201 protein-coding genes and 2 pseudogenes are annotated in these 214596 nt (G+C 57.0%); 84 read left to right on the forward strand and 119 right to left on the reverse strand.

What is annotated here, in order from left to right; translation table 11 throughout:
- The first annotated feature begins 197 nt into the window (after window positions 1–197).
- Window positions 198–755: a SecY-interacting protein gene (syd, locus tag CLV83_RS20875; protein WP_165900373.1), complete on the forward strand. Its 558-nt coding sequence runs from the start codon at window positions 198–200 to the stop codon at window positions 753–755.
- Window positions 756–795: 40 nt separating this feature from the next.
- Here syd and CLV83_RS20880 read toward each other — a convergent pair whose 3' ends face one another.
- Entirely contained in the window at window positions 796–1473 is a 678-nt protein-coding gene (locus CLV83_RS20880; RefSeq protein WP_132297427.1) for a DNA-3-methyladenine glycosylase I, read from the reverse strand.
- Window positions 1474–1688: 215 nt separating this feature from the next.
- Here CLV83_RS20880 and CLV83_RS20885 point away from each other — a divergent pair, with 215 nt between their 5' ends.
- Together CLV83_RS20885 and CLV83_RS20890 are read left to right on the forward strand one after the other, a co-directional pair.
- Complete coding sequence (locus tag CLV83_RS20885) at window positions 1689–2903, forward strand: pyridoxal phosphate-dependent aminotransferase (protein ID WP_132297430.1); 1215 nt, start codon at window positions 1689–1691, stop codon at window positions 2901–2903.
- 142 nt (window positions 2904–3045) lie between these two features.
- Window positions 3046–3411, forward strand: coding sequence for a hypothetical protein (locus CLV83_RS20890; RefSeq protein WP_132297433.1), 366 nt, complete (start codon window positions 3046–3048; stop codon window positions 3409–3411).
- Between the two features lie 39 nt (window positions 3412–3450).
- On the opposite strand, the gene CLV83_RS20895 is transcribed toward CLV83_RS20890, so the two are convergent.
- Together CLV83_RS20895 and CLV83_RS20900 are read right to left on the reverse strand one after the other, a co-directional pair.
- A complete protein-coding gene (locus CLV83_RS20895; protein ID WP_132297436.1) occupies window positions 3451–3927 on the reverse strand; it encodes a hypothetical protein in 477 nt (158 codons plus the stop codon).
- Complete coding sequence (locus CLV83_RS20900; protein ID WP_132297439.1) at window positions 3928–4830, reverse strand: class I SAM-dependent methyltransferase; 903 nt, start codon at window positions 4828–4830, stop codon at window positions 3928–3930.
- 141 nt (window positions 4831–4971) lie between these two features.
- Here CLV83_RS20900 and htpX point away from each other — a divergent pair, with 141 nt between their 5' ends.
- Window positions 4972–5862, forward strand: coding sequence for a protease HtpX (htpX, locus tag CLV83_RS20905; RefSeq protein ID WP_132297442.1), 891 nt, complete (start codon window positions 4972–4974; stop codon window positions 5860–5862).
- A 61-nt stretch (window positions 5863–5923) separates the two neighbouring features.
- Here the strand turns inward: htpX and CLV83_RS20910 are convergent, their stop codons facing one another.
- From CLV83_RS20910 to pdxB, 4 genes are all read right to left on the reverse strand, one after another.
- Window positions 5924–6304, reverse strand: a complete 381-nt coding sequence (locus tag CLV83_RS20910) for a DUF6812 domain-containing protein (protein WP_132297445.1) — start codon at window positions 6302–6304, stop codon at window positions 5924–5926.
- A gap of 105 nt (window positions 6305–6409) precedes the next feature.
- Window positions 6410–7519: an ATP-NAD kinase family protein gene (locus CLV83_RS20915; protein WP_132297448.1), complete on the reverse strand. Its 1110-nt coding sequence runs from the start codon at window positions 7517–7519 to the stop codon at window positions 6410–6412.
- Window positions 7516–8238, reverse strand: a complete 723-nt coding sequence (locus CLV83_RS20920; RefSeq protein WP_132297450.1) for a flagellar brake protein — start codon at window positions 8236–8238, stop codon at window positions 7516–7518. The genes CLV83_RS20915 and CLV83_RS20920 overlap by 4 nt, the downstream gene beginning before the upstream one ends.
- A 35-nt stretch (window positions 8239–8273) precedes the next feature.
- Complete coding sequence (pdxB, locus tag CLV83_RS20925) at window positions 8274–9422, reverse strand: 4-phosphoerythronate dehydrogenase PdxB (protein WP_207894979.1); 1149 nt, start codon at window positions 9420–9422, stop codon at window positions 8274–8276.
- Between the two features lie 90 nt (window positions 9423–9512).
- On the opposite strand from pdxB, the gene CLV83_RS20930 reads away from it, so the two are divergent.
- From CLV83_RS20930 to CLV83_RS20945, 4 genes are all read left to right on the forward strand, one after another.
- Complete coding sequence (locus tag CLV83_RS20930; protein WP_132297453.1) at window positions 9513–9761, forward strand: hypothetical protein; 249 nt, start codon at window positions 9513–9515, stop codon at window positions 9759–9761.
- A gap of 84 nt (window positions 9762–9845) precedes the next feature.
- The gene (locus CLV83_RS20935) at window positions 9846–10331 is read left to right on the forward strand and encodes a hypothetical protein (protein WP_132297456.1); all 486 of its coding nucleotides are present in this window, start codon (window positions 9846–9848) and stop codon (window positions 10329–10331) included.
- 1 nt (window position 10332) lies between these two features.
- Window positions 10333–10935 carry an SCO family protein gene (locus tag CLV83_RS20940; protein ID WP_132297459.1) on the forward strand — a complete coding sequence of 201 codons (603 nt, stop codon included), beginning with the start codon at window positions 10333–10335 and terminating at the stop codon, window positions 10933–10935.
- Window positions 10936–10986: 51 nt separating this feature from the next.
- Entirely contained in the window at window positions 10987–11442 is a 456-nt protein-coding gene (locus CLV83_RS20945) for a copper chaperone PCu(A)C (protein WP_132297462.1), read from the forward strand.
- 91 nt (window positions 11443–11533) lie between these two features.
- Here the strand turns inward: CLV83_RS20945 and CLV83_RS20950 are convergent, their stop codons facing one another.
- From CLV83_RS20950 to CLV83_RS20970, 5 genes are all read right to left on the reverse strand, one after another.
- On the reverse strand, window positions 11534–12097 hold the full coding sequence (locus tag CLV83_RS20950) for a hypothetical protein (protein ID WP_132297465.1): 564 nt from the start codon (window positions 12095–12097) through the stop codon (window positions 11534–11536).
- A complete protein-coding gene (locus tag CLV83_RS20955; RefSeq protein WP_132297468.1) occupies window positions 12094–12654 on the reverse strand; it encodes an elongation factor P hydroxylase in 561 nt (186 codons plus the stop codon). Before CLV83_RS20955 ends, CLV83_RS20950 begins: the two co-directional genes overlap by 4 nt.
- Complete coding sequence (locus tag CLV83_RS20960; RefSeq protein WP_132297471.1) at window positions 12651–13397, reverse strand: hypothetical protein; 747 nt, start codon at window positions 13395–13397, stop codon at window positions 12651–12653. The genes CLV83_RS20955 and CLV83_RS20960 overlap by 4 nt, the downstream gene beginning before the upstream one ends.
- Before the next feature lie 67 nt (window positions 13398–13464).
- A complete protein-coding gene (locus CLV83_RS20965) occupies window positions 13465–14286 on the reverse strand; it encodes a thiosulfate oxidation carrier complex protein SoxZ (RefSeq protein ID WP_132297474.1) in 822 nt (273 codons plus the stop codon).
- 10 nt (window positions 14287–14296) lie between these two features.
- Complete coding sequence (locus CLV83_RS20970) at window positions 14297–15658, reverse strand: sigma-54 interaction domain-containing protein (protein ID WP_243642466.1); 1362 nt, start codon at window positions 15656–15658, stop codon at window positions 14297–14299.
- A 215-nt stretch (window positions 15659–15873) separates the two neighbouring features.
- Here CLV83_RS20970 and CLV83_RS20975 point away from each other — a divergent pair, with 215 nt between their 5' ends.
- From CLV83_RS20975 to cydX, 3 genes are read left to right on the forward strand one after another with little or no spacing between them, the layout of a single operon-like run.
- A complete protein-coding gene (locus CLV83_RS20975) occupies window positions 15874–17448 on the forward strand; it encodes a cytochrome ubiquinol oxidase subunit I (protein ID WP_132297480.1) in 1575 nt (524 codons plus the stop codon).
- A 19-nt stretch (window positions 17449–17467) separates the two neighbouring features.
- Window positions 17468–18610 (forward strand): cytochrome d ubiquinol oxidase subunit II, encoded by a 1143-nt coding sequence (gene cydB / locus CLV83_RS20980; RefSeq protein WP_132297483.1) that lies wholly within the window; start codon window positions 17468–17470, stop codon window positions 18608–18610.
- Between the two features lie 12 nt (window positions 18611–18622).
- Entirely contained in the window at window positions 18623–18724 is a 102-nt protein-coding gene (gene cydX / locus CLV83_RS20985; RefSeq protein WP_132297486.1) for a cytochrome bd-I oxidase subunit CydX, read from the forward strand.
- Between the two features lie 413 nt (window positions 18725–19137).
- On the opposite strand, the gene hpaC is transcribed toward cydX, so the two are convergent.
- The 5 genes from hpaC to recQ all read right to left on the reverse strand — a co-directional run bounded on the left by hpaC (window position 19138) and on the right by recQ (window position 24280).
- Entirely contained in the window at window positions 19138–19629 is a 492-nt protein-coding gene (hpaC, locus tag CLV83_RS20990) for a 4-hydroxyphenylacetate 3-monooxygenase, reductase component (RefSeq protein ID WP_132297489.1), read from the reverse strand.
- A 67-nt stretch (window positions 19630–19696) separates the two neighbouring features.
- The gene (ttcA, locus tag CLV83_RS20995; RefSeq protein WP_132297492.1) at window positions 19697–20656 is read right to left on the reverse strand and encodes a tRNA 2-thiocytidine(32) synthetase TtcA; all 960 of its coding nucleotides are present in this window, start codon (window positions 20654–20656) and stop codon (window positions 19697–19699) included.
- A gap of 160 nt (window positions 20657–20816) precedes the next feature.
- A complete protein-coding gene (locus CLV83_RS21000) occupies window positions 20817–21668 on the reverse strand; it encodes a zinc metalloprotease (protein WP_132297495.1) in 852 nt (283 codons plus the stop codon).
- 14 nt (window positions 21669–21682) lie between these two features.
- Window positions 21683–22111: a YqaA family protein gene (locus CLV83_RS21005; protein WP_132297498.1), complete on the reverse strand. Its 429-nt coding sequence runs from the start codon at window positions 22109–22111 to the stop codon at window positions 21683–21685.
- 33 nt (window positions 22112–22144) lie between these two features.
- Window positions 22145–24280, reverse strand: coding sequence for a DNA helicase RecQ (gene recQ, locus CLV83_RS21010; protein WP_132297501.1), 2136 nt, complete (start codon window positions 24278–24280; stop codon window positions 22145–22147).
- Between the two features lie 129 nt (window positions 24281–24409).
- Between recQ and CLV83_RS21015 the strand changes: the two genes are divergently transcribed.
- Complete coding sequence (locus tag CLV83_RS21015; RefSeq protein ID WP_132297504.1) at window positions 24410–24988, forward strand: YecA/YgfB family protein; 579 nt, start codon at window positions 24410–24412, stop codon at window positions 24986–24988.
- A gap of 31 nt (window positions 24989–25019) precedes the next feature.
- A complete protein-coding gene (locus tag CLV83_RS21020) occupies window positions 25020–25265 on the forward strand; it encodes a hypothetical protein (protein ID WP_132297507.1) in 246 nt (81 codons plus the stop codon).
- Between the two features lie 31 nt (window positions 25266–25296).
- Here the strand turns inward: CLV83_RS21020 and CLV83_RS21025 are convergent, their stop codons facing one another.
- A complete protein-coding gene (locus CLV83_RS21025; RefSeq protein ID WP_132297510.1) occupies window positions 25297–25668 on the reverse strand; it encodes a cupin domain-containing protein in 372 nt (123 codons plus the stop codon).
- Window positions 25669–25793: 125 nt separating this feature from the next.
- Between CLV83_RS21025 and glpK the strand changes: the two genes are divergently transcribed.
- Both glpK and CLV83_RS21035 read left to right on the forward strand, forming a co-directional pair.
- Complete coding sequence (gene glpK, locus CLV83_RS21030; protein WP_132297513.1) at window positions 25794–27287, forward strand: glycerol kinase GlpK; 1494 nt, start codon at window positions 25794–25796, stop codon at window positions 27285–27287.
- A gap of 26 nt (window positions 27288–27313) precedes the next feature.
- The gene (locus CLV83_RS21035; protein ID WP_207894980.1) at window positions 27314–28954 is read left to right on the forward strand and encodes a glycerol-3-phosphate dehydrogenase/oxidase; all 1641 of its coding nucleotides are present in this window, start codon (window positions 27314–27316) and stop codon (window positions 28952–28954) included.
- Here the strand turns inward: CLV83_RS21035 and CLV83_RS21040 are convergent.
- The 3 genes from CLV83_RS21040 to CLV83_RS21050 all read right to left on the reverse strand — a co-directional run bounded on the left by CLV83_RS21040 (window position 28941) and on the right by CLV83_RS21050 (window position 31759).
- A complete protein-coding gene (locus CLV83_RS21040; RefSeq protein WP_132297519.1) occupies window positions 28941–30107 on the reverse strand; it encodes a DesA family fatty acid desaturase in 1167 nt (388 codons plus the stop codon). The two genes, CLV83_RS21035 and CLV83_RS21040, sit on opposite strands and share 14 nt — an antisense overlap.
- A 119-nt stretch (window positions 30108–30226) precedes the next feature.
- Window positions 30227–31165 carry an EamA family transporter gene (locus CLV83_RS21045; RefSeq protein ID WP_132297522.1) on the reverse strand — a complete coding sequence of 313 codons (939 nt, stop codon included), beginning with the start codon at window positions 31163–31165 and terminating at the stop codon, window positions 30227–30229.
- Between the two features lie 36 nt (window positions 31166–31201).
- Window positions 31202–31759 (reverse strand): helix-turn-helix domain-containing protein, encoded by a 558-nt coding sequence (locus tag CLV83_RS21050; RefSeq protein WP_132297525.1) that lies wholly within the window; start codon window positions 31757–31759, stop codon window positions 31202–31204.
- Window positions 31760–31958: 199 nt separating this feature from the next.
- On the opposite strand from CLV83_RS21050, the gene CLV83_RS21055 reads away from it, so the two are divergent.
- Window positions 31959–33128 carry a benzoate/H(+) symporter BenE family transporter gene (locus CLV83_RS21055; RefSeq protein ID WP_132297528.1) on the forward strand — a complete coding sequence of 390 codons (1170 nt, stop codon included), beginning with the start codon at window positions 31959–31961 and terminating at the stop codon, window positions 33126–33128.
- 64 nt (window positions 33129–33192) lie between these two features.
- Here CLV83_RS21055 and CLV83_RS21060 read toward each other — a convergent pair whose 3' ends face one another.
- From CLV83_RS21060 to CLV83_RS21070, 3 genes are read right to left on the reverse strand one after another with little or no spacing between them, the layout of a single operon-like run.
- The gene (locus CLV83_RS21060; RefSeq protein WP_132297531.1) at window positions 33193–34326 is read right to left on the reverse strand and encodes an osmoprotectant NAGGN system M42 family peptidase; all 1134 of its coding nucleotides are present in this window, start codon (window positions 34324–34326) and stop codon (window positions 33193–33195) included.
- Window positions 34323–36104, reverse strand: coding sequence for an N-acetylglutaminylglutamine synthetase (gene ngg / locus CLV83_RS21065; protein ID WP_207894981.1), 1782 nt, complete (start codon window positions 36102–36104; stop codon window positions 34323–34325). Before ngg ends, CLV83_RS21060 begins: the two co-directional genes overlap by 4 nt.
- A gap of 2 nt (window positions 36105–36106) precedes the next feature.
- Entirely contained in the window at window positions 36107–37882 is a 1776-nt protein-coding gene (locus tag CLV83_RS21070; RefSeq protein WP_132297534.1) for an N-acetylglutaminylglutamine amidotransferase, read from the reverse strand.
- Window positions 37883–38316: 434 nt separating this feature from the next.
- Here CLV83_RS21070 and CLV83_RS21075 point away from each other — a divergent pair, with 434 nt between their 5' ends.
- Complete coding sequence (locus CLV83_RS21075; protein WP_132297537.1) at window positions 38317–38895, forward strand: glutathione S-transferase family protein; 579 nt, start codon at window positions 38317–38319, stop codon at window positions 38893–38895.
- 31 nt (window positions 38896–38926) lie between these two features.
- Here the strand turns inward: CLV83_RS21075 and CLV83_RS21080 are convergent, their stop codons facing one another.
- From CLV83_RS21080 to CLV83_RS21095, 4 genes are all read right to left on the reverse strand, one after another.
- On the reverse strand, window positions 38927–39403 hold the full coding sequence (locus CLV83_RS21080; RefSeq protein ID WP_104002994.1) for an outer membrane lipoprotein: 477 nt from the start codon (window positions 39401–39403) through the stop codon (window positions 38927–38929).
- 64 nt (window positions 39404–39467) lie between these two features.
- The gene (locus CLV83_RS21085) at window positions 39468–40616 is read right to left on the reverse strand and encodes a phospholipase D-like domain-containing protein (RefSeq protein WP_132297540.1); all 1149 of its coding nucleotides are present in this window, start codon (window positions 40614–40616) and stop codon (window positions 39468–39470) included.
- Between the two features lie 9 nt (window positions 40617–40625).
- A complete protein-coding gene (locus CLV83_RS21090; protein WP_243642468.1) occupies window positions 40626–42419 on the reverse strand; it encodes an ABC transporter ATP-binding protein in 1794 nt (597 codons plus the stop codon).
- Entirely contained in the window at window positions 42409–43356 is a 948-nt protein-coding gene (locus CLV83_RS21095) for a LysR substrate-binding domain-containing protein (protein ID WP_243642469.1), read from the reverse strand. The genes CLV83_RS21090 and CLV83_RS21095 overlap by 11 nt, the downstream gene beginning before the upstream one ends.
- A 121-nt stretch (window positions 43357–43477) precedes the next feature.
- Here CLV83_RS21095 and betC point away from each other — a divergent pair, with 121 nt between their 5' ends.
- The 17 genes and pseudogenes from betC to CLV83_RS22815 all read left to right on the forward strand — a co-directional run.
- Window positions 43478–45076, forward strand: a complete 1599-nt coding sequence (gene betC, locus CLV83_RS21100) for a choline-sulfatase (protein ID WP_132297543.1) — start codon at window positions 43478–43480, stop codon at window positions 45074–45076.
- On the forward strand, window positions 45073–46032 hold the full coding sequence (locus tag CLV83_RS21105) for a choline ABC transporter substrate-binding protein (protein ID WP_132297546.1): 960 nt from the start codon (window positions 45073–45075) through the stop codon (window positions 46030–46032). The genes betC and CLV83_RS21105 overlap by 4 nt, the downstream gene beginning before the upstream one ends.
- A 152-nt stretch (window positions 46033–46184) precedes the next feature.
- Entirely contained in the window at window positions 46185–47984 is a 1800-nt protein-coding gene (locus CLV83_RS21110) for a SulP family inorganic anion transporter (protein ID WP_132297549.1), read from the forward strand.
- 227 nt (window positions 47985–48211) lie between these two features.
- A complete protein-coding gene (locus CLV83_RS21115) occupies window positions 48212–48691 on the forward strand; it encodes a methylated-DNA--[protein]-cysteine S-methyltransferase (protein WP_132297552.1) in 480 nt (159 codons plus the stop codon).
- Between the two features lie 140 nt (window positions 48692–48831).
- On the forward strand, window positions 48832–50109 hold the full coding sequence (aroA, locus tag CLV83_RS21120) for a 3-phosphoshikimate 1-carboxyvinyltransferase (RefSeq protein ID WP_132297555.1): 1278 nt from the start codon (window positions 48832–48834) through the stop codon (window positions 50107–50109).
- Between the two features lie 331 nt (window positions 50110–50440).
- On the forward strand, window positions 50441–50704 hold the full coding sequence (locus tag CLV83_RS21125; protein WP_132297558.1) for a hypothetical protein: 264 nt from the start codon (window positions 50441–50443) through the stop codon (window positions 50702–50704).
- Between the two features lie 132 nt (window positions 50705–50836).
- Complete coding sequence (locus CLV83_RS21130) at window positions 50837–51595, forward strand: hypothetical protein (RefSeq protein WP_132297561.1); 759 nt, start codon at window positions 50837–50839, stop codon at window positions 51593–51595.
- Between the two features lie 488 nt (window positions 51596–52083).
- Window positions 52084–52476, forward strand: a complete 393-nt coding sequence (locus CLV83_RS21135; protein ID WP_132297564.1) for an SMI1/KNR4 family protein — start codon at window positions 52084–52086, stop codon at window positions 52474–52476.
- A gap of 726 nt (window positions 52477–53202) precedes the next feature.
- The gene (locus CLV83_RS21140) at window positions 53203–53409 is read left to right on the forward strand and encodes a hypothetical protein (protein ID WP_132297567.1); all 207 of its coding nucleotides are present in this window, start codon (window positions 53203–53205) and stop codon (window positions 53407–53409) included.
- A gap of 428 nt (window positions 53410–53837) precedes the next feature.
- On the forward strand, window positions 53838–54479 hold the full coding sequence (locus CLV83_RS21145; protein ID WP_132297570.1) for a DUF2314 domain-containing protein: 642 nt from the start codon (window positions 53838–53840) through the stop codon (window positions 54477–54479).
- A 585-nt stretch (window positions 54480–55064) separates the two neighbouring features.
- Window positions 55065–55328, forward strand: coding sequence for a hypothetical protein (locus CLV83_RS21150; protein WP_132297573.1), 264 nt, complete (start codon window positions 55065–55067; stop codon window positions 55326–55328).
- A 1147-nt stretch (window positions 55329–56475) separates the two neighbouring features.
- A complete protein-coding gene (locus tag CLV83_RS21160) occupies window positions 56476–56874 on the forward strand; it encodes a YccF domain-containing protein (protein ID WP_132297579.1) in 399 nt (132 codons plus the stop codon).
- Window positions 56875–56977: 103 nt separating this feature from the next.
- On the forward strand, window positions 56978–57568 hold the full coding sequence (locus tag CLV83_RS21165; protein WP_207894982.1) for a hypothetical protein: 591 nt from the start codon (window positions 56978–56980) through the stop codon (window positions 57566–57568).
- A gap of 78 nt (window positions 57569–57646) precedes the next feature.
- Window positions 57647–57931, forward strand: coding sequence for a hypothetical protein (locus CLV83_RS21170; RefSeq protein WP_132297585.1), 285 nt, complete (start codon window positions 57647–57649; stop codon window positions 57929–57931).
- Window positions 57932–58078: 147 nt separating this feature from the next.
- Complete coding sequence (locus CLV83_RS21175) at window positions 58079–58519, forward strand: hypothetical protein (RefSeq protein WP_132297588.1); 441 nt, start codon at window positions 58079–58081, stop codon at window positions 58517–58519.
- A 69-nt stretch (window positions 58520–58588) separates the two neighbouring features.
- Entirely contained in the window at window positions 58589–59044 is a 456-nt protein-coding gene (locus tag CLV83_RS21180; protein WP_132297591.1) for a DUF6998 domain-containing protein, read from the forward strand.
- A gap of 427 nt (window positions 59045–59471) precedes the next feature.
- Window positions 59472–59585 (forward strand): annotated as a pseudogene (locus tag CLV83_RS22815) (YkvA family protein); the annotation flags it as partial.
- Window positions 59586–60084: 499 nt separating this feature from the next.
- Here the strand turns inward: CLV83_RS22815 and CLV83_RS21200 are convergent.
- From CLV83_RS21200 to CLV83_RS21210, 3 genes are all read right to left on the reverse strand, one after another.
- A complete protein-coding gene (locus CLV83_RS21200) occupies window positions 60085–60318 on the reverse strand; it encodes an addiction module protein (RefSeq protein WP_132297594.1) in 234 nt (77 codons plus the stop codon).
- 153 nt (window positions 60319–60471) lie between these two features.
- A complete protein-coding gene (locus CLV83_RS21205) occupies window positions 60472–61422 on the reverse strand; it encodes a glycerophosphodiester phosphodiesterase (protein ID WP_132297597.1) in 951 nt (316 codons plus the stop codon).
- Between the two features lie 38 nt (window positions 61423–61460).
- Window positions 61461–62423 (reverse strand): DUF6635 family protein, encoded by a 963-nt coding sequence (locus CLV83_RS21210; protein WP_132297600.1) that lies wholly within the window; start codon window positions 62421–62423, stop codon window positions 61461–61463.
- 267 nt (window positions 62424–62690) lie between these two features.
- On the opposite strand from CLV83_RS21210, the gene CLV83_RS21215 reads away from it, so the two are divergent.
- From CLV83_RS21215 to CLV83_RS21225, 3 genes are read left to right on the forward strand one after another with little or no spacing between them, the layout of a single operon-like run.
- The gene (locus tag CLV83_RS21215; RefSeq protein ID WP_132297603.1) at window positions 62691–63227 is read left to right on the forward strand and encodes a hypothetical protein; all 537 of its coding nucleotides are present in this window, start codon (window positions 62691–62693) and stop codon (window positions 63225–63227) included.
- A 47-nt stretch (window positions 63228–63274) separates the two neighbouring features.
- On the forward strand, window positions 63275–63778 hold the full coding sequence (locus CLV83_RS21220) for a P-loop nucleotide/nucleoside kinase family protein (protein ID WP_132297606.1): 504 nt from the start codon (window positions 63275–63277) through the stop codon (window positions 63776–63778).
- Window positions 63779–64195: a hypothetical protein gene (locus tag CLV83_RS21225; protein ID WP_132297609.1), complete on the forward strand. Its 417-nt coding sequence runs from the start codon at window positions 63779–63781 to the stop codon at window positions 64193–64195. It abuts the gene before it with no gap.
- Window positions 64196–64296: 101 nt separating this feature from the next.
- Here the strand turns inward: CLV83_RS21225 and CLV83_RS21230 are convergent, their stop codons facing one another.
- Window positions 64297–65928 carry a hypothetical protein gene (locus tag CLV83_RS21230; RefSeq protein WP_132297612.1) on the reverse strand — a complete coding sequence of 544 codons (1632 nt, stop codon included), beginning with the start codon at window positions 65926–65928 and terminating at the stop codon, window positions 64297–64299.
- 519 nt (window positions 65929–66447) lie between these two features.
- On the opposite strand from CLV83_RS21230, the gene CLV83_RS21235 reads away from it, so the two are divergent.
- Window positions 66448–68835, forward strand: coding sequence for an arylsulfatase (locus tag CLV83_RS21235; protein WP_207894983.1), 2388 nt, complete (start codon window positions 66448–66450; stop codon window positions 68833–68835).
- A 74-nt stretch (window positions 68836–68909) separates the two neighbouring features.
- Here CLV83_RS21235 and CLV83_RS21240 read toward each other — a convergent pair whose 3' ends face one another.
- The 10 genes from CLV83_RS21240 to CLV83_RS21285 form a co-directional block, all read right to left on the reverse strand.
- Entirely contained in the window at window positions 68910–69755 is an 846-nt protein-coding gene (locus tag CLV83_RS21240) for an HAD-IIB family hydrolase (RefSeq protein ID WP_132297615.1), read from the reverse strand.
- A 1-nt stretch (window position 69756) separates the two neighbouring features.
- Window positions 69757–70605, reverse strand: coding sequence for an endonuclease/exonuclease/phosphatase family protein (locus CLV83_RS21245; RefSeq protein WP_132297618.1), 849 nt, complete (start codon window positions 70603–70605; stop codon window positions 69757–69759).
- Window positions 70602–71411: a carbohydrate ABC transporter permease gene (locus CLV83_RS21250; protein ID WP_132297621.1), complete on the reverse strand. Its 810-nt coding sequence runs from the start codon at window positions 71409–71411 to the stop codon at window positions 70602–70604. The genes CLV83_RS21245 and CLV83_RS21250 overlap by 4 nt, the downstream gene beginning before the upstream one ends.
- A 13-nt stretch (window positions 71412–71424) precedes the next feature.
- Window positions 71425–72297 (reverse strand): carbohydrate ABC transporter permease, encoded by an 873-nt coding sequence (locus CLV83_RS21255; RefSeq protein WP_132297624.1) that lies wholly within the window; start codon window positions 72295–72297, stop codon window positions 71425–71427.
- Between the two features lie 107 nt (window positions 72298–72404).
- Window positions 72405–73697, reverse strand: coding sequence for an ABC transporter substrate-binding protein (locus CLV83_RS21260; RefSeq protein WP_132297627.1), 1293 nt, complete (start codon window positions 73695–73697; stop codon window positions 72405–72407).
- Entirely contained in the window at window positions 73687–74754 is a 1068-nt protein-coding gene (locus tag CLV83_RS21265) for an ABC transporter ATP-binding protein (RefSeq protein ID WP_132297630.1), read from the reverse strand. Before CLV83_RS21265 ends, CLV83_RS21260 begins: the two co-directional genes overlap by 11 nt.
- Window positions 74751–75536, reverse strand: a complete 786-nt coding sequence (locus tag CLV83_RS21270; RefSeq protein WP_132297633.1) for a DeoR/GlpR family DNA-binding transcription regulator — start codon at window positions 75534–75536, stop codon at window positions 74751–74753. The genes CLV83_RS21265 and CLV83_RS21270 overlap by 4 nt, the downstream gene beginning before the upstream one ends.
- Before the next feature lie 282 nt (window positions 75537–75818).
- Complete coding sequence (locus CLV83_RS21275; protein ID WP_165900374.1) at window positions 75819–76643, reverse strand: nitrate- and nitrite sensing domain-containing protein; 825 nt, start codon at window positions 76641–76643, stop codon at window positions 75819–75821.
- A 26-nt stretch (window positions 76644–76669) separates the two neighbouring features.
- Window positions 76670–77809, reverse strand: a complete 1140-nt coding sequence (locus tag CLV83_RS21280) for a methyl-accepting chemotaxis protein (RefSeq protein WP_132297639.1) — start codon at window positions 77807–77809, stop codon at window positions 76670–76672.
- A 336-nt stretch (window positions 77810–78145) separates the two neighbouring features.
- Complete coding sequence (locus CLV83_RS21285; RefSeq protein WP_132297642.1) at window positions 78146–79963, reverse strand: SLC13 family permease; 1818 nt, start codon at window positions 79961–79963, stop codon at window positions 78146–78148.
- Window positions 79964–80378: 415 nt separating this feature from the next.
- Here CLV83_RS21285 and betI point away from each other — a divergent pair, with 415 nt between their 5' ends.
- From betI to choV, 6 genes are all read left to right on the forward strand, one after another.
- The gene (gene betI, locus CLV83_RS21290; protein WP_132297645.1) at window positions 80379–81017 is read left to right on the forward strand and encodes a transcriptional regulator BetI; all 639 of its coding nucleotides are present in this window, start codon (window positions 80379–80381) and stop codon (window positions 81015–81017) included.
- A 20-nt stretch (window positions 81018–81037) separates the two neighbouring features.
- Complete coding sequence (betB, locus tag CLV83_RS21295; protein WP_132297648.1) at window positions 81038–82498, forward strand: betaine-aldehyde dehydrogenase; 1461 nt, start codon at window positions 81038–81040, stop codon at window positions 82496–82498.
- A 24-nt stretch (window positions 82499–82522) separates the two neighbouring features.
- Complete coding sequence (betA, locus tag CLV83_RS21300) at window positions 82523–84226, forward strand: choline dehydrogenase (RefSeq protein WP_132297652.1); 1704 nt, start codon at window positions 82523–82525, stop codon at window positions 84224–84226.
- 140 nt (window positions 84227–84366) lie between these two features.
- The gene (locus tag CLV83_RS21305) at window positions 84367–85335 is read left to right on the forward strand and encodes a choline ABC transporter substrate-binding protein (RefSeq protein WP_132297655.1); all 969 of its coding nucleotides are present in this window, start codon (window positions 84367–84369) and stop codon (window positions 85333–85335) included.
- A 62-nt stretch (window positions 85336–85397) separates the two neighbouring features.
- Entirely contained in the window at window positions 85398–86243 is an 846-nt protein-coding gene (gene choW, locus CLV83_RS21310) for a choline ABC transporter permease subunit (RefSeq protein WP_132297658.1), read from the forward strand.
- A 1-nt stretch (window position 86244) separates the two neighbouring features.
- On the forward strand, window positions 86245–87453 hold the full coding sequence (gene choV / locus CLV83_RS21315) for a choline ABC transporter ATP-binding protein (protein WP_132297661.1): 1209 nt from the start codon (window positions 86245–86247) through the stop codon (window positions 87451–87453).
- 128 nt (window positions 87454–87581) lie between these two features.
- On the opposite strand, the gene CLV83_RS21320 is transcribed toward choV, so the two are convergent.
- On the reverse strand, window positions 87582–88709 hold the full coding sequence (locus CLV83_RS21320) for an FAD-binding oxidoreductase (protein ID WP_132297664.1): 1128 nt from the start codon (window positions 88707–88709) through the stop codon (window positions 87582–87584).
- A gap of 460 nt (window positions 88710–89169) precedes the next feature.
- Here CLV83_RS21320 and CLV83_RS21325 point away from each other — a divergent pair, with 460 nt between their 5' ends.
- On the forward strand, window positions 89170–90435 hold the full coding sequence (locus tag CLV83_RS21325) for an aromatic ring-hydroxylating oxygenase subunit alpha (RefSeq protein WP_132297667.1): 1266 nt from the start codon (window positions 89170–89172) through the stop codon (window positions 90433–90435).
- Window positions 90436–90535: 100 nt separating this feature from the next.
- Here CLV83_RS21325 and CLV83_RS21330 read toward each other — a convergent pair whose 3' ends face one another.
- A complete protein-coding gene (locus CLV83_RS21330) occupies window positions 90536–91279 on the reverse strand; it encodes a GntR family transcriptional regulator (RefSeq protein ID WP_132297670.1) in 744 nt (247 codons plus the stop codon).
- Between the two features lie 189 nt (window positions 91280–91468).
- Here CLV83_RS21330 and CLV83_RS21335 point away from each other — a divergent pair, with 189 nt between their 5' ends.
- Together CLV83_RS21335 and CLV83_RS21340 are read left to right on the forward strand one after the other, a co-directional pair.
- Window positions 91469–92302, forward strand: a complete 834-nt coding sequence (locus CLV83_RS21335; RefSeq protein ID WP_132297673.1) for an amidohydrolase family protein — start codon at window positions 91469–91471, stop codon at window positions 92300–92302.
- A 29-nt stretch (window positions 92303–92331) separates the two neighbouring features.
- Window positions 92332–93633, forward strand: coding sequence for an SLC13 family permease (locus CLV83_RS21340; RefSeq protein WP_132297676.1), 1302 nt, complete (start codon window positions 92332–92334; stop codon window positions 93631–93633).
- Between the two features lie 92 nt (window positions 93634–93725).
- On the opposite strand, the gene CLV83_RS21345 is transcribed toward CLV83_RS21340, so the two are convergent.
- The 14 genes from CLV83_RS21345 to CLV83_RS21410 form a co-directional block, all read right to left on the reverse strand.
- Window positions 93726–95090, reverse strand: a complete 1365-nt coding sequence (locus CLV83_RS21345) for a GGDEF domain-containing protein (protein ID WP_132297679.1) — start codon at window positions 95088–95090, stop codon at window positions 93726–93728.
- 198 nt (window positions 95091–95288) lie between these two features.
- Window positions 95289–96587, reverse strand: a complete 1299-nt coding sequence (locus tag CLV83_RS21350; protein ID WP_132297682.1) for a TRAP transporter large permease — start codon at window positions 96585–96587, stop codon at window positions 95289–95291.
- Between the two features lies 1 nt (window position 96588).
- A complete protein-coding gene (locus CLV83_RS21355; protein ID WP_132297685.1) occupies window positions 96589–97098 on the reverse strand; it encodes a TRAP transporter small permease in 510 nt (169 codons plus the stop codon).
- A 135-nt stretch (window positions 97099–97233) separates the two neighbouring features.
- A complete protein-coding gene (gene dctP / locus CLV83_RS21360) occupies window positions 97234–98241 on the reverse strand; it encodes a TRAP transporter substrate-binding protein DctP (RefSeq protein WP_132297688.1) in 1008 nt (335 codons plus the stop codon).
- Window positions 98242–98303: 62 nt separating this feature from the next.
- The gene (locus CLV83_RS21365) at window positions 98304–98549 is read right to left on the reverse strand and encodes a hypothetical protein (RefSeq protein ID WP_132297691.1); all 246 of its coding nucleotides are present in this window, start codon (window positions 98547–98549) and stop codon (window positions 98304–98306) included.
- Between the two features lie 19 nt (window positions 98550–98568).
- The gene (locus CLV83_RS21370; RefSeq protein WP_132297694.1) at window positions 98569–100170 is read right to left on the reverse strand and encodes a BCCT family transporter; all 1602 of its coding nucleotides are present in this window, start codon (window positions 100168–100170) and stop codon (window positions 98569–98571) included.
- 756 nt (window positions 100171–100926) lie between these two features.
- On the reverse strand, window positions 100927–101721 hold the full coding sequence (etfB, locus tag CLV83_RS21375) for an electron transfer flavoprotein subunit beta (RefSeq protein WP_132297697.1): 795 nt from the start codon (window positions 101719–101721) through the stop codon (window positions 100927–100929).
- Window positions 101711–102952, reverse strand: coding sequence for an electron transfer flavoprotein subunit alpha (gene etfA / locus CLV83_RS21380; RefSeq protein WP_132297700.1), 1242 nt, complete (start codon window positions 102950–102952; stop codon window positions 101711–101713). The genes etfB and etfA overlap by 11 nt, the downstream gene beginning before the upstream one ends.
- Complete coding sequence (locus CLV83_RS21385) at window positions 102952–104931, reverse strand: (Fe-S)-binding protein (protein ID WP_132297970.1); 1980 nt, start codon at window positions 104929–104931, stop codon at window positions 102952–102954. Before CLV83_RS21385 ends, etfA begins: the two co-directional genes overlap by 1 nt.
- Before the next feature lie 183 nt (window positions 104932–105114).
- Window positions 105115–107178 carry a dimethylglycine demethylation protein DgcA gene (dgcA, locus tag CLV83_RS21390; protein WP_132297703.1) on the reverse strand — a complete coding sequence of 688 codons (2064 nt, stop codon included), beginning with the start codon at window positions 107176–107178 and terminating at the stop codon, window positions 105115–105117.
- Between the two features lie 91 nt (window positions 107179–107269).
- Window positions 107270–107803, reverse strand: coding sequence for a 4-vinyl reductase (locus CLV83_RS21395; protein ID WP_132297706.1), 534 nt, complete (start codon window positions 107801–107803; stop codon window positions 107270–107272).
- Between the two features lie 709 nt (window positions 107804–108512).
- Complete coding sequence (locus CLV83_RS21400; RefSeq protein WP_132297709.1) at window positions 108513–109490, reverse strand: dipeptidase; 978 nt, start codon at window positions 109488–109490, stop codon at window positions 108513–108515.
- A gap of 284 nt (window positions 109491–109774) precedes the next feature.
- Window positions 109775–110923, reverse strand: coding sequence for a choline metabolism transcriptional regulator GbdR (gene gbdR, locus CLV83_RS21405; protein ID WP_132297712.1), 1149 nt, complete (start codon window positions 110921–110923; stop codon window positions 109775–109777).
- A 297-nt stretch (window positions 110924–111220) separates the two neighbouring features.
- Window positions 111221–112618, reverse strand: coding sequence for an L-serine ammonia-lyase (locus CLV83_RS21410; protein WP_132297715.1), 1398 nt, complete (start codon window positions 112616–112618; stop codon window positions 111221–111223).
- Between the two features lie 281 nt (window positions 112619–112899).
- Here CLV83_RS21410 and fdhA point away from each other — a divergent pair, with 281 nt between their 5' ends.
- Both fdhA and CLV83_RS21420 read left to right on the forward strand, forming a co-directional pair.
- Entirely contained in the window at window positions 112900–114093 is a 1194-nt protein-coding gene (gene fdhA / locus CLV83_RS21415) for a formaldehyde dehydrogenase, glutathione-independent (RefSeq protein ID WP_132297718.1), read from the forward strand.
- A 225-nt stretch (window positions 114094–114318) separates the two neighbouring features.
- Window positions 114319–114996 (forward strand): MaoC family dehydratase, encoded by a 678-nt coding sequence (locus CLV83_RS21420; protein WP_132297721.1) that lies wholly within the window; start codon window positions 114319–114321, stop codon window positions 114994–114996.
- Between the two features lie 63 nt (window positions 114997–115059).
- Here CLV83_RS21420 and CLV83_RS21425 read toward each other — a convergent pair whose 3' ends face one another.
- Window positions 115060–116316, reverse strand: coding sequence for a D-amino acid dehydrogenase (locus CLV83_RS21425; RefSeq protein ID WP_132297724.1), 1257 nt, complete (start codon window positions 116314–116316; stop codon window positions 115060–115062).
- A 279-nt stretch (window positions 116317–116595) separates the two neighbouring features.
- Here CLV83_RS21425 and CLV83_RS21430 point away from each other — a divergent pair, with 279 nt between their 5' ends.
- The 9 genes from CLV83_RS21430 (at window position 116596) to CLV83_RS21470 (ending at window position 122438) form a co-directional block, all read left to right on the forward strand.
- Window positions 116596–116949 carry a RidA family protein gene (locus CLV83_RS21430; protein ID WP_132297727.1) on the forward strand — a complete coding sequence of 118 codons (354 nt, stop codon included), beginning with the start codon at window positions 116596–116598 and terminating at the stop codon, window positions 116947–116949.
- 150 nt (window positions 116950–117099) lie between these two features.
- Window positions 117100–117843: an EAL domain-containing protein gene (locus CLV83_RS21435; RefSeq protein ID WP_132297730.1), complete on the forward strand. Its 744-nt coding sequence runs from the start codon at window positions 117100–117102 to the stop codon at window positions 117841–117843.
- A 111-nt stretch (window positions 117844–117954) separates the two neighbouring features.
- Window positions 117955–118341, forward strand: coding sequence for a DUF6152 family protein (locus CLV83_RS21440; protein WP_207894984.1), 387 nt, complete (start codon window positions 117955–117957; stop codon window positions 118339–118341).
- Between the two features lie 9 nt (window positions 118342–118350).
- Window positions 118351–118830 carry a hypothetical protein gene (locus CLV83_RS21445; protein ID WP_132297733.1) on the forward strand — a complete coding sequence of 160 codons (480 nt, stop codon included), beginning with the start codon at window positions 118351–118353 and terminating at the stop codon, window positions 118828–118830.
- An 86-nt stretch (window positions 118831–118916) separates the two neighbouring features.
- Window positions 118917–119204 carry a hypothetical protein gene (locus CLV83_RS21450; protein ID WP_132297736.1) on the forward strand — a complete coding sequence of 96 codons (288 nt, stop codon included), beginning with the start codon at window positions 118917–118919 and terminating at the stop codon, window positions 119202–119204.
- A gap of 41 nt (window positions 119205–119245) precedes the next feature.
- Window positions 119246–120208 carry a D-2-hydroxyacid dehydrogenase family protein gene (locus tag CLV83_RS21455; protein ID WP_132297740.1) on the forward strand — a complete coding sequence of 321 codons (963 nt, stop codon included), beginning with the start codon at window positions 119246–119248 and terminating at the stop codon, window positions 120206–120208.
- Between the two features lie 2 nt (window positions 120209–120210).
- On the forward strand, window positions 120211–120702 hold the full coding sequence (locus CLV83_RS21460; protein ID WP_132297743.1) for a GNAT family N-acetyltransferase: 492 nt from the start codon (window positions 120211–120213) through the stop codon (window positions 120700–120702).
- A gap of 120 nt (window positions 120703–120822) precedes the next feature.
- Window positions 120823–121653, forward strand: coding sequence for an amidohydrolase family protein (locus CLV83_RS21465; RefSeq protein ID WP_132297746.1), 831 nt, complete (start codon window positions 120823–120825; stop codon window positions 121651–121653).
- A gap of 89 nt (window positions 121654–121742) precedes the next feature.
- Entirely contained in the window at window positions 121743–122438 is a 696-nt protein-coding gene (locus tag CLV83_RS21470) for a dienelactone hydrolase family protein (RefSeq protein WP_132297749.1), read from the forward strand.
- A 278-nt stretch (window positions 122439–122716) separates the two neighbouring features.
- Here CLV83_RS21470 and CLV83_RS21475 read toward each other — a convergent pair whose 3' ends face one another.
- The 17 genes from CLV83_RS21475 to CLV83_RS21555 all read right to left on the reverse strand — a co-directional run bounded on the left by CLV83_RS21475 (window position 122717) and on the right by CLV83_RS21555 (window position 139825).
- On the reverse strand, window positions 122717–123367 hold the full coding sequence (locus tag CLV83_RS21475) for a tRNA (adenine(22)-N(1))-methyltransferase (protein ID WP_132297752.1): 651 nt from the start codon (window positions 123365–123367) through the stop codon (window positions 122717–122719).
- 200 nt (window positions 123368–123567) lie between these two features.
- Window positions 123568–123894, reverse strand: coding sequence for a carboxymuconolactone decarboxylase family protein (locus CLV83_RS21480; protein ID WP_132297755.1), 327 nt, complete (start codon window positions 123892–123894; stop codon window positions 123568–123570).
- A 321-nt stretch (window positions 123895–124215) separates the two neighbouring features.
- Window positions 124216–124671, reverse strand: coding sequence for a DUF3592 domain-containing protein (locus CLV83_RS21485; RefSeq protein WP_132297758.1), 456 nt, complete (start codon window positions 124669–124671; stop codon window positions 124216–124218).
- A gap of 102 nt (window positions 124672–124773) precedes the next feature.
- Window positions 124774–125220, reverse strand: coding sequence for a hypothetical protein (locus CLV83_RS21490; protein WP_132297761.1), 447 nt, complete (start codon window positions 125218–125220; stop codon window positions 124774–124776).
- A 115-nt stretch (window positions 125221–125335) separates the two neighbouring features.
- Window positions 125336–125800, reverse strand: a complete 465-nt coding sequence (locus CLV83_RS21495; RefSeq protein ID WP_132297764.1) for an N-acetyltransferase — start codon at window positions 125798–125800, stop codon at window positions 125336–125338.
- Between the two features lie 59 nt (window positions 125801–125859).
- Window positions 125860–126663, reverse strand: a complete 804-nt coding sequence (locus tag CLV83_RS21500) for a hypothetical protein (protein ID WP_132297768.1) — start codon at window positions 126661–126663, stop codon at window positions 125860–125862.
- 602 nt (window positions 126664–127265) lie between these two features.
- A complete protein-coding gene (purU, locus tag CLV83_RS21505; RefSeq protein ID WP_132297771.1) occupies window positions 127266–128132 on the reverse strand; it encodes a formyltetrahydrofolate deformylase in 867 nt (288 codons plus the stop codon).
- Between the two features lie 76 nt (window positions 128133–128208).
- Window positions 128209–128871 (reverse strand): sarcosine oxidase subunit gamma, encoded by a 663-nt coding sequence (locus CLV83_RS21510; protein WP_132297774.1) that lies wholly within the window; start codon window positions 128869–128871, stop codon window positions 128209–128211.
- Complete coding sequence (locus CLV83_RS21515) at window positions 128864–131884, reverse strand: sarcosine oxidase subunit alpha (protein ID WP_132297777.1); 3021 nt, start codon at window positions 131882–131884, stop codon at window positions 128864–128866. The genes CLV83_RS21510 and CLV83_RS21515 overlap by 8 nt, the downstream gene beginning before the upstream one ends.
- A 12-nt stretch (window positions 131885–131896) precedes the next feature.
- Window positions 131897–132184, reverse strand: a complete 288-nt coding sequence (locus CLV83_RS21520) for a sarcosine oxidase subunit delta (protein ID WP_132297780.1) — start codon at window positions 132182–132184, stop codon at window positions 131897–131899.
- A 10-nt stretch (window positions 132185–132194) separates the two neighbouring features.
- Entirely contained in the window at window positions 132195–133448 is a 1254-nt protein-coding gene (locus CLV83_RS21525) for a sarcosine oxidase subunit beta family protein (protein WP_132297783.1), read from the reverse strand.
- Between the two features lie 107 nt (window positions 133449–133555).
- A complete protein-coding gene (gene glyA / locus CLV83_RS21530; protein WP_132297786.1) occupies window positions 133556–134836 on the reverse strand; it encodes a serine hydroxymethyltransferase in 1281 nt (426 codons plus the stop codon).
- A gap of 241 nt (window positions 134837–135077) precedes the next feature.
- On the reverse strand, window positions 135078–135800 hold the full coding sequence (gene sfsA / locus CLV83_RS21535; RefSeq protein WP_132297789.1) for a DNA/RNA nuclease SfsA: 723 nt from the start codon (window positions 135798–135800) through the stop codon (window positions 135078–135080).
- A gap of 67 nt (window positions 135801–135867) precedes the next feature.
- The gene (locus CLV83_RS21540; protein WP_132297792.1) at window positions 135868–136578 is read right to left on the reverse strand and encodes a hypothetical protein; all 711 of its coding nucleotides are present in this window, start codon (window positions 136576–136578) and stop codon (window positions 135868–135870) included.
- Between the two features lie 61 nt (window positions 136579–136639).
- Window positions 136640–137590 (reverse strand): isopenicillin N synthase family dioxygenase, encoded by a 951-nt coding sequence (locus CLV83_RS21545; protein WP_132297794.1) that lies wholly within the window; start codon window positions 137588–137590, stop codon window positions 136640–136642.
- A 30-nt stretch (window positions 137591–137620) separates the two neighbouring features.
- Window positions 137621–138970 (reverse strand): amidohydrolase family protein, encoded by a 1350-nt coding sequence (locus tag CLV83_RS21550; protein WP_132297797.1) that lies wholly within the window; start codon window positions 138968–138970, stop codon window positions 137621–137623.
- A 240-nt stretch (window positions 138971–139210) separates the two neighbouring features.
- Window positions 139211–139825 carry a LysE family translocator gene (locus CLV83_RS21555; RefSeq protein WP_132297800.1) on the reverse strand — a complete coding sequence of 205 codons (615 nt, stop codon included), beginning with the start codon at window positions 139823–139825 and terminating at the stop codon, window positions 139211–139213.
- A 341-nt stretch (window positions 139826–140166) separates the two neighbouring features.
- Here CLV83_RS21555 and CLV83_RS21560 point away from each other — a divergent pair, with 341 nt between their 5' ends.
- The 5 genes from CLV83_RS21560 to CLV83_RS21580 all read left to right on the forward strand — a co-directional run bounded on the left by CLV83_RS21560 (window position 140167) and on the right by CLV83_RS21580 (window position 146102).
- Window positions 140167–141789 (forward strand): BCCT family transporter, encoded by a 1623-nt coding sequence (locus tag CLV83_RS21560; protein ID WP_132297803.1) that lies wholly within the window; start codon window positions 140167–140169, stop codon window positions 141787–141789.
- Window positions 141790–141869: 80 nt separating this feature from the next.
- The gene (locus CLV83_RS21565) at window positions 141870–143771 is read left to right on the forward strand and encodes a DUF294 nucleotidyltransferase-like domain-containing protein (protein ID WP_132297806.1); all 1902 of its coding nucleotides are present in this window, start codon (window positions 141870–141872) and stop codon (window positions 143769–143771) included.
- 9 nt (window positions 143772–143780) lie between these two features.
- Window positions 143781–144536 carry a 3'-5' exonuclease gene (locus CLV83_RS21570; protein ID WP_132297809.1) on the forward strand — a complete coding sequence of 252 codons (756 nt, stop codon included), beginning with the start codon at window positions 143781–143783 and terminating at the stop codon, window positions 144534–144536.
- Between the two features lie 120 nt (window positions 144537–144656).
- Window positions 144657–145166: a hypothetical protein gene (locus CLV83_RS21575; protein WP_132297812.1), complete on the forward strand. Its 510-nt coding sequence runs from the start codon at window positions 144657–144659 to the stop codon at window positions 145164–145166.
- A gap of 420 nt (window positions 145167–145586) precedes the next feature.
- Complete coding sequence (locus tag CLV83_RS21580; protein WP_132297815.1) at window positions 145587–146102, forward strand: hypothetical protein; 516 nt, start codon at window positions 145587–145589, stop codon at window positions 146100–146102.
- Window positions 146103–146155: 53 nt separating this feature from the next.
- On the opposite strand, the gene CLV83_RS21585 is transcribed toward CLV83_RS21580, so the two are convergent.
- The 8 genes from CLV83_RS21585 to CLV83_RS21620 all read right to left on the reverse strand — a co-directional run bounded on the left by CLV83_RS21585 (window position 146156) and on the right by CLV83_RS21620 (window position 151712).
- Complete coding sequence (locus tag CLV83_RS21585; RefSeq protein WP_132297818.1) at window positions 146156–146995, reverse strand: energy transducer TonB; 840 nt, start codon at window positions 146993–146995, stop codon at window positions 146156–146158.
- Window positions 146992–147426, reverse strand: a complete 435-nt coding sequence (locus CLV83_RS21590; protein WP_132297821.1) for an ExbD/TolR family protein — start codon at window positions 147424–147426, stop codon at window positions 146992–146994. Before CLV83_RS21590 ends, CLV83_RS21585 begins: the two co-directional genes overlap by 4 nt.
- Window positions 147423–147821, reverse strand: coding sequence for an ExbD/TolR family protein (locus CLV83_RS21595; RefSeq protein WP_165900375.1), 399 nt, complete (start codon window positions 147819–147821; stop codon window positions 147423–147425). Before CLV83_RS21595 ends, CLV83_RS21590 begins: the two co-directional genes overlap by 4 nt.
- The gene (locus CLV83_RS21600; RefSeq protein ID WP_243642471.1) at window positions 147811–148755 is read right to left on the reverse strand and encodes a MotA/TolQ/ExbB proton channel family protein; all 945 of its coding nucleotides are present in this window, start codon (window positions 148753–148755) and stop codon (window positions 147811–147813) included. The genes CLV83_RS21595 and CLV83_RS21600 overlap by 11 nt, the downstream gene beginning before the upstream one ends.
- Window positions 148756–149049: 294 nt before the next feature.
- Window positions 149050–149610, reverse strand: coding sequence for an acyl-CoA thioesterase (locus tag CLV83_RS21605; protein WP_104001112.1), 561 nt, complete (start codon window positions 149608–149610; stop codon window positions 149050–149052).
- Window positions 149611–149658: 48 nt separating this feature from the next.
- The gene (locus CLV83_RS21610) at window positions 149659–149976 is read right to left on the reverse strand and encodes a BolA family protein (protein WP_104001111.1); all 318 of its coding nucleotides are present in this window, start codon (window positions 149974–149976) and stop codon (window positions 149659–149661) included.
- Window positions 149954–151315, reverse strand: a complete 1362-nt coding sequence (locus CLV83_RS21615; protein ID WP_132297827.1) for a DUF3422 family protein — start codon at window positions 151313–151315, stop codon at window positions 149954–149956. The genes CLV83_RS21610 and CLV83_RS21615 overlap by 23 nt, the downstream gene beginning before the upstream one ends.
- Before the next feature lie 49 nt (window positions 151316–151364).
- Complete coding sequence (locus CLV83_RS21620; RefSeq protein ID WP_243642474.1) at window positions 151365–151712, reverse strand: hypothetical protein; 348 nt, start codon at window positions 151710–151712, stop codon at window positions 151365–151367.
- A gap of 48 nt (window positions 151713–151760) precedes the next feature.
- On the opposite strand from CLV83_RS21620, the gene CLV83_RS21625 reads away from it, so the two are divergent.
- Entirely contained in the window at window positions 151761–152411 is a 651-nt protein-coding gene (locus CLV83_RS21625) for a hypothetical protein (protein WP_132297830.1), read from the forward strand.
- Here CLV83_RS21625 and CLV83_RS21630 read toward each other — a convergent pair whose 3' ends face one another.
- From CLV83_RS21630 to CLV83_RS21640, 3 genes are read right to left on the reverse strand one after another with little or no spacing between them, the layout of a single operon-like run.
- Window positions 152412–155852: an SbcC/MukB-like Walker B domain-containing protein gene (locus tag CLV83_RS21630; RefSeq protein ID WP_132297833.1), complete on the reverse strand. Its 3441-nt coding sequence runs from the start codon at window positions 155850–155852 to the stop codon at window positions 152412–152414.
- On the reverse strand, window positions 155849–156670 hold the full coding sequence (locus tag CLV83_RS21635) for a DUF4194 domain-containing protein (RefSeq protein ID WP_132297836.1): 822 nt from the start codon (window positions 156668–156670) through the stop codon (window positions 155849–155851). The genes CLV83_RS21630 and CLV83_RS21635 overlap by 4 nt, the downstream gene beginning before the upstream one ends.
- On the reverse strand, window positions 156660–158093 hold the full coding sequence (locus tag CLV83_RS21640) for a Wadjet anti-phage system protein JetA family protein (protein WP_243642476.1): 1434 nt from the start codon (window positions 158091–158093) through the stop codon (window positions 156660–156662). Before CLV83_RS21640 ends, CLV83_RS21635 begins: the two co-directional genes overlap by 11 nt.
- Window positions 158094–158360: 267 nt before the next feature.
- On the opposite strand from CLV83_RS21640, the gene CLV83_RS21645 reads away from it, so the two are divergent.
- The 5 genes from CLV83_RS21645 to CLV83_RS21665 all read left to right on the forward strand — a co-directional run bounded on the left by CLV83_RS21645 (window position 158361) and on the right by CLV83_RS21665 (window position 162535).
- Entirely contained in the window at window positions 158361–159113 is a 753-nt protein-coding gene (locus tag CLV83_RS21645; protein WP_132297839.1) for a TOBE domain-containing protein, read from the forward strand.
- Window positions 159114–159159: 46 nt separating this feature from the next.
- Entirely contained in the window at window positions 159160–159915 is a 756-nt protein-coding gene (modA, locus tag CLV83_RS21650; protein ID WP_132297842.1) for a molybdate ABC transporter substrate-binding protein, read from the forward strand.
- 26 nt (window positions 159916–159941) lie between these two features.
- On the forward strand, window positions 159942–160604 hold the full coding sequence (gene modB, locus CLV83_RS21655; RefSeq protein WP_132297845.1) for a molybdate ABC transporter permease subunit: 663 nt from the start codon (window positions 159942–159944) through the stop codon (window positions 160602–160604).
- Window positions 160604–161746 carry a molybdenum ABC transporter ATP-binding protein gene (gene modC, locus CLV83_RS21660; protein ID WP_132297848.1) on the forward strand — a complete coding sequence of 381 codons (1143 nt, stop codon included), beginning with the start codon at window positions 160604–160606 and terminating at the stop codon, window positions 161744–161746. The genes modB and modC overlap by 1 nt, the downstream gene beginning before the upstream one ends.
- A 243-nt stretch (window positions 161747–161989) precedes the next feature.
- Window positions 161990–162535 (forward strand): flavodoxin, encoded by a 546-nt coding sequence (locus CLV83_RS21665; protein ID WP_132297851.1) that lies wholly within the window; start codon window positions 161990–161992, stop codon window positions 162533–162535.
- 336 nt (window positions 162536–162871) lie between these two features.
- Here CLV83_RS21665 and CLV83_RS21670 read toward each other — a convergent pair whose 3' ends face one another.
- The 10 genes from CLV83_RS21670 to CLV83_RS21715 all read right to left on the reverse strand — a co-directional run bounded on the left by CLV83_RS21670 (window position 162872) and on the right by CLV83_RS21715 (window position 176614).
- A complete protein-coding gene (locus CLV83_RS21670) occupies window positions 162872–164461 on the reverse strand; it encodes a phospholipase D family protein (RefSeq protein ID WP_132297854.1) in 1590 nt (529 codons plus the stop codon).
- A 71-nt stretch (window positions 164462–164532) separates the two neighbouring features.
- Window positions 164533–165537, reverse strand: coding sequence for a BamA/TamA family outer membrane protein (locus CLV83_RS21675; RefSeq protein WP_165900376.1), 1005 nt, complete (start codon window positions 165535–165537; stop codon window positions 164533–164535).
- 489 nt (window positions 165538–166026) lie between these two features.
- Window positions 166027–167001 carry a SphA family protein gene (locus tag CLV83_RS21680; protein WP_243642478.1) on the reverse strand — a complete coding sequence of 325 codons (975 nt, stop codon included), beginning with the start codon at window positions 166999–167001 and terminating at the stop codon, window positions 166027–166029.
- A complete protein-coding gene (locus CLV83_RS21685) occupies window positions 166998–168407 on the reverse strand; it encodes an META domain-containing protein (protein ID WP_132297860.1) in 1410 nt (469 codons plus the stop codon). The genes CLV83_RS21680 and CLV83_RS21685 overlap by 4 nt, the downstream gene beginning before the upstream one ends.
- A gap of 79 nt (window positions 168408–168486) precedes the next feature.
- Window positions 168487–170796 carry a tetratricopeptide repeat protein gene (locus CLV83_RS21690; protein WP_132297863.1) on the reverse strand — a complete coding sequence of 770 codons (2310 nt, stop codon included), beginning with the start codon at window positions 170794–170796 and terminating at the stop codon, window positions 168487–168489.
- A 98-nt stretch (window positions 170797–170894) separates the two neighbouring features.
- Window positions 170895–172454 carry an arylsulfatase gene (locus CLV83_RS21695; protein ID WP_132297866.1) on the reverse strand — a complete coding sequence of 520 codons (1560 nt, stop codon included), beginning with the start codon at window positions 172452–172454 and terminating at the stop codon, window positions 170895–170897.
- A 167-nt stretch (window positions 172455–172621) separates the two neighbouring features.
- On the reverse strand, window positions 172622–173404 hold the full coding sequence (locus tag CLV83_RS21700; protein ID WP_207894985.1) for a hypothetical protein: 783 nt from the start codon (window positions 173402–173404) through the stop codon (window positions 172622–172624).
- A 188-nt stretch (window positions 173405–173592) separates the two neighbouring features.
- A complete protein-coding gene (locus CLV83_RS21705; RefSeq protein ID WP_132297873.1) occupies window positions 173593–173817 on the reverse strand; it encodes a hypothetical protein in 225 nt (74 codons plus the stop codon).
- Window positions 173818–174092: 275 nt separating this feature from the next.
- Window positions 174093–175604, reverse strand: coding sequence for an AAA family ATPase (locus CLV83_RS21710; RefSeq protein WP_132297876.1), 1512 nt, complete (start codon window positions 175602–175604; stop codon window positions 174093–174095).
- 83 nt (window positions 175605–175687) lie between these two features.
- The gene (locus CLV83_RS21715; RefSeq protein WP_132297879.1) at window positions 175688–176614 is read right to left on the reverse strand and encodes a DMT family transporter; all 927 of its coding nucleotides are present in this window, start codon (window positions 176612–176614) and stop codon (window positions 175688–175690) included.
- A 106-nt stretch (window positions 176615–176720) separates the two neighbouring features.
- Between CLV83_RS21715 and CLV83_RS21720 the strand changes: the two genes are divergently transcribed.
- Window positions 176721–177521: an AraC family transcriptional regulator gene (locus CLV83_RS21720; RefSeq protein ID WP_132297882.1), complete on the forward strand. Its 801-nt coding sequence runs from the start codon at window positions 176721–176723 to the stop codon at window positions 177519–177521.
- Between the two features lie 62 nt (window positions 177522–177583).
- On the opposite strand, the gene clpX is transcribed toward CLV83_RS21720, so the two are convergent.
- The 13 genes from clpX to CLV83_RS21780 all read right to left on the reverse strand — a co-directional run bounded on the left by clpX (window position 177584) and on the right by CLV83_RS21780 (window position 186930).
- Window positions 177584–178891 carry an ATP-dependent Clp protease ATP-binding subunit ClpX gene (clpX, locus tag CLV83_RS21725; protein WP_132297885.1) on the reverse strand — a complete coding sequence of 436 codons (1308 nt, stop codon included), beginning with the start codon at window positions 178889–178891 and terminating at the stop codon, window positions 177584–177586.
- A gap of 14 nt (window positions 178892–178905) precedes the next feature.
- The gene (nifM, locus tag CLV83_RS21730) at window positions 178906–179784 is read right to left on the reverse strand and encodes a nitrogen fixation protein NifM (protein WP_165900377.1); all 879 of its coding nucleotides are present in this window, start codon (window positions 179782–179784) and stop codon (window positions 178906–178908) included.
- Window positions 179768–180241, reverse strand: a complete 474-nt coding sequence (locus CLV83_RS21735; RefSeq protein ID WP_132297891.1) for a nitrogen fixation protein NifZ — start codon at window positions 180239–180241, stop codon at window positions 179768–179770. Before CLV83_RS21735 ends, nifM begins: the two co-directional genes overlap by 17 nt.
- A 5-nt stretch (window positions 180242–180246) precedes the next feature.
- On the reverse strand, window positions 180247–180579 hold the full coding sequence (nifW, locus tag CLV83_RS21740; protein ID WP_132297894.1) for a nitrogenase-stabilizing/protective protein NifW: 333 nt from the start codon (window positions 180577–180579) through the stop codon (window positions 180247–180249).
- Window positions 180580–180592: 13 nt separating this feature from the next.
- Window positions 180593–181117, reverse strand: coding sequence for a hypothetical protein (locus CLV83_RS21745; RefSeq protein WP_132297897.1), 525 nt, complete (start codon window positions 181115–181117; stop codon window positions 180593–180595).
- Window positions 181118–181128: 11 nt separating this feature from the next.
- Window positions 181129–181911, reverse strand: a complete 783-nt coding sequence (cysE, locus tag CLV83_RS21750; RefSeq protein ID WP_132297899.1) for a serine O-acetyltransferase — start codon at window positions 181909–181911, stop codon at window positions 181129–181131.
- Between the two features lie 10 nt (window positions 181912–181921).
- On the reverse strand, window positions 181922–182077 hold the full coding sequence (locus CLV83_RS22640) for a hypothetical protein (protein ID WP_165900378.1): 156 nt from the start codon (window positions 182075–182077) through the stop codon (window positions 181922–181924).
- Window positions 182061–183224 carry a homocitrate synthase gene (gene nifV / locus CLV83_RS21755; RefSeq protein WP_132297902.1) on the reverse strand — a complete coding sequence of 388 codons (1164 nt, stop codon included), beginning with the start codon at window positions 183222–183224 and terminating at the stop codon, window positions 182061–182063. Before nifV ends, CLV83_RS22640 begins: the two co-directional genes overlap by 17 nt.
- 238 nt (window positions 183225–183462) lie before the next feature.
- Window positions 183463–183696: a hypothetical protein gene (locus CLV83_RS21760; protein WP_132297905.1), complete on the reverse strand. Its 234-nt coding sequence runs from the start codon at window positions 183694–183696 to the stop codon at window positions 183463–183465.
- Window positions 183697–183982: 286 nt separating this feature from the next.
- Window positions 183983–184324, reverse strand: a complete 342-nt coding sequence (locus CLV83_RS21765) for a hypothetical protein (RefSeq protein WP_132297908.1) — start codon at window positions 184322–184324, stop codon at window positions 183983–183985.
- 62 nt (window positions 184325–184386) lie between these two features.
- A complete protein-coding gene (locus CLV83_RS21770) occupies window positions 184387–184725 on the reverse strand; it encodes a hypothetical protein (protein ID WP_132297910.1) in 339 nt (112 codons plus the stop codon).
- Between the two features lie 131 nt (window positions 184726–184856).
- Entirely contained in the window at window positions 184857–185978 is a 1122-nt protein-coding gene (locus CLV83_RS21775; protein WP_132297912.1) for an enoyl-CoA hydratase/isomerase family protein, read from the reverse strand.
- Between the two features lie 97 nt (window positions 185979–186075).
- A complete protein-coding gene (locus CLV83_RS21780) occupies window positions 186076–186930 on the reverse strand; it encodes a MurR/RpiR family transcriptional regulator (RefSeq protein WP_132297914.1) in 855 nt (284 codons plus the stop codon).
- 367 nt (window positions 186931–187297) lie between these two features.
- On the opposite strand from CLV83_RS21780, the gene CLV83_RS21785 reads away from it, so the two are divergent.
- Genes CLV83_RS21785 through CLV83_RS21795 form a run of 3 tightly spaced genes read left to right on the forward strand, consistent with a single transcriptional unit; the run spans window position 187298 to window position 191142 of the window.
- Window positions 187298–188143, forward strand: coding sequence for an HAD-IIB family hydrolase (locus CLV83_RS21785; RefSeq protein ID WP_132297916.1), 846 nt, complete (start codon window positions 187298–187300; stop codon window positions 188141–188143).
- Between the two features lie 42 nt (window positions 188144–188185).
- Window positions 188186–189409 carry a glycosyltransferase family protein gene (locus CLV83_RS21790; RefSeq protein WP_132297918.1) on the forward strand — a complete coding sequence of 408 codons (1224 nt, stop codon included), beginning with the start codon at window positions 188186–188188 and terminating at the stop codon, window positions 189407–189409.
- Window positions 189406–191142 (forward strand): sugar phosphorylase, encoded by a 1737-nt coding sequence (locus CLV83_RS21795; protein WP_132297920.1) that lies wholly within the window; start codon window positions 189406–189408, stop codon window positions 191140–191142. Before CLV83_RS21790 ends, CLV83_RS21795 begins: the two co-directional genes overlap by 4 nt.
- Before the next feature lie 56 nt (window positions 191143–191198).
- Here the strand turns inward: CLV83_RS21795 and zwf are convergent, their stop codons facing one another.
- Complete coding sequence (gene zwf, locus CLV83_RS21800; RefSeq protein ID WP_132297922.1) at window positions 191199–192674, reverse strand: glucose-6-phosphate dehydrogenase; 1476 nt, start codon at window positions 192672–192674, stop codon at window positions 191199–191201.
- Between the two features lie 159 nt (window positions 192675–192833).
- Here zwf and CLV83_RS21805 point away from each other — a divergent pair, with 159 nt between their 5' ends.
- Window positions 192834–193727 (forward strand): D-hexose-6-phosphate mutarotase, encoded by an 894-nt coding sequence (locus CLV83_RS21805; RefSeq protein ID WP_132297924.1) that lies wholly within the window; start codon window positions 192834–192836, stop codon window positions 193725–193727.
- Between the two features lie 499 nt (window positions 193728–194226).
- Window positions 194227–195147: an ectoine hydroxylase gene (gene thpD, locus CLV83_RS21810; protein WP_132297926.1), complete on the forward strand. Its 921-nt coding sequence runs from the start codon at window positions 194227–194229 to the stop codon at window positions 195145–195147.
- A 163-nt stretch (window positions 195148–195310) separates the two neighbouring features.
- On the opposite strand, the gene CLV83_RS21815 is transcribed toward thpD, so the two are convergent.
- The gene (locus tag CLV83_RS21815; protein WP_132297928.1) at window positions 195311–196804 is read right to left on the reverse strand and encodes a CoA-acylating methylmalonate-semialdehyde dehydrogenase; all 1494 of its coding nucleotides are present in this window, start codon (window positions 196802–196804) and stop codon (window positions 195311–195313) included.
- 111 nt (window positions 196805–196915) lie between these two features.
- A complete protein-coding gene (aptA, locus tag CLV83_RS21820) occupies window positions 196916–198250 on the reverse strand; it encodes an omega-aminotransferase AptA (RefSeq protein WP_132297930.1) in 1335 nt (444 codons plus the stop codon).
- A 128-nt stretch (window positions 198251–198378) separates the two neighbouring features.
- Between aptA and CLV83_RS21825 the strand changes: the two genes are divergently transcribed.
- Entirely contained in the window at window positions 198379–199299 is a 921-nt protein-coding gene (locus CLV83_RS21825) for a LysR family transcriptional regulator (RefSeq protein ID WP_132297932.1), read from the forward strand.
- A 473-nt stretch (window positions 199300–199772) separates the two neighbouring features.
- Here the strand turns inward: CLV83_RS21825 and CLV83_RS21830 are convergent, their stop codons facing one another.
- The 6 genes from CLV83_RS21830 to CLV83_RS21855 form a co-directional block, all read right to left on the reverse strand.
- Window positions 199773–200222 carry a MarR family winged helix-turn-helix transcriptional regulator gene (locus tag CLV83_RS21830; protein ID WP_132297934.1) on the reverse strand — a complete coding sequence of 150 codons (450 nt, stop codon included), beginning with the start codon at window positions 200220–200222 and terminating at the stop codon, window positions 199773–199775.
- A 215-nt stretch (window positions 200223–200437) separates the two neighbouring features.
- Window positions 200438–201757 (reverse strand): TRAP transporter large permease, encoded by a 1320-nt coding sequence (locus CLV83_RS21835; protein ID WP_132297936.1) that lies wholly within the window; start codon window positions 201755–201757, stop codon window positions 200438–200440.
- Complete coding sequence (locus tag CLV83_RS21840; RefSeq protein ID WP_132297938.1) at window positions 201754–202269, reverse strand: TRAP transporter small permease; 516 nt, start codon at window positions 202267–202269, stop codon at window positions 201754–201756. Before CLV83_RS21840 ends, CLV83_RS21835 begins: the two co-directional genes overlap by 4 nt.
- On the reverse strand, window positions 202266–203312 hold the full coding sequence (locus CLV83_RS21845) for a TRAP transporter substrate-binding protein (protein WP_132297940.1): 1047 nt from the start codon (window positions 203310–203312) through the stop codon (window positions 202266–202268). Before CLV83_RS21845 ends, CLV83_RS21840 begins: the two co-directional genes overlap by 4 nt.
- A gap of 301 nt (window positions 203313–203613) precedes the next feature.
- Window positions 203614–204669, reverse strand: coding sequence for a TRAP transporter substrate-binding protein (locus tag CLV83_RS21850; RefSeq protein ID WP_132297942.1), 1056 nt, complete (start codon window positions 204667–204669; stop codon window positions 203614–203616).
- Window positions 204670–204843: 174 nt separating this feature from the next.
- Window positions 204844–205332, reverse strand: a complete 489-nt coding sequence (locus CLV83_RS21855; RefSeq protein ID WP_132297944.1) for a MarR family winged helix-turn-helix transcriptional regulator — start codon at window positions 205330–205332, stop codon at window positions 204844–204846.
- Between the two features lie 269 nt (window positions 205333–205601).
- On the opposite strand from CLV83_RS21855, the gene CLV83_RS21860 reads away from it, so the two are divergent.
- The 8 genes and pseudogenes from CLV83_RS21860 to CLV83_RS22820 all read left to right on the forward strand — a co-directional run.
- On the forward strand, window positions 205602–207164 hold the full coding sequence (locus tag CLV83_RS21860; protein ID WP_132297946.1) for an acyl CoA:acetate/3-ketoacid CoA transferase: 1563 nt from the start codon (window positions 205602–205604) through the stop codon (window positions 207162–207164).
- A 31-nt stretch (window positions 207165–207195) separates the two neighbouring features.
- Window positions 207196–208404, forward strand: coding sequence for a thiolase family protein (locus CLV83_RS21865; RefSeq protein WP_132297948.1), 1209 nt, complete (start codon window positions 207196–207198; stop codon window positions 208402–208404).
- Between the two features lie 255 nt (window positions 208405–208659).
- Complete coding sequence (locus CLV83_RS21870; protein WP_132297950.1) at window positions 208660–209421, forward strand: crotonase/enoyl-CoA hydratase family protein; 762 nt, start codon at window positions 208660–208662, stop codon at window positions 209419–209421.
- A gap of 51 nt (window positions 209422–209472) precedes the next feature.
- Window positions 209473–210240, forward strand: coding sequence for a 3-hydroxyacyl-CoA dehydrogenase (locus CLV83_RS21875; RefSeq protein ID WP_132297952.1), 768 nt, complete (start codon window positions 209473–209475; stop codon window positions 210238–210240).
- An 18-nt stretch (window positions 210241–210258) separates the two neighbouring features.
- Window positions 210259–212034, forward strand: a complete 1776-nt coding sequence (locus tag CLV83_RS21880) for an acyl-CoA dehydrogenase (RefSeq protein WP_132297954.1) — start codon at window positions 210259–210261, stop codon at window positions 212032–212034.
- 92 nt (window positions 212035–212126) lie between these two features.
- The gene (locus CLV83_RS21885) at window positions 212127–213983 is read left to right on the forward strand and encodes a feruloyl-CoA synthase (protein ID WP_132297956.1); all 1857 of its coding nucleotides are present in this window, start codon (window positions 212127–212129) and stop codon (window positions 213981–213983) included.
- 26 nt (window positions 213984–214009) lie between these two features.
- Entirely contained in the window at window positions 214010–214459 is a 450-nt protein-coding gene (locus CLV83_RS21890; protein ID WP_132297958.1) for an acyl-CoA thioesterase, read from the forward strand.
- A gap of 3 nt (window positions 214460–214462) precedes the next feature.
- Window positions 214463–214596 (forward strand): annotated as a pseudogene (locus CLV83_RS22820) (electron transfer flavoprotein subunit beta/FixA family protein); the annotation flags it as partial.

A 214596-nucleotide genomic window follows, 5' to 3' on the forward strand; every position in this document is an offset into this window, starting at 1 on the left:
TGTCATCAGGTGTGGGCATACATGCTGTCGACACGGTAAGCTCTCGGGTAGATAAAAGGTTTATTTTAAGGCTTTACCCCTTTCGCGACACCCTCTTCGGGGCGGGGCATCTCCCCTCAGAAAATGAAAGCACCTGCCTGAAGCGGGCGAAACTGGTATGGTGGCCGCTGTTTTACCTGAGAAGATATAGAGCAACGATGGCCTCATCCCTGATAGACACACTGGACCGATTTTTCGATGCAACGCTTGTCGCCCAGCTGGACAAATACGGCCAGGAACCGAGCTGCACCTACGACCCCGAATGGCCCTCCCCCTGTATTCTCGCGGAAGATCCTGTCGAAGGCAGTTCGGTGCGCTGGAAGCCCGTTCGCCAAGACCCGCCCAGCGACATGTTTATCCGCCTGAGCGAGGCTCTGGAGCTTGAGATCCACCCGGATATCGTGACCTGGTATACGCGCTTTTGGTCGGATCATCTGCAGGCCAGCCACCCGGAAGGTGAACTGACACTGCTGTTCTGCTGGAATGAAGAGGATATGGAGCGCCTGCGCGCCAATCTGCTCGGCCACATTATGGCGAAGCAGAAGCAGCGCCAGCCCCTGTCACTGTTTTTCGCCTGCACCGATGGCGACGAATTCATGACGCTCAACAACGAGGATGGCAGCATTTGGCTGGAACGACCGGGCAAGAAGCCGCTGCGCCAGCTCGCCAGCAGCCTGCAGGCGTTTCTGGAGCAACTGACGCCGGTCGTGGATTAACTAGGATCAATACTCAGCCGGTTTACCAGCACACAGAAGTTCAGTCATGCCGACCGATAGAGTGCGCCAGTAGCCGGCTGATCTGGCACATCGGCTTACCTGATTCCGCATGCCAGGCGTTAAACGCTTCCTGGACCAATTTCAGGTCGCGCTGTGCCGTGGGCTTTTTATCGACCACGCCCTGGGCTCTCAAAGCCGTAACCACATCGTCGGTCAGCATAAAGGTATCCTTGCCCACCATACGCAGGAAAGAGGCCCCGGAGTTGCCGCCCAACTGGGTGCCTTCCTTCTTCAGCAGCGTCCAGAGAGACACGATATCGGTCACCGGCCATTCCGCCAGGAAACGGCCCAACCCACCCTTCTGTTCCGAGATCTCCGATACCAGCAGCGCATTGGCCCTGGCCGCTTTCAGCTTGCCGAGATGACGGATCAGCGCTTCGTTCTGCATCATCTTTTCGATCTGCTCATCACTGAGCAGGCTGACTTTATAGGGATCAAAACCGAAGAAAGCGGTCTCAAACGCCGGCCACTTGCTATCCACCAATGAATGTTTGAGACCGGCACGGAAAATCCTGCGGGTCATATCAGAAAACAGACGATCATCCGGCGTGGCGATCAGCTCTTCGGGCGATCTTGGCCCGGGCCCCAGCATCGCTTCCAACGACAGCTCAGGGTGAAGGTTCTGCGCCTGGATACAGAGTTCTGAGAAAGCTTTCATCAAATTCCCTTAGGTTCAATCAACAATGAGCTGCAACGCTTTTGGCCGAGCATTGGGGCTATTTACTCGAACTGGTCACCGAGGTCCAGCCGGACTCAATTGTGCCGTCTGACGCCAGGGCGTATTATTAGCGCCTTTTCTCCACCCCGCTTTAGGGGCGACATATTCCGGCACTGCGCCGGCCAAAACCGCCCGTTTCAGGATCGACACAAACGATGCCAGCAATCCGAAAATCGAACAAGCTCATCAATGTCTGCTACGACATTCGTGGTCCGGTACTGCAGGAAGCCAAACGCCTGGAAGATGAAGGTCACCGGATTTTAAAGCTGAACATCGGCAACCCCGCGCCCTGGGGCTTCGACGCGCCGGAAGAGATCGTCCAGGATGTGATTCTCAACCTGCCCAGCGCCCAGGGCTACTGCGACTCCAAAGGGCTCTTCTCTGCCCGCAAGGCGGTGATGCAGGAGTGCCAGCGCAAGAGTATCGGCAACGTTTCCATCGATGACATCTATATAGGCAACGGCGTCTCCGAACTGATCGTCATGTCGATGCAGGGCCTGCTGAACGATAACGACGAGGTGCTGATCCCGGCACCGGACTATCCCCTGTGGACCGCGGCAGTCAGCCTGGCCGGCGGCAACGCCGTGCATTACCACTGCGATGAACAGGCGGACTGGTATCCCGATATCGAGGATATGCGCAGCAAGATTACCGACCGTACCCGTGGTATCGTCGTCATCAACCCGAACAACCCCACCGGCGCGCTGTACCCACCGGAGCTGCTTGAACAGATCATCGATCTGGCCCGCGAACACAAGCTGATCCTGTTCGCTGACGAGATCTACGACAAGATCCTATACGATGAAGCCGAGCACACCTCGCTCGCTTCCATGGCGGACGATGTGCTCTGCCTGACCTTTAATGGCCTGTCGAAAACCTACCGCGCAGCGGGCTTCCGCTCCGGCTGGCTAATCGTCAGCGGCCCCAAGCACAACGCCCGCGACTATATCGAGGGTCTGGACATGCTGGCCAACATGCGCCTGTGCGCCAACGTACCGGCGCAACACGCGATTCAGACAGCGCTTGGCGGTTACCAGAGCATCAACGAGTTGCTGGTTCCTGGCGGACGCCTGCGCGAGCAGCGTGATCTCGCCTGGGAGATGCTCAATGCGATTCCCGGCGTCTCCTGCGTTAAGCCGAAAGGCGCGATGTACCTGTTCCCGAAACTTGATCCGCAGCGCTACCCGATCCTTAACGATGAGAAGTTCGCTCTCGATCTGCTGATGCAGCAGAAGGTGCTGATCGTGCAGGGCAGCGGCTTCAATATGCCCGATACACAGCACTTCAGGCTGGTGTTCCTGCCTGGGAAGGACCTGCTCACCGACTCTATCGAGCGTATCGGCAACTTCCTGCGCACCTATGAACAGTAAGCTAATAGAATAAACCCTGACCAGACATCCCATACAATGGAAGTTTCAGCTTCCCCAGTTGAAACTTCCATGTCATTGTTCTGACATATGCTAAATATTAGAGAGAACCTATAAGCATTTATCGGCACGACAGGAGCATGGGATGTTTATCAAAATCAAGAAAAACCAGGGCATATTCATGGAGCACAACGGCCTGGAAAAACGCCGTCTCGTGCCGGTCACATCAAACTTTCTGCTCAACGCGGATCATATCGCCGAGGCATCGTTCTACACCATCAAGGAGCTCAAGGTGCGCTTCGACCTGGAAGGACATGAATTTGAGCTTCCGGTCAACACACGTGTGGTTCATGTCCAGATGACCTACCTTTACGCTTCCCATAACGATCGGGCAAAAAGCCAGGATCAGGTCGTCGAGCGCCAGTACTACAAGCTCTTCTTCTTCCCCGAAAACGTGGAGCCCTATGAAGAGATTCGCGGCGTCATCGAAAGCCAGGTGGCCAATCTCTGATCCACACGGAACAGGTCACAGAAAAGAAAAGAGGCCGCCTCAGGCGACCTCTTCCAGCAACTGGCGGATAGCGCCAAGCTGATCCTCCACATCCCGCAACGCACGATGACGGCGGAACCGGGTACTCTTACGATAGACCTCGCACTGCTCCGGGGTTAACAACCGCTCTATTCCCTGAATGCGGAACCGCATCGGCATCTGCTGCGAGTGGAACAAACGTCGCATCCAGAACAGGTCAAAATCATAGGCATCACAGGTCAGCGTTTTGCCAGCAAGCGCCGCATTCAAGCGCTCACACGCCTGGGCAGCCGTAATTCCTTTCCGACCCAACTGCTCGTGCTCTATACAGTGCAATTCCTCAGCGAACTCATCCCAGTAATCCCAGCCTTCAACCGATGCCGGATCGATTAAAAATTCATCCTGCGCTCCACTGGAGTCGCACTTCCAGGCCACCTCTATGGGGTAAGAGTCAGGCCCCAGGCCGCTGGCCTCAATATCAATACAGATCAGTTCCACTTACATATCCTTTTGGTAAAGCAACACCTTCAGCCCGTTTTCCGCATCCTTCTCCGGAAAATCCTCCGCTTGGGCCAGGCGTTGACGGAATGTGAAGCCTGGCGCTTCCTGCTCCATCAACTGACGAAGAAACTGTTCGCTATGCGCCGGATCGTTATGACAAGCCAATACCTGACCTCCGCTTGCCACAAACTCATCCAGACGGCGCAGCACCTTGCGATAATCACGTTCAGCCACAAAGCTGCCCGGTTGAAAACTGGGCGGATCGATCACCACCAGATCAAAGGGGCCGTTCTTACGCACACGGCCCCAGGATCGTAGCAGATCCACCGCCATAAATCCGACCGTTTTAGTAGGTAAAGAGTTCAGCTGATGATTGGTACGGCCGGTTGCCAACGCACTTGAACTCATATCGATATTGAGTGCCGAGACCGCACCGCCGGCCATGGCCGCCACCGAAAAGCTGCAGGTATAGGAAAACAGATTGAGCACACGCTTATCCCTGGCATGCTCACGCACCCAGTCACGTCCCGGCCGCATATCGAGAAACAGGCCGGCATTCTGATTTTGCAGCGGTCGTACCTGGTATTTAAGCCCAGCCTCTTCGACCACCAGCTTGTCGGGCACCTCGCCGGCCAACACTTCACTCTGCGCTGTTCTGCCACGGCCACGCAGCTGCAGTACCACACCTTCAACACCCGCTCGCACCAGCGCCTCTACCAGGCTGTCCACCGGCTCAGGCAGTTCATCGCTGTACGCTCGGATCACCGCCACTGGCGGCAGGTAGTCCACCACCAGCCACTCCAGGCCGGGCGCGCAGCCGCCACGCCCATGAAACAGGCGGCGTACCTGCCCGGTGGCAAGCCCCAATTGCTCGATGACAGTTTCAACAGCACGCTGCACTCAGATTCTCCGGCGACAACAAAAAGGGGCGCATTATATAAATGGTGCTGCTGTATTGAAACTTTGCCTCTAAGCCCTTATCAAAGAGTCAGGCTAATTTCCTGTGTCAAAACACAGTCATTTATGGGAACCCAACACAACATGATGAGAATCGTACTGTTTCTGGCCACCAACCTCGCGGTACTGCTGGTCGCAAGCGTCACGCTCAACCTTCTTGGCGTGAACTCTTACCTCACAGGCACCGGCCTGGACTATGGCTCTCTGCTCGTCTTCTGTGCCGTATTTGGCTTCGCGGGATCGTTTATTTCCCTGTTCCTCTCCAAAACCATGGCGAAAATGGGCACACGCACCCAGTTGATCAAGGAGCCACGCAACGCTGACGAACGCTGGCTGCTTGAAACCGTTGCCGAGCTGGCAGAGAAAGCTGGCGTGGGCATGCCCGAAGTAGGCGTGTTTCCAGCACAGCAGGCCAACGCCTTCGCCACCGGATGGAACAAGAACAACGCCCTGGTTGCGGTCAGCTCAGGCCTGCTGCAGCGCTTCCGCCCGGAAGAGGTGCGCGCGGTGCTGGCCCATGAGATCGGCCACGTCGCCAACGGCGACATGGTGACACTGACGCTGATCCAGGGCGTGGTGAACACCTTCGTCATGTTCTTCGCCCGCATCGTCGGCTATGCCGTCGACTCGTTCCTGCGCCGTGGTGAAGACAACGGTGGTGGTGTAGGTATCGGCTTTTACATCACCACTTTCGTTTTCGAGATCATCTTCGGCATTCTGGCATCGGTCATCGTCGCCTGGTTCAGCCGTCGCCGCGAATACCGCGCTGACGAAGCCGGCGCTCAGTTTGCCAGCACTGGTGCCATGATCGGCGCGCTGCAGCGCCTGAAAGCGGAATACGGCGCTCCGGACGAACTGCCGGAACAGCTGAACGCCTTCGGCATCAACGGCAACCTGAAACAGGGCTTCATGGCTCTGATCGCCAGCCACCCGCCGCTGGACGACCGCATCGCCGCTCTCAAAGCACGCGGCTAAGCCTGCAAACGCGCATAAAAAAGCCCGGCTATGCCGGGCTTTTTTTGTCCTGCGATCTGAATCATTTCTTCTTCGGCGGCACGGGATTGAAATCATCAAGCTCAAGGTTCAAGGGCCTGGGGGCTTTCACCTCTTCCTTTGTTGGCACAGCCTCAAGGGTACGCTTGCGCTGACCGGTGTGACTGTAAACCTCTTCATGACGGCGCTTGACTGCTTCCGGGCGCACCTCTTCGATCTGCTGGATATAGCGCTTGGACAGCATCACCAGAGAGGCCGAGCTTTGCTGGTCATCTACATGCACCGGCAGAAAGATCCGATCATCGTTCAGAATGTCCTGCAGCCTCTCATCCGGCCCCAGAAAGACATTACCCAGCTGCCGGCTGCCATCATGCATCCGGACATAGACTTTAACTTCACGCTTCTGTTTCAAAACAACTGACACTTTATTCTCCCGGCATAAGCTTGGAGTAATCGTATTAATAAAACGACACTTTAACACTTAGAGCGGGTAAAAGTCCTGAGGTTCGCGTTTAAAAATGCAACAGAGTTATTCTACGCGGTAGAGAATAGCGTCGTGATATCCGGTATGGACAGGAATAAGCCCTGAGAAATCCCGGTTAAGAGCGGAGTCACCACTATCAATCAGCAGCGGACGCCCTTCCAGCGCCTTGATCTTGGTTTTGGTGGAAACCACATACAGCGCATCCCGACCAAGACGGCGCATCAGCTCGGGGCTCAACTGCTGATTGCCGCGCCCAAGCAGATGCCCCTGACCGCCGATCGGCGTAATCACTACCCGGGTTTCAAAGCCCTCGGTCAACTCCAGCAGCTGCTGAGCGGTACAATCCGAGGCGATCAACTCACCATCCTGAATCAGATCTACGCCCAACAGCGTATTCTGAAGACCGAGATGTTCCATGATTGCAGCAACGGTGGACCCGGACCCCATGATGTAGCGCACATCGGGCTCCATGCTTTCTTCAAAGTCGGCGGCAATATCGTCCAGCACCAGGGATTCATCCTCACGCTGGCCGTTTTTGACATGCTGAAGGTAGCGGTGTTCGCTGGGTACCAGCAGCTCGCCGTAGTAGCGCGCCCTGACCTTACCGGCGCGAAATGCCTCTTCATCGATATCACGCACTTCACCGCTGGACAACGTCACCAGCTCACCGCGAATCAGCATGGCAGCAACTTCACCCGCCGCTTTAGGCGTGATGGCGTAAACACCGGAGTGGATCTTTACACCGGCCGGGATACCCAGCACCGGACAGCGCTCTGCTACCGCCGCGCAGATATTTCGCGCGGTACCATCGCCACCGGCAAACAAAATCAGATCCGCGCCCTGCTCAGCCAACGTAACGGCTGCTGCCTCCGTATCCGCCGCTGTCGACGGCTGCTGACTCGCTGCGCCGAGTACCTCCGCCTCTATACCGGCCTCACGGGCGGAGTCCTCCCCCATACTGCCGGCCCAGGTGATCAGGCGGAAATCGAGTCCGGCCAGCTCCTGCAGTGCCGCCAGCGCTCGTTCCGGCGCTTTAGGCTCGGCCCCCAGTTCCAGCGCTTTGGCCACGGTTTCGGCACCATCACTGCCCTTCAGGCCAACACTGCCTCCAATCCCGGCCAAAGGGTTAACGACCAACCCCAGGGTAAATGTCATTGCGTATCCTCCTGCGCCAGGTAGCCGGTTTCCACCAGATATTGCTGATAAACGAAGCCCGCCAGTATCAGGTGAGTTTCCTCTTCAAGATCGACAAACTCGACCCCATGGCTGATTACGCTGAACGAACCACCTTCGGATTCGTAGATACTGCGAATGATTGCCGGCGCCAGCAGTACATGATCAATCCCGCTTACCGAAAGACGCGCGGTGATAAAGATTTTGTCGCCGGTACGACCCAGGACTCGGTTCGCTTCGAGACAGGCTCCAGCCACATGAATATCGGTACAGCAGGCGCTGACCGGAAAATCGGCAGTAGGGTGGCCGCCATCGTCGGGATCAACCGACACCCTGAGATTAACCGGTACCCGGGTATGATGGCGTACACGCTGCGCATCGATCTGTTGTGGCCAGGCCAAATGCCAGTATGGGTAAGGATGGTTCTGAATCCGGATCAAGCGGGTCTCAAAGGCGCAGACCCAGTTGCCCGCCATCAAGCGCACGGTCAACATCGCCCCTTCGTTGATCAGTACCGGCGTACCGGAATTACGCGGCGCCGAGACGATCACCGAAGCGTTTTCACGAAACCCCACCAACTGCACCAGATGCCGTCCCCGCGGCGAGCGGGTCTCAAGTCGCACGCGCTCGCCGATGCGAGGTCGCAGCTCGGCAAGGGTCTTGAGGGTAGTGCCCTCGAGCTCGGGTTGATATCTGGCCATAGAGTGTCGCGCTTATTCGATCCAAACCCGCAAGCTTACGCCATCGGGCGCCTGAAACCGAGGGCTCGGAGCAATCGGTCCTGAGTTTCATCCTCGAGCCCATCCACCTCAAGGCTGGAGAACTCCCGCCTGACAGGGTATTGCTTGCGCAACCGGTCGAACGCGAGACGCTGCTCCGGCTCCGGCAGATCGAGAGTGGCACGTAGTGCTCTGTCGTCGCGATAAGGATCGTAGGTCAGTGCAATCGGCTTCAGCGGCGCCAGCCGGCCGTTGCAATAAATCCGCTCCACCTCAGGCATCGGCAGCACCGACTCCAACGACAGAGCAGCCTCCCTCCCCAGCCAGCGGCAGACTTCACGGTAGAGCATCCAGGTACCGCGAATCTTGCCTTCCAGAGAGTATCCGGCGATGTGTGGAGTGGCGATGCGACAATGACTGGCCAGCGCCGGCGATACAGCAGGCTCATGCTCCCAGACATCCAGCACCAGACTGATATCGGAGCGCTGCTGCATAAACAGCTCCAGCGCCCGATTATCGATCACAGGCCCTCTACCGGCGTTAAGCAGGATGGCGTTCTGCTGGATCAGATCGAGATTGCTCTCATTCAATAGATGATGGCTCGGATGCTGACCATCCTTCACCAGCGGCGTATGCAGGGAGATAAAGTCGGCCTGGGCAAGCGCTTCCTCAAGAGAGACAAAACCCGCCTTTCCCTCTTTTTCCGCTCGCGGCGGATCGCACACCAGCACCTTGATTCCCAGCGCACGCAACCGCTCAACCAGACGACCACCGACGTTGCCGGCGCCGATCACGGCAAAGGTGCGTGACAGCGGATCGAAGCCCTGCTCATCCGCCAGATGCCAGAGCACGCTCAACACATATTCGACCACCGCATCCGCATTACAACCGGGAGCGCTACACCACTGGATCTTCTGCTGTTCGAGCCAGCCGATATCCAGGTGATCGGTACCGATGGTGGCGGTGCCCACAAAGCCGATACGGCTACCGGCAAGCAGTTCGGCGTTCACCCTGGTCACCGAACGCACCAGCAACAGATCCGCATCGGCCAGCTCACTGGGGCTCATGGAGCGACCAGGTAGCCGCACCAGATCCCCCAGCTCTCCAAACAGAGGTTCCAGGGCAGGAATATTCTCATCCGCTACAATCTTCAGTCTGCCACTCACAGTGGGCCTCCGGACTTTACAAACAGCTGGGTTTCAGGCTCAATTCCGCGCCATTATAGAGCTCTGGAAATATTGCGGAAACAACCCTCCTTGATCGTTCGCTGGCAGAAAAATAGTGACTACCGGGTCATCCGGATCTACCGCGACCTGGTTGGAGACTGGGTTGTGGAACAGTGTTGGGGCAATCCCAACGCCAGCCATCAGAGCCATACCCTGGTCGATTCACGCCAGGCGGCACGGGCGATGATGCTACAGATCAACCGGGAGCAGCGAAAACTGGGTTTCCGCCGTTGCGTCACCGGCGAAGAGCAGCTCGATTTCGGCTTCGATTTGACCTGATCACCGGCAATGGCCTCCGGCCCCCTGCCAATGCGACAATATGCCACTTTCTCCCTTATTCTGACCGACCTAGACTGCATACCCATGGATGAACAGCAAACGCCCCCTGCCAAGGGACGACTCCGGCTGATACTGCCTCTGGCTGCAACACTCTGTGCCGCAATGTTTTTTATTGCTGTTCTTCCGCAACTGCTCACCCCAGAGGAAGCGCAGACCATCGAGTTGATGCCGCCGAGTTGCGATATCGCGGAGGGCCGCTGCACCCTGAAGCAGGACGGACTGGAGCTGTCATTCGAGCTGACGCCTACACCGCCGAGCTCAGCACGCCCGCTGTCGGCGCAGCTGACAACCCGAGGTTTCAGCCCTCGCAAGGTGCTGCTCTCTCTGGAGGGGCGCGATATGTATATGGGGCTTAACCAGACCGAACTCCAGCCCGCTGGAGAGAGCCGCTGGCAGGGCGAGACCCAACTCGCGGTATGCACCACCGGCAGCATGGTATGGCGTGCTCTACTGCTGATAGAAACAGATGATAAAACCTACAAGACCTGGTTCGACTTCGAGGCCAAATAAGATGAAACAGCTGCGTACGCTTCGAATTTTACTGATCCTGAGCGCCTGCCTTTTAGCGGGTATGATCACCGCATTCCTGCTCAAACCCACTCCTGCGGACAACCGCATCAGCACTCAGCAGATCGGTGGCGACTTCACCCTGACCTCCGCCGATGGCCCCGTATCCCTGTCTGACTTCAAAGGTGACGTAGCGGTCATCTACATCGGCTACGCCTCCTGCCCAGACGTCTGTCCCACTGCCCTGGCGGTGCTGAGCCAGGCGCTGAATCAACTGGATAAGAAACAACGCGACCAGGTGCAGGGCATCTTCATCAGCGTTGACCCGGAGCGAGACACCCCGGAGAAACTGAAAACCTATACCCGGTTTTTCTCCGACCGCCTGATCGGCCTCACCGGCAGTCATGAAGAGATCGACAAGGTTGTACGTCAATACGGCGCCTTTTACCGCAAGGTCGAACTGGAAGACTCCGCCATGGGCTACGCCGTTGACCACTCGTCACGACTCTACCTGATCGACCGCAACGGCGATTTTGTCGGCCTGCTGAACCATGGTGTACAACCGGCCGAGGTCAAAAACCGGCTAGAGAGCCTGCTGAACGGATAAGCCGGACCCAAGCGCTCACCAAGCTTATTGAACTGACTGGAGACTGGATCGATGAAACCCCTCGCCCACCTGCTGCTTCTGAGTACCCTGAGCGCACCGGCCTTCGCCGCCGATGTGAGCATTGACGGCGCCTATGCCCGCGCCATTCCGCCAGGCCAGCCCAACAGCGCGGCCTTTATGCAGATCACCAACAACGGCACAGCCGCCGTCACGCTAACCGGTGCCAAAACCAGTGTAGCCAGCGTTGCCGAGCTGCATAACCATATTCAGGATGAGGGTGTAATGCGGATGCGACGGGTTGATGGCATCGAGCTCCCTGCCGGAGAAACCGTGTCACTGCAGCCTGGCGGCCTGCACGTGATGCTGATCGGGCTGGAGAAAAACCTGGCAGAGGGCGACAGCGTCGATCTGACACTGGAGTTTTCCGACGGCTCCGAAGAAGCGCTGCAGATGCCGGTGCAGCCGGTCATGCCGATGGGGCATCAGATGCACAAGAGTGCGAACTGACGGCCTAAACCAGCAGGAAAGACTTAAAGGCCGGATCGACCGGGCGTTCGACCCGGTCATCCCTAGCCATTTCAGTCGACAGGCAAGCGAATCAGCAGAGTTTGCAACCGCGCAGACGACTGTCGAAGTGACTGTAAAGCAGCATACAGATCTCTTTTTCGCTGGCTTCACCGAGGTATTCGGTGTGGTCGCGATCACCGTAGCTGGCGGTATAGATACCCGGCTGACTGACCACGGCTGCCACCCTGTAGGTTTTTAAGCCCACCTGGTAAACACCGGAATAATGGGGATAAGCCAGCTGACCGGCATCGTTGACGCGTAGCCAGCCTGCCCCGGCCTCAAGCTGACGCAGTCCCGGTACCTTAAGCGGGTTATCGCTGTGCAGCGCCAGGAAAAAATCCACCTGACCCGGCGTGTCGAACACACCCAGCACCCAAAGTGATGGTTCCCCGGTCAGCGATAGCGCGTACAGATACCAGTACTGCTCCCCGTCTTGCTCTATACCGAGACGGTGGTAGAGAAAACTATCGGAACGACAGATGGAGTGATCCACCAGATTGTCCGGCAACGACGGCGCCGCGAAGGTCTCGCGCTTCGTATCCGCCGGCAGGGATTGTTCCTGCCAGCGCGTTGCCTTGATCTTCAGGTTTCTCATGCAGTCTCTCCTGCCGGAAGGTGGCGCTCTAGCGCAAATCTTTCGGCGTTCAATGGCGGCGTTTGGTAGAACGCCCGCAATTCAGACGATAGCGCCTCAACCCTGGGAGGCAATCCGCACTCCAACAGGTCAAGTACCCTTGCATGTACGTTTTCCATGAACTGGTTGCTGGCACCAAAGCCCGCCGAAAGATTATCGGCGCTGAAGTTGAAGCGATGCCCGGCCGACTCGGAAAGAATCCATTCGTAGGCCTGGGGCTGAACCTCCACCCGCTCGAACTCCGCCTGCTCCATCGCAGTGCGTCCATCCGGCTTGTACCAGTAACCAAAGTCCTCCAGTGTACGCCTTTTCGCACCTGCAACACACCAGTGTGCAATTTCGTGCAGCGCGCTGGAGAAAAAGCCGTGCGCAAAGATGATGCGATGGTGCGGATTATCCGCATCTGCCGGCAGGTAAACCGGCTCATCATCTCCACATACCAGCTCGGTGTTATAGCTATTCAGAAACAGACCGTTAAACAGGCGAATCAGATCTTCAATCGAGTGGTTCGGGTTCATTCGTATCTCTGCCAGCGCCGGTCATTCAACCACCAGCTTTCACCTGTATTACGATCTATCCTTACTGCCACGTAGCCTTTGAGGTCCTGATCGGCCCGCTGCAGCTTAACTTCATAACTGGAAGCTGACGGATAGCCCTCCTCTTCCAGCGCAGTCCAGCGCCCCTGATCCGCGAGCCAGGTTTCCCCAGTATCTCGTCGATAGCGAATCAAAACCCATACCCCTCTAGAGGTATAGGTGGTAGCCACGCCATAGAGATCACTGCTACTGGAAAGCCCGAGCTCATTCACCGTCTGCAGCAGTTGTGCAATTGCAGCATCAACCTGAGTTCCATCCACCGATGACCGGCCCTCGCCGCCCATATCGGCCATCGAATCCTGCGTCGAAGAAGACTGCTGCGGCATCTGCTGCAGGCGGGTCAGCACCATCTGGTTCAGTTCACCCTGCTGCTGCACCTGGGCTCTGAGCTTAAGCAACTGCTCCTGAACCAGCGTCAGACGACCGTTCAGTTGATCCAGCTGATTACTGAGTGAACCTGCAGACGCTTGGGCAGCGTTTCCATCGGCCGCGTTGGAACCGGCACCTGGCGACTGCGCGGAAGCCTGCTCGCTTGAGTCCGGACTTGTCGGCTGCTGCGCTGCCTGGCTGTCCCCAGCGGCGCTCGCTCCCGGTTGCTCATTGCCAGGTACGCAGCCTGCCAGAAGCAAGCTAATGCAGCAGCCTATCAGCGTTAAACGACGCATCAAAGCCTTCTCCTTAAAAATAGTCGGTAATTAATATCAAAAAGACACCAGATCGAAAAGGCACCGCTTAGCCAGCGGGCTCGATAGTGGTCTGGAGCTCTCCCTGCTCTCCATCCGCGCGCACCCAGGTGAGTGTCAGCGTGTCACCGACTTTAGCGCCGACGAAACCAAAACTGAAAAACGGATCGCTCCACATGGAAGCATCCAGGTCAGCACTCACCAAAACCCTTTCCTTGTGCTTGAGCTCGAAACTGCTGACCGGATTTTCCGACCTTCTCAACACCTGGTGCTGCATTCGCTTCACCAACGGCTCAGCACTTCTCAAGATCACTCTTGCCCTGTCCTCGCTGAGAATTTCAGCGTCCAGGCGCAACTCCGGTGAGGCCTCAGTCTCGGCCTCGGAATCCGCATCTAATGCAGACTCGCCAACCGATGCAACACTGGCGGCCTCGGGCGCTTCGGGAACAACAAGGCCAGCATTCGGCATCAACTCAAAGGTTCTGCGGCCGGCAAAAATCCTATTTGTGGCGGTACGCACAACCACCATTACACCGCCAGCGCCGGAGCTCATAAAACGGGTTGCCAGCTGCGCATCCACGCCCGGCTGCATCTCGAAACTGGCCAGCTGCACCGGGTCCACGGAATCGCTGAGCAATGTAATGGCAGCCACCGGCGACTGCAGAACACGTACCCGCAAAGGTACCGGCGAGGCGGGATCGACCTGCCTGGGGACCTGAATGATCAGGTCAGCCGAATCTTCCACCATCGACGGCAGGGTCGAGGGGATCTGCATATTACCGAACAGTTCCGGCAAATCGGCAAAAGCGGCGCAGGGCATCGCCAGCGCCAGCGCCAGCCCGAATACCCGCAGCATTCTGGATTTAAACATGCTTGTATCCTTATCCGGAGCCGATTTTCAGACGTCGCAGCTTACGATAAAGCGTGCGCTCACTGATACCGAGCAGTGCCGCCAGATCACGATTTTCACCAGGGAAACGGGCCGCAACCTGACGCAGGTAGTTATCTTCCAGCGTATCCAGGGGAATAACCGATTGGCTCGCCGGCAGAACTCCTGACTCTTCGGCCTTGATCTCCCCCTCCATAAGCAGCTCCGGCGGTAGCTGATCAACACCGATGACGCCTTGGTCGGCCAACAGGATGCCGCGCTCGAGGATATTTCTCAACTCCCGGATATTGCCGGGAAAATCGTATCGCATCAGCACTTTCAGGGCGGCGCGATTGATACTGACACTCTCTCCCTCAGGCAGACGACGCAGCAGCACCTCGATCAGCAGCGGCAGATCATCGATACGCTGTTTTAGCGTCGGCAAAGGGATCGGAAACGGCGCTATGCGGTAATACAGGTCACGCCGAAATTCGCCACGCTCGACCATCGCTTTCAGGTCTCTGTGCGTCGCGCAGACCAGGCGCACATCGGCATGCTGAGGCTCAACACTGCCCACCGCCCGGTACACGCCGGTTTCGATCAGGCGTAGCAGCTTAACCTGCTGTGGCAGCGGTATTTCGCCGATCTCGTCGAGAAAAAGAGTGCCGCCCCGCGCCGCTTCTACCAGACCACGCTTACGGCTGACCGCACCGGTAAAGGCGCCGCGCTCATGGCCGAACAGTTCACTTTCAAACAGGGATTCACTCAGGCCCGAACACTCCACGGTGACAAACGCCTTGCTGGCTCGGGGGCTGTTGTCATGCAGCGCCTTGGCCACCAGCTCCTTACCTGTACCGGACTCTCCCAAAAGCAATACGCTGATATCACTGGGCGCGGCACGATGCACCATCTCCAGCATACGCATAAACGACTCGGAGCGCCCGACCATCCCCTCCTGCTCGCCGGGTCGCGCCTTCGCCTCCTTCACCCGGTGCATCACCTCCAGAAAGCAGACCAGCTGACCCGAGGCGCTGTGCACCGGCTGCATCTCCACATCCACATGCTCCTCACCCGCAGGCGTGGTATGCAGGTGCAGCATGCGCTGGCGTTTTCCGGACTCTGAGCAGCGCTTCAGTGGACAGGACTCTCCCGCCTGATCACAGGGAACCTGATAACCGTGAGACACCTCGTAGCAATGGCGATCCTCCATCGGCCGGTCATCGCCATAGATATCCCGGTAGGCGGCATTCGTCGCCAGAATCCGGTAGTCCAGCCCGATCAGCGTGGCCGGTTCGGCAATACCCTCAAGTATTTCCGTCATTTCCTTGGTAATCAGATGAAGTTCCGCCTGCATCCGCCGCCTCTCAACTGTCATATGTGGCAGCCATTATCTGCCAGGTGTGACACTTTGTCTCTTCTGCTTTTGTTTTACGCTCCTTATAAAGAAGCTTCTCAGATTCAACTTTCCAGTAACCACGGGAGTTCCAAGAGTGCCGCAAATGCAACACTGTTTTTAAGTTGCATCTGGCATGCTAGCTGCTGTGTATCCTGTGAATAACCGCGTCATCTATAAGCCTTCAGGAGATAGTGATGATCACCGAATCCGTCGTTGATCTTTCCCGGCTACAGTTCGCCATCACGGCGCTGTACCATTTTCTATTCGTGCCACTGACACTCGGCCTGACCTTCATGCTGGCAATCATGGAGTCAGTCTATGTCATGACCGGAAAGCAGATTTACAAGGATATGACCCAGTTCTGGGGCAAACTCTTTGGTATTAACTTCGCACTGGGCGTTACCACCGGCCTGACAATGGAGTTCGAGTTCGGCACCAACTGGGCCTACTACTCCCATTATGTCGGTGACATTTTCGGCGCTCCGCTTGCGATTGAAGGCCTGATGGCGTTCTTCCTGGAGTCCACTTTTGTCGGTCTATTCTTCTTCGGCTGGGACCGCCTCTCCAAGGTAAAACACCTGATGGTGACCTGGCTGGTAGCGATCGGCTCCAACCTATCCGCCATGTGGATTCTCGTGGCTAATGGCTGGATGCAGAACCCGGTGGGCGGCGAATTCAACTTTGAAACCATGCGTATGGAGATGACCAGCTTTGCTGATGTCTACTTCAACCCGGTTGCCCAGGTTAAATTCGTGCACACCGTCTCTGCTGGCTACTGTACTGCTGCCATGTTCGTACTCAGCATCAGCGCCTACTACCTGCTGAAAGGGCGTGACCTGGCGTTTGCCCGCCGCTCTTTCGCGGTGGCTTCCGGCTTCGGTATGGCCGCAGTACTGTCGGTGATCCTGCTGGGTGACGAGTCCGGTTACGAAGTTGGCGACGTGCAGAAAGCCAAGCTGGCCGCCATCGAAGCTGAATGGGAAACCGCTGAGGCCCCGGCCCACTTCACCCTCGTCGGTCTACCGAACGATGAGACCATGGAAACCGACTACGCCGTGCGTATTCCCTACCTGCTTGGCCTTATCGCTACCCGATCCATCGACGAAGAGGTCACCGGCATCAAAGACCTGATCGAGAATCACGAGGTACGCATCCGCAACGGCATGCACGCGTACTCGCTGCTCGAGCGTCTGCGCGGCGGCGAGGACACCCCGGAGCTGCGCGCCGAATTTGACGAAGTCAAAGTCGATCTCGGTTACGGCCTGCTGCTGAAGCAGTTCACACCGAACGTGACCGATGCCACCGAAGAGCAGATAGCCCAGGCAGCAAGAAACTCCGTCCCGCCAGTGTTCCCGATGTTCTGGAGCTTCCGCATCATGGTCGCTTGCGGCTTCTGGATGCTGATGGTATTCGCCCTGAGTTTCTACTTCACTGCACGGCGCACCGCTTTCCATAAACCCTGGCTGCTGCGTCTGGCGCTGTTCAGTCTGCCGGTTCCCTGGATCGCTTCCGAGTTCGGCTGGGTCGTCGCTGAGCTGGGCCGTCAGCCCTGGGCGATCGGTGAGGTATTGCCCACCTTTATAGCCACATCCAGCCTCACCGAGGCTGACCTGATCGGCAGTCTTCTCGCCTTTGTCGGCTTCTATACGGTATTGGCCATTATCGAGATGTACCTGATGATCCGCTTCGCCCGCAAAGGGCCCAGCAGTCTCCATACGGGCAGATATCACGACGAGCTGCCAGCTCCTAACGCATCAGTGAAAGCTTGAGACAGGAGAGGTAACCAAGATGCTATTCGATTATGAAACACTGAAACTGATCTGGTGGGCACTGGTCGGTGTTCTGTTGATCGGCTTCGCTGTCACCGATGGTTTCGACCTCGGCGCCTGTGCCCTGTTGCCGATTCTGGGCAGAAGCGACTCCGAACGTCGTGTCGTTATCAATACCGTAGGACCGCACTGGGAAGGTAACCAGGTCTGGTTCGTCACCGCCGGCGGCGCCATCTTCGCGGCCTGGCCAGCGGTCTACGCAGCAGCCTTCTCCGGCTTCTACTGGGCGATGCTGCTGGTGCTGTTCGCGCTGTTCTTCCGTCCGGTGGGCTTTGACTACCGCTCGAAGATCGCCGATCCACGCTGGCGCAGCTCCTGGGACTGGGGCCTGTTCATCGGTGGCGCCGTGCCGGCACTGGTGTTCGGTGTCGCCTTCGGTAACCTGCTGCTCGGCGTGCCTTTCCAGCACGACGAATTCATGCGCCCAAGCTACGACGGCAACCTGTTCGGCCTGCTGAACCCGTTCGGCCTGCTCTGCGGTATCGTCAGCCTGGCAATGCTCTCCATGCACGGCGCCGTCTACGTGGCGCTGCGCAGTGAAGGCCGCGTCAGCGACCGTGCCCGCACCTGGGGTCAGATCTGCGCCCTGGTCACCCTGGCCTGCTTCGCCCTGGCAGGTATCTGGCTGAGCTCCAGCATCGACGGCTATCAGATCGTCTCTGCACCGGCTCACGATGCCCTGCCCAACCCGTTGGCGAAAGAGGTGATCCGTGGCGATGGCGCCTGGCTGGCCAACTACTCGACCTACCCGGCTACCATGCTGGCACCGGCCATCGGCTTCCTGGGTCTGGCCAGCACCTTCCTGCTGATGGGAGCGCGCCGTTACGGCTGGGCGTTCCTGGCCAGCTCCCTGGGTATGGCGGGTATTATCCTCACCGCCGGCTTCTCGATGTTTCCGTTCGTCATGCCGTCCAGCCTGGAACCCAACTCCAGCCTGACCCTGTGGGACGCAGCATCGAGCCATCTGACCCTGAATGTGATGACCTACGCGGCGATCGTTTTCGTCCCGCTCATCCTGTTCTACACCCTTTGGTGCTACCGCTCTCTGTGGGGCAAGGTATCGGTGGAAGTCATCAACAAGAACGATCATTCATCTTACTGAGGAGACCGGATTATGTGGTACTTCGCCTGGATACTCGGCGTGTTGCTAGCCTGCTCATTCGGCATCATCAATGTGATGTGGCTTGAAGCGGAAAACATAGACGACGAGCAGTAATACTAAAGGGGGCCAACTGGTCCCCTTTTTAATTCCCCGGCTGACCGGAGTCTCGCGGACTCTTTGTAGCCAGGACTTGATCAGATCGACTTTAAAAGCCTTTTTCGAGGCCGGTTTCGCCTGCTGGCGAATTAGGGGCCTTGGACGGCCAAGGCCCCTAATAACCCCAAACCGCCCCTACGACTTGGTCGGCTGCGCCGACTGCCCTGCGCTTCTCGCCTGAAAGAGCGGGAAGGGAAACTCGGCTTCGCCTCAAACAGCCCTTCCCTTGTTTCTCTTTCAGGCTGTGATGCTCGGCTGCGTCAAAGGGGATCAAGGGTGCGCTCAGAAGGCGGCGTGTAATCGAGTCTTTACCGTAAAGAAAAACGGGGACCAATCGGTCCCCGTTTCAGTTCAGCTGGTAGCTGTGACGATCAAGCCGATAGCGTTTTAAAACTGCGGTTGAAGTACATCAGTGCATCCTGGCCTTCACGGACAACGATGTTGTCGATCTCGGCGTAGAACACGGAGTGGCTGCCCACTTCGGCAATATCGGTGATACGACCTTCAAGGCTCGCCAGTGAACCGCGCAGCAGCGGCTGTTTCAGCACGCCGTAATCCCAGGTATCCAGCTTGAAGCGCTCTTCCATGCTCAGCTCGGTCATACCGGCAAAGTGACAGGAGACTTCCTGCTGCTCAGCGCTGCAGACGTTGACACAGAGGTGGCCGTTGTTACGGATCACCGCGTTGACGGCGCTTTCGCGATTGATGCAGACCAGCACGGTGGCCGGGCTGTCAGATACGGAGCAGACTGCGGTGGCTGTCAGGCCGCAGGTACCGCCTTCACCGGCACTGGTGACCACGTTGACGGCACCGGCGAGCTGGGACATGGCATTACGGAAAAGCTGTTGCTGTTCGTTGGACATGAAGAATGAATCCTTACATCGCTTGCTGCACAAGTTTACTTGAGATGGCTAAGACGGATTTCACGGTTCAGAGCGAGAGCACGTCGATCCGCTCCATGGTCTGTACGCCGCCGTTTCCGTTCTGGTTTTCTTCGTCTGATTCGGCACGAAACTCCGCACGGGCGTCGGCATCGACGATACCGTGCGGGAATCCGAGCTGCAGACCTTTAAAGTCAAACAGTTCGGTATCGGCCAGATGGGATGGAACCACGTTGCACAGTGAGCGGAACATGGTTTCGATCCGCCCCGGGTGCTGTTTGTCCCAGTTATTCAGCATCTCCTTGATCACCTGGCGCTGCAGGTTTTCCTGCGAACCGCAGAGGTTACAAGGGATGATCGGGAACTCCTTGAGCTCCGCGTATTCGGCAATATCCTTTTCGCGGGCGTATGCCAGCGGACGGATCACCATGTTCTTGCCGTCGTCGGAGACCAGCTTCGGCGGCATCGACTTCAGCTTGCCACCATAGAACATGTTGAGGAAAAAGGTTTCCAGGATATCGTCGCGGTGATGACCCAGCGCGATCTTGTTGGCACCGATCTCATCGGCAAAACCGTACAGCGTGCCGCGACGCAGGCGCGAGCAGAGACCGCAGGTGGTTTTACCCTCAGGCACCACTTCCTTAACGATGGAGTAGGTGTCGCGCTCGACGATATGGAAAGGCACGCCGATCTTTTCCAGGTACGCCGGCAGAATGTGCTCGGGGAAACCGGGCTGTTTCTGGTCCAGGTTCACCGCCACCAGCTCGAAATCCACCGGCGCGCTTTTCTGCAGGTTCATCAGGATATCCAGCATGGCGTAGGAATCCTTGCCGCCGGACAGGCAGACCATCACCTTATCGCCCGCTTCAATCATGTTGAAGGCTTCGATCGCCTGACCAACCTCGCGGCGCAGACGCTTCTGCAGTTTATTCGTGCGGGTTTTGCGCTTGCGCTCCGCTTCCACGGAGAGCTGTTCCGCCTGCGCTTCGGTTGGGTTTTCGCTGTGCATGCTGGTAGCCGTTGGATAAAAAGTTGAGTGAATCGGTTAACCGGATCGCTTCGAAAATCGCCCAGGGCAATTGCCGAGAAATCGAAAGGGGCGAAATTATAACCGAATCGCGCCTGTCTAACACGGTTGTGTTGGCGTAAGGATGATCAGGCAACTGCAGCTATTCGGCGGCAGAGCTCTGGGCAGATTGAGGGGCAGCTTGTGAATCAGATTCCGAGCGTATCGCCACGGGTCCCAGCCAGCCAATTTCGATGGCGGTGGCCGAGCCGATAATAGCGTGGCTCAGGCTTGGCGGCAGCAGCGACCAACCCGGCGTCACCTGCACCCGACCACCCATGATCTCAGCGCGTTGCTGCGGAAACAGAGGCTCTTTTACCGGGTCCGCAAAGCCATCGGGCCAGAGCGGCTTGCCGGTTTTCATATCGTATTTATCGCTGGCACCCAGGGTGTGGAGCAACTCGTGGGCGGCGACAAAGTTATTGATCCCCTGATGCTCAGGGTCGGCATAACCGTTCACCAGCCCGATGTTACCCTTCTGCAGCCCCAGCGAATGCTGCTGCCCCTGGGGATTACCCGGCGCGTAAAAACTCATAAAAATACGCACGTCAGCATCGCTGGCCTGCCAGCCGTCCTGCCACCAGACCCAGAAGCGCATCTTGATCGCCCACCAGAGCGCCTCGACAATACTTGCCTCTTCCGGCGTTTCCGGCGGCAATGAATCGATGGGGGGCGCGAGATCCACCCTCACCGGCGCACGCAGCGGAATCCGGTAACGGTAGCCTTCACGGGCGAAAAAGGTCTCGATATCGTCAAAGCTAGTATCGTCAAGCTGGTCCACGTAGACCTGAGTTGGCGCACGACCATCGGCATTGATCGGGTAGATGCGCACCACCACCGGGTTATGCCAGTCCACACTGCGGGTACTGGACAGCAGTAGATAGAGCGCCAGTATCATTACCAGCACCAGCAAGAGAAAGACGCGCAACCAACCGAGTATGGAATATCGTCGCATCAGGTCACCCAGCTTCATAACTGAATCAGACCCGCCACCGCCAGATATCGCGCCAGCTTGCCCAGCCCAATAAGCAGCACACTGCTGCGCCAGGAAAAACCGATCCAACCGGCGACCAGGCAGAGCGGATCGCCAATGATCGGTAACCAGGCCAGCAACAGCGCGGCCGGGCCATAACGTTTCAGCCGCTGCTCTGCACGACGGTGACGCTCTGAAAGTATGCGAAGGGGATAACGCCGGCGCAACCAGACGCCCATGACGAAGGTCAGCATGCTGCCGAGAAGATTGCCGGCGCTGGCTACCAGCACCGGCAACAGCCATTCACCGCGCTGGGATACCTCCCAGGCCAGCAACGCCTCGGAGCCGCCGGGCAGTAACGTCGACGAGATAAAAGCGCTGAGAAAAAGGCCAGCAAGCGAATACTCCGCCCAAAGTGCCTCCATCAGCGCCCTTCCTCCATCAAAAAGAGCCCTGCATCAAACGCGATCCAGCCCCTGGGCGATGCAGCGTAGCACGCCGTATTCATAGGCGCCGGCCAGTGCCTCGTGCACCACCTTCAGCGAGCCACCTTTATGCCGGCGGTGCTCAAGAATAGTCTGCTCGATCTGCGCACGCTCTGGCGCAGGGAGTTCCACCACCTCATCGACACCGATAGCGCCCTTGCGGATCGCCGCGGCCAGATGGCTATAGATGGTATTCGGCGAGAGCTTTTGCTGACGCGCCACCTGCTCCACGGTCATACCACTGCGGTAAAGCATCAGTGTCTCTTCCGCCTGGTTGTCACCGTCATCCGCCGGGGCGGCCTGATGTTCGGCGATCAGCTCGAGGAAGGGGTCGCCATACTGGTTCAGCTTGCGCTCACCGACGCCATTGAGGCGACGCAGCTGCACCGGCGTCAACGGCCGGTACACCACCATCTCCATCAACGTGGCATCGTGGAAGATGACGTAAGGCGGTACATCCTGCTCATCGGCCAGCCGCTTGCGCAGCGCCTTGAGCTCGTTCCAGAGTGCATGATCCTCCGCATCCAGCTGCTGCTGGGACGCCTTGCTCTTGCCGCCAGACAACTTGGGGCCTGCACTTTTGGTGCGCAGATCGCGACGCAGCTCCAGGGTTTCTTCACCGCGCAGCAGCGCACGGCAGCTCTCCGACAGCTGCAGCGCACCGTGGCTGGCTTCCACCTTCAGATAGCCACGGGCCACCAACTGGCGGAACACCGAACGCCACTGGTTACGATCCAGCTCCTTGCCGATACCCCAGGTGGACAGCTGCTCGTGGCCGCGCTGGCGGGATTTATCGGAACTCTCGCCCAGCAACACATCGATGATGTAATTGACGCCATACATCTGGCCACAGCGGAACACCGCCGACAGCGCTTTGCGCGAAGCCTCGGTGCCATCCCAGACTGGCACCGGCTCCAGGCAGGTATCGCAGTTGCCGCAGGGCTGATGATCCGGTTCGCCAAAATAGGCCAGCAGTGCCTGGCGCCGGCAGCTGGTGATCTCACACAGACCGAGCATCGCTTCCAGCTTCTGCCGCTCCACCTGCTTGTGCACCTCGTCGGCCTGGGAGCCTTCCAGCATCTGCCGCAGGAAGATCACATCCTGCAGACCGTAAACCATCCAGGCGTCGGCGGGCTCGCCATCACGACCGGCGCGGCCGGTTTCCTGGTAGTAGGCCTCCACCGATTTAGGCAGATCCAGGTGTGCCACAAAACGGACATTGGGCTTGTCGATCCCCATGCCGAAGGCGATGGTGGCCACCATGATGATCGACTCTTCAGTGAGGAAACGGTGCAGGTGGTGCTGTCGCAGCTCCGGCGACAGGCCCGCATGGTATGGCAGCGCATTGAAACCACGCTCACTGAGCCAGGCGGCGGTATCCTCCACCCGCTTGCGCGACAGACAGTAAACGATGCCTACATCCTGAGCGTGCTCATCGCGCAGAAAACGCAGCAGCTGTTCACGGCCACGGTCTTTCTGGCCGATGCGGTAACGAATATTGGGACGGTCAAAACCGCGGATAAAGCGCGCCGCGTCGGTGAGCTCCAGGCGATCGATAATCTCCTGGCGGGTACGGGCGTCGGCGGTGGCGGTCAACGCGATTCGCGGCACACCGGGGAAGAGTTCACGCAGGCGGTTGAGCTGCATGTACTCCGGCCGAAAGTCGTGTCCCCACTGAGATACGCAGTGCGCCTCGTCGATGGCAAAGAGTGACAGTCTGGCGCGCTGGAACAGCGCCAGCGAACGCGGCTGCAACAACCGCTCCGGGGCGATGTACACCATATCCAGCTCGCCGGCGACCAGCTTTGCCTCGGTGGCCTGAAGCTGTTCCAGCGGCAGTGAGGAGTTCAAACAGCCGGCGCGGATACCCAGCTGTGATAGCGCATTGACCTGGTCCTGCATCAGTGCGATCAGCGGGGAGATAACCACACCCGTGCCTTCGCGAACCAGCGATGGCAATTGGTAACAGAGGGATTTGCCCCCGCCGGTGGGCATGATAACCAGGCTATCCTGACCTGCCAGCAGCGCCTCCACAACGGCGTCCTGCGGCGGGCGAAAACTCTCGTAGCCGAATACCTCGGCCAGTATCTGCTGTGCGCGCTCAATCATGCGGCGCATTATCCGCGAAGCGGGCCTTCAAGTCATCCAGAGAGCGCAAAGAAGCGGTTGAAAGCGGTACCAGTAGGCGGTTTTAGAGAGTAGAATCGGCCGCACACCGATCTATCTGGATGCACGCCCATGACCGCTCAAACCGCACTTATCACCGAAGACGAACTGGATATCCTCGAAGAGTTTCTGTTTTCGTCCGCCGTCTCGGAAGAAGCTCTCGACCTGATCAGCGCCCACGGCCTGCTGTGCGCGATCAATATTTCACCGGTCGAGGTTCCGGAAAGTGAGTGGCTTGAGCTGCTGTTTGATGGCGAACCCAAGTGGGAATCCGATGCCCAGAAGAGCCAGATGCTCGAGCTGCTGCGCAAGCTCTACCGCACCATCGGCAGCGACCTCTACTCCGACCAGGAGATCCTGCTGCCCTGCGAGCTGACGCTGGAAACAGAAGACGATGAAGAGCTGCCGGAGATCACCCTCTGGGCGCAATCATTCATGGAAGGCGTGTTCCTGCGTGAAGAGGAGTGGTTCGGTGATGATGAAGAATCCGTAGCCGGTCTGCTGCTGCCGATCATGGTCGCATCGGAGCTGTTCGATGACACCGAAATCACCGATATCCGCAAGGATCGCGCCCTGTCCGAAGAGATGTGCGAGCAGATCCCGGAAGTGCTGATCGACCTGTACCTTAACTTCCACGCGCCGGAGAAATAACTCCGGCCCGTTTTGTCGCAGGAACCCCGCCATGCTGATCGTCAAATTGATTTTCGCCGACAAACAGGAGGAGCTAAGCCGCTTCTCCGCCCTGCCCCAGGCCGGGCAGGCGATGCGTATCGATGAGCTCACCTACCAGGTGATCAGTGTGGATCGGGCGCTCAGCAACACCGATCCGGACGGGCCCGACGCTATCGTCAAGCTGTCCGCCGGCAGCGCTGAAAGCACGGATCAGCAGATTCCCGTTGTTCAGCCCAGCCGTCGCCATCCGGGCTGAGATCCGTTTTGAATAGCCTGACAGAACCGGTTCAGCTGGCTTCGCCGAACGGGTCCTGATCTGCCGGGTAATGTACCGCCAGCCAGACGGTCGGGAAATCCGGCGTGGTCCAGCCAACGCGGTGACGACAGCCTGCCGGTATATTCAGCGAGTCTCCCTCTCTCAGCTCCGCACTCTTGCCCAGTCCCGCATCCTCGGTAGCATCGAAATCGATACGTGCAGCACCGCGCAGCACCATGACCCACTCATTTCTATCCTGCTCACACCAGCCGATCTCCGGTGAACTCTGGCCATGGGATACGATCCTCTCAATCTCCACGCCCTTTGCGCCGGCCAGCGCTTCGAATACCTCCGCCGTCGATGCGTCCGGCAGGTTCGTCAACAGATTGTTAACCTGGGTCAAAATTGCCTCCCTAGTCCAGCGTTCAATGGCTGGCACTTTTATCAATGTTTCTATACTGAAATACTATCTATTCAGTTCAGTTTGAGACTCGACTATTCACCCAGCATAACAGTATGGAGTCAGGAATGACGGACAGGCAGTGCATCCTCGCACTTGATCAGGGTACCACCAGCAGCCGGGCCATACTCTTCGATGACCAGGTCAACCAACTGGCGTCAGCACAGCAGGAGTTCCCTCAGCACTATCCGCAAGATGGCTGGGTGGAACACGATCCCATGGATATCTGGCATTCATCGCTGACCGTGGTCAGGAGAATGCTCGACTGGGCGCGAGAGAACGATTACCGGGTCTGCGGTATCGGTATCACCAACCAGCGTGAAACCACGGTGGTCTGGGACAAACGTACAGGTCGACCGGTCTACAACGCCATTGTCTGGCAGGACCGGCGCACGGCTGAGTACTGTGATCATCTCAAGCGAGAAGGTGTCGAAGAGGAACTTCAGGCACGCTCCGGCCTCCTGCTGGACCCCTATTTTTCCGCCAGCAAGATCAACTGGATACTGGATCACAACCCGGACAACCGCGCCCGGGCGGAACGTGGCGAGCTGCTGTTTGGCACCATCGACAGCTTCCTGATCTGGAAACTGACCAGCGGCGCCTCTCACCTGACCGACGCCACCAACGCCTGCCGCACCAACCTATATAACATCCATCGGGGGGCGTGGGACGAGCGCCTGCTGGAGCTGTTCCGGGTGCCGGTCAGCATGCTGCCCGAGGTGCGCGACTGCGCCGACCACTTCGGCACCACCGATGCTTCCCTGATCGGCCAGTCGCTGCCGATTCTCGGTGTTGCCGGCGACCAGCAGGCGGCCAGTATCGGCCAGTGCTGCTTTTCCAAGGGCGATATAAAAAGCACCTACGGCACCGGCTGCTTTGTACTGCTGAACACCGGTGACGAGGCTGTCACATCCTCGCAACGTTTGCTCACTACCGTGGCCTACCAGCTTGATGGCAAGCCCAGCTACGCGCTGGAAGGTTCGATCTTCGTCGCCGGCGCCGCCGTGCAGTGGCTCAGGGATGAACTGGGTATCATCCGCAACGCCGCCGAGACCGAAACCCTGGCCCGCTCCATCGACAGTAATAAGGGTGTCTACCTGGTGCCGGCGTTTACCGGCCTCGGTGTGCCCTACTGGCAAGCCGATGCCCGCGGCGCGCTGTTCGGTCTGACCCGTGGCAGTGGCCGGGCCGAGATCGCCCGTGCAGCGCTGGAGGCGATGGCCTACCAGACCAGCGATCTGTTCAAGGCGATGGCGGCGGACGGCATTACACCCGCCACGTTGCGCGTGGATGGCGGCATGGTCGCCAACGACTGGATGCTTCAGTTTCTGGCAGACATCCTCGATACCACCGTTATCCGACCTAAAATCGCGGAGACAACCGCTGTCGGCGCCGCCTATCTCGCTGGTCGTCAGGCCGGACTCTACGGGGATTTCGAGGCCTTCACCGAACTCTGGCAGTGCCAGCGCCAGTTCGAGCCTGCCATGCCGGATGAACAGCGCCAAAAACTGCTCAGCGGCTGGGCCGATGCGATCAAGCGTGTACTGAAGTCAGCGGAATAAAAAGAGTTTCAGGGAGCGATCATATTTTGAGTTTAAGAAGCCGCAATATTGCGCGTCTGCAATCGGGTCAGTTCGATGTTTTAATTCTGGGTGGCGGTATCAATGGTGCGGTGTCTGCAGCGGCACTGGCCGCACGCGGTGCCCGCGTGGCACTGATCGACCGGGGCGACTTTGCCGGCGAAACCAGTTCCAACAGTTCCAACCTGGCCTGGGGCGGCATCAAGTACCTGGAGAGCGGCGAATACCTGCTGGTCAACAAACTCTGCCGCAGCCGTAACCAGTTGATGCGCGCCTACCCTTCCACCGTGCGGGAGATGCGCTTCCTCGCCTCGGTGGAAAGCGGCTTTCGAAAACCGCCCTGGATGCTCTACGCCGGTACCCTGCTCTACTGGCTGCTCGGTCGGGGCAAAACCCGGCTGCCGGAGATCATGGGGCCTTCCCGCCTGAAAGCGCGGGAGCCGGTTATTAACACCGCCAATACCCAGGCAGGCGTGGAATATTCCGACTGTTATCTGCACGACAACGATGCGCGCTTCACCTTCAACTTCATCCGCAGCGCCATGGATTGCGACGCCAGCGCCGCCAACTATGTGGAGTGCCAGGAGCTGAGCCGATCAGACGATCTCTGGCACGCCAACGCTCAGGACCTGGAGTCCGGCAAAACGCTGCAGATCAAAGCCCGGGCCGTGATTAATGCCTGCGGCCCCTGGACCGACCAGATCAACCAGCGCAGTGGCCAGCCCACCCGCCACCGACATCTATTCTCCAAGGGGATCCATCTGATCGTCGAGCGGATTACCGACAGCAACCGAATACTGACCTTCTTCGCCAGCGACGGCCGCCTGTTTTTCGTCATCCCCATGGGGCCGAAAACCTGCATAGGTACCACCGATACCCAGGTGGAGAACCCAAGGGCAGAAGTCAGCGATGAAGACCGCCAGTTCGTGCTCGATAACGCCAATTCGCTACTCAACCTGCCGCACCCTCTGAGCCGGGAAGATATTATCGCCGAGCGCTGTGGCGTGCGTCCGCTGGCCGTCAGCAACGGCGACGGCAAGCAGGCAGACTGGGTCAAACTGTCCCGCAAGCACGCCATCGATGTGGATGAACAGAATCGTCACCTGAGCATTTTCGGCGGCAAACTCACCGACTGTATCAATGTGGGTGAAGAGATCTGCGACATCATCAGTGGTCTGGATATCGAGCTGCCCTACCCGAAACAGATCTGGTATGGCGAGCCGCATAAAAGCGTTTATGCGGAATATCTGCACCAGGCGCGGCTGATGAACCTGGATGGCATGACGCCCGGCTCATCCAGCGAGAAACTGACCTCCCGCCTCTGGCGCCGTTACGCCGCCAGCGCTTTGGAGCTGCTGGAGGGGATTCGTGAGAATCCGAGCTGGGGTGAGTTGTTGATCGACAACGCCGAATACCTGCGTGGCGAGGTGGAGATGGCGGCGCGTCGGGAGATGGTCACCCGGCTGGATGACTTCCTGCGGCGCCGCTCGAAGATTGCCCAGGTCGTGCCCAAAGACGCGCTGGCTGACGCCCCAGGTCTGAGAGAAGCCTGTGTCATTCTGTTTGGCGACCGGGCCGAAGAGAAACTCGCCGAGTATCTCAAGGCCCATGCCGCTGAACCTGTTCCTGCGGAATCTACAGAGAACTGAGCGCTGCGCGCCTGACCTGGGACACACTCATCAGGCGCTCGGCGAACTCCTCCAACACAGCGATGCCGGAGCTTTTTGCATCCACACACCAGTCATGCAAGGCGCGGCTCAAGCGCTCACTGGAGCGCCCCGGCAGCGTCCAGATCTCACGCAGCCGATGCTGATATTCATACACCGTGGCCAGACGCGTGCTCAGGGACAGCGACGAATCCACCCGTGAGCGCTGCGCCGCGTTGAGACGATGTTTCTCCCTCAGCAGCAGCCAGCGACTGCGGCGCAACAGTTCACGGCTGGCACGGCTGCCGATGCGCCGCTCCTGTTTGAGAATCGGCAGCACCACCTGACGGGCGTAAAGACGTAGCAATTGAAGCCGGTTCAGCGCAGCGTCCGGCGCCAACGGCAGTTGCCGGATCATGCCGGCACTACGTACCTCCGCCAGACCTAGAACGGTGAGGCAACGGATATAGAACCAGCCGATATCAAACTCGAACCAACGGCAGGAAAGCCTTGCCGACGAAGGCGCCGCATGATGGTTGTTATGCAGCTCTTCACCACCGATCAGTAGTCCCAGCGGGCTGATATTGCGCGATGCATCGCCGGTCTCGAAATTGCGATAACCGAGGAAATGGCCGACGCCGTTAATGACCCCCGCCGCCCAGAAGGGAATCCACACCATCTGCACCGCCCAGAGCGTAAGTCCGATGGCGCCGAAACAGAGAACATCGATCACCAGCATCAGGCTGATACCCAGGTAGGGAAAACGGCTGTAGAGCTTGCGCTCGATCCAGTCATCCGGCGTGCCCTTGCCATAGCGCGCCAGCAGTTCGGGATCATCCAGAGCGCCACGGTATAGCTCGGCGCCGCGCCAAAGTACGCAGGAAATCCCTTTAACCTGGGGGCTGTGGGGATCGTCATCGACATCGCAATGAGCGTGATGCTTGCGGTGAATCGCCACCCATTCGCGGGTGACCATCCCGGTGGTCAGCCAGAGCCAGAAACGCATCAGGTGCGAAGGTACAGGATGCAGGGAAACCGAGCGATGTGCCTGGCTGCGATGCAGAAACACGGTCACGGAAACAATCGTCAGATGGGTTAGCAACAGAACGACCGCGATATAGCCCCACCAGGGCAGGTCAAAAAAGCCTGTCGGCATGGAAAACTCCGGTTTGGCGGTTCACGAATCCGCACCCACAACGTTTGCGGGCAGGGTACGTCTCAACAGCAGTGTCTAAATATTAGTCACCACAACCGGAGTCTGTGTTCACAGATTAATTAAATTTCGGGTTTATCGACCCCCATCCGGCGCAGTTTGAGCATCAGCCGCAGGCGTTGACCAAAGACGTTAATCATAAGACCGAGCAAAATCAGAACGATACCCAGAGTCTGCGACAGGCTGACCGATTCCCCCAACACCAGCCAGGCCGTGAGCAGCCCCACTATCGGCACCAGCAGGGTCAACGGCGCCACCGTGGATGCCGGGTAGCGGCTCATCAGGAACGCCCAGCTGCCGTAGCCAAACAGCGAGGCAACCGCCGCCAGGTATAACAGCGAGGCAACCGATTTCCAGCTCATACCGGCCAGGCTGTCCATGATCAGCGTCGGGCCTTCGAGCCAGAGCGACAGCAGAAAGAACGGAATCGGCGGCACCAACGCCCCCCAGACCACCAGGCTCATCAGATTGATCGGGCCAAGCTGCACGATATGGCGATTGACGATATTACCCATCCCCCAACTGGCGGCTGCCGCCACGGTCAGCAGAAAGCCGATCAGTGTCATATCCGCGGTCGGCGTCGCCTCGGCCAGGAAAAACAGGCCCGCTACGGCAACCACCAGCGAGATCAACTGCGGCAGATGCAAACGCTCGCCCAGGAACAGCAGGGCAAACAGCATGGTGAACAGCATCTGCGACTGCAGCACCAGCGATGCCAGGCCCGCCGGCATGCCGAAATACATGGCACTGAACAGGAAAGCGAACTGCCCCAAACTGATAAAACCTCCATAGGCCAGCAGCAATTTCAGCGGGATTTTAGGCGGTTTGAAAAACAGGATCGCCGGGAATGCCACCAGCGAAAAGCGCAGCGCGCCGAGCAGCATCGGCGGCAGCTCATCGAGGCCAAAGCGGATAACAACAAAGTTTAACCCCCAGCCCAGCACGATCAGCAGAGCGAGGCCCCAGTGTGAAATACTCAAAACAGCTCCGAACCGGCGCATAACGCCGGGAAAAATGATCGCCCCGCGACGGAGATATCAGGCAGGATAGTGAATCAGGTTATGAAATACCGCCGGTTCCCGGCCCAGGTTACGGTAACCGTGGGGGCGGTCAGCGGCAAAACGGATGGCGTCACCCTCAAGCAACAGCTTCCACTGCCCCTCGATCAACAGCTCCATCTCACCTCTTAGCAGCACTACATGCTCGGTAACGCCCGGCGCATGGGGCTCAGAGCTGCGAGTATAGCCAGGCATCAGGGTCAGTTCGAACATTTCAAAGCCCAGTGCCGCATCGTAGGGAAAGATGGTCGCAACCAGCATCTGATCCACCGCCGGCTGATGTCGCAACTCGTCCGCCTGACGCACAGCCCCCTGATCTTCCGGGTCAGGCTGCTCAAGAAAGTCAGACAGAGCGGCATTGAAGCCGGTTGCGATCTTCCATAGCGTTGCTACCGTCGGGCTCGACTCACCGCGCTCGATCTGCCCCAGCATCGCCTTGCTGACGCCGGTACTGCGGGAAGCCTGGTCCAGGCTCCAACCCTTGGCCTTACGACGCTGCTTCAGCGCCTGTGCCAGATACTGACCCGGTTCTTTCATGCCGTCTCCTGCAAAAGAGCACTGAATAGCAAAATTGTTGTGCGCTATAACGCTCAAGCGTATCCTTTGGCCATATTGTGCGCTATAGCGTTCGCCATTTCCAAGCCAGCGGCGCTGAAAAGCTGTTTGTCGTCGCACAGATTAATAAGCAACTAAAACTCTCGACCGCAATCATCGACCCTATACATTGGTAAGCATCATGCGTTTTACGCCCAGCCTCTCTCATATTTCAGCCGGTTTTGTCGCGGTACTGGTGGGCTACACCAGCTCAGCTGCGATTATCTTTCAGGCCGCATCGGCCGCAGGCGCCAGCGCTGCCGAGATCAGCTCCTGGCTCTGGGCCCTGGGTATCGGCATGGCACTCACCAGCGGCGGCCTGTCGCTCTATTTCAAAACCCCGGTACTCACCGCCTGGTCTACGCCGGGCGCTGCACTGCTGGTGACCGGCCTGTCCGGCCTGAGCCTGAATGAAGCGGTAGGCGTGTTCCTGTTCAGCTCCGCGCTGATCACTCTGTGCGGTATCACCGGCTGGTTTGATCGCCTGATGAAACAAGTGCCCGCGCCTCTTGCCGCCGCCATGCTGGCGGGCGTGCTGTTCCAGTTCGGTCTGCAGCTGTTTGGCGCCATGGAAACGCAACTGCTGCTGGTAGGCGCCATGCTGCTGACCTATCTGCTCGGCAGAATCCTGCTGCCTCGCTACGTGATTCCGCTGACGCTGGCGGTGGGCCTGTTGATCGCTGCGCTGCAGGGAATGCTGGAGGTGGAAACCCTGAGCTGGGAGCTGGCCCGCCCGATCTGGACCTGGCCGGAGTTTTCGGTGCCCGCGCTGATCGGCGTTGGCGTACCGCTGTTTATCGTCACCATGGCATCGCAGAACGTACCGGGCCTGGCGGTACTGCGCGCCAACGGTTATGAAACGCCCGCCTCGCCGTTGATCACCAGCACCGGTCTTACCGGTCTGATCCTGGCACCGCTGGGCGGCTTCGCCTTCAACCTGGCGGCAATCACTGCGGCAATCTGCATGGGTAAAGAGGCGGATCCAAACCCAAAGCGGCGTTACCTGGCATCCGTCTGGGCGGGCTTTTTCTACCTGCTGACCGGTATTTTCGGCGCCACGGTAGCCGCCCTGTTTGCCGCCTTCCCGGCACAGCTGGTCATGGCGATTGCGGGTCTCGCGCTGCTCGGCACCATCAGCGGCAGCCTGTCGGCGGCACTCAAGGATGACGAGGTGCGTGATGCAGCACTGATTACCTTCCTGGCCACGGCATCAGGCATGACACTGGTGGGAGTTGGCAGCGCATTCTGGGGATTGGTTGCGGGGTTGGTGGCTTACCACCTGCCACAGGTCGTAGCAGCAACACGAAAATAAGGCGGGTGATCGCGGCGGGGCGCCGCTCCTGCGAAAAATAGCCGCGGCGGCGCCCCAAACCGACTTACATTTTCAGCCGTTCGCGATCCGCTGCAATCAGCGGGTATTCGCTCTCATCACCGATCACGTTCTCATGCTCGGCGAACAGCGGTTTCGAGCGCATGTAACCCACCAGCAGACTGGCCACCGATTCCAGTGAACCTATATGGGTGCGCTCCCAGCCATGGGAGGCATCCAGGGCGAAGCAGATCAGCGCGGTGCGGATATCGTTACCCGCTTCCAGCGCCGACGCGGCATCGCTGCGGTAGTAGAGGAACACATCGCGGCTGAACTCCACCTCTTCGCGTTTACAGATGCTGATCAGGTGCTGGGTCAGCGGACGGTCGAACGGACCACTGGAATCCTGCATGGCGATGGTAACGCCGTACTCACAGGTGTTCTGCTCCGGTGCGATGGTGCCGTTATCGATGGAAACCATCTCGGCGATATCACCATGCAACACATGGGATGCGCCTACACCCACCTCCTCCGAGATGGTGAACAGCAGGTGGCAGTCCAGCTCCGGCTTTTCACCGGCATCCACCATCGCCTTGGCCGCCGCCAGCATACTGGCAACGCCGGCCTTGTCATCCAGGTGGCGGCCGTTGATGTGCCCGCTGTTACAGAACTCCGGCTTGGAATCCACGGAGACAAAGTCACCCACACGGATCCCCATATCCCAGAGCTGATCGATCTGATTCACCGGCTCGTCGATACGGATCTCCAGGTTGGACCAGTCCGAAGGCTGCTCATCGACCCCCTTGTTGTAGGTATGACCCGAGGCTTTCAGCGGCAGAATCGTCCCGGTATAGACCTGGCCGTTATCGCAATGCACCTTCACCCGCGCGCCCTCGGCAAAGCGGGCGTTCCAGTGGCCGATTGGCACCACGCGCAGGCGCCCTTCCCGTTTCAGCCCTTTTACCATGGCGCCCAGGGTATCCAGGTGCGCGGCGATGGCACGGCGCGGGGAATCATTTTTGCCGGGGATAATGGCTCGGATCGCACCGCGCCGGGTCAGCTCGTAACGGATATCCAGCTTTTCCAGCTCGCCACAGACGTAACGCACCGCGTCGTCGGTCATGCCGGAGGGGCTGGGTGTCAGCAGCAGATTCTTCAGCTGCTCCTTGAGGTATTCCTGATCAATTTGCAGTTTGGTCACTTATTGCTCCGTTCTTTCTGGCTGCGGGTGTGGGGAAAGAGTAGATCGACAAAGCACTCCACCGTGGGCTGCGGCTCATGGTTGGCCAGCCCCGGGCGCTCGTTGGCTTCGATGATGGCGTAATCGGGCCCACTCACATCAGGCACCATGAAATCGAGTCCCACCACCGGGATTTCGATCGCTTTGGCAGCGCGAATGGCCGCCGACGAGAGGACCGGATGCAGCTCTCCGGTCACATCATGAATGGTGCCTCCTGTATGCAGGTTAGCCGTGGTTCGCACCTGTAGCCACTCACCACGGGGCAGGATGTCGTCAAAACGGTAGCCGGCACGAGCCACACAGCGCTCGGTTTCGGCATCCAGCGGAATGGTACTTTCACCGTCTGTCGCCGCCGCACGGCGCCGGCTCAAACGTTCTATCAGTTCGCCAATGGTCTGATCGCCATCACCGATAATCTTGGGTGGACGACGTACAGCCGCCGCCACGACCTTGTAGTCGATGACGATAATGCGCAGGTCTTCGCCTTTGACGCACTGTTCGAGCAGCACCTTGTCACAGTAGAAGCGGGCCGAATCCACCGCCTTGCTCACCTCATCGAGGCTACTCAGACCGACCTGGATCCCCCGCCCCTGTTCGCCGCGGGCCGGTTTGACCACCACCGCCTGATGGCGCGAGAGAAAGTTTTCGATGCCGGCTTCATCACTGACCACCAGCTGCTCCGGCACACGCAGCCCCTCTTTCTGCAGCAGGCGACGGGTGACCGCTTTATCGTCGCAGCGGCTCATGGCCACCGCGGAGGTCATCTCACTGAGCGATTCCCGGCAGGTGACCCAGCGCCCGCCCAGCGACAGGCGGAAAAAGCCACCCTCAGCATCCAGTACTTCGACACCGATACCACGCCGCCGCGCCTCCTTGGTAATCAGACGCGCGTAAACATTGAGCTCCTCTTCCGGATCCTGACCGATAAACAGCTTCTCGTTGATCGAGTTCTTGTGTTTAAGGCAGTAGACCGGCACCTGTTCAAAATTGAGCTTGTCATAGAGATGGATGGCGGCATGGTTATCGTGCATCACCGACAGATCCATGAACGCCCGGCCCCGGTCACGCATCAGCTCGATCAGCGCGCGCGAAAGCCACTCGCCCACGGAGGGGATCTGCGCCTGGGGATCGCTGACCAGCGCCCATAGGCTGCAGCCGTTATCCGGGTCGTTGATCGCTTCACGATGGTCAACGCCGGTGACCACACCGATGATTTCGCCGGAGGCTACCTCTTCAGCCACCAGCACCGTCAGCTCCGGCTTGTCCGGTAGTTTGGAGTAGAAGCCGTCATAGGCGGGGACCATGTGCCGCGCCATATGCAGGCGGTTGATACGGCGCTGGTCATCCTCAGCGGTTATCTCCCGGATTCGCATACCCTCGGGAAGATCGTCACGCTGTTTGTAATGAGTGAAATCCAGCCGATAGGTCAGCGATGGATCCATAAATAGATCCTGGGGTGCGTAGGAGAGCACCACGTGCGGCTCACGCACATAAAGCGCTATATCGCGCCGTCCCTCGCGCTCCTTGCGCAGCAGCTGCGCCAGCTTCTGCGGATCGCGGAAGGTCTGGCCGAAAATCAGCCTGCCCCAGCCGCAGTCCAGTGCCACCTCTTCGCGCATCTTTTCACCGGGCAGATCCAGAGGATCGCCCCAGTGTTTCAGCGATGCCATGGCCGAGGGGTCCATCGGGTTCTGCCGCTCTTTCTGTTGCGCGCTATCCTGTTCCGGTTTTTTGGTCACGGTCAGACTCCATGGGTCTGCAGCCACATCTCCAGCAGGGCCACCTGCCAAAGCTTGGAACCGCGCAGCGGGGTTATGTGATCACGGGGCGCATCCATCAGCTGGTCCAGATATTCCCGGCGGAACAGACCGCGCTGACGACAGGTATCGCTGTCCAGAAAATCGCGTACAAATTCCAGATACGGCCCTTCGATATACTTCAGCGCCGGCACCGGGAAGTACCCCTTGGGCCGGTCTATCACCTCGTTAGGGATGATCCGCCGCGCCATCTCCTTGAGCACATACTTGCCGCTGTCTTTCACCTTCAGCTCGGCGGGAATGCGTCCTGCCAGTTCGACCACCTCGTGATCGAGGAACGGCACCCGCGCCTCCAGCCCCCAGGCCATGGTCATGTTATCGACACGTTTGACCGGGTCATCCACCAGCATCACGTTGGTATCGATATGCAGCGCCTTATCCACCGGGCGCGGGGCGCTGATCCCGGCAAAGTAGTTCTCGACGAATTGGCGTGAGTAGTTGTCACCTACGAAGTCTGCGCTGATCGCCTCGGCGAACTCCTCTTCACTGCGATCGAAAAACGCCTTGCTGTAATCCTCCACCGCGTCTTCGCTGTTCAGCATGGGTGGATACCAGTGGTAGCCGCCGAAGACTTCATCGGCCCCCTGACCGCTCTGCACCACTTTCAGGTGTTTGGAGACCTCATGGGAGAGCAGGTAGAAACCCACGTTGTCATAGCTCACCATCGGCTCGGACATGGCGCCGAAGGTTTCCGGCAGCGTTTCCAGCAGGCGGCTCGAGGGCACCATGATCTGGTGATGCTCGGTGTTGTAGTGGTTGGCGATGATGTCGGAGTATTTGAACTCGTCACCCTTCTCGCCACCGGCGGCCTCAAAACCCACCGAGAAGGTATTCAGCCCGGCCTGGCCATGTTCCGCCAGCAGACCGACGATCAGGCTGGAATCCAGCCCACCAGAGAGCAGCACACCAACCGGCACATCCGCCACGGCACGGCGCGCCACCGAACGGCGCATCGCCTCGAGCAGTTCGTCCTCCCACTCCCGCTGGGTCTTGCCCTCGTCGGCCTTGTCCTTCGGCCCCATGGTTTGGGTCCAGTAGCGGGTGTCCTTATAAGATCCATCCGCTTCGATCACCCGGTAGGTGGCCGGCGGCAGTTTGCGAACACCTTTCAGCAGGGTATAGGGCGGCGGCACCACGGCGTGCCACTGCATGTAATGGTGCAAAGCTACCGGGTCGATCTCGGTATCGACGCCACCGGCGGCCAGCAGTGCCGGCAGTGAGGAGGCGAAGCGCAGCTTGCCCTCCTGCTCGGAGTAATAAAACGGTTTGATACCAAAGCGGTCCCGCGCCATCACCACACGGCCGGTATCGCGGTTATGGATAGCAAAGGCAAACATGCCGTTGAAGCGGCTGACACAGTCCGGCCCCCAGGCGTGAAACGCCTTCAGGATCACCTCGGTATCACCGCTGGAAAAGAAACGGTAACCACGCGCCTGAAGCTCTTCGCGCAGTTCCTTGTAGTTGTAGATACAGCCATTGAATACCAGGGTCAGGCCCAGGTCTGGATCATGCATCGGCTGCTGAGCGTGATCTGAAAGATCGATAATTTTCAGGCGGCGATGGCCAAAGACGATGTTCTTCTGGGAATAGATGCCGCCCGCATCGGGCCCTCTGGGACGCAGTTTCTCCGCCATCCGTTCAACGGCGGTGACCGACGGCGTGCTGCCGTCAAAAATGATCTCTCCACAAATTCCGCACATAGGCTTATGTAGTTCCTTAACAGCGCATGGGGTAAAGGTCGCGACGTTCCCAACGTACTCTCAGGGAACGGGATGAAGATAAAACGACAGAATTAAGAACTGAGCGGGGGCCCGGGTCGGCAACGACCCAAGAAAAGGGGTTCAGCCGAACCCGCATTGGCACAGAGGCAAAGACTATCTTGCCGGGGGTCAGGCCCTTGAGGCCTGAGTGCGTTGTACTGAACACCCTGCCCTACCCATCAAGAAGTGATGCCTTTTACCCTAGCAAAGCCAGCACCGCACCACAAACGGGCGCCAAGATATAAGTATTTGTTTTAAAAGATTTGATTATTACGACCTGAAAACCTTTAAAGCCATTCAATCTGAAGGTCTAACTCTGGCCGCCGGTGCAGTACACTCGGGTAACACTCAACCGACTGAAAAGAAGGGATGTCATGAAACTTATCGGTTCCGCCGCCTCCCCGTATGTACGCCGTATCCGACTGCTGTTGGCCGCCACGGGTCAGGCATACGAGTTTGTCGATCTGAATATCTACGGTGAAGACCGCGACGAGCTGCGCAAGCAGAACCCGGCGCTGAAGATCCCGGTGCTTCATGATGGTGACGAGGTGATCTATGACTCACGGGTGATCTTCCGCTACCTGGCCGAAAAGCTGGGCCTGCCTGCGCTGAGCTGGAAGGAAGAGAACCAGCTGACGGTGATCGATGCGGTCAACGACTCCATGGTCACACTGCTGCTGTCGCAGCGTTCGGGGCTGGATACCAATGAGGACATTCTGCTGTTCAACCTGCAGAAAGAGAGGGTGACCCTGTCGCTCCAGGCGCTGGAAGGCCTGGTGCAGGATGGCCTGTTCAAACAGTGGGATTATCGCGCGATCTGCCTTTTCACCGCGCTGGACTGGGGGCTGTTCCGTGACACTCTGGTGCTGGAAGATACGCCCGCCCTGGTGAGCTGGCTGGTAGAGCAGCAGGAACGGCCGGATGTGATTCCGACCGATCCGCGTCTGGCCTGACCCGAACGCTCAGCGGCGCCGGTCCGACCGATCAGTAAGTGACGCGCAGCGTACTACCGCTGCCCAATACCCTTACCCGGTCGCCGGCGCGGAAGAAGTTCTGGTTCTCGACTTCCTGCACCACAGAGGTCAGCTGACCGTTATCCATGCGCAGGGTAATCTCCTGCCCCTGGGTACGGCTGGTTGATTCCTCGATCCGCTGACCGACGATACCACCGGCCACGGCACCGAGCACCGAAGTAATCACGGAGCCACGCCCGCCGCCAATGGTGCTACCGGCCACGCCACCAACAATCGCACCAGCGCCACCGCCGACCACGCCATCGGTGCGACCTTCAATCACTACCGGACGCACCGATTCAACCACCGCATACTGCACATTCTGCGCGCGCTGCACTTCACTGCGGCTGTAAGCATCGCCGGTCAGGCTCTGCTGCGCACAGCCGCCCAGCGCCGCCGTCAGCACCAGCAGTAACGCAGGGGCTTTCAAACTTGTTACTCGTTTCATCATTGTCCTACCTGTATTGCACCTCGGGGCGCTTAATTCCTGTCCCGCTCCGCCTGCTCCAGACTTAACGGATACGCAGTATCCACTGGCAGATCAGGGCCCAAACCGTTTCCCTAACCTTGCGGTACCAGGGACGCCTTTCCCATTCTACCGCATCGACCTCGACGCTATCGCCGAAATCAGTTTCGAATAACTGTTCGACCTCGCGGGTAAAGCCGGGTTCACAGACCTCGATATTGGCCTCCAGGTTCCAGCGCAGATTCCAGTGGTCCAGGTTGCACGAGCCGACGGAAACCCGCTCATCGAACAGCGCCACCTTGGCGTGCAGCATACGCGGCTGGTATTCGTAGATGCGCACACCGGCGTTGAGCAGGCGGCGGTAGAAACGCTTGGAGGCATAGTAGATCCAGCGATGATCGGTGAGCGGGCCTGCCACCAGCAGGCGTACATCCAGCCCCTGCCGCGCCGCCCGCCGCAACGCCCTGCGCAGGGAAAACGACGGCAGGAAATAAGCGGTACAGATCCAGACACGCTCTTTAGCCCGCGAAGTGCATCTGAGCGTGCTGATTTTGATGCTCTGGTTGGCCAGGCCCGCGGTACTCAGCAAACGGACCTGGGCAGCACCGACCTGGCTCTGCGCGGTTTGCTCCGACCCACCAGCGAGCTGTTCTGCGGTCACCCGCCACCAGAGATGACGAAACAGCGAGGCCATATCAGCCACCACGGGCCCCTGCACCCGGCACATCAATTCATGCCAGGGGGTTTCCGGTTTGCGCGGCTGATCGATATCGTAATCATCGGTGAGGCCGGCGCCCCCAATAAAGGCACAGCGGCGATCGACCACCAGCAGCTTGCGGTGATCGCGGGCGAAGTTGCGGCTCCATTTGTAAAACGCCACCGGGTTGTAAAAGCCGATTTGAATTCCGGCATCCCGCAGACGCTGGCGATCTTCCTCCATGAGCCCTCGCGAACCGTAGTCATCCAGCAACAGATAGACCTTAACGCCGCGTCCGGCAGCCTCCGTCAGGGCGGCGATAAACCGATCCATCACGATGCCGCTTGAGCAGAGATACATCTCCAGCATCACCGATTGTTGCGCCGCCTGGATCGCGTAGATCATCTGCGGAAAAAAGTGCTCGCCATCAACAAACAGCTCGACGCTGTTGCCGTCACGCCAGCCGAAACGCGGCCTCCTTGCGCGTATTCTGCTCATACCACTCACTCAGTGTTGCCTCGCTCCATACAGCCTTGCGTACAGTCCCTGTTGGTCCAGCAGCTCTTCATGGCTTCCCTCCTCGCTGATTTCACCGCCGTCAAACACATACACCCGATCCGCCTGACGCACGGCACTGAGCCGGTGCGCGACAATGATCGTTGTACGACCGCGTAGAAAATCTTCGAGTGCAGTATGCAGCGCATGTTCCGTTTCCGTATCCAAAGCCGAGGTTGCCTCGTCCAGAATCACCACGCTCGGGTCGCTTAAAACCATCCGCGCCACCGCCAGGCGCTGTCGCTGACCACCGGAAAGGCGGACACCCTGACGGCCGATCACTGTATCCAGACCATCGGCCAACCGCTCAACAAACTCCTTAAGCTGCGCCACTTCCAGCGCCTGCCAAAGCTGGCCATCTTCATATTCACGCCCCATGGCCAGGTTTTCACGCACGCTGCCGTTAAACAGCGCCGGTGCCTGCAGCACCGTGGCCACATGCTCGCGCACCCGGTCCAGGCCGATCTGCGTCACCGGTACGCCATCGAAACGCACCTCGCCTTTTTGCGGCGGATACAGCCCCAGCAGCACCTGCACCAGGGTAGATTTGCCGCCGCCACTGGCACCCACCAGGGCGATTTTCTCTCCGGCCTCTATCTTCAGGCTGATGCCGCGCAGCACCTCCTGACCTTCGATATAGCTGAAGTGGATATCGTCCAGTTCGATACCCACCCGCTTGTGGTCTGCAAACGGATCTTTCAGGTGCGGATAGGCCGGCTCCAGATGCAGATCCATCAGCCGGTTAACGCGCGTCAGTGCGGCGCGGGCCCCGAACCAGGCGTATTGGATGCCCAGCACCTCCTGCACCGGCCCCATCATGAACCAGAGGTAGCCGAACACCGCCATCATCTCGCCGATGCTGAGATCGGAGAACACCACCATCAGCATTGAGGCCGCCCGAAAGATATCCACCCCAACCAAAAACAGCATAAAGCTAAGGCGGTTGGTGGCATCGGACTGCCATTCAAACGCGGTGGAGTGATCGCGCACTTCGCGGGCCCGGTCGGTCAGGCGCACCAGGTAATGGCGTTCACGGTTACCGGCACGGATCTGCTGGATCGCATCCAGGGTTTCGGTAAGCGCGCCCTGAAACACCTCAAAGGCGCGGTTCTCACGTTTTTTCAGCAGCTTCACCCGCTTGCCGATCGACATGGTCAGATAGATCACCAGCGGGTTCAGGAACAGGATGAACAGCGCCAGCTGCCAGTGCATCCAGAGCAGTATCACGGCGGTGCCGAGAATGGATAGCAGCGCCACCAGCAGGCGGCTCACCGAGGTACCGACAAAGCGGTCCACGGTATCCAGGTCGGTCACAAAGTGAGACGCCACCGCGCCGCTGCCGAGGGTTTCGTATTCGTTCATGGAGATCTTCTGTAGCCGCTGCAGCAGGTTCGAGCGAATACGGAAGATCACATCCTTGGAGATGATCGTGAACTGGCGCGTCTGCCAGACGTTGAGCCCCAGCGCCAACAGTCTGAGCACCACGGTCAGCAACAGCACCGCGCCGATATAAAGATAGGGCCCGTGCCAGCTCTCCGGCACCAGCGGGTTAACGAAACCCACCATTGGCCCCGGTTGATTGAGCAGCACTTCATCCACCAGCAGCGGCATCAGCAGCGGCAAGGGCACCGACACCACCGTGGCCAGAATCGCAATCAGGTTGGCCAGCACCAGCTCGCGACGGTGCTCCAGGCCGATATTCAGAATGTAGCGCCAGTCATAGTGGCCGCTCTTTTCACCGCTCAAGAGAGAGTCCTTCTGCCTCGCTGTCACCCTGCGTCTCCAACAACCAATTGATAAAATGCCGCTTGGCGTTCACCGCTTCCTGCGGATGTGGCTCTACCAGAAAGTAACCGCCCGGCGTGGTCACCGTAAACTGCCGCAGCGCTACCAGCAGATCGCGCTCGATCAGACCATCCACCAGCGTGCCCCAGCCCAGCGCCACGCCCTGCCCGGCCAGTGCCGCCTGCATCAACAGGATATAGTTATCCATGGTCAGCACCGGCACGGCTTCCGCCGCGCTCACAGCGTGATGCGACATAAAGCGCTCCCAGGAGAGCCAGCCGGTGCCCATCTCATCGTGCAGATCCAGCAACGGCAGGCGCGCCAGCGTATCGCCATCAACACTGGCCGGCTCGCTAATCAGGCTGGGATGACAAACCGGGAACACCTCTTCGGCAAACAGGCGCGCAGTGGCGGTGCCCGGTTGCTGACTGGCAAAACCGATAATCACATCCAGATCCTGCTCATCGATGTCGAAGGGGTGCTGGGTGGTCAGAATGCGCACATCCACTTCAGGATGACGTTGGCGAAACTCGGGCAGTTTCGGCATCAGCCAGTAGGATGCCAGGGCAAAATCGGTGGCCACATTCAGCTTCTGATGCAGGCGCCGGTGCTGCAGACGCTCCAGGGTGCCGGCAATGCCCTGCAACCCCTGCTCCACCGCCTTGAACAGCTCCTGCCCGTCCGGCGTCAGCTCAACGCCGCGGTAGATGCGGTTAAACAGCACCAGCGTCAGCTGCGACTCCAGGGCCCGGATCTGCTGGCTGACCGCAGACTGGGTCGTGCCCAGCTCGCGCGCGGCGCCGGTAAAGCTGAGATGCCGCGCCGCCGACTCGAAGATCAGCAGGCTTTGCAGCGGCGGCAGTCGATCGCAAAGTAACATTAGCCAGTCTAATTCCACTCATCAGTTTCCAGTCAGTTTACACCCTGACAGCCCTATGAAAAGCTAAGTTCACCGGTGCATACCGATCAACCAGGCTAATCCCACCCCGTTCGGGGTATCACCATGAATACAGGCTTTTATGTCCGCAAACACAGATTCCCAGGAGCTCTGCCAGGCCAATAGCAACCAGGCCCAGCCCAATATCCTTTTCATCATGGCCGATCAACTGGCTGCGCCGACGCTCTCCTTTCTCGGCGGCAAAACCGCCAAAACGCCTAACCTGGATCGCCTGGCGGCGGAAGGCGTGGTGTTTGAATCCGCCTACTGCAACAGCCCGCTCTGTGCGCCAAGCCGCTATGTGCTGATGACCGGCCAACTCCCCACCAAGATTGGCGCCTGGGACAACGCCGCGGACTTCCCGGCCGACTACCCGACCTACGCCCATTACCTGCGCCTGCGGGGCTATAAAACCGCCCTATCCGGCAAGATGCACTTCTGCGGCCCGGACCAGTTGCACGGCTTTGAACAGCGCCTGACCACCGATATCTACCCGGCGGATTACGGCTGGTTTGTCGACTGGGAAAACTTCGACACGCGCCCGAGCTACTACCACAACATGTCATCGGTGACCCAGGCGGGTCCGGTGCTACGCAGCAACCAGCTCGACTTCGATGATGAGGTAGTCTTTCAGGCCCAGCGCTACCTCTACGATCGCGCCCGCAGCAACGATGGCCAGCCATTCTGCCTCACCGTTTCCATGACCCATCCCCACGACCCCTATGCCACCCCGCCGGAGTACTGGGATCGTTATACGGATGAAGAGATCGAGCTGCCCAGCGTGAATATCGCCGATGCCGATCAGGACCCGCACTCCGCCCGTTTGCTGCACGTCTACCAGAAAGATGAGAAGCAGATCAGCGAACAGCAGATCCGCAACGCCCGTCGCGCCTACTACGGCAACACCAGCTACGTGGATGACCAGATCGGCAAACTGATGAAGATCCTGGAGCAGACAGGCCTTGCCGATAACACCATCGTGGTGTTCTCCGGCGATCACGGCGACATGCTCGGAGAGCGCGGCCTCTGGTACAAAATGAGCTATTTCGAGTGGTCCGCGCGGGTGCCGATGCTGGTCTGGTCACCCAAGCGATTCAGCCCTAAGCGGGTCAGCCAGTCTGTTGCCACCATCGACCTTCTGCCCACCTTTGTTGACTTGGCTGGCCTCAGCGGTCAGTCTTTTACCCCCATCGAATACGCCATGCCGATCGATGGCCGCAGCCTGATGCCACATCTCAGGGGTGAAAACGGCCATGATGAAGTGATCGGTGAATACACCGGCGAGGGCGTGGTAGCGCCCCTGTTCATGATCCGGCGTGGCGACTTCAAATATGTGTGCTGCAAGGGAGATCCGGACCAGTTGTTTAACCTGGCGGAAGACCCGAAAGAGCTGAACAACCTCGCGGATAACTCCGCTTTTGCCGATACGCTGGAAGCGTTCCGGCAGGAGTCTGCGCAACGCTGGGACAGCGACGCCATCACCGAGCGCGTGCTGGTCAGCCAGCGCCGCCGCAAGCTGATCGCCCAAGCCCACAAGCAGGGTGTCGAACCGGCCTGGGACCACCAGCCGTTTACCGACGCCAGCCGCAGTTACATGCGCAACAACATCGATCTGGACGATCTGGAGTACAACGCGCGCTTCCCTCGTCCCAACGCTAACGAACAAAAGGACGCTACATGAGACAGTCTCTATTCAAGCTGAACACCCTAAGCCTGGCCACCGCACTGGGCCTTGGCCTGCTATCCGGCGGCGCATTGGCTGCACAGGACCCGGAAAGCTGTCGCGATGTCAGCATGTCTGGGCCTGGCTGGACCGATATCGCTGCCACCAATGCGGTCACCAGTACTCTGCTGCAGGGCCTGGGTTACAGCCCAACGGTGGATACGCTGGCGGTGCCGATCGGCTTTGAAGGACTGAAAAGTGGCGAAGTGGACCTATTCCTCGGTAACTGGATGCCGGCGCAGAAAGACTTCATAGCTAAATATGAAGACTCCATAGAGATCGTCGGTACCAACCTGGAAGGCGCCAAGTTCACACTTGCCGTGCCCAAGTACGCCTATGACGCCGGCGTGACGGACTTTGCCGACCTGGCCAAGTTTGGCGACGAGTTCCGCGAGAAGATCTACGGCATCGAACCGGGTTCCGCCAGTAACGAAATGCTGTTGGACATGGTGGAGAGCGGTGACTTTGGTCTGGAAGGCTGGAGCGTGGTCGAGTCCGGCGAGCAGGGCACCCTGAGCCAGGTGCGCCGCGCCGTGCGCCGTGAACAGTTCATCGTGTTCCTCGGCTGGGAGCCGCACCCGATGAACAACACCCTGGAAATGGAGTACCTCACCGGCGGCGACGACTACTTCGGCCCCAACTTCGGCGGTGCCACCGTGCGTACACTGACCCGCACAGGCTACAGCGAAGAGTGCGGCAACGTAGGTCAGCTGCTCAGCAACCTGACCTTTAACCTGGAGATGGAAAACGAAATCATGGGCTACATCCTTGATGACGGCATGTCCGACAATGATGCCGCGCGCAAGTGGCTGAGCGAAAACCCGGAGGCGATCAAGCCCTGGCTGGAAAACGTCACCACCCTGTCCGGCGAACCGGGCCTGCCCGCAGTTGAAGCCAGCCTGGCGCAGAAGTAAGCGCTGCCACGCACATTCCCCCGGCACCGTCGCGTGCCGGGGTTTCTGTTTGAAGAGTCCCCTGTATTAAAATCAAAAAGTACGGGAAAAGAGTACACTTCCGCTATAACAGTCCTAGAACCCATCATTGATCTTTTGGCCGGAGTCCGGGCTTGATCGACTACTTCAAATGGCGCCATCAACTTGGCAAACAACAGCTGCGTGACGATCTCAGTGCCGGCATCACCGGCGCGATCATCGCCCTGCCCCAGTGTGTCGCCTACGCGCTGATCGCCGGCATGCCGCCGGAAACAGGCCTTTACTCCGCCATCATCATCACCGCGCTGGCGGCGATTCTGGGTTCCTCCTGGCATATGATCACCGGCCCTGCGGCGGCCGTCTCCATCGTGCTGATGAGTATCGTCAGCGAAATGGCGGAACCCGGCAGCGCCGAGTTTATCTCCACTATGCTGACGCTAACGCTGCTGACCGGCTTGATACAGCTATTGCTGGGGCTGCTGCGTATCGGCTCGCTGGTGAATTTTATCTCCCACACGGTGGTGATCGGCTTTACCGCCGGGGCATCGATTCTGATCGCCTCGAGCCAGTTCAAATACCTGCTCGGAGTCGAACTGCCGGGCGGGCTCAACCTGTTTGAAACCTTCTACCAGCTCTGGCTCGCCCTGCCCGAGGCGCATATCTCGTCGCTGATAGTCGGCGCGGCCACGCTGTTCAGCGCCATTATTATCCGCCGTATCCATCGACGTCTGCCGCATCTGTTACTGGCTTTGGCCATCGGATCGCTCTGCGGCTGGCTGCTTGGGGGCGAGGATAAGGGTATAGAAACCGTAGGTGCACTGCCCTCGGGTCTTCCGCTGCCGGCGCTGCCGGAGATAGGCTTGTCCAGCATCAGCACCCTGGCTTCCGGTGCCTTTGCTCTGGCACTGCTGGGGCTTATCGAGGCGGTCAGCATCGCCCGCGCCATCGCTCTGCGTTCGCATCAGCAGATCGACGGCAACCGTGAATTTATCGGTCAGGGGATCGCCAACAGCGTTGGCAGTTTCTTCTCCTGCTTTGCAGGCTCCGGCTCATTCACCCGCTCCGGCGCCAACTACGATGCCGGCGCCGTGACGCCGCTGGCGGCGATCACCAATGCGTTGATTGTGGCGGTGATTCTGATCTCCTTCCCCAGCATCACCCAGTGGCTACCGATGTCCGCCATGGCGGGCACTATTCTGCTGATCGCCTGGAACCTGATCGACCGTCACCATATCGCTCAGATCCTGAAGATCAGCCGCCAGGAGAGCATCGTCCTGCTGGCGACTTTCGCCGCGACGCTGCTGATCGACCCGGTGTTCTCGATCTACGTCGGTGTGTTCCTGTCGATCGCCTTCTACCTGCGCCGCACCTCACGCCCCTCGGTGATCCCGGTGGCGCCGCTGCAGAACGCGCCGCGCCGAAGTATCCGCAATATCAAGCGCCACCAGCTGCGTGAATGCCCGCAGTTCCAGATCATCCGTATCGATGGCTCCATGTTTTTCGGCTGCGTCGAGCATATTCAGATCCATCTGCGACAGCTTGCGGAGCAAAGCATCGGCCCACCGAGGATTCTGATACTCGGCAAGGGGATCAACTTTATCGATGTATCGGCGTTCGAGATGCTGATTCAGGAAGCGGAACTGATCGAAAAGCGCGGCGGTCAGCTGATGTTCTGCGCCTTCAAGGGTGTGCTGCTGGATGATTTGGAGCGCACCGGCCTGCTGGGCCGTATCGGCGCGGCACGCTTCTTCGGCAGTCCGAAAGAGGCGATCGCCAGCGTAGTGCCTGAATTGGAGCGGGAGATCTGCGATCACTGTACCGCAAGGATTTTCCGCGAGTGCCCACCGGCGCCCGATTCACTGGAGAGAATCCCAACCGCAGATGACGCTTTAGAAAACGGCCCGAAAGACGACCGACTGGCCGAAGATGACTGACCGAAGATAAAGAGCCAGATAAAAGAAACCCGCCATACTGGATCGCAGTCGGCGGGCTTCATAAAGTTACCCAGCGGTGTCCGAAACCTTGGGTGAGTGAACCTGCAACTCGGCCCCACGCAATCTGAACGGGGCCAGCTTTCAGGCTTCTTGTCGTGCTAAAGCGTTAACACTATCCTCTTCCTACTGTCACAGGGCATTGATAACGATCAAGCCTGGGAGGAAAGATGAACACACAAGCCACCGCCCAGCTCCACCTGACCGATCTGCCGATCGGTGCGCTGACGCTGACCGCGAGCAATGAAGCTCTGACCGGCGTGGAGTTTGGTCGCGTTGAACATGCATCCCTGGATCATGTGCCTAACGACGTGCTGCTGGAAGCGGCGCACCAGCTCAGCGAGTACTTCGCCGGAAAACGCCAGAGCTTTGATCTTCCCCTGTCCCCCCAGGGTACTGAGTTTCAGTGTGAGGTCTGGCAGGCACTGCAGACGATCCCCTTTGGTGAAACACGCAGCTATGGCGAGCTGGCCAACAGCCTCGGCAAACCGCGCGCCGCCCGTGCGGTAGGCCTGGCCAATAACCGTAACCCACTGGCGATACTGATCCCCTGCCACCGTGTGATCGGTGCCGATGGCGCCCTCATCGGCTATGCTGGCGGCCTGCTGATCAAACAGGCCCTGCTTGATCTGGAAAGTAGTCGATCATAATAGCGGCCAACCTTGACAGCAGACGCTGCTGAACACTTGTCCGAGTAACCCTTTGCAGGTAGTTTATGCAGCCCCAATGGCGCCGGGCGCTAGCTCCCGGCCCTGCAAGATACCCAGAATAACGGCCCGAACGGATGACCATGGAATCACTGACTCTCTCTCCGCTGAAACACGCCTCCGGTGAAGTGCAACTGCCGGGCTCTAAAAGCCTGTCCAACCGCATTCTGCTGCTGGCGGCCCTGTCCGAGGGAGAAACCCGGGTCACCAACCTGCTCGACAGCGATGATGTGCGCCATATGCTCAACGCCCTGACCAAGCTGGGCGTCAGTTACGAGCTGGCCGAAGATCGCCGCAGCTGCAACGTGCAGGGCGTCGCCGGTCCGTTCAAGGCCGATGCCGCCGAGCTGTTCCTGGGCAACGCCGGCACCGCTATGCGCCCGCTCACCGCTGCGCTTTGCCTCGGTAACGGCGAGTTTGAACTGACCGGCGAGCCGCGCATGTACGAGCGCCCGATCCAGGATCTGGTCGATGCCCTGCGCCCGCTCGGCGCCGATGTGGAATACCTCGGCGATGAAGGCTACCCGCCGATGAAGATCAAGGCTTCTGGCCTGAACGGCGGCGAAGTCAGCATCAAGGGCAACATCTCCAGCCAGTTCCTTACCGCGCTGCTGATGGCGGCGCCGCTGGCCAAAGATGACCTGACTATCGTCGTCGATGGTGAACTGGTCTCCAAACCCTATATCGATATCACCCTGCACAGCATGAAGCTGTTCGGCGTTGAGGTGATCAACGACAACTACCAGCGCTTTATCGTTAAAGCCGGCCAGAGCTACCGCTCACCGGGCGAAGTGATGGTGGAAGGCGATGCTTCCTCTGCCTCCTACTTCCTCGCTGCGGCCGCCATCGCTGGCGGTAGCATCCGCGTATACGGCGTTGGCTCCGACAGCGTACAGGGCGACAAGGCGTTTGCCGAAGTGCTTGGCAAGATGGGCGCCCAGGTCAGCTACGGTCCAACCTGGGTGGAAGTCACCAAGGGTGAACTGAACGGTGTGGATCTGGACCTGAACGCCATCCCCGATGCCGCCATGACCATCGCCACCACCGCCCTGTTCGCCAAAGGCCCCACAGCGATCCGCAACGTCTACAACTGGCGCGTCAAGGAAACCGACCGCCTGGCCGCCATGGCCACCGAGCTGCGTAAGGTCGGTGCCGAAGTTGTCGAAGGCGAAGACTTTATCGAGATCACACCGCCTACTGAAATCACCAGCGCTGCAATCGACACCTACGATGACCACCGCATGGCGATGTGCTTCTCCCTGGCCGCTTTCGGTAACGCTCCGATCACCATCAACGACCCGGGCTGCACCCGCAAGACCTTCCCGGAATACTTCGACCTGTTCAAACAGGTCACCGGCTGATCGCCAGCGATCCAACCAAATCGTGCTGAATAAGGGCTTCTTGATGGGGCCCTTATTCTTTCTACAAAACGGCTTCTACCGAACAGCTTCGACAGAAGCCAGAGCAATCCCCTCGCCTCTCCCGAAGCTCTTCACGTGCCACCGGCATAAAGCCAACTTTGCGGGTAATCACTCATTACACTAAGTTTAATTCGGTTACGGTTGGCGCTATGAGGCGTGGATTCTGCCCTTGTTTCACAGCGCAGACCTACAACTGAACGGGCCGATCAGTCAGCCCTAAAACTTGCACGGCGTCCAGGCGCCAGCGCTTGGCCGCCACGAGGTTGCCAATATGACTACGGTAATAGCTATTCATGAAGTGGACGATGTTGCCCACTGGCTAAGCTCCCCCAAACGGGACGAGTTTCTGGCGAGTCACGGAATGACTGCGAAAACCTTTGTCAGCCCAGACGGCGGTAACAAAGTAGGACTTGTTATAGAAAACGTGTCCAGCGTCGCCGCACTTACCGAAGCCCTGCAAGGGGATGATGCCGCGGCCGCAATGAAGTACGACGGTGTCCGCCCGGCAACGGTTGAGCTCTTCGAAGCCTCCTAAGCCCGGTACCCAACCGGCTTTATCCAACAGCCGTGCTCCCGCCCCTAGCCATAAAATTTATAGAAATCGATAAAACGGGAAGCACGGCAGCATCAACAGACAATCGGGCCGTTTGTACGGAGAACGCTAACCATGGCCAACCAGGAAGCTGCCGAGCAACGGGCACTGGAACAGGAAAAGCTCAGGGAAGAGATCAAACAACTGCGCGCCGCTGGGCGAACCAAATGGATCACCCCCGCTGCACTGGCGACACTTCTGCCGCTGCTGGCAGGCTTCGGCCTCTGGGTCGCAGGCGAAATCAAACAGTACAACCAGGCTTATATCGCCCTGGCCGATCGTGACCGGTTGCAAGCTCAAAAGGAGCGGTTACAGGATCAGAAAGATAGCCTGAACCTGGAGGTTCAAACCCTGCTGCAGCTTAAAGCCCACTATGCAGCGGAAGCCGAGCGGCTGCGCCGGGACACCGCAGCCAAGCAGGCGACCATCGACCACACCTACCTTCGCGGTGTATACACCCGCGCAGAAACGCTCTATTCGCTGAACCATATTGATGGTTGGGGCCCGGCGATAGAGATCAATCAGCTGCGCCAGCAACTGGCAAAGCAACCACTGGCTGATGAGCTGTCAGTGACGCTAAACGATCTTCTGGAACGCTATGAATTCGCCCTGCAAGTGGTCGATACTTCCCGCGATATTCTTAAAGAGTTCGACCAGACTTCTGCCCTGATGCCTGCATCGGAATGGACCAAGGAGCTACGCCCCATGCCCGGCGGCTCGTTTAGCCCTGGCCGCAATATCATGGTAGCAAGTTATGAAAAGACGCCGCGCTACTATGATGTTGATGAGGGTAGGTTTCTCACGGAGGAAGAGACCGCTTCTTTCAAGCGCTAGAGCCTATATTGCCCGGAGTATCCTGTCTACTCGTGCTAATCCGCCCTTCTACCTACTATAGCCTCACCCAACACCTGCCCCATAAAGACATGTAAAGCTTGTGCCTTCGTACAAAAAGAACCAAACTGGCTCCCGCGTCCTACAGGAAGTAGACGCATAAACACCAAAGCAAACGATCCCAAGGGACTGATACATGGATAGTTGGGCTTCATTGACCTCTCCTACAGCTAATCATCCAGCTGAGCTTGGCCACATCACTACAGCGAACACTTCAGCAACTGCCCAGTCTGCTACCTGTTTAGCAACATCGCTACGCGATGAAATACCTTTTCTTCAATTCAGAACGAAACCACCTATTTTTTATCTCTTTTATATCAGTAGCTTATAAAACGCTACGGTACGATATGAAAATTAAAAGGTATACCCGCTAATAATTATTATGAGGTCGCAGACCTCATTAACAGGCTGTTATAGCCAAGGAGGTTTTCGTGCCATTTGATCTATCGGACGAGGAACTCGCGAAAAGCGAAGGGGAGCTAGGGGCGAAATTGCCGACGGAATATCGCGAAGCAATGATGGCCGACAACGGCGGCGAGGCGTCCACAGAAGAGGATGATTGGGAAATTTACCCAATCCGAGACACCTCGGACCGTAAACGACTATCAAGAACCTGTAACCATATTCTCAACGAAACCGAGTCGTGCCGTGGCTTCGGTAACTTTCCCGAAAACGCGATTGCTATCGCTGGCAATGGGCTTGGGGATCAAATGGTATTGGTTAAAGAGGGTGCTTCGTTTAAGCCAACGGTTTATTTATGGCTGCATGAAACAGGTGAAATGCGGGAATTAGCGGCCAACTTCAATGAAATCCAAAAGCTATAACAAGGCGGTCAACCGGACGCCAAAAGCGTGCCGCTTTTGGTTCCCTTCGCTGGCGCTCCGGCGCCGGTTACCTCAGCGTTATGGGGTGTCATAGTTGCCTACTTTAGACGTTACGAAAAACTGGGTTGCAGGGCTTAGCACAACACCTCTTTATCTAGTCATTGGTATTGTATTGAATCGCTTCAGCCCTATAGGGTGGGTGTTTGCGATTATTGTGGCACTGTTCTTGGTAGGGGGTATTTATAGAGTGGTAGTAGTCGGGCTTGTAACCAAAGGCTTTAGCCCTCTAATGGCGATCCTTCTATGGATACTCGCGCAATTCCTTATTATTGGCACTTTGGCGATCAGTGTTCGCGCAGGGATTTTTGGATGAGATCGTCCCATAACAAAAATTTCAAGTCGCCCGCATGCGGGCTGGGACCTCCACTGCTATGCAGTTCCGGCCCCTTAATTGAGCGTTATGTGGCTATCCCAGAGATTGAATAAAGAATAAGGCCCATGATCATTAGAGTTTTAGGAGCAGTAGTCGGAATATTCTTCGTAATCGGTAGCATCCTGATGCTATCTACCTCGACGGCCACGATTTCTTCGGGCGTCTCAATCTTGTTCTTAGGACTTATATTTGGGGTATACGGTTTTGCTGGAAAGAAAGGAATTGTGAGGATCTTCCCCAGCCTTGTTCAGCGTAAACATGATCGCTGAACCTCATAAAGAGGAAAATCACCAATGTACGAAGTAATGGATGGCCTCATCTCAATTGCCGGTGGTAGTTATGCCTACCTTGCTGCCGTTGGAAAAATTCAGATTTCTAAATCCGAAGAAAAAACTGAGAAGTGGCGCGCGAAATATGGGATGCTCGTTAAGATTCTTGCCCCGATCTTGATTGCTTTCGGCGTATTTCGACTTTCGCGGTCTTTCCTTGGTATTGCGTAATGGCACACAACAAAGCAATCAACTTCAGCCCTTCGGGCTCGGACCTCCAAAACGCTAAGCGTTTTTCTGGCCCGTTATTGCGGCGTTATATGTAAATCGTATGGAAAAAAACTTATATACCTTAATTGATGTGTTTGAAATTTTTTCAAATATGCCAACTGTGAAAATAATCTTGCTTTCATTCACAGCTATCATATGGATAGGTGGTAGCAATTATTTACTCAGGAAGCATTTGAATCGCATCAATAAAGACCGGATTGAGCCAATAGACAGCTTCAATGTACTAAATTCATTATTCAAAACTTACAATAAATCAGAGTGGTTACAATTTGGGTTATTATTTATGCTTACAGCAACTTTTGGCATTAGTGCTTTATACATAAAATGAGTAAATTTACATATAACAAAGCATTGCAGCGGACAAACCGATGAATGCAGCGTTAGGCATACAGGGATGGTATATGTTTAGACTGCTAGCAATAACATTTATATCTTTTTGCTCAGTTGTACCATTTTTAATGGTGTTTCATCGGTTTCTAGAATTAGATGACGATGTGGCAGGTTATATTTCATTTTTTCTGGCATGGATAATAACACCAGCGATCTTGTTAAGAATCTGGAAAGTTCCTCCTTATTTTGAGGCTCTACCTGTAGATATAGATGATCCAATTATGCAGGAACAAATAAATAGGGCCAAAAATGAATTTGGAATATTTATATCAGGTTTAAAAGATGGAAAGCTTGAGTCTTTTATAAAGTTTCCATATGAAATAGAAGGTAATACTGAGCATATATGGGGCGTGGCTCACTCAATAAAGGGAGAAGCAGTCATAGCATCTTTAGCATCAGATCCTGTAGGTGAGACTCCAGAAGAGCTTCTGGAAAGGCTAGATGTTCCATTTGATGATATTGAAGACTGGATGTTACAAGACTCAAAAGGCCTTAATCAAGGAGGCTATACTTTGCTAGCAATGGCTAAAATATATGAAAGAGATTTTGGGAAGCTTCCGAAAAGGTATGCTAAGGAATTAGAGCCTTTTGTTGATATTAAGTGGAATAAAAATGCCTAACAATCACACGAAGTTCGCCCACTCCGTGGGCTGGGACCTCAAAAGCTACGCTTTTTAGGCCCCTTGTTTGGCGCGTTAGGTTTGAGATTAATTATAATGAGTTTTAAAACACTTAATACCATTACATCAGTTATCGCATTCATATTGTTTGTCAACTTTCTAATCTACCCGCAATTTATATTCTTTATTTTTGGCATTGATGGCTCTGGTAGTGCCTATCTTATAGCGAGACGCCTATCTATTTTATTTCTCGGCATTTCAGTATTAACTTGGTTTAGTCGTAATGCGGAGCATTCTGAGGCGCGACAATCTATATGCTTAAGTATCTGTATATCCATGTTTTCAATGGTGTGCCTTGGTTTATTCGAGTATTTTCGGGGTGCTGCAGATATCGGAATACTAATTGCTGTACTTACCGAAATGTCAATTGGATACCTATATCTTAAAAAGTGGAATATCTGTAAAAATGCCTAACAATCTGCTTTAATCGCTAGCAGGATCGCTGGGACGCAAACACATGGGCTGCGTCACTTCGTTCCTAATTTTAGCCCATATTCTCCTCCCCTAAGCAGGGCTTTATACGTCATGAAGAAAATTAAGCATCGAATTCCTGAGTGGGTAACCCGAGGAAAAACGATTAAGCAACTTATCAAAGAATTAGAGAGCTTTGAGAATCAAGATTTAGAGGTTAGGTTATCCCTCGATGATGGAGATACTCATAGTTGCATCAGCTTGGTTGCGAAGGGCTTTGACGATGAAAATAACCAATACTGCGTTCTTTCGAATTCTGAGTCCTACCATGAAAACGAGTGGCAAGACTTGATGGATGAGGCTGGTGAGAATGTATAAAAAGTCGATTATTAACTAAGAAACTTCGGAACCGGACGCGCTAAGGCACGCCGGTTATTAAGGCGTTATAAACCAGGAACTTTAAGATGAGTCTCAGTGATCTTTTACTTTACAGCGCTGCTTTCATGATGGGAGCTGTCTTCATCTTTTTTCGTAAACCGGGGGTATCCTTGGTTAAAGGTGGTCCCATATGGAAGGCAAAAGATCGCTACACCCCGCTTGGTGTAAAACTTTTCTGCGTAAGTATCGTGGTGGGAGGTGCCGGCATATACCTCACGTACTTTATCCCCACTGGCAGCATTAGCTAGCTATTCATAACGAGTCAAAGCACGCGGAAGTCGCTCCGCTCCGCCGAATGTCAGGGCGTTATAAACCAAAGTAACGAGAATAAAGTAGTATTCCCATGTATATAAATTTGACAGTAATTGGACAGTTCATAACTATCTTTGCAGCAGTTGTTGCGGTCATCAGCTACTACTTGGGCAGAAGAAAAACAGAAACGCCTGTGTTGGCTGCCGTGCTTGGGGCAGTATTTTCTATAGTGCCTATTTTCGGCCTTATTTACCTTGTAGTTTTAATGTTTAAGCGAGATCTGGTCAAAGAAGGTAAGTCCCGAGCGTAGTTCGGTTTATAATTATCATGAAGTCACAAACGTATTCAACAGACTGTTATACATTATGAGCTCAAATTACGAACCCGGATTGGAAATAATACGGAAGGCTAGGAAGGCCGGATTATTCTATAGTCCTCATATTATGACATCATTTGCCTTATGTATTGGTATAGGTATATTAATTCCTTTAATGGCTCCCGTCATTGGAATTATTTCATTTTATCTTGTTATTCTTAACATTAGGAAAATCGCTCAGATACCTTGTCCACGATGTGGAGAACCTTTCGGTTCTTCTTGGAATTATCCAATTGCCTATGGAAGCGGCACTTGCCAACATTGTGGGCTATCAATAAATGGTGAAATAACTAAAGGTAACGAATGGTAGTCTATGGTTAACGGCTCCGAGTTTTGCTTAAGTCATGTATAAAAAATACATGAAAATCGGCCAATCTGTGGGCCGAAACCTCCGCCGCTACGCAGCTACATCCCTTTATTTAAGGCGTTATAAATTACCAAAAAGGAGTTGGTACTAAAATGCGATTAATTGGAAATATAATTTGGTTTGTCTTTGGCGGTTTTTTTATGGGTCTGGCTTGGTTCCTGATTGGACTGATAGCTTTCGTTAGTATTATCGGCATACCCTGGGGCAGAGCGTGCTTCAATATTGGCTTATTCTCATTTTTCCCTTTTGGAAAAGAGGCGGTATCACGAGAGATTTCTACCGGAAAATCAGATATCGGAACGGGAAGCTTAGGACTTATCGGGAATATAATCTGGTTGCTATTTGCAGGTATTTGGTTAGCCCTAGGGCATCTTGTTTCAGCTCTGTTTTTCTTTATTACTATAATCGGTATACCGTTTGGTCTACAGCATATAAAACTTGTTAATATTGCTTTGATGCCAATAGGAAAATGTATAATTGATATTAGATAATATTTATAACAATGCACTTTTCGCCATATAGCGTGTGGCTGGGGCCTCCGCAGCTACGCTGATCCGGCCCCTAAATTAGGCATTATCGCAAATTGAGATCGAGATGACTGGAACGTACGAATGGAATCCAATGCCTCACATCTTGGACATTAAATGTCCGTGGTGTGGCAGGCATGCTGTCTTCGAATTTGGTGAAGTCGTCAGGATTACCCTGAAGAAAGATATAGCATTCTTCGAGGAAAGTGACCTATTTGAATATTATCAGTTCAAAGATTCATGTGGTCACAAATGGCATGGAGCAGTTTTTTATGCAAATTTGCATGGCGGCTCTACTGAAGCCATCCACGAACTACCTGAAGGGTACAAGCCAGAAAACTGGAATCACTCTAAGTACCTAACCAGAAGCCAGGGTACGGATCTTGGCTCGGTATCATGTGGTCATTGCCATACCAGAAAGCCATACATTTTAAATTGGCCCTATGATGCCTTTTACTCTATCAACGTCAAAAATAAAACGCTCTGGGCTTTTAATCGAGAATCAGCTGTCGATCTCAGAGATTATATTGAGTCAACTGATAGAAAAACCAGTAAATATCGGTGGGCAAGCTTCCTTTTACATATTCCAACAACTTTCAAAAAGCATAGTGTCCGCGATAGTGTTGTTAAAAAAATAAATAGGTTACTGGCATTCTAAATACTACAACAATGTGATTGAAAGCATCTTTGACGTAACGGCGCCTTCCATCCAATTCAAAGTGAGTTTTATAAGTCAATGAGTATAGATATTCACAAAATTATCGACGGTCGGACGCAAGATCATATATTGTCAATCAACAGTACCGAGTACGCCGAAATTCTTCCAGCTATCGAGCTTTACCGAGCAAAGACTGGCTTGTTCATCGATCAGTACAGCGACCTGAAATTGAGCTCCGGGGTAAAACCGCTGATTGAGTCTCTTGCAGCAAAGAGCACCGGTAGTCAGATTTACAAGTCTCTAATCTCTGTTCTCAAACAGTCAGAACTTGAGGGCTACGGCATCATTTTTATAGGCGACTGAACCAGTCAGCAAGATACTCAAAGGAACTCTAGTTGCACGTTGCTCCGTTGCCGACCATTCCTGCGCCGTCAATTGAGTTAGCCACGCGGGAATTAGGGGAACAAATTGACAAGCATACGGATGCACATTCCAACGTCTTAAATAACCATGAAAAACCTCATCAGTATTCAGGCCTTTCTCATACTTGCCACGCTTTGCTATCTTCTGGTATCCAGCTCGATTTATGGCTTCCTCTTTACACTCACCTCAGTTGTCAGCCTGTTCACCAACAGCCGCGAAGGGATCGACAGATCGGTTTTGCTGATAACACTTATCTACTGGGCGGGCATCTATTCGCTGATCAAGTTTACGATGCTGACTTACCGCCATTGCATTAACGAGACAATCAACGTCAGAAAGTACTCTCTATCACTCGTCATAGGTGCCCTGCTCACCCTTGCGTTGCTATACAAGATAAGCGTTTCAGGCTTCGCTCCATTCGAACAGGTTCTGCTGTTTGGCCTCGCACTTTGGCCTATGCTCTGCGCTATCCAGATACTCGTTTATAACAGGAAACTGTCATCCTCTGCTGAAGCTACAGTAAGGTGATAGCCGAAAGTAATGGTATGTGCCCCTCTGGGCTTTTTGCATGATCGAACGGAAAGGAGTTGGCCAGGAGTGATCAATCATAAAGAGTTCCAAAGACTGGTGACTCAACTCTATGCAACGGTCGGTGAGCTTGAGCAGATGTTCCCGGGCAGGCATTTCACTCCCGATGGTCATATGGTCGGAAGTATCGGTGAATGCCTGGTAGCCGACGCCTATGGCCTGAAGCTGATGACGGCCTCTAATAAGGGCTATGACGCGGTCACACCTGAGGGTTTGAACGTTGAGATCAAGGCAACCCAGGCGAGATCGGTAGCGTTCAGGAGCGAGCCTGAACACACGATCTGTATCAAGATCCTCCCCGATGGTACCTTCGAGGAGATCTATAACGGGCCCGGTGCTTTGGTCTGGGAGCAGTTCAAAGGCAACCCACTACCAAGTAACGGTCAGTTTCAGATCTCTCTCAACAAACTCCGGCAACTCAATCACACAGTGGCGCAAACGGACCGGGTGCCTAAAGCCTTTTAACAAGCCACTGCTGAGGATGCTCCTCTAAGGTCACCGGTATGCTTGGCATTCGGTCGTCAGAAATTATGAGGGCATCGAGGTTCCGGTCATTCCGGTTCCAGAGTTAGTGCAATACAAAAGAATCTTGGGACGCGAAGTCGATCTAATAGATATCGAAGAGTTAGCCGGTGTTTCAGCTCCTTAATCCGGCATTAGATCTTTCTATCAAGGATGCATCATGACAAAGATAACCAAAGAACAGGCCAATGAAGAGCTGAAAAAAAGGTCTCAACAGGTCACCGAAGAAGATGTCGATACGGTTCTGAACAAGCAGAAAGAGATCGAGGACAAGTTCAAAACCGGCGGTCCGCTCGGCAGATACATCGAAGATCTGAAGCTGCTGTTTGCCATCGTGAAGGACTACGTTAATGGCAGTTACCGGGAGATACCCTGGTACTCAATCGCGGCGATTGTAGCGGCGCTGCTTTATGTGTTGACGCCTATAGATCTTATCCCAGATGTGATCCCCGTTATCGGCCTTGTTGATGATGCTTTTGTTGTAGCCGCCTGCCTGTCGATGATTGAGAATGATCTTCACAAATACAAAGAGTGGAAACTAAAACAGGTATAACTGCGCACGCATTGTGCGTGGCCGCAGTTATGGTCTGAATCAGCATGATTGCCAGCTACAGAGTGCTCAAGATAATTTGTTTGGTCCGCAGAATATTGGGACAAAGCAAGAAGTCGTTATTTCGTTTTTCTTTCCCTCCAATACCCTGGCTTTCGGGAATGGTGGGCAACGGCGATGACTATCGCTTCCTCCGGTGAGTCTAAGACCAGGATATCGTAAGGGAACCGGTCGAGAACCAGGTGTTTTATACCTGAGGCTCAGCGAAGTGGAGACAGGGGGATCAGATTTTCTTCAATAATATCCAAGGCGGCATCAACAACAGCGAAGAATTCAGCGCCTAATCCTGGCTGTCTATACTCGTACCAAGACGCGGCCTCTATGGCTTCCTGCGAGGCTTCTTCCAGTATCCTTACTGATCGCCGCACCGTTTCTAGCCGATCCTCTCTCGCATTTTGGCTCGGAACTCTTCGCGACTAAGCAACTTTGCGCTGCCGCTCTCGACCTTAGAGCGGCGCTTTGAAATTTCATCCTGCCACGCTGGCTCCACTGACTCGTCTCGAGGCCTATCCAGACTTGTAATGAGCTCACAAGCGAGCTCGGCCCGTTCCGACTCGGTTAGAGTCGATATCTGAGCGCGCAGTTGGTTTAACATTTCAGCAGTCATGCTACCTCCGGCCTCGGCAATGAGATTATGCTAGCTCGATTAACTATCGGTCACAAGGCAGACAGACATGCTGTTCGTAGCCAGCCTGGCACTCGAAATCCCTTGCGGATCCAGCTGTAGTGCCCTGCTTTTTAATCAGCACACCGGCAGCAATCAATCCACTAACGCCCGCAGCCGATCCGGAAAGTCGGTAAACATCCCATCCACGCCCCAGCCGATCAGGCGCTGCATCTGTTCCGGCTCGTTAATGGTGTAGGGATGCACGATCAGGCCGTTATTGTGGGCCTGTTCGATAAAGCCCTGATCGATCACTTCCTTGCCGCGATAGATCACGTTGGGACCGAGGCCGATGGCATAGCTGGCGATCTGCTGGAAGTCTGCATCGTTCATATCTTTCGGGGCCGGTGTGGTGTCGTTCCACTCTTTCAGACCGCCCTCTTCCCGCGGTGAATACCAGAGCAGCTGTACCAGCGGGATATCGGCATTAAGCCCGTGGATCTCCTTCAGGCTGGCCTGGCTGAAGGACTGAATTACTACCGAGCCTGACTCGATCAGCCCCGCTTCATCCAGGGTTTCGACCAGCTCACGCTGCAGCGCCGGGTAGCGCTGTGGCGACTTGGTTTCGATGTAGTAGCGCACTTCATCGCCGTAGCGACCGATCACTTCATCCAGTGTCATCAGCTTTGCACCTACATAAGTTTCATCGGCACGGTCGGGATATTTCTCGTTAAACCAGGAACCGGCATCCAGCGCCTTGAGCTGTTCAAGATTATGCTCCTGCACCTTGCCCGCCCCATTGGTGGTGCGATCCAGGCTGTCATCGTGGATCACGATGATCTCGCCATCGGCACTCATATGCAGATCCAGTTCCAGATAATCGCCCCCCATCTCGCGCGCCTTGTCGTAGGCCGCCCAGGTATGCTCCGGTGCATAGCCACTGGCTCCGCGATGGGCGATCAACTTGAACGATTTCAGATCATCCAGATGGGCCTGAACGCCGCTTTCGTCTGCATGAGCAGGCAGCGGCGCGGTGAAAGCCAGCAGCGATGCCGCTAGGGCGAGGAGTGAATTCGGCGGACGGCGGTTCAAATCTCTATGCTTCATGGCGATCCCTGTCGTTAATGCATTGAAAGTGTATGGCGTTAGAGTAACCCGGTGCGGATCAGATCAAAGGCATCCAGTATCCGTGCGACAAACTGATCTTTCGGCCGAAAGCTGCTTTGGGTGCTGCGGTTCACATCCCTTTCCAGGTGATCAAGCAGCTTGTTCAGTCGCCGCTTATGCATCCCGAGACTGGCCTGAACCGGGTCGAAGATCATGCCGGACAGCGCAGCAAACGCTGCCAGTGCGGACAGCACGGTAAGCATCACACCCGCGGTAATGGTCCATGAGGGCTCCGGCGGAAACAAGCCGTAGTACCAGTTGCCGGCGGTCTCACCGAAGATAAAGTCCCGGGCGGCTAGGGTTTTCGCGACGATAGACGCCAGCACCACGCCCAGGCCGATGCCGCCGGGAGTGAATTTCTGAAAGGCAAAGGCACCCAGCACGGTGCAGGAGATGCTGTTGGTGATATCGGCGGATGCGGTGCGGGTAACCCGGTACTGGCTGAGCGCATCGGCCACCAGCGGCTCAATGGTGCGGATAAACTGGCGATGGTCGGCCGCTTCGCAGGTGTGGCGGGCGTATAACGCTTCCAGCGCCTCCAGCAGATAGCTCTCCAGCAGCTCCCCTTCTTTACCGTCATTCAACAACTCGATCAGGATCAGATCAGATATATGCTGCTGAACCCGGGTGGTAAAACCCGCCGGCACCAGCGCGGCAGCACTATACAGCCAGCCCAGCCCTTTGCGTTTTCTGGTCAGGGCTTTCAGCACAGATGCCAGTGCGTACATCGGCGCCCAGAGCAGATTAACCGGCGCACGCAGCATATCCCAGCCCAGGGCTACACGGTTGGTGGCAATCGCACCGGGGTACTGGAAATGGCGCCGGATAAACGCGGGAACCCGCGCACGGCAATCATTGAAGTAACGCTCAACACCTGAGTTGATCGCCTGTTCTATCTCGGCGCGGGAAAGCTGCTGCTCAGGCGATATCTCTGTGGGCATGATGATCGGTGTATCTCACTGCAGGTAGCCGCATTAAACCGCAAATGCGTATACCTGGCCAGAGCACTTAGAGGAGCTGATCCGGCTGGCGGGAGCAACCGAGGGTAGCGTGACGTCGCCTTTCATCACGAATCAACTGCACCACGAATCAACTTTCCGGCGTTTGCGCACTACTGCCACTATTCTTTACCAACATGTCTTTATCGGCATGCCGGTAAAAGAGTGGCAAAGCAGCTGTCCAGATAAACCACCGTCAGGAGACGCGTTATGGCTTTAATCCGATGCACGGACTGCAATCACGAGATATCTGATCAAGCCACCAGTTGCGTCCAGTGCGGCCGCCCGATCAAGGCAGAAGCAGACAGATCGAGTCCGCAGCCTTCGAGCTTTTATAGCAGCGCCTGGGCCGCCGTAACCCGTTCGAAAACGCCGATCAATCTATTTGCTCTGGCGATGATGGCCTGCGCGGCAGTGCTGGGGGTAAGCGCCAACAGCGTCAGCAACGCCTGCTCGCTGATCGCCTTCACTTATACGCTACATACTTTTCTGGCCGTTGCCGGTATGTTCTTTGTGACGCTGCTGTTCTGCCGCGCCGGTGTCTATCACCCGGATGATCTGGCAAAAGCCAAGCGGGATGGGCTTCAGGATCTAGGCAGGGACAAACCGCTGATTGCGGCGGGCCTGATCGTGCTGATGTTTTCCGCCTATGCTCTTTATCAGAACTCCCAGGGCACGCCCTCCTGCCAGGCGCCGGCAGCGGCCGAACAGAAGATTGAGAACCAAGGCAGAGCAACCAGCAGCTAACATCGAAAGACGACTAAAACCAAGCTACAGGGACCAACGGACTGAGCATGAACACCGAGGGACAAACAGGAACACTTTTCTTTTTCTGCGGCAAGATGGGCGCGGGCAAATCCACGCAGGCCAAAGCGGTCGCCACAGAGAACAACGCGATACTGATTTCAGAAGATGAGTGGCTGGCGGCGCATTACCCAAACCAGATTCAAACCTTCGATGACTACCTGGCCCTGTCGAGAACCATCAAGCCGTTTATCCAGGCCCATGTCCAAAATATCCTCGCCACCGGCACCAGCGTGGTGATGGATTTTCCCGCCAACACGGTGAACCAGCGCGCCTGGTTTAAGGCGCTATGCAGTGACGCCGATTGCGAACATGAGATGCAGTTTCTGGATCTCACCGATGACCAGTGCCTGGCTCAGGTAGCGCAGCGGCGTCTTGAGCAGCCGGAGCGGGCTCACTTCGATACCGCCGAAGTGTTCGCCCATGTCACCCGGTTTTTCGAGCCGCCAGCGGCAGAGGAAAATCTCAATATCCTGCGTATAGAGCGTGGCTGAATGAAATGGGCCCTGCTCGTTTTATCATTGATTCCGACTCTTGCCGCTGCCGAAGAGCCGCAAAAAAAGCCGCTGCAGTTCCATCTCTGCTCCGCTTTCGTTGAACAGGCTAGCCTGGGAGAGCCGAACTCTTACGGCTGGCCGGTCTTTGTAAAACTGACGCCTGCAGGCAGCCAGAGTTTTGAAACCCTGACCCAGCACCATATCGGCAAGAAGGTGGAGATACTGGCGGGCGGCCAGACTTTATTCCGCGCGCCCTTCTCCCGTCCGACCATCTCCGCTGCGGTTTCCAGTGGCGTACTACAACAGACGTTCAGCAGCCAGAAGATCGCTCACTCCTGGCTACCGATGCTGGAAAGATTACCTATCTCTCCATGCGGGCCGGCAAGCACCGATCAGGCTATTTGGGATCATTGAACCACTAAAGTGATCTTCCGAAACCGGCTCGATAGGTTCGCCGGCAATGCGGTTGGTATCTTACTCCCTCTCGCTACTCTTTTTATGGGTACTCGTTCTCGTCACTCGTTTTCGTTCAGGAAGCTAAGAGGAGATGTCTCAATAACGGGAGCACCTTTAATCCAGAGCAGATTAAACCGGTCACCCGCGCCCTTAACCATATAATGGGTCTCCCAAGCGTCTGTTATGGTGACTCGTCCCAGCATACTTCGCTCAATGGGCGTGGTGCCCTCAAAAGGGCTACTGGCCAGTTGTGCCGATAATCCCGGGAACGCGGCCGAGCGATCGAGAAGATAATAGTCATGGTTAGCGCTTTTCAGGATCACGCGCCAGCCACCGTCTATCGGAATCGCCTTGGCTTGAGCGCCCCCCTCGTTAATCTCTGTCGCTGTATCTGCCAATGGCAGCGAGACCTTAGTCGGGTTAGTCGGCGCGCGATACTGCAGAACGGCTTCCGCTTTGGCGATTTTTTCCAGGTCGGGTTTCTCCCATCCCGCCGCCAGAAAGCGGATGACAAAGTCGGCGCCGTGCAAACCTCCCGTTCCGATCTCCTCCAGTACCAGTGGGATGTCGAGAACCTCACCTTCAGCGTTGAAAAGTTCGAGTGTTTCTACCCCAATGATCTGCCCAAAATCTTCATTTGGCTGCTTATCGATATTCAGCTGAAGCTCCACTCGGCCAGCCTCCTCATCCACCGATAGCTGCCCTTCCGGGTTTGCAAACGGCGCGGTGACAGGCTCTAAAACAGGAAGCTGTTGCTGCTCGCTCGCCGTTTGCGGCAATTCCATTTCGAGAGCTTTAGTGCTGGCGATCAGCCGTGCAAGGCCTAGCCCACGTTTCAGGCTCAGTTCGACAGGAACAGACGCAGCATTATCAGCATGACGCACCGACAGCACGACCCGCACATTCGCCTGTCGGCCATGAGCTTCCACCTTCTGGCTACTGAGCAGTACCATCGACTCCACCCAACCGCCATCGCGGCTCAAGCGGACGCGCCCTTTAACGTCCGTGATCTGCGTCCTGATCCTATCAGAGCCAAGGGCAACAGCTAGTTCGGAGGCACCCGCTTCGCCGACCAGATCAACCGTGATCCCATCGCCATCCACCGCCTCTACCCTCAGGTTAAGGGGCGGCATTCCCTGGAAGCCCTGCACACTGACCTCGGCACCCTTTTGCATCGGAATGGCGCGGGTCACCGCGGGCAGCATGATCTGCTGACGCATCTGCGCTTCCATCTCTTCACCTGCTTTCTCAAGCAGTCCATCCCAGGCCTCCTCGTTGACCGCCTTGATCGTCGTCTGCGAGTCTTCAATCGTCAGATCGAACCCGGCGCTCATCAGCTCTTTAACGGCTGGGCGATTGAAGGGGCCTCTGCCCGCACTGGTCATCATGTCATAGCCATCGGAGACGCTCATAAAACGGGGCTGCGCATGGATTTTCAGGGGCACCACCCCATCAACCCGATAGCGCAGCAGGCTCTGCAGACTGACTACATCCTCATACAGCGAAGGTTCCGCCCCCTCCTCTGTGATACGCATATGGAGATCGACACGATAGTCTCGGATGTCACCAGCCTGGGGGTTAAAGCTGAGCACTTCTGGGCGGCTCAAGCGGTAGGTCAGGAAAACGGCCAGTAGTAAGCCAAACAGCAGGATCACGCCAACATAGCGGCGTGAAGGCGACTTCGGTTTCATGAATTTACATCCTTGTACATCTAGCTATCGATAAAACGAACGTTCGGCGATAAAACAAGAGTTCAGCGAGGCAAACGGCGACAGTGCCAGGCACAGCACTTTTTGACGTTTAACCTTGCAACTCCATTGCTTACCCCGGACCGCATTCAGGAACGCGGCGACCGGTTCGAGCCCTTCTGTTACATCCCTTGTTCTCAGGCCAGGCAGTTAACGCGAGCGCTGGAGTCTAAACAGCCAGTTTTTGAATCACAACCGGAGCAAGGAGATCAGCGGTCATAGCGCCAGGCGCGGGGTAAACCTCAACCGCGCTTTCCATTACACCTGCGACCGGTCATAAAAACTCCCTAATCAATACGTTACATGACGCTTTTCTTCATACACCCATCACTTACATGGTCTAAGCTGATCTGGTGTGCTCATTTCAAAGAAAGGAATCTTGCGCTGGAGAGAACACCAAGCCGACTCTCTATCGCTAGGCGGTAGTTCCTAATTATTCGCAAATGGAATAGGAATGATTCGATGGGTATCAACTTCACCCTGCGATTTACCCGCGCCCGTTTGGCCGTGTTGATCGCCGCCGCGCCTTTAAGCCTGTTCGCCACCGCCCAGGCCGCGGAAACGGCCATGGCCGCCCGAGATGGCCAGGCTGTGTTGCCCTACGCCGAGCAGAAGTTCTCCGGCAACCTGGGCACCACCTACAAGGACGCAGACGCGCCCCAGTTCCCCAAGCCGATCACCGCCCCCGAAGGTGCCCCGAACGTGCTGCTGGTGCTGCTGGATGATGTCGGCTTTGGCCAGTTTGCGGTGACCGGCGGCGAGGTACCCTCGCCCTCGCTGGACCAGCTGGCAGAAGAAGGCGTCACCTTCACCAACTTCCATACCACGGCGCTCTGCTCGCCCACCCGTGCGGCACTGCTGACCGGACGCAACCATAACGTGTCAGGCACCGGCGTTATCACCGAGCTGGCTACCGGTTACGACGGCTACACCGGCATTATTCCCAAGGACACCGCCACCGTTGCCGAGGTGCTGCGCCAGAACGGTTACGTGACCTCCTGGATCGGCAAGAACCACAACACCCCGATCTACGAAACCAGCAAGGCCGGCCCGTTCGATCACTGGCCCAACGGCCTGGGGTTCGATTACTTCTACGGTTTCATGGCCGGTGATACAAACCAGATCCGCCCCTACCTGTTTGAGAACCAGACTCCCATAGGCACACCGGAAGAGGATGACTACTTCCTCAGTGTCGATCTGGCCGACCACACCATCAACTGGCTGAAAGAACTGGAAGCGATCCAGCCGGACAAACCCTGGTTCGCTTACCTTGCGCCCGCCGCAACCCACGCCCCGCACCAGGCGCCGAAAGAGCTGATCGACAAGTTCAAGGGCAAGTTCGATATGGGCTGGGATGCCTACCGTGAGCAGGTCATCGCGCAGCAGAAAGAGATGGGTATCATCCCTAAAGACACCGATCTGACGCCACGCCCGGAAAGTCTGCCAGCCTGGGACAGCCTGAGCGCGGATCAGAAGAAGCTCTACGCCCGCATGATGGAGGTGTTCGCCGCCTATGGCGAACATGTGGACCAGGAAGTGGGCCGTGTGCTCGATTACGTTAAAACCCTGCCCGATGCCGACAACACAATGATTATCTATATCGTCGGCGATAACGGCGCTTCAGCCGAGGGCGGCCTGGATGGCACGCTGAACGAGAACGCCTTCTTTAACGCTTACCTGATGACGCCGGAAGATATGCTGCCGCGTATCGACGAGATCGGTACCGAACTGCACTTCAACCACTTCCCGGCTGCCTGGGCCTGGGCCATGGGCACTCCGTTCCAGTGGACAAAACAGGTAGCTAGCCACCTGGGCGGCGTGCGCAACCCGATGGTGGTCAAATGGCCGGAACGCTATAACAAGGGCGGCGAGATCCGTCGGCAGTTCCTGCATGTCATCGATATCGCGCCGACCATTCTCGCAGCAGCGGGCGTTGCCCAGCCACGTAGCGTCAACGGTACGGTTCAGACACCGATCCAGGGCAAGGACTTCCTCTCCACGCTGGTGGATGCCGACGCCCCGGAAATTCGTACTACCCAGTACTTCGAAATGGTTGCCAACCGCGGTATGTATCAGGATGGCTGGTGGGCCGCGTCCCTCTCCTTCGAGCCTTGGGACCCGGTGCGCGGTGACTTCGATCCGTTCACGGCCGACTGGGAACTGTACAACCTGAAAGAAGACTTCTCTCAAGCTCATGACGTGGCCGCCGAAAACCCAGCCAAACTGGAACAGATGAAGGCACTCTGGTGGGCCCAGGCCTCCGCCAACAAGGCGCTGCCGCTGGACTGGCGCGGCGCCGAACGCTTCAGCGCCGAGTTTACCGGCAAGCCCAACCTGGCAAGCGGACGTGACGAGTTTGTCTACCAGGGCCCGCTGACCGGCCTGCCGGAATCCTCAGCGCCGGATCTGAAGAACAAATCGTTCAGTGTCAGCGCCAAGGTCAACGTGGCAGAGAAAGCCAACGGCATGATCTTCACCCAGGGCGGCAACACCGGCGGCTGGGCGTTCTACCTGAAAGACGGTGTCCTGAAGGTTGCGCACAACTACATCGATGTTGAGGTTTATACCGTCGCGAGTGAAGCCGAGGTTCCCGCCGGCGAACATGAGCTGAAGATGGAGTTCAGTTACGAAGGTGGCGACGAAATGGGTAAAGCCGGCTCGGTCAAACTGATGATCGATGGCCGCAACGCCGGTAGCGGCACCATTGAACGCACCACACCGTTCAAATACTCGCTGTCGGAAAACCAGGATATCGGCGCCGATACCGGTACCCCGGTGACCTACGACTACACCCCGCCGTTCACCTTCCAGGGTTCTCTGGAGCAGGTGGTGGTTAACCTGAAGAAATAAGCTGCTCAGCCAAACACCAGACATAAAAACGGGCCTGCCGGTAACGACAGGCCCGTTTTCTTTTCATGTAATGATCAGGCCACGCCCGCATCACAGGCTTCACTTTCCAGCAAAGTCGGTTGCGCCAAAATCCGCTCGGCCAGCTCCACAAAGCCGAAGCCACCGTTCGCGCTGGTGATAAACCTGGGTTTGTGGCTCAGGCTCTCCAGAAACGGCTGGATGTTGGCCACGCCCACGGTGTTGCTGAACTGTTCGAACATCGCCACGTCGTTACCGGAATCGCCGATAAACGCCACCTCCTGCTCGGCTATCAACCGACCCTGCTGAACAGACTCCTGCTCCAGCCAGGCCATCGCGGTGCTGGCCTTGTCGTAATCGCCGAGCCAGGCGTTGATATGGATGGAGCTCAGCCGCGCCTGAACGCCGGACTGATGCAGGAGGTTCAGCAACAGATGACGCTGCTGTGATGTCAGGTTCTGCTCCTGTCCCACATCGAAGGCTATATCGGTTTCGCGGTAGGTCTGATCGACGGTCATCCGCGCAAAACCCAGCTCAGCGAGCAGCTCCTCCTGCACCTCCAGCAGGCGCGCCCTGTTGGCTGTACGCTCCTCCTGCGACTGCATATAGCGGCGCTGCACATGGCCGTTGCTGTCCTTTTGCATCCAGAAGGCACCGTTCTCACCGATGACCGCCGCCACGGGCCAGGTTCTGACAATACAGTCGCACCAGCCGGCGCAGGCACCCGTAACGGGAATCACCTGAACACCGGCCTTTTGCAGCTGTTCCAGCGCATTAAAGGTTGCAGCGGGCAGTCGCCCTTCCCAGGTCAGGGTATCGTCCACATCGGTAAACAGGTAACGCACGGAATGCTCCAGCTGCGCCGGCAAGGGGCTTGGCAGGGTTGAACGGTTTACGGGCATATCAGGGTTCCAGAGTCAGTATCAAAGGCTGGTGATCGGAAAGATCGGTGGCGGTATCAACGTAGAGATCGAGGGCATCTACATTCTGCAGCCAGAAGTAATCGCGGCAGTGCGGCCCTTCTGGCCATTGCGCGCTGTCGAAAATGCCACAGGTGGGCGCATGGTCAGACTCAGGGCTCAAGCTACGCCAGGCATCACGCCAGCCCTGTTCGCTGATCCAGCCGTAATGATCGGAGCGGGAGTCCAGGTTCAAATCGCCGCAGATCAGCGTGCGCCCAGTGATAAAAGGAGCGGCAAAAATACCGGCCGCCCTTGCGCTCTGGCGCTCCTGCTCTATTCGTGCCACCTGGTGAACGCGGTTGAGATAATCGAGTTGTCCCATTCGTTCGGCGCGATCATGAAACGCCAGGTGCGTATTCAGAATACGCAAAGGCGCGCCTCCGCATTCAAGCAGCGTTTCCACGGCGCAACGGGGCGTGCGCAGCTCATTGCCCACTGAATCTGCGGCAATGCCCGGCAGCACGTGCACGCGCGAATCAAGCAACGGCAGACGGGTCAGCGTCAGGTTGCCGAACTCGCGCCTCGTATCTTCGGTCTCCCCTGGCCAGCTGAGCGCCGCGCCCCAAACCGGAGTGTGATCGGGAAAAGCCTCGATCAACGCCTGCAACTGATCCCGCTGGCCCGCTGCCGTGTACTCGGGGAAATAGCGCGCGATCTCCTGCAGACAGATAACATCCAGCTCGCCCTGCTGCTTGAGGTAGTCACTGATACGCTGAATATCGATCACTCCATCGCAGCCGCGACCGCTCTGGATATTCCAGCTGAGTATCCGTATCGGCTGGTTCATCATTTCAGCCCCGCATACATGAACGACTGCACAAAGCGGCGCTGGAACAGCAGGAAGATCGCCAGCAGCGGGCCGATGGCGATCAGCGTGCCGGCACAGATTACCGGCCAGTCCACGCCGGATTCCGGCGCACCGAAGATCGCCATGCCCACGGTCAGCGGCCGGCTGCTTTCGGTGTTGGTCACCACCAGCGGCCAGAGGAAGTTGTTCCAGTGGTGACTGATCGATACAAGGCCGTAAGCAAGATAGGTCGGCTTGGCCAGCGGCACGTAGACCTTCCAGAGCACGCCCAGGCGGGAGCAGCCTTCCAGGCGGGCGGCGTCTTCCAGCTCCTGGGGTACGGTTTTGAAGGTCTGGCGCAGCAGGAAGATACCGAAGGCACTGGCCATATAGGGCAGGCCCACACCGATGTGGGTATCGATCAGGTCGATCATCGACAGGGTGCGGTAGTTCTCAACGATCAGGATCTCCGGCATCACCATCAGTTGTAGCAGTACCAGGGCAAACACCAGCCCGCGACCGCGAAACGGCATCCGCGCCAGGGCATAGCCGGCCAGGGTGCAGAGGATCAGCTGAAAGGTAAGGATCAGCCCGGTGATGATCACCGTGTTGAGCATATAGCGCATAAACGGCGCCTGGTTCCAGGCGGTAACAAAGTGCTCCCCAGTCAGCGGTGCAAACAGATCGAACCGGGTAGCGTATTCCGCCGGGTGCGTCGCCGCCCAGAAGGCGTAAAGCAGCGGCAAAATCCAGAGCAGCCCGAGCAGCCAGGCGGCGGAAGTCGATAAAGCGTGAGTAAAGCGAGCCATGATCTGTTCGCCCTTAACGATAGTGGATACGGCGTTCGAGCACGCCGAACTGCAGCAGCGCCAGTAGGATCAGCATCGCCAGCAGCACCACGGTCAGCGTGGCCGCGTAGTTGGCGTCGAAGAAGCTGAACGCATTTTCGTAGATGTAATAGAGCAGCAGGTTGCTGGCGTTGTTGGGGCCGCCTTTGGTCAGGATGAACAGGTGGTCCACCAGCTTGAACGCGTTGAGCACGGCGTTGACCAGCACAAACAACGTGGTCGGCATCAGCAGCGGCAGCGTCAGGCGGCGAAAGCGGTACCAGCGGCTGGCACCTTCCAGCGCGGCGGCATCGTAGATATCACGATCCAGCGCCTGCAGCGCCGCCAGATAGAAAATCATAAAGAAGCCCGCCTCTTTCCAGATGGTCATCAACATCAGGCTTGGCAGCGCCCAGTCGGTATCGCCCAGCCAGTTGATCCCGGCGACGCCAAACCAGCCCAGTACCTTGTTGAACAGGCCGATCTCGGGGCTGTAAAAAAACAGCCAGATATTCGCCACGGCGATCATCGGCAGCATGGTCGGCGTAAAGTACGCCAGGCGCAGCGCACCGCGTCCACGAATCTTGCCGTTTACCCAGAGCGCCATCGCCAGCGCCAGCACCATAGAAGCCGGCACGGTCACCAGCGCATACCAGAGGTTGTTGCTCAGCGCCTGCCAGAAGACATCGTCATCCAGCATCATGCGGTAATTATCGAGCCCGGCGAACTCCTCCGGTTCGCTCCCCCGTGCCGGGTAAAACAGCGAATGCCAGATGGTGGTCAGCGCAGGGATATGGGTGAATGCCATCAGCATGGCTAGCGCAGGAAGCAGCATCAGCCAGGCGTGCAGCCATGACAGTCGTTTCATCTCTATTGCCTTGAAATGGATCGGCCAGGCCCGTAATACCGGACCCGCAATGCAAAGCCGTGGCACCTGCTCTTAATACGTGCGAGGTGCCACGGCCTGGTTTTGGATCAGTAGCGGGACAGGATGCGTTTCGCCTGGTTCTGGGCAGAATCCAGCGCCTCCTGCGGCTCAGCCTGACCGTTCAGTACGGACTGGATCGCATCATCCAGCAGTTTGCGGACACGGCCGGACTGGTGAGTCGACAACTCTGCAGTGGCGTACTCCAGCTGGTCGCGGGCCACCGCTGCCGGCGGGAACTCCGATACGTACTGTTTGAGGATGTCGGTTTCATAGGCTGCCGGGCTCACACCCATGTAACCGGTGTCCTTGCTCCACAGAGCCGCCTGCTCCGGTGAGGTCATAAAGCGCACCAGTTTCAGTGCCGCACGACGCTCATCCGGGGTGGCATCCTTGAACAGGTAGAAGTTGCCGCCACCGGTGGGTGAACCGAAGTTTTTGTGGGCCGGCAGGAAAGCGACGCCGAAGTCGAAATCGGCGGCGTTCTTAACGGCGGTCAGGTTGCCGGTGGAGTGCCACATCATGGCGGTTTTGCCTTCCAGGAAGTTCTGACGCAGGGTGCCCCACTCGATGGTGCCTTCCGGCATCACGTTGTATTTGCTGCCCAGGTCTTTCCAGTACTGTAGCGCCTCAACCATCTCCGGCTTGTTGAAGTAAGTCTCGTTACCGGCGCTATTCATCAGATCCGCGCCGTTCTGCTTGGCCAGCGCGCCAAACATCCAGTACGGATAACCGGTGGACGGAATCATCGCGCCCCAGCGCTCCACATTGCCGTCGGCATCTTTCTTCACCAGTTTCTGACCCATCGCGGCCAGTTCGTCCCAGTTCTTCGGCGGATGTTCCGGGTCCAGCCCCACTTCGCGGAACATATCCTTGTTGTAGTACATGACGATAGTGGAGCGCTGGAACGGGATGCCCCAGGTGGTGCCATCCACTTTGCCGTTCTCCATCAATGCCGGGTAAAAGCTGTCCAGCCACTGACGCTCCTCATCGGTCTCCACCACGTCGTCGAAGGAGACGATGGCATCCAGGTCTTTCAGCTCATGCACGTCGATGGAGAACATCACCGACAGCTGCGCCGGTTCGCCGCTCTTCAACGCCGCCAGCGCTTTCATACGAGCATCGTTGTAGTTACCGGCGTAGATGGCGTTGACGTCGATATCCGGGTTCTGCTGCTCAAACTGCTCGATCATGCCGTCCACTACCTGTGTCAGCGGGCCGCCCACCGATACCGGGTAGTACATGGTCAGTTCGGTCTGGGCCTGGGCCGCAGTAGCCGCCAGTGAAGTAACAGCGATAGCCAGCAGTCGCTTGCCTTTATGCAGCTTGCCTTTATCCAACATGGGAAGACTCCGTTTTGGAGGGGTTATTTAAAGAAGAGCTTGATGGTTTGGTTGAGGGTGACGCTAAAGAGGAATCGAGACGCTGCCCGCTCGCCTTGTCGAAGCGGTGCTCATGCTCCGGCTGCCAGCCGAGTTTCAGCTCCATACCGATCGGCAGCACCTGATGGCCGGGCTTGCGCAGCTTGACGATCTGGTTGCCGAACTCCGGCAGCTGCGCATCGATAATGGTATCGGCGCCGTGGTAATCGCAGCCGGCGACACGCGCACTCATGCCCTGCTCAGCGGTATAGACATGTTCCGGCCGTACGCCAAGCAACGTAACGCCCTGCTCTATCAGGTTCATCGGCGGGTTACCGATAAAGCGCGCCACAAAGGTGTTTTCGGGCCGGTTGTACAACGCTTCGGGGGTGCCTTCCTGGGCCAGTTCGCCCTTGTTGAGCAGCAATATACGATCCGCCATGCTCATCGCCTCGACCTGGTCGTGGGTCACATAGAGCACAGTCATCCCCAGTCGCTGCTGCAAAGCGCGCAGCTCGGCACGCATCTCGTTGCGCAGTTTGGCATCGAGATTCGAGAGCGGCTCATCCATCAGGCAGAGCGGTGCTTCCGCGACGATCGCCCGCGCCAGCGCCACACGCTGACACTGACCGCCGGAGAGCTGCCCCGGCTTTTTGTTCAGGTGCGCACCCAGATCCACCAGCTCTGCCACCTGCTTCAGGCGGCGCTGGCACTCATCGGCCGCCACGCGGCGTGCCTTGAGACCAAACAGAATGTTCTCGGCCACGCTCAGGTGTGGGAACAACGCATAGGACTGAAACACCATCGCCAGCCCGCGTTTGCCCGGCGCCAGATGCGTAATGTCCCTGTCGTTAAGACTGATAACCCCGGAGGTTGGCTCTTCGAGCCCGGCGATCATTTTCAGCGTGGTGGATTTACCGCAACCGGACGGCCCCAATAGCGCCACGAACTCGCCCGGTTCGATGGAAAAGTTAAGCTCACTGACCGCCCGGGATTCGCCCCAGGCCTTGCAAAGCCCCTGAACCTGCAACTGGCTCATGCGCTCTCTCCTGTTTCATGGCCGGAGGTACAGATCACCTCCGTGTGCTTGTCACGCAGCAGCGCCTCCACCGGATCCGGCAGGTGATCGGTCACGAACAGATCCACCTCATCGAGAAGGCCGGTGCGGATCGGGGCACTGCGCAGATATTTGCTGCTGTCAGCCACCAGCACGCGCTGGTCGCTGCAATCGAGAATCGCCCGCGACAGGTGGGACTCCTCCAGCGAGAAGTCCATCAACTCGCCGTTTTCCGACAGGCCGCCGATGCCAAAAATGCCGAAGTTGACCTGGAAACGGCGCAGAAAACGGGTGGTGTCCTCCCCCATCACATCCTGGTCCGAGGGGCGGATTCGGCCACCGGCGATCAGGGTTTCGATATTGGGATTGCGGCACAGGGTCAGCGCCACGTTGAGGTTATTGGTCACCACCTGCAGGCCGGGATGACCCAGCAGCGCCTGCGCCACCTGCTGCGGCGTGGTACCGATGCCAAGAAACACCGACGCTCCTTCCGGCAGGCGATCGGCCACCGCCTGGGCGATGGAGCGCTTGGCATCCAGGTTGATCACCTGGCGGTTGCTGAACGAGAGGTTGCGGTTCTGCCGCGGCAGCGTGATACCGCCGTGAACCCGTTGTACCAATCCCTGGTTACTCAGCTCGTTGAGGTCCTTGCGGATCGTCTGTACCGAAACATCGAAAGCATCGGTCAGCTCGGTGCTGGTAAGGTTACCGCCCGCCTGGTTAAGAAAGGCCAGGATGCGGTTTTGTCGTTCAGATAAGCTCATTGAGTTTCGTTCGAACCTTATTACTACTGCTCAGCAGTGCGATTTAGCTTCGAACGAAATTATCGGGACGATTGATGACAGTGCGGCAACGCGCGGATGACAGAAACGCTAAGCTTTTATTTCGAAAGAGTTTCGGTCATGAGACGCACCATTGAGCGCGGCCAGGGTACAGGTGGATTGTGATAGGTGGGCTGTAAGAGGTGCGTTGATATAAACGCTGAAGTGGACAGAGGGATTTCCGCTGGGGCTACGCACTGGAGCCCCAGCCTGTGTGTTCCGGTTTCACGCGCCGTGAACCCGCTTCAGATCCAGCAGCGCGCAATCCACCAACCCGAACAGCTCGTTAATGGCGCAGGTAGCCTGATCGAAATACTGTTTGGCCTCTATGCTGGGTTTATCGGTCGTCAGCAGTTCGCGCTCCAGGCTGGCCAGCAACCCCTTAACCGCCTCGCGACAGGCGTCGAGCTTGCGCTTATCGGAAAAGCGCTGCGCCAGGTGCTCGAAGGCCAGGTCGGAGAGTTCGGTAATCTTCTGATGCAGGAAGCGCAGACGCACACGCTGATCAGCACTGCTCTGCCGCCTAGCGGCGATACCCGTCCCCAGGGCACGCGCCTGCCCGCTCCATTCGGCAGTCTGGACCACCTCATGCCAGATGCAGACCAGGTAACCCAGCTCTGCGTGATCGGCACTAAGATCCTTCTCCGCGTAGATATCTTCAATCAAAAAGATGGTATCGCTAATGATCCTGTTGTGCGCTATCAGGTTCACCGACGGATCACGCCCCTGAATCTTGCGTGCCTCCTGCCACTGGCGGGCCAGAGACTGCCAGGTGTCGGCATGAGTGCTGCCGAGAGTTTTCGCATTGCTGATACTTCTATCCAGGCGGTCGCAGATACTGGTGACCTCCTGGCGCAAGCTTTTATCGCCACAGAGCAGACCGTTACTCAGCCCGCGGTGACGCTGCAGATCGGCTAAAAGCGCACGCAGCACCTGCAGTTGCTCGATGTTGCCGTGCAGGTGCCGTCTGCGACGCCCCCTGAGACGAAGATGCAACGCGACCAGCAGAACAAAAACCAAAGGCAGTGCGAGCAGAAGTATTTCGCTCACGAATACTGTGTCTAAGCCGTACATGGTTATGACTCCGTAAGCTGTGCAAGGTGGTGAGAGATAGCGCGGGCCTGATCGGCGGCGCTGAGATTTTCGCTGTTACCCCGGGAGACCTGCTCGGTCAGCGCGGCAATTTCCGCCACCGCCTGACTCTGCTGTTCGGTGCTGACCGCCACCTGTATCACCCGGTGGGTCAGGTCTGAGGTTCGCGCCTGAACCTGCTCCAGTAGCATCCTCACATCGTTTGAACCGGACAGGCTCTGCTCCGCCCTCTGCGACAGATCTGACATGCGCTGCTCTACCGCCTCAATATGCTGCTGCACAGTATCGATATTAGTGGCGATACCGGAGGCAGACTCCTGGCAATGCATCGCCAGGCGCCGGACCTCATCCGCCACCACGGCAAAGCCTCGACCGGTCTCGCCGGCGCGGGCCGCCTCGATGGCCGCGTTGAGCGCCAACAGATTGGTCTGGTCGGCTATATCGTGAATCACCACCGACATATCGTTGATGCTGCGGGAGTTCTCACGCAACTCCTGCATCAACTGACTGGTACTGGCGGCCTGGGAGGCCATGGCAGCGATCCGCTCAATCAGCGTTTTAAGCTCTGCAACGCCCTGTTCCAGTTGCTCGCTGGCTTCGCCACTGCTCTGCCGGGATGCATCCGCCAACTCCGCCACCTCGTGCAGCCCCACATTCAGTTCTTCCACCGCCGCGGAGGCGGTCCCTGCCGCATCGTTCTGTCGCTCGGCACTGCGGGTCACCCTGACGGCGCTCTGCTCCAGTTCATGGGAGGAGTGAGAGATCTCATCCAGTCGCTGTTGCAGCCCCTGATGCGCTCTCTGCGAACGGCTCAACAAGCGCTGAATGCAGAGCCCCAAAGGCTGCAACAACAGGCAGTCAGCACCCGGCGCAACACTGCGCACCGACAGATCAGCGCGCGCTTCACACTGATCAAGCAGACTGCGAATCTCGCGGGACATCTGCCAGAGCACCGCCACGCTCAGGTAGGCTGATAGGCTGAACAGCACTGAAGCCGCTGCCGGTAATAGCGCCAGCTGGTTGCAACTCAACCCCAGCAGCGCAAATAGCACCACCAGCCAGACCACCCCCCTGAGGCCGACCAGATGCAGTAGCAAAAAAGCCGGATAGGTTAACCCGCCCATGAAGCTCCCTCTCAAAAATAAAAAAGCCTTCGAAAGATCTGCCGCGCCGTGCGCCGGTGATCTCCCGAAGGCTTCTTTGCCTGGAATAATTTGACTGTCTACAAAAAAACGCTTTGAAGACGTTCTATGAAAACGCTCTAAGAAATATGAGCAAACCACGTTCCAGCTTTGGTTAACTCATTAATAACTAACGTGAGTCACCAGGAACAACAGGCCAAGGGGGCAAGAAACAGCAACTCAGACCCAATTTTTGCACCGACACGGTGCCAGCCGATGCTCGCAAAAAGTGCTTTTTTGCAAGCATCTCAACGCTCTGCTGACCCTTTAGCCAAGAGGTTAAAACGGGAACAGCAGTGGCGTCATAACCAGGGTAATGCCCAACGCCAATAGCTGAAGCGGAATGCCGACCCGGGCGAAATCGGAGAAACGGTAGTTACCCGGTGACAGTACCAGGGTGTTAACCGGCGATGCGATCGGCGTCGCAAAAGCGGTGGAAGCGGCAATAGCCACGGTCATCATCAACGGTTCCGGGTTCACACCAAGTAGCTGCGCGGCGGTCAGAGCTATGGGTGCAATCAGCACCGTCGTTGCGGTGTTGGAGATAAACTGGCTCAGTACCGAGGTCAGCAGGAACAGCCCGGTACTGAGCAACAGCGGCGAGGCCCCACCGAGCCAGTTCACCAGGTGCTCGACTACAAACGCCAGCGCCCCGCTCTTCTCCATCGCCAGCGCCAGCGGCAACATGCCGGCAATCAGTATAAGACTGGTGGCGTTCAACGAGCGCAGCGCTTCCGGCAGGCTAACGCAGCCGGTCAGTATCATCGCCAGGGCCGCCAGTAAAACGGTAGTCAGCGCCGGCAGCCAGCCTGCAGTCATACAGACCAGCATCGCCGCCAATACCAGCAAGGCTACCGGTGCCCGGCTGCCATGCACCGGAATCTCACCCAGCTCTGCCGGGGTCTGCAGCAGCACCAGGTCGCGCCGCCCTTCCAGCGCCCGTATCCGCTCCCAGCTGCCGGCCAGCAGCAGGGTATCGCCACCCTCCATTCGGGTTTCGCGATAGTCGGTTTCCAGCGGATCGCAGCGGCGCCGCAGACCGATCACGCTGAGGCCGTAACGCTCACGGAAAGCGCCCTCTTTTATGCTGCGACCCTGCAGCGGCGTACCCGGCGGCAGCATCACTTCGGCCACGCCGAACTCACGCCCCATTCGGCTGATCTCTTTGGCCGGCGAGCCATAATGGGTCAGCCGATGGCTGAGGCAGAGCCGTTCGATATCGCTCTCCTGACCGTAAACCCAGAGTTCGTCCCTAACCGCCAGCCGGGTGTTGGCCAGCACCGGCAGAATGCTGGAGAGCAGGGAACCCGAGCGGCGGATACCCACCAGGGTCACACGATGCTCGGAGCGCAGCGCGGCCTCTACCACGGTTTTATCCGCCAGTTGACTCAATGGCTGTACCACCAGCTTGTGCAGCTGACCGCTGACGCCGTAGCTCGCCATCATACCGGGCACATCACAGCTGTCGGGCTGCTGCTCCACATCCCGCTGGGGCAACAGCCGGCGTCCCAGCGTAATCAGGTAGAGAGCACCGGCCAGCAGAACAGCAGCACCGATCGGAGTGAATTCAAAGAAGCCAAACGGCTCAAGCCCCGCTTCCTTCAGCGCACCACTGACGACGATATTGGGTGGCGTGCCGATCAGGGTCAGCATACCGCCGATCAGGGCGGCGAATGCCAGCGGCATCATCAACTTGGAAGGCTGCATACCTGAGCGTCGCGCCATGCTCAGCACCACGGGGATCAATAGCGCCACGGCGCCGGTGGAGCTCATAAATGCCGAAAGCAGCGCCACCACCGGCAATAGAAAACAGAGCAACCGCACTTCACTGCTGCCACCAACCTTTAGCAGCCAATTACCGGCAGCGGCCGCGACGCCGGTGCGGAACAGCCCTTCACCGACCACAAACAGCGCGGCAATCATCACCACGGTGGGGTTACCAAAACCGGACACGGCTTCAGCCGGCGTGACGATTCCGGAAACGGCCAGCACCGCCACCACCATCAGCGCGACAAGGTCCATGCGCAGCTTGTCGCTGACAAAGAGTGCAATGGTGATTCCGAGTACTGCGAAGACGAAGCCTATCTCTGACGTCATTCCCTGATCCTGACCTGGACAACATCCGGTTCAGGTTTGCGCCGCCGGATGAATGGTGACTGATTGAGAACCCGGTCATTGATAACCAGGGGTTGACCGATCCTAACCCAAGCCGGCGGGGTCAGAAACAGCGTATCAACAGAGATACATTCTTTCGTAGCACGAAGCAATCGCCCCAAATATGGGCAAAAACCAACCAGATCGCACCGAAAAAGCACCCATTTATTTCGCATCACAACATATTTAATCGACTTTTATCATCAAACTATTTCTGCACATTTGGCGATTTTAGCCGCAATTTGAAAGACGATAGATAATTTATCATTTTTACCCCATGCATCACCTTTGACATCTCCTTCGAAGTGCGTATTTTTTAATTAAACGTTCAATCAATAAAAATTACGTCGGATCGCTTATGCCCAAAGTGGGAATGGACAAGGTACGTAAGCCTCAGCTGATCAAGGCCACCATGCAGGTGATTGATGAAGTGGGCTTCCATGGAGCCAGCGTGGCGCTGATTGGCCGCACGGCAAATGTATCGCCCGGCATCATCAACCACTACTTCGGCGGCAAGGACGGACTAATCGAGGCGACCATGCGCTCGGTACTCCAGGATCTGTCGATCGGTGTACAGGAACAGATGGCGCAAACCCATCCCGATGATGTGGTGGGCCGTATCCAGGCAATCGTGCGCGGCAACTTCGATCCGCGCCAGCTGGATTCCAGCGTGGTGAAAACCTGGCTCGCCTTCTGGGCGCATGCGATGCACCACGACAAGCTGTTCCGACTGCAGCGGGTGAATGAGAAACGTCTGCTGTCGCATTTGAAGCGAGAACTGAAACGCGCCCTGCCCGCCGAACGCGCCGATTTTGTCGCCAAGGCGATTGCGGCACTGATCGACGGGATCTGGCTGCGCGGCGCGCTCCATCCCGAGGGAATTAACGCAGATCTGGCGGTGGCGACGATCTACGACTATCTGGAGCGCCAGCTCCCGCCCGAACTTTTTGAGCTCCACCAGCGCCTTGGCGCGAATCGCCGCACAGCGAACACCTGATTAACAAAGAGTACAAACCGATGCAGCAACAGACCCTTTACATCCACGGCCAACACCGTGAAGCCAGCTCCGGAGAGACCTTTCCGACACGCAACCCGGCCACCGGCGAACTACTCGCCGATGTGCAGCAGGCAAGCGCAGCCGATGTGGATGCCGCCGTTGCTTCCGCCCAAGAGGGCCAGGCGATCTGGGGCGCCATGTCCGGTGCTGAGCGTGGCCGCATCCTGATGCGCGCGGTGCAGATCCTGCGCGAACGCAACGATGAACTGGCCGACCTGGAAGTACTGGATACCGGCAAACCGATGCAGGAAGCACGGGAAGTGGACGTGGTCACCGGCGCCGATGTAGTCGAATACTACGCGGGCCTCGCGGCCAGCCTGGGTGGCGAGCATCAGGATCTGGGCGGTACCAATTTCTTCTATACCCGCCGCGAGCCGCTGGGTGTCTGTGCCGGTATCGGCGCCTGGAACTACCCGATTCAGATCGCCATGTGGAAATCCGGCCCTTGCCTCGCCGCCGGCAACGCAATGATCTTCAAGCCCTCGGAAGAAACCCCGCTGACCGCCCTGACACTGGCGGAGATCTACACCGAGGCGGGCGTGCCCGATGGCGTATTCAACGTGGTACAGGGCGATGCCCGCGTCGGCCAGATGCTCACCGGACACCCGGAGATCGCCAAGGTCTCTTTCACCGGCGAATGCGGCACCGGCAAGAAGGTGATGGGTGCCAGCGCCCAGAGCCTGAAGGATGTCACCATGGAGCTGGGCGGCAAGTCACCGCTGGTTGTCTTTGACGATGCGGACCTCAGAAACGCGGTCTCCGGCGCCATGATGGCCAACTTCTACACCCAGGGCGAAGTCTGCACCCACGGCACCCGCGTGTTCGTGCATGAATCGATCTATGACGCTTTCCTCGAGCAGCTCGCCGAGCGCACCGCCAAACTCGTTGTCGGCGACCCGCAGAACCCGAACACTCAGATCGGCGCGCTGATCTCCGAGGAACACCTCGGCAAGGTGATGGGCTTTATCGATGCTGCCAAGACCGCCGGCGCCCGACTGGTCTGCGGTGGCGAGCGGGTCACCGAAAACGGTCTCGACAAGGGTTACTTTGTCGCTCCGACCGTGTTTGCCGATTGCAGCGACGATATGCCCCAGGTGCGCGAAGAGATCTTCGGACCGGTGATGTCGGTGCTGAAGTTCTCCTCCGAAGAGGAGGTGATCAACCGCGCCAACGATACCGATTACGGTCTTGCCGCGGGCCTGTTCACCAAAGATCTGTCCCGCGCGCACCGCGTTATCGCCAAACTCCAGGCCGGCATCTGCTGGATCAACACCTGGGGCGCCTCCCCCGCCGAAATGCCGGTGGGCGGTTACAAGCAATCCGGCGTTGGCCGCGAGAACGGCATCGAGACCCTGGCCGCCTACACCCAGACCAAATCGGTGTTCGTGGAGCTCGGTGACGTCGAATCCCCCTACGCCTGATCGGGATAGATACGGTTTAAGCCTATGAAACAGACATTCGATTACATCATCGTCGGCGCAGGCTCAGCAGGCTGCGTGCTGGCGGACCGATTAACCGAAAGCGGCGAGCACAGCGTGCTGCTGCTGGAGGCCGGTGGTTCGGATAACAACATTCTGATCCGCATGCCCACCGCCCTCTCCTACCCGATGAACATGCCGAAGTTCGCCTGGCAGTTTGAATCGGATCCGGAACCTGGACTGGATGGCCGCCAGCTTCACTGCCCCCGCGGCAAGGTGCTTGGCGGCGGCTCCTCCATCAACGGCATGGTCTACGTGCGCGGTCACGCCTGCGACTTTGAACAGTGGGCACAGCAGGGCGCCGAAGGCTGGGACTACGCCAATTGCCTGCCCTACTTCAAGCGCGCCGAGCACTGGAGCGCTGGCGGCAGCCAAGGGGATAAATACCGTGGCGGCCAGGGCCCGGTGGGCACCAACAACGGCAACGAGATGTCGCTGAACCCGCTCTACCAGGCGTTTATCGATGCCGGTCAGGAAGCGGGCTACCCTCAGACCGCCGACTACAACGGTTACCAGCAGGAGGGTTTCGGCCCCATGCATATGACCGTGGACGGCGGCGTGCGTGCTTCCACAAGCCGTGCCTATCTGGATCGCGCCCGCAAGCGGAGCAACCTGACGCTTCGCACCGGCATTTTGTCACGCAAGATCCTGCTTGAAAGTGGCAAGGCCGAAGGGGTCGAGTTTGAAAGCCACGGCAAGATCGACCAGGCGTTCGCCCGCCGCGAGGTGATCCTGTCCGCCGGTTCTATCGGTTCACCGCACCTGCTGCAGTTGTCCGGCATCGGTCCGTCAGACGTACTGCTCAACGCCGGTGTTGAACTGGAACATGAGCTTCCCGGCGTCGGCGAGAATCTGCAGGATCACCTGGAAGTTTACTTTCAGTACCGCTGCGACAAACCGATCACGCTGAACTCCAAGCTCGGCCTGATCAGCAAAGGGCTGATCGGCGCGCAGTGGATCCTGTTCAAATCAGGTTTGGGCGCCACCAACCATTTCGAGTCCTGCGGTTTTATCCGCTCCCGCGCCGGTCTGAAGTGGCCGAATATCCAGTACCACTTCCTGCCTGCCGCCATGCGTTATGACGGCCAGGCCGCGTTTAACGGCCACGGTTTCCAGGTGCATGTGGGCCCCAACAAGCCGGAGAGCCGGGGTCGCGTCTGGATCGAGAGCCCGGACCCGAAAATCGCGCCGCGCATCCTGTTCAACTACATCAGCACCGAACAGGACGTACAGGACTGGCGCGACACCATCCGCCTGACCCGCGAGATTCTTAACCAGCCGGCACTGGATGAGTTCCGCGGCGAGGAGATCCAGCCAGGAGCCAGCGTACAGAGCGACGAGGAGATCGACGCCTGGGTGCGCGCCAACGTGGAGAGCGCTTACCACCCCTCCTGCAGCTGCCGCATGGGCGCCAAGGATGACCCGATGGCGGTGGTCGATCCCGAGTGCCGCGTGCGCGGCATTAAGAATCTGCGCGTTGTTGATTCGTCGATCTTCCCGACGATCACCAACGGCAACCTGAACGCCCCTACGATCATGGTCGCGGAACGTGCCGCCGATCTGATACTGGGCAAAACCCCGGAAACCGCCAGCGACGCCGAGTTCTGGGTCGATCCACAATGGCAAAGCCGCCAACGCCCGGAAACGGCAAAACGCCCATTACATAAATAGAGATAAGCCAGTGCTGGCTCCGGGCACCGGAGTCAGACAGTGATCTTCCGCCTGCTCAGTCGAGCCGTGCTTGCCCGGCTGACCAGGCGGTGACTGGCAGTGCCCATGAAGTACCACCAGTAACCGAGGAGTACGACCTAATGACCCTTACCAGAAAAAACACCAGGACAAACACCAAGCTAGTCACAGCGATCGGCAGCGCCGCGCTGCTGAGCCTGAGTGCAACAGCCGTCTATGCCGCGGACCAGTGCAGCACCGTGCGATTTTCTGACGTCGGCTGGACCGACATCACCGCCACCACCGCCATTACCAGCGAAGTGCTGGAGGGGCTCGGCTATGAAACCGAAACCCAGCTACTTTCAGTACCGGTGACTTACAGCTCCATGGCCAACGGCGATATCGATGTATTCCTCGGCAACTGGATGCCGACCATGGAAGGCGACATCGCCAAATACCGTGATAACGGCACGGTGGAAAGCCTGCGTGCCAACCTGGAAGGCGCCAAATACACCCTGGCCGTGCCACAGTACGTTTACGATGCCGGCGTTCACTCCTTTGCCGATATCGCAGCGCACGCCGATGAGTTCAACGGCCGCATCTACGGTATCGAGCCGGGTAACGACGGTAACCGCCTGATCCAGGAGATGATCGACGAAAACGCCTTCGAACTGGGCGAGTTTCAGATCGTCGAGTCCAGCGAAGCGGGCATGATGTCCCAGGTTAAACGCGCCGTGCGCCGCGATAACTGGATCGTTTTCCTCGGCTGGGAGCCGCACCCGATGAACGCCAACTTCGAGCTGGCGTACCTTGATGGCGGTGATGACTGGTTCGGCCCCAACTACGGTGGCGCCACCGTGCACACCAACGTGCGCCAGGGCTACACCGACGCCTGCCCGAACGTGGGCACCCTGCTGAACAACCTGAGCTTCAGCCTGCAGATGGAAAACGAGGTGATGGGCGCAATCCTCGATGACAAGGAACAGCCCAGCGACGCCGCCAAAGCCTGGCTGCAGCAGAACCCGGAAGTGCTCGATACCTGGCTTGACGGCGTCACCACCCTGGACGGCGAAGCCGGCCTTGCCGCGGTAAAAGCGCACCTGGAAATTTGATCGCTGCTGTTTATCACTGTTGTCATCGCGATTGTTAAAAGAAACAAGAAAGGTACTTTTGAATGGATTGGTTAACCGACCATAAACTGCCGCTGGGCGACTGGATGGAAGCCTTTGTCGACTGGCTGACCTGGAACGCGGCGGGCTTTTTTGACGCCATCGCCATCTCTCTGGAGTGGGTAATCCTGTCGCTGGTAGACGTCTTCCTCTGGTTTCCCTCCTGGGCACTGATCGCCCTGGTGGCAGCCATGGCCTGGGCGCTGCATCGCAAACTGTCGCTGACGATCTTTACCGTTGCAGCGCTGCTGCTGATCCTCAATATGGGTTACTGGACCGAGATGGTGCAAACCCTGGTCCTGGTGCTCACCGCCACCTCCCTGTCGGTACTGATCGGTATCCCGGTGGGGATTCTGGCGGCGCACAAGCGCTGGGTGTACACCCTGCTGCGTCCGATTCTGGATTTGATGCAGACGATCCCCACCTTCGTCTACCTGATCCCGACCCTGGTACTGTTCGGTCTTGGCGTCGTGCCGGGCCTGATCTCCACCATCATTTTCGCCATCGCCGCACCGATCCGCCTCACCTATCTCGGCATCAGCCGGGTACCGGAAGAGCTGCTCGAAGCCGGCAAGGCGTTTGGTGCCAGCAACTCCAAGCTGCTGTACAAGGTGGAACTGCCGGCTGCGATGCCAAGCATCATGGCCGGTGTTACCCAGTGCATCATGCTGTCGCTGTCGATGGTGGTGATCGCCGCCCTGGTGGGCGCCGACGGCCTGGGCAAACCGGTGATTCGTGCCCTCAACACCGTGAACATCTCTCAGGGCTTTGAAGCGGGTCTGGCCATCGTTCTGGTGGCGATCATTCTCGACCGCATCTGCAAGAAACCGGGCAGCAAGGAGGAGATTTAATATGGCCGCCGTAGAAATAAAAGACCTCGACGTGGTGTTCGGCAACAACCAGGCACAGACACTGAGCCTGATCGACCAGGGCCTGTCACGCCAGGAGATCCTGGAAAAAACCGGCGATGTGGTTGGTGTCCAGGGCGCATCTCTGAGCGTTAACGAAGGCGAGATCTGCGTACTGATGGGATTGTCCGGTTCCGGCAAATCCAGCCTGCTGCGTGCCGTTAACGGCCTTAACCAGGTTTCCCGTGGCAGCCTGGAGGTTCAGGATGGCGATGCCAGGGTCGACCTGGCCAACTGCAACGCCCAGACCCTGCGCCACCTGCGCAGCAAGCGGATCTCCATGGTGTTCCAGAAGTTCGCGCTGATGCCCTGGCTCAGCGTGGTGGACAACGTGGCCTTTGGCCTGGAGATGCAGAATGTCGGCAAGAAAGAGCGCCGTCGCCGCGCCCTGGAAAAGCTGGAAATGGTCGGTCTGTCAGAGTGGCAGGATAAATTTCCCCATGAACTCTCCGGCGGCATGCAGCAGCGTGTCGGTCTGGCCCGCGCCTTTACCATGGACAGCGATATCCTGCTGATGGATGAACCTTTCTCGGCACTGGATCCGCTGATCCGCGCCCAACTGCAGGATGAACTGATCGAACTGCAGGAGCGGATGAAAAAGACCATCCTCTTCGTCAGTCACGATCTGGACGAAGCGCTAAAGATCGGCAGCCATATCGCCATCATGGAATCGGCACGGATCATCCAGCACGGCAAGCCGGAAGATATCGTACTCAACCCGAGCAACGCCTACGTGGAGGACTTTGTCGCCCACACCAATCCGTTGAACGTGCTGCGTGGCCGCTCACTGATGACCGATGTGTCTGACATGGCACTGAGCAACAACAGTCTGACGCTGAACGCCCGTGAAAACAGCCAGGTTCAACTGGAATCAGGCCGTCCGATCAGCGCAACACGGGGCGAAGTTGCCCTGGCCGTGACTCCCTGGAACGAGTCAGAAAGTCTGGATAAGGTGGCTGAAAACATGCTGATGGTCACCACGCCGGAAGTCTCCATGCGTAACGCCATCGAGCTGCGCTACCGCAGCGGCCAGCCGGTACTGCTGGCGGAGGATAACAAGGTGGTCGGCATGCTCTCCGATCGCGACTTCTACCATGCACTGCTGGGCAAACATTTCACCCAGGATTCCAACAGCGAAGCGGATGCTGCCTGAGTTGCCCTAGCGCCAGCGTCCACACAACGAAAAAAGGCCGATCCAGCGATGGATCGGCCTTTTCTTTAACCCGGTTTTCTGAGGCTATCGGCGCGAACAGCCACCAACGCCCTTACCGGTATTGTAAATTAATACTCTACAACCACGTCGCCGGTCGGGATGCTGCAGCAGGACAGGAAGTAACCTTCTGCCACGTCTTCATCGGTGATACCGCCGTTGTGAGACATTTCGATGTCACCTTCGACACGTTTCACCTTACAGGTACCGCAGATACCCATACCGCAGGCTTTCGGTATATGCAGACCCAGCTTGGCCGCCGCCGCGTGAACGGTTTCCCCCGGAGCGATACGGACGCTTTTGCCGGTTTTCGCGAACTCGACATTGAACATGTCGCTGGCTGCGATTGCATCCAGATCTTCCGCTGCCTGCTCGGCATCTTCTACCGCCTGCTCTTCCACCGCTTCCGGCGTCGCACCGAAGGCTTCCTCGTGGTAGCGCGCCATATCAAAGCCTGCATCCTGCAGCATCCGCTTCACGGCTTTCATGTACGGCGTCGGGCCGCAGCAGAACACTTCACGCTCCATGAAGTCCGGCGCGATCATGTCCAGCTTGATGCGATCCAGGAAGCCGCGGTAACCGGCCCAGGACTGACCCGGCTCGACCTTCTCACAGATCAGGTGCAGATCGAAGTTGGAGATACGCGAGGAGATGGTTTCCAGCTCGCGATGGAAAATGATGTCACGTGGGGTACGCGCACTGTGCACAAAGACCATATCGACATCTGTGTTGGTATCAAACGCCCAACGGGTCATGGACATCACCGGGGTGATACCTACACCACCAGAGAGGAACAGAACCTTGTTCGACGGAAAGTCGATGCTGTTGAAAGCACCGACCGGACCGTGAACGGCCAGCTCGTAACCTTCAACCATGTTGTCGTGCAGCCAGTTGGATACCAGACCGCCCGGCTGACGCTTCACGGTGATGGAGAAGCTGTACGGCACCGACGGGGAGCTGGAGATGGTGTAGGAGCGGAACACCTGCTCGCCTTCGATCTCAAGTTCCAGGGTCACAAACTGGCCCGGTTTGAAGAAGAACATAACCGGCTGCTCGGCCATGAAACAGTAAGTGGCGACGTCCCAGGTTTCCTGGATCACCTTAACGCAGCGCACAGCGTGACGACCGTTGCTCCAGGTCTGGGTTGTTACCGGAACGAATGCGTCGCTGTTGACGATTGAAATGCTCGGGTTGTTCATGGCTGGCACTTCCAAAATTGGGTGTTGGGTTTAGAGAAAGAAGGTGAACAAATTTATGGCGTCTCAGCCCGGCTTGGACCACACTTCAGTGTGGTTGACGATGGCCGACTTGCAACTTTTTTCGGCGACCGAATCTACCCGACTGGAAGCCTGAAATGCCATAGGTTTGCTCACGATCTCCCTCTGGATCTCGTGTAGTGCGAATTGTCATTTCAAGCACATTTTATAACTTACTTATTCGCGACGTGGAATTGTCTTAAAAACACCATTTGGGGCCTTTTTGACCACCCCTAGTCTCAAATAGAACGGGTTGGTGTCGTGAACAGAATATTGAATAACCCTACACAAAGGCAGGATTGCCCTCAGACACCTGAACACCACGGAGAACCGGGTATTGGGTCGTTAACGAGGGCCGCAAGGCGGCATGCAACCCAACTGTTATGATCGAGATACAGTACTGATGAACCAGAACGATCTGCTTAACCTCAGCTACGCGAGCCTGGACCAGGCTCGGGAAGAGATGACCGGTATGCTCAAAGAGCGCCGCCGTGACTATTCACTGCCGGCTCCTCTCTACAACGACCCCCATATGTTCCGCCTGGATATGGAAGAGATCTTCCAGAAAGAGTGGCTGTTCGTTGGTATGACCAGCGAGATCCCCTCCAAGGGCGATTACTTCACTGTTGAAATCGGCCAGAACCCTGTTCTGATCGTACGTGACGCTGATGGCAGCGTGAATGCATTCCACAACACCTGCCGCCACCGCGGCTCGCGTGTTTGCACCGAACACCGTGGCAAGGTCGCCAACCTGGTTTGCCCTTACCACCAGTGGACCTACGACCTGAAAGGTAACCTGCTGTTCGCCGGTACCGAAATGGGCGAAGGTTTCGATATGAAGCAGCACGGCCTGAAAAAGGCTCACTGCAAAGTCGGCGGTGGTTTCATCTACATCTGCCTGGGCAAAGAAGAGCCGGAAGGTGACTTCGACGAGTTCCTGGCAACTCTCGACGAGTACATGGAACCGTACGACGTTGAGAACACCAAGCTGGCCGTTGAATCCAACATGTACGAAAAGGCCAACTGGAAGCTGGTTCTGGAAAACAACCGCGAGTGCTACCACTGTGCGGGCAGCCACCCGGAACTGCTGAACACCATCCTGGAGTGGGACGACACCAACGACCCGCGCGCTCCGCAGGACTTCCTGGATCACTACGCCCGTCAGGCGGCTGAGTGGGACGCTGAAGGTATCCCGCACGAGCACAAGAGCTTCGGCGTACGTAACCGTATCGTCCGTATGCCGCTCAAGGAAGGCACCCAGGTAATGACCATCGATGGCGATCAGGCGTGCGACAAGCTGCTGGGCCGCATCAAGAACCGTCAGCTCGGCTCCATGCGTATCCTGCACCTGCCGAACTCTTGGAACCACATGCAGAGCGATCACTTCATCGTCTTCCGTGTGCTGCCGATCTCCGCACAGGAGTCCATGGTCACCACCAAGTGGTTCGTGCACAAAGATGCCGTTGAAGGCGTGGATTACAACCCTGAGCGCCTGCGCCAGGTTTGGGATGCCACCAACGACCAGGACCGCATCCTGGGCGAAGAAAACCAGCGCGGCATCAACTCTATCGGCTACCAGCCGGGCCCGTACTCCAAGACTTATGAGTTCGGCGTCATCAACTTCATGGACTGGTACACCGATACCGCCCTGAAGAACCTCGAGAAGTAAGCAAGTTCCAATGAAAAAGGCTGCCATCTGGCAGCCTTTTTTCTATCTGGCGTTTGCGTTCTGGATAACGCCCTTAAACAGCGTTGAGATCCAGATCGCGTCAGGCGATATCGATCTGATAACGGAAGGTATCGGCAGAGCCTCTGGAGATACGGTACTCCAGCGGAGTCTTGTCATAGCCACTGGCCAGACGCTCGATCACCACAATCGGCTGACCGGCACTGATGCAAAGCTGCCCCGCCACTTTTTCGTCAGCGACATCGACAACCAGCTCCTCATGAGCACTGGCGATCCGTTGCTCGCAGACCTCTTCATAGAACGGATAGAGCAGATTATCGAAAGCGGACAGTTCGATGGTCATCAGCGTGCTAAAGCGGCTTTCCGGTAACCAGATATCCTCATGGAACAGCACCCGACCGTTAGCCAGTCGCTGACGCTCCATATGGATCACTTTCTCCCCGGCAGCCAGACTCAGTGCATCGCGCACATCGCCAGAGGGCTTTTCACTACGCAGAGCCAAAACCCGACCTTCGGGCACTTCACGTACGCCCTCGCTGTTTTTCGTCTCCTGACGGAAAAAGCGCATAAAGGAGCTATCGAAATTGGGCCGGCGCACAAAAGTACCGCGCCCCTGACGTCTCTGCAGCAGACCGTCATTGACCAGCTCATCCACCGCTTTGCGCACGGTACCGGTGGCGATGCCGTAAGTTTTTGTCAGCTCCGCTTCAGTGGGAATCACCCCGCCCGGCAACCAGTCTCCAGCCGCAATGCGGGCCGCAATTTCATCTCTAAGACGTTGATATAAAGGCAGGCGTTCATCCTGACCCAACTGCATTGAACTCATTTTAGCTGTCCTTCTTACAACATAAGCACACTCTAATCCGGACAAATCCTGAGGTCTATATCTATTGACAGTCTATTGGTCGAACTATATGTTCGTCCAGTCATATATATGAATATATGTCATAGAGAAGGCCCAGTCTCAGGAGTCATACCCGGGCCGAATAAGAAAATATAGAGGTAACCGCGCTACATGAATGACGTTACTAAACCCAGTATTGCAGGGGTGGATACTCACGCGCATATTTTCTGCCGTGACCTCCCGCTGGCCGCGAACCGTCGTTACGCCCCCGAGTACGACGCGCTTGTCGAGACCTATCTGAGCAACATCGATAGCTGCGGACTGTCCCATGGCGTCCTGATTCAGCCGAGCTTTCTTGGCACCGATAACAGCTTTATTGAAGCGGCTCTGCGCCAATATCCGGAACGCCTGCGTGCAGTGGCAGTCGTTGACCCGGAGATCTCCGACGCGGAACTGGATCGCCTGGATACCCTGGGTTTTGTCGGCATCCGCCTGAACCTGATTGGTAAAGAGCTGGAAGATTTCAGCGCACCGCTCTGGCAACACCTGTTTTCCCGGTTGGCCCAACTCAACTGGCAGGTGGAGATTCAGCGCGGCTTCGATGACCTTTACACCTTTGTGCCCGCCATTCTCGCCAGTGGCGTGAATGTGGTGATCGATCACTTTGGCCGCCCCGGTGGCGTGATCGATACAGGGCGCGCCGACCACGCCAAATCGCTGGAGCTTTTTGCCAGTGAGCAGATGTGGATTAAACTCTCCGCCGCCTATCGTGCGGAGGCCGATCTCGAACAGGCCGGACAGATGCTGGAGATCCTGAGAAAGACCATGGGCGGTATCGATCGCCTGGTCTGGGGCAGTGACTGGCCGAATACCCAGTTCGAGAACAGTACCAGCTACAAAGAGCAGTTCGCCTTTTTCACTTCACTGGTAACCGATGCACAGGAACAGCGCCGGATACTGGTCGATAACGCAATCAACCTTTTCCGATTCAATCAGACTGTTTGATCCGAAAACAATAACTTAGGGTTACAAGTATGATGAGCTTGATTGTGGTGGGGGCTATCGTCCTCGCCATCGCACTGGGCTACAAAACGCGGATCAATATTGGTCTGTTCGCTATCGCTTTCGCTTACCTGATCGGCTGCTTCGCCATGGGCATGTCGCCGAACGAGGTGATCAAACTCTGGCCGCTGAAGATCTTCTTTATCATCTTCTCGGTGTCGCTGTTCTACAGTTTCGCGATTATCAACGGTACGCTGGAAAAACTCTCCGAGCACCTGCTCTACAGCTGCCGGAAATTCCCCCATTTTCTGCCGTTCGCGATCTTCTTCAGCTCTACGCTGATCTCTGCCCTCGGCGCCGGTTACTACACCGTACTCGCCTTCATGGCGCCGCTGACGCTGCTGGTCTGCCAGCGCACCGGCATGAGCATGATCGTTGGCGCCATGTCGGTGAACTACGGCGCCCTGGCGGGTGCGAACTTCGTCTCCAGCCAGAGCGGTATCATCTTCCGTACACTGATGATGGGCGCCGGCTTCTCCGAGGAAGACGCCTTTATCAACGCCCTGGGGATCTTTATCTCCACAGCCGTCATTCCTCTGCTGGTCATCACAGGCCTTGTCTTCCTGACCGGTCATGCGAAGACGATGAAAGAATCCGGCTTTAGCATCGACAAGCCGCGTGCGTTTGATTCGAAGCAGAAAACCACGCTGACTCTGACCCTGGTGATGATGCTGCTGGTGCTGGCGGCGCCGATCTCTGCGATCCTGATGCCAGATAACGAGACCATCACCTTCATCAACTCCAAGATCAACATCGGCCTGGTGGCCAGCATCTTCTCGGTGCTCGCGCTGATGCTGAAACTGGGTGATGAGCGCAAGGCGATCGCGTCCCTGCCGTGGAGCACCCTGATCATGATCTGTGGTGTCGGTATGCTGATCTCCATCGCCATCAAGGCAGGCGCCATTGATCAGCTGTCCAGCTGGATCGGCACCAACATCCCGTCTGCGCTGGTACCGGTCGCCTTCGGCGTGGTCGGCGCGCTGATGTCGCTGTTCGCGAGCACCCTGGGCGTGGTGACGCCGGCCCTGTTCCCGATCGTGCCGTCCATCGCCGCGAACCTGGGTATCGATCCGATGATCATCTTTATCTGTATCGTGGTGGGCGCTCAGGCAACCTCTATTTCGCCCTTCTCTTCCGGCGGCAGCCTTATTCTTGGCGCCTGCCCGAGCGACGAGAACCGCAGGGATCTATTCCCGCAACTGCTGTTCCGCGCCGCGCCTCTCGGTTTTGCTGTGGCACTGTTGTACAACTTGGCGATCACCTTCGTGCTGTAAGATTTGGGGTAAACCGTCGTTGTACATCCTTTGGCCGCTCTATGAGCGGCCTTTTTTTGTAGCGCCGGGTATCGCCTTGAAGAACGAAAAACTCAGTCAGCGAAATGGATAATCCTGTTTCGCCCGCTTTGCTTCGCCTCGTAAAGTGCCCGGTCTGCCTTGATGGCCAGGGCATCGAAGTCATCCTCATCACTGTACCTAACGGCAACCCCGATACTGACCGTGGCATCGATCAGCTCACCGCTCTCCAGTATCAACGGGCTTTCCTCAAACGAGGCACGAATTCTCGCCGCCACCCGATTCGCGCCATCCGCAGGCAAGTCACGCAGCACGACCATGAACTCCTCTCCCCCCATGCGGCAGAAAGCATCATCCGGGCGCAGGCATCGCCGTGCTATCTCGACAAAATGCTTCAACACCCTGTCACCGACCGGATGGCCATGGTTATCGTTGATTGACTTGAAATGGTCGAGGTCGATCATCAACAGCGTCATCGACTCGGGTTGCTCATCCTCACCCTGCACCAGGTTATAGAGCGCTCGCCGGGTCAGCGTACCGGTCAGCTCATCATGGTTGGAGGCGTATTCCAGATCCCGCAGCCGGGAGCGGTTGCAGTGGATATAGCAGGACAGAATGATCGGCACGAGCGCGACCATCGCCACAGTCACCCGCAGGGAGATCACGTTCAACCAGTAGGAGATCTGCTGATCCGGATCGATATAGCCGTTGGACAGCGAGATCAGCGTCCAGACACAGTAGACCAGCGTGATCAACGCGGTACTGAACACGCTGTACGCAAAGGCGCACCAGAGCAAGCCGATCAGCGGAACGGCAATAACCCCCGGACCACTGATGGTCATCGCCAGCAGACAAAGCGCGATCACAGACACACCGGGAAGCAGACTGAGAAGATTCATGCGCGCCAGACAGGCCTTTATTGCCCCACTACTTAGCGCGCTGAAGGCCGGCGCGACGATAAACAGCGGCAGAAAAACGACATAGTTCACAAACTCGGTGACTAACCAGTAGGTGAAGCCATCAGCGACACTGCCATCGAACAGCAGAGGGTTGGCATACATGCCAAACAGCCCCGCCGCCACCGCTGCGGCCAGAGCCACCGGTGCAATACTCAACACATCGACAACATCCTTGACCGGGTACAGCGCCAGCCGCCAGCGTCGCGCCACGATCAACCCGGCCATCACGCTGAAGATATTGCCGGTGTTCAACACCAGAGCCTTGATCACACTGCTGCCCGTTATCAGATCGGCCACAACCATCGCCAGCCCCGACCAGAGCCAGAAGCCGCTTCTAGCAAGCTGGGGGTTGCGGAGCATTAAACCAAGGATCAGGGAATTCGCGGGCCAGAGATCGGCCAGGTAACCGGAGGGGCGACTAAAAATACCGATGAGCGCGATAGCGAATACGGCCAAGACAAGAGGGAAGGTTTTTTTCATTATGTCAGGTCTTTTTCTCGCCTGTATGTCTGACTATAGAGCCATATCTATTCCGCGCTTTTCAAGCGGGAATCGCCTTTTACACCGTCCCCGCGCGCAAAAATGCATTTTTTGAGCATCTACGGAATCGATGCCGACGCCAAAAAGAAAAAACGCCGCAAATGCGGCGTTGATCAGAGCATCCGGAGTGCACTCTACTCAGACAAAACCCAGCAGGCGCGGCAGGAACAGGGAAAGTTCCGGCACAAAGGTGGTTACCATCATCACCGGCAGGCCGACAAAGGCCATCAGACCCAGTGCAGGCATCACGGTTTTATGGATCGACACCTTACCGATGCGGCACGCCATATAGAGTATCGGCGCCACCGGCGGACTGTTCGCTCCGATCACCACGGAGCAAGCGACGATGGAAGCGAAGTGCACCGGATGCACACCGGTATCGACCATCAACGGCAGGAACAGCGGTGCCACCACCACGGTGACCGATACATCATCCATGATCATGCCGGCGAGGATCAGGAACAGGTTCACCGCGATCAGAATCAGTAGCGGATTCTCGATCATGGTGCGCACCAGCTCGGTCAGATCCTGAGGAATCCGCTCAAACGCCAGAATGCGTCCGATCATGAAGCTGAACAGCAGAATCAGAATCACGGTACCGGTGGTCTCGGCAGCCGCAACCACCCCACGGGCGAAGCTCTTGAGGTTCAGATCCTTGTAGATAAAGAAGCCGATCATCATCGCCGCAAAGGCCGCCACAGCAGCCGCTTCGGTAGGCGTGAAGACACCGCCGTAGATACCACCGAGAATAATGATCGGCAGCGATAGCGCCGGGAAAGCACGGATAGTCGCGCGCCCCTTGCCCGGCAGCTGCTCGAGCCCATCATTGGCAGCGCTGCTGACTTCCTCGAAGAAACGGCCAACACTGAAGCGGTTGGCGATAATCAGCCCGATAATCAACAGAATCGCCGGCCCAACCGATGCGGCAAAGCAGGCCGCCACCGACTGCCGGGTGACCACGGCAAACAGAATCATGGTGATTGAGGGCGGGATCAGAATCCCCAATAGCGAGGAGATCCCCAGCAGCGCCGATGAGTAAGCGCGCGGATAGCCACGCTGCTCCAGCGGGCCGATCATGATCGTACCGATAGAGGCTACAGCAGCGGTTGCGGTACCAGCGATAGCACCGAAAATACCGGACGCCATCACCATGGAGGCCCCCATACCACCGCGCCGCTTGCCGATCATCACCTCGATAAAGTCCACCAGACGCTTGGCGATACCGCCGCTCTGCATCATGTAGCCGGTCAGAACAAACAACGGCAGCGCGATAAGGATAACGGAGTCAACCGAACGATAGCCCTGCAACATCAGGGTGTTCAGGTTGGCATCAAAGGCGTAGACCAGGTATGCCAGCACGCCGGCAAACGACCAGGCCACCGGAACGCCGATGATCATCAGCACCAGCAGGATGCCAATTGCGATCAAACCTTCCATCTCAATGCCCCCCTTTCAGTCGTTTGATACCAGTCAGTGCGCAGATAACATCGCGCAGCGCGTAACAGCTGCAGCCCACCGCCGCGAGCATGATCGATGCCTGGGGCAACCAGAGCGGAATCCCCATACCCGGTGTCGACTGCGGACGCCGCATCCCCCAGGCCAGCATGCGATACGCCAGTACCACGAAGAACAGACAGATGATGAAGGTAATCAGTGAAATCAGCGCTTTGTGCATCAGCTTCAGGCGTTGATCCGTGATCTGAAGCTCCACAAAGTCGACGACGAGATGCTCATTACGCCTGCTCGCGATCAAACCTCCGAGCATGTACAACCACATCCCGAACAGCATGATCAGCTCAAGCAACCCGACGACTGACCAGCCAAATACATAGCGCGCCAGCACCAGAAACAACATCAGACCCACCACGAGTATGCTGGCCAGAAACGCTGCCGCTTCCAGCAACCAGCCCACGCGGTTATCAAGTCCGGAAAAAAGTCTGCCGATCATTTTTTCTCCAGCCTATGAACGAACCAGCCCGCAAAGCGGGCCGGTGAGTTAAAACAACGAGTAAAAACAACAACTTATAATTAGATAGTACTAATATTTCTCGCTATTGCTTACTCGCTATAACAGTTACCCCGCTTACAGCGGAGACGCGTTCGCGCGGATCGTTTCCATGATCTCAGAGCCGATCTCTTCTTCCATCTGCGGCCATACCTTTTCACGGGCAGCCTTGGCGAACTCGCGGATCTGCTCATCAGTCGGCTCGAAGTATTCCATGCCCTCTTCCTGAGCCTTGGCGATGTAGTACTCGTCCTGCTCTTTAGCCGCCTTGAACTGATCGTTCATGATCTCTTCAGCCGCTTCAGCAACGACTTTCTGCTCTTCTTCGCTCATGCTGTCCCAGGTATCCAGGTTCATGGACAGAACGCCGGTCATGAAGAAGTGCTTGGTCTGTACGTAGTAATCCAGGGAGTCACGGAAGTACTCGTAGTCCCAGTAGATAACGTTACCGGCTTCACCGTCGACAACGCCGGTCTGCAGTGCGGTATACACTTCACCCCAGTCGATAGCCGCGGTCTGGTAACCCAGAGCCTGCATGGTCTGCGGAGCCGGGAAAACGGTCATGGTACGGACTTTCAGGCCTTCGGCATCTTCGATGTTCAGCGCGTATTTGCCGCGCGAACCAACACCGTTAAAGCCTTCCGGCCAGGGACCGAAGAACTTCAGGCCGATATCGCTCCAGATACCGCCCAGCATGTTGTTGACCCAGCCGCCCGGGCTGTAGGCTTTCAGCGCTTCGTCCCAGGACAGGGTCATGTAAGGGGTGTAGATAACACCGATACGCTTGTCGTAAGACGTCATCGGCCAGTTCAGCATCACGTCCACGTCACCCGCCACGTGCAGGTCGAATACCTCCTGCTGTCCGCCCAGTTCGTTCTGGTAGAACACGCGGGTTTCGATTTCGCCACCGGACTTCTCTTCGATCAGCTTGCCCCACTTCTCCAGCGCGTTGCCCGCCGGAGAACCCTTGGTACCGGAGTCGGTCGCCAGTTTCAGGGTCAGTGCGTTGGCACCGGTGCTGGTCAGCATGGCCGCAGTGGCAACCGCTGCCGCGAGGGCTTTCAGGCTAAAGCCTTTGGATTTCATAGATCTTGTCCCCTTACTTCAATCGTTGGTGGTTGGCGCGGGCGCAGCGGCCCGCGCCGTTCCTACATTTTCGACTGCGCGTTTTTCACTATCTCCTCTACGCTGGGCAACATCAGTCCTTCGAACTCTTTCTCCAGCTCAGATAGCATCCCTCCGAGTGCGGATCGCTGCTCGTCAGAGCCTTCCTTGATCCACGTTTCAAGTTCGCCTTCCACCTTGGCCTCGTCGGCTCCAGCCGGCACAGGGATTCCAAGCTCACGCAGACGGCTTGCAAAATCCTCCAGGTCAATCAGGTCGGCGAACATCATTGGGAAAACTCCTTTAGATTTAGTGCAGATGCACCTCGGATTTGAGCCCCATGTACAAGCTCAGGCACATCAAAATCAGAACCATGGTAAACGGCAAGCCTGTAGCAACCGCGCCGGACTGAAGCGCGCTCAGCGCCTCGGAACCACCGCCCACCAACAGGGTGCCGGCAATGATACCGACTGCGGACGCCCAGAACATGCGCTGCGGCATCGGAGCATCGGTTTTTCCGCCTGCAGTGATGCTATCGATCACCAGAGAGCCGGAGTCGGACGAGGTGATGAAGAACACCAGCACCAGCACGATACCGACAGCAGAGAGCAGCGATGTCAGCGGCAGGTTCTCAAACATGTGGAACATCGCCAGGGATACATCGCTGATACCGTTGGCCAGCTGACCAACACCGTTGGTTGCCTGCTCTATGGCGGTTCCGCCCATCACAGCCATCCAGATCAGAGTGACCGCTGTCGGTACCAGCAGCACCGCGATGACGAATTCACGCACGGTACGGCCACGGGAAACGCGGGCGATGAACATGCCGACGAACGGTGACCAGGAGACCCACCATGCCCAGTAGAACACGGTCCAGCCGTGGTACCAGGTGCCATCTTCACGACCAATCCAGTTGGAAAGCGGGATGATGTTTTCAGCATAGCTGACGAAGATGGTGCCGACATTGGAGAAGATCTTCAGGGTCGGACCGATCACGATAATCAGGCCGATCAGACCTGCGGCGATAACCATGTTGATGTTGGAGAGCAGTTTGACGCCACCGTCCATGCCACGGGCCACTGAAAACAGCGCGATGCCGGTAACAACGATGATCACCGCCACCTGGGTGGAGAGGTCGTTAGCGATACCGAACAGGTAGTTCAGACCACCGGCCGCCTGCTGCGCACCGAAGCCCAGGGAGGTAGCCAGACCAAAGATGGTTGCCAACACCGCCAGGATATCGATCAGGTGACCGATCGGCCCCCAGGTACCGCGACCGAGGATCGGGTAGAAAGCGGAACGGACGGTCAGCGGCAGGCCTTTGTTGTAGGCGAAGAACGCCAGGGAAAGACCTACGACCGCGTAGATTGCCCAGGGATGCAGACCCCAGTGGAACATGGTCGCGCCCAGTGCCATGGCTGCGCCTTCAGGCGTACCTGCGGCAGCGTTCAGCGGGGTGCCATACCAGTCGGTGTAGTAAGCCACCGGCTCGGCGACACTCCAGAACATCAGACCGATACCCATGCCTGCTGCGAACAGCATGGAGAACCAGGAGATAGTGGAGAATTCAGTTTTAGCATTAACACCGCCGAGGCGGATTTTACCGACCGGCAGCAGGATCAGCGCCAGACAGAATACGACGAACAGGTTTCCACCGACCATGAACAGCCAGTCAAAGTTTTCAATCGACCAGCCTTTAGCACCAGAGAGAGCCTCTTTTGCACCGACCGGGAACAGCAGAGTTCCTATGATAAACAGCAGAATGAGCCCGGCACTGATGCCGAACACGGGGTTGTGTACATCCAGCCCGAGAAGTTTGACGTTGTCCTGACCTACCTGGTAGTCCGTATCATATTCCGCGGTGATAACCGCCGCTTCAGCGACGGCCTGACCTTTATTCACACCTTTCATTAAGCTCTCCTTCGAACGCTCTATACCGCCAGGCTCATTACCTGAAGCGGCCCTGTTTTTCTTATTTTTTGCTTGCCAGACCGCTGCAGAACGGGGGTGATCTGCAAAAGAGCGAGAGGAACTCCCGACCCGGAAAACCGGATCGAAGCGGCCGTGGCTACAAGACGTTCTCCATACTACGAATAAGGGTATCTGGTGTTGTTCCATTAGCGACAGGAACCGGGCTAAAACCCGGGGAATTGCGACATGGCGCAAAGGCCTTATCTATTTGCGACATATCTAATGTTGGTGCTTTTTTCTATAAAAAGCTAAAAACCCGCCGACCAATAGAGCTTTATCCTGCCAGCATGATTAATAGAAGAAAAAAAGCCCCTCCATATGGAGGGACTAAAGATTAGAACCGTGAATTGCTCCGGGGTGCACCGGAAACTTGCCGTGCAACTGGTAATCAGTGGGTAACCAATACCAGCCTTCAACAGGGGATATACTCCGCAGAGGCATACAGAGGTGAGGCTGTCTGTCTTGGCTCGGAATATGGGTAGATTCTGCCCGGGTTAAGTATTAAACAAGTGTTTATGATCGCCCCACACATTCCCCTGAGCGACACCGACGAAAATAGTAATTTCACTGAACTAAGCGGTTCAATCAAAGCACGTTCGGCGGATTTAACCCAAAAAAGCACCCTTAGCCCCAGGCACAAAAAAACCGGCAATCGATGCCGGTTTTTCGTTTCGCAAGCTTTCAGTCAGCCGGGAATCAGCGGATAACGCCCTCTTCCAGCAGCAGATCGAAGACTGCCTGGGCCATTTCACTGGCCGGCTTGTCACGCAGCACCTTACCACCATCCCCTGAGGACTTGGCGGTAGCCGCCTTGAAGCGATCAGCAGCGGTTTTCGCCTTGACCACTTTGAGACGCTTGGGTCGCTTACGCGCCGGCGCTTCGCTCCAGCTGGCCTGAACCTCGTCCCGCACCTCGACATCAGCCTTTTTGGCTTCCATCTCGGCACGGCTGGCGGGGCCAAAGGCGCTCTGACGCGGCGCCGCGGCGGCCATATCGACACTGGCCACGAACGGCAGCGGTACACGCAGGGCGCGACGCTGACCGCGCGGCAGCGCCTGCAGCAGGTTCGCCTGGCCGTTATCGATGCTGACGATCTCGGCGATACGTGTCACCACCGGCATGCCGAGCTTTTCGCCCAACAGGTAAGCCATCATCCCGGAGGATTCACCGCTTTCGGCGCGTACGCCGGTCAACACGATATCGGGCTTGCTTTCACCCAGGTACTGGCTCAGCGCAGGCACCGCATCCGCGTTTTCACCCTGCTGCAGGATCCGAATTTTCTTCAATCCCATACCCGCATAGGCGCGCAGGGCTTCAGCGTGCGGATCACCGGCGTGCAGTACTTCCAGACCCTGAGGCGCCATGGCCAGGCCCATCTCAACGGCACGGGCGTCCTGCTCGGCACGGCGCGCTCGACCTGAACCGGGGTGCTTGCCGACGGAGACCAGCGCTGCGATGCGCAGGTTGGCGTTCTGTTTATCAGGCTGCATTTTCAACCACCTCCTGACGGTAAGCGTTGGCCAGACGAATCAGCTCGGCCATCACTTCCCCACTGTCTGCGATACAGCTGAGCGCGGCACGCTTGACCATGTCACAGCCCACATCGGTATTGATTGCGATAACCTTGTCGCACTGGCCGATACCCTGCAGGTGCTGAACCGCACCGGAGATACCCACCGCCACGTAAACGCGGGCGGTAACCCAGGTACCGGTGGCGCCGACCTGACGGAAGCGCGGCATGTTGCCATCGTCCACCGCCACACGGCTTGCGCCTTCGGTGGCGCCCAAGGCTTCGGCCGCCTGGTGGAACTGGTTCCAGTCGGTGACACCGTTACCGGCGGACAGAATGAACTCAGCCTCACCCAGCGGGATGGCGTTCGGATCAACCGCAACCTGTCCGCAATCCTGAATAACCGCCTGAACGCTGACACTGGCTTCCAGTTCAACCGGCAGCACTTCATGACGGGTTTCGTCGATCGGCTCGGCACACTCTTCCGCCAGCAGCATCAGACGCGGCGTCTTGCGAGTGATGTCGGTGGTACCACCGGCGCCACGGCAGATCGCCTCTTCACTGCTGACCTGCCAGGCCTGAGTCGCCGGGCGCTCACCAATACGAGCAGCCAGTCGGCAGCCGAGTTCGAAGCCGGCAGCGACGCTGTCAGGCAGCAGCCAGTATTTCGGCGCGTACTCTTTCTCGACCTGTTCCAGAGCAGCGACACGCAGCTCCGGGGTGTAACCTTCAAAGGCTTCACCGGTGATGTTGAGCAGACGGTCTACACCGGCCTTGTCGAACGCTTCTTCACGATGCTCGCCGAAGACGACAGCCAACACTGCGCCCGCGCCCTCGCCTTCACGAATCAGCTTGTGCGCCTGGCCAATCACGTCACGGTCATGACCACTGAGACGACCGCCGACCATGTCCGGAACCACAACCACGTAGTAATCCGGGTTTTCAACCTTGTGCAGCGGCAGCTCGACCTCTTTGGCGGCGCCGGCACTGCGGCGTCCACCCACGGCCGGGCCGTTACCGTTCATGCGGTCGATACGCTTGATACCGTTCGGGCCGATAAAGCCGACCGCATGCGGGTTACGGCGAATCAGACCAGAAGGGCCGCGCGTTTCCGCCGCACCGGCCTGCTGCATGGCGTCATGCAGCGGGTGCAGTCGGTTGCGTGCGATCCACTCGGCTCGCGGATCGCGACGGATGATCTCATCGCTCATTACAGGATCTCCTCAGCTACCCGCTTGTCAGCGTTGGGTTTAGCCTGCTTGCCGTTCTTCTTAGAGACCGGAGCATCCCCTTCGATCAGCGCATCAGCTACCAGCTCGGCGATATCTTTCACTTCGGCGCGGGGTTCAACCACACCCTCAAGCATCGCTGTACACTGCTGACAGCCCACCGCTACCAGCTCTGCGCCGGTTTCCTTGATTTCGGCCATACGCATATCGGCGATACGGCGTTCACCCGGAATATCGGTGATCGGGGCGCCACCACCACCGCCACAGCAGCGGGAGCGGAAGCCGGAACGTTCCATCTCGGCAATTTCGATACCCAGCTCGTTGAGCAGCTCGCGCGGGGAGTCGTACTCACCATTGTAGCGGCCCAGGTAGCAGGGATCGTGATAGGTCACGGTACCGCCCTTGAACTCTTCCAGGCTCAGTGCGCCAGCCTTCACCAGTTCATTGATGAACGTAGTGTGGTGCAGCACTTCGTAGTCCGGTTTCTGACCTTCAGGGTAGAGGTCAGCGTACTCGTTCTTCAAGCAGTGGAATGCGTGCGGATCCGTGGTAACGATGCGCTTGAACTTGTACTGGCTCATGGCGGCGATATTGCGCTTCGCCAGGCTCTGGAAGGTGGCGTCATCACCCAGACGACGGGCTACGTCACCAGAGTCACGCTCTTCATCACCGAGTACCGCGAAGTCCACGTTGGCGGCCTTCAGCACCTTGACGAAGGAGCGCAGAATACGCTGACTGCGCATGTCGAACGCACCATCGGATACCCAGAACAGCACGTCAGCTTCCTTCACGTCTTTCATAACGCGCAGGTTCTGATCCGCGGCCCAGTTCATGCGGCTGCCCGGATTGAAACCGTTCGGGTTATCGGTGGCGATCAGGTTATCCAGTACCTCGGCACCCTTGTTCGGGGTGTTGCCCTTTTCCAGGGTTAGGAAACGGCGCATATCGACGATAGCGTCCACGTGCTCGATCATCATCGGGCACTCTTCCACGCAGGCACGGCAGGTGGTGCAGGACCAGAGCGTATCCGGGCTCACCAGACCTTCAGTGATGGTCTTGTTCGGACCACCTTCAGCCTTGCCCACTTCAATACCCGGGTAGGGGCTACCGGCGAACTTGGCATCGGAACCGCCAGCCAGACCAACGACCATATCCTGGATCAGTTTTTTCGGGTTCAGCGGCTGGCCAGCGGCAAACGCCGGGCACATCGCTTCACACTTACCACACTGAACGCAGGCGTCGAAGCCAAGCAGCTGGTTCCATTTGAAGTCGGTGGGCTTTTCAACACCCAGTTTGGCCGCAGTCAGGTCAACCGGCTTGAGACCGGTGGAACGACCACCACCAAAACGCTCCGGGCGACGGTGAAACGCCAGGTGCAGGGAACCGGCGAAGGCGTGCTTCATCGGACCGCCCCAGCCCATGCCGAACAGCAGCTCACCCATACCCCAGACGATACCGGCAGCCAGCACGGCAGCCAGTAACCAGCCGCCGAAGTTTTCCGGCAGGATGCCGGCGGCAGGCAGGGTTGCGATGAAGAAGCTGACAGCAAACATCAGCAGACTCTTCGGCAGTCGCATCCAGGGGCCTTTCGACAGGCGCGACGGCGGGTTCAGACGACGTTTGAAGACGAACAGCGCGCCCACGAACATCAGCACCAGGGCACTCAGCAGCGCGTAGCTGAGCCAGCGGTTTTCAACACCGAACAGGTGTACCGCCAGAATCAGCACCATCGACAGCACAAAGCCGCCCGCGGTCGCCACGTGGGTTTTAGACATGTATTTATCACGCTCAACTACGTGGTGCAGATCCACCAGGTAGCGGCGCGGCATCGCCATCAGGCCAGAGAAAAAGCTGACTTTTTCCGGCTGACCGGCGCGCCAGAGACTGATCCGCTTGAGCATGCCGGCCACGGCCAGCAGCAGCGCCACTGAGATCAGAACGGGAAGTAACCAATCGAGGATCATGATGAGCCCTCTTGAAATAACCTAGGCATAGAGAAGGCAGAACGCTTGCGGACGGTAAGAGTCGAACGGCTCAGACTTGCCCTCACTCATTCCCTGAAGGGCTCACACCGGCATCCCTGCCGGTGCGTGTCGGATAGTCTTCAACGGACTCACTGTTCCGGGCGCCCTGCCAACCGGCGCTTACAGATCCTTGCAGAGACGCAGTGCGTCGTAGATCGCAGCGTGGGTGTTACGCTGGGATACGCAATCACCCAGGCGCCACAGGATCATGCCATCACCAGACTCGGACAGTACCGGCTGCGGCTTGATATCAAACAGCGCTTCGACGTCGATCTGCCCCTTGTTGCGAGACTCAGCCTTGAGTTCGTAGTACAGCGCTTCGTTCGGACGGATGCCGTTTTCGACCACAACCTGGTCAACAACGCGCTCTTCCTTCTGACCGGTGTACTCGTTCTCCAGCACAGCTACCAGCTTGTCGCCTTCACGGTATACCTTCTCCAGCATCAGATCAGAGGTCATGATCACCTCTTTCTCATACAGGCTGCGGTAGTAGGTCGGGAAGGTGGTACCACCGATGCCCACACCCGGCTTGATATCGTCGGTCACCAGCTCAACCATGGAGCCTTTAGCCGCCAGGTAGTCCGCTGCGGACATACCGGAGAACTCACAGATAGTGTCGTAGATCAGAACATTTTTGCCAGGTTCGACCACGCCGTTGATCACATCCCAGCTGGATACGACCAGACCTTCGGCAGCGCCCCACTCCGGGTTCTGCTCGATAAACGGTGTACCACCGGTAGCCAGGACACAGACATCCGGCTTCAGGTCACGGATCATGTCAGCGTTAGCGTCGGTACCCAGGCGAACATCAACACCCAGACGATCCAGTTCCATCGCCAGCCAGCGGGTGATACCAGCCATCTGGTCACGCTGCGGTGCTTTCGCAGCGATAGTTACCTGACCGCCCAGCTCTTCCGCTTTCTCGACCAGGGTCACCTTGTGACCGCGCTCGGCGGCGACACGGGCTGCTTCCATACCACCGGGACCACCGCCGATAACGACGACGTTACGGATCGGGCCAGTGGTTTTTTCGATGATGTGCGGCAGACCCATGTATTCACGGGAGGTCGCAGCGTTCTGGATGCAGAGTACATCCAGACCCATGTACTGACGGTCGATGCAGTAGTTGGCACCGACGCACTGACGGATCTGGTCAACCTGATCCATCTTGATCTTGGCGATGAAGTGCGGATCAGCGATGTGCGCACGGGTCATACCGACAAAATCAACGTAACCGGCTTCCAGGATACGCTTGGCCTGGTTCGGGTCCTTGATGTTCTGGGCGTGGATAACCGGAACGGAAACCACTTCCTTGATACCGGCCGCCAGGTGCAGGAACGGCTCCGGCGGGTAGCTCATATTCGGGATAACGTTAGCCAGGGTGTTGTGAGTATCACAACCGGAACCGACCACACCGAAGTAGTCGATCAGGCCAGTCGCGTCGTAGTACGCCGCGATCTGCTTCATGTCGTCGTGGTTCAGACCGTCCGGGTGGAACTCGTCACCGGTGATACGCATGCCGACAACAAAGTCAGGACCCACCGCTTCGCGTACGGCTTTAGCCACTTCCAGACCGAAACGCATACGGTTCTCGAAGGTGCCGCCCCACTCGTCGGTACGCTTGTTCACACGCGGAGACCAGAACTGGTCGATCATGTGCTGGTGCACTGCAGACAGCTCAACGCCGTCCAGGCCACCCTCTTTCGCACGTACGGCGGCTTTCGCGAAGTCGCCGATAACGCGCCAGATCTCTTCCTCTTCGATGGTCTTACAGGTCGCGCGGTGTACCGGCTCACGGATGCCTGACGGAGACATCAGGTTCGGCCAGTTTTCACCGTCCCAGCGGGAACGACGGCCCATGTGGGAGATCTGAATCATGATCTTGCCGCCGTGCTTATGCACTGCGTCGGCCAGATTCTGGAAGTGCGGGATGATACGGTCAGTAGACAGGTTGACCGAGCTCCACCAGCTCTGCGGGCTGTCGATGGAGACAACACTGGAACCGCCGCAGATGCAGAGACCACAACCGCCCTTGGCCTTCTCTTCGTAATATTTAACGTAACGATCGGTAGTCATACCGCCATCGGTCGCATAGACCTCGGCGTGAGCGGTACTGACAATACGGTTACGGATGGTCAGCTTGTTGATGTTCAACGGCTGGAACAGTGCATCGAACTGCGACATGGTTCACCCCAACTTTACTAAGGGCCGAAACCGCCTATGGCGGCTCCGGGTTGGTTCTTTTGTTTTCGCTGAATTAGCTCAGCACTTTTATTTAAGCGACGGGCGTCACTTCGAAGATGCCGTAATCATAGCCTTCTTCTGCGGCGCTCTGGGTCTGTACGGCTTTAGTGCGTACGGAGTAACCCAGGCTTTCAGCGATCTGATCCAGAGCACCGGCGAACCAGCCAGTGAACATGTAATCCACCTTGCGGTTAACCTTGCCGTACTGGTAAACGAACGCGGAGTTTTCCAGACGCACGCGAGCGGTGCCCTTTTCGATATCCAGCTCTTCAGTGATGAAGAAGCCCCAACCGCGCTGAGACAGACGCTTCAGGTAGTGATGCCAGACGTCAGCACCAGAGATACCGTGCGCTTCAGCTTCCTTTTCACACCAGTAGTAGGCGGACTTGTAACCAGCCTTGTAGAGGATCTCTGCGTAGCGCTCAGCACCAATCTCTTCTTCAATACCCATGTGGTTGTTAACGAAGAAGTGGCGCGGCACATACAGCATCGGCAGTGCATCGGTGGTCCAGACGCCGGTTTCGTCGTCTACATTGATCGGCATTTCAGGTGCGTGGCTACTCATATTCTCAACCTCCAACAAGGGCATTTGTCCGCATTATAGGTAGGCACTTAGGGGCCAATGTTGCTGGAAACGACACGCATAACACTGGAAACGAAGGGGTTAAATAACCCTCGTGTTTCTACCGGTTAAGCGGTTCATTCCTGTCTGATACAGCGCTTCACGCACCATTCAAACAACAACACCGACTCTCCAGACCTCCCGTGATGTCTGAGCTCAAGCCGAAATGCCTTCATCGCCCGACATTCCCGTTCCGATATCGACAACGGGTGTTCACATGCCACCAACACTACGAGCATGCGCAACAAGGGCCTTTTCTGTTTGCGTCATCCAAACGAAATAGAGGGACAGAAAACGACATGGCGAAAATTTCTTATCAATTAATAGTCGAAAAACCGTCCTGGCGTGGCCCTGCGCAGAAATAAACCCTGTTGCGGAGCTCCGACTGGCGCGCCGAAACCGATCAATAGATACAAAAGCGACACACCTGGAGCAGGCAACAGGATGCAGCCAAGAGAGCGACCAAAGAAGAAAAAAGCAGAGAAGCGAGACCGACGGCCAAGGAGCGAAGGCCGGGAACAGAGAACAGAGGATTAAAACAGCAGCACGAAAAGACCGAGAGCCGAGGCTCTCGATCTTAATGTTATTCAGCTCTGGGAACCGGCTGAAACCGGCTTAGAGCAGCAAAACCCGCCAACGGGCCTTGCCGAGATTACTCGCCCCAGACTTCGCCCAGGATGCGAACCCAGTTCTCGCCCATGATCTTGCGAACCTGAGTTTCAGTGAAACCATCGTTCAGCAGCGCTTCGGTCAGGTTCGGGAACTCACCCAGGGTACGGATACCTTTCGGGTTGATGATCTTACCGAAGTTGGTCAGGCGACGGGCGTAGCCCTTGTCGTGAGTCAGGTATTCAAAGAAGTCCTGGCCCTGACCCTGTGTGAAGTCAGTACCGATACCGATCTGGTCTTCACCGACGATGTTGAACACGTAACGGATCGCTTCAACGTAGTCTTCGATGGTGGAGTTGATACCGTTCTTGAGGAACGGCGCAAACATGGTCACACCAACGAAACCGCCGCGGTCAGCGATGAACTTCAGCTCTTCATCTGACTTGTTACGCGGATGTTCTTTCAGACCGCTCGGCAGACAGTGTGAATAGCACACCGGCTTCTTGGACTCGAGGATCACTTCTTCGGAGGTCTTGGAGCCTACATGAGAGAGGTCGCACATCACGCCGACGCGGTTCATCTCCCACATGATTTCGCGACCGAAATCAGACAGACCACCGTCACGCTCGTAGCAGCCGGTACCTACCAGGTTCTGGGTGTTGTAGCACATCTGTGCGATGCCCACGCCCAGCTCTTTGAAGATCTGCACGTAGCTGATCTGGTCTTCGTAGGCATAGGTGTTCTGGAAGCTCATCAGAACGCCGGTTTTACCTTCGGCCTTGGCGCGGCGAATATCATCGGTGGTGCGGACCTTGAGCAACATCTCAGGGTTTTCATCGATAATCTTGTTAACGCCGGCGATGTTATTCACCGTGCCCTGAAAGTTTTCCCAAAACGCCATGGTGCAGCTTGCGGTGGTAACACCACCCTTGTGCATATCCTGGAACAGCTCAAGGTTCATTTTTCCGCAAACCAGACCATCGATAACGATGGCGTCTTTGTGCAACTCTGCTGCGTTCATCTTTCCACCTATTGTTACTCAAACCAGCTACGGGAACCGGCCTCTAAACCGGCTACTGGTGCCTTTAATGCCACCCAGAATAGGACTAAAGCACGCCAACGATTGTTCTAAAAGCGTCATCGGACTGACGTATAGCGCAGTGACAGCCCCAGTCAGTTTACTCTTTTTCAAGCTCAAACCCGCTTAGCTGAAAGAGTTTCCTGATTGGCGCAAAGGCATCAAGCAGTCCAACAAAAAAGCCGCGCCCAAAGGGACGCGGCTTCTGTCGGAGCCGACTCACCCGTTTACTGGAGTGAGACGGAACCGTAAGTTGGTTCAAACTGCGCTTCGCTTAACGCACGCATCGCCAGTTCACTGTTGGTACGCTGCAACTGATCGCCCTTCTGATTCAGACCCGGCAGAGCCGTAGTCACCAGCGGCGTTACTGTCTGCGAACGTTCCTGGCTACGCATACCGCTACGCTCTTCACGCGGCGGGATACCGATATGCTCACGGTAGCACTTGCTGAAGTGCGGCGTGGAGACAAATCCGCAGGCTGCGGCGATCTCGATGATCGACATGGAGGTCTGTTTCAGCAGCTGGCGTGCACGGAACAGACGCAGCTTCAGATAGTACTTGGAGGGCGAACACTGCAGATACTTCTGGAACAGACGCTCCAGCTGACGACGTGACAGACCGACATAGCCAGCCAGTTCATCAAGCTCGATAGCCTCTTCGATGTTGGACTCCATCAGCGATACCGCTTCAACCAGTTTCGGCTGAGTGGTGCCGAGTACATGACGCAGCGGGATACGCTGGTAGTCAGACTCGTTACGCACACGGTCGCAGATAAACATTTCGGAGATACCGGCTGTCAGCTGATAGCCGAAATCGCGCTTGATCATGTTCAGCATCATGTCCAGCGGTACGGTACCACCGGAGCAGGTCATGCGATCACGATCGATTACAAACAGATGGTTGGTGCAGCGAACCTTCGGAAAGGCTTCCTGCAGAGAGGCGATACACTCCCAGTGAGCGCTGCAATCGTAACCGTCCAGCAGACCGGCTTCCGCCAGCAGGTAAGGACCGGTACATACACCGCCAATAAGGATATGTTTGCGCGCCATGGACTGCAGCCAGCTGACCTGACGACGAGTGAAACTGCGGGTGATATTGACACCACCCACAACGATAAGCGTATCCAGCGCAGGAGCATCAGCAATGGAGCTATCCGGCGTAATGCGGATCCCATCGCTTGCCATAACCTGGCCACCATCCTCTGTCAGGGTGTGCCAATTATATAACTCACGTCCACTGAGCTGATTGGCCATACGCAGCGGTTCAACCGCAGACGCCAGCGCAATCATAGTGAAATTATCCAGCAGCAAGAAACCGATATTACGGGACTTGTTTTTAACTGCCGAAGCCTGACAGGAAGAAGAGATCTCAGACATTTGCGCTACCCCATTTTTACTATGTGGCACATTTAGCAAGGGCTGTGCCTTTTTATACTTATCGTTGGGTCGCTCTGAGAACTGATGTCGCAATTGTGAATAGATGCGGCGGAATTACCCTAATTCCCCGCAAACCCACGTGCCATCGGCTCTAGAGACTTGCGCACTATAGCTGAATTTATACAAAACGCGACCGTAAATATGACGTTTTTTGCACCTTTTTATGACAGGGATGCTCTGTTTCGGGACAGCCAATTTTGACCATTAAATCAGCTAATCCCGAAAACTTTTTTCAAATCAACACTCGACTGCGTTGACCCCTACCTCGATAGCATTGATAGCCAGACCACCGCGGGAAGTTTCCTTGTATTTGTCCTGCATATCGCGACCGGTATCGCGCATGGTGCGGATCACCTTATCCAGAGATACGAAGTGCTCACCGTCACCACGCAGCGCCATCTGAGCCGCGTTGATCGCTTTCATTGCCGCGATCGCATTACGCTCGATGCAAGGCACCTGAACCAAACCGGCAACCGGGTCACAGGTCAGACCCAGATTGTGCTCCAGAGCAATCTCTGCGGCGTTTTCAACCTGGGCGGGAGTACCGCCAAGCACTTCGGTCAAACCCGCTGCCGCCATGGCGCAGGCGGAACCCACCTCACCCTGGCAGCCCACTTCGGCACCAGAGATAGATGCGTTCTTCTTGCACAGCGCGCCAATTGCCGCCGCTGCCAGACAGAAGTTCACCACATCCTCATCGGAAGACTGCTCTTTGAAGTGCATGTAGTACATCAGCACCGCCGGAACGATACCCGCTGCACCATTTGTGGGCGCGGTTACCATACGACCACCGGCCGCATTCTCTTCATTCACCGCCAGCGCATAGAGGTTGACCCAGTCCATGGCGCTCAGTGTAGAGCTGATGACGTTACCGGCGGTCGCCTCTTTCAATGAGCGGTACAGAGACGGTGCACGACGACGCACCTTGAGACCGCCCGGCAGAATGCCCTCGTTTTCCAGGCCGTTGGAGATACATTCCTGCATCACCTTCCAAATGCTGTCGATACCGGCACGGATCGCCGGCTCATCACGCCACACCTTTTCGTTCTCCAGCATCAGCTCACTGATACGCAGATCATTGCTACGGCAGAGGTTGAGCAGCTCTTCAGCGCTATTAAAGTCGTAAGGCACAGCCACCTGGGGTACCAGGTGTGCCGATGCGGTCGCTTCGTTTTCATCCAGAACGAAACCGCCACCGATGGAGTAGTAGGTGTTTTCAAACAACACACCCTCAGTACCGTAGGCCGTCAGACGCATGGCGTTGGGGTGGTACGGCAGCACCTCATCGATGAACAGCATGTCGCGGTTCCATTCGAACTCGATGCCTGCGCCGCCGGCCAGGGTCATAAAGCCGGTTTCCCAGACAGCCTTTACCGCCGGTTCAATCACGCGAGGATCGATGGTATCGGGCGAGTATCCCATCAGCCCCACCAGCGTGGCCTTATCGGTACCGTGGCCCACACCTGTCGCGCTGAGTGAACCGAACAGCTCGACCTGAACGCGCTTAACGTCATCACGCACGCCCGCTTCTTCAAGCTGTTCGACAAAGGTAAGCGCCGCACGCATAGGACCTACGGTGTGGGAACTGGAGGGGCCGACCCCGATCTTGAAAAGATCAAATACACTGATACTCATGACTCACTCCGAGGCGCCAGGCCTGCTGCTGGGTATTGCTGGATTGTTATGGCTGAATAATTATTCGAAGCGCCATTATCTGAGCGACCTGAAACCGCGGCATGTCACATAACGACGCCTTCAGGTGTCGTATCGACCGGCATGTCTCTATCAGACATATGGGTGTCTCAATTGAACATGTTGTGCTATACCCCGGGGCGTAGGGTGCAACTATTCCAATCCTGTGGAACGGAATTACCCTACAACTACACAACAACAATAATGCAAATGGAGACCTCTACATGAGTAATGCAAGCAACCGGGGCGTCGTGTACAAGGAACCAGGCAAGGTCGCCGTCGAGTCCATCGCCTTTCCTGAGCTGTCCCTCGGCAAACGCAAGTGCGACCACGGTGTCATCCTGAAAGTCGTTACCACCAATATCTGCGGCTCTGACCAGCACATGGTTCGCGGTCGTACTACTGCCCCCTCTGGCCTGGTTCTTGGCCACGAAATCACCGGTCAGATCATCGAATGCGGTCGCGACGTGGAGTTCCTCAGCGTCGGCGACATCGTATCTGTACCGTTCAACATCGCTTGCGGCCGCTGCCGCAACTGTAAAGAAGGCAACACCGGCATCTGCCTGAACGTAAACCCGGCGCGCCCGGGTGCCGCATACGGCTACGTTGATATGGGCGGCTGGGTCGGCGGCCAGGCGGAATACGTCATGGTGCCTTACGCTGACTTCAACCTGCTGAAATTCCCGGACAAGGATCAGGCACTGGAGAAGATCAAGGATCTGACCATGCTGTCCGATATCCTGCCGACCGGCTTCCACGGCTGTGTCACCGCGGGCGTAGGCCCGGGCTCCACCGTTTACATCGCCGGCGCCGGCCCCGTAGGCCTGGCGGCTGCAGCTTCTGCCCATCTGCTGGGTGCTGCCTGTGTCATTGTAGGTGACATGAACGTGGATCGCCTGAAGCAGGCTGAAAGCTTCGGCTGCGAAACCATCGACCTGACCGAAGATGGCGATATGGCTGACAAGCTGGAAGCGATCCTCGGCGAGCGTGAAGTTGATGCCTTCGTTGACTGCGTAGGCTTCGAAGCCCATGCCTGTGGTTGCAACCACGGTAAGGAAGCACCGGCCACCGTTCTGAACTCCGCTATGCAGCACACCCGTGCCGGCGGCCAGATCGGTATTCCGGGTCTGTACGTCACCGAAGATCCGGGTGCCGTTGACGAAGCCGCCAAGCACGGCGCGCTGAGCATGCGCTTCGGTCTGGGTTGGGCCAAGTCCCACTCCTTCCACACCGGTCAGTGCCCGGTCATGAAGTACCACCGTCCGCTGATGCAGGCGATCCTGTTCGATAAGATCAAGATCGCAGACGCGGTGAACGTCAAGATGATCAATCTGGATGAGGCACCTAACGGCTACGCCGACTTCGACGGCGGCGCCGCGAAGAAATTCGTTATCGACCCGCACGGAACTGCGGCCTGATAACAGACAACAGCGCCGCCGCCCGGCGGTGCTGTTCGCTTTTCCACCGAAACGCGCTAACCTCCTCTTTCCCCCGCTTAAATGACAAGATTTTTACCGGTTGCAACTCTCGGTTGCAGGCAGATTTTCCGGTTGCAGGGTGGACACCGCCCGTCCTCAGGCCCCAAACCGGGCCACCCAGTGATATGATCGCTCACTCAGCACTACCAGTAGCAGGCCCTGACGATGGATGTCATTGAATTTCTCAAAGAAAAAGAAAGGTCGTTAAAGACACGGATCACCGCACTGGATCTGAAATCTTCCAGCGGACATTTGCGACAACTCACTTACTTCATCAGCCACTCGCTCAACAACACCCTGAACAACTCCTGGGTTTCACGAATCAAGCTGTTCTCCGAGCAGGAGGAAGAACAGGCGTTCCAGGGGCTGATGAACCCCAAGGTGATAAGCTTCTACCGCAACTGGCAAGACAAGCTCGATAAAGAGGTGTTTCTCGGTGACTGGATGACCGTGGATCAGACACGCATAAACAGCTTTGCCGACGTAACCGGCGACCAGCAGTGGATCCACACCGAGCCGGAGCGTGCCCGCGAAGAATCCCCCTTCGGCGACACCATTGCCCACGGTTTCCTGGTGCTGTCGCTGCTGCCCTACCTGACGGACACGGTAGATCCGGACAAGCCGCCTTATCCGGAAGCACGCATGGTGGTTAACCTGGGACTGGACCAGGTGCGTTTTCCGCACCCGGTAAAATGCGGCAGCCGTATCCGCGCCCGTACCACGCTCAAATCGATGAAACCGGGCAAGCGCAGCCTGGATATGGTCAACCGCATTCAGGTAGAGGTAGAGGGCTCCAAACGCATCGTCTGCGTTGCCGATGCTGTGCTGCGGCTCTACTTCTGAGCCGCCCTTCTATTACCGAGCCTATTACCGAGCAGCCCCTCTACTTCTAATGCCGATCAAAACCTAGGCATAACGGCGGATCGATAACCCCTCGGGATCGATATCGGTCTGCCGCTGACTGATCACATCGGCCACAAACTTGGCCGAGCCCAGCGACATGGTCCACCCCAGCGTACCGTGACCGGTATTCAGAAACAGGTTGGAGAGCGCTGTTTCCCCCAGAATCGGCGTACCATCCGGCGTCATGGGGCGAAGACCGGTCCAGAACTCAGCGTGCTCCAGATCCCCCGCCCCCGGGAACAGGTCACTGACCACAAACTCGATATTGCGACGCCGTTTCTCGGTCAGCTCCTTGTTGTAGGAGGCGATCTCGGCAGTTCCGCCCACCCGGATACGATCGCCAAGACGGGTCACCGCCACCTTGTAGGTCTCATCCATTACCGTGGATACCGGCGCATGCTCCGCATCGGTGATCGGCAGTGTCAGCGAATATCCCTTGATCGGATAAACCGGCGCCTGGATACCGATACCGGCCAGCATCTGCCGTGAATAGCTGCCCAACGCCAACAGATAGTGATCCGCCGTCATCTTGCCGCGCGAGGTAGACACGCTGGTGATACGCCCCGCCTCGGTATTGAGCCCAAGGATATCGGTCTTCATCACAAACTTAACGCCGAGCTTTTTGCACTCATTGGCCAGGCGATTGGTGAACAGGAAGCAGTCGCCGGTTTCATCGCCGGGCAGACGCAGGCCACCCACCAGCTTGTCTTTCACATAGCCCAGTGCCGGTTCGTACTCGACAATCTGCTCGACATTCAGCGCCTCGAACGGCACGCCGCACTCTTCCAGCACTGCCATATCCTGCTGTACCGCTTCAATCTGCTTGTCGCTGCGGAACAGCTGGGTCAGTCCTCGGGCACGGTTGTCATACTCGATACCGATCTCGCTACGCAGCGCCTTGAGGCAATCACGGCTGTACTCGGCCACGCGCAGCATCCGCGCCTTGTTGACGCGGTAGGCAGCCTCATTGCAATTGGAGAGCATTTTCCCCATCCAGCCGAGGGTTTGCAGGTCCAGCTCCTTACCGCTGATCATCAACGGCGCCAGATCCTGCATCATCCATTTAACCGCTTTCAACGGCACGCCCGGTGCAGCCCAGGGAGTGGAATACCCCGGCGATATCTGTCCGGCATTGGCGTAGCTGGTCTCCAACGCCACATCAACCTGACGGTCAATCACGGTGACCTCGTGACCCGCCTTAGCCAGATACCATGCGCTGGTTACGCCAACAACGCCCGCTCCCATTACCAGAACCGCCATGACCCACCTCAAAAACAGATTAGTTATTTTGTAAAAACATAATCACCTGCTTAAATTTATTTTTACAGGTTTTTTATTTTGTATTTTTAAATATATACAGGATTATTCGTTACATAAATATATTTTAACAGTGATAAAAAATTCAAAATTTGACGTAAGATCTGTTCTCTTCGCGATAAAAAATGCAAAAGATTGCTGCGCTATCGCGTATAAACGCGCGCTGATGGCAAGCGCTCATCAGCATCCAACAGACCCGATAGATCTGAAAAGGACAAACCTATGGCTATAGAACGCATCCACTCCACCGACCGTATGAGCCGCATCGTCCAACACAACGGCACTGTCTATCTCTGCGGCCAGACGGCTGGCCAGGCGGAGTGGGATATCGCCGAGCAGACCCGCCAGTGCCTGGGCAAAATCGAAGCACTGCTGGAAGAAGCGGGCAGCAATAGTGCTTCCATACTGTCTGTCACCATCTATATCCGCGATATGAAAGACTTCGCCGCCATGAACGCGGTCTGGGATGCCTGGGTTGCGGATCTGCCCAAACCCGCCCGCGCCTGTGTTGAAGCGCGCATGGCGCGTCCTGAAATTCTGGTGGAAATGACAGTGACGGCCGCCGTCGCTGACTGAGCCCATCAGAGGCGGGCTCCATCGCGGAGCCCCCGCTCTGTTCAAACGCTGAACAACTCCACAACACCCATCCTCTCTGGCCTGAAAGCTTTTGTATAAACGCCTTTCGCTCTAGAATGTTGCACTTTAAAGGCGCCAACGGAGCATGGAGTGAACGCACAAGTACAGCAGGGACTGTCTGCAAAGACGCTGTTTGAGGTTGTCGAAGCGGGACGCTTCGGGGTTGAGTACCAACCGATCATTTCACTGGATAGTGGCGAGAATTTCGGCTTCGAGGCGTTATCACGCTTCTACGATGCCAAAGGCGAGAGCGTACGCCCTGATCTTGTCTACGCGGCCCTCCACGAAAGTCCGATGACCCTGTTCCAGGTTGAGTTCGCGCAGAAACAACTACAGCTCGAACATGCGGACCGCAACGTACTGCTGTTCGTCAACCTGGACCAGGATGCGTTTTACGCCTGTCAGCGCGATACGCTGAACAACCCCTTTATCGATGCCATTCGCCAATACGGCCACGACCGTGTTGTTGTCGAGCTGATCGAGAATTCTGAAATCAATGACGCGCTGCAAAGCCTTTCGATGATCGCAGCCTTTGCCGCCATGGATGTACCGACGGCGCTGGATGACCTGTGCAATCCGCAGTCGCTGATGTCTGTGCCGGTGATGCAGCTGGTGGAATGGATCAAGCTCGACAAGTATGTGCTCAAGGTGCGCCACGACGAGCGCATGATGCTGTTCGTGCGCAAGCTGATCGAGTTCGCCCATCAAACCGGCAAAAAGGTGATTCTTGAGGGTGTCGAAACCCGAGAGGATCTTGCCTTCGCCCGGATACTCGATGTCGATTTTGTGCAGGGCTTCCTGTTCCGCGAGCGCTTCGTTCAGGTAATGCCCTGATCCCCTTACGGCTTTAAAGAAACAATTCCCGCCCACCGCAGTCTATAGCAGACCGACGCCCGGAGCCCCTGCCCGGGCGCCACCGACGAACCCGATACCGGGAGACTCAAGATGATGGTTCTGCACAACTTCAAACACTGGACCGCCCTGCTCACCCTGGCCACCGGCCTTCTGTACGCGCAACTGGGCTTCAGCCATCACGGCTGGGGCTGGGCCAGCAGCGAAGAGTTTGAAATTACCGGCGTGGTCACCGAGCTGCGCCTGGGTAATCCCCACGGCGAACTGACCTTGGACGTGAACGGCGAAGCCTGGGTGATCGAGGTGGGACAGCCCTGGCGCAATGAGCGCGTGGGCTTAACAGCCGACATGCTAGCCGCAGGCACCGAAATCACCGTTCACGGCCACCGCTCGAACCAGGAAGGTGAACGACTGGTCAAAGCGGAACGGGTTGTTATTTCAGGCAAAGATTACAACCTCTACCCCAACCGGCCGAGCTGATAGCACACCATGGAGATACTGACACTGCTCGAATCGTCCGGCCTGGCAGAACAGCTGCGACTGTCGACCTGGACCTACCCCCTGATCAACGCCGGCCATATCCTTGGCGTTTCACTATTGGTCGGCGCCATCATCCCGCTGGACCTGCGTTTGATCGGACTCTGGCGCAATATCCCCCTGCTGCAGCTCTGGCAGATCCTGATTCCCATGGCGGCGTCCGGCCTGGGCCTCGCGGCACTTAGCGGATTCGCCCTGTTTACTGCCCGCGCCAGCGAGTACGCCGCCTCGCCGCTGTTCTGGATCAAGATGATCCTGCTGCTCAGCGCCCTGCTCAATATCCTTGTGATCCGCACCGCCCTGCCACGGCGCGGCTCCAGCTTCTGGCTATCCCACGAGATACCGCCGGCAACGGCCCGCATCTGCGCCACGCTGTCGATACTGCTTTGGCTCGGCACGCTGTTAGCCGGACGTCTGATCGGCTATTTTTGATCGGGTATCTATTCAACGAATAGCCAGGATTGACTGTTGCCCTGCCATCCGCCGACTCTGAAGCCGCTATGGGTTAGTATCAGGCCATGACCCGAAACCCGAAGGCGAACAAACCCGACACCCGCACTGCGATGCAGGCGTTAATCGCACAGGCGCGCCAAAGTCTGCCGTTTACGCTGCCCGAAGCCCAACTATGTGACGGCATCTGTAACGGCTGCTCGAAAAAGCTGCTGGATTTTGTCGATGGAGAACTGGAAGAGTGGCAAGCCCGTATCGACACTGGCGAAATCCCTCGCCTGGGCGATCTGGAAAAACTGGGCCGTACACTGCGCAAGGTTTATCGCGTGCTACAACGCAACGCATTGGCCCCCTGAGGCCCTCGGGCCATCAGCTGTAGAAAACAAGGAGAACCAGGGTGAAGATCGCCATATTGGATGATTATCAAGGTGCAGTGCGCCAGCTTGACTGCTTCAACCTGCTGACCGACCAGGACGTCAGCGTACTTAACGAGACCTATACGGACCCGGCCGAACTGGCGTCCAGGCTAAAGGGCGTCGAGGCGCTGGTACTGATCCGCGAGCGCACACAGATCAGCGATGAGCTGCTCAAACGTCTACCCGACCTGAAAGTGATCAGCCAGACCGGCAAGATCAGTAACCATATCGACCCGGCCCTCTGCGAAAAATACGGTATCGAAATACTCGAGGGCCGCGGTTCACCGGTAGCGCCTTCCGAACTCTGCTGGTCTCTGATCCTTGCCGCATCACGACATTTGCCCGCTTACGTCGCCAACCTCGATGCAGACAACTGGCAGCAGAGTGGCCCACTGGGGCTGGGACGCACCCTCGAAGGTCTTCAGCTCGGTATCTGGGGCTACGGCAAGATCGGCCAGCGCATCGCCCGCTACGCTGATGCCTTCGGCATGAAGATCTGCGTCTGGGGTAGCGAAACCTCCCGCCAGAAAGCTGAAGAGGATGGCTATACGGCGGCCGACAGCAAAGCGGAATTTTTCCGCAGCAGCGATGTGCTCAGCCTGCACCTGCGCCTGAACGACGCCACCCGCGGCATCGTCACCCCGGCAGACCTGGCGCAGATGAAAGCGGATTCCCTGTTTGTGAACATCAGTCGGGCCGAGCTTGTAGAACCCGGTGCCCTGCTGGCCGAACTGCAGCAACATCCGTCCAAACGGGCCGCACTGGATGTGTTCGACAGCGAGCCCGCGACGCCGTCAACCGACCCTCTGCTCGCCCTGCCAAACGCTCTCTGTACACCGCATATCGGTTATGTGGAGAAAAACAGCTATGAGCTCTACTTCCGTCTCGCCTTTGAAAACCTGCTCGGCTGGATAGAGCAGCGCCACTACAACGGAAATACCTGATCATGATCCGCGAAGTTACCCTCAACGACCTGGACCGCTGTTACGAGATTGAAACCTCCGCCTACGCCGGGGATGAAGCCGCCAGCCGCGAGAAGATCGAAAAGCGTATCCGCACCTACCCCGAAGGCTTCATCGTGCTGGAGCTCGACGGCGCGGTGGTCGGCTTCGTCAACGGCGGCGCCACCGACCAGGTGCAGATGTCCGATGAAGCGTTCAAAGAGCTCATCGGACATGATCCTGCCGGCAAGCAGATCGTCATCATGTCGGTCGTTGTGCACCCCGAGTACCAACGGCGTGGATACGCCAGCAAGCTGCTAAACGCCTTTATCGAGAAAATGGCCGGGATGGAGAAACAGGCGATTCACCTGATGTGCCAGACCGAGCTGATCGACTTTTACGCCGGCCACGGCTTTGCCTACTCAGGCCCCTCTGCATCAGACCATGGCGGTCTGAGCTGGCATGAAATGACGCTGGATCTGAGCGCCCAGAATTAAACCGGGGCGCCTGTCTAAGTATGAGGCCTTATCCAAACCCAATAGCTGACCAGGGATTTGAATTGGTTGGGCCGGGCCTGCGGCGGTAGGCTAACCGGGTCCAAGTATCAGGAAAACCGCATGTCCGTATTCAGTGAGCGCAAGATCGATTGCCACAACCATATCTTCGACCCCGAAGCCTTTCCCTACCAGCCAGGCGGCTCCTACCAGCCGGATGGTCACGAGAAGGCAAGCTTCGACCTGTTCACCCGGATGATGGACGCCTATGGCATCTCCAACGCTCTGATCGTGGGCCCCAATTCGGGCTACGGCGAAGACGACAACCGCGCCCTGCTCGATGCGATAAAGCGTTCCAGTGGACGCTGCAAGGGGATGGCCGTTGTCTCCCAGGGCTGCTCGCTTGATCAGCTGCAGGCACTTAAGGAACAGGGTGTGGTCGGCATCACCTTCAATGTCGCCTTCTACGGTGTTGATCATTTTGCCCGCTCAGCCGCACTGCTCGAGCGTATTGCGCAACTGGATATGATCGCCCAACTGCAGGTTGAGGGTGAGCAACTGATCCCGCTGGCACCGATGTTCATCGATAGCGGCGCCCGCCTGCTGATCGATCACTGCGGCCGACCGGACCTTTCCGCCGGAATCGATAGCCCTGGGTTCCGCTCGGTGCTATCCCTGGCCGACACCGGGCGCGCCTGGATCAAGGTTTCCGGATTCGATAAGTTCTCTGATACGGCGCTACCCTGGACCGATACCCACGAAGCTGTGACGGCGATTCTGCAGACCTACGGTGAAGATCGCCTTATCTGGGGCTCTGACTGGCCCTTCCTGCGTGCCCGTCACCGCATGGATCTGGGCAGCCTCTTGGCACTGGCCGAAGCCCAGCTCCCAAGCCCCACACAGAGAGAGAAATTTTTCTGGCGCAATGCGGCAGAACTGATCGGGTTTGACTGACAGCGAGCGGCAAACCGCAGGCTTGATCTAAAAACCGAATTAAATAAAACAGCAAACAAACCAAGGCAGTAACGAGTAAGGCATTAACTATGAACGCAAAATGGATCGATATCCCAAACGTCGATAAGCAGGGCTTTTCCGGCTACCTGGCACTGCCACCCACAGGCACAGGCCCCGGCATTGTACTGGTGCAGGAGATCTGGGGCGTCAACAGCCATATCCGCGCCGTGGCCGACCAGTACGCCAAGGATGGCTTTGTGGTGCTCGCACCCGATGTTTTCTGGCGCCAGGAAGCGAAGGTCGACCTGGACTATGACGAAGCCGGCACCGCCAAGGCGTTCGAGCTGCGCCAGAGCGTAGACGACGCCCGCGCCGGAGCCGATGTGGCTGCCGCCGCCGAATTCCTTAAAACCCTGCCGGAAGTCAAAGGCGGCGTTGCCGCTATAGGTTTCTGCCTGGGCGGCCAGCTGGCCTATCGCGCCGCTGCTGCCGGTAGCGTAGACGCCGCTATCGCCTACTACGGCGGCGGTATCCACGGCGCACTGGATCTGGCAGAGAAGATCACTCAGCCGATCCTGTTCCATCACGCCGAAAACGACAAAATGATCTCCGCCGACGCGGTTGCCGATATCAAAGCCGCTTTCGCAGGCTCCGATAACGCCCGCTTCTTCGACTACCCGGGTGTGGATCACGGCTTCAACTGCTGGGGCCGTCCGATGTACGACCAGAAATCGGCTGTACTGGCCCACGGCCGTACGCTGGAGTTCCTGGCAGAGCAGCTGTAAAAACAACACGCCCCGGGAAAGAGCTTCCTCTTCCTTCCCGGGGCGGTTGTGTTAACACACCACATAGCAGTCATCGCAACGCTATATCGCCCTCATCAGTTTGAGGTACTTGCGGCCTGCAGATTCTCCATCCTGGCCATCTACTTAGCGCATTTCCGACCTTAGGTCTGTATCGCCTCATCCAGTCAGCGGACATTGGCAGTGATCTTCCTCGACAGCCGCTATCGGCACGAAGCAACCCCTAGCGACCTGGCAGAAATGTTACTCTGACCCCAGTTTCACAATTTCACTTTGCTGTAGGCATCAATGATATGCTGGACATCAGTTTTTTGTCCTTGCTGTATTCTTTGATAGTGATTCAAAGTTTTATTTAAGTACTCTTGAGCCGATTCAGAATACCAAATTTTATTTCCAACTGTGGTGATGCTTTTATAATTTATGTTATCAGATGAAACCAAAATAACCTCATAGAACCGCTGATTCTCTTTTATTAATGCTTCATCTTTTAAGCCCAAATTAAGCGCTATTAGTTTTTTTCGCAAAGAAAAGTGGTGATGAACCGGACATAGTAAAAAATCGATGTTTAATTTTGGGTTTCTTTCGCAGATCGACTCAACAAATTTAGCGGTTAAATCTCCACCAACTCCTGCAATTATAACTAAATGATTGTCATCATAACGTTGCAGCGGGAGCAGGGATACATCTAAGCAGTGAGTTTCCCATGCTGAACCAGAAAAGAATCGTTTCAACTTGGTTTCTAGTTCATCGATTAAACCCGGCACAATATCAACAAAATGAACAGTAGCTTTAGTTTTCTTGGATAATAAGGAAGCCCCTAGAAAACCATGATCGCAGCAACAGTCCCAAATGTGTGCATAGTGGGCCTCGACCATTTGCTCGACCAATTTTAAACGGTTGCTAAGTTTCAAGCGTTACCTACTTTGTATTTCAGAAAACGTATGGCAGTGTCTTTTTCGTTTATCCAGGCAAACGAAACTAACAAGATGTTCAAGAGTGATTCGTGTTAGCAAGGGTACCATCCGCTGTTTCCTGCACTCCCACCCTTTTTATCCTCTATCCATGGAGGGCTCCGCTCGGGGAAGCCCTCCCGGCCGTTGCACCTAACCTGTCACGCGTCACCCTTTTCCAACACGTCGTTGACCCAGCTAAGGGCCGCCATCACCGCTGGGAAACCGATGGTGCTGACAAGCAGCAGCACGGCATGGCGAATCTCGTCGGGGCTGGCACCGGCATCGAGGGCGCGGCGGGCGTGGCTGTGCACAGCACCCTCGGAGCGGATACTGACGGCGGCGGCGAGCTGGATCAGCTGAGCACTTTTCTCGTCCAGCGGACCTTCGTCCCGCGCCGCCTTACCGAGTTCGTCAACGGCGCCGGCGAGACGCTTGTAGCGGCTGCGAAACTGCACGTAGTTCTTTGGAAGCTGTTTGTCTGCCATGGCGGGACCTCCTGGGCTGATGCCCGTGAAAAAAGGGACGAAAAAATTGGCACAGCCCCTTTTCCTCTGGTTGTACACCCTGTCTGTTAGAGGACGCAAATTATGCTTGGCTTGATATGACTAACCGCCGCTGGGCGAAAGACTACTTGGTAAGGGTTGTTTCCTAACCGGAAAGGAAGGCGGCCCCGGCACAGTAGACGTCTCGAACCGGCACACTGCGGAATTCGAACGCCGCCAACACAGGCGGTCGAAACCTAGTGTAGGCCCTCCAGTGCAGTGTGCTATTTGCATTGCACGACTGTGATAGATTTTGTTAACTATTTATTGGTTTAGAAGAAATATTCCCGCCGCTATGAATATACCCCCTGTGATCATCGGAGCAAAATTCCATATTCTAGCCCCAGGAAACAATACGCTATCGCTATGATCCTTTGGGTTGTAGTAAACCACAACATTCTCCGTTGCGAGATATTCTTTTAATATTTTATTCAGGGAAGAGATAGGCTTGTTAACCATGTCGGAGAAAGTAGCTCTTTTCGAGATATACTTTACTCCATCAACTTCATATTCATACTCAACATCAATATGAACACTTTGCCAATCAACTACCTTTGCCTGAATATCCCTTGAGATATGCAAACGAGTACCCTTATTTAGTAGAAATCCGGGTGTTTTCTTCCAACTATTGCTTTTTACGGCCCTTATAGAAATATAAGAAAGAGAAGCAATAACCGCTACTCCAATAGCAATTAAAATATGTGGTAGATAATCTTCCATCAATATTTCCTTGATAGTTCCTTGATAGTTAATGCGGAGCACAGGGGCGCCACGTAAGTGGCGTCCAGTGGAGGCCGTAATGAATTTTATTGCCTTGTTAACTCATTTCCGGGCAGCGAATTTCAGATCCACTGCATCGGAAAAAGTTGATCGATAACTTCCAGCCATCTCTGTGTCCAATCCAACAAGAATGGTTGCGCTGCTGTCCCAGCATGCAATTTCAAAGATAGCTCCCTCTAATTGAGGCCCCGGCTCCGAGCCATCCCAGTAGCGCGGGTTGCCATCAACAAATGGTTCATCTCTCACGTCCACCCGCATTCCTTTAGGAAAGGCGCTGAATACGGCCCAGATGAACTGAATATCGTCGCTTGCGATCTGGGACTCGAGTTCACCACCGTAATACCAGCCCTCGGCAAACTGAAAGCCATTCGTTTCGATATCGCTCACATACCAATCGTAATCAGAGCAGCTAATACCCAACGCCGCTATGACCTCACGCATATTTGTGAAAAAACGTACTTGGTCGCTCCGTTCCAAGATCAGATTCATACTGGCTCTACGAGTTAACTCCCCAATAACGGGCCGACGAAAAGCGTAGCTTTTTGGCAGTCCGAGCCAGCTTGCTGGCGGCCGTTGGTTAGCTTGTTAGTAGTTTTTTAATACACTATTTACCAATCGGAATATAGTAGGTTGTGAAACACCGCCCTAAAAGCTCGGTTTTATGAACCTTGCTCGCCATTTTATTTAACGCTTTATACTCAGGCCTACTATCGAGCAGATGAAATAGGACTTCTTTGTGCCCTATTTCATCTGCCCACCTCATGAGTGATTTAAAAATGGAAATACCGAATCCCCAGAATTTCTGAGAGATAACAATAGCCAATTCAAATCTATTATCATCGGGCTGAATTCCACACCAACCCGCTAAATCCCCATCAATATAAACTGCACGAATACGACAACCTTGTATCGAGTCTACATTGATTTTTTCATCCATCCACGCTTGAACGCTTACGCTATCAAAATATGGATGATCAATTAAATGTGTTCTCAGGGAGTCTTCATTGAGAATTTCCATGAAGTCTTCTGGACTGACTTGCTTAAAACTATGAAATTCAATTTCACTCATACCTTGATACTTATAACGCCTCAAGAAGAGGCGCGCGCTTTTTGCGCGTCCTTCTTGCTTTACTTGTTAGGCTTTTTGAAGAATTTATCTTCGATAACAAGTTCTATATCTTTGACAATTTTCTCGATGTCTTTAATCGCTCTTTTGAGAAACGCCTCTGATAGCTGTATTTCATCACTTGAAACTTTAATGCCTGACGGCAACTTTCCTCGCTGGGACTCCCTAATTATTCCCGATTTGTGAGCAATAACATTTCTCACAAAGTAGTAATCTTTAATTTTACGATTTTGAACTGGTGTTGGAGAATAGTTAACCTTATTTTTATAGTATTTAAGCAACTCATCAATCTTAAAGTGACCGATTGCTTCAACCTGTTTCTCAACCAACATCTCTACAATAGAGTTTCTATTCGAAACCACATCATTTAGTGTAATAACCTCATTACTCTTGAGCATTTCCGGCTTACTGGACAAGATCTCCTCAAACAGCATTTGACTATAAGTTTCGAAGGCGCCCCATACACTGACAAATATATTTGAATATAAAAAGAACCTGAGATCATCATGGCGCTTTCTGTCAGCTTCGATAGCTTTTTTAATAAAATTTGCAAATCTTGCGTCCATTGTGAGCTCAATATTTCCATCCTTTGATTTTTTGGCTTCAACTTGAGGCTCATACGATTTGGGCTTTGGGCCTGGAACTCCTTTAACGTCTTCAAGCTTTCCAAGCAGGTCGGTATAGGTTCCATCAACTTTCTCATTGATTCCAACCACACCAAGATCAAGAAGACTTTTCGTTTTCCAAGTAGACATCGAAAATCTTCTATAGGCTAATGTTACGCCGAGATATGTTGTTTTATTCATCTACTTCCTTGCTTAATGCCTGTTACTAACATGAAAGCCTAACAGCTTAATACTGAGCATGCGTGTTTTTTCGCGGAGGGAAGGAAGGTGAAATTTGGTAAGCTTTTGAAATGTAGAGCACTTTAGACATCACTGCCATTTCTCCTCCGTGAAAAACGATCATGCGTATTTTTCTGCGTTGCCGTGCGCAGTATCACATAACGGCTTTTCCTTAATGTCTTGATCTTGGACCAGTTTTCTATGAGTTGCCAGTGGCAAATGAGCACACTCAGTACTAAAAACGAGCAACAAGACGAGGCCACGCTAAATATACTGTATGGGATCACAGTAAAATGAAGCGTTTTGTCCACACACTAACGACCGCTGCGGGCCGATATCTGCAGAACTGGTTGGCCTGATATGCCGAAAAAATGTCCGCTATCCGGGGAAATCAGAAAACTCTTAAGGTCAGATACGAGCCAACACCCCCCGTTTTGATGATCCTTTTAACCTATAAACTCGGGGCCATAACCCGCAAGCCAGCCCCACATCGCCCTACACGCCCAATAAAAAACCGGGCACAAGGCCCGGTCAAAAACAACAACCAAACGACAGTTGTTAGATCAGTTGCTGAATACCACGGTGCGGCGTCCGCTGAGGAATACGCGCTTGTCACAGTGGTAACGTACAGCGTTGAACAGGGTGATACGCTCGATATCCTGCCCCTTGGAAACCAGGTCTTCAGGATAGTGGGCGTGGTCGACACTCTGGATGCCCTGAGTGATGATCGGACCTTCATCCAGATCGTTGTTCACGTAGTGGGCGGTGGCGCCAACCATCTTCACACCCTTCTCCCAGGCCTGATGGTAAGGGCGTGCGCCCTTGAAGCCCGGCAGCAGTGAGTGGTGAATATTGATCGCCCAGCCATCCAGGGTTTCACACATATCCGGTGACAGGACCTGCATGTAGCGCGCCAGCACTACCAGGTCGATCTCGTACTTCTCAAGCAACTCAAGAATCTGGGCTTCCTGCTGCGGCTTGGTATCCGGGGTGATCGGCAGGTGGTAATAAGGAATACCGTGCCACTCCGCCAGGTGCTGCAGATCCGGGTGGTTGGAGATGATCACCGGCACTTCGATGTTCAGCTGTCCCGTACGGTGGCGGAACAGCAGGTCATTGAGGCAGTGGTCGTACTTGGAGACCAGGATTGCCACCCGCTCACGGTGACCCGGTGCGGTCAGGCTCCACTCCATATCGAACTCCGCAGCACGAGCCGCGAACTGTTCATCGAAAGCTTCCTGGGTAAAAGCCTCGCTTCCGGGCTGAAACTCGATACGGATAAAGAAACGTTCGCTGACACGATCGTCGAATGAGTGGATCTCGTTCACGTAATGCTGGGAGTCCGCCATAAAGCGGGTTACCACATCAACGGTGCCAAGCTTGCTCGGGCAATTGGCGGTAAAGATCCAGGAATCGGGCAGAGAGCTCATGGCCTTCTCCTAACACAACAGAAAAAAGGGTGCCGGCTGGTCTGGCGGAATCAGCGCGGCACTCCTAAAAAACGGATCAGGCTTTAACCACCAGACCGTATTCACGGCTGGCATCCTGCAGCCAGAGCCAGATGTAGTCCGCAAAGCTGCGACGTACTACCAGCTCCCAGGTGTCTTCGCCGCTGCGACGCACCACGGCAGTCGCCTTGGCGAATACAGAACCGGCAACCTTACCCACCGGGAACTGGCTCGGGTGTAGATCCAGCACGGTGCTCTTCTTCAGCACGTCGACCGCGTTCGGGCCGGACAGCTCGATCAGGGTCTGACCGCCGCTGCCGTTAACCACCTGGAAGTGGCCTTCGATCGCTGCACGCAGGCTGCGCTCGATCTCAAACGCCTGGTCGCCGGGTACAACCACCAGCCATTCGTCCGGGCTCATCCAGCGAATGGACACACTGCCCTTCTCGACGGAGGTCAGTGGCTTGGTCGGCAGGGCAATACCAAATACTGCCGCGCAGCCGTCCATGAAGCTCTGGTTGTCCTGGGAACCGCGCAGGGTCAGGTGACCCAGCAGCTTGAGTTCGCGCAGGATGACACCGCCGGCGCGCGGGTTACGCGCAGCCAGCTTGTCCAGTTCAGCGTGATGCAGCGGAGACTCGGCGCGGATATCGCCGCTCGGCAGCTGGTTCATCACAGCCACGTTGGTGACTTCTTTTTCAGGTGCAGTTGCTTCAGACATTCTGACGCTCCCCTTTCGGATCGAGGAAGATCGGGCTGCAGATTTCAGCTTCGATCACGCGGCCATCGGCCAGCGGGTAGTAAACGGTTTCACCCATGCGGTCGTGACCGCCTTTGATGAAGCCCAGCGCAATGCTACGGTTCAGAGTCGCACTCCAGTAGCTGGAGCTGACGTGACCGAGCAGGTCCATCGGGATCGGCTGCTTGGTATCAGCAACAGCCTGTGCACCTTCCGGCAGCACAACCTTAGGATCCTTGGTTTTCAGACCCACCATCTGCTTACGGTGGTCGCGGACGCAGTCTTCACGTGCCATACCGCGCTTACCGATGTAGCTGAACGGTTTGTTGTTGGATACACACCAGCTCATGCCAAGGTCGATCGGGGTCATGGAGCCGTCAGTATCCTGACCGGCGATGATGAAGCCCTTCTCTGCACGCAGGATGTGCATGGTTTCAGTACCGTACGGCGTCAGGTTGTACTTGGCGCCGTGCTCGAACAGTTTCTCCCAAACGTGCAGACCGTAGTTAGCCTGGACGTTGATCTCGTAAGAGAGTTCACCGGTAAAGGAGATTCGGAACACGCGAGCCGGAACGCCAGCCACGGTGCCTTCACGCCAATCCATGAACTTGAAGCTGTCTTTATCCAGGTCGATGTCATCACAGAGTTCGGACAGCAGTTTACGGCTGTTCGGACCGGAGATGGTCATGGTCGCCCAGTGGTCGGTCACGCTGGTGAAGTAAACTTCCATCTCAGGCCATTCGGTCTGATGATAGAGCTCCAGCCATTCCATAACATGCGCCGCACCGCCAGAGGTGGTGGTCATGACAAAGTGGTTCTCGCCCAGGCATGAGGTCACACCGTCGTCGAATACCATGCCATCTTCGCCACACATCAGACCGTAACGGCACTTGCCGACCGCCAGCTTGGCCCAAGCGTTAGTGTAGACGCGACCGAGGAATTCGCGCGCATCCTTACCCTGAATATCGATCTTGCCCAGGGTGGACGCGTCGAGGATACCCACGCTTTCACGGGTAGCCAGGCATTCGCGATCCAGTGCCTGCTGCATGGTTTCGCCTTGTTTCGGGTAGTACCAGGGACGCTTCCACTGGCCTACATCTTCCCACTCGGCGCCGTTTTCCACGTGCCACTTGTGCATCGCAGTGAAACGCTTCGGCTCGAACAGCGGGCCGCAGTTACGGCCAGCGATGGCACCAAAGGCGATCGGGGTGTAGTTCGGACGGAACACGGTAGTACCGGTTTCCGGAATCGACTTGCCCAGCACCGCAGCGGTGATAGCCATACCGTTGATGTTACCCAGCTTGCCCTGGTCGGTACCGAAGCCCATCGCGGTGTAACGCTTGACGTGCTCGATAGACTCAAAGCCTTCGCGGGTTGCCAGCTCGATACCGGCAGCGGTTACGTCGTTCTGGTAGTCAACGAACTGCTTCGGCGCACGCGAAGTCGGCTTGGTGTGCGGGATGTGGTACAGCGCCATCGGCTTGCCTTCGCTGACCTTACGCACGTTCGGCAGAGCGACTTCAGCCGCCTGCAGGCCCAGCTTGGCTGCTGCTTCCTGACCGGCTTTCGCACCTTCAGCCAGGACCTTGTCCAGTGCGTAGGTACCGCTGATGCCACCGGCGATCAGCTGGTTCTGTACGCTCGGACCCGGTACGAAACCGATCGCTTCGTCGCTCCAGACCGGACGCACGCCGGCGTGGCAGGACAGGTGCACAACCGGGCTCCAGCCACCAGAGCTTGCCACGGTGTCGCAGCTCAGATGCTGTACATTGCCGGTGACCTTCTCGCCTTTGGCGTCGAGGCCCGCAACGCTAACGCCGCTGACACGCTTCTTGCCCTGGACATCGATTACACCGCTGCCGGTAAGGACCTTGATGCCACGCTTGCGAACCGCTTCGACGCGCTCGCCCTGCGGGTTGGAACGGGTATCAACCACGGCGACAACTTCACGACCTGCGTCGGCCCAGTCCAGAGCGGTCTGGTACGCATTGTCGTTGGTGGTCATCAGTACCAGCTTGTTGCCCGGTACGACTCCATAACGGTTGATGTACGTAGATACAGCAGATGCAACCATGCAACCCGGTACATCGTTGTTACCGAATACCAGCGGGCGCTCGTGGGCGCCGGTAGCCAGCACAACCCAGTGCGCGCGAACGCGGTGCATACGCTGACGAACCTGACCTTCCGGAGCCTTGTCGGACATATAGTCGGTACGGTTCTCGTTGATGGTCAGGAAGTTGTGGTCATGGTAGCCGTTCACGACGGAACGCGGCAGCATGGTGACTTCCGGCATCTTGGCCAATTCAGCGACGATACCCGCAACCCAGTCAGCGGCCGGCTTGCCTTCGATGCGCTCGCGGCTGGACAGCAGGTGTCCACCGAATTCGCTCTGCTCGTCGGCGATGATGACACGGGCACCGCTGCGCGCAGCAGTCAGGGCCGCCATCAGGCCGGCAGGACCTGCACCTACAACCATCAGGTCGCAGTGCTGGTTCATGATGTCGTATTCGTCCTGGTCACGCTCTTTCGGCGCACGACCGAGACCTGCAGCCTGGCGGATAAACTTCTCGTAAGTCGGCCACATGGACTGCGGGAACATGAAGGTCTTGTAGTAGAACCCCGGAGGCATCATCTTGCCGCCGAGTTTACCCATCATGCCCATCCAGTCGGATTCAACGCTCGGCCAGCCGTTGGTAGCGCTGCACACCAGACCGTTGTAGAGCTCCTGCTGGGTAGCACGAACGTTAGGCACCTGAGTCGCTTCGGTAGCGCCCAGCTGCAGTACTGCGTTGGGCTCTTCAGCACCGGCAGCGACGATACCGCGGGGACGGCTGTACTTGAAGCTGCGTGCAACGATATCGACACCGTTGGCCAGCAGCGCAGATGCGACGCTGTCACCCTGGTAACCCTTGTACTGACGACCGTTGTAGGTAAAGGTCAACGCCTTGGAACGGTCGACGCGGCCTCCTGACTGGAGGCGATTTTTCTGGCTCATTTTCTCCGCTCCTTAACCTTCAGCAACCACTTTGGGCTGCTCACCAATCTTGTAGACCTCTTTGATCTCATAGGTCTGAGTATCACGGGTCACATTGAAGAACTTGCGGCAACCGGTGGTGTGGTACCACATCTCGTGCTGGATACCGCGCGGGTTCTTACGGAAGAAGATGTATTCACCCCACTCCGCATCGGTGCAGTTATCCGGGTCCAGCGGGCGAGCAATGTGCGCCTCACCGGAGCAGTGAAACTCTTCCTCTTCGCGCAGCTCTTGGCAGTGCGGACAATAGATATGCAACATTTGTCAGTCCTCAGTGAGCAACGCCAGCGGCGCCATGTTCGTCGATCAGTGCGCCGGTGTTGAATCGGTTAATGGAGAACGGTTCTGCCAGCGGATGCGCCTTGCCGTGCGCCAGAGTGTGCGCGAACACGTTGCCGGAACCCGGAGTCCCCTTGAAGCCGCCAGTACCCCAACCGCAGTTGAAGAACAGGTTCTTGACCGGGGTCTCGGACAGGATCGGGCTCGCATCCGGGCACGCGTCGACGATACCGCCCCACTGGCGGTTCATGCGGACGCGGCTGGTCAGCGGGAACAGCTCGACGATCGCCTGGATAGTGTGTTCGATGATGCCGTAGGAACCGCGCTGGCCGTAACCGACCCAACCATCGATACCGGCACCGATAACCAGGTCACCCTTGTCGGACTGGCTCATGTAACCGTGTACGTGGTTAGACATCACAACGGTATCCAGGAACGGTTTGATCGGCTCGGAAACCAGCGCCTGCAGCGGGTGGGATTCCACCGGCAGCTTGAAGCCAGCCATTTTCGCCATCACACCGGAGTTACCGGCGGTGACACAGCCCACGCGGTCAGCCTTGATCACGCCGTACTGCTTGGTCTTAACGCCGGTGATTTTGCCGTCGTTGATTTCCATGTCGACCACTTCGCAGTTCTGGATCAGGTCAACGCCAAGCGCGTCAGCCGCACGGGCGTAGCCCCAGGCCACCGCATCGTGACGGGCGTTACCGCCGCGACGCTGTACGGAAGCACCGAGAACCGGATAGCGAGCGTCTTTGGAGCAATCCAGCGCAGGAATCTCTTTCTGCAGCTGATCGGCGTAAACCATTTCGTTGTCGACGCCCTGCAGACGGTTAGCGTAGACCAGACGTTCGTTGGTACGCAGATCGCCCAGGGTGTGGCAGGTGTGGTAAACACCGCGCTGAGAGAACATCTGGTTGTAGTTCAGTTCCTGAGACAGGCCTTCCCACAACTTCATAGAGTGTTCGTACAGGGCAGCGGATTCATCCCACAGGTAGTTGGAACGCACGATGGTGGTGTTACGGCAGATGTTACCGCCACCCAGGTGACCTTTTTCCAACACTGCGACATTGGTAATACCGTGCTCTTTAGCCAGGTAGTAAGCGGTCGCGAGGCCGTGACCACCCGCACCAATGATGATGACGTCATACTTTTTCTTTGGCGTCGGGTTGCGCCATACCCGCTGCCAGTTTTCGTGATAGCTCAGACTGTGCTTTAGCAGTCCAAATCCAGAATAACGCTGCATAACGTCAGCTCCACACCTGCGCCGCATTTGCGGCATTTTTTAACTAACTTTCAGAGCGCTTCGAGCGCTGGGCGGACCCGGTCGGGCCCGCTCAGCCCTCAAAGTGATCAGCGGTAGACGGGGTAATCTGCACAGAGGTCCAGGACCTGCGCTTTAACCTCGGTGATCTTCGCTTCCAGCTTCTCTTCGTCGTTCAGCACGTCGAGGATGTCAGCGATCCAACCAGCCAGACTACGGCAGTGGGTTTCCTTGAAACCACGAGTAGTGATAACCGGAGAACCGATACGCAGACCGGAAGTCACGAACGGTGACTGCGGGTCATTCGGTACCGCGTTCTTGTTCACGGTGATGTTCGCACGACCCAGGGCAGCATCAGCAGCCTTGCCGGTCAGACCCTGTTTGATCAGGCTCAGCAGGAACAGGTGGTTGTCGGTACCGCCGGATACCACGTCGAAGCCGCGCTCGATGAACACGTCAGCCATGGTCTGGGCGTTTTTAACAACCTGAGTCTGGTATTCGGTGAAAGCCGGATCCAGCGCTTCCTTGAACGCAACGGCCTTGGCGGCGATTACGTGCATCAGCGGGCCACCCTGGCCACCCGGGAACACAGCTGAGTTTAGCTTCTTCTCGAGATCTTTCCCTTCAGTGTGGGGAGTGGATTTGCACAGAATCAGACCACCACGCGGACCGCGCAGGGTTTTGTGAGTAGTCGTGGTCACCACGTCTGCGAACGGCAGCGGGTTCGGGTACAGGCCAGCAGCGACCAGGCCAGCAACGTGAGCCATGTCGACGAACAGGTAAGCACCAACCTTGTCAGCGATCTCGCGGAACTTGGCCCAGTCAACGACACGGGAGTAAGCGGAGAAGCCAGCGACGATCATCTTCGGCTTGTGCTCCACCGCCAGGGCTTCAACCTGAGCGTAATCGATTTCGCCGGTTTCTTCGTTCAGACCGTACTGCACGGCGTTGTAGATCTTACCGGAGAAGTTAACGTGGGCACCGTGAGTCAGGTGACCGCCGTGTGCCAGGCTCATACCCAGAACGGTGTCGCCCGGCTCGCACAGAGCCATGTAAACAGCGGCGTTAGCCTGGGAACCTGAGTGCGGCTGAACGTTAGCGTAATCAGCGCCGAACAGTTCGCAGGCACGATCGATCGCCATCTGCTCAACTTCGTCGACGTATTCGCAGCCACCGTAGTAACGCTTGGCCGGGTAACCTTCGGCGTATTTGTTGGTCAGGACACTGCCCTGGGCCTGCATAACACGCGGGCTTGTGTAGTTTTCAGAAGCAATCAGTTCGATATGCTCTTCCTGGCGCACAGCTTCACGCTGAATGGACGCCCAAAGGGCATCATCGAAACCCTGAATTTCATCACTCTTTGAAAACATCTTTTATTCTCCTGCAACCTATGGCCAGCAATGCCGAAAAGGGAATGTCCAACTTAAAGGCGATGTTATAGGCGGTGTTGTGGAGTCTGATGTTTATCAACGTCCCGGCAATGTCGATTTGCGACAAAAAAGATGAATCTTTGCAAATTCGCTGCAGCTCAAGAATCGCGGGAGGTAGAGAGAATCGGGGCGTATGTTTGTATGCGACAGGAAAGGGCGCAGAAACAAATCTGCAACCCTGTCAAAGTAATATCGGAAGATCGCGCACCAGCACAAACTCGTCGGGTTGCAGACTCACCTGCCAGGCAATTATCTCAACGCCACTCTGTTTGGCCTCACGCAGCAGTTCTCCGTAACGGCGGTCAATTTCATCGGCCGGACGCGCTGCACTCGCCCCTGTGTGCTGCACACAGAACAACAGCACCGCCCTTTTCCCCGACTCAACCACCTGCATCAGCGTCTGCAGATGCTTCTGGCCACGCTCGGTCACCGAGTCGGGAAAGGCGATAACGCCATCATCCTCATCATCGGGCCCAGGACCAAGCGTGACGTTTTTCACCTCGATAAAGGTATGCGGGTCGCTGCGGTCGCCCAGCGCCAGGTCAAAGCGGCTGTCGCCACACTTCACCTCTCGCTCCACGCCGCTGCATGGATCAAGCTCGGGGATCAGGGCGGCGCGCACCGCCTCCTCAACCAACGCATTGGTACGCGCGGTATTCACGCCAGCCCAATGGCCATGCGCCACCTGCACCGCTTCCAGCGTATGCCGGTATTTACGCTTGGGGTTGCCACTATCAGAGATCAACGCCGCCTGCTCCATACCGGGCAGGACGCAGTTTTTCATGGAACCGGTATTGGGGCAGTGAACGGTGATTTCGCTGCCATCCTGGCGGCGCACATCGGCCATAAAACGTTTATAACGACGCAACAAAGTCACGCGTTCCAGCGGCGGATTGAACTGCATCGGATTTTCCAGATCGGCGAACTAAAGAAAACGCCTGGTCCAGGTTTAAAAAGAGCTTATTCTGACCTCAGGCCAGCATCGACTCTCCGTCAGCCTTGATACTCAGCGCTCCTTCGCCGCTAAAGTGCAGCGCAATCGACGGATAGCTGCGATCGGCGCCAAAGAGATAACTGTATTTATCGACCAGTGCGTCCATTTCGGCCTGGGATTGTGCCCGAGCAGCTTCCTCGTTGAAAGGCTCCAGGGATTGCAGCGCTGCTACGTGAGAGGCGAGGCCCGCTGCGGTGTGTAACTCCCTGGCCATGGCAGGATTCTCGTCCAGCGCCGCCGTTAACTGATCGGCATAGGGGTAATCGTCGGGTAGCTGCAGCTGCCCAGAATCATCGTAACGGATAGTCTGCGGCGCCTCGGGAATGCCATTGGCACTCAGAAAATCGGGGAATACCTTGGAGATATGATCCTGCAACGCCCTCAGGTTAGCCGGGTTAGGCATTAACAGGCTGCCGAGCTGGCTATCCAGATCGGTCACCTCACCGGCGGGAGAAAAATAGCTGTCGAGGTCGACTTCACGTTTTCCCGCAGCGGTTTCCATGCTGTAAACCGACTCGGAACGCGATAGCTGCTGTGCTTCGACTGACAGCTGCACCCGGTCGACAGATGCCGCCGAACGGCCAGCCATTGCCGCCCGCTCTCCTTCCATCGAACCTGCCGAGATGCCCAGCATTGAGCCATAAGCCCCGGACACCGGGGCATAGCCTTGAACTGATGAGATCGCCATTAAGCTACTCCTTGCTCATAAATCTTCTTGGAAGACTCACGAAGCAAAAAGAGCGCCAGGCTCACTCCTTCTCGGCGCGAAAACCGTAGGTCGCGTTCAGGCGGCCGGTCAGGTAATCGACAAAGCGCACCGCTTCATACTTGGGTTCCTCATCCGGACGCAGTTCGCGAGGATCAACGATAGAGTCGGGGTCCGCTTCCATAAAGAAAGCCACGGAGTAGCGCTCACTTTCCGGCGGACGCACCCGATGCGGCGTTGAAACGTAGGTATCGTTGCTCCAGCGCATCAGGCAGTCACCAATATTGCAGACGAAGGCTCCGGCAATACTCGGCGCCTGAATCCAGTCGCCATCGCGGGTAGACACCTCAAGCCCGGCCACGCCATCGGTGGCGAGAATAGTGATATTGCCGTAATCGGTATGGGCACCGGCGCCGCCATCATCACGTTTGACCGCATCGGCACTGGCTGGGTAACGCAGCATTCTCAACGTTGCCAGCGGATTGGCCAGATGCCTGGCGAAGAAATGCTCATCAACGCCCAGATCCAGGCTCAGGCCGCGATGGATCAACCGACCGAGCTCCACACAGGCATCGAAGTATTCCAGCATCTGCTCGCGCCAGTCCGGCATTTCCGGCCAGAAGTTGGGACCGCGGAAGGGTTTGTCGGCCAGCAGGTCGGGATGATCCGGCGCCAGCTCCACACCGATGTTGAACGCCTCCTTCATATCGGCGCCTGCCGCGGGGTTCAGCTGTTCATCTGCCATCGCCACATAGCCGCGGTTGTGGGCCGAACGCTTGATCGACAGCGCTTCTTTCTGTGCCAGCGGCAGATCGAAGAAACGGCGCGCATCGCTGAACACCCGGTCGACCACCGCCTGCGGAATACCGTGATCTATGACATAGAAAAAGCCCACTTCACGGCAGGCGCGGCCCAGTTCATCGGCGACCATCTGGCGCTCAGCAGGATCCTGGCTGTTCAGTCTGGCCAGCGAAATAATCGGCAGTGAGTCCACAAAAATACCTTTAATCAGTGTTCGTTAGATTCAATTGATAACAGAGGGCTGGGTAGGCAATGCATCGCAACGGGCAATCAGTGAATGCGCGGTAATCTGGGCCTGGCTGACAATCAGACTCTGACTGACACGGGTCGGCTCACCCTCACTGATCAGCCGTTCGCCATCCACCCAGACATCAGTGACGTTGCTGCCACGGGCGGAAAACACCAGGTTCCAGAGCAGATTACCGCCCTGCTCATCCAGACAGTAGGGCGTCAAATTGGGCTGACCGATATCAAGCAGGATCATATCGGCGCGCTTACCCACCTCGATGGAGCCGATCTGATCGTCCAGCCCCAGCACCTCGGCGCCGCCCAATGTAGCCATCCGCAGCATCTGGGCGGCCGGCATGGCGACCGGATCAAGTCGGGTGGCCTTCTGGATCAGCGAGGCGAACTTCATCTCCTCAAACAGATCCAGACTGTTGTTGCAGACATTGCCATCGGTGCCCAGGCCAACACGGATACCCGCCTTAAGCATCTCTGGCACACGCGCCACACCACTGGCGAGCTTGGCGTTACTGACCGGGCAGTGCGCCACCCGGGTGCCTCTGTCGGCCAGCAGTTTGATCTCGTCATCGTTAAGCCAAACACAGTGCGCCAGCAGGGTGTTTTCGCCGAGAACGCCGTACTGATCGAGCATGGCGATGGAGCGGCTGCCAAAGTGGCGGGTAACGGCGGCCTCCTCCTCTTTCTGCTCGCAGGCGTGGGTATGGATCTTCAGACCGAACTCCCGGGCGCAGGCAAGTGCGTGGGCATAGGCGTCCGGCGAGCAGTAAAACAGATGCTCCAGTCCCATCCAGACCTGGATACGGCCGTTGTTCGCGCCATGATGGCTATCGATAAGGCGGCGGTTTTCTTCCAGCGTGGCGAAAAAATCGAGACCCGGCATATCCGCCACATAGGGCGCCAGGTTCACTCTAAGCCCGATCTCACGCCCCGCCTCGGCGCAACGATCCATAAAACGGTACATATCCATCACGCAGGTAGTGCCATTCTTCAGCGCTTCCAGGTAGGAAACTCGTGCCGCGTGATAGGCGTCATCCGGAGTCAGCGCCCGAAACTCGCGCTGGTAATAGGGTAGCCACTCCATCAGCTGCATATTCTCCGAAATACCCCGCATCAGGCTTGAATGGCTGTGACTATCCACCAAACCCGGCAACAGCGCACGGCGCCCATTGCAGTCAACACGAGGCAGGTCCGCAGGCAGTTCGATCTCCGAACGATGGCCCACTGCGGCTATGCACCCCTCCTCCACGATCACCGTACCATTGGCGATCACCCGGTCATCCGGATTTACGGTAAAGATCGCCACATTGGTGATCGCAAACCTGTTCATGGGTGCCAGACCTCACAGAATACGGGCAATAAAAACAGTTAAGAGTGCCAGCGGGAAACGTATCTGTCCAAACAGACAGGTTTTACAGCCGGGCGCAACGACAACCTGACAGCAAAAACCTGACCACAACGCAAATCACGAAATTATCAGCGAGGCTGGGGCTTTGGACGCGGCACAGATCGCTGCCCGACGAAATACGCACCATCTCAGAGCGGCACACGCACCGCTAACAGACCATTGTTAATGGCGACTAGCCAGATAAAGACCCGCCAGAGCCATAACAGAGCCGGAAACCCGGTTCAGGCCACGCGCGGCGCGCGGCGAGCGCAGATAGCGGCGGGCCTGGGCGGCTGTTGCCGCGATAAGCATCAGTCCTGACAGAAGGCCGACCAGGGTCAGCACCGATGCCAACACTATGCCCTCACCGGAGAGCGCGGTGACATCCATAAAGGTGGGTAGAAAAGCGATGTAAAACAGAATCACCTTGGGGTTTGATGCAGAGATCAGAAACCCCTGGGTGAAAGCGTGCAGCGCGTCACGACGATCCGGCTTTTCATCGGAAACAGGGGCTACCGGAGCGGTCCACATTTTCCACCCCAGGTAACAGAGGTAGGCGGCACCGGCCAAGCGGATCACCGTAAACACTTCACTCCAGTGAGTTGCCAGGGCCGCCAGCCCCAGACAGGCCAGAACCAGATAAACCACATCACTGAGAATCATACCCAGAGCGAGCGGGAGGCAACTCCAGCTACCGCGCTGCAAGGCCCGCGCGATAAGCGCAAAAACACCGGGCCCCGGCGTAATACCGAAGATAAAAATAGCCAACAGAAAACTCAGCGCACTCGCCAAACTCATACTTCACCCTAATACATGACAATTTTGTGGCGCGAGGCGGACAGTATATGTCGTAGATAGAGGCGACAAAAGCCAACTCTCGTCTATGCTAGAACTGTGTTCCCTAGCGAGAAGCACCACCTGCCGATGACCTTCAAGGATAGAAAAACCCCACAATCTCACAGACTTAAACATCGTGACCCTTTTCGGGCACGGGTTGCGTCATCAGCGCTCGACCGGGATACTACCGACCGTATTCTGCACGATCCAGGGTCGAAAAGATCCCAAACCGGGTATCGGCCAACCGTTTCGAGCTTGGACACAAAAAAACAGCCAGAAGCAATCTTAAGGAGAGAGTCGCTATGACGGATTCGAAAGATCCGATGATTCCCGACGGGGAGGTCAATCCTTACGATACCGACTACCAAGTCGGCCAGGACAACATCGTTGTTAATGTAGGCCCCTTTGGTCTGGATATCCATAACCGGGTATTCGCCATCTCAGGCCTGGCTATCATTGCCTTCGTATTTCTCACCCTCGCTTTCCAGAACCAGGTAGAACCGATGTTCAGCGGCCTTCGCGGCTGGCTGACCTCCAACCTGGACTGGTTCTTCATCGGAGCCGGTAATATTTTCGTTATTGCCTGCCTGATCATCGCGTTTTCTCCCCTGGGCAAAGTACGCCTGGGCGGTACTGAGGCTACTCCCGACTACTCCTACGGCGGCTGGTTCTCCATGCTGTTCGCTGCAGGTATGGGTATCGGCCTGATGTTCTATGGCGTCTCCGAGCCGCTGACCCACTTCTCTACCTCTTTCTCTGGTAGCGATTGGGCGCCGCTGGGTGGTGCTGTAGGTGATGCGGAAGGTAACGCTGCTCTTGCCGCCGAGCTCGGCATGGCTGCGACCATCTACCACTGGGCACTGCACCCCTGGGCGATCTACGCGATTCTGGCACTGGGCCTGGCGCTGTTCTCGTTCAACAAGGGGCTGCCGCTGACCATGCGCTCCGTATTCTACCCGCTGCTGGGTGAACGCGTGTGGGGCTGGCCGGGTCATATCATCGATATCCTGGCAGTGCTGGCGACCCTCTTTGGCCTGGCTACGTCGCTGGGTCTGGGTGCATCACAGGCGGCTTCGGGTCTGAACTACCTGTTCGGCATCCCGATGGGCGAAACCACTCAGATCCTTCTGGTTATCGGTATTACCGCTATCGCGATGGTATCGGTTCTGGCAGGTCTGGAGGCTGGCGTTAAGCGTCTGTCCGAGATCAATATGATTCTGGCGGTTCTGCTGCTGGTCTTCGTTATTGTTGTCGGACCGACGCTGGCGATCGCCACCGGTTTCTTCCATAACCTGCTGTCTTACCTTGAGCACCTGCCCGCTCTGGCCAACCCGGTAGGCCGCGAAGACTCCAACTTCGCTTCCGGCTGGACCGCGTTCTACTGGGCATGGTGGATCTCCTGGTCACCGTTCGTCGGCATGTTCATCGCACGTGTATCCCGTGGCCGTAGTGTCCGTGAGTTCATCACCTGCGTACTGATCATCCCGTCCGTGGCCTGTGTCCTCTGGATGACCGTGTTCGGTGGCACCGCCATCAGCCAGTACGTCAACGACGGCTACACTGCCGTAGCTGATGCTGAACTGTCGCTCCAGCTGTTCACCATGCTGGACGCGCTGCCGATGTCTCAGATCACCTCGTTCATCGCCATCGTGCTGGTCGTGGTGTTCTTCGTGACCTCCTCCGACTCCGGCTCACTGGTCATTGACGTGATCTCGGCTGGCGGCAAGGTGGATTCACCGACCCCGCAGCGAGTGTTCTGGTGTACTTTCGAGGGTCTGGTGGCTATCGCCCTGATTCTCGGTGGTGGACTGGTCGCACTGCAGGCCATGGCCGTATCCACCGGCTTCCCGTTCACCATCGTGCTGCTGATAGCAACAGCGTCGGTGATCAAGGGGCTGGCGGACGAGCCACGCACTCAGGCTTGAAACCAGGCTGAGTGAAACGGGGCGGATAGTGACGACTATCCGCCCTTTTTTAATTCCACTGCTGCTTATCAGGTAAGAACATGCAGGCTGAACATCTGGAAATAATCGACTTTCTGCGCCGCCACCAGCCGTTTGCGACACTCTCGGAAGAGACATTGGCAAAGGTCGCTACCGAGGTTGAGATCAGTTATTTCAAGTCTGGAACCCAGATCCTGGAGTTCGGGCAGCTGACCGAGTCACTCTATGTGATCCGCAGCGGCGCTGTTGAGATCTATCGACGCAATGGTGATCTTTACAACCGGCTCAGCGAAGGCGGATTTTTTGGTGAGTTCGCGCTACTGCGCCACAAACGCACGCGTTTCCCGGCCGTCGCGCTGGAAGACACTCTGATCTACCTGATTCCTGAAGAAACCTTTACCGAGCTGTTCGAAGAGAACGAACTGTTCGCCGACTTTGTCGAGGTGGAGGACCGTACCCGCCTGCGCCAGACCGTTGCCCGCAAGGAGGACGCCAATGAGCTGATGACCTCCGAGATCAACGTACTGGTCACCCGCGAGGCGATCATGCTCGATACGCGGGCGACCGCCCACGAAGCGGCCAAGCGAATGAGCGAAGAGGGTGTATCCTCGCTGCTGATCCTTCACCATACCGACGCTCCCGGACATCCGGATGATGCCGACTCCCCTACCCACCCGGTAATGGCCGGCCTGATCACCGACCGTGACCTGCGCAACCGATTGCTGGCCAAAGGATTAAGCTACGACACCCCGGTCACCGATATCATGACCACCGACCTGATCCATGTGGAACACAGCCAGCTGGTGTTCGAAGCGATGTTGGCGATGCTCAGATACAACGTGCATCACCTGCCGGTGCTCAAGCACCAGCAACCGATCGGCGTTATCGCCCTGTCCGATATCATCCGTTACGAATCACAAAACAGCTTGTTCGTGGTCAGCAGCATCTTCCGCGCCCAGACGGTTGAGGAGCTCAAGGGGCTGGTCAGTGAAGTCCGCGCCTGCTTCACCCGCATGGTTCGAGAGGACGCCAACTCACGCATGATCGGCAGCGCCATGGCCGTAATCGGCCGTAGTTTCAAGCAGCGCCTGCTGGAGCTTGGCGAAGAGAAACTGGGCCCACCACCGGTGCCCTACTGCTTCCTCGCCCTGGGTTCCATGGCCCGTCAGGAGCAGCTGATCGTTTCCGACCAGGACAACGCCATGATCCTGGATAACAGCTTCGATCCGGACAAACATGACGCTTACTTCCTGAAACTGGCGGAGTTTGTCTCTGATGGCCTGGCCGCCTGCGGATATACCTACTGCAAGGGCGATATCATGGCCACCAACCGCACCTGGCGTAAGCCTTTGCGGGTATGGGAGCAATACTTTACCGAATGGATCGACAAACCGACCCCGAAAAGCCTGCTCAACAGCTCGATTTTCTTCGATCTTGACGGCGTATGGGGGAAAACCGAATGGGCGGATCGACTCAACCGACTGATCAACCGCAAAACCCGTCACAACTCGATTTTCCTCGCCTGCATGGCCCGCAACGCGCTACTGCGCACACCGCCTCTGGGGTTCTTCAAGGATTTCGTGATGGAGCCTTCGGGTCAGCATACCCAGTCGATCGATATGAAGCGCCGCGGCACAGCACCGCTGGCCGACCTGATCCGCGTACACTCCCTGGCGGTGGGCTCAAAATCGCGAAACTCTTTTGAGCGCCTTAAGGATATTATCAACGCCGATATACTGCCCCATGGGCGTGGGCAGGACCTGCGTGACGCGCTGGAGTTCATCTCCACAGTTCGTATCCGCCATCAGGCACTGGATCTTGAAGCCGGCAACGACCCGGACAACCGGATAGAGCCGGAAAACCTCTCTGATTTCGAACGTAAAAACCTCAAGGACGCTTTTCAGATCCTGAGTAACGCGCAAAAATTCCTGAAATACCGTTATCAACCGGGACGAGTGAACTGAGGACAGGTCATGTTCTACATCGGTAAAGAGGATGTAAAAAGTGAGGAGAGCGGCTCCACCGGCAAAGGCGACCGCCTGGACTGGGCAAAACGCTTTGAGGAGCTGGCCAGCCGCACCCGCCATCCTCAGTTAAAGGCCTACTACGAAGCCGGCGCCGTGGCAGCAGATACACCTATCGAACAGGTGCCGATGATCGCCATGGACTTCGAAACCACCGGTATCGATGCCAGCCGTGATGATATCGTCAGCATCGGCCTGGTCTCCATGAATCTGCACCGTATCCGCCTGCGCGATGCCAGACACTGGATCCTCAAGCCGCGCACCGACCTGCGCGAGGAATCTGTGGTGATCCATGGCATCACCCATTCGGAGGTGGAGGCTGCGCCTGACCTTAAGCGTATTCTGGAAGAACTGCTTGAGGTGATGGCCGGACAGGTGATCGTGGTACACCATAAGGGCATTGAGCGTAACTTCCTCAATGCAGCGCTTAAAAGACGCATCGGTGAGGGGATCGAATTCCCGGTGATCGACACGCTGGAACTGGAGGCTCGACTTCATCGTCGCAAGCCTCCCGGTTTTATCGACAAGCTTTTTGGCCGCGAAAAGGTATCGATTCGCCTGGCGGATAGTCGAGCCCGCTATCACCTGCCCCACTACCGCCCCCATGACGCACTGACCGACGCCCTTGCCAGCGCAGAGCTGCTGCAGGCCCAGGTCGCGACCCGCTTTTCCAAGACCTCCCCGGTTGCCGATCTGTGGAGTTAAGGTTTTAATGATGTAATAGAGATAAAGGTATCGCAGGGATGCGATACTTTGACCCTGCAGACTGGATCAACTAACCTGTCTGTAATTTGTGACGGCTTTAAGTCAAGGACGACGTTAAGCATGAACATTCTATTCAAAAACCTGCTCATCACCGCGGTTATCAGTACTGCCGGGTTCTATATCCTGGACAGTATGCTCAACGACCTATCACCTGAATTTTCCGCCTCAAGCGAATCCGCCTCGACAGAGAAAACCAGCCAGTCCGACGAGCTTGAGGATCAACTGGAACAGCTGATCGCTGGCGCCGACCCCAGCGACATCTTCGAGCCCACCGCCGCCGGTGGTTATCAGGACTGCCTTCACGGCAGAATACAGATGCCCGAGGACAATCGAACCCTGCTGCATGATCGTTTATATCTGGCCCACCGTTCCAACGGGATGACCTACATCCAGACGCTCGAGCCTAGCGACACCTACCTGGTACAGGGGCCTCTGCAGGCTGTTACGGCGACGCAGCACTCAGCGATTCCCGCTCATGCCAAACTGGCGTTACAAAGGGATTTCAACCAGCTGGAGAAGTGTAAAGAGCGAAGTTTCTATCTTTACTCCATCAACGAAGCATCTCCTTGAGCCGCCCACACCAGTGATGCACCAGAACAGCTAAAGCAACACTGAATAGAAAATCCGTGTGCTCGACGAGGCTCGCTCCGCCTGGCGATCAGGCCTCGATTGCAGCGCAGAACAATCAACCCCAGTCATTTTACAGACCCAGCCTCTGGCACTTTGGCGCGACTTTGACTTTCCATCCATCTCCAGCCTTCCGCCACCGCCGTCGCTTCAACCAGCGGACCATTCAGCCACCAGTGCCTGGAAGCCTTGCCTGATTTGCAGATTTTTTAATATCAGACTTTAATAATCTAAACTGAAATCAACTCACAGCCGAGTTGCTATTGGATAGAAGTACCGTAAGGATGCGCTGCTTCGACCTTGCTCACCGAGCGGGTCGATCTGTCTTAACCAAATGACAGCCAAGTCAGGGATGACCAGCACATGATCCCTTTTATCCGCACTATTCTGACCACCACAGGCATCAGCGTAGCCGCCTTCTACGGCCTTAGCGCCCTGATCGATGGGATCGCCCCTTCACCCTACGGCAACACCACAACCGCCGAGGCTGACGACCCCGAACCGGACCCTGAGTTTTCGCAGCAGATCGAAAGGCTCATGGACGGTGCAGACCCCAGCGATATCTTTGAACCCACCGCCGCAGGTAGCCCGCCGGTTCAGGGCTGCCTTTACGGCTGGATAGAGATGCCCGATGAGCAGGAGTCCGGTCTGGACGGCCTGTTCTACGTGGCCCGCAGATCGGATAACCTGACCTATATCCTGCCACTGCCAGGCAATCACAACTACCTGGTACAGCACCCCTTTCAGTCGGTAACAGCCAACCGTCTTGAAAACATTCCAGCGACTATCAAGACAGCTCTGCAGGAAGACCTTCAACGTCTGAGCCAGTGCCAGCAAAGAAACTATTTTTTCTCCGCCATAAACGACATATCCCCCTGAGCCACAGGGCGCAGGGGGATATGTGGAAGTGAGCTCACGCTGGCTGCAAAAGATCAGGACTGAATCGCGAACTGCACCGGTACCGTAATACTCAGCGAATCCTGCGTCATCTCTGCAGGAAACTTGGGCAGAGGCTCCGCCTGCTTAAGCATCCGGATCACCGCTTCATCCAATGAACGATACCCTGAGCTACCCACCAGTTTGAACTCCAGCACCTGACCATTGCGGTCAACAACGAACGAGAGCTTGGCAACACCTTCCTGGCCGCGACGACGGGCAGAACTCGGATAACGCTTGTGCCGCGCCAGATGCGCTGCCACCTGCGAAAACCAGGTCTGTCTAGCGGCGGGCGAGCCGCCTTGGGTCTGGGCATTGGCACTACCGGTGCTTTGCTTGCTCTGCGCCTCGCTCTTCTCATCCGCCACCTTGGCGGCGTTAGTGCTCGCCTCTGCCTGCTTTTTAACCGGTTCTTTCGGCGGTTCTACCGGTTCAGGCTCGGGTTCAGGTTCCGGCTTGGGTTTAGGTGGTTCAGGTTTAGGCTCCTTCTTCACCTCAACAACCGCTTCCTGCTTCGGCGGAGGCGGTGGGGGCGCCTCCTCTACCACAGGCTCCGGTTCGGGCTCTGGCTCAGGTTCCGGTGGGGGCTCTACCGGCTCGGGTTCAGGTTCAGGCTCAACAACCTCTTCTGCAGGCTCAGGTGCAGCCTCTTCCTTGGCTTCGGCCGCGTCGCCAACATCCCCCATCATCCCGAGGTCGATCTCGATACCGTTTTCACCCAAGTCCTGGGCACCTTCGGGCTCGCTATCTTTCGCCATCACCACCGCAAACACGCCGGCATGGAGAAACACAGCGACCGCAAGAGCACCCACCCAATGTCTGCCACTGAGATTCATGACGACTCCTCCGTGCGCAGGCGAGTAATCAAGGACGCCTTAACCAGACCCGCTTCCCTTACCTTGGACAGAAGCGGCTTCAGCTCGGTTACCGGCAGATCTGCATCCACCTTAATCCTGACAGTGAGCTGATTAACATCCGCTGCCGCATCGACACGCTGGCTCAGCTGCTCGGTAAGCTGATCCTCGGTGACCGGCTGATCACCGATATACATCTGCCCATCGGAAGACACCAGCAGGTCAATCGACTCGTTGTCGGTCAGTCTCTGATCATTGACCGACTCCGGCGGAGTCGTTTCAAGCGGATCTGATTTTGAGATCTGCCCGGCGATCATAAAGAAGATCAACATCAGAAAGACGACATTGATCAGCGGGATCATGTTGTCATCATCACCACTGGAACGTTTACTGGCACCGTGATCTGTGATCATTGCAGTACTCCCGCGAGGGATACCTTTTCCGCTCCTGCCAGGCGCAGCTTATCAACCAGCTGTACCAGTGCCTGAGTGGAAACACCCTCTTCCGCCTCGATGGCGATCAGGGGTTCGGCATCGCCCATCAGCTCCGCAGGGACACCGTTGGCGAGAATATTGAACGTATTATCCTCAATACGGACATCGCCGCCGTTACTGAGGAGACGTACCGTAATCACTTCAGATTCTTCCGCCGGCTTGTCGCTGGCGGTCGGTATCGGCAGATCCATCTGCCGCCACTGCATAAAGCTGGAGGTCAGCATAAAGAACAGCAGCAGGATAAAGACCACGTCGATCAGCGGGGTCAGGCTGATCTTCGCAGGTTTTCGGTTTGTACCTACATCAAGCAGCATTGCGGAAAACCTCGCGCTCCACCGCTTCATGCTCCTTTGAGATACCGCTGGTAAAGACACGGGTGACCGAGTCGTTCATCAGCACAGCAACGCGCTCGACCTTGCGATCCAGCCAGTTATGAATGGTCATAACCGGAATAGCCACCGCGAGACCGACCGCAGTGGTCAGCAGCGCCTGCCAGATGCCACCAGACAGCACGGACGGGTCAACCTGGCTGCCAGCCGCTTCCATCTGTTTGAACGCAACGATCATACCCAGCACCGTACCGAGCAGACCCAGCAGCGGACTCAACGTGGCGATCACCTCAAGCGGGCGCAGAAAAGCGCGCATCTGACCGAGACGCTGGGTTGCTACACGGCTCAACTCTTCACGCAGCAGACTCAGCTCCTGCCCCGCTTCAACACCCTTCATTGCCAGGCCAACCAGGCCCGCCACCGGACGCTGCTGCTTCAGAGCGCGCATGGCGCCTTTACGATCACCCACGGCCCAGAGCTCGAGGGACTGATCAATATCTTTGGTGCCCTCGGGACGCATCACGGCAAACTGCCAAAGTTTCATCAAAACGATGGCAAGCGCAACCACGGAGAACGCGCAGAGAATCCAGACCACCGGCCCACCGACGACGAGGAAGTCCACCGCCTGGTCGGCCAGGCTCATCGGCTCGGCCGGCATAGCCGCGGCGAGGTCCGCAGAGGGATCCACCGGCAGCGCGCCCGCCGCATCGGCAGGAAGCGCAGAGGCGTCAGCACCATCAACGCCGGCCGGGGCATCTGTATTTGCGCCATCTGTAGCGACTGCACTCTCGGTTCCTGCGTTTTCGGCTGAGGCACTTTCAGCACCGCCCGTTGCTTCAACGGACTCATTGACCGGCGCCTGACCTGCCGTCGCCGACATCTCTTCAGTTTCAGCCACTGCTGCAGCTTCCGTACTCATGTTAAACCCCCTTTACACTAATCGGCAGAAACTCATTACACTAATACTAATGATAACTAATCTTATTTGCATTATAAAATTTAACAACCGATTGTTGAAAATGATTCAACAAAGCTAAATCTCGCGACGATTGAGACCGGTAAGCCGGGTGATTCGATACCACGGTGCTTGATTGCGACGGGGGCGGCGCGCCTGATGAACACCGAACCCTTAACGAAAAGCGGCGCTACCGGGGTTCGGTAGCGCCGCTTGAGGAGAGGCAGATCGGGTCAGCCGTCTGAAGAGGCGATTAAATCAGGAACGGGACAGTTTGCAGTTCTGGCCATCCAGCTTGGGCAGCTCCCGCTCGATATCCAGTTCGGCGCGAGCCTGTCGCATCTCCTCGCGGTGATGCTGCTTGAACTTGCGTCGCATCATTCCTTCAAGAAAGCGTTTGATCTCCACATCATCCTCCAGCACCAAACCCGGCACCGACGTGGGCTTACGGGTCTCTTCGTCCACCGCCACCATGGTGAAGTAGGATGTGTTGGTGGGTTTGACGATGCCGTTATGGAAATCTTCAGACACCACCTTGATGCCCACCTCCATGGAGGAGCGCCCCACGTAGTTCACCGAGGCGTGCAGCGTCAGCAGCTCGCCAACCTCCACCGAGTTAAGAAAATCCACTGAGTCGATAGACGCGGTGACGCAGTAGCCGCGCGCATGGGAAGCCGCGCAGGTGTAGGCGATCTTGTCCATCAGCGAAAGAATAACGCCGCCATGCACCTTGCCACCGAAGTTGGCGTAATGAGGCACCATCAGCTCCTTGAGCGTGGTCTGGGACTCCTTTACGCGGCGAAATTCATGTTCAGCCATGAGTACTCTCCTGTTACTGCCTTGGAACGGGTACTTTTATAAAAATGTTTACTTGTCAGCCTTGGAGCCGCCCATGCAGTTCGGCGATGCCGGTACGAAACCCTGCTGCGCCTCCCACTCCGCCGGCGTATGCAGATGCATGGCCAGGGCATGGATAGGGTTCTGCATCAGGTCCGACAGCAGGCCGTAAATCAGCTGGTGCCTCTGTACGAGGCGCTTGCCCTCAAACGCAGAGCTCACCGCTACCAGTTTGAAATGGGTGTCGGTGCGATCGCCCGAGTGCATGTGGCTCTCGTTTTCCAGGCGGTACTCGACCAGCTCCAGCCCGTCGGTCAGGCGTTTTTCAATTTCGTTTTCGACGCTCATTGCGCTTCTTTCCTGTATTGCCTTCCGCCAGCTCATCTTCGGCCAGCGCATGGAAGTGGTGATGAATGCGACGCGTCGCCAGCCAAACGGCGAGCAGCACTATGGGCACCATCATACCGGTTGCGATGCTTTTATCGAACGGTACGCCTGCGCCGTAAATAGCTTCTAGCAAATACTTTACCAACCCGACCAGGTAGTAGCTGATCGCGGCCACCGACAGCCCCTCTACCGTATGCTGCATCATCAGCTGAATACGGGAGCGACGATCCATGGAGCTGAGCAGCTCCCTGTTCTGCTGCTGTATCGCCATCTCGACACGGGTTCGCATCATGTCGGACACCCGGTCGACACGACGCGACAGATCATCCAGCCGCTCACTGACCGCGTTACAGGTGCGCACCGCAGGCAGCAGACGACGGCTGAGGAATTCGTTGATCGTCAGGTGCCCGGATACCTCATCCTCGCGCAGCTCGGCCAGACGGCTGATGATCAGGTCGGCATAGGCGCGGGTCGCGGTAAAGCGGAAGGTGGTCTGCGCCCGGAACGCCTCGATCTGCGCTGCCATCTGCGTGAGCTCAGAGAGCACGGCACTGTCATCCACCTGATGGTTATCCGCCAGCACGCCGGTCAGGTTTGCCAGCTTGGCATCCATATCACCCAGTGCGGGCGAGGTTCTGCGCGCCTCCGGCAGCGCCAGCAGGGTCATTAGACGGTAGGTTTCGATCTCCACCAGGCGCTGCACCAGACGACCGAGCTGGGAGTCACTCATCCGCTTGTTATACACCAGCAGACGACCAAAGCCGTCGGAATGCAGCTGGAACGCGGTCCAAACCCTGGCATCGCCGCTTTGCGGACTCGAGCCGACCAGACGCATCTGCTCAAACCAGGGCTTCACCTCGTTCGGTTCTGGCTCAGGGTTTTCACGCGCGTCTTCAATGGCCACATGAAAGGCTGCCACTACGGTGCCCGGCAAACCCTCGAGCCAGCCGAACGGTAGTTCGCTGATCCCCTGCTCGGTAAAAGGGTCCGGGTGCGACAGGGGCGCGAGATTGATAAAGGTATAGCTGGTGAACTCCAGGTGCTTTTCCCAGCGGATACGCAGATTACCGAAGGTCTGCTCGTAACACTGGGTTTCAACCTGAGGCACCTCGTATCCGAGGATCTCATGCAGTTTCTGCAGGTGACGGAACTGCTCGGCGCGCTGAGCTTCGTCGACCTGCAACGCCAGGTGAGTCACCCGCGCCGGGCTGGGAATAACCTGAAAGGGACGCGAATGCAGCTCACCGTAGAGCATATCGCGCAGCGGATGGGTCTCGAGATGCTGGATCACATCCTTCATAGATCTACTTCTCCGTCAGCCGGCCGGGTCCTCGCAGCCGGTTAGCGATTTATTCCAGGTTTGCCCTGAGCAAAGCTTGTTCCGACAGGTCGAACGCCAGGATCTGCGGCTCCACCTCGAACCACTGATCGAACAGGCTGCGTTCGAGAACCGGCCAGTGATCGCCAAACTCATCCCAGGCGGCCAGTTCGTTTTCGAAAATCGCCCGCCAGCCTTCATCCAGCGCGTCGGCGAAACTACTCTCCTGCTCCGCCTCATCGATCAGATAGACAGTGCCCTCCTGGCGCAGGGACTCAAGGTCGAGATTCTCTTCCGGCGCCTGTTCCGCGGCCCAGTCGGCCAGCGGCTGTTTGGGGCGTACTACCAAAGCGGAGCGGTTCAGCAACTTGATCGTCATCGGGGCACTCGTTATATAGAATAAGGGGATGAATTATGGTGGTACGTTATGAACATTCGGGTCCTTCCAGAGCTTGAAAGCCGCGATGCGTGGCTTGCCTTTATCCGCCGGGAACAACCCTACTGCCTGGTTGAAGATCCGCCCTGCCTGGTCGATTTCCAAACCTCCTTCCTGCAGTTGACCCTGTTCAACAGCGACCATCGCGATGCGGAACGTTACACGCTCGGTTCCCGCAGCGCCATGCAGCCGGCCTGGGAGCTGATCAAGGGCTGCGGCTGGTCGCTACGGCGACTGGCCGAGGGCCTTGGCCAGCTCGACTTCAGCAGCAACGTCCGTGATAACGAACTGCTGCGCGGCCACACCGATCTCAGCGTGCGCAAGCGCTTCGTCAACGAGCCACGCCTGTTGCCACCCTCATCCACCGGACTGCTACAGCCGCTGAAACAGCTGCCACAGCAGTGGTCCTGTGAGACGCTATGCCAGCTGCTGGCCAACGAGCAGTGGCGCGACTGGCGTAACGAAGGTGCAGAGCCCGTGAGCCCCAGAGCCCTGCTGCTGGAGCTGCAGCAGAACCTGCCGCTCTGGCAGGTGGCGCGCCGCAACGAACGCCTCTACCTGCGCAAGGAAGGGCTGCCCGTAGTCAGTTTTATTCCCGACCCGGTACAACCCTCCCCTCGCCTGGCAGAAGCCGAGCTCTGATCAGACTAACTCGGCCTCAGCACCTTCTATGGAGGCATCCAGCTCTTCCCGCGGCATCAGCTTGTACGGATGATCCGACGCCAGCAGCTCCTTACCCTTCTCGGTAGGGAACTCCACATCCACATCGACCACACGGCCATCACGACAGACGTTGACGATGGTATCCATGCAGGATGACAGCAGTGAGTACTTCTCATCCGGTGCGGCGATAATGGTCTGCAGACCCAGATCCGACATGAAGCCCAGCGAGGTAACGGTATTCTCGGAGTCGAGCTTGTTGAACGCCTCGTCGAATACCGACAGGCTGAAGCCGCCCACCGGCTTGCCGTCACTGCCCTCTTTCAGGCGATAGGTAGCGCCAAGCGCCGCCGCCATCGCCACGTAGAACGGCACCTGGTGCTCACCACCGGAACCGGTCTTGATACGCTGGGTCAGCGTGGTCTTGCGGTTACCCTGCAGGTCTTTCACCACCAGCTCGAAATTGTAGAAGTTGCGGTAATCCTGCAACAGGCTACTTTCGCCCTCATCCTTGAGTACGTCGTGGATCTTCGCCAGCGCATCGCGGTGACCGCTGTCGTTCTCGTTTTTGAGATCAAACAGTGAGCCTACGTTGGCCTGATCCATACGCGTGTAGGCCTCAACCAGCTCGAGAATATCCTTGAGCTCCGGGTTGGGGCTCATCTCGAAGCTGTACATCTCCTTATGGAACGGACGGTTCTTCAGGTGGCTGTTGAGCTCGCGGATCAGATCGCGGATCTTGTTAATCTGATCGTTCAGGTGCGCGACAAAGTCGGAGCGGAACGCGGTTTCAGCCTCCAGACGGGCACGCTCGGCCTTCTTCGCGTACTCGGCCAGTTCAGACTCACGCAGCGACTCGACGGTGCTGTCGACGAATTTTTCCAGATCTTCGTGGGTGGAATTGGGGCCGATCTTGTCCAGTTCCTGGTGGCTCATGCCACCGCCGTGATAGGTCGCCTTGTACTGGGCAACCGCATCACGGACGCCGTTCTTCTTGCGCTCATGCAGCTGCAGTTCCGCCTGGGCCTTTTTCGCCGCCTCGAAGATGATGCGATCAAGCTCGCCACTGCAGGTCTCGTCCAGGTAGTCGCGTTTTTCCTGCGCCTGCTGAGCATCGAAATGACGGTTTTCTTCGCAACGGGTACGCGCCTGGGCGTGTTCCACCAAGTCTTTGTCCAGCACCTCAAGGGAGGCGTTGTCCTTGATGATGTTGGTGCGAACCTTCTGCAGCTTATCCATCAGGTTCTTCTGCTTGCCTTCCATCGACTTGTGATGCTCGGCCAGCTCGACGATACGCGCTTGAATACCGGAATCGTCGTGGTTGCGCAGATCATGAATCGCCTGCTCAAAGCCCCGAATCTCACCACCCAGCTGCTCGCGCTGGTTGCAGAGATCGTAGACACGCTCGGTCGAGCCCACCAGACCGTTAGCCAGGCTGATCAGGGAGTCACGCAGCTTTTCCAGTGACTCGTGTTTTTTGCCCAGTGAGGCAAACTCGGCCACCAGTTCATCAACCTGCTTGCCCTGCAGCGCCAGCTGATCGCCACGACGACGGATACCCATGATCGGGCTCAGCTCGTTGATGGAAGTGGTTGAGCCCTCGGACTGCAGCATGCAGTCATAGGTCAGCGCGCGCTCCTGCTTGAGCAGCTCCTGTTCGGTTTCCACCGCAATCACACCGCCCAGCGCACGGTTCATGTAAGCGCGGGCATGATCGTCATCGGTATCGATAAACTCAGCCAGGGAGCCGCGCTTGCTGCGACTCAGCCATTCATCACTCTTGGTGGTATTGATAACACGACAACCCTTAAGGTGACGCCCCTTGCGACGGTACAGAGTGATCGCCTCCTTGACCCGGTCTGGCGCCACGATCAGAGCTTCACGACGGGCACCAAGGAAGGATTCGATAGCGATACGCCACTTGTCATCGTTAATGTCGACCAGTTCACAGATCGGCGTGGACTTGATGCCGTAGCTTTCCAGCAGCTCCATCAGCTCGCGGGTGTTGTGGCGGATCGGTGCCCGTCCCTGCTGCAGCTGCTCGACGGCGCTCTTCTGGTTCTGGATCGTCGAGCGCAGCTCGTTGATACGGATGACCGACTCTTCATAGCGGCGCGAAACCGCCTTGCGTACCGAATCGATATTGCCCTTGAGCTGCTCAACGGTGGTATCTACCTCCACCGGCGCCTGCGGCCAGGCATCCGCCAGCACATCCTCACCGGAGCGCCAGAGCTCAACGGACTGGGCCACTACAGGACGGAAATCCTCCGGCAGCATATCCAGGTGATCCTGGAAACCGACGGTGGTGCGCAGCAGGCTGTAGACGTTCTGAATCCGCTCGTTGACCACATTCAGCTCATGCTGATGGGCGCGAATGGAGGATTCCAGGGCGTTAACCTGGTGCGCAGAATCAGAGGTGTTCAGCTCGGCACGGGCGTTGGCCAGATCCTGGATCGCCTTATTCAGCGCTTCGCTGGTTTCAGCCAGCTCAACCTGCAGCTTTTCCTCTTTTTCCTGGGACTCTTCGAGGCGCTCCGCCGCCGCTTCCTTCTTCAGGTCGGCCTGTTCAAAGCGGGACTCGTGCACCACCCATTCGTACTCGACGGAATTGCGCAGGTTGCGAGAGATACCGCGGCACATCTCCTGAACCTTTTCGAGCTCATTGATGCGGTTGGCCACCTCCTGGGTCTTCTGTTCCATGACCCGGTATTCGTCCAACGACTTACGGAAAGCGCCCACATGGACAATATTCTCGTCCAATACGAACTCACGCACGAAGCGGGTCGGGCTGTCGATCGGCACAAACTTAAGCGCGTTCTTGAAGTTTTTGACGAATTTGTCGTCATCATTCGGCATCTGCGAGTCATGACTGAGGTGCGCCACCATCTCTTTGACAAACCGTGCGGCACGCTTCTCCAGCACCATATCAGGACACTGTTTGAGCAGGCTGTCACGCACTTCCGCCCAGGGGCGCGGCATGCGACCGCCATCCTGTTTGACGGTAAAGTCATCCAGGGTCACGGAGAAGTTCGGCAGGATAAAGCGGCCAAGAATCTCTTCATCCGGGCTGGCGGTGGAAGCACTGATAGCGACGCCAACGCAGGTTTCCTGCGCGGTTTCGGTATCAAAGAAGCTCATCGCCAGGTAGGTGATGGAATCTTCACGAGCGCTGTTTTTCTTGCCCTGGTCATCGAGGAAGCCAAGGCAGTAGGTACGCAGCGAACGCTCACTCTTTTCACCGGCCGAGGCGTTGAAGCTGAGGTGACGCTTGTGGCCGCCCATCAGCACCGTCTGCATCGCATCAAGCAGCGAGGACTTACCGGAGCCGTTAGGGCCAACGATGGCCACGTTGCCCTTGATCGGAATTTCCATAGCGCCCAGTACATACCAGTTGACCAGCACCATGCGGTTAAGCTGTTTCATCGCTGCTCTCCCTGGTTGATTTCGTCGGAGGCTTCTTCAATCACCTGGCTCTCGTCTGCTTCCGGCTCATCGAGCTCGGCGGGCGCCGCTTCTGCACTGGCCGGCTCTGCCTCTGCAACGGTTTCGCTGTCGGCTGCTGTTTGAGTTTCGGCTTCGGCAACCGGCGGCTGATCTTCGGCACGGCGGTTATGTTCCTCCGTCTCCTCTTCAATCAAGGCGTCCGCCTCGTCACGGCCTTCGATATCACAGAGCGCCTCAAGCTGACCGATATAATCCTCGATCACCACCTGGCGGATCGCCGGGTTGATGCGGATCGGTACGTTCTTCGGATCGGTCTCTTCCGGCTTGCCGCGCTCGATCACGCCATGACGGGTGAACAGCGACAGGATCTCCTTGAGACGGGTCTCGTTGGGGATCTCCTTGCCGGTGAGGTTATCGTAAAGCCGCAGCAGCTCATCGGAGGAGCTGAACGCCTTACCGTCTTCAACCTCGAAGGCTTCCAGCTTGGCTTCGTACTGCTGTCGCAGGCAGAGCAGTAGCAGCGACTCATCCAGACGCAGACGCATAACGCGCTCTTCGCCCTGCGGCAGCACTCCCAGGAACGCCTCATCGGGCTGGTAAATCAGGCTCCAGCCGATAGCGGCAAACAGATTGCGGAAGTACTCCACGTTGCTCGCCACCAGGAAATAGTGATCCCGGTGGGACGGGCGGTCCGCGTACAGAAACTGACTGGTCAGCAGCAGGTTGGCGGCACGGATAAACGCGTCCGCCTGGTGCTGATCGTTGCGGGAAACGACTTTTTGCAGATCACCTAGCATTATGGGTTCCGGTATTCCTGTGAATCACGAAGCCACGACACTCCACCATATCGGCGACGTTGACGTAGCGGTCCTCAAATTTGATCTGGTAGCGCTCGGTAGTTTTGCGCGCTTTTTTGCCCAGCGAGTTCAGGTGACGTACATAGCTGAAGCAGATGTAGTCCTCGATGCTGTCGATGCGAAACTCGGTGGCGTTGAGTTCGCTGCGACCGGCAAACTGCTCGTCGAGATAAGCCTCGATCCGATCCACCTTGACCTCACGACGCTCCTTCCACTCCTTGAACAGCTGACGCAGCTCGAGCACCTTGGGATCGATCTCAGCCTGTTTGATGATACGCGGCTTGGTCTCGATGCGGCGTCGAATCGGCGAACGTACGCTGGAGGGAGAGATAAACGCGGCCTGGTCCAGCGTTGAAATACGTGGCAGCTCGTCATCGCCTTTCTTGGCGGCTTCGCTGATCAGGCGTGACAGACGCGCCGCCATACCCGGCGTGGTCTTATCCATGTAACGCACGGTATCCGCCACCCGTTTTTCCAGCTGATAGCGGAAATCGTCTATGGCCGCCAAACGCTGATCCACCGACTCGAAGATGCGGATAATGCGGTTGATATGCTGCTGTACCAGCGCTTCCGCCTCATCGGCGCCCAGCTCGTACTGCATCTGATAATGGTTGCTGAGCTGATCCACCTTCAGCGGATCGAACTGCAGATCACGCATCATCGACAAAATCTTACGCCGGAAACGGAACGGGTTGTTCTTGGTCTTCAGCGTTTTGTAGTCCGATACCAGAATATGTTCGACAAAGCGGTCAAAGAAGCCGCGCACGATCTCCTGCGGCGTGGAGCTGCCCGACAGGTTGATCTTCAGCTCCCTCAGGCCCAGCAGCATATCGGTGAGGTGGGCGCTGAAGTCGGCAGCGGTCTCGGCGGCTTCCGCCAGCGTGATACCACGCCCTTCGGGGTCGGCGATGGCCGATTCCAGCGAGCTGAGCACGTTGAGCACCGCACCGCCGTAACTGCGCTTTTCCAGACGGGCGATGGAGGTCAGCGACCGCAGCAGATAGCTGTTCGCGGGCGACAGCAGCACATAGGTGCGGTAGATCCGCTGCTCCTCTTCGAGCCAGCCCGTCTGCACCAGGCGACGATAGATACGGTTGGTGTAGTCGGCGCTGGAGAGCGGGATATCACCCTCGCCCTCATCATCGCCTTCCGCACTCCAGCGGCGGATACCAAAGCGCACTACCGCTGTTTCGATGGTGGAGCGCACCAGGTCCTTGGGAATAAACGGATCAATCAGATCCTCGTCGAAAAACAGATCCGCCAGCTCAAGCAGCACCACTTCATAGATATGGCGGTTCTGACCCGAGAGCGGCAGAAAGATGTCATCCGGTAGCTTGTTGAACAGCACTGAATTCGGGTCCATTCGCTTTAACGATAAGAGGTCGATTCTAACGGAAAAGCTGTCGCGGGATAAGGGCGACAACGCACCGATAACCTGCTCTCACCATCCCTACCTGTAGCGGGCAAAAGCTGTCACAAAAACGACATTGTCCCAACAGCTACATTTTTTACATAACGACATTTACCAAACGCTTTGATATTTTCGCCATATATTTCATATCTTTAAAACAGTGGCACAAAAAACGCTCTAACTGGGTGATAGGTATTTTTTACATAACGGTTAATTCTGATGACACACCAACAACAACGACTTGAACAGTTTGCAACCGAGCTGGACCGCCGCCGGCGGCTGGAAAAACGCCTGCGCTTGCTGGATGCCATCCATAACACCGGCTCGTTAACCGCAGCGGCGAAACTGGTGGGTGTCAGTTACAAGACCGCCTGGAACCATATCCGGGAGATGAATCAGCGCTGTGAATCGACCGTGCTCGACACCCAGGCCGGCGGCACTCAGGGTGGCGGCAGCGTGCTGACAGAGACCGGCAAGGCACTGATGAGCCTGCTGCGCATCCAGCGCAACGGCAGCCAACAGCGCCTGGCGGATAAGGTGCCTGCCCTGCGCTTCAGCGCTCGCAACCAATTACCGGCGCGTATCACCAGCATCGACACCAGCGGTGTTATCGCCAGGGTCGGGCTCGCCATCGGCCAACTGGAGATGCAGTGTCATATCACCAGTAGCAGCATCGACCGGCTCGAGCTTACAAACGGCTCTGGCGTCTACGCCATCATCAAGGCCAGCACCATTGAACTGAGCCCCGGTAACCAACCGCTGCAGGGCAATAACACCAACTGCCTGCCGGCGCGCGTCAGCCGCTGTACCAGCAGCAGCCATGGCCGCGAGCTGGAACTGACCCTCGGCGATGGTCTGACCCTGGCTTTGGCCAGACCCTTTGATATTCAGGAAGACGCCTGGATCTATCAGGACGCTCCCGTCTACGCACTTATTGAACCCGAAGAGATCATGCTGGCGACCAGCGCCTGAGCGCTACCGCTGGCTTTTAGCCACTAAAACCCAAAAGGACTTACGCATGAAACCGATCAATCAGACGATTGCTGCTACTTCCCTCGCTCTGCTGTCAGGCCTGAGCCTGCAGGCCAGCGCCGCCGAGGTGAAGGCCGCGGTGGCCGCAAACTTCACCGCCGCCGCCAAGGAGATCGCCGCCGAGTTCGAGAAAGATACCGGCCACGAAGCGACACTCAGCTTTGGCTCCACCGGCAAGCTATACGCCCAGATCACCAACGGCGCGCCCTTTGATGTATTTTTTGCCGCCGATGCTGCCCGTCCGCAGCTTCTTGTCGACTCGGGCGAAGCGGTAGCCGATAGTCTGTTTACCTACGCCATCGGCCAGCTAGTACTCTGGAGTGCCGATGAGTCCACCGTGGACGATCAGGGAGCCGTGCTTAAACAAGGTGAACTGGAGCGCATCGCAATCGCCAACCCCAAAACCGCCCCCTACGGCGCAGCGGCCGTTGAAGCCCTGACCGCCCTGGGTCTCTGGGAAGGCATGGAAGACACAACCGTTCGCGGCGACAGCATCGCCCAGACCTATCAGATGGCCTACTCGGGTGCCGTTCCGGCTGCCCTGGTGGCACGCGCGCAGATCGCTCTGGATGACAGCGGTTCCTACTGGATGCTGCCCGCGGATCTATATAGCCCGATCCGTCAGCAGGCCGTTCTGCTGACAAAAAGCAGCGATAACGAAGCCGCCCAGGCCTGGATGGATTACCTCCAGGGCGACAAAGCCCACGCCATCATCGAGCGCTACGGCTACGGCCTGGAATAACCCCTGAGGTCAACGGAGTACTGAGTATGACCGAAGCGATTCTGCTGACGATTAAACTGGCCGGATTGACAACCCTCATCCTGCTATTGATCGGGAGTCCCCTGGCCTGGTGGCTGGCCCACAACCGCACCTGGTACAAGGAGATCGTCAACGCCATGGTGGCGCTACCGCTGGTATTGCCGCCCACGGTACTGGGCTTTTACCTGCTGCTGGCCATGTCTCCGCAGAACGCTTTCGGTGCCTTTATCAAGGAGCACTTCGACATCACCCTGCCCTTCACCTTCGAAGGGCTGGTGATCGGCTCGGTGATCTACTCACTGCCGTTCGTGGTGCAACCGATTCGCAACGCCTTCGAAGCGATAGGCCGCGCGCCGATGGAGGTAGCCGCCACCCTTCGCGCCTCACCGCTGGATCGCTTTCTCACCGTGGCACTGCCGCTGGCGAGACCCGGATTTCTCAGTGGTGCGGTGCTTGGCTTTGCCCATACGGTGGGCGAATTCGGCGTAGTACTGATGATCGGCGGCAACCTGCCGGGAGAGACCAAGGTGCTCTCCATCGCCATCTACGATCATGTCGAATCGCTTGAATGGACCGAGGCTCATATCCTTTCCGGCGGCATGCTGGTGAGCTCCTTTGTACTGATATTCCTGATGATCCTGATTGAGAAACGCTGGGGGAGGCTGAACTGATGTCTACACTGAGCGCCCGTTTTGACGGCAAAGTCGGCAGCTTCCGGCTGAATATGGAGTTCACCATCCCATCCCGCGGCGTCACCGCCCTGTTCGGCCCATCCGGCTGCGGCAAGACCACCCTGCTGCGCTGTATCGCCGGCCTTAACCATATGCCCGGCGCAGAACTGACGCTGGACGGGGAGGTCTGGCAGAAGGGGCGCACCTTCGTCCCAACCCACAAGCGCCCCATCGGTTATGTGTTTCAGGAACCGGGGCTTTTTCCCCACCTGAGCGTGCGCAAGAACCTGACCTACGGTATGAAACGCGCCGGCATCGATAGCCGCGACTCAGAACATCTGAACGAGTTGACCGCCCTGATGGGCATAGAGCACCTGCTCGAACGCGGTGTCACCGCACTCTCTGGCGGCGAAAAACAGCGCGTTGCCATCGCCCGCGCCCTGTTGATGCGCCCGCGCCTGCTGCTGATGGACGAGCCGCTATCAGCGCTGGACCAGGATAACAAAAACGAGATCATGCCCTATCTCGAACAGCTGCACTCGCAGCTGGAGATCCCGGTTATCTATGTCACCCACGACCGGCGCGAAGTGGAGCGTCTGGCAGACCAGCTGCTGCTGCTGCGCAAGGGTGAGTTGATCGCCCAGGGTGAGATCGGCGAGATTCTGACCAATCCGGATCTACCCTTCGGCCGCTCCCAGGACGCGGTAACGGTGCTCGATGGCCGGGTACGCCACTACGACGCCCGCTACGGGCTGAGTACACTGCAGATCGACGGCGGCACCCTGGAAGTACCCGACACCCTGGGCCCTACCGGCGTCTACAAGCGCCTGCGTATCGCCTCCACCGATGTCAGCCTGGCGCTGAACACCGACCAGCCCAGCACCATTCTTAACAGGCTGCCTGCGGTGATCTGGAAAATTCTGCCCACCGACGGCCCCAGCGTTAACGTACTGCTCCGCATCGGCAATATGGGAGAAGGCAGCGCACTGCTCGCCAGCGTCACCCGTAAGTCGGTGGACAGCATGCAACTCACGCCAGGACAAAGCGTTTACGCCCAGATCAAGGGCGCGTCGCTGCTCGGCTCCAGCACCACCAACAAACCGCGCAAGCACGAAATGACACCGCTGATCGCCTGCGAATAAGCTGACAACACCCAACCCCGCTGCCAAATCACATGTAGCAAAGCGGACAGAAGCGCCCTGAAAAGACCTGTCCGTTTTGCGACAAGCCACAACGACTATCCCGCCAAGCCACTCCAGATCCCCCGGAATTCAATCGATTAAGCGCTAACAGCGCCGTGGTATGGAATTCGCAATCAGCCTAGGACACACCCGCCCCGCCGGGATCGCTGAATTGTTGAAGCTGATGACCTGAAGGAGAACATCATGGCACGTATCGGTCTGTTCTTTGGTACCGACACCGGTAAAACCCGCAAGGTTGCCAAAATGATCAAGAAGAAGTTTGACGATGAGACGATGGAAAAACCGCTCAACGTCAACCGCGCTGATCCCGACGAATTCGCCAGTTACGAATTCCTCATCCTGGCAACTCCCACCCTTGGCGAAGGCCTGCTGCCAGGCACCTCTGCCGATATGGAAGAGGAGAGCTGGGAAGAGTTTCTGCCGAAAATCGACGATAAGGACTTTAGCGGCAAGACCATCGCGCTGATCGGCCTCGGCGACCAGGAAGGCTACCCGGACGAATTTGTCGATGCCCTCGGTGAGCTGCACGCCTTCTTCACCGAGCGTGGCGCCACCCTGGTCGGCAGCTGGCCCACCGATGGCTATGAGTTCAACCACTCTGAAGCGGTGGGTGAGGATGGAAACTTTGTCGGCCTGGCCCTGGACCTGGATAACCAGTCCAACCTGACCGAAGAGCGTCTGAATCTCTGGCTTTCCCAGATCGCCTCGCCGTTCGACCTCAATCTCTGATCGAGCCTCGATCACCGAGCAACAAAGGGAAGCCGGTCGTCTCTGCGGCCTCCCTGACTCATCATCACGTTCCCTGTTGTCAGGCGCACTCCGGTGCGCCTTTTTTTATGCGCCAAGCACGCCAACCCGGGTGGTTGATCGCGCTAGATTGCTCTAACTGCAGCAGGGATGGTTTCCGGTAGGAACGACGCCCCATCGCGATAGCCCGCCTTGGTTGGGAATCTGCCCCGTGAACAGCAAACGGCACGGGATCGTCATACTCCCCTCGGCTAAGTGCCTCCTACGCAAAGCAAAGCGGTGCCCCAGCACCGATTGCCTGACTTCCCCGCTACGGCATCAAAGCTGCGATTCCACCGGGAACAATCCTATAAAGCCGGACAGGAAACGCTCCCAGAAACTGGTATTGGGGTCAGTATCAAAGGAGTGCGGCTCACCGTCTTCATAGGTCAACCAGATCAGGTCATCGTCATCATCCAGCGCCAACAGATAGCTGCTGCCCGGCGATAAGCCCAGCCCCATAAACTCCTTGAGCTGGCGGTTCACCTCTTCGCTCTCGATATACAGCCCCAGCTCCGTATTGATCAGCGCCGAACGCGGGTCCAGGTTGAAGCTGCCAATAAAGACGGAACCGGAATCGAATGCGAACGCCTTGGTATGCAGCGCCGCCTTGGACTCACCCAAGGTAAACAGCGCTGGATCACTCATACTTTCATCGGATTCGGTTTTTAGCTCATGCAGCTCGACACCGGCTTCGAGCAGGTCTTCGCGATACTTGGCGTAGCCAGCATGGGCTGCCAGCACATCGTTAGTGGACAGAGAATTGGTCAGCACCCGTACTTCCACGCCCCGCTCCTCAAGCTCCTTGAGGCGCGCTACACCCACCTTGGTCGGCACAAAGTAGGCCGATTCGATATACAGCGAGGAATCCAGGTTTGAGAGCTTGGTGTTCAGCCGGGAGATGATATTGCTCTCATCCGGTGCTTCGAGCAGGCGCTCGGGATTATCATGCACTACCAAGCCATCAGCCCAGGAAAGACTGTCCAAAATCGCGTTCAACTGGGACTTCAGCGAATCGATATTCGATTCCAGCGGATAGGGATAATCGATCTGTGCAATATTGCTGCGCAGCGTAGTCACCTGCTTCTCCAGATCCTCTGGCCCAAAGGAGCCCTCGATCAGTTCGGTAATCGGCACTGCCCAGCCGCCGTTCCAAAAATCATCAAAGGTGCTGGAAACCTCGGGCACGATCGGCCCGGCAGCAAACACGTCCAGATCCCGGAAATTGGATTCCTCATCCACATTAAAATAGTGATCGCCCACATTACGGCCACCGACGATGCCCAGGGTGTTATCCATCACCAGGATCTTGTTGTGCATGCGATGGTTGGCACGCTTGAAGTCGGTGGCAAAATCCCAGAGATGAAAGCCCCGGTTTTTAAACGGGTTGAAGAGGCGGATCTCGATATTGGGATGCGCGTCCAGCGCCGCGAGAATGGAGTCACGACCGGCGTCGTTGTTATCGTCGATCAGCACTCGCACCCGGACGCCGCGATCTGCGGCACGGACCAATCGTTCCGCGAGAATTTTACCGGTCGCATCGGAAGACCAGATGTAATACTGCAGATCCAGCGTGTGCTTGGCCAGATCCACCAGCGCCAGCCTTGCCGTAAAGGCGGTCTGCCCCTCTCTAACCAGCGTAAAGCCCGACTTCCCGGGGTGCTGGTTGGCTGTCTCTTCGATGAAGTGGAACGCTTCCGTGGAGCGATAATCCGGCAGTGCCTGGCTTTCGGCGCGCTGCACCGGAACGCTGGTCGCACTGCTTGCACACCCCGTCAGTAGAAAAAGAAAGAAAACGCTACCAACCAGTCCGCGCCAGCGTTTGTTGGACGATAACCCGGCCTTGGTGAACTGCTGCTTTATTCTCATCGTTCATTCCTTAACAGGTTTTCCTGCCGGTCGCGGCCCTGAGCCTGCCCGATAGCAGACATCCACGACATCTAAAACATTTCGCCAACGCGGATATAGATCCCCGTATCTTCCGAGGTCTTCGCCACATCCAGGCTTAGATTAAGGGTAGATCCTTCCGACGCGCGATACCTGACCCCTACACCATAGCCCAGGCCGGCTTCGCCGCTGAGCAACCCGGATATGGAGTCATTGACCATGCCGCCATCGGCAAAGGTGACAAAGCCCCAACGAGGGCGGAACTGGTAGCGCAGCTCTGCCCGGGTCATAAAGGTGAAGTCATCGATAAAGCGGCCGCTTTCATAACCGCGGATGCCCAGGTTTGGCATATCAAAAAACGGTACATCACCGCTGCTGCCTTTCATCTCGCCATTGGCGGCCAGTACCAGTTTCGGCCCAAGGCTGAAGTAATGACTAAGTGACAGACCGTATTTGCGGTAGTCGTAATCGCCGCCCCAGGTTTCGCCGTAATCGGAAACCGAAGCGGTAAAGTAGGTACCATCCTTGGGGTAAAGGCTGTCGTCGCGGGTGTCATAGGAGAGATCCAGCCCCAGCGCCGCAATATTTACGCTACGCCCCACGTCGGGAAAGATCGGAGCCAGCTCACTGAGACGGAAGGAAACCGTGCCCTGGGTGTAGAGGAAATTGGGCCCGAAATACCAGTGTTCGGTATGCGGAATGCGAGCCTGTACGCCAAGGTACAGCACATCCATTTCAATACTGTAGCCCAGCGGATGATCGGTCAGAAAACCGCTGTCACCGACACCAAAGTAGTTGAGGTTGAGCTTGCCCTTACCCAGGGCTGCCATGGTTCGGAGCCGCCCCTGGAACAGATAATCCTTGTGAAAGGCACCGACCACATAGCTATTGTTGTCGGTATAGAGTCCGCCAACTCCGGTAATCGCAGGCTCTCCTCCTGGATTGTCGTCCTTGGGCGCATGCATATAGAGCACCACCGGTTGCAGACCGGCACCCAGGGTCGGGCTGGATTTGGGAATAGGCGCGACAACCCAGCTGCCGCCACTTGCCAGGTTCACACTATCCTTACTGGTGGCGTTATTTTCGGTGAAATCTCCAACCGTCTGAGATGCAGCCCACACTGTGGATGAAAGTGCAGATGAGAGTCCGCAAACAGCGATCAACAGCCCCAGCTGCCGGGCACGACTCATCATTCTGCTGGGCGCTGCACCGGCCCCTGACAAATTGTCGAAATCAGATCCGGTTTCAAAGCTCCCGCGAAACGCAACCGGAGATGGCCTTCTGGCCCAGGTTTTTTTCATGTTTTCCATACAACCAAGCTCGAACCCGAGTGCAACTCTGACGCTATCGCTCTGAACAGATAATTCTGGATAGATAGCCCTGAACAGATCAGCCGGAGAAATACTGCTCGAAAGAAACACCGAGCAGGTTAATTAGTACTCACCTTAGCCCTAGTTTGCCAGTAATCGGCGCACTCTGGTACGTGGTTTAGAGACTAAAAAGCCAGGCTTCCACCCCAGCAGGAATGCCTGGCTTATTCTTTCAGATCAGAACTGGTAAACGAGCTTCGCCCAGATGTAATCGCCCTCAAGACGACGCTCCACATCCATTTCCGGCAACCAGCGCAGCTCGAACACCAACGAGTCTGTGGCCGTGGGTCTCAGGTAGGTCAGCACCGGGCCAACGCCCAGGGTTTTGCCCTTGAAGTCACCGAGATTTGCCCCCTTGCCGCTGTCGCCAGTGATCTGGTCGTAATAGAAGGCGTTGGCGCCGACACCGATCAGGCCAGAACCGGCCGGGAACAGTTTCTGCACACTGCCTTCCACATGCCAGACGGTACCGCTTTTATAGTCGGTATCATTGTTCTCGGTATTGATAGCAAAACCGGTATGCACAGCCCAGTTGAGCAGGTTTGGTCCTGAATAGGACACGCCCACCGTGGGGTCGAAGGTCCAGTAGTTTTTACCCGGGTTGGCCAGGCGCCCCTGCTCGTAGTCGCCAGTTGGCGCATAGATCGGCAGCACCGCATTGAATTGATACGCATCCTTCTGCCAGGCCATCATCAAGGGCATAAAGGTGATATCCCCGAGACCATCGGCCTGGTCGGTGCGACGCACACTGCGACCGCCGGCACGGACGGTAGCCGTCACCTCCATATCCACGTAGGGCACAATAGCACCAACGCTGTACCAGGCGCCGAGGACCTTCTGCTCAAAGGTATAGAAGCCGCCCAGCAGCAGCGCATCGCTCTCTGCTTCCAGATCGGTACTGAGCAAACCACCCGCCAGAGTGGTACCCACGTCGCCCTCGTAGTTTAGATAGGCGGCCTCAAGCACCGTACCTGGCTTGTTCGGTGGAAGGTCAATGATGGTAGCCAGGGCCCCAGGTACGTAATGGCCCGCGCCACCCTCCTCGGCGTAGACGCTCGATGCGCCCTGCACGGCGATTAAACCGGCAGCCAAAGCAGTCGTCAGAACTCTTCTTTTCAGAACTCTTCTTTTCAGCGCTATCCTATTCATCATTCACTCGCCTCTTTCGAGAGGGCCGAAGCTCTCATGATTACGTAACCGGTCTCATCCATAAGGAAGAGCCAGCCTTCAGGACTGATATGCCATTGCTGCACCAAACCCAGGGCATTGAGAAAACGATTCTCCTGCTCCATCAGTGAGTCGATACAGGCGCGGCGAGTTGAAACCAGCTGCCCGAAGGAGAGATCGCCCCCCGCTATGCTGAACTGACCGCTAAAACTGTTGCAGCTGGAGTTGCCGGAAACCCTGGCATCCGGCGCAAAATCGATAGCAGCCGGGCTGTTATCGACAACTCCGCGCCCCTCGATATATTCGATCCGCCAGCTGTGATCGAACAATTGGGCCTGGGTCGGATCCGCCGGTTTCTCTGGATAAACGCTGTTCCAGTCCTGTTTCATATCGACCAGCACCCAACCTTTCTCGTCCGCATCATCCAGCCCGTGGTCCAGGGTCCCCACCAGAGATTTGCGGTCGTAGGACCACTCACGCAGAGCGTCGGTATGATGCAGCAACAGACCCAGGCTCGGTCCCTCGCCGGAGGTCACCCAGTCCAGCATCTGGTAGTCACCATCCGAGTTACCGAAGGCGAGCACCGGGCGGGCGCCGATATATTGATGGATCCCTACCGGCTTACCCTCTTTATCATCGACAAAGGCGATTTCCGGCTGTTTCACCATAACCGGCTTGCCGTCTCTTACTTCGTAGGTGGCTTTAATACTGGAACCCACCACCTGATAAGGCGGGATACCGTAAACCTCTTCGGCAAAGGAGCGGATAAAATCAACGCCCCCGCCGGAGACGATAAAGGTTTTAAAATCGCTCTCACGCAGATAATCCAGCAGCTCCAGCATCGGCTGGAACGCCATTTCGGTGAACAACTTCCCTGTACTGCCATGGCGGGCGGTTTTCAGCCACTGCTCGGCAGCCTGCCTGAACTCTTCAGTGGTCTGGCCGGCATGGGTTGCGGCAACCACCTTGAGCACTCCCTCTTCGCCATGGGCCACCATCTTGTCAACGTCACCGGCGAGATAGGAGGCAAAGGGCTCGGTGGTTTGCCACTCTGGATGTTCCGGCGCCATAGCCTTGAGACGATCGAGCGCGAAATAGAACTGAAAATAGAGCGGTTTTTCCGACCAGAGTGTGCCGTCATTATCAAAAGTAGCGATACGTTTAGCCGGCGGCAGATACTGCCCCGACTCAGGATCGGTCACGTTATCGACAAACTCGATGATCGAGTCTTTCGCCGCGCCGCTGTTCCAGGACGGCAGCGGGTCGGCAGATGCCGCCCAGGCCGGTGCGGCGACACCGATGGCACTGGCCAGCAGTGCACCTTTGAAGGCCGTCGATTCAACAGCCGTGAGTTTGCGGGCTAATGCAGCCAGAGTAATGCGTCCATTCATATCAAGTACCTTTGAATTTGAGCCATCCCGTTTCATCAGGGCAGTCTCGGGTAGTCAGGAACGGATCGATCCCGCCCCATCAGCGCCCCAGTTGCTGCTGATATCTGCGTGCTTTTTCCGTATTGCCCAGTTTGGTGTTGATCGAAACCAGAGCCGAGAGAATCTCGACATTTCCAGGGTAGGACTTAAGCCCCTGCTCCAGAACGCTCACCGCCTGTTCGCCCTGGCCGACGGAGTCCAGCGCGACACCGTAGACATAAATATAGCGCGCCGGTGAGCCCTCTGACTGCGCCGCCAGCGCCAGATGCTCAAGCGCCTTGTCCATCTGCTTTTCACGCACGTAAGAGAGCCCCAAGGCGTGTTGGACTACCGCTGTTTCGCGCACCTGCTCCAACGCGGTGAACAGCACCTCGCGGGCACGGACTTCATCGCCCTGGTTACGGTAGAGCTCGGCCAGATTCACCTGCGCCGGCAGGTAATGCGGCGCCTTGACGATCGCCTTTTGGTAATACTCCTCTGCACCGGTCGTGAGCCCCTGGCGCGCGTAGAAATTCGCCAGATTCGTCAGTGCTTCGGGCCGGTCGGCGTTGAACTGATTGGCATGAACAAAATCATCGAGGCCTTCCTCGTAACGTGTTTTTACCTCATCCGGATACTGATTCAGCGGCAGCCCTGCCATCGCCTGCGCCGCCAGACCGCGGGTGATGCGGCTATCATCGTAGAGCAGCGGCACGGTAAAGATCGGCCGGTACTGCGCGGGGATCCTTTCAGCGGCTGACGACAGTCCCAGCCCAAGCAGCGGTTCATCACTTTGTGCCACCATCTGCAGCACCTGCGCAGACTGCTGCGACAGGTAGTCTGGCAGCATCGTGGCCGCCGTGGCACGAGCGATTTCCGGCTGGGTCTTATCCAATATCAGCTTCGACAGCAGCGCTTCCGCATGGGGGCTTCCCATCCGCCCCGCCGCCAACGCATGGGCATAGTGGTTCTGGTCCGGTTCACCGAACTTGTCACTCAATATTTTGGTGGCCCACTCATTGGATTTATCGTTATGGCAGGCAGTACAGACATTGGGCGTACCCAGGCTGTCAGACAGGTCCGGGCGGGGAATACGGAAGCTGTGATCACGGCGGGAATCATTACCCATGAAGGTTTTCGCCGGCATATGGCAGTTCCGGCAGCTGGCACCTTCTGAGCCCGGCTCGTGCATATGATGGGACTCGGTATCGAACTTGCTCGGCAGGTGGCACTGGGCACAGACCTGGTCACCGTCGGCGCGCAGTTTCAGACTGTGCGGCTGGTGACAGTCGGTACAGGTAACCCCGGCCTGGTACATTTTGCTCTGCACGAAAGAGCCGTAGACATAGACCTCGCCGTTGACCTGACCATCCGCGTGATAAAGCTGCGGATCATCCAGAAGACTTACCTGGAAGTGATCCAGCAGCGGATCACCGGGGCGAGCACCGGGATGAGCCGTTGAGCGCCGCGAATGGCAGGTGGCGCAGGTCTCGATCTCTTTCTGCGTGGTTCTCGGTTTATTGCGCTCGGCGATGCCGGTTTCCGGATTGATGGTCCATGCGACATCCTGACGTTCATCAAAGCTGACCGGGAACCCCTGGTTCGGAATCGAATCTTTCAGTTCATCATTTTGCGCCCAGCGCAGGTGTTCGGAGCCCGGACCGTGACAGGCTTCGCAACTGACATCGATATCGCTCCAGGTGGTATCGAAGGTATCGCTACTCAGCTGGTAGTTTTTCTGCAGGTCGGTGGAGTGGCAATCGGCGCACATGTAGTTCCAGTTCTGGTACAGACCTGTCCAATGCAGCTCATCGTCAGCGGTGATCTTTTCATCGGGATAGAGGTGAAACCACTTCTGACCGCCCTCTTCTGCCGTACGGGTATCCCAGACAATATTGAGCGCCTGCAGGCGTCCGCCGGGGAACTCGATCAGATACTGCTGCAGGGGGTAGACGCCAAAGGTGTAAGCAATCGGATACTCGGTCAGCCGGCCATCGGGGCCGTCGGTTTTGACGTAAAAGGTATCGTCGCGCTTATAAAATTCGGAGGTGATGCCAAAATAATCGAAACGGGTATCGTTGAAATCGGCCAACACGGTTTCATCGTTGGCGCTCTGCATCGCCAGATCGTGGTAGGAACCGCTCCAGTCCTTGTGCTCCTGCTCATGGCACTGGGTACAGGTCTCGCCACCCACGTAGGCGGCATTTTTGATCGCTTCGGTCGCTTCCGCTATTGCTTCAGACTCGACCGCGGTAGTTTCGCTGTCAGCAGTTTGTTCACTGGCTACTGCATTGCTTATCCCTGTCTCACTCAAACCTGCAATCAGCAGCAGGGAGAGAACAAATCCATTTAACCAGTTTTTTCTTTTCATTAATGACTCAATCTACTGCTTGTGGCGAATAAAGAGGAACAGACCCGGCCGCTACCGGCTAGGGTCTGTTCTTTAGCCAGATTACTGGCTGCGATCGATCATCGGCTCATCGCCTGCTGATTGATCATTGTGCTTACAGCGTCCACCGAAGTGGACATGCTTGTCTGACTCGGCGGGAAATCCTTGAAGGTCTGCACGAACTCGGCAATCTGCTTACCGGCCGGGCCAAGAATCCAGCTGCGGTTTTCCGCCCACTCGTCATAACCGCGGGCTTCAACGAAGCGCTCGAAAGGATCCAGCTTCAGGTTGATGATGTAGGGGCTTGTCATCCCTTCCTGAGTTGCACGGAACCACTCTTCCTGATCGGTGAAGATCAGTTTCCAGTCACCCCAACGCATACCGTGGAAGGTGGTTTCGGTGAAGTAGTAGAAGTCCTTGCGTTTGGTTTTACCGTTGTTCAGCAGCAGGTCGCTCTGGTCATATCCATCGAGGTGAACCTTGAAGTTCTTGCCACCGATCTTTTTGCCGTCGAGCAGATCTTCCTTGAGATCTTTCTCGCCCAACCAGGACATCAGTGTCGGCATCCAGTCTTCCATGGTCATGAATTCACCGGTGGCTACGCCTGCCGGAATATGTCCATCCCACTTAACGACCATCGGCACGCGGAAGCCACCTTCCCAGCCACCAACGCCTTTCTCGCCATGGAACGGCTGGTTACCGCCATCCGGCCAGGAGTTGGAGGCGGCACCGTTATCGGTAGAGAACATGACGATGGTGTTATCAGCTACGCCCAGCTCATCCAGCAGCCCCAGCAGCTCGCCGACATCGTCGTCCATCTCTTTCATGCCATCGGCATAGAGGCCATATCCGGTAACACCGTCATACTCGTCAGTCAGGTGAGTCTGGTAATGCATGCGAGTAGTGTTATGCCAGACGAAGAAGGGTTTGCCCGCCTCGACCGCATCGGTGATAAAGCGCTTGGATTCCACCAGCACCTTCTGGTCGAGGGTCTTCTGCTCCTCAGAGCCGAACGGGCCAAGATCCTCGATCTCCTGACCACCATCAGGCAGCGCCTTGGAGTGGGTAATACCGCGCAGGGTCAGACCAAACTTTTCCTGGGTCTCCTTATCCTTGGGATAGTCGTACTGCTCTTCGTACTCGCCTGCGTTCAGGTGGTAGAGGATGCCGTAAAACTCATCGAAGCCGTGGTTGGTTGGCAGGTGCTCGTCCCGGTCACCCAGGTGGTTTTTGCCAAACTGGCCGGTGGCGTAACCCTGAGCCTTGAGCATCTGCGCCAGGGTGGGATCGGAATCCTGAATCCCCTCTTTTGCACCCGGCAGGCCCACTGTGCTGAGACCAGTACGCATCGGGTACTGCCCCAGCAGGAAGGCCGCACGGCCTGCAGTACAGGATGCCTGGGCATAATGATCCATAAAGATCATGCCATCATCGGCGATGCTGTCGATGTTCGGCGTGGAGCCACCCATCATGCCGCGGTGATAGGCGCTGATATTCCACATGCCGACATCATCACCCCAGATCACAAGGATATTGGGCTTTTCGCTCTCTTCTGCCGCCTGCACCAGCGGCGTTACCGTTAGACCGGTTGCGACCAGCGCTACCCCACAGAGCCGTTTCAGGTTCGTTATGGTTTTCATGAATCCTCCGTGAATATCTCACTCACTCGCTATTGAGCTACGAGACTGCTCTCTTCGCAGCGTGTAAACCTTGCGTTAGATACAACTTATTTCAGGAACAACTTACCTTCGGGAACAACTTGCTTCAGGAACAACATGTTTCTCGAGCAACTTGCTTTTAGAACCCTTTATTTGGGGAACAACATCGTAAAGACGAATCTCAGCCCCCAGTCCGGGCCGTTATCCGGACCCGCCAGGTAAGCCTTGGCACCGCCGCCGATGCTGACGGTCTGGTTGCCCAGCTGCATAACCTTAGTGACCATCATGTTCATCGGTACCGATTCCTGTTCCGTCTCCCAGTTATAAGTTGCTTCCAGGTTCAATGCGTAGGTCAGACCACCGCCGGCCCCGTAGTTAATAAACGGCTGCACGAAGGTCGCACTGACATCGGCGCGGTTATCTTCACCGGCGAAGCTCTCCAGGTGGTTAGCCAGGGTGCCGTAGGTCCAAGGGCCATGCTGATAGAGCACTACGCCGGTGGGGCCCGCCGCCCACTTTTCCGAACCCAGGCTGTCGTTGCTGGCGGTCGGCGCCATGATGACGGGGCCGACACCCCAGATCAGTCCGTTTGAGGTTGGTTCTTTGGGAGAAAAGAAGAAGCTCTGTACCAGATCGCCAGTGCCGTACTGGCTCAGACCGTCATCGTCAACGAAGTCGTCCTGGTAAACCAAGGGCATGATGCTGCGGGAGATCAGGTTCCAGTCATCGTTGAGGCTGAAAGGGATAACCGGCTGGATATTCAGCGTGGAACGAAAACCGTCATCGTCGATGCCGCCGCCAAAATCGAAATTGAACTGAAAGGGAACACTGACCAGGTTGGAGACGGGGTTCGCCAGCTTTTTAGCCAGCTCATCCGCACTTTGAGCAAATACACTGGGTGACGCGAGCGCGAGAGACAAGAGAGTCAGCACTTTTGCAGATCCATTGACCGCCCAGACGTCCAGCCTTTTTATCCTTTTTAGCCTATTCATCTATTCCATCACCCTTTGTATTTTCAGCCCGTTCACCGTTCCATGCGATATTTTGAATACGTCAACGTTGGAAGGCAGTCAGTATTTAACGTCGATAGAAAACCTTGTTAGCACAAATTATTGCATGATCACTGAGTTCCCTGGTTTTCCCGGGCGCCCGGCCCGACGACATAGGAAACAGCATAGATAACAAACCGCAAAGCAGCCATTCCAACAGGAGAACTGAATGAGTAGCTACAAACAGGAAGAGGAAGCCGTCTCACGGCTCGACCGAGAAATAAAAAATGAGAGGACTGGCGCACACTTAGCTCATCCTGAATTCGCTTCTTGTGAGCAGCCTCGCGTACAGCCATGGATGACTCCATTCATCTAAATTTCACCGGCCCGAAAACGTTTTTTAACAAACGTGCATAATGGCCGGCGAGCGGCGGTGTTAGTCCTGCTTTATGTAAGGATTCTCTGAAATATATAACCGTGCCCAGTTTTTATGTCAAAGAATTTCCAGGCTTAAGCGACTAATTATCAAGAGTTTTCAGCTCAACACAGCAACCACTGGTTAATATGCAACCACCTGTCCAGCCCGGATATATTAGCCGCCGAAATGCCACCAACCTTTTTATTCATTCTGTCAGTCGACAGAGACAGTCCGCCCTTTAGCCCAGTGACGCAGGCTTGCGACCGACTCGGCACGAACGACCGCCAAAGGCTGGGTAGTATCTAATTCACGCAGTATGTGCTCGGTATTCAGAGGCTCACCCTGCGCATGAGCCCAGTAGCCTGCAGAAACAATCGCCTGCTCGATCTCCGCACCGGAAAAGTCCGATGCCTGTTCCGCAAGGCGTTCAAGCTCGAATGCCGAAGGTGAATTACCACGTTTTTCCAGATGCACCGCAAAGATCTGCTGCCGGGCGTTCAGATCCGGCAGGTCCACGTAGTAGATCTCATCCAGGCGTCCTTTGCGCAGCAGCTCCGGCGGCAGTTTTTCGATATCGTTAGCCGTGGCGACCACAAAAACACGACGCCGGTTTTCCGCCATCCAGGTCAGCAGTGTGCCTAACACCCGGCTAGAGGTACCGGACTCATCCTGACCGGAGCTGATACCTTTTTCGATCTCATCCATCCAGAGCACACAGGGCTCCAGCATTTCTGCCGACTTCAAGGCCTCACGCAGATTCTTCTCGGTCTCGCCGATGTATTTGTTAAACAGCGCGCCAAAGTCCAGCTTCAACAGTGGCACGCCCCAAATACCGGCAACCGCCTTGGCAGCCAGACTCTTACCACAGCCCTGCACACCGATCAGCATCACACCCTTGGGCAGATCAAAGCCATTGTTTTTGCCGGCGTCGAGGAAAAAGGGTTTGCGCAGCTCCAGCCAGGCTTTCAGCTTGGCAAAGCCGCCCACCTGGGCGAAATCGGCCAGATCAAAGCTGTAACTGATCGCGCCGCCGCCGGAGAGCATACGGTACTTGGCATCCATCACCGCCTTGATATCACTATGGGTGATAGCGCCATCATCATGAATAGCACTGCGTATAAAGCGACGTGCGTCCGCTTCGGTCAGCCCCACCAGGTTACGGATCAGAAGGTCCACTGCCTGGGTATCCCCCTTCAGTTTCTCGTTGGAGGCCTTGGACCAGGCTCGAGCCTCCTTCCTGACCAGTTCTCTGATCTCATCGATGGCAGGCATGGAAAGCTCGAAGTGGGTGCACATCCGCTCGATCTCGGCGGGTACATCAAAGGCGTGGCTGACAAACACCAGCACGGTGTTATTGACGAAGTACTGCTGGGCGATCTCTTTCACCAGCCTGAGCACGGCCGGATTAGTCAGGTAATGATGAAAGTCCGGCAGCAGCAGGATGGTGTTCTTTACCTGCTCACGGACCTTTTTCAGCATCTCTAGCGGATCGGTCAGATCAGCTTCCGCACTTCGGGTTTCGATCCCTTCCAGCTGCCAACTGGAGGAATCACCCACTCCCAGATCAAGCCCCTCGGCGACACTCCAGATTTTCAGGGTTCCCAAAGATCGATCTTCGAAGGTTGCCTTGCGCAACAACTCGACCACGCGACGTTCATCGTGGGTTTCGATCACAACAATAGGAAAAGGGTCTTTAAGCTTGAGCTTCAGGTCATGAAGATCCATTCAACCGATCACTCTGTTACATATGAGATGCCGCTTATCTTCGTTGATTTAGCCACGCCTTACCATGATCTAACCGGGGATTTTCAGGCGGTACGCTGCCCTGCGATGAGCTGTTTCAGCCAGCTATGCCCATTCACCAGCAGGATACCCAACAGCACCAGCAACGCACCGGCAAGAAAGTCCGGCTCGATCGGCTCATCGAGAATCAGGTTACCAAGCACCACACCAAAGAGCGGGGTCATGAATCCCAGCACACCGATCCGCGACGCCGAGTAGTGCCGAATCAACCAGAACCAGACCATGAACGCCCCGAACGAGACAATCACCGCCTGAAAGCCGAGACTGGCAAACGCCAGCAGGGTTGGATTGAAGCCCCACTGCCCTGTCATGCCGGCCACCAGCGACAACACCACGAAAGCGACTAACAGCTGGTACAGCAGAGTCTGTCGGGCTGAGCTCTGCGCCAGCCTGGAGGAGCGGATAATCACCGTGCTCATCGCCCAGGAAAGCCCTGCCAGTAGCGCCAGGAGATCACCGCGTAACATATCGGGTGCAGCGACAGATGCATCTGACTGCCCCAGGAATGCCAGAGCGATACCGCAAAACGCCAGCAATATACCAAACCACTGGGCGGCTGCCATGCGCTCTTCCCTGACCCGGAAGTGGAGTATCAACGCCGCGAAGACCGGTGCGGTATTCATAAATACCACCGCATGGGAAGCCGTGGTGTAGCGCAGCGCCTCGCCGAGAAACAGGTACTCGAAGGTGAAAAACATCCCCACCATCAATCCCTGGCGCCAGTTACGACCGGCCAGATCCAGTGGCTCCCGGGTCCACTTCATGTAGCAAGCCACTAAACAGGCGGCAATGCCTGAACGCAGTGCCAACAGCAACAGCGGCGCGATATCCGGCCCGGCCAGCTTTAACACTACATTCTGCATACCCAGGACGAGACAAAATAGCAGCATCAGTCCCAACGCCTGACCATCAACAGGCCTGCGTACATCCATCGATTCTCTCCTACAGCGTTAACTGCGAAGAATTTTGGCACTGTCATTAATGAGGGATATAGCGCTATCCTGACAAATACTACTGGCAAAGTGACAGAGGAAGTTTATGGCCCTGCCCACCCACGAACTGGTCGCCCCGAACTTTGACCCGGCGCCGGACGCACCGCTGTTCTTTCGCACCGCCTGTATTCCCGATAACTCTGCCTACCCGGCGCATACTCATACCTGGGGCGAGTTTGTTTACTCATTCAGCGGCGTTATGGAAGTACGCGTGGGCGGAAAAACCTACCTGGCACCACCTCAATACGGCCTCTGGCTACCTCCTGACCTGGAGCACCAGGGCTTGAGCCGGTATGAGTCTGTCCACTGCTCGCTTTATATTTCCGGCGCGCTGATGCACCGCTTTCCCGACAAACCCTGCGCGCTCCATGTCAGCTCTCTGGTCTGCGCCCTCCTGGCTCATCTGCGCCAATACCCGATAACGCCGCCCTACTCCGATGAGTCGATGCGTCTCCTGCAGGTACTGGTTGACCAGCTGGCGAATGCCGACCAGCTGGACAGCTATCTTCCCTCCTCACAGGACCCTCTACTGACTCCGATACTCTCGCTGCTTGAGGAACACCCAGCAGACAATCGTCCGCTCAATCAACTGGCGGCGCTGGCACACACCACAGAGCGCACCCTGATGCGCAGGGCCCGGCGTGAGTTGGGGATCTCAATCGCCGAGTGGAAACAGCGACTACGCCTGGTCAAAGCGATGCCAAAGCTGGAGGCAGGAGAGAAGGTCGAAAGCGTCGCCCTCGAGATGGGCTACTCCAGCGCCAGCGCCTTTATCGCCATGTTCAAGAAACACCTGGGCGTGACACCAGACGAATATCGGCGCAGATTTTCAGGCGAAGGAAACTGACGATACAAACGACAACAGCCCGGCATTTTCATACCGGGCTGTTGCAAGATGAACAGCGCTGTTTAGCGAGCGCTTTCCTTGGCTGAGCTTTCGCTTTCGATAGAAACCTCAGCCGCGTCATCTTCGCCAAGTACCTCGCGCACGATCAGCTCACTGGCATCATCCACCTGCTCGCGATCGACCACCGCTTTCTTCAGCTGAGGGTTTGATGGCATTTCGTACATGGTACGGCGCAGTACCGATTCCATGATCGACCTCAGGCCACGGGCACCGGTGCCGCGAGTGCAGGCCAGCTCGGCGATGCGGCTAAGCGCTTCCTCGGTAAAGGTCAGTTCCACCCCCTGATAGGCGAACAGCTGGGTGTACTGTTTAACCAGCGAGTTGCGCGGTTCCTTGAGCACCCGTACCAGGGCGTCTGCATCCAGTTCATGCAGGAAGGTAATGACCGGGAAGCGGCCGATAAATTCAGGGATCAAACCAAACCCCTGCAGATCATCGGGCTGCAGCGCCGCCAGCAGCTGGTCGTGGGAATGCTCCGGATCCTCGGTAAACGCTGCCTGAAAACCGATCCCCCCCTTTTTCGGTTTCAAACGCTGACGCACGAGTTCCTCGAGTCCGGGGAAGGCACCGCCGACAATAAAGAGGATATTGGTGGTATCGATCAGTTCATCGCCGTTTTCATGACGTCGACCGCTCTTGGGCAGTTTAACCTCGTTACCCTCCACCATTTTTAGCAGTGCCTGCTGCACGCCTTCGCCGGATACGTCACGAGTCGCGGTCGCCCCCCCGCCCTTGTTAGCCAGCTTATCCACCTCATCGACGTAAACGATACCCCATTGGGCGCGCTGCACATCACCGTCGGCAGCATCCACCAGCCGCCGCAGGATGGTATCCACATCATCGCCGACATAACCGGCCTGGGTCAGGGTGGTCGCATCCGCCACCACGAAGGGAACGCCGATCACCCGCGCCAGACTTTTCACCAGCAGGGTTTTACCAGTACCCGAAGGTCCCGCCATCAGGACGTTGGACTTCTCCAGCTCCACCGCCTGATCCGAGTCATGCAGGCTTTCACTCTTGCCGGTATTGAGCAGCCGCTGGTAGTGGTTGTAAACGGCAACCGCGAGGATCTCCTTGGCCCCATCCTGGCCGATCACATAGTCATCCAGATGCGACTTAATCTCCTTGGGCGCCAGCAATGACTCAGCCAGATCAGCACGCTTGGCACTCTGGCCCCAGCTGTTAACGACCTGATGCGCCAGCTCCACACAGGCGGAGCAGATAAAGCCGTCATTGCCGGAAATTAGCGGTGTATCGGCGGACTGTTCGACCCCACAGAACGAGCAGTTAAGCTTGGATTTTTCGGTCATGCGTTCACCCCTGGTTATGCGTTAACCACTTTGGCCGGTGTATTCAGACGGTTGAGCTGCTCAGCGATCCACTGACGCTGGAACTGGGAGCGTTGACGCTCCTCCAGGCTCTGCCGCAGTTTGGGAAGGATTTCCGCCAGCGGGACCTGGCGCGGCGGCTCGATATCACCGCAAAGAAGAAGGTGGAAGCCGAGTTCCGAGCGCACAGGCTCACTGATTTCGCCCGCCTGCATCTCGAAAAGTACTGCATCGAGCTCAGGAAACAGCTTGCCCCGCTCCACCGTGCCTACCAGGCCACCATGAAAGGCAGTGGGACACTCGGAATGTTTCTGTGCCTGCTCTTCAAACCGGGAGGGTTTTGCCGTGACCCGGTTGCGAATCTCTCCGATCCGCTTGAGTGCTTCAGCCTCGCTGTTCTCCTTGAACTCATCGTTCACGGTGATCAGGATATGGCGTACCTGACGCTTCTCGGTCACCGCAAAGCGCTCCGGATGCAGGTAATAGAACAGCTCGGCATCCTCTTCGCTAACCTCAAACTGGCCCACGGAGACCCGGTCCAGAACCGCTTCTACCTGCAGCTCGCGACGCAGGCCCTCCCTGAGCAGCTCCTGGGTCAGCCCACCCTGCTCCACCGCTTGAAGAAAAGCGGCGTAATTTTCGAAACGGCTCTGGATCTCTTTCACCGCCGATTCCACCTGAGACTCAGGCACAACGATTCCCTGGTTCTCGTCCGCATAGAGAATCGCACTCTCGATATTCAACTGATGCGCGACACGAGCGGCCGCTTCGGTTGCCTTATCGCCTTCCAGGTCATTCGGCGCGCAGTCGTAGTGGCTCCAGGCCAGTTTAAACAGGGCGTAGACCGCATGAGGGTTATCAGTGCTGGGACTCATCTGTCTGCTCCTCCGGTTCAGCGGCTTGCAACGCCACCTCGGGAATTTCAATTGCCTGTCCGTTGATAAAGATGTTGTAGTGAATATCACTGCCACCATCGCCATCACGGAGAACATTCTCGACCTCACCCACATCGCCCGCCCTGGCGATCACCTCACCTTCCATTTTCAGGGTGCAGCGCACGCGAACCTTGTCGCGAAACTCAAAACGGTTCTGTACCCAGGGCGCGTCAGCGGGGATCAGCTCCTCCTCACGGCAGCCCACGGTTTTATCCTTGTCGAGAAAGTGCACACGGTAGATCAGTTGATCCTGCAAATAGGTACCCACGTCGTACACCACGCCGGTGGCGCCGCGGGTTAGCAGCAGCTCGCCCACTTCCAGCCCGGGGTAGGTACCATCATTACGCACGTTGCGGGTCAGGCGCACAGAATCGCCATACTCGTATCTCGGACGCATAGGCTTCAGGACCCCAACAGCTGATCAAGCGGAACAAAGGTGGTCTGAGGCTCATGCATGCGGAAAACCTTGAACACCTTCTCGGTCAGTGCATCGGACTCGACAAAGTCCTGATAGGCCTGGCCGAGCATCTGATGATAAGCGTCTTTCAACGCTGCTTCCTCTTCAGGCAGATTGCCGGCCTTTTCTACCTGCTGCAGATAGTCGTGGTAGCGCTGCATGATATGCAGGCGGTTAACCATCACGACCTTGGGATCGAACTCGATCTCGAAATACTCAAGAAACTCTTCCGCCGAGCTCAGCTCTTCCAGGTCTTCAATAAACTCGAAGTCGCTCATAACGGTTCCCCCTTTAAGCGCTCAGGCGCTGTGACAATGAGTAGATTCCCATGCGGTTGTAAGCCACCTCGAGCAGCATTCGTACGTTGAGGCGGTCAGCGGTATCCAGTTCCTGTACCTTTTCCAGCCGTTCGATACCGGACTCAACCTCACCCATGCGCAGTTGCAGATAGCCTGAGCCTTTCAGTGCCAGCAGGTAAAAACGCACCATGCTGAATGACTGCATCATGCCGTGGGCGAGGATCTCCAGCGTCATCTGGCGCCAGTGGCCGCGGTAGCCGAACAGGCGGCCTGACAGGTTGATGGCGCACTCGGCGGTCTCCAGCGCATCGGCGTAACGGTGCTGGTAGTAATAGAAACGGTAAAGCGCGACATGAACCATCAGGTTATCCGGCGCCAGCGCCTGGGCTTTGAGCAGGTAAGGCTCAGCTTCGCCCTCGCTATAGGCCTCAGACGCCTGCTCTATCAACGCCAGCACGCACTCCTCCGGCGGGGTTTCGAAGTAAAGATCGTTAACATCGAAATCGTGCAGGTCCATCGCTATCCCCCTTAGGAAAAGTGTTGCTGGCCACCGGCGCAGTCTTTCTCGCAGATCTCGCTGGAGGGCGAGCAGTTGGCGTAGAAACTGGCCTGATAATCAGCCTCGAGACGCCCCTCGGTTTCCAGCCGAGCCTCCAGGTTGTCGATCCGTTCAAGCAGGCAGGCAATCGCCCGGCCGACGGGATCTGGAATCAGGTGATGATTAAGATTGATGCCGTGCTCGCCGCTATTGGCGGGCCGGTCAGAAACGATCCGGCCGGGAATTCCCACCACAGTGCTGCCCTCGGGCACATCCTGAACCACCACGGAATTAGCCCCGACCCGCGCATCGCTGGCGATAGTAATGGGCCCCAGCACCTTGGCTCCGGCGCCGACAAGGACGCGATCGCCGAGCGTGGGATGGCGCCGGCCCTTGTTCCAGCTGGTACCTCCGAGGGTCACACCGTGGTAAAGGGTTACATCGTGGCCAACGATGGCCGTCTCACCGATCACCACACAGGCACCGTGGTCGATAAACAGCCGATCACCGATCTGAGCCCCGGGATGAATATCCACGTTAGTGAGCAGGCGCATCAGGTAGGCGATCAGCCGCGCCAGGTAACGCCAGTTCGCACGCCATAACCGATGCGCCAGACGGTGCATGATCACCGCGTGCACGCCCGGATAGGTGGTCAGCACTTCCAGCTTGTTGCGAGCGGCCGGATCACGCTGGAATACGCACCCGACATCCTCTTTCCAAAGGGCGAACAGGCTCTTTCTGGCAACAGGCAATGTGTTGAGGCCGGCGTTCATGGCGGCGTCCTTACTTGCCGGGCCGGCGATGAACCGGGTGGGCCACAGGCACAGTGCGGCCCATAACGAACCCGGTCAGTACCAGATGGCGTTTCATCGCGGCCGCATGCTGATCTTCAGCCTGATGGCGTTTGTTCTCTTCGGTGCGTTCAGTTTCCGGCTTCATAGTGAAGTCCTCCTTCGGCGTTAAGAGTGTTCAAGTGCAATTGCTGCAGCTCCAGGGGAGTCGGAGCCTTTTTCGTGCGGGTGACAAAATCGCGGATCTGCTCCAGCACCCCGGATGCGTTGTCGCGGTCCAGGCTGATGCCAAGCAGTGAATAGGCGTGGATCACGGCACTGGTGCCCGAGTGCTTACCCAGCACCAGCTCATGGGAGCGGCCGAGCAGCACGGGATCGAGGCCCTGATAATTGCGGAAATCTTTCAACAGACCGTCGGTATGAATGCCCGACTCATGGGTAAATACATTACTGCCTACCACGCTTTTCTGGCAGTGGACGGCACGACCGGACGCGATCTCAACCAGGGTGGACAGGCTGGATAACTGGGCGATTTCGACACCAGTATCGATGCCATAAAGCTGATGCAGGCCTACCACGGCCTCTTCCAGCGCGGCATTACCAGCACGCTCGCCAAGGCCATTCACGGTGGTGTTGATGTGGGTGGCGCCACCCATAACTGCCGCCAGCGTATTAGCGGTAGCGAGCCCCAGGTCATCATGGGCATGCATCTCGATCTCAAGATCGGTATGCGCCCGCAGGCTCTGCATCTGGGAAAGGACGGTAAAGGGTTCAAGAATACCCAGGGTGTCGGCGAAGCGAATACGGCGGGCGCCGGCCTTCTCGGCAACGGCAATCATTTCACGCAGGAAATCGAGATCGGCGCGGGAGGCATCTTCACAGCCGATGCAGACATCAAAGCCGAGATCCAGAGCCTTGCGTACCTGACGGTCGATCTGCTCCAGGACCCAGCGGCGGTCACGCCCCAGCTTGTGAGCGATCTGCTGATCAGAGGCGGCAACGGAAAGGTCGACCAGATCCACACCGGTTCCGGCGGCGGAGTAGAGGTCGTTGTCGCACATCCGACACCAGGCCATCAGACGTGCGCCGAGGTTCTCGGCGGCGATGGCGCGCATTACCTCGCGCTCCGCCTCCCCCATGGCGGGGATGCCCATCTCCAGTTCGGGTACACCGGCAGCGGCGAGCGCCTTCGCAATGCGGATTTTTTCTTCCGCATTAAAAGCCACCCCGGCGGTCTGCTCTCCATCCCGCAGCGTGGTGTCGTTAATTACGACCTGGCGCTTGGTGTGCTTCATTTGGCTTACCCCTGTAATCCAACTGGATTGTCAGTTAGACAGGTGCAAACCTCGTTCCACGAAGCTTTATCTTAAATTTCAGTCGCTTAGAAATTTGTAGCTGAGTATAACAAGCCAACAACAAGACAAAACGCGCTGTTTTGTAGCAAAGCGAACAGCCTGGCGAAGAGTCGCCGGTGCAAGTAAAAGCGGCTGCTACAGCGGCCTGTTAAGAATAATCCGGAGCGCTTTGAACGAATCAGCGTTTACGGCGACCGATATCCCGCATCAAGCCGCTAATATCCAGATCCGCAGCTTCGGCAAGCGCGGCGATATCTTTGGGAGGCGAGGGCGGAAAGCTGCTGTGAGAGCGCGCACGCTCAGATTGGCGACGTTTCTTTTCTTCCGCTTTCTTCTCAACCAGCTTCTGAATGTCTTCCAGCTGATCGAGCGAAAACTGCTGCAGATAAACAGTAATATCGTCTTCTTTCATGTGTTAAGAGATGTTGAACCCTGAAGGCGACGGGAGTATCGCCTGAGATAAGATAAATCCTAGTGTAGCGACTAGCGCGCCAACACTGAAGTTTTTTATTCCACCGCCATAAAGTGCAGCCCTGCCCTGCTGCCACGCCTGCTGCAAGCGACCCTATAGGATGGTCGAGCGAACTCCAAGCCTTCTACGAGGCTGGGACACTAAACGGATCAGAGGAGACTCTGGCATAGAAAAAAAGCCTCCTCGATCGCGCCAGTTTATAAGTCGCTAACTGGATACTAAGTGACTATTTCGGAGACTTGTTACAGCAGTGTGGAACATGCCGGGATGAATCCCAGGTGTTGCGATCAGTCATCCGATACCAGCCAAGGCGCAGCTGCGCCAGCCGGCCGTGCTCAAGCCCGGCTCCAGACTGCACCAGCACCTCGATGACCTGATCGAGCTGTAACTGAGATGCATCGTAACGCAGTTCCAGCTGCTGCTCCCCCTGCCAATGGACCGATGCCATGCCGACCAACGCCTCCAGCCGGGACTGAAGTAATTCCTTATCGACGGCTTGCTTAACCAGTTTAAGACGACGTTTGAGAATAAATTCCAGATTAAGTTCCGGTTCTACCTGATTGCTCATAATGCTTACTCCTGACCGATAAAAAGCTGAAACCTTTGCTAAAAAACCTTCGCTTTAGAGTTTCAACTCGCAGGAGGATGCAGGAGTTGGCGGGCATGACCCGGCAGTGGCGATTGCAACGCCTCCTGCTGCCAGCCCCGCGATACCGGAACAATCGGCGTTACAAAACTTTGTGCCGCACGGGCTTTGAGCAGGCAAAACGCCTGGCAGCAGCCCACGGAATGATTGCTGTCACATACACTGGTTTCGCCATCACACTGCCCGGCTTTCACCACAGCGGCTGGCGTCGTGCCGACAATCTGATGGCATGACTGCACCGCCAGGGCCGCCTCCCAGGGGGAAAGCAGCACCAGCAATATCATTAACAGCAGTGATTGCATTGAAAAATGGCGTCGTTTCATCGCCCTCTTCTATCCATTCGCTGTGACAGAACCTACAAAACAGGGGCCGAGGCCCAGGATAAAGAATCTATCCTGGCGACACTGCAAAAAGCTTACCGGCAGCTTTTGAGCATTTTCAGACCAGCACAGTCTCAAACCGGCACGTGCTGGGGCATCGGCAGATTATGCAGCGGGTTTTCATCCCAAAGCGGAATAAAGAACTTGTCTACCGCCTCCAGATCAACCTCGCCGACCGACTTGAACGTCCAGGCAGGCGTGCGATCCTTATCGACCAGCAGGGCACGGACTCCTTCCGGGAATTCGCGATGCAAGCCGCACTGCACCGCCAGGTTCATCTCGGCGGCAAAACACTCACGCAGTGAGAGATACCGGCAGATGCGCAGCTGACGCTCAATAATAAACAGCGACAGCGGACTACCCCGGCTGACTGACGCCTGCGCCCGTTCCAGCCATTTGTCGTTAGTCTCCGTCGCCAGCAGAGCCTCGATCAGCGCCGGCACATCCGGTTGATCGGTGATATCCTGAATCAGGTCGAAATGATCCTGCACCGGTGAGTGCGGATTCATCTGCACCTCGGAGTCGGTTTCCAGCCCTCGCAATACCGTTGAGACCACAGTATCGGCGCTGAGTTTTTCCCAACTCGCTTCCAGCAACAGCTCGAGCAGATCCTGGTAGCGGTCATTGCAGACAAACCGGTCGGCCAGACCAAGAAAGAGCGCATCAGCCGCGTTCACCGGGTTACCGGTCAACGCGAGAAACAGCCCCATCCTTCCGGGCACACGATTCAAAAACCAGCTCGCTCCCACATCCGGAAACAGACCGATGGTCACTTCCGGCATCGCCAGATGGGATCTTTCGGTGACCACACGGTGACTGCAGCCATTCATCAGCCCCATACCGCCGCCCATGACGATGCCATCCGCCCAGCAGATAATCGGCTTGGGAAACATATGCAGCTGGTAATCGAGCCGGTATTCCGCCTCAAAGTAGCGCCGCGGTGCGCCCAGATCGCCATCCTTGATCTGGTTATGCAGGCTGACCACATCACCACCGGCGCAGAAGGCTTTCTCGCCCGCCCCTCGCAACACGACAGCACAGACATCATCGGCGTCGGCCCATTCGGCCAGCCGCGGAGAGAGCTGCTCGATCATCGATTGGCTCAACGCGTTGAGCGAGCGTTCCGCATTAAGCACGACTTCCATCACCCGATGGCCATCGGCCGTGGCGTGGCTATTAACAAGAACTGACGACATGATCCCTCCGCTGGTTATTCGATTTATTCAACGTTCTGCCCTTAATACAGGGCAGATATTCAAACATATCAGAGGCGGAGACGTCGCGGGACGGAAATCACTCCAACGGGTAGCGTGTTTCCTTGAGGCTTTCCTTAATCCGCTTCAGGTGGGACTGAAAATCGGGTCCCCGTCTCAGGGTGACACCGGTGGCGAGAATATCGACCACCACCAGATGGATAATCCGGGAGATCATCGGCATGTAGTTATCGGTGTCTTCGGGCTCTTCCACCCCCAGCACCACGCTGCAATGCTCCGCCAGGGGAGAACCCGGCGCGGTCACACCCAACACGGTAGCACCGCCCTCGCGGGCCAGACGGGCGATATCGACCAGGTCGCGCGTACGCCCGGTATTGGAGAAGATCACGATCACATCACCGGTGGTGGCCGCCGCAGCGACCATACGCTGCATCAACACATCGTCATAAGCCACGACGGGGATATTGAAACGGAAAAACTTGTGCTGAGCATCAAGCGCGATAGAACCACCAGCTCCCAGGCCAAAGAAGTTGATCTGCTTGGCCTGAATCAGTTGATCAACGGCCAGATTCACATCGGCGGGATCGATCCGCTCCTTGGCGATCGACAGGCTGGCCATGGTCGCCTCGAAGATTTTTGGCGTATAGCGCTCCGCCGTATCACCCGGCTCCACGCTGCGGGTTACATAGGGCACGCCGCTGGCCAGGGACTGTGCCAGATGCAGTTTAAAATCAGGAAAGCCCGCCGTATCGAAGCGTTTGCAGAAACGGTTGACCGTAGGTTCACTGACATCAGCCGCCCGGGCCAATACAGCGATAGACGCACGGGTAGCCGCCTGAGGGTCCGCAAGAATGACGTCGGCCACCTTCCGCTCCGAACGGTTAAGGCTTTCCAGTGCGGCGTCAATTTCCTGAAGAAGGTTGTAAGGCGACATGTTGCTCCCTGATGGTGTAAGTCTCTGGCCAAGGGCGGGAATATACCAAACTTGGGGGTTAATTACTCAGAAGCTCAACGAATACCTCTGCACCACCCGATAGCCCGGCTTGTCAGACCCGGGCTAACTCCGCATCGCGGCGATATGCACCATTTCCGTGCATCGAAATAATAATGGACACACCAAGCACTCGAAGGGGGCAGGCCGCGTTTGCGGTGCGCGGTGTGACTTCGTCGCCGAACTTGTTATAAACAGAGGGGCCGGCGTGTTTTTTGTGCTAACTGGCACAAAGATCGCTTTATTCTTTGGACAACAAACCGTCAGGAGACCAGCCGCCAGCCTGAACAGCGCTGCCGGTGAAAACCCCATGACCGATATAACACAGATACCTACGCCCCTTCCGCTGCTGATCCTCACCGATATGGACGGCACCCTGCTCGACCACGATACCTACAGCTTTGCCGACGCACTGCCAGCGCTGGAGCGCTGCCGGGCGGCGGCTATTCCCGTGGTCCCCAATACCAGCAAGACCCGAACCGAGCTTATTGCCCTGCGTGATCGTCTGGAGAACACCGACCCGTTCATTATCGAAAACGGCTCGGCAATCTGTATCCCCGATCAGCAGATCCATCTGCATGGCGAGGAAACCAGTTACGACGAGGGTTTCGTGGAGCTCCCGCTCGGCGTCCCGATCGAAGAGGTACACAAGATCCTCGCGCCGCTGCGAACGCGCTTTAAGTTTGAAACCTTCAGCGACTGGACCCTGGATCAGCTGGTGGCCAATACCGGCCTGCCGCGGGAAGAAGCCGAGTCCGCATGCCTGCGCCGCTACAGCGAAGCATTGCTATGGAAAGACTCGGATAAGAAGAAAGAGGAGTTTATCGAGCTACTCAAACAGCAGGGATTACATGCCCTTCAGGGCGGACGTTTTCTCAGCGTGCTCGGCGCAGAGGCAGATAAGGGCGCTGCGCTGGAGCGACTCAAGCAACTCTACCGCCCGGTACTCGGCGACACACCTACGGTGATCGCACTGGGCGACAGTCACAATGATGAAGCGATGCTCAATGCCGCTGATATCGCGGTTATTATCGCCAACCCCAAGGCCAGGCCTCCCCAGGTTGAAGGCCCCGAAGTGATCTACAGCAAAGCCACGGGACCGGCCGGCTGGAACGAAGTGATTCAAACCCTGTTGGACCGATTTGATGTCGAGTAAGGACATCCGCCAAATAAGTTAAGCCGCGTACAGGAGAAAAGTATGGGCGACTTTTATCAGAATGGTGTAATCACCACCCTGCATAACCTCTGTGACCGACCGGTGGAGGAGCTGGAAAAAGAGTTGACCCATTACGGGCGTCGAAGGCCCATGTCCCTGGTACTTCCCTCGCTCTATTCCGAGCTGGAAGGACCTGCGCTGCCGCGCATTCTGGACGATTTGTGCGAAGTCCCCTACCTCAACGAGATCGTCATCGGCCTGGACCGGGCCAATGAAGAGCAGTACCGCAACGCCCTGGCATTCTTTGACCGTCTGCCTCAGCACCACCGCGTACTCTGGAACGATGGTCCCCGTCTGCGTGCCATCGACCAGCAGCTAAATGAACTGGACCTGGCGCCACGCGAACCCGGCAAGGGGCGCAATGTCTGGTACTGTCTCGGCTACGCCCTGGCCACAGGGCGCGGCGAGTCGGTAGCACTGCATGACTGCGACATTCTCACCTATGACCGCGGCCTGCTGGCAAGGCTTATCTACCCGGTGGCCAACCCCAACTTCAACTACGAGTTCTGCAAGGGTTACTACGCCCGTGTTGCCGACGGGCGCATCAACGGCCGCGTCAGCCGGCTGCTGGTAACACCGCTGATCCGTGCTCTGAAGAAGGTGGTCGGGCCCATGGAATATCTCGATTTCATGGACTCCTTCCGCTATCCGCTGGCGGGCGAATTCTCCTTCCGTCGCGACGTCATGAACGATATCCGTATCCCCAGTGATTGGGGACTGGAAGTGGGCATGCTGTCGGAGATGAATCGTAACTACTCCCACAACCGCATCTGCCAGGTGGATATCGCGCGCACCTACGATCACAAGCACCAGCCCATGTCGGCGGAAAACGCCGAAGCTGGACTGTCGAAGATGTCGATCGACATCAGCAAATCGATGTTCCGCAAGCTCGCCACCCAGGGCGTGGTCTTTAACACCGAGACCTTCCGAACGCTGAAGGCGACCTACTTCCGTATCGCCCTGGACTTTGTCGAGACCTACCGCAACGACGCGCTGATCAACGGTCTGGATTTCGACATCCACAATGAAGAGCTGGCGGTCGAGATGTTTGCCCGTAACGTGATGCGTGCCGGTGAAGACTTCCTCAGCAAACCGATGGAGACCCCGTTCATCCCCTCCTGGAGCCGTGTCATCAGCGCCATGCCCGATGTGTTCGAACGGCTGGTCGATGCCGTCGAAGCCGACACCAAGGAGTTTTCCGCATGAGCCAATCCGACCTCGACGTCCTGCGCCAGCGCGTACTTACCCACCTGGATTTCATCTATCCGGGCAGTAACAACGAGTTGCTCGGCGAGCAGTTGCTCACCGCCATGCAACTGACCAGCCGCTGCCAGCCTCCGGCGCCTCACGAAAACCTCTGGAGCGAGAAGGATGTGCTGTTGATCACCTATGGTGACAGCCTGGTGCGCGAGGGAAAAAAACCGTTGGAGACGCTGAAGCGCTTCCTGCACGAGCACCTCTATGGCTCCGTCTCTGCGGTCCATATTCTGCCGTTTTTCCCCTGGAGTTCCGATGACGGCTTCGCCGTCATTAACTACGCCGAGGTCAACGATTCACTGGGTGAATGGAGTGACGTGGAAGCGATCGCCGGCGAGTTCGACCTGATGTCGGACCTGGTGATCAACCACTGCTCCAGCCGCAGTCTCTGGTTCGAGAACTTCAAGGCGGGTAAGGACCCGGGCCAGGACTACTTCCGGCTGTCATCACCGGATCTGGATCTCTCCCAGGTGGTACGCCCGCGCACCTCGCCGCTGCTGAAAGAGGTCGAAACCATCAACGGCACCCGTTACGTCTGGTGTACCTTCAGCCATGATCAGGTGGACCTGGATTTCGCCAACCCCAATGTACTGCTGGAATTTGCCGGCATCGTGCGTAAATACCTGGACCACGGCGTACGCATCTTCCGTCTCGATGCCGTGGCGTTCCTCTGGAAGGAGCTGGGGACTCCCTGCATCAACCTGCCACAGACCCATGAGATGATCCGCCTGCTGCGGCTGCTGATCGAACACGCCGCACCCGGTGCCATCATCATTACCGAAACCAACATCCCCAATCTGGAGAACCTCTCCTACTTCGGTAACGCCAACGAAGCACACAGCATCTATAACTTCTCGCTGCCGCCGCTGCTGGTGAACACCCTGGTCACCGGCAACAGCTACGCCCTGCGCAGCTGGTTGATGACCATGCCACCCACCCAGCAGGGTACCTGTTACCTGAACTTTATCGCCTCCCATGACGGTATCGGGCTGCGGCCCGTGGAGGGCCTGCTGAGCGAATACGACGTAAACCAGCTGGTACGGACGCTGGAAGGCTTCGGTGCCAAGGTGTCCTGGCGCAGCCTGGCCACCGGGCAGATGCGCCCCTACGAGATCAACGTAGCCCTGTTTGATGCCATGCGCGGCACCCAGGCCGGCGAGGATGGATTCCAGATCGAGCGCTTCCTCTGCGCACACAGCATCATGCTGGCGATGGAGGGACTGCCAGCGTTCTACATACACAGCTTCCTGGCCACGGAAAACGACTACCGCCGCGTTGAGTTGTCGCAGCATAACCGGGCGATAAACCGCCATCAGTGGGATGCGGATCAGCTGGAGGAGAAACTGGCGGATGAGGATAGTCACCACGCCCGCGTCTTCAACCGCCTGAAAGAGTTGATCGCCCTGCGCCGCAAGCAGCGCGCCTTCCACCCCAACGCCTCGCAGTATTCGCTGCAGCTGGGCGATGAGATCGTGGCGCTCTGGCGTCAGAGCATCGATCGCAGCCAGCACATTTTTGCGATCAACAACATCACCAACCGGCCTCAGCAGGTCTCCCTGGCTTCGGTGAATCTGCCAAATGCCAGCCACTGGACCGACCTGATCGGCGGCGAGGTCTACTCCGACCGCTGCGCCACCATCTGCCTCGCGCCTTATCAGAGCATCTGGCTGAGCAATATCTGACTGACCTCTCGCTCTGGGTTGTTTAACCAGAGCGAGAGCCTCTTTTTTAGCTACTTTTACCCCTCATGCCAGGAGCGCCCATCGCGCTCTATCAGGGCAATGGAACCGATCGGCCCCCAGCTGCCGGCGGTATAGGGGCGCACCTCGTCGCCGCTGTCGTACCAAGCCTTGATCAGACCATCGACCCACTGCCAGGAGGCCTCCACCTCATCCCGGCGCACAAAGAGCGACTGGTTGCCGCGCAGGGCTTCAAGAATCAGGCGTTCGTAAGCATCGGGAGTACGCCGATCCTCTTCACCTTCGGAAAAGTTGAGATGCAGCCCGCGACTCTGCAGTGCCATGCGCTTGTCGAGACTCTGCTCCTTGGTGACCACCTGCAAACGTATGCCCTCATCCGGTTGCAGACGAATGATCAGCTTATTGGTGACCACGCTTTTCTGTTTGGGATCGAAGATGTAGTGCGGCTGATTGCGGTAAACCACGACGATCTCCGACATCTTGGTCGGCATCCGTTTACCGGTACGCAGGTAGAAGGGGGTGCCCGCCCAGCGCCAGTTATCGATATTGAGCCGCAGGGCCACAAAGGTCTCGGTGTTACTTTTACCCTTGCTGCCCTCCTCTTCGGTATAGCCTGGGCACCCCTGCCCCTGGATCGCCCCGGCGGTGTACTGGCCACGCACCGCACGTTTGAACACATCCTCGGCAGCAATTGGCCGCAACGCCCTCAGCACCTTGAGTTTCTCGTCACGGATACCATCGGCAGTAAGCTGGCTGGGCGGGTCCATCGCCACCATGCAGAGCAACTGCAGCAGGTGGTTCTGCACCATATCGCGCATCTGCCCGACCTTGTCGTAGTAGCTCCAGCGCCCCTCGATACCGACGGTTTCCGCCACAGTGATCTGCACGTGATCGATATGGTTCTGGTTCCACTGAGAGCCGAACAGGTTGTTGGCGAAACGCAGCGCGATCAGGTTCTGTACCGTCTCTTTGCCAAGGTAATGATCGATACGGTAGATGCGACTTTCATCGAAATATCTGCACACGGTATCGTTGATGACGATGGAGGTTTCCAGGTCGTGACCGATCGGCTTTTCCAGGATGATCCGGCTGGTGTCACTGATCGCCCCTGCAGCACCCAGGCGATGACAGATCTCGCCGAAAAATGCCGGCGGCGTGGCGAGGTAGTTCACCATCACCCGCTGTTCGTGATCGAGCATCTCTGCCAGAGCCTGATAGCCCGCATCCTCGGTAAACTCCAGCTCGACAAAGTCTACCCGCCGCAGAAAATCGGCACAGGCACTCCCCTTGAGATCAGCCGGTTTAACGTAGCGGTTGAGTGTGGCGCTGACCTCATTGCGAAACGCATCGACACTTTTGCAATCCCTGGCGACACCGATAATCCGGGTCTCGGGATTGAGCAGATCATTGCGGTGCAGCTGGAACAGCGAGGGCAGCAATTTGCGCATCGACAGATCGCCACGAGCGCCAAAGAGAACGAAATCGGTGGGGTAGGACTTGTCCAGATCGATCATACCGGGAGTGCTCCTATCTACTGTTCGTTACTTAGACAGTATCACAGCGGTACCAGATGGAAAGTCCTGCACAGCAGCTGGCTGCGCCTTTGTTATACTTCGCGCAAACAGGAAAGACAGGCCGCTATTCAGCCGGCCACAGACAGCCAGGGAGTCAACATGTTCGAACCCTTTACCCTAACGGACCGCGTCCGCTTCTATCCTGGTGAAGGCCAGTTACCGGAGTGTGAACTGAAAGGCCCCGGGGGCCGCGTCAGAGTCAGCCTCCAGGGCGCCCAGGTGTTGAGCTACCTGGCCGCTGGCGAGCAACAGCAGGACGTGTTCTGGATCAGTTCCACCAGCCGCTACCAGGCAGGCAAGGCGATTCGTGGCGGTATCCCGGTTTGCTGGCCCTGGTTCGGCGACCACCCGGACAATGCTGAACTGCCGGCCCATGGTTTTGCCCGCACAACACTCTGGGAGGTGCGCTCCAGCTACGCCGACAACGAGGTCACCCGCCTACAACTGGGCCTGACCGATTCGCCCAGCAGTGAGCAGCTCTGGCCCGGGCAGTTCGAACTGATTCTGGAGATCGAACTGGGCGAGCAGCTGGTGCTGTCGCTTACGACCACCAACACAGGCTCACAGACATTTAATATCACCGAGGCGCTGCACACCTATTACGCGGTGGGTGCTGCAGACAACCTGCGTATCGAGGGGCTCCAGGCCCACCGCTATCGGGATAAGCTGGAAGACTTTGCGGTGAAGACCCAGGAACAGGAGCTTGAGCCCCAGCCCCCGCTGGACCGGGTTTACGATAGCGACCAGCCGGTAACACTGATCGACCCTCTGCTTAAACGCCGCATCCGTATCGACAAGGAGTCCAGTGCATCCACCATCGTCTGGAATCCGGGCGCCGAGATCGCCGCCGGTATGGCCGATGTGGGCAGCGGCGAAGAGAACAGCTTTATCTGTATCGAAGCAGGCAACGCCCGAGAAAGGATCATCCGCCTGGCACCGGAAGAAAGCCACTGCCTGAAAATGGCGATTCAGGTCGAGGCCATGGGCGAGTGAAACCTGCCTGGCTTCGGGCCACTTTGACTCTCCGGGTTTAACTGTTCAGAATACCCGGCGAGTCAGGGAGTTGATGCAGCGGTATTTTTAGTCCGACTGCTGACTCTGAGGCGCGCCGCTGAGCTCTTGTCACTTGCACTTGAAAACAGACAAGAGCGGGTCGGTTTCACCCAAGCAGGTGACCTGTCGACCGCCCCACTCAGCCGCCTCGGATGGCGATCAAACCGGAGCCTAAGCTCCGATCAATCCGTCGATTTCAGCGATTGAATCGACGACGCTAACGCAGAAAACCGTAGGCAAACTCCCCCACCGGGCATCTCTTTCGCTGCCCTTGTTTATTTGCGCCGCATACGGCCAGCCTCAGCTGTCGATACCGCCTGCGCAACTGTCAGCGATGCACCTGGACCCGAAGACTCATGACTTAACCTGAAAACCGGCGCGGCGACCGGCCAGCATCAGTGCGCCACACGCCTGCGCCCGACAAAAAAGGAGGATACAGATGAGCAAGGCTGCAGATCTCTACCCGTCCCGACAGCAGGAAGAGCCGCAGATCATCAAACGTCAGGATCCGACGCTGTACAACCGGAATTTCAGCAACGCCCCGCTGAGCGAAGCCCAGCTAAAACAATACGAGCGGGATGGCTACATCCTGCTGCCCGAGGTGTTCAGTAAGGCCGAGGTTAAGCGCTTTCTCGCAGAAATGGGCCAGATGGAGAAAGACCCTGAGCTGCTGGCCAGCGATGCGGCCATCACCGAGCCCAGCGGTAACGCCCTGCGTTCGGTGTTCCAGATTCACCACAACAACGACCTCTATGCCCGCGTGGCAGCTGATCCGCGTGTCGCCGATATCGCCCGTTTTATTCTCGATGGTCAGGTGTATATCCATCAGTCGCGGCTTAACTTCAAACCGGGCTTCAGCGGCAAGGAGTTTTACTGGCACTCGGATTTCGAAACCTGGCACACCGAGGATGGCATGCCACGGATGCGTGCCCTGAGCGCATCGATTCTGCTCACCGACAACACCGAGTTCAATGGCTCGCTGATGGTGATGCCCGGCTCCCATCGCGAATATATCGCCTGTGTCGGGGAAACACCGGAAGACTACTATCGCGAGTCACTGAAAGCACAGACCGTGGGCACTCCCGATGCGGGATCACTGCAACAGTTCCAGCAGCGCTTTGGCCTTAGCTCCACGGCCGCAAAAGCGGGCTCGGTACTGCTGTTCGACTGCAACCTGATGCATGGTTCCAACAGCAACATCACCGCTAGCCCACGCTCCAACCTGTTCTTCGTCTACAACGCGATCAGCAACCAGGTTGTTGAGCCTTTCAGCGGCGGCAAGCCACGACCGGAATTTCTGGCATCCCGCGAGACGATCACTCCCTTGCAATCTCCAGCGCCGCAACGCAAGGCGGGCTGACCGGCCAGACCAGAACGTAGAACCAGTAAACTGCGGACATGAAAAAGGGGACCCGAAGGTCCCCTTTTCAGAAGTTACGAAGGACAACCGAAACGGTCGAAATTCGCCCCAACAGTATACCCGTCAGGGCTTTACGCCGCTATTGCCCTTCTATTCCTGCTAATTAGCTAGGAAAAGAGTACACCACGCCTTCACGCACACCACTGGACGGCCAGCGCTGGGTGATGGTCTTGCGACGGGTGTAGAAACGCACCGCATCCGGGCCGTAGGCGCTCAGATCGCCAAACAGGGAACGCTTCCAGCCACCAAAGCTGTGGTAGGAAACAGGCACCGGCAGCGGAACGTTAACGCCCACCATGCCGACCAGAATATTGTCGGTGAAGTAGCGTGCCGCTTCGCCGTCACGGGTGAAGATGCAGGTACCGTTACCGTATTCGTGGTCGTTGATCAGTTTGATCGCCTCTTCCAGCGTGTCCACACGGACAACCGCCAGCACCGGGCCGAAAATCTCGTCGGTGTAGATGCTCATATCCGTGGTGACCTTGTCGAACAGGGTCGCGCCCACGAAGTAGCCGTTTTCATGACCCGGTACCACCAGATCGCGACCATCGACGACCAGCTCGGCGCCCTGCTCAACACCCGCATCGATATAGCCTTTGACCTTTTTCTGCGCGTCGGCAGTGATCAGCGGACCCATTTCGTTGCTGTTATCGAGACCGGAACCCACTTTCAAGCCAGCGATCTGCTCTTTCAGCGATGCTACCAGCTTGTCGGCGATTTCATCGCCCACGGTAACCGCTACAGACAGCGCCATGCAGCGCTCACCGCAGGAACCGTAAGCGGCGCCCATCATGGCGTTAACGGCGTTTTCCAGATCGGTATCCGGCATCAGCACGGAATGGTTCTTGGCACCGCCCAGTGCCTGGCAACGCTTACCGTTCTTGGCTGCTTCAGAGTAGATGTACTCGGCAATCGGGGTCGAGCCGACAAAGCTCACCGCCTGTACGGTGTCGGAGTGCAGCAGGGTATCCACCGCTTCCTTGTCACCGTTGACCACGTTCAGTACGCCCTTCGGCAGGCCGGCTTCCAGCGCCAGCTCAGCGATCTTCAGCACGCTGCTGGGATCACGCTCGGACGGCTTCAGCACAAAGGTGTTACCGCAGGCAACCGCGGCAGGCCACATCCACAGCGGCACCATGGCCGGGAAGTTGAACGGGGTGATACCGGCAACCACGCCCAGCGGCTGGAACTCGCTCCAGCTATCGATATTCGGGCCAGCGTTCTTGCTGTGTTCGCCTTTCAGCAGCTGCGGGATACCGCAGGCAAATTCGACGTTTTCGATACCGCGCTGCAGCTCACCACGGGCATCATGCAGAACCTTACCGTGCTCGGTGCTGATCAGTTCGCAGATCTCGTCTGCCTTCTCTTCCAGCAGCATTTTGAAACGGAACATCACCTGGGCACGCTTCGCCGGCGGCGTGTTGCGCCAGGCGGGATAAGCGGCAGCGGCGTTGGCGATAGCCTGTTCTACAGTTTCAACGCTGGCCAGTTCGACCGCGCCACACTGTTCGCCAGTTGAGGGGTTGTAGATGGGCTGTGTACGGCCACCGGTGAGGACGGGTTCGCCACCGATCAAATGTCCGACTATGTTAGTCACCCTGTTTCTCCTGTCGCTCTGTTAACTCTTATATGAAATTGCTTACGCTGAAGCAGCTTTATACGTATCTGTTCGCTCTGCCCTGGCTATTTAAGCGCCAGGCGCGCCGACTCAGTCGGCGCTGTTAATGGCATCACCCAGGATATTGACGATCTGGTCCATTTCATCGGTTTCGATGATAAACGGCAGACCCAACTGCAGGGTATCAGCACCATAACGGACGTAGAGACCTTTCTTCCAGCACTCCATGGCGATCTCCCAAGGACGACGGGCAGGCTCGCCCGGCTTGTGCGCGATGGTCAGACCCGCAGCGAAACCGTAGTTACGGATATCGGTGATGTGCTTGCTGCCCTTGAGGCTGTGGATCTTCTCTTCAAAGATCGGCGCCATTTCGGCAACACGCGGGATCAGCTGTTCTTTTTCCAGTACATCCAGCGCCGCCAGACCCGCAGCACAGGCAACCGGATGGCCGGAGTACGTGTAGCCGTGCGGCAGTTCCACGTTGTAGTGCGGGCCGCCCGCTTCCATGAACGCATCGTAGATCTCATCCTTGGCGATCACGGCCCCCATGGGAATCGCACCGTTGGTAATCTGTTTGGCCACGTTGATCATATCCGGCACCACACCAAAGGCGTCTGCACCGAACATGGCGCCAGCACGGCCGAAGCCGGTGATTACCTCGTCAAAGATCAGCAGGATGTTGTGCTTGTCGCAGATCTCACGCAGACGTTTCAAATAGCCTACCGGCGGAATGATCACACCGGCTGAACCGGAGAACGGCTCCACCATCACGGCAGCGATATTGGACGCATCGTGCAGGGTCACCAGGTCTTCGAGCTCATCGGCAAACTCGGCACCGTGCTGCGGCATCCCCTTGGTGAACGCCATATCCGGACGCCAGGTGTGATTCAGGTGATCAGACTCCATCGCCTGGCCCCAAAGCTTACGGTTGCCGCCGATACCGCCGAAGCTGATACCGCCCCAGCTGGCACCGTGATAACCCTTGGCACGACCGATAATACGGGTCTTGGTGGCCTGGCCTTTCTGACGCCAGTAAGCACGGGCGATCTTGGTGGAAGTGTCGGCAGACTCGGAACCCGAGTTGGTGAAGAACACCTTGTTCAGACCTTCGGGCGCCAGGTTGGCCACCTTCTCGGCCAGCTGGAATGCCAGTGGGTGGCCGTACTGAAATGCCGGCGCGTAGTCGAGCACACCCAGCTGCTTGGCAACCGCTTCCTGGATCTCGGGGCGGTTATGACCCAGGCCACAGGTCCACAGACCAGACAGGCCATCAAGAATCCTGCGACCTTCCGCGTCAATCAGGTAGCCACCATCCGCCGCGGTGATAATGCGCGGATCGGCCTTGAATTCACGGTTGGATGTGTAGGGCATCCAGTATGCGTCGAGCTGGGCCTGAGTAACCCCTGCAAGTTCTGCCTGGTTCATCGTTTAATTCCCGAAATCGTTAATGGGCAATGAGAATGATGGGAGCACTGTAGACAAGCGTTTATGTTTGATAAATTACAACTTATCGAAATAAACTTTCACCATCACGAAACATTAAGAGACTGTCGATGCGAGCACTCCTGGGGAACCTGACCGACGCGGATATCCGCCTGCTGAGAATCTATATGGCGGTGGTTGAAGCTGGCGGTTTGAGCGCCGCCGAACTGGAACTGAATATCGGCCGCTCCACTATCAGCCGCCACCTGAAAGACCTGGAGATTCGCCTTGGGATGACGCTTTGCCGGCGCGGTCGAGGCGGCTTCTCAATGACCCAGGAAGGACTGCAGATCTACGAGTATGCGCAACGGCTGGTGACCTCTATCGAGGAGTTCCGTCACCAGGTGAACGATATGCACCGGACTCTGCAAGGGCAGCTATCAATCGCCATGTTCGATAAAACGGTGAGTAACCCGGAGTGTCAGGTACCAGCCGCAATCAACCGCTTTATCTCCCAAGCGCCGGAAGTACAGATCGATATTCATGTGGTACCGGTGAACCTGATCGAGAAAGGTGTTCTCGACGGCCGCTATCATGTGGGCGTAATCCCGACCCACCGCTCCTCCAGCAGCCTGAAATATATCCCGCTGTTTGGCGAGCAGATGTACCTCTACTGCGGCGAGGGCCATCCCCTGTTTGACCGGGCCGACAGCGCTACCGGGGAAGAGATACGCCGGCAACGCTATGCCGGCCTCAGTTTTCACAGCCCTAATATGGAAACCACGCGCGAGCATGGGCTGGAGAAAAGCGCCGTTGCCAACGATCAGGAAGGGATCGCCACGCTGATCCGCTCCGGCGCCTATATAGGCTTTCTGCCCGATCACTACGCGGAACGCTTCGTCCGCTTTGGCAAGATGCGCCGGCTTTCCCAGGGTGGCTTCAATTACCACTGTGAGTTTGCCGCGCTGTATCGCAAATCGCCGGCGCCGACCCGTTTGGTACAGGAGTTTCTATCAGCGCTTGAGGAGTGCCACGGACATCCGATGTCCTGAGCCTGTTTGAAGCAATCAACGGTCGAAATGAAGGGGAAGTAAAAATCCACCTGCATAGCAGGTGGCTTTGCATCAAGTTCCCTATAAGAGAGCCTGGATAAACCTAACGACGAATGCCGGGATCACACACATCCGAATCCTTTTTTAGGCCGGTTTCGGCTGCTGCCGAGCAAAGAGACTTGTGCGGCTTTCGTTGCTAAGCAAGTCCCTTTGCAATCCCAAACCGCCCCTAAGGCTTGGTCGGCTACGCCGACTTCCCTGCGCCAAAGGGGATGGATTGCCGCGCTCAGATAGCCATGAGACATCGAGCCCCGTTATCGATATTGCACGAGAAAGGCATAGCCTCAACTAAACGATCACCACCTCCATAGGAGGTGGTTTAAGAGCGACAACAAAAACGGGAGTCCTAAGACTCCCGTTACCGCAAGCGCCCTGCCGAGTATGCAGTGGGCTTTTATCTCAGCAACAAGCGATCAGCTGGAAAAGCGCCCCAGCACTTCAACCAGCTGCTCCTTTTCACCGGGCTTGAGCCGTTCGCAGAGCTTCTCTTCATGCTTGATCACACGATCGACCAGTTCTTTATAGAACTCCTGGCCGTGCTCGGTCAGATAGAGCGCGTAGGAACGACGGTCACGCTTGGAGGGACGCCGTTCAATCAGATCCAGCTGTTCCAGCTTGTCGACCGCAGCCACCATGGCGGAACGATCATTGCCCAGCGCCTGGGCAACAGCGGTCTGTGTCAGGCCGGGGTTTTCCTTGGCGATGGAAAGAACGCCAAACAGACCAGGGCTGACACCCAGGTCAGAGCAAACGGCAGCGAAATTGCTGAAGAATGTAAGCTGAGCACGTCTGAGCCGGTAGCCCAACATTTCGCCCAATGCACCAAAATTGATATCGTCTGCTGCCCCGTTTGAGCCGTTCATCCCACCTCCGTGCCTTCAGATAGGCATAAAAATCATATATCTCAGTCTCAACTGTTTAAGTTTAAACATATAAATTTTCAGCACAAGTCCATTAGTTTCCTGCAAAGCAAAAGCGGCAAAAAACAGCCCTGAACCCCGGCACAAAAAAGGGGGAGCTAAAAGCTCCCCCTGAAGGGCGACACGAGGTTTTAATTGTCGCTAGGGATGGGCATCCACTACGAAAGCAGATGAACCAAAGCCAGGGTAATCGGCGGGAATGCCACTAGCAGTCCAACACGGACGATATCCGACATCAGGAAAGGCACCACACCCTTGAAGCAGTCTTTCATCGGCAGCGAAGGATCGAACGATTTGATAATGAATACGTTCATTCCCACCGGTGGTGTGATCAGGCCAACCTCAACCACCACCAGCGCCAGGATGCCAAACCAGATCCCAACATCTGCCGCCGGCAGACCGAAGTCCATCGACATGATGATCGGGAAGTAGATCGGAATGGTCAGCAGGATCATCGCCAGACTGTCCAGGAAGCAACCCAGTACCAGGTAGGTCAGCAACATCAGGATCAGGATGGTATACGGCGACAGCCCAGAGTTCTCGATCAGCTCAACCCCGGCCTGCGGCAGCTGAGACAGCGCGATAAAGACACTGAACAGATCCGCACCAAAGACGATAAAGAAGATCATGGCCGTGGAGATCGCCGTTTTAATCAGGCTCTCCTTGAAGGCATCAAACTTCATTTTGCCATGGGTAAACGCCAGCACCGCGGTCAGCACAACGCCGACCGCCGCCGCTTCCGTCGGCGTGAAGAAGCCCAGGTAAATACCGCCCAGCACGATCACAAAGATGACCGAGATATGCCAAACGTCTTTGGTGGAACGCAGCTTCTCCCCCCAGGTAGTTTTTTCACCACGGGGACCACTATTCGGGAACAGGCGCACATAGATGGCGATCGCCAGGATGTAACCGAAGGCCGCCAGGAAACCGGGTACAAAGGCGGCGATAAACATCTTGGAGATATTCTGTTCGGTCAACACGGCGAAGATGATCAGCACCATGGACGGCGGAATCAGAATACCCAGCGTACCACCCGCGGCGAGACAGCCCGCCGACAGTCCACCGGCATAGTTCAGACGCTTCATCTCCGGCAGCGCCACCTTACCCATAGTGGAGGCAGTCGCCAGGGAGGAGCCGCAGATCGCGCCGAAGGCCGCACAGCCAGACACCGCGGCCATGGCCAGGCCACCTTTCATATGACCGACCCACTTGTTACAGGTGCGGAACAGCTCGGCTGTAATCCCCGCACGGGTGGCCAGTTCCCCCATCAGCAGAAACAGCGGCACCACGGACAGGTCGTAGGTGGAAAACTTGGCGACCGGTGCGGTCCCCAGATATTCAAGCAGAGCCGGAGCGCCCGCCAGCAGGGTGTACCCCAGTGCGCCGCATCCCAGCATCGACAGTGCGATGGGTATACGGAACCCCATCAGCACCAGAAGCAGTGCCATCATCATGAAGGCAAGCTGTATATCACTCATTTAGGCTGCCCCCAGAAGAAGACCAACTTGTGCAGACTGCAAAGCCCCATCAGCACCATGCAGATCACACCGACCGCGTAGACCCACCACATCGGCATACTCAGGATCATCGTCTGTTCAAAATAGTCCCGTGACTCAAACCCGCTAACGGTCAGACGCCAGGCGAGTACCACAGCCACGATCAGGAACAGTACATCGGCAACCTTGTCCAGAATTCTCAGTGTCGAGGGCTTACATCCAGCCGTAAAAAGATCCACGACCACATGACCCTGCTTGAGATAGCATTCCGGCAAAAACAGGAAAACGGCAGCGGCCAGACCCAATTCAACCAGCTCATAGTCGCCCTCGACCGATACCCCGATCGTGGCACGCCCAATGATGCTGACAACAGTCATCGTTGCCAGCGCCAGCATGATCAGGCCTCCCACCAGCGCAAACTGGCGGGATACCCATGCCAATCCCCTGCCGACAGCATCCTGGCCGGCAGATTGATTCGGCGTATTAGCACTCATGACTCTTTGCTAACCTGCGCTTCATATTTCTTGATCAGCTCAACCGCTTCGTCATACAGACGCTGGCCGTCTTCGGTGTCCTCGATCCATTCATCGGTGACCGGCTGCATCGCCTGCTTCCAGTTCGCGGTTTCCTCTTCGCTCAGGGTGTAGAAACTGTTGCCCTGGTTCACAGCAGCCTCACGACCTACCGCTTCGTACTCATCAAACAGGCTGCCGATATGGCCCGCCAGCTCGAGGCCGGAGTTATCGTCGATCACCTTCTGCAGATCCGGCGGCAGCGACTCATACGCATCCTTGTTCATGGTGAACAGGAAGAACTGCGCATAGAGGCCACGCTCACCCTGGATTTCGGTGTGATGCTTGACCAACTCATGGATTTTCAGCGGAGCAACCACCTCAAACGGCAGAACCGCCACGTCGAGAACGCCCTTGGAAAGTGCGCTCGGCATCTGCGGAACCGGCATAAATACAGGACTGGCATCCAGGGTAGAGAACGCCTCGGCCATTACCTTGTTGGGGGCACGCAGCTTCATGCCATCCAGGTCGGCACCGGTTTTAATTTCGGTTTCACGGGCGTGCAGGGAGCCTGGGGCATGGGTGTGCATGGCCAGCAGATGAACATCACTCAGCTCATCGGCCATCTCTTTTTCCGCATACTCCTGGATCGCCATGCTGGTCGCTTCAGCGCTGGACGGCATAAACGGCAGTTCGAAGACACTGGCGCTGGGGAAGCGGCCCGGAGTGTAGCCACCTACGGTCCAGGTGATATCGGCAATACCCTTACGCGCCTGGTCGAACAGCTGAGGCGGTTTACCACCAAGCTGCATCGCCGGAAAGAGTTCGATATCGATGCGTCCGTCTGACTCCGCTTCGATCTTCTCAGCCCAAGGCTGGAGAAACTTCGAATGAGCCATAGACATCGGCGGGAGGAAGTGGTGCAGCTTGAAGGTGTATTCCGCTTCCGCAGAAAAACTCGGAGAGGCCAGGGTTAGTCCTGCGACTGACAGCGTTACCGCTGCCGCAAGTGTTTTGATACGCATGATCAGCACCTTGTTATTGTTTTGCGGTTCTCGATTGCACTCAGACGGTGTGCAGAACACACACATGTCCATGCCTGATAGTTATTACATAAATTGTTTAACCGTACAACAGATTATCTATTCAATTTTTATACATTCCACCAATTACTGATCTTTAGCGTACTCCGACCTGGGGTACAGGGTCATGACGCCAAGCAGCTGATGCTCACGTACTCTTCAATTGAATGGGTTTCGGCACCGTCTGGCGCTGCCGAAACCTCTTTCTCAGGCGCCACAGAACCACTGCAGCGACCGTACCCTATCAGGACTGCTTGGCCTGCAGGGCATATTTCTCGATTAACATCTGCGCCTTGTTATAAAGTCCTTCGGCATCATATCCGTCGTCAGACATCTGCTGCTTCCACTCCTCGATCGCAGGCTGCATCGCCTTTTCCCAGCTGTTGCGCTCGTCCATACTCAGCTCGTAGAAGCTGTTCTCCTCTTTCACCGCTTCTTCGCGGGCGATGCCCTCATACTTGTCGAACAGCGAGCCGATATGCCCTGCCAGCTCGATACCGGAGTTATCGTCGATCACCTTCTGCAGGTCCGGCGGCAGTGACTCGTAGGAGTCTTTGTTCATGGAGAAGATAAAGAACTGGGTGTAGAGACCGCGATCGCCCGGGATTTCGGTGTGATGTTCCACCAGCTGATGAATCTTCATCGACGCTACTACTTCAAACGGCAGCACCGCGATATCGAGTACGCCCTTCGACAGCGCGCTGGCCATCTGGGTCACCGGCATGAACACGGAGTTGGTGCCGTAGGGGGAGAACGCCTCCGCCATCAGCTTATTGGGCGCACGGAAATTAGTGCCGTCCAGGTCAGTCCCTGTCTGAACAGGATTTTCGCGGGAGTGCAGAGAGCCCGGGGCATGGGTATGCATCGCCAACAGATGGACATCACCCAGCTCGTCACCCATCTCCGCTTCGGCGTACTCCTGCAGCGCCATACTGGTGGCTTCAGCGTTGGCCGGAATAAACGGCAGCTCGAACGCGGTCGCTTTAGGGAAGCGCCCTGGGGTATAGCCGCCTACGGTCCAGCTGATATCGACAATCCCCTTACGGGCCTGATCATAGAGATGGGGCGGTTTCCCGCCGAGCTGCATCGCCGGGTAGATCTCTATATCGATCCGCCCATTGGATTCCTGTTCTATCTTCTCAGCCCAGGGGGCGAGAAACTCGGCGTGTGGCATCGCCATGGGTGGCAGCATGTGATGCAGCTTGAACGTATACTCCGCATCCGCTGCGTAACTCTGAAGCGGCGTACTCAAACCAGCGACCGACAGCGCCAGCGCTGCCGTTATTGTTCTTAGATGCATCTGTTCTCTCACTTTTTATTTTTATCGACCGGCATCCACCACTTGAGAGGCGTTTGCTGCCAGCAGGTTGGGTTGGCGCTAAGGCTCTCGCTACAAAGCCTTATTGTTTAGTACCTAAACATATTTAAAATTAAAATATTTTTCTATAAACAATAAGTCGAAGCCCCGGCCGTTTCACTGCTTCGCCTCGGTAGATGGCCCGGCAAGCGCCACACGCTTTAACAGCCCCACAAACTGCTGATGCTCTTCTGCCGTCAGCATTGAGAAGAATTCTTCGTTGTGATCCCAGGCGCGCCCCGCCACCCGGTCGCGGAACACCTTGCCGGCACTGGTCAGGAACAACGCATTAGAACGGCGATCGGTTTCCGAGGGCTTGCGCTCTATGAGGCCGCGCTTCTCCAGTTTATCGACGATCGCCACCATCGCCGAACGATCGTTGCCTATCGCCTTTGCAACAGCCGTCTGGGTCAAACCCGGATTGCAGCCAACCACCTCAAGCACGCCAAACAGGCCAGGGGTGATATCAAACTCATCGAAGAAAAAGCAGCGAATGTTCTTGTAGGTGTTGAGCTGGGCCCAGCGCAACCAGTATCCAGTTAGCTCGTTGAGGATGCCGAAATCGACCTCGCCCAATTTAAGGGCTTGATTATCAGATGCTTTCACGTGAGATCCGTCACTCTTGTTATTTTTTCAAAGCCAGGAACAGGTCCGCCGACTGTGTCGTGGTACAAACACACTAGTTTGATACATAAACTATTATTAGTATCAATTTGTGTATTTGGCTATCTTCTTACCACAGCCTTGGCCAGGATTAGATTAGACTTTACAATAGTTGCACACTTAAACAATTAGCGCTATAAACCACATCATACGAACGATCACAACCCGCACCCGCCCCCTGCGGCGACCCCGACAATAAAAAGGTTTCGTTGATGAAAAAACTGATTACCGCCGACCAGGCCGCTGGCCTGATCAACGATGGTGACACCGTCGCCTGGACCACCATCGGCATGTCCTACTTCGCCGAAGAGATCGCTCAGGCGCTGGAAAAGCGCTTTGTCGAAACCGGCTCACCGAAGAACATCACCCCCGTCCATGACTGCGGTTGCGGCAACGGCCAGGAAGCCGGCATGGCTCACCTCGCCTACGAAGGCCTCACCAAACGTCTGGTCAGCGGCCATACCGGCCAGGCGCCGAAGATGGCGCAGATGGTTGCCGACAACAAAATCGAAGCCTACCTGCTGCCCCAGGGCGTGCTGGCTACTCTCTGGCGCCAGATCGCCGGCCACAAACCGGGCGTTATCACCAAGGTCGGCATGGGCACCTACGTGGACCCCCGCCTGCAGGGCGGCAAGGTTACCAACAAGACCACTGAAGATATGGTCAAGCTGATCGAGATCGAAGGTGAAGAGTGGCTGCTGTATAAAAGCTTCCCGGTGAACGTGGCGATCATCCGCGCGACTACCGCCGACGAGAACGGCAACCTCACCGTAGAAGAGGAAGCGCAGATCAGCGAAGCCCTGCCGATGGCGCAGGCTGCGCACAACACCGGCGGTATCGTTATCGCCCAGGTCAAACACCTGGCCGAAGCCCACAGCCTGCACCCGAAAGATGTGAAGATCCCGGGCGCGCTGGTCGACTACGTGGTCGTCGCGAAGCCGGAAAACCACAAGCAGACCATCACCACCGAATACAACCCAGGCCTGGCCGGTAACAGCCGTGTCCCGCTGGGTGCGATCCCGCCCATGGCTTTCAGCGAGCGCAAACTGATCGCCCGCCGCGCCGCCATGGAGCTACGTCCTGACACCCTGGTGAACCTGGGTATCGGCGTGCCCGACGGCATCGCCTCGGTAGCTGCAGAAGAAGGTGTTGTAAAGCAGTTTACCCTGACCACCGAGCTTGGCACCTACGGCGGCATCCCCGCTTCCGGTGGTGACTTCGGCGCAGCCTGGAACGCCGACGCGATCATCGAACATCACGCCCAATTCGATTTCTATGACGGCGGCGGTCTGGATATCGCCTTCCTCGGCCTTGCCCAGGCAGATACCAAGGGCAACCTGAACGTCAGCAAGTTCGGCCCCAAGGTGGTCGGCCCAGGTGGCTTTATCAACATCACCCAGACCGCCAAAAAAGTGGTGTTCTGCGGCACCCTGACCGCTGGCGCCAAGTTCGCGTTCAGCAGTGATGGTCTGCAGATCACTCAAGAAGGCAAAGCGAAGAAGTTCGTCGAGTCCGTAGACCAGATCACCTTCAGCGGCGATATCGCCTTGCAGAACAAGCAGCCGGTGGTCTACATCACCGAGCGCGCCGTGTTCGAACTGCGCGAAGGCGGCATCACCCTGACCGAAATCGCACCGGGTCTGGATCTGGAGAAGGACGTTTTGGCCGCCATGGACTTCCGTCCGCAGATCGCCGACGACCTTAAAACCATGCCGATTGAGCTGTTCCAGGAATCCTGGGGTGGCCTGAAGCAGATCATGGCTGACGCAGAATAATCGCTACAGAAAAAATAACAGGAGCGAAAAGATGTCTCTGAACAACGTTGAGATCCCCTACGGCGCCTATTGGTCCACCCCGTTCACCAAGTGGCAGGGTAGCCTTCAGCACCTGCACGCGATGAAATTCGCCGCCTGGGTCGCCAAGAGCGAACTGGCCAAGCGCGATATCGATCCGACCAGCTTTGACTCCGGCGTACTGGGCATGACCAACGCCCAGTACCAGTCGTTCTACGGCGCGCCCTGGCCGCTCTACGAGATCGGCGCCACCAAGACCCCTGGCCATATGCTGAGCCAGGTCTGCGCCACCGGCGTTCGTGGCCTGTTCGCCAGCGCCTCCGAAATCGCGCTGGGCATGGCTGAAACCTCATTGCTACTGACGGCAGACCGCTGCTCCAACGGTGCCCACATCTACTACCCGGCACCGGGCGGCCCCGGTGGTTATGGCCAGTCGGAAGACCAGGTCACCTATAACATGCAGCACGACGCCATCGCCGGTCACTCCATGATCCAGACCGGTGAAAACGTGGCGAAGAAATTTGCCATCACCCGTGAAGAGCTGGATGCCGTCGCCCTGCGTCGCTATGAACAGTACCAGGCTGCCCTGGCCGACGATCAGGCGTTCCAGAAACGCTACATGACCCTGCCGTTCAGCGTGCCGGCCGCGAACTTCCGCAAGGAGGCCGCCGTTCTGACCGCTGACGAGGGTGTCTTCCCGATGACCGCCGAGGGCCTGGCCAAGCTGCGCCCGGTCAACGAAGGCGGCGTCGTTACCTTCGGCAACATGACCCACCCGGCGGATGGTAACGCCTCTGTGGTGCTGACCACTGCCGACAAGGCACAGGCCTACGCCACCGACGCCAGCATTCGCATCAAGGTGTGCGGCTTCGGTCAGTCCCGCACCGACCTGGCTCACATGCCGGAAGCCCCCATTGAAGCTGCCAACAACGCGCTGAAAATGGCCGGCATCGATGTGAAAGAGGTCAAGGCGATCAAGACTCACAACCCGTTCGCCGTGAACGACGTCGCCTTTGCCAAGGCCACCGGCGTCGACGTGATGAACATGAACAACTACGGCTGCTCCATGATCTGGGGTCACCCCCAGGGACCGACCGGCATGCGCGCGATCATCGAGATGATCGAGGAACTGGTAATCCTGGGCGGCGGTTACGGCCTGTTCACCGGCTGTGCCGGCGGCGACCAGGGCATGGCGGTGGTTATCCACGTCAGCGACCGCTGATAGCCGATCCAACGCATGGACACGCGCCACAGCCCGGACCTGTTTCCGGCCTGTGGCGTTCATCGTTTAGGGCCGGACGGCCACATAAGCGGTGCAAACTATTCTTTAGTCGAAATATCCGCACAAACTGTTTGAAATAACATTTGTTGTGAGTTACAACTATTATCAACACAAACAAGACTGGTTCGAGCTAGTCGGGAGCATCCAAAGGACAGCCCGAGCCATCAACCAGAAAAAGAAGAAGAGGCAAAACACATGAGTGAATATCGTCACCTGACATTCTTGGTCGAGGACGGCATTGGCCACCTGACACTGAACCGTCCTGAAAAGAAGAACGCCATCAACGATGCCCTCTGCCTCGAAATCGAAGATGTGTTCCGTAACCTGCCCCAGGGCCTGAAGGTCATCCTGTTCTCCGGTAACGGCCCCGAGTTCTGCTCCGGCCTGGACCTGTCCGAGCACACCGCCCGCGAACCGTTCGAAGTGGTTCAACACTCACGCATGTGGCACCGCGTATTCAGCTATATCCGCAACTCCGGTATCCCGGTGGTTGCCGCCATGCACGGCGCCGTGATCGGCGGCGGTCTGGAACTGGCGATCTGCGCTCACGTGCGAGTTTCTGACGAAACTACCTTCTACCGTCTGCCGGAAGGCCGTCACGGTATCTTCGTCGGTGGCGGGGCTTCCGTGAACGTGGCCCGCGTCATCGGCGCCAGCCGCATGACCGAAATGATGCTGACCGGCCGCACCGTGAAGGCGGAAGAAGGCGAGCGTCTCGGTCTGGCGCACTACGTGGTCGAGAAAGGCGCGGCACTGGAAAAAGCCAAAGAGCTGGCTGCCACCATCGCCACTAACTCCAGCTACTCCAACTGGGCCATGGCTACCGGCCTCTCCCGCATCGACAGTATGTCTGCCGACGACGGTCTGTATACCGAATCCCTGATCACCGGTATCACCCAGAGCAGCGGCGAAGTGAAAGAGCGTATCGACGCCTTCCTTAACCGCAAAAAGTCATAACACGCCCCAACACAACCGTACCCCTAGCCAGAATAACAAGAGGACCCGAGCATGAATTTTCAGGATCGCCACTTCATCGTCACAGGCGCCAGCTCCGGTATCGGCGAAGCTGTAGCCCGCCGTCTGCACTCCCTTGGCGCCAAGGTTAGCCTGGCCGACATCAATGAAGAGAACGGCGAGAAGGTCGCTGCCTCCATGGGCGAGCGCGCTCGCTTCCAGCGTACCGATATCTCCGACGAAGCCTCCGCACAGAGCTGCATGGACAGCGCCGTTGAAGCCTTCGGCCCGATCAATGGCCTGGTCAACTGCGCCGGCATCCCGGGTGCAGAGCGTGTTGTTGGTCGCGAAGGTCCTCACCGCCTGGGTACCTTTGAGCGTGCCCTGCGCGTCAACCTGATGGGCACTTTCAACATGATCCGTCTGGCTGCCGACAAGATGCAGAACAACGAGCCAGGTGAAGACAACGAGCGCGGCGTCATCATCAACACCGCTTCCGTGGCCGCCTTTGACGGCCAGATCGGCCAGGCCGCCTACTCCGCTTCCAAAGGCGGCGTCTGCGCCATGACCCTGCCGATCGCCCGCGAATTGGCCCGTTTCGGTATTCGTGTGCTGACTATCGCACCGGGTATCTTCAAGACCCCAATGATGGATGTCCTGCCGGAAGAGGTTCAGCAGTCTCTCGGTCAGTCCGTGCCCTTCCCGCAGCGTCTCGGCAATCCGGACGAGTTTGCGTCACTGGCTCAGCACATCATTGAAAACCGCATGCTTAACGGCGAGGTGATCCGCCTCGACGGCGCCATCCGCATGGCCGCCAAGTAAGCAGCGAAGGAGTTCAGCATGAGTCTGTATCAGGCACCATTGAAAGATATGCAGCTGTTGCTCCAGCATGCGCTGGAACGCACCGGTGTTCGCGATCTTCCCGAATTTGCCGATTTCGATGACGAACTGATCGGCGCGGTTTTGGACGAAGCGGGCAAGTTTGCCAATGGCGAACTGGCTCCGCTCAACAGCGTCGGCGACACCCAGGGCTGCCGTTTTGAAGATGGCAAGGTGATCACCCCGGACGGCTGGAAGGAAGCCTACCAGCAGTTCACCGAGTCCGGCTGGACCGGGCTGGCACTGCCGGAAGAGTTCGGCGGCCAGTCCCTGCCGAAGTTTATCGCCCAGCCGGTGAATGAGATGTGGCTGTCAGCAAACCTGGGCTTCATCATGTTCCATGCGCTGACCCAGGGTTGCAGCGAGATTCTTCTGCACTTCGGTAGCGACGAGCAGAAAGCCCGCTACCTGGAGCCAATGATCTCCGGGCAGTGGACAGTGGCTATGGCTCTGACCGAACCTAATGCAGGCTCAGACCTGGGCTCCTTGACCACTAAGGCGATCCCCCAGGGTGACGGCCGCTACCTGATCAAGGGACAGAAGATCTTTATCACCTACGGTGACCACGATCTTACCGAAAACATCGTCCACTTCGTGCTGGCCCGTACCCCCGACGCACCCGCCGGAAGCCGCGGTATTTCGCTGTTCGCCGTACCCAAGTACCGCATCGAAGCCGACGGTTCCGTGGGTGAATCCAACGATGTGGCCTGCACCGGTATCGAGCATAAAACCGGCCTGCACGGCAGCCCCACCTGCTCCATCAGCTATGGCGACAACGATGCCTGCTACGGCGAGCTGATCGGTGAAGAAAACCGTGGTCTGATGGCGATGTTCATCCTGATGAACGAAGCACGTCTGAGCTGCGGCATGCAAGGCGTCGGCTTCGGTGAAGTAGGCTTCCAGCGGGCGCTGGAGTACAGCCAGGAACGCACCCAGGGCTCAGATTTCCGCACCGGTGAGCGCACGCTGATCGCTAACCACCCGGATGTCGCACGTATGCTGCTGTCGATCCGTTCGGAAGTGATGGGGCTGCGTTCACTCGGCTACCTGATCGCCGCGATGATCGACAAGTCCGAACAGTGTGAGGCCGAGGAAAGCCAGGCACTGAAAGCACGTATCGCCCTGCTGACCCCGGTTTTCAAGGGCTGCGCCACCGAACGCGGTAACCTGATGGCAGGCACTACCATCCAGATCTTTGGCGGCATGGGCTTTGTTGAGGAGACCGGCGTTGCCCAGCTGATGCGCGATGCCCGTGCCAACACCATTTACGAAGGCACCACCGGTATTCAGGCCCGCGACCTGGTATTCCGCAAGGTTCAGCTTGATAAGGGAGCAGCCCTCACTGCTCTGCTGGAAGATATCGATGCAGTTGCTGCACGACTGGCCGAGAGCGAATCACTCGCCTCACTGGCCGAGCAGCTCAGCAGCGCGACCAGCCTGATGCGCGCCGCGATCGGCCAGATCATCGACAAGGATAATGCGGACCTGCTGCAGCTGAATGCGGGTGGCGTTCCCTTTATGGACGCGCTGGGCACCCTGTGCTGCGCCTGGCAGCTGGCCGATATCGCACTGACCGCGGAAGGCAAAATTGCCCAGGGTGATGACCCCGATTACCACACCAACCTGGTCGCCCTGACGGAGTATTACTTCAGCTATTCGGTCCCCAACATCGAAGCTGGGCTGAAGACGTTCAAACAGGCACACCAGGGTGTGGGTCGCTACCGCTTCGATCTCTGAGCGGCGCGCGACAGCAAAGATTAGAAAAACAAAAATTCTTAAACCTCCGGCCGTGATAACTAAAAAAAACGGCCGGAGAGGGAGAAACAACTATGCTAGCCGACTTTCATCCGGTGAATGTTCACGACTTTGGGGTAGAAGTAGAGTATCGCGACAATGGAGAACAGGTTGTCCGCTGCCCTCGCCCTCTGGATGACTATGCAGTACGTATCACCGACCGTCTTGAGTACTGGGCCGATAAAACCCCTGAGGCCATCTTCGTCGCCCAGCGTAACGAAGAGGGTGAGTGGGAAAAACTGACCTACCGTGAAACGCTTGAGCGCGTAAAATCCATCGCTGCCTGGCTGCTGGATAAAAATCTCAGCGCCGAGCGTCCGGTGATGTGCCTTTCCGGCAACAGCATTGAACACCTGCTGGTGGCTTTGGGCTCCCAGTACATCGGTGTTCCCTACTCACCGATCTCCACCGCCTACTCACTGATCTCCACAGATTATGGCAAGCTGCGTCACGTTTTCGACCTGCTGACGCCGGGCCTGGTATTTGTCGATAACCTGGGCCCGTTCCGCGACGCGATCGATGCGGTTATCCCAGCCGACCTGCCGCTGGTAGCCGTCTCCAAAGAACACGGCGACGATGGCCTGAAAAACCCGGTCACCCTGTTCTCAGAGGTACTGGATACACCAGCGTCTGCCGCTGCTGATACAGCCCGTGACGCCACTAACGGCGACACCATTGCCAAATTCATGTTCACCTCAGGTTCCACCGGCATGCCCAAGGCGGTGATCAACACCCAGCGCATGATCTGCGCCAACCAGGTGATGATGAACTCGCTGATGGAGTTCCTGCAGGAAGAACCACCGGTACTGGTCGACTGGCTGCCGTGGAACCACACTTTCGGCGGCAACCACAATATCGGCATCGCCCTCTACAACGGTGGCAGCCTCTACATCGACCACGGCAAGCCCACTCACAAGGCGTTCGGGGTTACCCTGAAAAACCTGACCGATGTGGCGCCGACCGTCTATTTCAACGTGCCCAAGGGTTACGAACTGCTGGTCAAGGAGCTGCGCGCCCATCCTGAGGTGGCGAAGAAGTTCTTCTCCCGTCTTCAGCTGATGCACTTTGCGGCAGCGGGCCTGTCCCAGCATATCTGGGACGCCATTGACGAGCTGGCGATCGAACACACCGGTAAGAAAGTACCCATGATCACAGGCCTGGGTGCTACCGAAACTGCACCTGCAGCCCTCTTCGCCTCCATCGAAGAATGTGCCTCCGGCGTTATCGGCACACCGCTGCCGGGCATCGAGCTGAAGCTGGTACCCAATGGCGACAAGCTGGAAGCCAGGGTTCGTGGATCCTCGGTCACTCCGGGTTACTGGCGTGCCGAAGAGCAGACCGCCAAGGCGTTCGACGAAGAAGGCTTCTACTGCCTCGGCGATGCGGTGAAATATATCGATCCGGAAAACCCCAGCCGTGGCTTCCGTTTCGACGGCCGCGTTTCGGAAGACTTCAAACTGGATACCGGTACTTGGGTCAGCGTGGGCACACTGCGTGCGCACATTATCCACTTTTTTGCGCCGTACATTCAGGATGTGGTGATCGCTGGCCACGACCGCGACTACGTCTCCGCCATGGTATTTGCCGATATCGGCCACTGCCGCAAGCTGATTCACGATGGCGACCAGCTGTCTGATCTGGAAGTGCTGCGCTCACCGCGTGTACGCGAAACCTTCCAGCGTCTGCTGAACGAGATGGCAGAGACTGCCACCGGCAGCTCCACCTGCATCCGCCGCCTGCGACTGCTGGAAGAAGCTCCGTCAATCGACCTGAACGAGGTCACCGATAAGGGCTCCATCAACCAACGTGCGGTGCTGAAAAACCGCGAAGCCCTGGTGAAAGACCTCTACAGCGAACAGCCTTCCGATGAGGTGATGATCCTCAGCAGGTAATCCTGCGACGGCAGGGAGTAGGCTGAATGTTAAAGGCAAAACGCGAACTGACAATCGAATGGGGTCACTGCGACCCCGCCGGGATTGTGTTTTACCCGCGCTACTTCGAGTTTTTCGATGCATCCACCGCCAACCTTTTCAAGGTCGCCGGCATCGACAAGTTCGAACTGCGCAAAAAGCACGACATTCTCGGTTTTCCGATGGTTAACACCGATGCGGATTTCAAAATCCCATCGCGATACGGCGAAAAGGTCAGCATAGAAACCCGGGTAGCCGAGGTTGGAAAAACCAGTTTCAACATCGAGCACCGATTACTGAAAAGCGATGGACAACTGGCGATCCTGTGCCATGAAAAACGGGTCTGGGTGACTCAATCAGGCGACAGGATTAGACCAAAGGCGATCCCCGCAGAGGTGGTCGCCCTGCTGACCAGCGCTAATAATGAAAGAACAGATCAGGGTTCCGGAGGGATCTAGACAATGAAAATACTCGTTAGCGTAAAACGCGTCATCGACTACAACGTCAAGGTACGCGTCAAGGCCGATAACTCCGACGTGGATCTGGCCAACGTCAAAATGGCACTCAACCCCTTCTGCGAGATCGCGGTTGAGGA

It is taken from the genome of Marinobacterium mangrovicola (assembly GCF_004339595.1).
GTDB classification, from domain to species: Bacteria; Pseudomonadota; Gammaproteobacteria; order Pseudomonadales; family Balneatricaceae; genus Marinobacterium_D; species Marinobacterium_D mangrovicola.

What these genes read in the sequence shown, in the direction of transcription:
- CLV83_RS21320 (WP_132297664.1), bottom strand. Translation starts at nt 88,709, where the DNA reads ATGAACAACCCGAGCATTTCAATCGTCAACAGCGACGCATTCGTTCCG.
- etfB (WP_132297697.1), bottom strand. Translation starts at nt 101,721, where the DNA reads ATGCAGCCTGATAAACAGAACGCCAACCTGCGCATCGCAGCGCTGGTC.
- choW (WP_132297658.1), top strand. Translation starts at nt 85,398, where the DNA reads ATGGATTGGTTAACCGACCATAAACTGCCGCTGGGCGACTGGATGGAA.
- CLV83_RS21330 (WP_132297670.1), bottom strand. Translation starts at nt 91,279, where the DNA reads ATGAGTTCAATGCAGTTGGGTCAGGATGAACGCCTGCCTTTATATCAA.
- CLV83_RS21865 (WP_132297948.1), top strand. Translation starts at nt 207,196, where the DNA reads ATGTCTCTGAACAACGTTGAGATCCCCTACGGCGCCTATTGGTCCACC.
- CLV83_RS21520 (WP_132297780.1), bottom strand. Translation starts at nt 132,184, where the DNA reads ATGTTGCATATCTATTGTCCGCACTGCCAAGAGCTGCGCGAAGAGGAA.
- CLV83_RS21425 (WP_132297724.1), bottom strand. Translation starts at nt 116,316, where the DNA reads ATGGCGGTTCTGGTAATGGGAGCGGGCGTTGTTGGCGTAACCAGCGCA.
- CLV83_RS21765 (WP_132297908.1), bottom strand. Translation starts at nt 184,324, where the DNA reads ATGAGCAATCAGGTAGAACCGGAACTTAATCTGGAATTTATTCTCAAA.
- syd (WP_165900373.1), top strand. Translation starts at nt 198, where the DNA reads ATGGCCTCATCCCTGATAGACACACTGGACCGATTTTTCGATGCAACG.
- CLV83_RS21170 (WP_132297585.1), top strand. Translation starts at nt 57,647, where the DNA reads ATGAGTATAGATATTCACAAAATTATCGACGGTCGGACGCAAGATCAT.
- CLV83_RS21235 (WP_207894983.1), top strand. Translation starts at nt 66,448, where the DNA reads ATGGGTATCAACTTCACCCTGCGATTTACCCGCGCCCGTTTGGCCGTG.
- CLV83_RS21225 (WP_132297609.1), top strand. Translation starts at nt 63,779, where the DNA reads ATGAAATGGGCCCTGCTCGTTTTATCATTGATTCCGACTCTTGCCGCT.
- CLV83_RS21050 (WP_132297525.1), bottom strand. Translation starts at nt 31,759, where the DNA reads ATGAAAGAACCGGGTCAGTATCTGGCACAGGCGCTGAAGCAGCGTCGT.
- CLV83_RS21015 (WP_132297504.1), top strand. Translation starts at nt 24,410, where the DNA reads ATGACCGCTCAAACCGCACTTATCACCGAAGACGAACTGGATATCCTC.
- CLV83_RS21795 (WP_132297920.1), top strand. Translation starts at nt 189,406, where the DNA reads ATGAGCCAATCCGACCTCGACGTCCTGCGCCAGCGCGTACTTACCCAC.
- dctP (WP_132297688.1), bottom strand. Translation starts at nt 98,241, where the DNA reads ATGAAATCCAAAGGCTTTAGCCTGAAAGCCCTCGCGGCAGCGGTTGCC.
- CLV83_RS21345 (WP_132297679.1), bottom strand. Translation starts at nt 95,090, where the DNA reads ATGAAAAAAACCTTCCCTCTTGTCTTGGCCGTATTCGCTATCGCGCTC.
- CLV83_RS21570 (WP_132297809.1), top strand. Translation starts at nt 143,781, where the DNA reads ATGTTCTACATCGGTAAAGAGGATGTAAAAAGTGAGGAGAGCGGCTCC.
- etfA (WP_132297700.1), bottom strand. Translation starts at nt 102,952, where the DNA reads ATGAGCGATGAGATCATCCGTCGCGATCCGCGAGCCGAGTGGATCGCA.
- CLV83_RS21760 (WP_132297905.1), bottom strand. Translation starts at nt 183,696, where the DNA reads ATGAAAGAAGACGATATTACTGTTTATCTGCAGCAGTTTTCGCTCGAT.
- CLV83_RS21615 (WP_132297827.1), bottom strand. Translation starts at nt 151,315, where the DNA reads ATGAAGGATGTGATCCAGCATCTCGAGACCCATCCGCTGCGCGATATG.
- CLV83_RS21400 (WP_132297709.1), bottom strand. Translation starts at nt 109,490, where the DNA reads ATGAACGCAGCAGAGTTGCACAAAGACGCCATCGTTATCGATGGTCTG.
- cydB (WP_132297483.1), top strand. Translation starts at nt 17,468, where the DNA reads ATGCTATTCGATTATGAAACACTGAAACTGATCTGGTGGGCACTGGTC.
- CLV83_RS21625 (WP_132297830.1), top strand. Translation starts at nt 151,761, where the DNA reads ATGAACATTCGGGTCCTTCCAGAGCTTGAAAGCCGCGATGCGTGGCTT.
- CLV83_RS21490 (WP_132297761.1), bottom strand. Translation starts at nt 125,220, where the DNA reads ATGAATCTGATCTTGGAACGGAGCGACCAAGTACGTTTTTTCACAAAT.
- CLV83_RS21260 (WP_132297627.1), bottom strand. Translation starts at nt 73,697, where the DNA reads ATGTTGGATAAAGGCAAGCTGCATAAAGGCAAGCGACTGCTGGCTATC.
- sfsA (WP_132297789.1), bottom strand. Translation starts at nt 135,800, where the DNA reads ATGCAGTTCAATCCGCCGCTGGAACGCGTGACTTTGTTGCGTCGTTAT.
- CLV83_RS21845 (WP_132297940.1), bottom strand. Translation starts at nt 203,312, where the DNA reads ATGCGTATCAAAACACTTGCGGCAGCGGTAACGCTGTCAGTCGCAGGA.
- CLV83_RS21785 (WP_132297916.1), top strand. Translation starts at nt 187,298, where the DNA reads ATGACCGATATAACACAGATACCTACGCCCCTTCCGCTGCTGATCCTC.
- hpaC (WP_132297489.1), bottom strand. Translation starts at nt 19,629, where the DNA reads ATGTCCAACGAACAGCAACAGCTTTTCCGTAATGCCATGTCCCAGCTC.
- CLV83_RS21665 (WP_132297851.1), top strand. Translation starts at nt 161,990, where the DNA reads ATGGCACGTATCGGTCTGTTCTTTGGTACCGACACCGGTAAAACCCGC.
- CLV83_RS21200 (WP_132297594.1), bottom strand. Translation starts at nt 60,318, where the DNA reads ATGACTGCTGAAATGTTAAACCAACTGCGCGCTCAGATATCGACTCTA.
- CLV83_RS21500 (WP_132297768.1), bottom strand. Translation starts at nt 126,663, where the DNA reads ATGAATAAAACAACATATCTCGGCGTAACATTAGCCTATAGAAGATTT.
- glpK (WP_132297513.1), top strand. Translation starts at nt 25,794, where the DNA reads ATGACGGACAGGCAGTGCATCCTCGCACTTGATCAGGGTACCACCAGC.
- CLV83_RS21325 (WP_132297667.1), top strand. Translation starts at nt 89,170, where the DNA reads ATGAACCAGAACGATCTGCTTAACCTCAGCTACGCGAGCCTGGACCAG.
- CLV83_RS21610 (WP_104001111.1), bottom strand. Translation starts at nt 149,976, where the DNA reads ATGAGCGTCGAAAACGAAATTGAAAAACGCCTGACCGACGGGCTGGAG.
- CLV83_RS21565 (WP_132297806.1), top strand. Translation starts at nt 141,870, where the DNA reads ATGCAGGCTGAACATCTGGAAATAATCGACTTTCTGCGCCGCCACCAG.
- CLV83_RS22640 (WP_165900378.1), bottom strand. Translation starts at nt 182,077, where the DNA reads ATGAAGCCGGAAACTGAACGCACCGAAGAGAACAAACGCCATCAGGCT.
- betA (WP_132297652.1), top strand. Translation starts at nt 82,523, where the DNA reads ATGAAACAGACATTCGATTACATCATCGTCGGCGCAGGCTCAGCAGGC.
- modB (WP_132297845.1), top strand. Translation starts at nt 159,942, where the DNA reads ATGACCGAAGCGATTCTGCTGACGATTAAACTGGCCGGATTGACAACC.
- CLV83_RS21000 (WP_132297495.1), bottom strand. Translation starts at nt 21,668, where the DNA reads ATGCGACGATATTCCATACTCGGTTGGTTGCGCGTCTTTCTCTTGCTG.
- CLV83_RS20950 (WP_132297465.1), bottom strand. Translation starts at nt 12,097, where the DNA reads ATGAGAAACCTGAAGATCAAGGCAACGCGCTGGCAGGAACAATCCCTG.
- modA (WP_132297842.1), top strand. Translation starts at nt 159,160, where the DNA reads ATGAAACCGATCAATCAGACGATTGCTGCTACTTCCCTCGCTCTGCTG.
- CLV83_RS21600 (WP_243642471.1), bottom strand. Translation starts at nt 148,755, where the DNA reads ATGAGTACGGAAGCTGCAGCAGTGGCTGAAACTGAAGAGATGTCGGCG.
- CLV83_RS21775 (WP_132297912.1), bottom strand. Translation starts at nt 185,978, where the DNA reads ATGTCGTCAGTTCTTGTTAATAGCCACGCCACGGCCGATGGCCATCGG.
- CLV83_RS21835 (WP_132297936.1), bottom strand. Translation starts at nt 201,757, where the DNA reads ATGAGTGATATACAGCTTGCCTTCATGATGATGGCACTGCTTCTGGTG.
- CLV83_RS21875 (WP_132297952.1), top strand. Translation starts at nt 209,473, where the DNA reads ATGAATTTTCAGGATCGCCACTTCATCGTCACAGGCGCCAGCTCCGGT.
- CLV83_RS21790 (WP_132297918.1), top strand. Translation starts at nt 188,186, where the DNA reads ATGGGCGACTTTTATCAGAATGGTGTAATCACCACCCTGCATAACCTC.
- CLV83_RS20885 (WP_132297430.1), top strand. Translation starts at nt 1,689, where the DNA reads ATGCCAGCAATCCGAAAATCGAACAAGCTCATCAATGTCTGCTACGAC.
- CLV83_RS20955 (WP_132297468.1), bottom strand. Translation starts at nt 12,654, where the DNA reads ATGAACCCGAACCACTCGATTGAAGATCTGATTCGCCTGTTTAACGGT.
- CLV83_RS21150 (WP_132297573.1), top strand. Translation starts at nt 55,065, where the DNA reads ATGAAGAAAATTAAGCATCGAATTCCTGAGTGGGTAACCCGAGGAAAA.
- CLV83_RS21075 (WP_132297537.1), top strand. Translation starts at nt 38,317, where the DNA reads ATGAAACTTATCGGTTCCGCCGCCTCCCCGTATGTACGCCGTATCCGA.
- CLV83_RS21840 (WP_132297938.1), bottom strand. Translation starts at nt 202,269, where the DNA reads ATGAGTGCTAATACGCCGAATCAATCTGCCGGCCAGGATGCTGTCGGC.
- CLV83_RS21370 (WP_132297694.1), bottom strand. Translation starts at nt 100,170, where the DNA reads ATGAAAGGTGTGAATAAAGGTCAGGCCGTCGCTGAAGCGGCGGTTATC.
- CLV83_RS21085 (WP_132297540.1), bottom strand. Translation starts at nt 40,616, where the DNA reads ATGAGCAGAATACGCGCAAGGAGGCCGCGTTTCGGCTGGCGTGACGGC.
- betC (WP_132297543.1), top strand. Translation starts at nt 43,478, where the DNA reads ATGTCCGCAAACACAGATTCCCAGGAGCTCTGCCAGGCCAATAGCAAC.
- CLV83_RS21715 (WP_132297879.1), bottom strand. Translation starts at nt 176,614, where the DNA reads ATGGATGTACGCAGGCCTGTTGATGGTCAGGCGTTGGGACTGATGCTG.
- aptA (WP_132297930.1), bottom strand. Translation starts at nt 198,250, where the DNA reads ATGAACCAGGCAGAACTTGCAGGGGTTACTCAGGCCCAGCTCGACGCA.
- CLV83_RS21630 (WP_132297833.1), bottom strand. Translation starts at nt 155,852, where the DNA reads ATGAAACAGCTTAACCGCATGGTGCTGGTCAACTGGTATGTACTGGGC.
- CLV83_RS21585 (WP_132297818.1), bottom strand. Translation starts at nt 146,995, where the DNA reads ATGAATCTCAGTGGCAGACATTGGGTGGGTGCTCTTGCGGTCGCTGTG.
- CLV83_RS20935 (WP_132297456.1), top strand. Translation starts at nt 9,846, where the DNA reads ATGGATGAACAGCAAACGCCCCCTGCCAAGGGACGACTCCGGCTGATA.
- CLV83_RS21460 (WP_132297743.1), top strand. Translation starts at nt 120,211, where the DNA reads ATGATCCGCGAAGTTACCCTCAACGACCTGGACCGCTGTTACGAGATT.
- aroA (WP_132297555.1), top strand. Translation starts at nt 48,832, where the DNA reads ATGGAATCACTGACTCTCTCTCCGCTGAAACACGCCTCCGGTGAAGTG.
- betB (WP_132297648.1), top strand. Translation starts at nt 81,038, where the DNA reads ATGCAGCAACAGACCCTTTACATCCACGGCCAACACCGTGAAGCCAGC.
- CLV83_RS21205 (WP_132297597.1), bottom strand. Translation starts at nt 61,422, where the DNA reads ATGAAGCATAGAGATTTGAACCGCCGTCCGCCGAATTCACTCCTCGCC.
- CLV83_RS20945 (WP_132297462.1), top strand. Translation starts at nt 10,987, where the DNA reads ATGAAACCCCTCGCCCACCTGCTGCTTCTGAGTACCCTGAGCGCACCG.
- CLV83_RS21670 (WP_132297854.1), bottom strand. Translation starts at nt 164,461, where the DNA reads ATGAGAATAAAGCAGCAGTTCACCAAGGCCGGGTTATCGTCCAACAAA.
- CLV83_RS21890 (WP_132297958.1), top strand. Translation starts at nt 214,010, where the DNA reads ATGTTAAAGGCAAAACGCGAACTGACAATCGAATGGGGTCACTGCGAC.
- CLV83_RS21080 (WP_104002994.1), bottom strand. Translation starts at nt 39,403, where the DNA reads ATGAAACGAGTAACAAGTTTGAAAGCCCCTGCGTTACTGCTGGTGCTG.
- CLV83_RS21745 (WP_132297897.1), bottom strand. Translation starts at nt 181,117, where the DNA reads ATGGACCTGCACGATTTCGATGTTAACGATCTTTACTTCGAAACCCCG.
- CLV83_RS21045 (WP_132297522.1), bottom strand. Translation starts at nt 31,165, where the DNA reads ATGCGCCGGTTCGGAGCTGTTTTGAGTATTTCACACTGGGGCCTCGCT.
- CLV83_RS21450 (WP_132297736.1), top strand. Translation starts at nt 118,917, where the DNA reads ATGACCCGAAACCCGAAGGCGAACAAACCCGACACCCGCACTGCGATG.
- glyA (WP_132297786.1), bottom strand. Translation starts at nt 134,836, where the DNA reads ATGTTTTCAAAGAGTGATGAAATTCAGGGTTTCGATGATGCCCTTTGG.
- CLV83_RS21070 (WP_132297534.1), bottom strand. Translation starts at nt 37,882, where the DNA reads ATGTGCGGAATTTGTGGAGAGATCATTTTTGACGGCAGCACGCCGTCG.
- CLV83_RS21825 (WP_132297932.1), top strand. Translation starts at nt 198,379, where the DNA reads ATGCGAGCACTCCTGGGGAACCTGACCGACGCGGATATCCGCCTGCTG.
- CLV83_RS21105 (WP_132297546.1), top strand. Translation starts at nt 45,073, where the DNA reads ATGAGACAGTCTCTATTCAAGCTGAACACCCTAAGCCTGGCCACCGCA.
- CLV83_RS21595 (WP_165900375.1), bottom strand. Translation starts at nt 147,821, where the DNA reads ATGCTGCTTGATGTAGGTACAAACCGAAAACCTGCGAAGATCAGCCTG.
- CLV83_RS21340 (WP_132297676.1), top strand. Translation starts at nt 92,332, where the DNA reads ATGATGAGCTTGATTGTGGTGGGGGCTATCGTCCTCGCCATCGCACTG.
- CLV83_RS21410 (WP_132297715.1), bottom strand. Translation starts at nt 112,618, where the DNA reads ATGAGTATCAGTGTATTTGATCTTTTCAAGATCGGGGTCGGCCCCTCC.
- CLV83_RS21590 (WP_132297821.1), bottom strand. Translation starts at nt 147,426, where the DNA reads ATGATCACAGATCACGGTGCCAGTAAACGTTCCAGTGGTGATGATGAC.
- CLV83_RS20920 (WP_132297450.1), bottom strand. Translation starts at nt 8,238, where the DNA reads ATGGCCAGATATCAACCCGAGCTCGAGGGCACTACCCTCAAGACCCTT.
- CLV83_RS21685 (WP_132297860.1), bottom strand. Translation starts at nt 168,407, where the DNA reads ATGAATGGACGCATTACTCTGGCTGCATTAGCCCGCAAACTCACGGCT.
- CLV83_RS21525 (WP_132297783.1), bottom strand. Translation starts at nt 133,448, where the DNA reads ATGCAGCGTTATTCTGGATTTGGACTGCTAAAGCACAGTCTGAGCTAT.
- CLV83_RS21635 (WP_132297836.1), bottom strand. Translation starts at nt 156,670, where the DNA reads ATGCTAGGTGATCTGCAAAAAGTCGTTTCCCGCAACGATCAGCACCAG.
- CLV83_RS21575 (WP_132297812.1), top strand. Translation starts at nt 144,657, where the DNA reads ATGAACATTCTATTCAAAAACCTGCTCATCACCGCGGTTATCAGTACT.
- CLV83_RS21285 (WP_132297642.1), bottom strand. Translation starts at nt 79,963, where the DNA reads ATGACGTCAGAGATAGGCTTCGTCTTCGCAGTACTCGGAATCACCATT.
- CLV83_RS21860 (WP_132297946.1), top strand. Translation starts at nt 205,602, where the DNA reads ATGAAAAAACTGATTACCGCCGACCAGGCCGCTGGCCTGATCAACGAT.
- CLV83_RS21690 (WP_132297863.1), bottom strand. Translation starts at nt 170,796, where the DNA reads ATGAAAAGAAAAAACTGGTTAAATGGATTTGTTCTCTCCCTGCTGCTG.
- CLV83_RS21735 (WP_132297891.1), bottom strand. Translation starts at nt 180,241, where the DNA reads ATGCGTCCGAGATACGAGTATGGCGATTCTGTGCGCCTGACCCGCAAC.
- betI (WP_132297645.1), top strand. Translation starts at nt 80,379, where the DNA reads ATGCCCAAAGTGGGAATGGACAAGGTACGTAAGCCTCAGCTGATCAAG.
- CLV83_RS21470 (WP_132297749.1), top strand. Translation starts at nt 121,743, where the DNA reads ATGAACGCAAAATGGATCGATATCCCAAACGTCGATAAGCAGGGCTTT.
- CLV83_RS20890 (WP_132297433.1), top strand. Translation starts at nt 3,046, where the DNA reads ATGTTTATCAAAATCAAGAAAAACCAGGGCATATTCATGGAGCACAAC.
- nifV (WP_132297902.1), bottom strand. Translation starts at nt 183,224, where the DNA reads ATGAAGCACACCAAGCGCCAGGTCGTAATTAACGACACCACGCTGCGG.
- CLV83_RS21140 (WP_132297567.1), top strand. Translation starts at nt 53,203, where the DNA reads ATGTACGAAGTAATGGATGGCCTCATCTCAATTGCCGGTGGTAGTTAT.
- CLV83_RS21145 (WP_132297570.1), top strand. Translation starts at nt 53,838, where the DNA reads ATGAATGCAGCGTTAGGCATACAGGGATGGTATATGTTTAGACTGCTA.
- CLV83_RS20940 (WP_132297459.1), top strand. Translation starts at nt 10,333, where the DNA reads ATGAAACAGCTGCGTACGCTTCGAATTTTACTGATCCTGAGCGCCTGC.
- CLV83_RS21830 (WP_132297934.1), bottom strand. Translation starts at nt 200,222, where the DNA reads ATGAACGGCTCAAACGGGGCAGCAGACGATATCAATTTTGGTGCATTG.
- CLV83_RS21580 (WP_132297815.1), top strand. Translation starts at nt 145,587, where the DNA reads ATGATCCCTTTTATCCGCACTATTCTGACCACCACAGGCATCAGCGTA.
- ttcA (WP_132297492.1), bottom strand. Translation starts at nt 20,656, where the DNA reads ATGCACAGCGAAAACCCAACCGAAGCGCAGGCGGAACAGCTCTCCGTG.
- CLV83_RS21160 (WP_132297579.1), top strand. Translation starts at nt 56,476, where the DNA reads ATGCGATTAATTGGAAATATAATTTGGTTTGTCTTTGGCGGTTTTTTT.
- CLV83_RS21705 (WP_132297873.1), bottom strand. Translation starts at nt 173,817, where the DNA reads ATGGCTGTACGCGAGGCTGCTCACAAGAAGCGAATTCAGGATGAGCTA.
- CLV83_RS21395 (WP_132297706.1), bottom strand. Translation starts at nt 107,803, where the DNA reads ATGAGTAGCCACGCACCTGAAATGCCGATCAATGTAGACGACGAAACC.
- zwf (WP_132297922.1), bottom strand. Translation starts at nt 192,674, where the DNA reads ATGATCGATCTGGACAAGTCCTACCCCACCGATTTCGTTCTCTTTGGC.
- CLV83_RS21560 (WP_132297803.1), top strand. Translation starts at nt 140,167, where the DNA reads ATGACGGATTCGAAAGATCCGATGATTCCCGACGGGGAGGTCAATCCT.
- CLV83_RS21885 (WP_132297956.1), top strand. Translation starts at nt 212,127, where the DNA reads ATGCTAGCCGACTTTCATCCGGTGAATGTTCACGACTTTGGGGTAGAA.
- CLV83_RS20960 (WP_132297471.1), bottom strand. Translation starts at nt 13,397, where the DNA reads ATGCGTCGTTTAACGCTGATAGGCTGCTGCATTAGCTTGCTTCTGGCA.
- CLV83_RS21335 (WP_132297673.1), top strand. Translation starts at nt 91,469, where the DNA reads ATGAATGACGTTACTAAACCCAGTATTGCAGGGGTGGATACTCACGCG.
- CLV83_RS21710 (WP_132297876.1), bottom strand. Translation starts at nt 175,604, where the DNA reads ATGGATCTTCATGACCTGAAGCTCAAGCTTAAAGACCCTTTTCCTATT.
- cydX (WP_132297486.1), top strand. Translation starts at nt 18,623, where the DNA reads ATGTGGTACTTCGCCTGGATACTCGGCGTGTTGCTAGCCTGCTCATTC.
- CLV83_RS21880 (WP_132297954.1), top strand. Translation starts at nt 210,259, where the DNA reads ATGAGTCTGTATCAGGCACCATTGAAAGATATGCAGCTGTTGCTCCAG.
- CLV83_RS21480 (WP_132297755.1), bottom strand. Translation starts at nt 123,894, where the DNA reads ATGGCAGACAAACAGCTTCCAAAGAACTACGTGCAGTTTCGCAGCCGC.
- CLV83_RS21695 (WP_132297866.1), bottom strand. Translation starts at nt 172,454, where the DNA reads ATGAAAACCATAACGAACCTGAAACGGCTCTGTGGGGTAGCGCTGGTC.
- nifM (WP_165900377.1), bottom strand. Translation starts at nt 179,784, where the DNA reads ATGAGTCCCAGCACTGATAACCCTCATGCGGTCTACGCCCTGTTTAAA.
- gbdR (WP_132297712.1), bottom strand. Translation starts at nt 110,923, where the DNA reads ATGTCTGAGATCTCTTCTTCCTGTCAGGCTTCGGCAGTTAAAAACAAG.
- modC (WP_132297848.1), top strand. Translation starts at nt 160,604, where the DNA reads ATGTCTACACTGAGCGCCCGTTTTGACGGCAAAGTCGGCAGCTTCCGG.
- CLV83_RS21040 (WP_132297519.1), bottom strand. Translation starts at nt 30,107, where the DNA reads ATGCCGACAGGCTTTTTTGACCTGCCCTGGTGGGGCTATATCGCGGTC.
- nifW (WP_132297894.1), bottom strand. Translation starts at nt 180,579, where the DNA reads ATGAGCGACTTCGAGTTTATTGAAGACCTGGAAGAGCTGAGCTCGGCG.
- CLV83_RS20880 (WP_132297427.1), bottom strand. Translation starts at nt 1,473, where the DNA reads ATGAAAGCTTTCTCAGAACTCTGTATCCAGGCGCAGAACCTTCACCCT.
- dgcA (WP_132297703.1), bottom strand. Translation starts at nt 107,178, where the DNA reads ATGTCGCAGTTCGATGCACTGTTCCAGCCGTTGAACATCAACAAGCTG.
- CLV83_RS21540 (WP_132297792.1), bottom strand. Translation starts at nt 136,578, where the DNA reads ATGGCGATCTCATCAGTTCAAGGCTATGCCCCGGTGTCCGGGGCTTAT.
- CLV83_RS21365 (WP_132297691.1), bottom strand. Translation starts at nt 98,549, where the DNA reads ATGATGTTCGCCGACCTGATTGACCTGGAGGATTTTGCAAGCCGTCTG.
- CLV83_RS21215 (WP_132297603.1), top strand. Translation starts at nt 62,691, where the DNA reads ATGGCTTTAATCCGATGCACGGACTGCAATCACGAGATATCTGATCAA.
- CLV83_RS20965 (WP_132297474.1), bottom strand. Translation starts at nt 14,286, where the DNA reads ATGTTTAAATCCAGAATGCTGCGGGTATTCGGGCTGGCGCTGGCGCTG.
- fdhA (WP_132297718.1), top strand. Translation starts at nt 112,900, where the DNA reads ATGAGTAATGCAAGCAACCGGGGCGTCGTGTACAAGGAACCAGGCAAG.
- CLV83_RS21870 (WP_132297950.1), top strand. Translation starts at nt 208,660, where the DNA reads ATGAGTGAATATCGTCACCTGACATTCTTGGTCGAGGACGGCATTGGC.
- cysE (WP_132297899.1), bottom strand. Translation starts at nt 181,911, where the DNA reads ATGAACGCCGGCCTCAACACATTGCCTGTTGCCAGAAAGAGCCTGTTC.
- CLV83_RS21005 (WP_132297498.1), bottom strand. Translation starts at nt 22,111, where the DNA reads ATGGAGGCACTTTGGGCGGAGTATTCGCTTGCTGGCCTTTTTCTCAGC.
- htpX (WP_132297442.1), top strand. Translation starts at nt 4,972, where the DNA reads ATGATGAGAATCGTACTGTTTCTGGCCACCAACCTCGCGGTACTGCTG.
- CLV83_RS21640 (WP_243642476.1), bottom strand. Translation starts at nt 158,093, where the DNA reads ATGGACCCGAATTCAGTGCTGTTCAACAAGCTACCGGATGACATCTTT.
- CLV83_RS21355 (WP_132297685.1), bottom strand. Translation starts at nt 97,098, where the DNA reads ATGATCGGCAGACTTTTTTCCGGACTTGATAACCGCGTGGGCTGGTTG.
- CLV83_RS21510 (WP_132297774.1), bottom strand. Translation starts at nt 128,871, where the DNA reads ATGTCTGAAGCAACTGCACCTGAAAAAGAAGTCACCAACGTGGCTGTG.
- CLV83_RS21350 (WP_132297682.1), bottom strand. Translation starts at nt 96,587, where the DNA reads ATGGAAGGTTTGATCGCAATTGGCATCCTGCTGGTGCTGATGATCATC.
- CLV83_RS21305 (WP_132297655.1), top strand. Translation starts at nt 84,367, where the DNA reads ATGACCCTTACCAGAAAAAACACCAGGACAAACACCAAGCTAGTCACA.
- CLV83_RS21440 (WP_207894984.1), top strand. Translation starts at nt 117,955, where the DNA reads ATGATGGTTCTGCACAACTTCAAACACTGGACCGCCCTGCTCACCCTG.
- purU (WP_132297771.1), bottom strand. Translation starts at nt 128,132, where the DNA reads ATGAGCTCTCTGCCCGATTCCTGGATCTTTACCGCCAATTGCCCGAGC.
- CLV83_RS21620 (WP_243642474.1), bottom strand. Translation starts at nt 151,712, where the DNA reads ATGACGATCAAGTTGCTGAACCGCTCCGCTTTGGTAGTACGCCCCAAA.
- CLV83_RS21805 (WP_132297924.1), top strand. Translation starts at nt 192,834, where the DNA reads ATGTTCGAACCCTTTACCCTAACGGACCGCGTCCGCTTCTATCCTGGT.
- CLV83_RS21605 (WP_104001112.1), bottom strand. Translation starts at nt 149,610, where the DNA reads ATGGCTGAACATGAATTTCGCCGCGTAAAGGAGTCCCAGACCACGCTC.
- CLV83_RS21250 (WP_132297621.1), bottom strand. Translation starts at nt 71,411, where the DNA reads ATGGCTCGCTTTACTCACGCTTTATCGACTTCCGCCGCCTGGCTGCTC.
- CLV83_RS21265 (WP_132297630.1), bottom strand. Translation starts at nt 74,754, where the DNA reads ATGAGCCAGTTGCAGGTTCAGGGGCTTTGCAAGGCCTGGGGCGAATCC.
- CLV83_RS21280 (WP_132297639.1), bottom strand. Translation starts at nt 77,809, where the DNA reads ATGGGCGGGTTAACCTATCCGGCTTTTTTGCTACTGCATCTGGTCGGC.
- CLV83_RS21485 (WP_132297758.1), bottom strand. Translation starts at nt 124,671, where the DNA reads ATGGAAGATTATCTACCACATATTTTAATTGCTATTGGAGTAGCGGTT.
- CLV83_RS21495 (WP_132297764.1), bottom strand. Translation starts at nt 125,800, where the DNA reads ATGAGTGAAATTGAATTTCATAGTTTTAAGCAAGTCAGTCCAGAAGAC.
- CLV83_RS21555 (WP_132297800.1), bottom strand. Translation starts at nt 139,825, where the DNA reads ATGAGTTTGGCGAGTGCGCTGAGTTTTCTGTTGGCTATTTTTATCTTC.
- CLV83_RS21550 (WP_132297797.1), bottom strand. Translation starts at nt 138,970, where the DNA reads ATGAACAGGTTTGCGATCACCAATGTGGCGATCTTTACCGTAAATCCG.
- CLV83_RS21430 (WP_132297727.1), top strand. Translation starts at nt 116,596, where the DNA reads ATGGCTATAGAACGCATCCACTCCACCGACCGTATGAGCCGCATCGTC.
- CLV83_RS21245 (WP_132297618.1), bottom strand. Translation starts at nt 70,605, where the DNA reads ATGATGAACCAGCCGATACGGATACTCAGCTGGAATATCCAGAGCGGT.
- CLV83_RS21125 (WP_132297558.1), top strand. Translation starts at nt 50,441, where the DNA reads ATGACTACGGTAATAGCTATTCATGAAGTGGACGATGTTGCCCACTGG.
- CLV83_RS21445 (WP_132297733.1), top strand. Translation starts at nt 118,351, where the DNA reads ATGGAGATACTGACACTGCTCGAATCGTCCGGCCTGGCAGAACAGCTG.
- clpX (WP_132297885.1), bottom strand. Translation starts at nt 178,891, where the DNA reads ATGACCGAAAAATCCAAGCTTAACTGCTCGTTCTGTGGGGTCGAACAG.
- CLV83_RS21055 (WP_132297528.1), top strand. Translation starts at nt 31,959, where the DNA reads ATGCGTTTTACGCCCAGCCTCTCTCATATTTCAGCCGGTTTTGTCGCG.
- CLV83_RS21770 (WP_132297910.1), bottom strand. Translation starts at nt 184,725, where the DNA reads ATGAAACGACGCCATTTTTCAATGCAATCACTGCTGTTAATGATATTG.
- CLV83_RS21680 (WP_243642478.1), bottom strand. Translation starts at nt 167,001, where the DNA reads ATGATGAATAGGATAGCGCTGAAAAGAAGAGTTCTGAAAAGAAGAGTT.
- CLV83_RS21780 (WP_132297914.1), bottom strand. Translation starts at nt 186,930, where the DNA reads ATGTCGCCTTACAACCTTCTTCAGGAAATTGACGCCGCACTGGAAAGC.
- CLV83_RS21720 (WP_132297882.1), top strand. Translation starts at nt 176,721, where the DNA reads ATGGCCCTGCCCACCCACGAACTGGTCGCCCCGAACTTTGACCCGGCG.
- CLV83_RS21020 (WP_132297507.1), top strand. Translation starts at nt 25,020, where the DNA reads ATGCTGATCGTCAAATTGATTTTCGCCGACAAACAGGAGGAGCTAAGC.
- CLV83_RS21645 (WP_132297839.1), top strand. Translation starts at nt 158,361, where the DNA reads ATGACACACCAACAACAACGACTTGAACAGTTTGCAACCGAGCTGGAC.
- choV (WP_132297661.1), top strand. Translation starts at nt 86,245, where the DNA reads ATGGCCGCCGTAGAAATAAAAGACCTCGACGTGGTGTTCGGCAACAAC.
- recQ (WP_132297501.1), bottom strand. Translation starts at nt 24,280, where the DNA reads ATGATTGAGCGCGCACAGCAGATACTGGCCGAGGTATTCGGCTACGAG.
- CLV83_RS21210 (WP_132297600.1), bottom strand. Translation starts at nt 62,423, where the DNA reads ATGCCCACAGAGATATCGCCTGAGCAGCAGCTTTCCCGCGCCGAGATA.
- CLV83_RS21515 (WP_132297777.1), bottom strand. Translation starts at nt 131,884, where the DNA reads ATGAGCCAGAAAAATCGCCTCCAGTCAGGAGGCCGCGTCGACCGTTCC.
- CLV83_RS21255 (WP_132297624.1), bottom strand. Translation starts at nt 72,297, where the DNA reads ATGAAACGACTGTCATGGCTGCACGCCTGGCTGATGCTGCTTCCTGCG.
- CLV83_RS21220 (WP_132297606.1), top strand. Translation starts at nt 63,275, where the DNA reads ATGAACACCGAGGGACAAACAGGAACACTTTTCTTTTTCTGCGGCAAG.
- CLV83_RS21465 (WP_132297746.1), top strand. Translation starts at nt 120,823, where the DNA reads ATGTCCGTATTCAGTGAGCGCAAGATCGATTGCCACAACCATATCTTC.
- CLV83_RS20975 (WP_132297480.1), top strand. Translation starts at nt 15,874, where the DNA reads ATGATCACCGAATCCGTCGTTGATCTTTCCCGGCTACAGTTCGCCATC.
- CLV83_RS21175 (WP_132297588.1), top strand. Translation starts at nt 58,079, where the DNA reads ATGAAAAACCTCATCAGTATTCAGGCCTTTCTCATACTTGCCACGCTT.
- CLV83_RS20970 (WP_243642466.1), bottom strand. Translation starts at nt 15,658, where the DNA reads ATGACAGTTGAGAGGCGGCGGATGCAGGCGGAACTTCATCTGATTACC.
- thpD (WP_132297926.1), top strand. Translation starts at nt 194,227, where the DNA reads ATGAGCAAGGCTGCAGATCTCTACCCGTCCCGACAGCAGGAAGAGCCG.
- CLV83_RS21270 (WP_132297633.1), bottom strand. Translation starts at nt 75,536, where the DNA reads ATGAGCTTATCTGAACGACAAAACCGCATCCTGGCCTTTCTTAACCAG.
- CLV83_RS21165 (WP_207894982.1), top strand. Translation starts at nt 56,978, where the DNA reads ATGACTGGAACGTACGAATGGAATCCAATGCCTCACATCTTGGACATT.
- CLV83_RS20915 (WP_132297448.1), bottom strand. Translation starts at nt 7,519, where the DNA reads ATGACATTTACCCTGGGGTTGGTCGTTAACCCTTTGGCCGGGATTGGA.
- CLV83_RS21850 (WP_132297942.1), bottom strand. Translation starts at nt 204,669, where the DNA reads ATGCATCTAAGAACAATAACGGCAGCGCTGGCGCTGTCGGTCGCTGGT.
- CLV83_RS21130 (WP_132297561.1), top strand. Translation starts at nt 50,837, where the DNA reads ATGGCCAACCAGGAAGCTGCCGAGCAACGGGCACTGGAACAGGAAAAG.
- CLV83_RS21240 (WP_132297615.1), bottom strand. Translation starts at nt 69,755, where the DNA reads ATGCCCGTAAACCGTTCAACCCTGCCAAGCCCCTTGCCGGCGCAGCTG.
- CLV83_RS21420 (WP_132297721.1), top strand. Translation starts at nt 114,319, where the DNA reads ATGGATGTCATTGAATTTCTCAAAGAAAAAGAAAGGTCGTTAAAGACA.
- CLV83_RS21230 (WP_132297612.1), bottom strand. Translation starts at nt 65,928, where the DNA reads ATGAAACCGAAGTCGCCTTCACGCCGCTATGTTGGCGTGATCCTGCTG.
- CLV83_RS21115 (WP_132297552.1), top strand. Translation starts at nt 48,212, where the DNA reads ATGAACACACAAGCCACCGCCCAGCTCCACCTGACCGATCTGCCGATC.